Source organism: Dyadobacter sp. CY323 (assembly GCF_021390245.1).
Lineage (GTDB): Bacteria > Bacteroidota > Bacteroidia > Cytophagales > Spirosomataceae > Dyadobacter.
This window is the reverse complement of sequence record NZ_JAJUXH010000002.1, coordinates 1-230,686: the sequence shown is the minus strand read 5'-3', so window position 1 is coordinate 230,686 and position 230,686 is coordinate 1. Positions and strand designations below refer to the sequence as shown.

At 45.1% G+C, this 230,686-nt stretch carries 188 protein-coding genes, 2 tRNA genes and 2 pseudogenes (1 of these 192 cut by a window edge); 105 read left to right on the top strand and 87 right to left on the bottom strand.

Annotated elements, in window-relative coordinates:
- The 8 genes from gldF to LZG72_RS04275 form a co-directional block, all read left to right on the top strand.
- Window positions 1–196: the 3' end of a gliding motility-associated ABC transporter permease subunit GldF gene (gldF, locus tag LZG72_RS04310; protein ID WP_233867971.1), read on the top strand. The gene continues 533 nt to the left of window position 1, outside the view; only the last 196 of its 729 coding nucleotides appear in the window; the start codon falls outside the window, past its left edge; it ends in the stop codon at window positions 194–196.
- Between the two features lie 239 nt (window positions 197–435).
- The gene (locus LZG72_RS04305; RefSeq protein ID WP_233867969.1) at window positions 436–981 is read left to right on the top strand and encodes an RNA polymerase sigma factor; all 546 of its coding nucleotides are present in this window, start codon (window positions 436–438) and stop codon (window positions 979–981) included.
- The gene (locus LZG72_RS04300; RefSeq protein WP_233867967.1) at window positions 978–1,889 is read left to right on the top strand and encodes an anti-sigma factor domain-containing protein; all 912 of its coding nucleotides are present in this window, start codon (window positions 978–980) and stop codon (window positions 1,887–1,889) included. The genes LZG72_RS04305 and LZG72_RS04300 overlap by 4 nt, the downstream gene beginning before the upstream one ends.
- A 150-nt stretch (window positions 1,890–2,039) precedes the next feature.
- Window positions 2,040–3,758 carry an FAD-dependent oxidoreductase gene (locus LZG72_RS04295; protein ID WP_233867965.1) on the top strand — a complete coding sequence of 573 codons (1,719 nt, stop codon included), beginning with the start codon at window positions 2,040–2,042 and terminating at the stop codon, window positions 3,756–3,758.
- Between the two features lie 49 nt (window positions 3,759–3,807).
- Complete coding sequence (locus LZG72_RS04290; protein WP_233867963.1) at window positions 3,808–4,041, top strand: DUF4160 domain-containing protein; 234 nt, start codon at window positions 3,808–3,810, stop codon at window positions 4,039–4,041.
- Entirely contained in the window at window positions 4,031–4,258 is a 228-nt protein-coding gene (locus LZG72_RS04285) for a DUF2442 domain-containing protein (protein WP_233867960.1), read from the top strand. The genes LZG72_RS04290 and LZG72_RS04285 overlap by 11 nt, the downstream gene beginning before the upstream one ends.
- Before the next feature lie 101 nt (window positions 4,259–4,359).
- Entirely contained in the window at window positions 4,360–4,587 is a 228-nt protein-coding gene (locus LZG72_RS04280) for an FAD-dependent oxidoreductase (protein WP_310590543.1), read from the top strand.
- A gap of 211 nt (window positions 4,588–4,798) precedes the next feature.
- Window positions 4,799–6,871 (top strand): tetratricopeptide repeat protein, encoded by a 2,073-nt coding sequence (locus tag LZG72_RS04275; RefSeq protein ID WP_233867957.1) that lies wholly within the window; start codon window positions 4,799–4,801, stop codon window positions 6,869–6,871.
- Here the strand turns inward: LZG72_RS04275 and LZG72_RS04270 are convergent.
- Genes LZG72_RS04270 through LZG72_RS04260 form a run of 3 tightly spaced genes read right to left on the bottom strand, consistent with a single transcriptional unit; the run spans window position 6,863 to window position 8,117 of the window.
- Window positions 6,863–7,201: a DUF86 domain-containing protein gene (locus tag LZG72_RS04270; RefSeq protein ID WP_233867953.1), complete on the bottom strand. Its 339-nt coding sequence runs from the start codon at window positions 7,199–7,201 to the stop codon at window positions 6,863–6,865. The genes LZG72_RS04275 and LZG72_RS04270 overlap by 9 nt on opposite strands.
- Window positions 7,191–7,676 carry a nucleotidyltransferase family protein gene (locus LZG72_RS04265; RefSeq protein ID WP_233867951.1) on the bottom strand — a complete coding sequence of 162 codons (486 nt, stop codon included), beginning with the start codon at window positions 7,674–7,676 and terminating at the stop codon, window positions 7,191–7,193. Before LZG72_RS04265 ends, LZG72_RS04270 begins: the two co-directional genes overlap by 11 nt.
- Before the next feature lie 6 nt (window positions 7,677–7,682).
- Window positions 7,683–8,117 (bottom strand): helix-turn-helix transcriptional regulator, encoded by a 435-nt coding sequence (locus LZG72_RS04260; protein WP_233867949.1) that lies wholly within the window; start codon window positions 8,115–8,117, stop codon window positions 7,683–7,685.
- A gap of 179 nt (window positions 8,118–8,296) precedes the next feature.
- Here LZG72_RS04260 and LZG72_RS04255 point away from each other — a divergent pair, with 179 nt between their 5' ends.
- A complete protein-coding gene (locus LZG72_RS04255; RefSeq protein WP_233867948.1) occupies window positions 8,297–8,596 on the top strand; it encodes a hypothetical protein in 300 nt (99 codons plus the stop codon).
- Window positions 8,597–8,706: 110 nt separating this feature from the next.
- Window positions 8,707–9,372: a hypothetical protein gene (locus LZG72_RS04250; protein WP_233867946.1), complete on the top strand. Its 666-nt coding sequence runs from the start codon at window positions 8,707–8,709 to the stop codon at window positions 9,370–9,372.
- A 35-nt stretch (window positions 9,373–9,407) separates the two neighbouring features.
- Here the strand turns inward: LZG72_RS04250 and LZG72_RS04245 are convergent, their stop codons facing one another.
- Window positions 9,408–9,623, bottom strand: coding sequence for a HigA family addiction module antitoxin (locus LZG72_RS04245; protein ID WP_310590542.1), 216 nt, complete (start codon window positions 9,621–9,623; stop codon window positions 9,408–9,410).
- Window positions 9,624–9,984: 361 nt separating this feature from the next.
- Here LZG72_RS04245 and LZG72_RS04240 point away from each other — a divergent pair, with 361 nt between their 5' ends.
- Genes LZG72_RS04240 through LZG72_RS04230 form a run of 3 tightly spaced genes read left to right on the top strand, consistent with a single transcriptional unit; the run spans window position 9,985 to window position 12,916 of the window.
- Window positions 9,985–10,230, top strand: a complete 246-nt coding sequence (locus tag LZG72_RS04240; protein WP_233867944.1) for a hypothetical protein — start codon at window positions 9,985–9,987, stop codon at window positions 10,228–10,230.
- Window positions 10,220–12,247, top strand: a complete 2,028-nt coding sequence (locus LZG72_RS04235) for a S8 family serine peptidase (protein ID WP_233867942.1) — start codon at window positions 10,220–10,222, stop codon at window positions 12,245–12,247. Before LZG72_RS04240 ends, LZG72_RS04235 begins: the two co-directional genes overlap by 11 nt.
- Before the next feature lie 15 nt (window positions 12,248–12,262).
- Window positions 12,263–12,916 (top strand): hypothetical protein, encoded by a 654-nt coding sequence (locus LZG72_RS04230; protein WP_233867940.1) that lies wholly within the window; start codon window positions 12,263–12,265, stop codon window positions 12,914–12,916.
- A 115-nt stretch (window positions 12,917–13,031) separates the two neighbouring features.
- Here LZG72_RS04230 and LZG72_RS04225 read toward each other — a convergent pair whose 3' ends face one another.
- The 10 genes from LZG72_RS04225 to LZG72_RS04180 form a co-directional block, all read right to left on the bottom strand.
- Window positions 13,032–14,420 carry a putative oxidoreductase C-terminal domain-containing protein gene (locus LZG72_RS04225; RefSeq protein WP_233867937.1) on the bottom strand — a complete coding sequence of 463 codons (1,389 nt, stop codon included), beginning with the start codon at window positions 14,418–14,420 and terminating at the stop codon, window positions 13,032–13,034.
- A 45-nt stretch (window positions 14,421–14,465) separates the two neighbouring features.
- Complete coding sequence (locus tag LZG72_RS04220; protein WP_233867934.1) at window positions 14,466–15,242, bottom strand: glucosamine-6-phosphate deaminase; 777 nt, start codon at window positions 15,240–15,242, stop codon at window positions 14,466–14,468.
- A complete protein-coding gene (gene nagA, locus LZG72_RS04215) occupies window positions 15,232–16,443 on the bottom strand; it encodes an N-acetylglucosamine-6-phosphate deacetylase (protein WP_233867931.1) in 1,212 nt (403 codons plus the stop codon). Before nagA ends, LZG72_RS04220 begins: the two co-directional genes overlap by 11 nt.
- Before the next feature lie 124 nt (window positions 16,444–16,567).
- A complete protein-coding gene (locus tag LZG72_RS04210) occupies window positions 16,568–17,890 on the bottom strand; it encodes a sugar MFS transporter (protein ID WP_233867928.1) in 1,323 nt (440 codons plus the stop codon).
- 160 nt (window positions 17,891–18,050) lie between these two features.
- Window positions 18,051–19,415, bottom strand: a complete 1,365-nt coding sequence (locus LZG72_RS04205; RefSeq protein WP_409017664.1) for a Gfo/Idh/MocA family protein — start codon at window positions 19,413–19,415, stop codon at window positions 18,051–18,053.
- 106 nt (window positions 19,416–19,521) lie between these two features.
- Window positions 19,522–20,814: a hypothetical protein gene (locus LZG72_RS04200; protein WP_233868879.1), complete on the bottom strand. Its 1,293-nt coding sequence runs from the start codon at window positions 20,812–20,814 to the stop codon at window positions 19,522–19,524.
- A gap of 38 nt (window positions 20,815–20,852) precedes the next feature.
- Entirely contained in the window at window positions 20,853–22,223 is a 1,371-nt protein-coding gene (locus LZG72_RS04195) for a neutral/alkaline non-lysosomal ceramidase N-terminal domain-containing protein (RefSeq protein ID WP_233867923.1), read from the bottom strand.
- On the bottom strand, window positions 22,220–23,611 hold the full coding sequence (locus LZG72_RS04190) for a DegT/DnrJ/EryC1/StrS aminotransferase family protein (RefSeq protein ID WP_233867920.1): 1,392 nt from the start codon (window positions 23,609–23,611) through the stop codon (window positions 22,220–22,222). Before LZG72_RS04190 ends, LZG72_RS04195 begins: the two co-directional genes overlap by 4 nt.
- A 28-nt stretch (window positions 23,612–23,639) precedes the next feature.
- Window positions 23,640–24,644 carry a Gfo/Idh/MocA family protein gene (locus LZG72_RS04185; RefSeq protein ID WP_233867917.1) on the bottom strand — a complete coding sequence of 335 codons (1,005 nt, stop codon included), beginning with the start codon at window positions 24,642–24,644 and terminating at the stop codon, window positions 23,640–23,642.
- Window positions 24,645–24,766: 122 nt separating this feature from the next.
- Window positions 24,767–25,825, bottom strand: a complete 1,059-nt coding sequence (locus tag LZG72_RS04180; protein WP_233867915.1) for a LacI family DNA-binding transcriptional regulator — start codon at window positions 25,823–25,825, stop codon at window positions 24,767–24,769.
- 243 nt (window positions 25,826–26,068) lie between these two features.
- On the opposite strand from LZG72_RS04180, the gene LZG72_RS04175 reads away from it, so the two are divergent.
- From LZG72_RS04175 to LZG72_RS04160, 5 genes are all read left to right on the top strand, one after another.
- A complete protein-coding gene (locus LZG72_RS04175) occupies window positions 26,069–27,457 on the top strand; it encodes a sulfatase (RefSeq protein ID WP_233868877.1) in 1,389 nt (462 codons plus the stop codon).
- 73 nt (window positions 27,458–27,530) lie between these two features.
- Window positions 27,531–27,836 carry a type II toxin-antitoxin system RelE/ParE family toxin gene (locus tag LZG72_RS29400; RefSeq protein WP_409017655.1) on the top strand — a complete coding sequence of 102 codons (306 nt, stop codon included), beginning with the start codon at window positions 27,531–27,533 and terminating at the stop codon, window positions 27,834–27,836.
- A complete protein-coding gene (locus LZG72_RS04170; protein WP_233867913.1) occupies window positions 27,821–28,126 on the top strand; it encodes a HigA family addiction module antitoxin in 306 nt (101 codons plus the stop codon). The genes LZG72_RS29400 and LZG72_RS04170 overlap by 16 nt, the downstream gene beginning before the upstream one ends.
- A gap of 394 nt (window positions 28,127–28,520) precedes the next feature.
- Window positions 28,521–29,966 carry an arylsulfatase gene (locus tag LZG72_RS04165; protein WP_233867911.1) on the top strand — a complete coding sequence of 482 codons (1,446 nt, stop codon included), beginning with the start codon at window positions 28,521–28,523 and terminating at the stop codon, window positions 29,964–29,966.
- A gap of 32 nt (window positions 29,967–29,998) precedes the next feature.
- Complete coding sequence (locus LZG72_RS04160; RefSeq protein WP_310590547.1) at window positions 29,999–30,079, top strand: type II toxin-antitoxin system YoeB family toxin; 81 nt, start codon at window positions 29,999–30,001, stop codon at window positions 30,077–30,079.
- A 36-nt stretch (window positions 30,080–30,115) separates the two neighbouring features.
- Here LZG72_RS04160 and LZG72_RS04155 read toward each other — a convergent pair whose 3' ends face one another.
- Window positions 30,116–30,733, bottom strand: a complete 618-nt coding sequence (locus LZG72_RS04155; RefSeq protein ID WP_233867909.1) for a response regulator transcription factor — start codon at window positions 30,731–30,733, stop codon at window positions 30,116–30,118.
- A gap of 21 nt (window positions 30,734–30,754) precedes the next feature.
- A complete protein-coding gene (locus LZG72_RS04150) occupies window positions 30,755–32,683 on the bottom strand; it encodes a sensor histidine kinase (protein ID WP_233867907.1) in 1,929 nt (642 codons plus the stop codon).
- A gap of 184 nt (window positions 32,684–32,867) precedes the next feature.
- On the opposite strand from LZG72_RS04150, the gene LZG72_RS04145 reads away from it, so the two are divergent.
- Complete coding sequence (locus LZG72_RS04145) at window positions 32,868–33,275, top strand: hypothetical protein (RefSeq protein ID WP_233867905.1); 408 nt, start codon at window positions 32,868–32,870, stop codon at window positions 33,273–33,275.
- A 49-nt stretch (window positions 33,276–33,324) separates the two neighbouring features.
- Here LZG72_RS04145 and LZG72_RS04140 read toward each other — a convergent pair whose 3' ends face one another.
- Window positions 33,325–34,494: a M23 family metallopeptidase gene (locus LZG72_RS04140; RefSeq protein WP_233867903.1), complete on the bottom strand. Its 1,170-nt coding sequence runs from the start codon at window positions 34,492–34,494 to the stop codon at window positions 33,325–33,327.
- 113 nt (window positions 34,495–34,607) lie between these two features.
- Here LZG72_RS04140 and LZG72_RS04135 point away from each other — a divergent pair, with 113 nt between their 5' ends.
- Window positions 34,608–35,717, top strand: coding sequence for a YhcG family protein (locus tag LZG72_RS04135; protein ID WP_233867900.1), 1,110 nt, complete (start codon window positions 34,608–34,610; stop codon window positions 35,715–35,717).
- A 5-nt stretch (window positions 35,718–35,722) separates the two neighbouring features.
- Here the strand turns inward: LZG72_RS04135 and LZG72_RS04130 are convergent, their stop codons facing one another.
- Window positions 35,723–36,220 carry a DUF1579 domain-containing protein gene (locus LZG72_RS04130; RefSeq protein WP_233867896.1) on the bottom strand — a complete coding sequence of 166 codons (498 nt, stop codon included), beginning with the start codon at window positions 36,218–36,220 and terminating at the stop codon, window positions 35,723–35,725.
- A gap of 187 nt (window positions 36,221–36,407) precedes the next feature.
- Between LZG72_RS04130 and LZG72_RS04125 the strand changes: the two genes are divergently transcribed.
- Window positions 36,408–37,403, top strand: coding sequence for a GlxA family transcriptional regulator (locus LZG72_RS04125; protein WP_233867893.1), 996 nt, complete (start codon window positions 36,408–36,410; stop codon window positions 37,401–37,403).
- Here LZG72_RS04125 and LZG72_RS04120 read toward each other — a convergent pair.
- On the bottom strand, window positions 37,400–41,962 hold the full coding sequence (locus LZG72_RS04120) for a carbohydrate-binding protein (RefSeq protein ID WP_233867891.1): 4,563 nt from the start codon (window positions 41,960–41,962) through the stop codon (window positions 37,400–37,402). The genes LZG72_RS04125 and LZG72_RS04120 overlap by 4 nt on opposite strands.
- Before the next feature lie 176 nt (window positions 41,963–42,138).
- Between LZG72_RS04120 and LZG72_RS04115 the strand changes: the two genes are divergently transcribed.
- A complete protein-coding gene (locus LZG72_RS04115) occupies window positions 42,139–42,666 on the top strand; it encodes an O-acetyl-ADP-ribose deacetylase (RefSeq protein ID WP_233867889.1) in 528 nt (175 codons plus the stop codon).
- Between the two features lie 10 nt (window positions 42,667–42,676).
- On the opposite strand, the gene LZG72_RS29280 is transcribed toward LZG72_RS04115, so the two are convergent.
- Window positions 42,677–42,943, bottom strand: a complete 267-nt coding sequence (locus LZG72_RS29280) for a filamentous hemagglutinin (RefSeq protein ID WP_304488634.1) — start codon at window positions 42,941–42,943, stop codon at window positions 42,677–42,679.
- A 111-nt stretch (window positions 42,944–43,054) separates the two neighbouring features.
- Here LZG72_RS29280 and LZG72_RS29315 point away from each other — a divergent pair.
- The 8 genes and pseudogenes from LZG72_RS29315 to LZG72_RS04060 form a co-directional block, all read left to right on the top strand.
- Window positions 43,055–43,240 (top strand): annotated as a pseudogene (locus tag LZG72_RS29315) (type II toxin-antitoxin system HigB family toxin); the annotation flags it as partial.
- A 132-nt stretch (window positions 43,241–43,372) separates the two neighbouring features.
- The gene (locus LZG72_RS04095) at window positions 43,373–43,759 is read left to right on the top strand and encodes a helix-turn-helix domain-containing protein (protein ID WP_233868871.1); all 387 of its coding nucleotides are present in this window, start codon (window positions 43,373–43,375) and stop codon (window positions 43,757–43,759) included.
- A 121-nt stretch (window positions 43,760–43,880) separates the two neighbouring features.
- The gene (locus LZG72_RS04090; RefSeq protein WP_233867887.1) at window positions 43,881–44,156 is read left to right on the top strand and encodes a helix-turn-helix transcriptional regulator; all 276 of its coding nucleotides are present in this window, start codon (window positions 43,881–43,883) and stop codon (window positions 44,154–44,156) included.
- 148 nt (window positions 44,157–44,304) lie between these two features.
- Entirely contained in the window at window positions 44,305–45,414 is a 1,110-nt protein-coding gene (locus LZG72_RS04085; protein ID WP_233867885.1) for an efflux RND transporter periplasmic adaptor subunit, read from the top strand.
- 14 nt (window positions 45,415–45,428) lie between these two features.
- Window positions 45,429–49,883, top strand: a complete 4,455-nt coding sequence (locus LZG72_RS04080) for an efflux RND transporter permease subunit (RefSeq protein ID WP_310590541.1) — start codon at window positions 45,429–45,431, stop codon at window positions 49,881–49,883.
- Between the two features lie 166 nt (window positions 49,884–50,049).
- The gene (locus tag LZG72_RS04070) at window positions 50,050–51,099 is read left to right on the top strand and encodes a M48 family metallopeptidase (protein WP_233867883.1); all 1,050 of its coding nucleotides are present in this window, start codon (window positions 50,050–50,052) and stop codon (window positions 51,097–51,099) included.
- Window positions 51,100–51,155: 56 nt separating this feature from the next.
- A complete protein-coding gene (locus LZG72_RS04065) occupies window positions 51,156–51,935 on the top strand; it encodes an SHOCT domain-containing protein (protein WP_233867880.1) in 780 nt (259 codons plus the stop codon).
- Between the two features lie 131 nt (window positions 51,936–52,066).
- Window positions 52,067–52,930 carry a mechanosensitive ion channel family protein gene (locus LZG72_RS04060; RefSeq protein WP_233867879.1) on the top strand — a complete coding sequence of 288 codons (864 nt, stop codon included), beginning with the start codon at window positions 52,067–52,069 and terminating at the stop codon, window positions 52,928–52,930.
- Window positions 52,931–52,995: 65 nt separating this feature from the next.
- Here LZG72_RS04060 and LZG72_RS04055 read toward each other — a convergent pair whose 3' ends face one another.
- From LZG72_RS04055 to ahcY, 3 genes are all read right to left on the bottom strand, one after another.
- The gene (locus LZG72_RS04055) at window positions 52,996–57,246 is read right to left on the bottom strand and encodes a M4 family metallopeptidase (RefSeq protein ID WP_233867876.1); all 4,251 of its coding nucleotides are present in this window, start codon (window positions 57,244–57,246) and stop codon (window positions 52,996–52,998) included.
- 234 nt (window positions 57,247–57,480) lie between these two features.
- The gene (locus LZG72_RS04050; RefSeq protein WP_233867873.1) at window positions 57,481–61,698 is read right to left on the bottom strand and encodes a M4 family metallopeptidase; all 4,218 of its coding nucleotides are present in this window, start codon (window positions 61,696–61,698) and stop codon (window positions 57,481–57,483) included.
- Between the two features lie 252 nt (window positions 61,699–61,950).
- Window positions 61,951–63,267, bottom strand: coding sequence for an adenosylhomocysteinase (gene ahcY / locus LZG72_RS04045; RefSeq protein WP_233867870.1), 1,317 nt, complete (start codon window positions 63,265–63,267; stop codon window positions 61,951–61,953).
- A 301-nt stretch (window positions 63,268–63,568) separates the two neighbouring features.
- On the opposite strand from ahcY, the gene LZG72_RS04040 reads away from it, so the two are divergent.
- The 8 genes from LZG72_RS04040 to LZG72_RS04005 all read left to right on the top strand — a co-directional run bounded on the left by LZG72_RS04040 (window position 63,569) and on the right by LZG72_RS04005 (window position 70,287).
- Window positions 63,569–64,669 (top strand): sensor histidine kinase, encoded by a 1,101-nt coding sequence (locus LZG72_RS04040; RefSeq protein WP_233867867.1) that lies wholly within the window; start codon window positions 63,569–63,571, stop codon window positions 64,667–64,669.
- A 6-nt stretch (window positions 64,670–64,675) separates the two neighbouring features.
- Entirely contained in the window at window positions 64,676–65,398 is a 723-nt protein-coding gene (locus tag LZG72_RS04035; protein ID WP_233867864.1) for a LytTR family DNA-binding domain-containing protein, read from the top strand.
- 277 nt (window positions 65,399–65,675) lie between these two features.
- Window positions 65,676–67,148, top strand: coding sequence for a PKD domain-containing protein (locus LZG72_RS04030; protein WP_233867861.1), 1,473 nt, complete (start codon window positions 65,676–65,678; stop codon window positions 67,146–67,148).
- 3 nt (window positions 67,149–67,151) lie between these two features.
- Window positions 67,152–67,901 carry a hypothetical protein gene (locus LZG72_RS04025; RefSeq protein WP_233867859.1) on the top strand — a complete coding sequence of 250 codons (750 nt, stop codon included), beginning with the start codon at window positions 67,152–67,154 and terminating at the stop codon, window positions 67,899–67,901.
- The gene (locus tag LZG72_RS04020) at window positions 67,898–68,215 is read left to right on the top strand and encodes a hypothetical protein (protein ID WP_233867856.1); all 318 of its coding nucleotides are present in this window, start codon (window positions 67,898–67,900) and stop codon (window positions 68,213–68,215) included. Before LZG72_RS04025 ends, LZG72_RS04020 begins: the two co-directional genes overlap by 4 nt.
- Complete coding sequence (locus tag LZG72_RS04015) at window positions 68,202–68,681, top strand: hypothetical protein (RefSeq protein WP_233867853.1); 480 nt, start codon at window positions 68,202–68,204, stop codon at window positions 68,679–68,681. The genes LZG72_RS04020 and LZG72_RS04015 overlap by 14 nt, the downstream gene beginning before the upstream one ends.
- 25 nt (window positions 68,682–68,706) lie before the next feature.
- Window positions 68,707–69,525 (top strand): hypothetical protein, encoded by an 819-nt coding sequence (locus LZG72_RS04010; RefSeq protein ID WP_233867850.1) that lies wholly within the window; start codon window positions 68,707–68,709, stop codon window positions 69,523–69,525.
- A 3-nt stretch (window positions 69,526–69,528) separates the two neighbouring features.
- Window positions 69,529–70,287: a carboxypeptidase-like regulatory domain-containing protein gene (locus LZG72_RS04005; RefSeq protein ID WP_233867847.1), complete on the top strand. Its 759-nt coding sequence runs from the start codon at window positions 69,529–69,531 to the stop codon at window positions 70,285–70,287.
- A gap of 87 nt (window positions 70,288–70,374) precedes the next feature.
- Here LZG72_RS04005 and LZG72_RS04000 read toward each other — a convergent pair whose 3' ends face one another.
- The 3 genes from LZG72_RS04000 to murF all read right to left on the bottom strand — a co-directional run bounded on the left by LZG72_RS04000 (window position 70,375) and on the right by murF (window position 73,066).
- Window positions 70,375–70,968 carry a carboxymuconolactone decarboxylase family protein gene (locus tag LZG72_RS04000; protein ID WP_233867845.1) on the bottom strand — a complete coding sequence of 198 codons (594 nt, stop codon included), beginning with the start codon at window positions 70,966–70,968 and terminating at the stop codon, window positions 70,375–70,377.
- Window positions 70,969–70,991: 23 nt separating this feature from the next.
- On the bottom strand, window positions 70,992–71,543 hold the full coding sequence (locus tag LZG72_RS03995) for a peroxiredoxin (protein ID WP_138366086.1): 552 nt from the start codon (window positions 71,541–71,543) through the stop codon (window positions 70,992–70,994).
- A gap of 218 nt (window positions 71,544–71,761) precedes the next feature.
- Complete coding sequence (gene murF / locus LZG72_RS03990) at window positions 71,762–73,066, bottom strand: UDP-N-acetylmuramoyl-tripeptide--D-alanyl-D-alanine ligase (RefSeq protein WP_233867843.1); 1,305 nt, start codon at window positions 73,064–73,066, stop codon at window positions 71,762–71,764.
- A 123-nt stretch (window positions 73,067–73,189) separates the two neighbouring features.
- Between murF and LZG72_RS03985 the strand changes: the two genes are divergently transcribed.
- From LZG72_RS03985 to LZG72_RS03950, 8 genes are all read left to right on the top strand, one after another.
- Window positions 73,190–75,436 (top strand): T9SS type A sorting domain-containing protein, encoded by a 2,247-nt coding sequence (locus LZG72_RS03985; protein WP_233867841.1) that lies wholly within the window; start codon window positions 73,190–73,192, stop codon window positions 75,434–75,436.
- Between the two features lie 58 nt (window positions 75,437–75,494).
- Entirely contained in the window at window positions 75,495–76,574 is a 1,080-nt protein-coding gene (gene rhaT / locus LZG72_RS03980) for an L-rhamnose/proton symporter RhaT (protein WP_233867838.1), read from the top strand.
- A gap of 3 nt (window positions 76,575–76,577) precedes the next feature.
- Window positions 76,578–77,819 (top strand): DUF6786 family protein, encoded by a 1,242-nt coding sequence (locus tag LZG72_RS03975; RefSeq protein WP_233867836.1) that lies wholly within the window; start codon window positions 76,578–76,580, stop codon window positions 77,817–77,819.
- Window positions 77,820–77,959: 140 nt separating this feature from the next.
- Window positions 77,960–81,121: a PVC-type heme-binding CxxCH protein gene (locus tag LZG72_RS03970; protein ID WP_233867834.1), complete on the top strand. Its 3,162-nt coding sequence runs from the start codon at window positions 77,960–77,962 to the stop codon at window positions 81,119–81,121.
- Window positions 81,122–81,151: 30 nt separating this feature from the next.
- Window positions 81,152–82,354: a VCBS repeat-containing protein gene (locus tag LZG72_RS03965; protein WP_233867832.1), complete on the top strand. Its 1,203-nt coding sequence runs from the start codon at window positions 81,152–81,154 to the stop codon at window positions 82,352–82,354.
- 5 nt (window positions 82,355–82,359) lie between these two features.
- Window positions 82,360–83,205 carry a sugar phosphate isomerase/epimerase gene (locus LZG72_RS03960; protein WP_233867829.1) on the top strand — a complete coding sequence of 282 codons (846 nt, stop codon included), beginning with the start codon at window positions 82,360–82,362 and terminating at the stop codon, window positions 83,203–83,205.
- 101 nt (window positions 83,206–83,306) lie between these two features.
- On the top strand, window positions 83,307–83,903 hold the full coding sequence (locus LZG72_RS03955; RefSeq protein ID WP_233867826.1) for a Uma2 family endonuclease: 597 nt from the start codon (window positions 83,307–83,309) through the stop codon (window positions 83,901–83,903).
- 174 nt (window positions 83,904–84,077) lie between these two features.
- Entirely contained in the window at window positions 84,078–85,088 is a 1,011-nt protein-coding gene (locus LZG72_RS03950) for a complement C1q domain-containing protein (RefSeq protein WP_233867823.1), read from the top strand.
- A 133-nt stretch (window positions 85,089–85,221) separates the two neighbouring features.
- On the opposite strand, the gene LZG72_RS03945 is transcribed toward LZG72_RS03950, so the two are convergent.
- Together LZG72_RS03945 and LZG72_RS29275 are read right to left on the bottom strand one after the other, a co-directional pair.
- Entirely contained in the window at window positions 85,222–86,748 is a 1,527-nt protein-coding gene (locus LZG72_RS03945) for a malate:quinone oxidoreductase (protein ID WP_233867820.1), read from the bottom strand.
- Between the two features lie 242 nt (window positions 86,749–86,990).
- Window positions 86,991–87,614, bottom strand: coding sequence for a hypothetical protein (locus tag LZG72_RS29275; protein WP_304488633.1), 624 nt, complete (start codon window positions 87,612–87,614; stop codon window positions 86,991–86,993).
- A 297-nt stretch (window positions 87,615–87,911) separates the two neighbouring features.
- Here LZG72_RS29275 and LZG72_RS03935 point away from each other — a divergent pair, with 297 nt between their 5' ends.
- Both LZG72_RS03935 and LZG72_RS03930 read left to right on the top strand, forming a co-directional pair.
- On the top strand, window positions 87,912–90,941 hold the full coding sequence (locus LZG72_RS03935) for a C25 family cysteine peptidase (protein ID WP_233867817.1): 3,030 nt from the start codon (window positions 87,912–87,914) through the stop codon (window positions 90,939–90,941).
- A 24-nt stretch (window positions 90,942–90,965) separates the two neighbouring features.
- On the top strand, window positions 90,966–94,301 hold the full coding sequence (locus LZG72_RS03930) for a C25 family cysteine peptidase (RefSeq protein WP_233867814.1): 3,336 nt from the start codon (window positions 90,966–90,968) through the stop codon (window positions 94,299–94,301).
- An 18-nt stretch (window positions 94,302–94,319) separates the two neighbouring features.
- On the opposite strand, the gene LZG72_RS03925 is transcribed toward LZG72_RS03930, so the two are convergent.
- From LZG72_RS03925 to gcvT, 7 genes are all read right to left on the bottom strand, one after another.
- Window positions 94,320–96,068: an asparagine synthase-related protein gene (locus LZG72_RS03925; RefSeq protein ID WP_233867811.1), complete on the bottom strand. Its 1,749-nt coding sequence runs from the start codon at window positions 96,066–96,068 to the stop codon at window positions 94,320–94,322.
- Between the two features lie 228 nt (window positions 96,069–96,296).
- Window positions 96,297–96,446: a lasso RiPP family leader peptide-containing protein gene (locus tag LZG72_RS03920; protein WP_233867808.1), complete on the bottom strand. Its 150-nt coding sequence runs from the start codon at window positions 96,444–96,446 to the stop codon at window positions 96,297–96,299.
- Window positions 96,447–96,573: 127 nt separating this feature from the next.
- Entirely contained in the window at window positions 96,574–97,227 is a 654-nt protein-coding gene (locus LZG72_RS03915) for a hypothetical protein (RefSeq protein ID WP_233867805.1), read from the bottom strand.
- A gap of 107 nt (window positions 97,228–97,334) precedes the next feature.
- Window positions 97,335–97,976, bottom strand: a complete 642-nt coding sequence (locus tag LZG72_RS03910; RefSeq protein ID WP_233867802.1) for a uridine kinase — start codon at window positions 97,974–97,976, stop codon at window positions 97,335–97,337.
- Window positions 97,977–98,002: 26 nt separating this feature from the next.
- Window positions 98,003–99,964, bottom strand: coding sequence for a hypothetical protein (locus tag LZG72_RS03905; protein ID WP_233867800.1), 1,962 nt, complete (start codon window positions 99,962–99,964; stop codon window positions 98,003–98,005).
- Window positions 99,965–99,984: 20 nt separating this feature from the next.
- Window positions 99,985–100,695, bottom strand: coding sequence for a 2-phosphosulfolactate phosphatase (locus tag LZG72_RS03900; RefSeq protein WP_233867798.1), 711 nt, complete (start codon window positions 100,693–100,695; stop codon window positions 99,985–99,987).
- A gap of 37 nt (window positions 100,696–100,732) precedes the next feature.
- Complete coding sequence (gene gcvT / locus LZG72_RS03895) at window positions 100,733–101,815, bottom strand: glycine cleavage system aminomethyltransferase GcvT (protein WP_233867796.1); 1,083 nt, start codon at window positions 101,813–101,815, stop codon at window positions 100,733–100,735.
- Window positions 101,816–101,973: 158 nt separating this feature from the next.
- On the opposite strand from gcvT, the gene LZG72_RS03890 reads away from it, so the two are divergent.
- Window positions 101,974–103,143, top strand: coding sequence for a VCBS repeat-containing protein (locus LZG72_RS03890; RefSeq protein WP_233867794.1), 1,170 nt, complete (start codon window positions 101,974–101,976; stop codon window positions 103,141–103,143).
- Between the two features lie 112 nt (window positions 103,144–103,255).
- Here LZG72_RS03890 and LZG72_RS03885 read toward each other — a convergent pair whose 3' ends face one another.
- The 4 genes from LZG72_RS03885 to panD all read right to left on the bottom strand — a co-directional run bounded on the left by LZG72_RS03885 (window position 103,256) and on the right by panD (window position 105,926).
- Window positions 103,256–103,936, bottom strand: coding sequence for a zinc metallopeptidase (locus LZG72_RS03885; protein ID WP_233867792.1), 681 nt, complete (start codon window positions 103,934–103,936; stop codon window positions 103,256–103,258).
- 7 nt (window positions 103,937–103,943) lie between these two features.
- The gene (gene rfaE2 / locus LZG72_RS03880; RefSeq protein ID WP_233868865.1) at window positions 103,944–104,432 is read right to left on the bottom strand and encodes a D-glycero-beta-D-manno-heptose 1-phosphate adenylyltransferase; all 489 of its coding nucleotides are present in this window, start codon (window positions 104,430–104,432) and stop codon (window positions 103,944–103,946) included.
- An 81-nt stretch (window positions 104,433–104,513) separates the two neighbouring features.
- Window positions 104,514–105,542 (bottom strand): lysylphosphatidylglycerol synthase transmembrane domain-containing protein, encoded by a 1,029-nt coding sequence (locus tag LZG72_RS03875; RefSeq protein ID WP_233867790.1) that lies wholly within the window; start codon window positions 105,540–105,542, stop codon window positions 104,514–104,516.
- A 33-nt stretch (window positions 105,543–105,575) separates the two neighbouring features.
- The gene (gene panD, locus LZG72_RS03870; RefSeq protein ID WP_233867787.1) at window positions 105,576–105,926 is read right to left on the bottom strand and encodes an aspartate 1-decarboxylase; all 351 of its coding nucleotides are present in this window, start codon (window positions 105,924–105,926) and stop codon (window positions 105,576–105,578) included.
- 218 nt (window positions 105,927–106,144) lie between these two features.
- Here panD and LZG72_RS03865 point away from each other — a divergent pair, with 218 nt between their 5' ends.
- On the top strand, window positions 106,145–107,623 hold the full coding sequence (locus LZG72_RS03865; protein WP_233867783.1) for a Gfo/Idh/MocA family protein: 1,479 nt from the start codon (window positions 106,145–106,147) through the stop codon (window positions 107,621–107,623).
- A 48-nt stretch (window positions 107,624–107,671) separates the two neighbouring features.
- Here LZG72_RS03865 and panC read toward each other — a convergent pair whose 3' ends face one another.
- A complete protein-coding gene (gene panC, locus LZG72_RS03860) occupies window positions 107,672–108,514 on the bottom strand; it encodes a pantoate--beta-alanine ligase (protein ID WP_233867780.1) in 843 nt (280 codons plus the stop codon).
- 205 nt (window positions 108,515–108,719) lie between these two features.
- Between panC and LZG72_RS03855 the strand changes: the two genes are divergently transcribed.
- From LZG72_RS03855 to LZG72_RS03840, 4 genes are all read left to right on the top strand, one after another.
- The gene (locus LZG72_RS03855) at window positions 108,720–109,526 is read left to right on the top strand and encodes a glycogen/starch synthase (protein WP_233867777.1); all 807 of its coding nucleotides are present in this window, start codon (window positions 108,720–108,722) and stop codon (window positions 109,524–109,526) included.
- Window positions 109,527–109,737: 211 nt separating this feature from the next.
- Window positions 109,738–111,576, top strand: a complete 1,839-nt coding sequence (gene glmS / locus LZG72_RS03850) for a glutamine--fructose-6-phosphate transaminase (isomerizing) (RefSeq protein WP_233867774.1) — start codon at window positions 109,738–109,740, stop codon at window positions 111,574–111,576.
- A 54-nt stretch (window positions 111,577–111,630) separates the two neighbouring features.
- The gene (gene gldD / locus LZG72_RS03845) at window positions 111,631–112,218 is read left to right on the top strand and encodes a gliding motility lipoprotein GldD (RefSeq protein WP_233867771.1); all 588 of its coding nucleotides are present in this window, start codon (window positions 111,631–111,633) and stop codon (window positions 112,216–112,218) included.
- A gap of 40 nt (window positions 112,219–112,258) precedes the next feature.
- Window positions 112,259–112,972 (top strand): hypothetical protein, encoded by a 714-nt coding sequence (locus LZG72_RS03840; RefSeq protein ID WP_233867768.1) that lies wholly within the window; start codon window positions 112,259–112,261, stop codon window positions 112,970–112,972.
- A gap of 5 nt (window positions 112,973–112,977) precedes the next feature.
- On the opposite strand, the gene LZG72_RS03835 is transcribed toward LZG72_RS03840, so the two are convergent.
- Window positions 112,978–113,772: an SDR family NAD(P)-dependent oxidoreductase gene (locus LZG72_RS03835; protein ID WP_233867765.1), complete on the bottom strand. Its 795-nt coding sequence runs from the start codon at window positions 113,770–113,772 to the stop codon at window positions 112,978–112,980.
- Window positions 113,773–113,782: 10 nt separating this feature from the next.
- Entirely contained in the window at window positions 113,783–115,501 is a 1,719-nt protein-coding gene (locus LZG72_RS03830) for an IlvD/Edd family dehydratase (protein ID WP_233867762.1), read from the bottom strand.
- A gap of 108 nt (window positions 115,502–115,609) precedes the next feature.
- Between LZG72_RS03830 and LZG72_RS03825 the strand changes: the two genes are divergently transcribed.
- The gene (locus LZG72_RS03825; protein WP_233867759.1) at window positions 115,610–116,866 is read left to right on the top strand and encodes a serine hydrolase; all 1,257 of its coding nucleotides are present in this window, start codon (window positions 115,610–115,612) and stop codon (window positions 116,864–116,866) included.
- 2 nt (window positions 116,867–116,868) lie between these two features.
- Here the strand turns inward: LZG72_RS03825 and LZG72_RS03820 are convergent, their stop codons facing one another.
- Complete coding sequence (locus LZG72_RS03820; RefSeq protein ID WP_233867756.1) at window positions 116,869–117,261, bottom strand: MerC domain-containing protein; 393 nt, start codon at window positions 117,259–117,261, stop codon at window positions 116,869–116,871.
- A 195-nt stretch (window positions 117,262–117,456) separates the two neighbouring features.
- Between LZG72_RS03820 and LZG72_RS03815 the strand changes: the two genes are divergently transcribed.
- Complete coding sequence (locus tag LZG72_RS03815) at window positions 117,457–117,867, top strand: Fur family transcriptional regulator (RefSeq protein ID WP_233867754.1); 411 nt, start codon at window positions 117,457–117,459, stop codon at window positions 117,865–117,867.
- Window positions 117,868–117,912: 45 nt separating this feature from the next.
- Here the strand turns inward: LZG72_RS03815 and LZG72_RS03810 are convergent, their stop codons facing one another.
- A complete protein-coding gene (locus LZG72_RS03810; RefSeq protein ID WP_233867752.1) occupies window positions 117,913–118,461 on the bottom strand; it encodes a hypothetical protein in 549 nt (182 codons plus the stop codon).
- A gap of 44 nt (window positions 118,462–118,505) precedes the next feature.
- On the bottom strand, window positions 118,506–120,827 hold the full coding sequence (locus LZG72_RS03805; RefSeq protein WP_233867750.1) for a TonB-dependent receptor: 2,322 nt from the start codon (window positions 120,825–120,827) through the stop codon (window positions 118,506–118,508).
- Window positions 120,828–121,017: 190 nt separating this feature from the next.
- On the opposite strand from LZG72_RS03805, the gene LZG72_RS03800 reads away from it, so the two are divergent.
- A complete protein-coding gene (locus tag LZG72_RS03800; protein ID WP_233867748.1) occupies window positions 121,018–121,743 on the top strand; it encodes a hypothetical protein in 726 nt (241 codons plus the stop codon).
- A 17-nt stretch (window positions 121,744–121,760) separates the two neighbouring features.
- Here LZG72_RS03800 and LZG72_RS03795 read toward each other — a convergent pair whose 3' ends face one another.
- The 4 genes from LZG72_RS03795 to LZG72_RS03780 form a co-directional block, all read right to left on the bottom strand.
- Window positions 121,761–122,822, bottom strand: a complete 1,062-nt coding sequence (locus tag LZG72_RS03795; protein ID WP_233867746.1) for a 6-bladed beta-propeller — start codon at window positions 122,820–122,822, stop codon at window positions 121,761–121,763.
- A 66-nt stretch (window positions 122,823–122,888) separates the two neighbouring features.
- Window positions 122,889–123,848: a 1-phosphofructokinase family hexose kinase gene (locus LZG72_RS03790; protein ID WP_233867744.1), complete on the bottom strand. Its 960-nt coding sequence runs from the start codon at window positions 123,846–123,848 to the stop codon at window positions 122,889–122,891.
- 188 nt (window positions 123,849–124,036) lie between these two features.
- A complete protein-coding gene (gene clpX / locus LZG72_RS03785; protein WP_233867741.1) occupies window positions 124,037–125,284 on the bottom strand; it encodes an ATP-dependent Clp protease ATP-binding subunit ClpX in 1,248 nt (415 codons plus the stop codon).
- A 259-nt stretch (window positions 125,285–125,543) separates the two neighbouring features.
- Entirely contained in the window at window positions 125,544–126,218 is a 675-nt protein-coding gene (locus LZG72_RS03780) for a ClpP family protease (RefSeq protein ID WP_233867738.1), read from the bottom strand.
- A gap of 244 nt (window positions 126,219–126,462) precedes the next feature.
- Between LZG72_RS03780 and LZG72_RS03775 the strand changes: the two genes are divergently transcribed.
- A complete protein-coding gene (locus LZG72_RS03775) occupies window positions 126,463–126,843 on the top strand; it encodes a helix-turn-helix domain-containing protein (protein ID WP_233867735.1) in 381 nt (126 codons plus the stop codon).
- A 54-nt stretch (window positions 126,844–126,897) separates the two neighbouring features.
- On the opposite strand, the gene tig is transcribed toward LZG72_RS03775, so the two are convergent.
- Both tig and LZG72_RS03765 read right to left on the bottom strand, forming a co-directional pair.
- Window positions 126,898–128,250: a trigger factor gene (gene tig, locus LZG72_RS03770; RefSeq protein ID WP_233867733.1), complete on the bottom strand. Its 1,353-nt coding sequence runs from the start codon at window positions 128,248–128,250 to the stop codon at window positions 126,898–126,900.
- A 156-nt stretch (window positions 128,251–128,406) separates the two neighbouring features.
- A tRNA-Leu gene (locus tag LZG72_RS03765) sits at window positions 128,407–128,488 on the bottom strand.
- Window positions 128,489–128,684: 196 nt separating this feature from the next.
- On the opposite strand from LZG72_RS03765, the gene LZG72_RS03760 reads away from it, so the two are divergent.
- The 3 genes from LZG72_RS03760 to LZG72_RS03750 all read left to right on the top strand — a co-directional run bounded on the left by LZG72_RS03760 (window position 128,685) and on the right by LZG72_RS03750 (window position 132,972).
- Entirely contained in the window at window positions 128,685–130,976 is a 2,292-nt protein-coding gene (locus LZG72_RS03760) for a bifunctional (p)ppGpp synthetase/guanosine-3',5'-bis(diphosphate) 3'-pyrophosphohydrolase (RefSeq protein ID WP_233867730.1), read from the top strand.
- 126 nt (window positions 130,977–131,102) lie between these two features.
- Window positions 131,103–131,603 (top strand): Fur family transcriptional regulator, encoded by a 501-nt coding sequence (locus LZG72_RS03755; protein WP_233867728.1) that lies wholly within the window; start codon window positions 131,103–131,105, stop codon window positions 131,601–131,603.
- A gap of 73 nt (window positions 131,604–131,676) precedes the next feature.
- Complete coding sequence (locus tag LZG72_RS03750; RefSeq protein ID WP_233867725.1) at window positions 131,677–132,972, top strand: adenylosuccinate synthase; 1,296 nt, start codon at window positions 131,677–131,679, stop codon at window positions 132,970–132,972.
- A gap of 96 nt (window positions 132,973–133,068) precedes the next feature.
- On the opposite strand, the gene LZG72_RS03745 is transcribed toward LZG72_RS03750, so the two are convergent.
- Complete coding sequence (locus tag LZG72_RS03745) at window positions 133,069–136,014, bottom strand: DEAD/DEAH box helicase (protein ID WP_233867723.1); 2,946 nt, start codon at window positions 136,012–136,014, stop codon at window positions 133,069–133,071.
- A 316-nt stretch (window positions 136,015–136,330) separates the two neighbouring features.
- On the opposite strand from LZG72_RS03745, the gene LZG72_RS03740 reads away from it, so the two are divergent.
- Both LZG72_RS03740 and LZG72_RS03735 read left to right on the top strand, forming a co-directional pair.
- Entirely contained in the window at window positions 136,331–139,030 is a 2,700-nt protein-coding gene (locus LZG72_RS03740) for a PVC-type heme-binding CxxCH protein (RefSeq protein ID WP_233867721.1), read from the top strand.
- 108 nt (window positions 139,031–139,138) lie between these two features.
- Complete coding sequence (locus LZG72_RS03735; RefSeq protein WP_233867718.1) at window positions 139,139–140,062, top strand: hydroxypyruvate isomerase family protein; 924 nt, start codon at window positions 139,139–139,141, stop codon at window positions 140,060–140,062.
- A gap of 192 nt (window positions 140,063–140,254) precedes the next feature.
- Here LZG72_RS03735 and LZG72_RS03730 read toward each other — a convergent pair whose 3' ends face one another.
- Window positions 140,255–140,566 (bottom strand): isoamylase early set domain-containing protein, encoded by a 312-nt coding sequence (locus LZG72_RS03730; protein ID WP_233867714.1) that lies wholly within the window; start codon window positions 140,564–140,566, stop codon window positions 140,255–140,257.
- Between the two features lie 145 nt (window positions 140,567–140,711).
- The gene (locus LZG72_RS03725) at window positions 140,712–142,973 is read right to left on the bottom strand and encodes a TonB-dependent receptor (RefSeq protein ID WP_233867712.1); all 2,262 of its coding nucleotides are present in this window, start codon (window positions 142,971–142,973) and stop codon (window positions 140,712–140,714) included.
- A gap of 162 nt (window positions 142,974–143,135) precedes the next feature.
- Here LZG72_RS03725 and LZG72_RS03720 point away from each other — a divergent pair, with 162 nt between their 5' ends.
- Window positions 143,136–143,546 carry a DoxX family protein gene (locus LZG72_RS03720; protein WP_233867709.1) on the top strand — a complete coding sequence of 137 codons (411 nt, stop codon included), beginning with the start codon at window positions 143,136–143,138 and terminating at the stop codon, window positions 143,544–143,546.
- A 42-nt stretch (window positions 143,547–143,588) separates the two neighbouring features.
- On the opposite strand, the gene LZG72_RS03715 is transcribed toward LZG72_RS03720, so the two are convergent.
- Entirely contained in the window at window positions 143,589–144,560 is a 972-nt protein-coding gene (locus LZG72_RS03715; RefSeq protein ID WP_233867706.1) for an aldo/keto reductase, read from the bottom strand.
- 155 nt (window positions 144,561–144,715) lie between these two features.
- Between LZG72_RS03715 and LZG72_RS03710 the strand changes: the two genes are divergently transcribed.
- From LZG72_RS03710 to LZG72_RS03685, 6 genes are all read left to right on the top strand, one after another.
- The gene (locus LZG72_RS03710; RefSeq protein WP_233867703.1) at window positions 144,716–145,477 is read left to right on the top strand and encodes a M23 family metallopeptidase; all 762 of its coding nucleotides are present in this window, start codon (window positions 144,716–144,718) and stop codon (window positions 145,475–145,477) included.
- Window positions 145,478–145,546: 69 nt separating this feature from the next.
- Window positions 145,547–146,833 (top strand): aminotransferase class V-fold PLP-dependent enzyme, encoded by a 1,287-nt coding sequence (locus LZG72_RS03705; protein WP_233867700.1) that lies wholly within the window; start codon window positions 145,547–145,549, stop codon window positions 146,831–146,833.
- Window positions 146,834–147,024: 191 nt separating this feature from the next.
- Window positions 147,025–147,633 (top strand): hypothetical protein, encoded by a 609-nt coding sequence (locus tag LZG72_RS03700; RefSeq protein ID WP_233867697.1) that lies wholly within the window; start codon window positions 147,025–147,027, stop codon window positions 147,631–147,633.
- A gap of 15 nt (window positions 147,634–147,648) precedes the next feature.
- Complete coding sequence (locus LZG72_RS03695) at window positions 147,649–148,824, top strand: glutathionylspermidine synthase family protein (protein ID WP_233867694.1); 1,176 nt, start codon at window positions 147,649–147,651, stop codon at window positions 148,822–148,824.
- Window positions 148,825–149,058: 234 nt separating this feature from the next.
- Window positions 149,059–149,391 (top strand): hypothetical protein, encoded by a 333-nt coding sequence (locus LZG72_RS03690; protein WP_233867692.1) that lies wholly within the window; start codon window positions 149,059–149,061, stop codon window positions 149,389–149,391.
- A 278-nt stretch (window positions 149,392–149,669) separates the two neighbouring features.
- Window positions 149,670–150,413, top strand: coding sequence for an SDR family NAD(P)-dependent oxidoreductase (locus LZG72_RS03685; protein WP_233867688.1), 744 nt, complete (start codon window positions 149,670–149,672; stop codon window positions 150,411–150,413).
- Window position 150,414: 1 nt separating this feature from the next.
- Here LZG72_RS03685 and LZG72_RS03680 read toward each other — a convergent pair whose 3' ends face one another.
- Window positions 150,415–150,759 (bottom strand): cupin domain-containing protein, encoded by a 345-nt coding sequence (locus LZG72_RS03680; protein ID WP_233867685.1) that lies wholly within the window; start codon window positions 150,757–150,759, stop codon window positions 150,415–150,417.
- 121 nt (window positions 150,760–150,880) lie between these two features.
- Here LZG72_RS03680 and LZG72_RS03675 point away from each other — a divergent pair, with 121 nt between their 5' ends.
- The 7 genes from LZG72_RS03675 to LZG72_RS03645 all read left to right on the top strand — a co-directional run bounded on the left by LZG72_RS03675 (window position 150,881) and on the right by LZG72_RS03645 (window position 160,457).
- Window positions 150,881–151,435 carry a hypothetical protein gene (locus tag LZG72_RS03675; protein ID WP_233867682.1) on the top strand — a complete coding sequence of 185 codons (555 nt, stop codon included), beginning with the start codon at window positions 150,881–150,883 and terminating at the stop codon, window positions 151,433–151,435.
- Between the two features lie 69 nt (window positions 151,436–151,504).
- On the top strand, window positions 151,505–152,059 hold the full coding sequence (locus tag LZG72_RS03670) for a carboxymuconolactone decarboxylase family protein (protein WP_233867678.1): 555 nt from the start codon (window positions 151,505–151,507) through the stop codon (window positions 152,057–152,059).
- A 205-nt stretch (window positions 152,060–152,264) separates the two neighbouring features.
- A complete protein-coding gene (locus tag LZG72_RS03665; protein WP_233867675.1) occupies window positions 152,265–152,837 on the top strand; it encodes a carboxymuconolactone decarboxylase family protein in 573 nt (190 codons plus the stop codon).
- A gap of 18 nt (window positions 152,838–152,855) precedes the next feature.
- Window positions 152,856–155,627 (top strand): TonB-dependent receptor, encoded by a 2,772-nt coding sequence (locus tag LZG72_RS03660; RefSeq protein ID WP_233867672.1) that lies wholly within the window; start codon window positions 152,856–152,858, stop codon window positions 155,625–155,627.
- A 5-nt stretch (window positions 155,628–155,632) separates the two neighbouring features.
- The gene (locus LZG72_RS03655) at window positions 155,633–156,856 is read left to right on the top strand and encodes an MFS transporter (protein ID WP_233867669.1); all 1,224 of its coding nucleotides are present in this window, start codon (window positions 155,633–155,635) and stop codon (window positions 156,854–156,856) included.
- Between the two features lie 168 nt (window positions 156,857–157,024).
- A complete protein-coding gene (locus LZG72_RS03650) occupies window positions 157,025–158,170 on the top strand; it encodes a DUF3179 domain-containing (seleno)protein (RefSeq protein WP_233867666.1) in 1,146 nt (381 codons plus the stop codon).
- 286 nt (window positions 158,171–158,456) lie between these two features.
- A complete protein-coding gene (locus LZG72_RS03645) occupies window positions 158,457–160,457 on the top strand; it encodes a TonB-dependent receptor family protein (RefSeq protein ID WP_409017654.1) in 2,001 nt (666 codons plus the stop codon).
- 55 nt (window positions 160,458–160,512) lie between these two features.
- Here LZG72_RS03645 and LZG72_RS03640 read toward each other — a convergent pair whose 3' ends face one another.
- The 8 genes from LZG72_RS03640 to LZG72_RS03605 form a co-directional block, all read right to left on the bottom strand.
- Window positions 160,513–161,064 carry a hypothetical protein gene (locus LZG72_RS03640; protein WP_233867661.1) on the bottom strand — a complete coding sequence of 184 codons (552 nt, stop codon included), beginning with the start codon at window positions 161,062–161,064 and terminating at the stop codon, window positions 160,513–160,515.
- A 55-nt stretch (window positions 161,065–161,119) separates the two neighbouring features.
- Window positions 161,120–161,689 carry a gliding motility-associated C-terminal domain-containing protein gene (locus LZG72_RS03635; RefSeq protein ID WP_233867660.1) on the bottom strand — a complete coding sequence of 190 codons (570 nt, stop codon included), beginning with the start codon at window positions 161,687–161,689 and terminating at the stop codon, window positions 161,120–161,122.
- A gap of 56 nt (window positions 161,690–161,745) precedes the next feature.
- On the bottom strand, window positions 161,746–162,177 hold the full coding sequence (locus tag LZG72_RS03630; RefSeq protein ID WP_233867659.1) for a hypothetical protein: 432 nt from the start codon (window positions 162,175–162,177) through the stop codon (window positions 161,746–161,748).
- A 1,103-nt stretch (window positions 162,178–163,280) separates the two neighbouring features.
- Entirely contained in the window at window positions 163,281–163,547 is a 267-nt protein-coding gene (locus LZG72_RS03625; RefSeq protein WP_233867658.1) for a hypothetical protein, read from the bottom strand.
- A complete protein-coding gene (locus LZG72_RS03620) occupies window positions 163,528–163,815 on the bottom strand; it encodes a hypothetical protein (RefSeq protein WP_233867657.1) in 288 nt (95 codons plus the stop codon). The genes LZG72_RS03625 and LZG72_RS03620 overlap by 20 nt, the downstream gene beginning before the upstream one ends.
- Before the next feature lie 992 nt (window positions 163,816–164,807).
- Window positions 164,808–165,194, bottom strand: a complete 387-nt coding sequence (locus LZG72_RS03615; RefSeq protein WP_233867656.1) for a hypothetical protein — start codon at window positions 165,192–165,194, stop codon at window positions 164,808–164,810.
- Window positions 165,195–169,391, bottom strand: coding sequence for an RHS repeat-associated core domain-containing protein (locus tag LZG72_RS03610; RefSeq protein ID WP_233867655.1), 4,197 nt, complete (start codon window positions 169,389–169,391; stop codon window positions 165,195–165,197).
- A 71-nt stretch (window positions 169,392–169,462) separates the two neighbouring features.
- Window positions 169,463–171,265 carry a SpvB/TcaC N-terminal domain-containing protein gene (locus LZG72_RS03605; RefSeq protein WP_233867654.1) on the bottom strand — a complete coding sequence of 601 codons (1,803 nt, stop codon included), beginning with the start codon at window positions 171,263–171,265 and terminating at the stop codon, window positions 169,463–169,465.
- A 154-nt stretch (window positions 171,266–171,419) separates the two neighbouring features.
- On the opposite strand from LZG72_RS03605, the gene LZG72_RS03600 reads away from it, so the two are divergent.
- The 3 genes from LZG72_RS03600 (at window position 171,420) to LZG72_RS03590 (ending at window position 173,948) form a co-directional block, all read left to right on the top strand.
- Window positions 171,420–172,598, top strand: a complete 1,179-nt coding sequence (locus tag LZG72_RS03600; protein WP_233867652.1) for an alpha/beta fold hydrolase — start codon at window positions 171,420–171,422, stop codon at window positions 172,596–172,598.
- A gap of 27 nt (window positions 172,599–172,625) precedes the next feature.
- The gene (locus LZG72_RS03595; protein ID WP_233867649.1) at window positions 172,626–172,853 is read left to right on the top strand and encodes a hypothetical protein; all 228 of its coding nucleotides are present in this window, start codon (window positions 172,626–172,628) and stop codon (window positions 172,851–172,853) included.
- Between the two features lie 117 nt (window positions 172,854–172,970).
- Window positions 172,971–173,948: a sugar phosphate isomerase/epimerase gene (locus LZG72_RS03590; protein ID WP_233867646.1), complete on the top strand. Its 978-nt coding sequence runs from the start codon at window positions 172,971–172,973 to the stop codon at window positions 173,946–173,948.
- Window positions 173,949–174,113: 165 nt separating this feature from the next.
- Here LZG72_RS03590 and LZG72_RS03585 read toward each other — a convergent pair whose 3' ends face one another.
- The 6 genes from LZG72_RS03585 to LZG72_RS03560 all read right to left on the bottom strand — a co-directional run bounded on the left by LZG72_RS03585 (window position 174,114) and on the right by LZG72_RS03560 (window position 182,819).
- On the bottom strand, window positions 174,114–175,022 hold the full coding sequence (locus tag LZG72_RS03585) for a DUF6528 family protein (RefSeq protein WP_233867643.1): 909 nt from the start codon (window positions 175,020–175,022) through the stop codon (window positions 174,114–174,116).
- Between the two features lie 13 nt (window positions 175,023–175,035).
- A complete protein-coding gene (locus tag LZG72_RS03580) occupies window positions 175,036–175,974 on the bottom strand; it encodes a sugar phosphate isomerase/epimerase (protein WP_233867640.1) in 939 nt (312 codons plus the stop codon).
- Window positions 175,961–177,514 carry a RagB/SusD family nutrient uptake outer membrane protein gene (locus tag LZG72_RS03575; RefSeq protein ID WP_233867637.1) on the bottom strand — a complete coding sequence of 518 codons (1,554 nt, stop codon included), beginning with the start codon at window positions 177,512–177,514 and terminating at the stop codon, window positions 175,961–175,963. Before LZG72_RS03575 ends, LZG72_RS03580 begins: the two co-directional genes overlap by 14 nt.
- 22 nt (window positions 177,515–177,536) lie before the next feature.
- Window positions 177,537–180,905: a TonB-dependent receptor gene (locus LZG72_RS03570; protein ID WP_233867633.1), complete on the bottom strand. Its 3,369-nt coding sequence runs from the start codon at window positions 180,903–180,905 to the stop codon at window positions 177,537–177,539.
- A gap of 333 nt (window positions 180,906–181,238) precedes the next feature.
- Window positions 181,239–182,249: a FecR family protein gene (locus LZG72_RS03565; protein WP_233867630.1), complete on the bottom strand. Its 1,011-nt coding sequence runs from the start codon at window positions 182,247–182,249 to the stop codon at window positions 181,239–181,241.
- A gap of 12 nt (window positions 182,250–182,261) precedes the next feature.
- The gene (locus tag LZG72_RS03560; protein WP_233867627.1) at window positions 182,262–182,819 is read right to left on the bottom strand and encodes an RNA polymerase sigma factor; all 558 of its coding nucleotides are present in this window, start codon (window positions 182,817–182,819) and stop codon (window positions 182,262–182,264) included.
- A 650-nt stretch (window positions 182,820–183,469) separates the two neighbouring features.
- Between LZG72_RS03560 and LZG72_RS03555 the strand changes: the two genes are divergently transcribed.
- The 6 genes from LZG72_RS03555 to LZG72_RS03530 all read left to right on the top strand — a co-directional run bounded on the left by LZG72_RS03555 (window position 183,470) and on the right by LZG72_RS03530 (window position 189,658).
- Window positions 183,470–184,897 (top strand): site-specific integrase, encoded by a 1,428-nt coding sequence (locus LZG72_RS03555; protein WP_233867624.1) that lies wholly within the window; start codon window positions 183,470–183,472, stop codon window positions 184,895–184,897.
- Window positions 184,898–184,902: 5 nt separating this feature from the next.
- On the top strand, window positions 184,903–186,246 hold the full coding sequence (locus tag LZG72_RS03550) for a hypothetical protein (RefSeq protein WP_233867621.1): 1,344 nt from the start codon (window positions 184,903–184,905) through the stop codon (window positions 186,244–186,246).
- 93 nt (window positions 186,247–186,339) lie between these two features.
- Complete coding sequence (locus LZG72_RS03545) at window positions 186,340–186,618, top strand: AlpA family transcriptional regulator (protein WP_233867618.1); 279 nt, start codon at window positions 186,340–186,342, stop codon at window positions 186,616–186,618.
- 3 nt (window positions 186,619–186,621) lie between these two features.
- On the top strand, window positions 186,622–187,779 hold the full coding sequence (locus LZG72_RS03540) for an AAA family ATPase (RefSeq protein ID WP_233867615.1): 1,158 nt from the start codon (window positions 186,622–186,624) through the stop codon (window positions 187,777–187,779).
- Window positions 187,780–187,867: 88 nt separating this feature from the next.
- Complete coding sequence (locus tag LZG72_RS03535; protein WP_233867612.1) at window positions 187,868–189,151, top strand: DUF6965 family protein; 1,284 nt, start codon at window positions 187,868–187,870, stop codon at window positions 189,149–189,151.
- 138 nt (window positions 189,152–189,289) lie between these two features.
- Window positions 189,290–189,658 carry a hypothetical protein gene (locus LZG72_RS03530; RefSeq protein WP_233867608.1) on the top strand — a complete coding sequence of 123 codons (369 nt, stop codon included), beginning with the start codon at window positions 189,290–189,292 and terminating at the stop codon, window positions 189,656–189,658.
- A gap of 277 nt (window positions 189,659–189,935) precedes the next feature.
- Here the strand turns inward: LZG72_RS03530 and LZG72_RS03525 are convergent, their stop codons facing one another.
- Window positions 189,936–190,256, bottom strand: a complete 321-nt coding sequence (locus LZG72_RS03525; RefSeq protein WP_233867605.1) for a hypothetical protein — start codon at window positions 190,254–190,256, stop codon at window positions 189,936–189,938.
- A 99-nt stretch (window positions 190,257–190,355) separates the two neighbouring features.
- Here LZG72_RS03525 and LZG72_RS03520 point away from each other — a divergent pair, with 99 nt between their 5' ends.
- The gene (locus tag LZG72_RS03520; RefSeq protein WP_233867602.1) at window positions 190,356–190,589 is read left to right on the top strand and encodes a hypothetical protein; all 234 of its coding nucleotides are present in this window, start codon (window positions 190,356–190,358) and stop codon (window positions 190,587–190,589) included.
- Here LZG72_RS03520 and LZG72_RS03515 read toward each other — a convergent pair.
- The 5 genes from LZG72_RS03515 to LZG72_RS03495 all read right to left on the bottom strand — a co-directional run bounded on the left by LZG72_RS03515 (window position 190,586) and on the right by LZG72_RS03495 (window position 193,013).
- Window positions 190,586–191,068, bottom strand: a complete 483-nt coding sequence (locus LZG72_RS03515; protein ID WP_233867599.1) for a hypothetical protein — start codon at window positions 191,066–191,068, stop codon at window positions 190,586–190,588. The two genes, LZG72_RS03520 and LZG72_RS03515, sit on opposite strands and share 4 nt — an antisense overlap.
- An 86-nt stretch (window positions 191,069–191,154) precedes the next feature.
- Window positions 191,155–192,012, bottom strand: a complete 858-nt coding sequence (locus LZG72_RS03510; RefSeq protein WP_233867596.1) for an SOS response-associated peptidase — start codon at window positions 192,010–192,012, stop codon at window positions 191,155–191,157.
- Window position 192,013: 1 nt separating this feature from the next.
- Window positions 192,014–192,268 carry a hypothetical protein gene (locus LZG72_RS03505; RefSeq protein WP_233867593.1) on the bottom strand — a complete coding sequence of 85 codons (255 nt, stop codon included), beginning with the start codon at window positions 192,266–192,268 and terminating at the stop codon, window positions 192,014–192,016.
- Between the two features lie 42 nt (window positions 192,269–192,310).
- Window positions 192,311–192,823: a hypothetical protein gene (locus LZG72_RS03500; RefSeq protein WP_233867590.1), complete on the bottom strand. Its 513-nt coding sequence runs from the start codon at window positions 192,821–192,823 to the stop codon at window positions 192,311–192,313.
- A gap of 1 nt (window position 192,824) precedes the next feature.
- A complete protein-coding gene (locus LZG72_RS03495; protein ID WP_233867588.1) occupies window positions 192,825–193,013 on the bottom strand; it encodes a hypothetical protein in 189 nt (62 codons plus the stop codon).
- 175 nt (window positions 193,014–193,188) lie between these two features.
- Here LZG72_RS03495 and LZG72_RS29395 point away from each other — a divergent pair, with 175 nt between their 5' ends.
- From LZG72_RS29395 to LZG72_RS03470, 7 genes and pseudogenes are all read left to right on the top strand, one after another.
- On the top strand, window positions 193,189–193,356 hold the full coding sequence (locus tag LZG72_RS29395; protein WP_409017662.1) for a DUF6965 family protein: 168 nt from the start codon (window positions 193,189–193,191) through the stop codon (window positions 193,354–193,356).
- Window positions 193,357–194,142: 786 nt separating this feature from the next.
- Window positions 194,143–194,649 (top strand): transposase, encoded by a 507-nt coding sequence (locus tag LZG72_RS03490; RefSeq protein ID WP_233867585.1) that lies wholly within the window; start codon window positions 194,143–194,145, stop codon window positions 194,647–194,649.
- 199 nt (window positions 194,650–194,848) lie between these two features.
- A complete protein-coding gene (locus LZG72_RS29390) occupies window positions 194,849–195,142 on the top strand; it encodes a transposase (RefSeq protein WP_409017661.1) in 294 nt (97 codons plus the stop codon).
- Between the two features lies 1 nt (window position 195,143).
- Window positions 195,144–195,974, top strand: a pseudogene (locus tag LZG72_RS03485) (KilA-N domain-containing protein); the annotation flags it as partial.
- Window positions 195,975–196,118: 144 nt separating this feature from the next.
- Window positions 196,119–197,942, top strand: coding sequence for a class I SAM-dependent DNA methyltransferase (locus tag LZG72_RS03480; protein WP_233867579.1), 1,824 nt, complete (start codon window positions 196,119–196,121; stop codon window positions 197,940–197,942).
- Complete coding sequence (locus LZG72_RS03475; RefSeq protein WP_233867576.1) at window positions 197,929–198,921, top strand: restriction endonuclease subunit S; 993 nt, start codon at window positions 197,929–197,931, stop codon at window positions 198,919–198,921. The genes LZG72_RS03480 and LZG72_RS03475 overlap by 14 nt, the downstream gene beginning before the upstream one ends.
- A 369-nt stretch (window positions 198,922–199,290) precedes the next feature.
- Complete coding sequence (locus LZG72_RS03470) at window positions 199,291–199,554, top strand: hypothetical protein (protein WP_233867573.1); 264 nt, start codon at window positions 199,291–199,293, stop codon at window positions 199,552–199,554.
- Between the two features lie 122 nt (window positions 199,555–199,676).
- On the opposite strand, the gene LZG72_RS03465 is transcribed toward LZG72_RS03470, so the two are convergent.
- Window positions 199,677–201,098, bottom strand: coding sequence for a hypothetical protein (locus LZG72_RS03465; RefSeq protein WP_233867570.1), 1,422 nt, complete (start codon window positions 201,096–201,098; stop codon window positions 199,677–199,679).
- A gap of 739 nt (window positions 201,099–201,837) precedes the next feature.
- Between LZG72_RS03465 and LZG72_RS03460 the strand changes: the two genes are divergently transcribed.
- Window positions 201,838–203,298, top strand: coding sequence for a hypothetical protein (locus LZG72_RS03460; RefSeq protein WP_233867566.1), 1,461 nt, complete (start codon window positions 201,838–201,840; stop codon window positions 203,296–203,298).
- A 264-nt stretch (window positions 203,299–203,562) separates the two neighbouring features.
- On the opposite strand, the gene LZG72_RS03455 is transcribed toward LZG72_RS03460, so the two are convergent.
- Window positions 203,563–203,636 (bottom strand) — tRNA-Ile (locus LZG72_RS03455).
- Window positions 203,637–203,887: 251 nt separating this feature from the next.
- On the opposite strand from LZG72_RS03455, the gene LZG72_RS03450 reads away from it, so the two are divergent.
- From LZG72_RS03450 to lpxA, 4 genes are all read left to right on the top strand, one after another.
- On the top strand, window positions 203,888–205,120 hold the full coding sequence (locus LZG72_RS03450; RefSeq protein ID WP_233867563.1) for an HD domain-containing protein: 1,233 nt from the start codon (window positions 203,888–203,890) through the stop codon (window positions 205,118–205,120).
- 70 nt (window positions 205,121–205,190) lie between these two features.
- Window positions 205,191–206,249, top strand: coding sequence for a UDP-3-O-(3-hydroxymyristoyl)glucosamine N-acyltransferase (gene lpxD, locus LZG72_RS03445; RefSeq protein WP_233867560.1), 1,059 nt, complete (start codon window positions 205,191–205,193; stop codon window positions 206,247–206,249).
- A 33-nt stretch (window positions 206,250–206,282) separates the two neighbouring features.
- The gene (locus tag LZG72_RS03440) at window positions 206,283–207,674 is read left to right on the top strand and encodes a bifunctional UDP-3-O-[3-hydroxymyristoyl] N-acetylglucosamine deacetylase/3-hydroxyacyl-ACP dehydratase (protein WP_233867557.1); all 1,392 of its coding nucleotides are present in this window, start codon (window positions 206,283–206,285) and stop codon (window positions 207,672–207,674) included.
- Window positions 207,671–208,477 carry an acyl-ACP--UDP-N-acetylglucosamine O-acyltransferase gene (gene lpxA, locus LZG72_RS03435; protein ID WP_233867554.1) on the top strand — a complete coding sequence of 269 codons (807 nt, stop codon included), beginning with the start codon at window positions 207,671–207,673 and terminating at the stop codon, window positions 208,475–208,477. Before LZG72_RS03440 ends, lpxA begins: the two co-directional genes overlap by 4 nt.
- On the opposite strand, the gene LZG72_RS03430 is transcribed toward lpxA, so the two are convergent.
- Genes LZG72_RS03430 through tsaD form a run of 4 tightly spaced genes read right to left on the bottom strand, consistent with a single transcriptional unit; the run spans window position 208,474 to window position 213,271 of the window.
- Window positions 208,474–209,274, bottom strand: a complete 801-nt coding sequence (locus LZG72_RS03430) for an MOSC domain-containing protein (RefSeq protein ID WP_233867551.1) — start codon at window positions 209,272–209,274, stop codon at window positions 208,474–208,476. The genes lpxA and LZG72_RS03430 overlap by 4 nt on opposite strands.
- An 8-nt stretch (window positions 209,275–209,282) precedes the next feature.
- Complete coding sequence (locus tag LZG72_RS03425; protein ID WP_233867548.1) at window positions 209,283–210,608, bottom strand: IPT/TIG domain-containing protein; 1,326 nt, start codon at window positions 210,606–210,608, stop codon at window positions 209,283–209,285.
- Window positions 210,605–212,242: a T9SS type A sorting domain-containing protein gene (locus LZG72_RS03420; protein WP_233867545.1), complete on the bottom strand. Its 1,638-nt coding sequence runs from the start codon at window positions 212,240–212,242 to the stop codon at window positions 210,605–210,607. The genes LZG72_RS03425 and LZG72_RS03420 overlap by 4 nt, the downstream gene beginning before the upstream one ends.
- Window positions 212,243–212,272: 30 nt before the next feature.
- Window positions 212,273–213,271 carry a tRNA (adenosine(37)-N6)-threonylcarbamoyltransferase complex transferase subunit TsaD gene (gene tsaD / locus LZG72_RS03415; RefSeq protein WP_409017660.1) on the bottom strand — a complete coding sequence of 333 codons (999 nt, stop codon included), beginning with the start codon at window positions 213,269–213,271 and terminating at the stop codon, window positions 212,273–212,275.
- A gap of 69 nt (window positions 213,272–213,340) precedes the next feature.
- On the opposite strand from tsaD, the gene LZG72_RS03410 reads away from it, so the two are divergent.
- A complete protein-coding gene (locus tag LZG72_RS03410) occupies window positions 213,341–217,945 on the top strand; it encodes a translocation/assembly module TamB domain-containing protein (RefSeq protein ID WP_233867539.1) in 4,605 nt (1,534 codons plus the stop codon).
- On the opposite strand, the gene LZG72_RS03405 is transcribed toward LZG72_RS03410, so the two are convergent.
- Window positions 217,935–218,462: a thioesterase family protein gene (locus tag LZG72_RS03405; protein WP_233867537.1), complete on the bottom strand. Its 528-nt coding sequence runs from the start codon at window positions 218,460–218,462 to the stop codon at window positions 217,935–217,937. The genes LZG72_RS03410 and LZG72_RS03405 overlap by 11 nt on opposite strands.
- Before the next feature lie 23 nt (window positions 218,463–218,485).
- Window positions 218,486–218,878, bottom strand: a complete 393-nt coding sequence (locus LZG72_RS03400; protein WP_233867535.1) for a hypothetical protein — start codon at window positions 218,876–218,878, stop codon at window positions 218,486–218,488.
- Between the two features lie 208 nt (window positions 218,879–219,086).
- Here LZG72_RS03400 and LZG72_RS03395 point away from each other — a divergent pair, with 208 nt between their 5' ends.
- From LZG72_RS03395 to pafA (LZG72_RS03385), 3 genes are all read left to right on the top strand, one after another.
- Window positions 219,087–221,873 carry a M16 family metallopeptidase gene (locus LZG72_RS03395; RefSeq protein ID WP_409017653.1) on the top strand — a complete coding sequence of 929 codons (2,787 nt, stop codon included), beginning with the start codon at window positions 219,087–219,089 and terminating at the stop codon, window positions 221,871–221,873.
- A 117-nt stretch (window positions 221,874–221,990) separates the two neighbouring features.
- On the top strand, window positions 221,991–223,658 hold the full coding sequence (gene pafA, locus LZG72_RS03390) for an alkaline phosphatase PafA (protein ID WP_233867531.1): 1,668 nt from the start codon (window positions 221,991–221,993) through the stop codon (window positions 223,656–223,658).
- Between the two features lie 10 nt (window positions 223,659–223,668).
- On the top strand, window positions 223,669–225,336 hold the full coding sequence (gene pafA / locus LZG72_RS03385) for an alkaline phosphatase PafA (RefSeq protein ID WP_310590540.1): 1,668 nt from the start codon (window positions 223,669–223,671) through the stop codon (window positions 225,334–225,336).
- A 27-nt stretch (window positions 225,337–225,363) separates the two neighbouring features.
- Here pafA (LZG72_RS03385) and LZG72_RS03380 read toward each other — a convergent pair whose 3' ends face one another.
- The 3 genes from LZG72_RS03380 to LZG72_RS03370 form a co-directional block, all read right to left on the bottom strand.
- Window positions 225,364–225,798, bottom strand: coding sequence for an NfeD family protein (locus tag LZG72_RS03380; RefSeq protein WP_233867529.1), 435 nt, complete (start codon window positions 225,796–225,798; stop codon window positions 225,364–225,366).
- A 1-nt stretch (window position 225,799) separates the two neighbouring features.
- Window positions 225,800–226,711 (bottom strand): SPFH domain-containing protein, encoded by a 912-nt coding sequence (locus LZG72_RS03375; protein WP_233867527.1) that lies wholly within the window; start codon window positions 226,709–226,711, stop codon window positions 225,800–225,802.
- A gap of 124 nt (window positions 226,712–226,835) precedes the next feature.
- Window positions 226,836–228,002 carry an acyl-CoA dehydrogenase family protein gene (locus tag LZG72_RS03370; protein WP_233867525.1) on the bottom strand — a complete coding sequence of 389 codons (1,167 nt, stop codon included), beginning with the start codon at window positions 228,000–228,002 and terminating at the stop codon, window positions 226,836–226,838.
- A gap of 212 nt (window positions 228,003–228,214) precedes the next feature.
- Between LZG72_RS03370 and LZG72_RS03365 the strand changes: the two genes are divergently transcribed.
- Together LZG72_RS03365 and LZG72_RS03360 are read left to right on the top strand one after the other, a co-directional pair.
- Window positions 228,215–229,531 (top strand): UDP-glucose/GDP-mannose dehydrogenase family protein, encoded by a 1,317-nt coding sequence (locus tag LZG72_RS03365; RefSeq protein WP_233867523.1) that lies wholly within the window; start codon window positions 228,215–228,217, stop codon window positions 229,529–229,531.
- A 33-nt stretch (window positions 229,532–229,564) separates the two neighbouring features.
- A complete protein-coding gene (locus LZG72_RS03360) occupies window positions 229,565–230,557 on the top strand; it encodes a UDP-glucuronic acid decarboxylase family protein (protein ID WP_233867521.1) in 993 nt (330 codons plus the stop codon).
- Window positions 230,558–230,686: the final 129 nt, after the last annotated feature.

Below are 230,686 nucleotides of genomic sequence, written 5' to 3'. Positions count from 1 at the left end.
TGTTGGCTTTGGCGCAGTTTCAGCACTTTTCGGATCGGGCGCATTTGCTGCTTTTTTTTCCTGGGCTGCATTGGATCAGCAATATCTGGCTCTCGGAAAAGGTCTTCTCGACTCCCGTAACGTCATTTATCTCCTCAGCCTGATGGCTTTCTTCATCTTCCTGACACTCTGGCGGGTAGAAAAACTCAGAAAATAGATTTCAGATTCCAATCCAAATAAGGGTTTGATCCAATCCGGTGTGATGGGCGTATATACCTAAAACCACACTAAACGATGATCACAAACACGCTATCGCGACGACCTCTGCCACTACCCATTTTGCTGGTTTCCTCATGGATTCAGAGAGAAACAATTTATTGGAATAGCGGTGACTGGTTCTACGGAAATTTTATTAGATTGCCAGTAAGTAATTTACAATTAAATGTTAAGCAACTCTTGGCTACCAGCAAGGTAAAATACTCGGAAGAGGAATTGGTGCTAGCTCTTAAAAGAAACGAGCGGACCGCATTTGAATTCCTGTACGACCATTACTCAGGAGCTTTGTTTAATATCATTTCCAAAACCTTAAGAGACGAGGAAAGGGCCGCAGATGTATTGCAGGAGTCTTTTTTGAAGATATGGAAGAATATCGCTTCCTATAATCCCGAAAAAGGACGGCTGTTTACCTGGATCATGAACATTGCCCGAAACGGTGCAATAGACGCGGTCAGAGCGGAAGGGAGGAAGCCGGTAATGGATGATATCGAAGACAAAGCCGCCCTGAATGAGCGGGATGTGTACGAGGAATCACAGAATTCCAGTTCGGAAATGAAGGCAATCATTAATATGCTCAGGCCCGAAAGAAAAATTCTCATTGATATGGCCTATTTTCAGGGCTATACCCATGAAGAAATTTCAGAAGAGCTCAGCATCCCTCTCGGGACGGTGAAATCGAGGATCCGAACAGCATTACAAGAGTTAAAACAATACTTTGCAGTATGAATATCCAAGCCTACATAGAGTCCGGTATATTAGAGGAATATGTATTGGGCACTGTTTCTTCTCAGGAAAAGCAGGAGGTGGAGTGTATGTCTCATATTTACCCTGAGATAAAAGAAGAGCTGTTGCGTACAGAAAGTGCTTTGGAAGAATACGCACTGAAACATCAAACCGCTCCTCCAGCTTCGTTGAAGGAATCGCTTTTTGCTAAAATGAGTTTTGACGCAGCTCAGGAAATAAATGATGAAATACAGGCTGGCGATCAGACGGCTGCTTATGTTGAGACCATCAGCGGAACAGAGCCTGCGGGTACCATTGAGCCTGTACGTGCGGAACCCAAAATTATAGACAACGTATTTGATCAGGTTGAAACACGAGAAGTAACGCCGCTTTGGGCCAAAATATCGGTTGCTGCCGCGGTGGTACTGGCGATTTTGGCGGGATGGTCAGCCGTTCAAATGACTGAATATAAAGGCAGTAGTGAGCAGCTGGCGTCGGAAATGAGTGGAATGAAAACGGAAATGGCAGATATGAAGTCAAGTCTGGAATATAACCAGGCACTGGCGACACTCTACCGCAATCCTGAATACAAAACCATTCACCTGGCGGGACTGGAAAAGTCGCCTCAGAGCTCAGTATCCGCATTCTGGAACCAGAAAACGAATGAGGTTCTTATTGACGTACAAAATCTTCCCGCAGCTCCCTCCGGAAAGCAATACCAGCTTTGGAGCATTGTAAATGGCGAAGCTGCGCCGATGGATATCGGGGTGATTGACAATCAGTTTACTGGCAAGGTTCTGAAAATGAAAAATACTAAACCTGGCTCCGCCGCATTCGCGATCACGTTGGAAAAAGAAGGTGGAGTGCCCTCGCCGACGATGACGGAGATGTATGTGATGGGGAAGGTGTAACTTGTCAAAGTGAGCAAACCCATTTGTCATGCTGAGCGCAGTCGAAGCACGCTGCTGGGAAGTAACGTGCTTCGACTGCGCTCAGCATGACAAAGGCCAGCTTAGCATGACAAAAAGGTAAATGGAATGACAAAACGATATAGCTAATATATGAAGCGTCGTAATTTTTTAGGAAGTATCACATTAGGTGGTGCACTTGTTAATAACATATCAGAAGGTCCGGATGCAAACTCCGGGCCTTTTTTGCGTGAAAATCGCTCGCGGGAAACACTTACTGCCGACCTCGTCATTGCCGGCGGCGGACTTGGCGGCTGCGCGGCGGCGTTGGCTGCATTGCGGAATGGCGTATCTGTGATCCTGACGGAGGAAACCGACTGGATTGGCGGGCAGGTTTCGCAGCAGGGTGTACCGCCCGACGAGCATCAGTGGATCGAAACGCATGGCTGCACGAAGGTGTACCGCGAGTTTCGGAACAATGTGCGGGAGTATTACAAAAAGCATTACCCGCTCACCGAAGAAGCCCGCAGCCGCAAAAACCTGAATCCCGGCGACGGAGCTGTGTCCCGGCTTTGCCACGAACCACGCGTTGCTGTGGCCGTTTTGACCGAAATGCTGGCACCTTACCTCAGTACCGGTAAGCTGACATTGCTTTTGGAACACAAAGCCATTTCGGCGAAAGTGGTTGGTAGCCGCGTGCAGTCTTTGGTGGTTTTGAATAAAAAAACGAAAAATCGCTACACACTCTCGGCACCTTACTTTGTGGACGCTACCGAGCTCGGCGACCTGCTGCCTATGACCGGAACCGAATTTGTGACGGGCACGGAATCAAAGGCTGAAACGAACGAGCTTCACGCACCTGAAAAAGGAAATGCGGATAACGTACAGTCATTCACCGTCTGCTTCGCAATGGATTACCAGCCCGGCGACAACCATGTGATCGAAAAGCCGGCGGAATATGAGTTCTGGAAGAATTACGTGCCGAAAATGGCGAAACCGTGGTCAGGTAAGTTGCTGGGACTTTCGTATTCCAATCCCAAAACCCTCGAACCAAAAGAGCTGGGCTTTCATCCCGAGGGAATCGCGACTGGCGACAAGCTGAACCTCTGGAATTACCGCCGCATGATCAGCAAAGCCAATTTCGTCCCCGGCACTTACAAAGGCGACATCACGATCGTAAACTGGCCGCAAAACGACTATTTCCTCGGAAACCTGATCGGGGCCAGTGAAAAGGATTTTGAAAAACACGTAGCCAGAGCCAAGCAGCTGAGCCTGTCGCTGCTCTACTGGCTGCAAACCGAAGCCCCGCGCCCCGACGGCGGCAAAGGCTGGCCGGGAATCCGTTTCCGGAAAGACATCATGGGCACCGAAGACGGCCTAGCCAAATACCCGTACGTCCGCGAATCCCGCCGCATCAAAGCCGTTTTCACCATCAAAGAAGAACACGTAGGAGCCGCAAACCGCGAAATGGCCGTCGCAAACGGCGCCCCATGCCCAAAAGACAAATCCGCCGAATTCCACGACAGCGTAGGTGTAGGCTACTACCACATCGACCTCCACCCCAGCAGCGCCGGCGACAATTACATCGATTTCGCATCGCTGCCATTCCAAATTCCATTAGGTGCGCTCATCCCCATACGCATGGAAAATTTGCTTCCGGCTAATAAGAATATCGGGACTACGCACATTACCAATGGCTGTTACCGCCTGCATCCGGTGGAATGGAGCATTGGGGAGGCTGTGGGGTTGCTGGTGAAGTTTGCTTTTGGGAAGGGGGTTGCGCCGCGGAGGGTGCGGGAGAAGAGTGAAATGTTAAAAGGGTTTCAGGAGTTTTTGAAGGGGGAAGGGGTTGAGTTGGAGTGGAAAAGGTGAAATGAATTAAATAAAATACTCATAGATTGTTAAAATATAAAAAGACGATATGCCTACATTATTTATAATTTTTGGTCTGAGGTTCTATTTTTATTCCAATGAGCACTTACCGATTCATGTTCATGTTAAGAATGCAGACGGTGAGGCAAAGTTTGAGGTAGATCCTGTTAAACTGGTAGATAATAAAGGTATAAAGAGGAAAGATATTAGTTTAGCAGAATCTCTAATCGAAGAAAACAAGGAAGTCATCATTGCTAAATGGAAAGAGTATCATGGAAATTGAAATAAAAAAAGTTTGGTTCAGAGATGATCATATATTTATCCAAACCGTATCTGGTGAAGAGCGCAGCCATCCTTTAAAGTGGTTCCCGAGATTATTAAATGCGTCTAGCGATGAAAGGGAAAGCTACGAATTATCTCCTTTCGGAATTCATTGGGAGAAGCTTGATGAAGATTTAAGCTTTGAAGGTTTCTTTTCCTTTTCTAAGCAGCAAGCTTAATTCTCCCAAAGTAGCGCCGGAGACAATTACATCGATTTCGCATCCCTTCCTTTCCAAATCCCGCCGGGCGTCGTACGCTCGGTGCGCTCATCCCCATATGCATGGAAAACCTGCTGTCGGCAAATAAGAATATTGGGACTACGCATATTACGAATGGCTGCTACCGCCTGCATCCCGTGGAATGGAGCATTGGGGAGGCTGTGGGGTTGCTGGTGAAGTTTGCTTCTGGGGAGCGGGTTGCGCCGCGGGTTGTGCGGAAGAATGCTAAATTATTGAAAGGGTTTCAGGAGTTTTTGAAGGGGGACGGGGTTGAGTTGGAGTGGAGGTAATCGAAATACCACATACGCTCTAAGTGTCAAGACTTTCCATAAAAAAAATCTGGCAGGTCGTATTTAAAAAATATCAGGGTAGAATACTCTTCGATATAAAGAAATGTAAGACCATATTTTAAAACTTAAAATCAGAAATGAAGAATACCATGGTCTTTAATAATTAGAAGATTCTTGCTAAATTCGATTTAATCATTTTGTCCAGTATAATTTGAGAATCGGACCACTAAATTTTACCAATACTTTAAGATGGATTAGAGCATATCCTAAACGATTTGTAATCGCCATATCGCTACTTCTTGGTTTTCTAGCAAACCTTGACTCTTCACTAGCCCTTTTTGAACGATTGACACCTTTGCTGCCTAAAGACAAAGAGCAGTTTCCTAATTTCTCGTTAAACAATGGTAGAGATTCTCTTTTTGTATTAGTTACTCGGTTTGAGAATTTTGACTCTCTCCATCCTACTAACTGTTTTGGCCAATTTCTTGTTTCTAGAATAAATCATAATGCAGAACAGGGACGATTGCCAATCAAGGCGATATATGTCACAGATGCACCACAATCATCAAAAGAGTCCGATGCTTTGCAAAGTAAGTACAATGCTGATGTGACACTATGGGGAAGTATCCAGAATTTACGTGAAACTTGCGCAGAAGGAGACATATGTTTTAAAAGTAATGCTAGTAAAGCGCTAATAAATCTTGCAGGGGGAAATTCAAATCTTGTTAGTACTGAGGTAGTATATCAAAAAGGTCTTACCCCGTCTGATATGGAACTAGGTAATTTTCATATTAAGGAAAAGCGGTTTGATTCTTGGCTACTCACTGTTTATAATTTTAAAGTCGGATTAGCGAATCCGGATTTATATGTTGTTGATACTACACTATCTGATGTTGAACAATCAGATAGCTTTGTAGAGAAAAGTTATCTTTTCGAGATGCTTAAAAAAGCGAATTCAGCATTACATAGTGCAAATCAAGCAGTTGCTTGTAATCCTAAAAATGTTAATGCGCGCGTTCAAAGGGCTAGCTTAAATTTTGACAATAACGACTTATTCCCGGCACTTGCAGATCTTAATTATGCAATAAAATTGGAGCCAAGAACATCAATATACGCTTTGCGAGCAATTGTAAAGGTGGATTTAGGTCTAAAAGAGGCGATAGCGGACTTTGATACAGCTATAATAAGGGAAAGGGTTGAACATAAATTAACGTCTCTATCGAAAGGTATGTCGAAGGATACCTCGTCCATAAGGTGGTTATCTGCTGCTTATCAAATTAAGGCATCTGTTCATCGTACTTACAGAGAATATGATTTAGCGTTGCAGTCGTTAGACTCTGCACAAGTGCTTAATCCGAAATCAGCCAGTATAAATGTTGAAAGAGCATTTTGTTATCGAAAATTGGAGCAAGATAAAAATGCATTAAAAGAGTTTAAGAAAGCTATTCAAAAGGAGCCTTCTGTCGAAGCATATCGTGGCCGAGCTTCAATTTTGAATTCTATGGGGAAGAGTGAAGAAGCTTTGGATGATTTGACTTACGCAATTAGTATATCACCGAAGAACGCTGACTCATATGTTGACAGGGGTAGAATCAAGGAAGAGCTTGACGATATTGTGGGAGCATCCAAGGATTATAATCAAGCTATACTGCTACAACCATCGAATTCTCTGGCCTTCCTTAGACGGGGAAATATGCGTCTTTTCTCAACTTACGATTATTGGGGAGCGGTAAGTGACTTAGATAGGGTTTTAAAACTTTCCCCGGCTCTCCCAATTATTAGTAAGGGTAATTTGGCCTTCGCCTATCTAAGTGCAGGAGATCACATGGCGGTGCTCAGTGCTGTTAACTGGGATTTGCGAATGGGAAATCGTGCGTCTGAATTGTATTATTATCTTGGGCGCGCTCATCTCGCGATGAAGGATACGTTAGCTGCAATTGAGAATTTCCAAAAAGTAATGTCGAATGGGCAGATTACCTTTGTCCATTTCGACGCGATGGAAAAATTGGCATTAATTTATTATGACCAGCGCAAGTATGATCAATCTCGAATATTGTTTGAGGATCTAGCCATTTTGCGTCCCAAGCATTATATATGCCACTTGATATCTAAGCTTTATTTGTCAAGACATGAATATGGACGTGCATTGAATTGGATTAATAAAGCTATTGCGCTTGACGATTCTATTGGTCGATACTATATTTTGAGAATGTACATATACCAATCTGCACTTAATATTGAAGGTCAGGTAAGCGCGTACCCATACGTTAATGTTTTATTCTAATATGAGTAAATGGATTTCTTCTCGCAATCCCGGCAAATGCCTCACCACAATCCCCCAAATAACATCATCAGAAACCGAATCATAACCATGAATGATCCGATTTCGAACATCGACAAGCTTTCGAGAGTTGGAGATTTGAATGGAGCTGTCTTTCTTAATAATGCGGTTCATTGCCTCGCCGATGATTTCAATGTTTCTTTCGACGGCGCGTTTTGTCCGCAAATCAGCTTGATAGTTTGCGAAAAGCATTGGTCGATCAGCAAAGAAGCTTTCGATTTCTGCTATTGCATTGAGCATGTCGTATAACCATGTTTTAATTTCATTGTCCATACACAAGCTGCTTTTGCTGATTTATATTTTGCAGGAAATATGGATTTTTAATCGCTTTCTCTTCCAGTAGATCAACCGGGCGTTTGAAAACATCTTGCAATGAGAATTTGAAATCAAAATAGTTGTCCGCGTAATCTTCGACTTGCATCGGAGTGAAGTCAACGATGAGATCAATATCGCTGTCGCGATCAAACCGATCTGTCAAAACAGAACCAAATGCATATAAGCTTTTGACATTGTATGCTCTGCAAAGTTTTACGATCTCCTCTTTATATTTTTCCAGCATGTTCATCTCATTGTCTTTTCTTTTCAATGTATGAAAATCCTCCGGCTTAATTTTTACAATTTCGTTGCCTCTCATTACTACTAGTGCGGAATTTTTCTGTCTTTTGAATTCAAGAACACTTTCAAAAGTCTTTTGCATTCCGAAGAGTATCTTCTTCTCTAATTCCTGAAATTTTTCCTCCTCAGTCATAGCAATTCAGACTTTGATATTACCACCAATCAACTTCTCCAACCTCCCCATCATCTCATCCTTCTCCTTCAACATCCGTTCATAAAGTGCCAATTTTTCATCGTGCAACTTTCTTATTTCCTCAAGAGGATTAATGTTGAATGTGGGCGTGTTTCCCGTATTTACAAATGCACTGTTATGAAATGTGTTGGAAATGATATTCACGACTTGTTCCTCATCAAAATTCCGTATTGCGTCAGCGGGGATTTTAAGAATCGCCGAAACTTGTTCCAATATGTCGGAATCGATCTTTTCTCTTTGTTCGAGTAGAGAAACCTTTTGCTGGTTCCATTCGTCGCCGAGCTCGAAGGCAAGGACGTCCTGCTTGATCCCGAGCATTTCGCGGAAGCGTTTCAGGTTGCGGCCCTCGTGGATCTTCGGGTTGGAGGTAGTGGGTGTCATGCGGAAAGCGGTTTTGTTGAAAGGGCAATTTAGATAAATCCGTCGGTAAGTTCTCAGGTAATTTACGAGTAATCTACCCGCCTGGCGCGTTGGGTACATTCCGCAAGAATTCAGTGCTTTGCTGCATCATATAAAAAGTCAATGCAAGGGTTTTCTTTCACACTTAAAATCAACAAACAATGGACACGAAAACACACTTGGAAGGATTGACAGACGCCCAGTCAGCAGACACTCAGTCAGCAAATGCCCAGACGGTAGATTCACGTTTGATCGCGTACGGCATGGAAGTAGGCGCATTGCTGAGCAGCAGCACCACCGCAACCTGGACGGAAGAATTATGGACGATGTTCAGCGGTCTCATGCTCGCCCAAAACGAAATGGGGCATATGCCGAAGTTGGGCAATACGTACTTTTCGTTTAAGGAATTGCTGGAGTTTTTTGAGAAGGTGGAGAGGATTCGGCGCGGTGAAGTTTCTTAGTCTTTCCCGTCGGTTTAAACCGACGGGAAGAGATAAAGGGGAGTTTTGATTCCAGAGGAAAATTCGCTTATATCGTATTCTGAATCAATCTGTTTAGCCTTTGAAAGTGTATGAAAAAATCATTTACAATTCTGGTATTCGCTTCCATGTGCATATCTACTTTGGCGGTGGCGCAGCGAGCGTCGCGTTGGGAAATTGGCATTCAAGGTGAATATGGCCGGGATTGGTACCATAAGACGTATGCGAGGGAAATTTTTTACGAAGGTTCTATTACCGATTTTTCATCGAGCCGTTCGTGGGGCACCGGTATTTATTTCGAAAAACCGCTCAATCCGAAGTTTTCAATGATAGGGCAGTTGGGTTATGCAGTTAAGAAAGTGCATCCGGAAATTTTTCATACCTACAACAATACAGCGTCACAGCACTATTTAAGTGAAGTACATCACAGGGGCGCAGTAGACGCCGGGCTGCGGTGGTATCTCAATCCAGGTTCAAAAGTCCGGTTTTTCGCGGAAGGTAAGCTGGGTGCCAATGTTTTCATCTCTGCCGTACAGCAGGAGCAAAGGTTTGGAAGAATAGTCCGTTCAGACGTTTTCGGCTTCGAGCGTGTAGCACCGGTTGCATCGGGTTCGCTGGGGCTGAAATGGTCGCGATTGACCGTTTCAGCGGAGTATCGTCAGGATTTGATTACGTCTAAAAGATATGATGGGAGGACTGGGATTGACGGAAAAGGGGTTTTTGGGAAGGTTGGGTTTGCGTTGTTGCGGGGGAAGTAGCTTGCAAAGTGTCAGGCCGATTGTAGTTTTCCGCTTTATAAAGGTCGGAAATGCTGGATTGTATTGCGCTCGACATTCCTTTCCGCATGCCAAAGGTCATAATTCCGCTGAATATCCAGCCAGAACTCTGCGCTGGTGCCAAATGCTTCCGACAAGCGTACGCACATTTCTGAGCTGATTCCCTGATGCTCGTTTAAAACATTCGAAAGCGTTTTGCGGGTGACACCCAAGCCATTTGCGATTTCTGCCAATGTATAATTAATAATTATGCCCGGTTTCCTCTCGCAAGCCTTCGATTGTTTCTTTAATCAATGCGCCCGGGTGGGCAGGTCTCATTCCTCGTTTCATAGTGCTGCGAAAGTAGCAAAATATACCAGGGTAGCTCATATTTGCAAGTGTTGCCAGAAGAGAAAACTAGGAGATGGAAACGAAATGCCCGACATTTCGGTAGGCTGCTTTCCCCATAGAGTTTGAGTGTGAAACTTATTTTAGATACTATAATCCGTTAGTTCAATGAGCCCCACCGATTGAAAAGTCGCAAATTCCTAATAAGATAAAAACAGATACATAGCGGTCGATATTTTTTGGTTTAATCTAAAACTATTTGCCGCTATGATTAAGAATTTACTGTTATTGCTATTTCTAATCCAACAGATAGCTACCGCTCAGGATACCTATTTTTCTACAAAAGAAACCAGATATCCAATCAGATACAGTAGGACGAAGATTCTTGTAAAATTCAGAGATGCCAGAGAAGCGAGTCAGATTCGACTGGGAGAAATATCGGTGAAAGCAAAAAGCATTGAGCCGATTCACAGCATTCCGGATATGGCTTATGTGGTTTTCGATGCTGGTTAATGAATCTGGTGAGGACGTCGCTGGACTATCGGAACAGATTATCGTTAGACCGAAAGGAAATAATTCTATCCAGGATATTTTGAATGCATTTCGAGGGTACAATTTGAAGATTGATGCAGAGGATACGGATTCGGAAAAGAACTACTATCTGAGTGGCGAACTTGTAAGCAATAATCCATTTGATGCTTGCGAGAAACTGGAAGCTACCGGGCTGTTTGAATTCACGCAACCGAACTATCTCCGATTCGTTGAAATGGCCGGAAATCCCAATGATCCTCTATTTGCCAGTAACTGGGGGCTTGCCAAGATGAAATTGCCCGAAGCCTGGGACATCACGACTGGTTGCACAAGCATTAAAATAGCAATTATTGACGATGGCGTACAACTGAATCACCCTGATTTGCTTCCTAATTTAATTCCAGGCTTTGATGCAACCACATTCGGTACAAATGGTGGAACTGTTGCCGGCGAGGAGCAACACGGAACTAGGTGCGCAGGTTTTGCGGCCGCAAAAGGTAACAATGGTATCGGGATTGCGGGGGTAGCTTATAATAGCAAGATCATTCCAATCAGGGCATTTGGGACAAAGCCAGATGGGAACTTACGAACTGAAACACTGGATTCTTACATTGCTTCCGCCATCAACCACGCTGTCAATGTGAAGAATGCCGACATTTTGAATATGTCCTGGGGAATCACAGCAAGTGTAGCACCCGTTAATCAAAATCCAATAATCGAAGCTGCTCTCAACAATGCCGCTTTAAATGGGCGTGGGGGCAAAGGAGCGGTTTTGATTACAAGCTCCGGCAATAAAGGACTCAACTATCTGGCGCCATTGCCTGGAAATGTCAAGGATGTATTGGTGGTTGGAGCTTCCAAATCAAACGATACACGGTGGGAAGGTTCTAATGGCCCGACTCATCGGATCGATGTGGCTGCACCTGGCGCGTATGTAACAACTGTCGATGCAAGCCAGTATAACAATCAGCCTGTGGAAAATGCAACTTCATGGGCGGCACCATCGGTTGCAGGAGTCGCAGCTTTGGTTCTTTCAGTAAACCCAGGTCTAACACAAACGCAGATTCGAAAAATCATCGCCGAGACGTGCGATAAAGTCGGTGGCTATAATTATGTGATTGGTAATGGATCTTCATTTTCTGATCTATCACATAACAATGACCTTGGATACGGCAGGGTTAATGCACTGCGGGCAGTTGAAAAAGCGGCAGGTGCGCCAATCATAGGGCCAGACCTTGTCTGTGCTAGCGGAGGTTATACGCTCACGCAATTTCCAGCAGGCTCCTCTGCGGTATGGTCTGCATCCGCCGGATTGACGATGGCTGGTAACCTGGCTACTCGCCAAGCCGGGTACAGTGGCGCGGCAACTGTTTTCGCAACTCTGAACATCCCAAATGCCTGCGCGCCGGTAACCATCAAGCGTTCACTTTGGGTGGGAAATCCCAATATTGTCAAGACAGTTAATACTGTGGTCACAAGCACTGCATCGGTAAATGCAGGCGGACTTTACAATCTGGCTGCAACTTCATCTAGTCCGTTAACTACTTTCAATTATAATAACTACACGGGTTCAGGTGATATGGCTGTCGACATTTACAATCCCAATAGCCCGAGTACGCAAATGTATGTTCTGGCTAATTCGACAAATGGATATCGTAAAGTAAAGGTGATGGCAACAAACAGTTGCGGAAATTATGCGGAGGATTTTGTATTTTTATTATCATCCGGAATGCTGAAAGTCTATCCAAACCCGGCGAAAGACTTTTTGACACTTGAATTCGGTTCAACTGAAATTGAGGAATTCTTACCGTATGAAATTCAGCTATTCAGCGAGACTTTAACAAAACCTGACCGGATAATTTTTGTGAGAGAAACACTTGTTCAACAGAAAATAGCTATTTACGTTGGTGACCTGCCTCGTGGGACATATTACCTGCATTTACTTTATCGTAGCGATAAAAATAAGCGAATCGAAAAAGTAAGAATTGTTTTAAACTAACATTCTCAAACGCATATGAAAACATTTATCCTACTTCTCGGAATTATTGCTGGATGTTTTTACCAGGTTCAAGCCCAGCAAGCCGAATGGGAATTTGGCATTCAGGCCGAATCCGGCAGAGATTGGTATCATAGGGAATATTATAATTGGGAAACGCTTCCCGGCGGCTACATTCCAAACTTTCCTTCGTATCGTTCGGTGGGCACAGGCTTTTTTGCGGAGCGAGTGCTCAACCCAAACTTGTCCGTGCTCGGACAAATCGGTTATGTCCGGAAGAAAATGCCTGTCGATGTATTTGCAGAAGCAAGCCGGACTTTTGGGAAATGGATTTCAAAGGAAATGCACCATCGCGGAGCAATCGACATTGGAATGCGTTGGTATATTAATCCGAAGTCTCAAATAAAGCTTTTTGTGGACGGAAAGTTGGGAGCAAACATGCTGATTGCGGCTGTGCAGCGGGTCGAAGGTTTTGGGAACGTTGTGACCTGGGATGCTTTTGGATATAATCGAATTAATCCGGTTGCGTCCGGTTCGGTAGGAGCAAAATGGGGCAGGCTGGCAATTTCAGCTGAATATCGACAGGATCTTAGTCAGGTAAGGCGGGAACGCAGCTCGTCAGGTATTTCTGGAAAGGCAGTGGTTGGGAAGGTGGCGGTTACAATTTTTTAGAATTAATTGCTACTTGTCATGCTGAGCGGAGTCGAAGCACTCTACTGGCCAGCAAAGTGCTTCGACTCCGCTCAGCAGGACAAAAGTCAATTTCCGTCGGCTTTAGCCAACGGAATCATTTTCCTCCCTTCGCCTGTTTCAGCGCCATTGTCGTGATCCAATATTTCGTAATCATATTCGGCACTTCCCATTCAGGCAGCTTGCCGGCTTTCAAATACTCCATATACTTATTGGCAACCTGCGCGAAGTGCGATTCGTGGCCGGTATCGTATTTTGCTGGAATAGTGATTTCCCAGCCTGCCGCAATCTTTTTCAGCTCTACGCCCGGATACTTATCCTGTACAGATTTGAATGCCGCCGCCACGCCGTCTTCGTAGGCTTTCGACTTGTCGGTATTTTCAATGAAAAGTACAGGCTTGTATTTCTGCTCTTTACCCTGACGGACGATCAGGTTGGCTTTTGAGCCTTTCATGATCGAGTAATGCGTGTCGCCGGTGCCTTCCGGGGCCTGGAAGTTCCAGAGAACCGACACTTTTGCGTGCACACCTTTCAGTGAATAGTTGATCTCGCCATTGGAATAAACACTTAATGTTGAGTCTTTTACATCTTTGCTCAAAAAGTCGGGATACTTATCGTTTTTGGTGACAAGCTTGAATTGAGATGGCGTCAATTGCGTGGCAGTACGTTTTGTAGCCAGCAATTTCACATCTTTTTCATAATCTACAACCGCATCCGGGAAGGCGCTCCATTGAACCAGATCCACGAGGTGCGTGGTCACATCCACCATTCCTTCACCCTGCTGCGCCACGTCGAAAAACCAGCTTGGACGTACCAGCGGCTCGCCGGAAATGTATTTGAAATAATGGTGCACACTTTCTTTCATTACTGCCGGATTCTCAGGAGTACCTTTTTGAAGCTCGCCAAAAATCGCGGGCAATGATGCCAGTTCACGCTGCAATGCATTGGTAATCTCATAACGCTCGGTCATGATGTCGTACAAAAGCACTTTATTTTTCTCCGCGCTCGCAAATGCTTCTTTCAATTTATCAAAACCAGCCGCGTCGATCGCCATTGGTTTGTCGGCTAATACATTCAAACCTGCATCCACCGATTTTTTGATATAATCCGTTTTCTTCTGGTTATTTCCGGCCAAAACCACCACATTACCCTTCTTGTCTGCCAGCATTTTGTCCAGAAAATCGGTGCCGGTATATACTTCCTCTTTCCAGCTTGTCGGATTTTCGGGCGCGGCGTTGTATTTATCCACTTTGTCGAGATACGCTTTCACATCCGGACCTTCCGGCGCATACACGTGCACCACCGAATCGACATCAGCATACATCGATTTCTGAAGTAGCGCCGCGTGAAAGTGGCCGGGTTCTACAACGATCAGGCTCAAAGGTTTTTTCGTCGTCTCTTCCTTAGCTTCCTCTTTCTTCGAATTACATCCCTGATTTAATGCCATTGCGCTCAATAAAGCGATTGTCAAGAGTTCTTTTTTCATTTGAATGGATTGAGGTAATAGTTGCAAGATAGCTTCAAAACGAAACTATGCCTGACTGTACGACGATATTTCTTTCAGTTTCCCTGAACTTGCTTTGTCAATAAACAAAATGGCATTCGGATGTCTGCGGAGGATCGTGGACGGGAACTCCTCCCGAATTTCTTCTTCAACAGTATGGTAAATCGCATCCGCTTTTTTCTCGCCGGGTACAATGCAGAATGCATATTTGGCTTTCAATAAGGTCGGGATTGTTAGCGTCAATGCCGTTTCAGGTACTTCGTCGAATGTATCAAAGCATTCGTCATTCACCTGCTGCTGGCGGCAGGCATGATCCAGTTCCACTTGTTTTACGATCAATGGATCATCAAAAAAAGCAACATGCGGGTCGTTAAATGCAAGGTGACCGTTTTCGCCTATTCCCATACAAACAATGTCCGTCGGGTTATCCAGCAATAATTTCGAGTAACGTTCGCATTCCTTTTCCAGATCGGTTGCGTTACCGTCGAGGTATGAAACGGAATGAACGGGAACGTGATCGAACAAACGTACTTTCAGAAAGTAGCCGAAATTCTGCGGTGCATCGGCGGCAATGCCCACATATTCATCCATGTGAAATGCATTGATCTTCTCCCATTTCACTCCTTTTTCTTCTTTCAATGCGGCCAAAAACTCGTTCTGGGAGGGCGCAGAGGCAAATATGATATTTACAAATTCCTTTGTGTCCTGAATTTCACGGATCTTTTCTGCCACCATTTTAGCCGCAGTTTCCCCCATTTCTTTTCTTGTATCAAAAATCTGTATTTCAAGCTGATCAACTTTCATAGTTTGTGGTAGTAACACTCCTGTTTTTCTGTTCGTAAATAATTTTTCCTTTCACAATGGTCATTTCGACCTGTATATTTTCATCAAAAATCACAATGTCAGCATCCTTTCCGGCTGCCAGAGTTCCCTTTTTTTGATCCACACCCATAATGCGCGCCGGCGTGGCTGTCATCATCCGCACAGAATCGAGCAAAGAAACATCTGCCATCTTCACCATATTCCTCACCAATCTGTCGGCGGTCGAAACACTTCCCGCGAACGAGGTGCGGTCGGGTAACTTGGCAACGCCGTCTTCCACAATCACTTTCAACCCGTTTTTTAATGAGCCCAGCGTGCTTTCACCTTCCGGCATTCCGGCGGCGCGCATGGCGTCGGTGATCAATGCGATCCGGTCGGGGCCCTTTATTTTATAAATGAGTTTCAATAACGGAGCCGGCAAATGCACACCATCGGCGATGATCTCTACATCCATATCCAGCAGAAAAGCACTTTCAATCGTACCCGCATACCGAAATGCATTCCTCCGCGTCACGCCGGACATTGCGGAATATAAATGCGTCGCCAGCGTGTACCCGTTTTCGTAAGCTTCAAGTACCTCCTCATAAATGGCATCGGTATGTGCGACGGCCGCGAGAATGCCTTTTTGTTTTAATCTTTTTCCAAAATCAATGGCACCCGGTAGCTCGGGAGCCGCACTCCATCTTGTAATCGACGAAGAATAGGCCAGCACTTCTTCATACTCGGCTGGATCGGGATTGCGAATGTATCTCGGGTCCTGCGCACCCCGCTGACTTAATGCAAAATACGGCCCCTCTAAATGCATTCCGAGAAACTGCGCGCCAAACAAATTGGTCGCATTCGCCTTCTCGTAATTATCAAGTGTAACCAGCAAATCCTCTTTTTCACTCGTCAGCGTCGTCGGCACCAGCGCGGTAGTTCCATATTGCGCATGGGTTTCAGCGATTTTGAGAAAGGCATCGACGGTACCATCCATAAAATCATGTCCGCCGCCACCATGAATGTGCAAGTCGATAAAACCTGGTGCTACATATTTCCCGCCGGCATCAATCACATCCGAATCCGGAAAATCAATATCCCCCTCTTTAATCTCCAAAATCACCCCATTTTCCACGACAATGCTGCCGTTTCGAATGTAACGGTAGGGGGTAATGATGGTAGCATTTATGATTTTTAAGCGCATGGTTTTTTGCTTTTAGCTATTAGCGTTTAGCTGTTAGCTCTTTTTTTTACTGCTTAGTATTTTGATCAACATTGAAATCGTGGATAAAGGCTAATAGCTAACAGCTAGTAGCTAAAAGCCAAAGCTAAAACCCCCACTTCCTCAACTTATGCCCCTTCACCGCATAGAACACCAAATACAAATAACAAGGCAGCAACACCCAGTACGCCTGACGAACATCCAGTTTATCAGCAAAGTACCCGTAGAATAATGGCATAATTGCGTTTCCGCAGAGGCCCATGATCATGATCGAGGCGCCTAGTTTGGTGAACCTTCCGAGATCGTCGAGTGCCAGCGGCCATATTCCCGCCCACACCAATGAGTTGGCCAGACCTAGTAAGACCACAAACCAGATTGAAATGTCGGTGTCGTGACCCAGAAAATTGATTTGTCCATGAGCGAAAATGATCAGTAATGTAAAGATTGTCCCAAGCAAGGTACAGATCCGCAATGCATTCACCTGACTGATGAATTTTGGAATCACCGTAATCCCGATCAGATAACCGCAAATGGTACAGAAAAGCGTGTAAGATGGGAATACCTTCGCTTCCAGCAGATCAATGCCCATTGAATTGGCATACCCGATGATTGTATCGATCGCAATCACCTGCGTACCCACGTGCAGGAAAATCGCCAATGCACCGAGGATCAAATGCGGGAATTGGAAAATGCTGTTTTTACCTGCATTCGCCGTCGCCACATCCTGGCTTTCGTGCTCGGTATCAATTTCTGGCAGAGGTGATTTGTAAACCAGGTAACCCAATATAAACAAGAATGTTCCGAGACAAATGTATGGCGTGATCACCCTCTGGATCAGCTCATCCAATGCGGCGCTTCTTTGAAGGTCGGTCATTGAACTTAGTTGCTTAAACAAATCAGTATCAGTAGGTTTCAGGATAACTGCTGCAAACACGATTGGGGACAAAATCCCCGCCGCTTTGTTACAAATCCCCATGATACTGATCCGTTGGGCAGCCCGATCCTTTGAACCTAAAATCGTAATGTACGGATTCGCAGCTGTTTGCAAAATGGAAAGCCCGATACCGATCGTGAAAAGACCCATCAGGAAAATTTCATACGTTCGGGACATTGCCGCCGGTACAAAAATGAATGCCCCAAGCGCCATCGCCCAGAAACCCAGCATCATGCCTTTTTTAAAACCGAGCTTTCTGAGCAAAAACGAAGCCGGTACCGACATCACAAAGTAGGCAATGTAAAAAGCAAAAGCCACCAGATAAGCCTGGAAACTGGTTAGCTCACAGGCAATTTTGAAATAAGGGATCAAAATGGAATTCACCCACGAGATGAATCCAAATATGAAAAACATCACCCCGATCAGAAAGATTGAAATAGTAGTCTCTCTTTTTGTTAAATCTTCAACTTTAATAGCAATTGTCTCAGCTTTCATTTAAAATATCTTTATCCAGCTTTATCCTTTATCCCCGGGCTGAAGCCCGGGGCAATTGATTAATTTTTAATGTCTCAGACATAAAAAAATAAATAGATTTTTTCTTCAATTGCCGGGGCTTTTAAGCCCCGGACTTAAGATGATTTGGAGAGAGAAAAAGCTAGATAGTTGGCTCCCAGCCTTTTTGATATTCTCTTTTCCAGAGTTTTTCGGCAGCCTTGTTGCCTTTGATATGCCCGTTTGTGGGATCAATAGTTAATGTGTCTCCCGTGCGGACCGCAATGTTACCAAGCTGGGCCAGCAACGTACTCTGATGCCCGCCGACGATCTCGGATGCCAGCGGCGTTCCTTTTTTGATCGCATCAAAGAAGTTCTGAATGTGTAAAGCATCCAGTCCCTGCGACGGGTTCATTTTGTTTCTTGGGTCAATCACAAAGTCGTTTTTAACTTCTTTAACAACTTTGTTTTTCAAATCATAAATCACATAACTATTACCCTCGCTGATCTGTAAAGAACCATTATCCCCATAGAAAATAACGCCCACGCTTGCACCTTCTATGGTGCGTCCGTTGCAGCTCCTGCCTTCCCAGGTCATCGCGGTATTATTGGCGAATTCAAGGTTAATTACTTGTGTATCTGGTGTCTCCCAATCGTCTTTGTAACGATAACGGCCTCCGGAAGAAGTTACGCGGGTAGGGTATTCCACCTGCAATCCCCAACGCATAAGGTCCAGCATGTGGGTACCATTGTTCAAAGCCTCGCCTGTTCCCCAGTTCCAGAACCAATGCCAGTTGTAATGGATCAGATTATCTTTAAACGCACGCCGCGGAGCCGGTCCCTGCCACAAGTCATAATCAAGCCAGGAAGGAACAGCGGTTTCTTTTCCTATACCGATAGACTCCCGATTGTTTGTGTACCAGCCTTTTACAAAATATGCTCTGCCAATCGCACCATTGTGGATCTCCTTAATCCCCGCAGCGACATTCGGCCACGAGCGACGCTGATTGCCCATCTGGATTACATTCTTATATTTCTTTGCTGCTTGCATCAGCAGCTCACCTTCATTCGGATTGTGGCTGCAAGGCTTTTCGAGGTATACGTGCTTTCCGGCTTTCGATGCCAGAATAGCTGCGGGTGCATGCCAGTGGTCCGGCGCGGCGATCACCAGTGCATCCATATCTTTGTTTTCCAATGCCTTACGGAAATCAGGTGTATTGGCGGGCTTATACTTGGCAAGATTATTCACCGTTGTAATCGCTTTTTCCGCCGCGCGGGTGTCTACATCTGAAATGGAAACGACCTCGCAGTTGGGCTGCAAAGCATAATTAGATGATAATGCAAGTCCGCGACTGTTTACCCCCATCATACCAACCCGTACCTTTTCATTGGCACCGATGATCTTCGCGTAACTTTTTGGACTAAAACCGGGTAAAACACCTCCGAAAGTCAGCAATGCACTTCCTGCCAGCGTTTTTTTGATAAAATCCCTACGGTTGTCACCAGTATTCACATCGTTTTCCGACATATCCTGTTTCGTTTGTATGTTTTCAGTTTTCATAATTCTAAATTTTCGGTCATCAATTTTAAAAGGGCGGAATAGAAAATCATACTGATAGTCAGGCCGCCAGGTGTTACTTAAAAGGGTTAGGTATTTTAATGAGGTCCTGGATCACTTTACCCTCATGATTGAACCGGGCAAGAGAATAAACGCTGCCATCCGCACCTACCGCAATCGAGTTGACATAAGTCGGACGTTCGCCGTCGCCATAAAAGATCGGTCCGTGATCGGTGTAGGTATTAGTGGGTAAATGGTAGGTGACCAAATGCAGGTTTTCCAGTCCTTTGGCCGCGCCTTTCGCGATCTGTACTTCGCCTTTCAGCCGTTTTCCATTTTCGTAAATGGGGCCGCCGGTGAGGTAGTAGATCGTTTCCTGATCGGGGCCCAGCTGAAATCCGAGATATCCATAACTAAACTGATCGAACATGCCGCTTTTTCGGGAAGGCGAAGAAGTAATGCGTTCCACGATCTCGATGGTCTCTGCTTTTGGATCAAAACGGAACAGGTATCCCGAGTTGCCGTGTATGCCATACGCTACATTCTCGGTTGGGTGCCAGAATATTTTCCGCCAGTTGTACGACATGCTGCCTGGCCGTGTCGGATCGTATTTGCCAAAGTAATCCAGCCTCAGATCCACGTTTTCGAGTTTTCGAAGAAGTTCTGTTTCAGGATTATAGGTAAAAATGTCACCTTCTGCTACCGAAAAATAAACGTCGCCATTTCGCGCATCCACAAATAACGAGCGGCACAACGACCTGAAATCGTCACCCGGCGTACCTGCTTCTCCGTCATGGGAAATCGGCCCGAGACTTTTTAATTCATTTTTATCCAAATCATAATGAATAAAATTGCCGTGCGGCCAGGTGATCCCGTACAAATGCCCGCGATCTTTATCCATCGTCATCGACACCATTCCTTCTCCGCCGGGCACTTTCGCCAGATCTTGAAACGTGCCGGTTTCCAGATCATAAGAAAGAAAATGGCCTCCCGGATAAAGCTGATAACCTTCGGGCGCCGTTTCGGGCAGGCGGTCCATGCCGTCGATCAGCTGATAAAAGCCGACATGTGTTGAAAAATAAAGCTTCCCGTTCCGTTCGTAAAACCGCACATGACTTTTTCCCTGCGGGATTGCTTTCAAATCCTGCTCGCCGCATATGGTGGTCAGGTCTCCTAAAAACCGGATCGAATCGCTGGCTGGATCATACACATACATTTGCCCGCCGATCTCATGATTGTCAGATGAAAGTGCGTAGTAGATTTTCCCGTCACTCGCTGCCGAAATGGCGTTGTAAGTATCGTGAGCCCGTTCAAATCCGGAAAAGTAATGCGTTGCAATCCGCTTTTCGGTATCAGTTAATGCTTCCATTCCGGAGGTATTATTCACAGTTCTAATGCTTTTTTTGATCAATTCTTAATTACCCGTGATTCCGGCTTCACTACACCCGCCTGTTTGGCAAGCTGCACCATTCCGTTAAGAATCTCAATCTCAACATCCGAAGCCCAGGTGGCCGGAAGTCCATAAACGATCGCCGCAGTTTCACCTTCGTATCCGCCTTCCCGCAAAATCGTCGCACTCGGAATGTAATTCATCACATCGTTGGAATAACCCATTACGAAAATGTTCTGACCAAAGATTTTTTTAAGGTTAATGGCATAATCCACCACAAGCTCACCGCCCATGGTCATAATTGCCTGTTCGCCCAGCTTCCAGACTTGTAACGGGAAAGGGTAGGAGGTTGGAAATTTCTCTCCTTTATTGATTCTCTCGACCATTCTTTTCGCCCATTTCTGCTGATACCCCGTCGTCTTGTCAGCCATTGCGGAAAGCTGATCTTTCGTCGGCGCAGTGGTGAGCGAAAGATTTACCTCGGTGTAGGCGGTGGAAATTTTGGCGTCCAGCGGTTTCATGTTTTCACTGATAACCCGCTCCACAGATGCTGCGAGTGTTTTTCCATATTGGATCGCGAGAGGTACCGTATGCCGGGGTAATGGATTTTGATCCGCGCCTGCACCTTGAAAAAACAAGGCAGTCGTTCCCGGATATAGTTTTTCCAGCTCGATCTGGGCGTAACCGGGATAATCTCCCGAGAATTTATTCAAATCTAAAACCGTCGGATGGCATGCGTAACCGAATGCAATCGCCAGCAATTTTCCTTTCGGATCAGATACTTTTAAAACAGGTACTGCGGCGTCGCCGGGACCGGTTATCTCAGTCAGTCGATCAAGCGTAGCCGCATTGTTGTTCCTGCGGTTTACCTGGAATCTTGCCACCCCATTTCCGGATTCAAGAACGGCAGGTTGAAGTGATTTCAATGCATTACCAGCCAATGTAACGATCTGGTTGGTGAGCCATTCCGAGTATTTGTCAATCTTCTGTTGCTCCGGCTGTCCAAATGGATAAATGTCGGACAATGCACTTCCGAGCACTGGGCCGGAATGCGTATGTGAGCTGTTAAGGATAATTTGCCCCTTGGAAAGCTTGTATTTCGAAAGCAACTGCGCCCGGATGTTGTCCGACATCGCTTTTGGAAAACCAAGCAAATCGGTTGTGATGAGGACGGCTTGTTTTCCATCCGCATCTTCCAATGCAAGTGCTTTTGCCCAGATATCATGCAGTTTTCCTTCGGAAGCTTGTGTGCGTGACGCAAAACCTGCCATCCATAGTTGCTCGGCAGGTGTAATGGCAACTCGTGCGACACCGGCTTTCCACGTTTTTTGTGCAAATGCAGGCGTCAGGGTGATTAATGCTAAAACCGATAAAAGTAGTATCCTCATTTCTTGCCAAGCGTTTTAACTTTGTCCGCATTTTTATTGATTTTCTCAATGGCCGAGGCAATGTCCTGCATGTCGGTTTTACTCCCCAAAAGCATGTTCTGAGTGAACCAGACAGCCTCTTCCTTACAAAGCTTGTCGTTCAGCGGGCATTTGTTACGCTCATTATATGCATTGATGTCGAGCATTTCCTTTGGATACGATTTCCGGTAATTTTTGGAGTCGAATGTATCTTTTAAATAAGGCTGCGTATTCAAAGTCGCATAGCCGCTCGAACATGGAATGCCTTCGGCCCGCAGTGCAGTAAGAAAATCCTCTCTTGATAATCCCTTGAAACCTTCTTTATTATATCTGAACGGAAAAAGGTGATATGCGCCGCGCGTTACCTTGTCGTACAATTTGTAGGGAGTTATGCCCGGAATGTCTTTTATCAATGATTTAAGATAATTCGCATTGTCGTTCCGTACCGTAGTCTGGGCATCAAGCCGTTTCAATTGGGCAATGCCGATCGCCGCCTGGTATTCGGTGAACCGCAGTTTTGTCCCCTGCATCACACTCCCGGTACCCACTGCGCCGACCGCCGTCCCATATGGATTTCCAAAATTGGTATAGGAAAAGCATTTGTCCATGAACTTGTCATTGTTGCTCACCACGGCGCCGCCTTCCCCGATCGGCAGGTTTTTGGAATTTTGGAAACTAAAACAGCCCGCATCACCGATCGTACCCACTTTTTTATTGTCATACTCCGCCAAATGCGCCTGACAAGCATCCTCGATCACGAGCAGGTTGTGTTTTTTGGCAATGGCCATAATTCGGTCCATATCCGCTGGCAAACCCAGAATGTGGACTGGCATAATTGCTTTGGTGCGCGATGTAATTTTAGCTTCGATCTTAGCCGGATCAATCTGAAACGTTTCGGGATCGATGTCCACGAAAACCGGCATCGCGCCATTTGACAAAATGGAAGAAACGGTAGCTATAAACGTATAAGGCGGCACCAGTACTTCATCACCCGCCTTGATGTCCATTTGGTTGATCGTCGTTACCAGGGCATTGGTCCCATTTACCACTGCAAGGCTTCTTTTCGCGCCGAGCGCCTCCGCCCATTCTTTTTCGAACCGGGTAACCATATCCGCTCTCGACCAAACACCGCTGCGCAACACTTCCAGCACCAGCTTCTCATCGTTTTCTTTATCCCAGATCGGCCAGGCTGGCCATTTGTGCTCCGCCCATGCCGATGGCCCGCCTAATATTGCCGGCTTTTCGGCCGAAATATTTCTGATTTCAAAAGGTTTTGCCAGGCTGGAACCTGCCATTGCAACTCCAAGCCCGGCCATTGAATTCTGACGGAGGAAGGTTCTGCGTGAAAGTGTTTGGTTAAATAGCTTCATTATATTCCGGTTTAGGATGGAATAATGCTTACTTCTTTTTTGCTTTCGCCAGCACACTTTCCAGCGTCACACTTTTCCCGCCTTGTCTTTTGCTTTCATCCGCAGCTTCCATGAATGCGAATATCTCAATCGTTTCTTCGGGGGTTACAGGTACCTCGCCTGTTTTGAAATACTTGATAATGTCTACTAAAAGTGGCTCATAACCGCCATAAGGTCCGAGCGTTTTATTGCCGTCTTCGGTAAAAACAGTCCCGCCATAGTCGTGCTTTCCGGTACGTGTTCCTCTGAATGTGCCCGTGCGACCGTCGCCCCATATACCGACGACAATGTCTGTATTAGGTGTATTGACACGGGTTACCGCTTTGCAACCTGTTCCCATCACGGTAAAAAGCGTTTCCACTCCATGGATTCCGTACCAGAAAAAGTCAGGGTGTGTTTTTTCTAAAACGGCCGGACTGTATGTGTCTGCGCCGAGTACTTTCTTTTTATCAACGCCTTCAAGTCCTTTAATATAACGCAGCGACGAGGCTGTGAATATGGGGATATTATATTTTTTGGCTGCTTCGTAAATGGCAATAGCATCGGAAAGGGAAGCGGCAACCGGCTTATCGATAAACATACGCTTGCCTGCCTTCAAAACCTGTAAAGCCTGTTCCAAATGCAGCCTGCCGTCATTCGTTTCAAGGAGGATCACGTCCGATTTGTCCAGCAGTTCTTTGATCGAACCTGCGATTTCCACACCGAGCTTTTTTACTTCTTCAATGTAACCCGGAATGCGTTTAGCACTCGTTTCAATGTCTTTGCTCCCGTAAGGATACGCGGCAGCAACACGGTAGCCATCGAAGACAGGGTCAGGGCTGGCGGCATTCAGGGCTTTTGTAAAGGCAATGCTGTGCGAAGTGTCCAGCCCGATGATACCTACCCGTTTTCCGTCAGCAGGCTTAGCTGAAAGAGATGAGTAGTCCATTAAACCGAGTCCCGCGCCGGCAATAGCTGAGTTAACAATGAATTTTCTTCTGCTTAAAGAATGCATGTTGGGTATAGGAAAAAGTGTTTAGGAATAGTCGACTCGTAACAGTTTCGGGTACGTACCCGTAAATATACTAACCTTTTTTAATTTACAAGAGATCTTGGAGATTGTTTATAATTAATTTCCTAGTTTTTGTAAAACGCCTGATTTTCTTTGGTAATGATATCGATAGGCATGAAATGTACCTTTTCGATCCGTTTTCCGAGCACAAGTGTTTCGTATAGAGACATCAGGCCACGGTAACCTTGTTCTTCCGGCTTGTGGCAGATCAGAAAGTCGATCGTTTCGTTGTTCAGATATTCGATATTTTCTTTCAGAAAGTCATAACCGATCAGCGAAATGTCTGTGCGTTTTGCTTTTTCCAGAAAAGCGGCGACTGCAAATACCCTGGAATTGGTCACAAATATCGCCTCGATGTTTTCGTGTTCGTGTAAAACGCGCGTGAGGTCGCGGGTCACGGAAAGGCTGTCAGTATCTTTAATGTTAATGCGGATGATTTCCCCGGGGATGTGATGATCTTTAAAATAAGACCGGAAACCTTCTTCGATCTGAATGTAGCTGTAATTGTCTGTCTCTTTTGAAATATTGACAACCAGTACCTGATGGTTTTCTTTTAGTCGGTAAGTAAGCAATTTGGCCCCCACATATCCGCTTTGGGACAAATGCGGCCCGATGTAGCAAAGGTTATCCTGATCGGGAATGTCGGAGTCGATGAATGTGAAAGGGATTTTCAGGCGCTTGCAGGATTCTGCAAATTTTTGTGCTTCATCTACAAATGAAGGTGAAAGCAATACTCCCTGAAAGTGACCTTGCAGGATCAGGTTGGCCTGTTTGGTAAAAGATTCTTTGTTATTCAGGTCAAAGAAAAAGTTAACCGCCTGAACGCCATACTTTTTAATTTCATCTTCTGCCCGGGTAATGCCATTCAACGGCGCTTCCCAGAAATCGGTTTCTTCCGAAACGCTCGGAATGAGGACAGCCAGCGAAATGATCTTTTTGGAAGCGAGTCGGCTTGCAAGGATATTGGGCTGGTAATCAAGCTCCTTTATAATGTCATTGATCTTCTTTTTGGTCTTTTCGGAAACGCCGGTCCTGTTGTGAATAACCCGATCGACAGTTGCAATGGACACATTGGCCCGGCGGGCAATCTCTTTTACTCCAAAATAGGTATTGTCGTTTTCCATACTATAGAAATGGGAGGAGCTAAATTCCGAAAGTAAAGTGTGTTTTCCAAAATAGTGCCTCGGCTCCGGGCCAGTGCGGCTGGAGGAATACGGTGCGTGCGGATTGGGGAAAACCGACCGATATTTTCAAAAAATAGTCTTCAAAGAATATATTTAATAATTTCAGCGATCGACCCATCTAAGATCTCAAACATGCTCCGAATCACTGTAATCCTGATTTTGTCTATTTCTTTATGTCTTTCAATGGCATTTGCTCCCGGGAAACCGGCGGCCAAAACTCCAAACGTCGTCTTATTCTTCATCGACGACCTCGGTTATGGTGATTTGTCGGTGACGGGAGCTTTGGGCTACAAAACTCCGAATCTGGATAAAATGGCCGCAGAAGGGACACGTTTCACCAATTTCATGGCTGCCCAGGCTGTTTGCAGTGCGTCACGCGCGGCATTGATGACCGGATGTTATCCCAACAGGCTGGGAATTTCAGGCGCATTTGGACCCTCGTCACTCGTCGGTTTGAATCCAAAGGAAGAAACAATCGCCGAACTTGTAAAGGCACAGGGATATGCGACGGGAATTTTTGGAAAATGGCATCTGGGAAGTCAGACGGAGTTTTTGCCTTTGCAGCAGGGATTTGATGAATATTATGGTGTACCATACTCGCATGATATGTGGCCTCTACATCCCTGGCAGGAGCGCTCAAAATATCCGCCATTGCATTGGATCGATGGAAATAACGCTGGCAAAGAAATCAAAACGCTCGAAGATGCGTCTGAACTGACACCAACGATTACTGAACACGCGGTCGCATTTATCCGAAAAAATAAAAACAAGCCATTCTTTATGTACGTGCCTCATCCCATGCCGCACGTGCCGCTGGCTGCGTCTGCAAGATTCAGGGGGAAAAGCGAGAGAGGGATTTTTGGAGATGTTTTAATGGAGCTGGATTGGTCGGTCGGCGAAATTATGAAAGAACTAAAAACCCAGGGATTGGATGAAAATACACTGGTCATTTTCACAAGTGATAATGGTCCGTGGCTGAACTATGGCGATCATGCCGGCTCCTCGGGCGGCTTCCGCGAAGGAAAGGGAACTTCGTTTGAAGGTGGGCAGAGAGAACCCTGCATGATCCGCTGGCCGGGTGTCGTGCCGGCAGGCAGGGTGTCGAACAAGCTTTTATCCACACTGGATATTCTCCCCACCATCGCTAAACTTACCGGTGCCAAATTGCCAAAGGAAAAGATCGACGGCATCGAGTTCGTCGATTTGCTTAAAGGAGATGAAACTAAAACGCCTCGGGAGAATTTTCTTTACTATTATCGTAAAAATAGCCTCGAAGCTGTCAGAAAGCACAATTGGAAACTGGTATTTGCTCATCCCGGCCGGAAATATGAAGGTTCGCTGCCTGGTAAAAATGGTCAGCCGGGGCCTAGTCCGGAAGACCATCCCTATCCCGCCGCATTGTACAATCTGGCCCGCGATCCGGGGGAACGTTACGATGTAATGGAGCAAAACCCTGAAATCGTAGCAGAACTGACCAAAATCGCCGAAGCCGCGCGGGAAGATCTGGGCGATGATTTACAGCAAAAAGCCGGCAAAAATGTGAGGGCTGCGGGGGAGGTTTTGAAGAAGTAGCGTTAACTTTTTTATTGAAGACACAATTAGTAAGGAAAATATTGTAACCTTTGGGGTATCACACTATATTAACATGATAAAGACCTTTAAACATAAAGGCCTGCGGCTACTTTGGGAAAGAAATAATCCTTCAAAGCTACCGCCGGAACAAATAGAGAAGTTGAGACGCATTTTGTCAGCATTAAATGCTGCGAAAACATTAGACCCGATTCGAGCGATTCCGGGTTACAGACTTCATCAATTGACCGGAAATAGATCTGGGATTTGGTCTGTGTGGGTGACGGGTAATTACAGGATTTTATCACGTTCAGGGATGATGAAGTTTTTGATGTGGATTATGTGGACTACCATTAGGAAAGAACTATGGAAAGTGGAATGAAACCAGTGCATCCCGGAGCGATTCTTCGGGAAGATATTTTGAAGGAAATGAAAGTTTCAGTTACTCAGGCTGCAAAAGCGCTGAATGTGAGCCGAAAACAGTTATCTGAGGTAGTGAACGAAACGGCCGCCGTTTCGGCGGAGATGGCGGTGCGATTAGAGGAGGGATTCGGTGTAAATGCTGAATTCTGGCTGGAAATGCAGAAGAACTTCGATATATGGAAAGTGAAGAGTAGCGGACGCATTCAGGGTGTCCAGCGGATTACCCCCACAAAACCCCTCACTATTTAATTTCAAGAAAGTTTTGACATCAATGAGGCATGCTATTGTTTTTCTGAGCTCAATATCTTTATTTTGTCTATCAATTAAGTAGATTAATGTTTTCTTCGATAATAAAGATTACTACAAATAGATGTTGCTCCTGATACCCTAAGAGACAGCCTGGTGCCGACTTGCCGGAATTTTCGGTGGTTGTCAATTCATGCTAGTCGTACCGGCTGTCGTAGGGTATTGGGAACAAATATACACCGCAAATCTGCTTTTTTTCTTTGTTCTCTTCATGACTTTAAGTTCGATTTTCTAAAATCAAAGTTGGCTTTTTCTTCAAAAAGGCTTTATTTAAGCTGTTTTGCAAGTAACCTTTCGGTTTCAAAGCCTTTTTAAGTTATCACTCTCTATGATATTCATGAAGAAACGGATTTTCAGTCTGATAGGTGTTGCGTTTGTCTTTCTGCGTCCCGACCTGCTGGCGCAGGCTCAAAAACCGGCACGGCCTAATATTGTTTTTATTCTGGCTGATGACCTCGGCTATGGTGATGTCGGCTTCAATGGTCAGAAACTGATCAAAACGCCTAACATTGACAAACTTGCCCGTGAGGGTATGATTTTCAACCAGTTTTACGCAGGAACCTCCGTTTGTGCACCGTCCCGATCTTCACTACTTAGCGGGCAGCATACAGGTCATACCTATATTCGGGGAAATAAAAGTGTCGAGCCGGAGGGGCAGCAGCCCATTGCCGATTCGGTGGTCACTGTCGCGGAAGTTTTAAAAAAGGCCGGGTACAATACGGCTGCTTTCGGCAAATGGGGATTAGGGCCTGTCGGATCAGAAGGTGAGCCGAATAAGCAGGGTTTTGATCACTTTTACGGATATAATTGCCAAAGCCTGGCACACCGTTACTATCCAAATCACCTTTGGGACAACTCTAAGAAAGTGGTTCTCGAAGGAAATAAGAACTTGCTTTATAACAAGGAGTACGCTCCCGATCTCATTCAAAAACAAGCGATCAGTTTTGTTGAAATGCAGAACGGATCGAAGCCCTTTTTTCTGTTTTTACCATACATCCTGCCACACGCTGAGCTGATCGTCCCGGACGACAGTATATTCCAATATTATAAAGGCAAATTTGAAGAAAAGCCTTTCAAGGGAGCGGATTATGGGGTTCGTGCTACGTCTGGCGGGTATGCTTCGCAGGAGTTTCCGCATGCAACCTTTGCCGCAATGGTAACCCGGCTGGACCTGTACGTGGGTCAGGTGATGGAGAAATTGAAAGAAAAAGGACTTGACAAGAACACACTGGTCATTTTCACAAGCGACAATGGCCCGCATGTGGAAGGTGGCGCAGATCCCAAATTTTTCAATAGCAGCGGCGGTTTCAGGGGTGTAAAACGCGATTTGTATGAAGGTGGAGTGAGGGAGCCATTCGCCGCGCGCTGGCCGGCAGCCATTAAACCTGGATCAAAAAGTGAATTTATCGGAGCATTCTGGGATATTCTGCCCACGTTTGCTGAACTGGCTCATACGACATCACCTGCTAATATCGACGGGATTTCATTTACCGATGCATTGAGAGGAAGACCGACACAGAAAAAGCATGATTACCTGTACTGGGAATTTCACGAGCAGGGAGGCAGGCAGGCCGTGCGGCAAGGTAATTGGAAGGCTGTGAGGTTGAAAGCGGCCGGAAATCCCGATGCATTGGTTGAATTGTACGATCTGTCGAAAGACCCCGCCGAGACAACCAACCTGACCCCGCAATTTCCGGAAAAGGCAAAGGAACTTGGTCAGATCATGAACCGTGCGCACGTTACATCGGCTATTTTTCCATTTGGAAGTTTGGCAACGAATTGAGAAACAAATAGAGCTTAAAGCGATCGAGACGCATTTCCGGTGAGCATAGATTGGTTTACACTGTAAATGGAGATAGAATTTTCATAGTGCAATGCCGGTTTCATTATCTATAATAAAATAGTTCTTTTCAAGATCACCGGTGCTACACATCAAATCAACCCTAACCCAGCCGCCAGCTTTATTAACGAAGCGGTATTTGAAACTTCGAATTTCATTAACAAATTCTGTCTGTGACTGTTGACGGTGGTCACACTCACAAAAAGCTGCTCGGCGATCTGAGGGTTTGTCAGACCTTCGGCGATCAATAAAAGCACTTCTTTTTCTCGCCTTGTCAAAAAAGGGACCGCGCGCTGGGCGGCAGGTGCCGCAACCTGGTCGAAATTCACATTCATAAAATAACCGCCGGCCTGCACCTGCTGGATCGCTTCCAGGATATCCTCTTTTCCAGAACTTTTAATAAGATAACCTGACGCGCCATTTTGGATCATGCGCGAAACGTACGCCCGTTCGCTAAATGTGCTCAATGCGAGTGTCTTCACTTCCGGAAATTGTTCCTTTACTTTTTTACAAAGGTCAATACCGCTGATGTCGGGGAGGTTAATATCCAGAAATGCGATGTCGACGGGGTTATTTTTTAGAAATGCGATTGCATCGATCGCATTGCAAGCCGTTCCCACAACCTCGATCCCCTCAGCATCGGCGAGCAGCGATTTTAATCCCTCCAGTACCATGGGGTGATCATCTACAATCAGAATTTTAACAGGCATCTTTTAGTATAGATTAAGCTTTTATAAAACAATCTCGATCAGAACAGAAGTCCCCTCATCCGGCTTGGACTGAATATCCAGTTTTCCATTGAGGTAATCGACCCTTGCCTGCACATTTCGCATTCCCGCCCCTTTATTGGTTTCCAGTTTTGACACATCAAATCCTTTCCCATTATCTTCCACCGTCACACTCACATGGTTATCGATACGGGTAAGTTGTACCTGCACCTCAGTTGCTTCCGCGTATTTAAGTACATTGTTCAAAAGCTCCTGAACAATGCGGTAAATGATGATTTCCACCGATGAATCAAGTCTTTTGTCGAAACCAAAATGCTGCATGTTCACGGCGATCTGCCCCGAGGAACTGATGCCTTCGCAAAAATCACTCAATGCATCGACCAACCCGAAACGCACGAGGGTTTCGGGCATCATACTATGTGCGACACGGCGCATTTCGCTGATCGCGCTGTCCAGCTGACCAATCGCCCGGGTAAAAGTCATAGCACTTTCCTCGGGCAGGATTACATTCCCTTTCACGGAATTTAAAGTTAATTTGATACCTGATAATAATCCACCCAGACCATCGTGGAGGTCACGGGCTACGCGGGTGCGTTCTTCTTCCTGGCCTTTTAAAATCGAATTTGTGGCCACAAGCTGCTTTTCCTGCTGCAGCTGCACTATTTCTTTTTCCGCAATGCGTTTTCTGGCAGCAATGTTCCGGTAAACTAAAACGGAGATAATACTTAGTCCGAGAATGCCGGCAATGAGGCTGTAAATGAGTGTATTACGTTTTTGCTTGTCTTTTTCAAGGGTCAATATCTGTTTCTCTTTCTGAGCTGTCAGGTATTTGGTGTCCAGTTCCTGCAATTGTTTTTGTACGTCAATACCCTGGATCGAGTCATTCAGCATGACGTATTTCATTAAGTATTCATAAGCCGCCTTGTGTTTGCCCTGGCGTTCCAGATCCGTCGCATAATCTTCGTACAGTTCCACCAAATGATCCGTCATATCGTTGGCTTCCGCAATGTCAAGTGCTTCTTTCGTGTACCTGGCCGATAGTTCCGGTTGTTTACTGTCTTCCGCCACGTACATTAAAGCTCTCAAACATTCCATTTTCAGAAACACATTCCCCGATTTTCTTGCCAGTGCCAGCCCCATTTCTCCATAAGATCTGGCCTTATCCAAATTTTTCGATGCGCGGTTGGTGCGGCACAGACCTGCGTATGCCTGGATGACGAAAATGTCGGATTGGATTTTGTTGGCCACCGCAAGTCCTTCATTAAAGTGAGCCGTCGCCTCCGGGTAGCGTTTGAGGTTGAGGTAACATGTCGCGATGTTAGTCAGTATATCGGCAAGCATGAGGCTGTCTTTTAAAGGGCGGGCCAGCTTTAATGCCTTTTGTTTGTACACCAGCGATTTTTCAAAAAGGTTTGCATGTTCAAATGCACTGCCTATGTTGATGTAAAGCCTTGGCAGGTACTCTGTTAATCCCAGTTTTTCCAACTGATCTGCGGATTGCTGGTAGTATTTGATAGACTCCGTGAAATTTCCCATATAGGTGTAGCTGACTGCGATATTAGCCAGGCTTTTTCCGACATTCAGCGGGTTTTTCATAGCTTTTGCTATCTCCAGACTTTCTTTATTGAACTTCAAAGCCTGTTCAAACTTTCCCTGCAGATTTAATATATAAGTATAATTGGTGCGGAATTTGAATTTTCCGGTCGCATAATTCAGCTTTTCACTCAGCGTTTCTGCCTTGAGATAGTAATTTGCAGCGCTATCCAGATTCTGATTTTCGAGGTAGTTTCCGTATTCAATGTAGGCGAGTACCCGGTTCGTATCCTGTTTGCTGGTTTGTATTTTTTGTAAAATGGCCGTTACATCTCTGTTCTGAGCAGAGACATTCAGGGCGATCGGGACAAAAAAGAATATTTTGAAAAGCGAGTTCATGAATCCGTAGGGGAGGTTCGAGTGGAAAATTACAGAGGCAAAATTCCTAAATAAAACCTTTTAATAATATCCTCTAAAAGCACGATTTTTCAAATATCATACTTTCATAGGATTGATTGCCGCGTATCATTGCTGCTACCTTTGTTGTGTCAAAAGACATTTAACTCAATAAAATCTAGCAGCCATGAAAAAGATTTTTCTTCTCTTACTTAGTACAACTTTGTTTTTCGCTTGCGAAGAGGATAAGGACAAAAATCCTTCTCCCGAACTGAGCGCACAGGTAGCCGGTAACTACAAGTTGACCAAACTGGAAATCGACGGGCAGAACATTCCGTTGACAAAAGCCACCGTCCAGCTGGAATTCAAAAAATTCTCAGCCGAAGTGGTTACCGGCACGATCTCAGGTATAATTGATGGACAGGACGAAGTTGAGGAGGATCTGGGCGCATTAAATTTGAAAAGCGTCGGTAGTACCGGCATCGACATCTATGACGGAACCCAAAAAGTAGGTAATCTCGATAAGTCGGACAAGCTGAGTATTTTCGTCGAATTTGAAGGTCAGGAGTTCGAAATGATCGCCGAAAAGCGATAAATTGCATTCTTATTCACCATGAATGTCAAACCAGTAGTCGACTAGCTCGCTACTGGTTTTTTGTTAATTCTGAGATATCTTTTTTGACTTCCGAGAGTGGGACGGTGGGGATGTAGCCTTTTGTACCGTTCCGGAGTTGAACCCGGAACCCTTTTCCCATTTCACCAATAATGCGAACGGACGTGTTTGCAGGCAATGCGGCAATGCGCCCCGAGTCCTGAAATTGCGCAGATGTATACAGATTTGCCTTTCTTTTAATGGTTACCGTGTCGCCCAGCCAGCGTGATTTCTCTGGTAAACCGGGAAGTTTTTCCTTTCGGTCATTGATAAACGGCAACGGATTTACTGCCCCCGAACCGCGTGCGTAAATCCCGAAATGCAAATGCGGCGAGGTCGTGATCGCATTACCTGTATTTCCAACCAGCCCAAGCGTGTCACCCTGAACCACACGCTGGCCCATTGATACGAGCTGACTATCCAAATGCGCATAGTAGATGGAATAGGGGCTGGCCATGGATGAGACAAAAACCACCTTTCCGCCTAGATTATTAGTCCCAGTTTGTGTCACAAACCCATTTTGGGCCGAAATTACCGGCGTTCCGCGTTTTGCACGGATGTCGATTCCCTCGTGTGAACGTGCTCCGGCGTCTCGCTCCATTCCCCAATAACTGATCACATCCGACATGCTGTGGCCCGCAACCGGAAATCCGAGTGATGGCAATGTGGCCAAAGTAAGCGTTACAGCAAGATTTTCGTTTAGCCCGGTTTGTAATCGGAGTAAAAGCGTGTCCTGTTCGTGGTTATCGTAAGTAAGTGACTGACCATTTTCACTCAGGTAGTCAAGACGTTGTGTTTTGCCGTTTCCTTTGACTTTATACAACTCAACAAACAATTTCGACAGCGTATCTTCTCTTAATGGAGTAATAATAAGTCTGCGTCCCTCGGGAATTTTAAGTTTGATAGCCTGAGCAGGAATGGAGTCACCGAGGAAAAAACGCTCCTGGTAGGGTGCTACCGAAAAGACCGAATCGCTCAGAACTTCTTCACCGACTCTGAACCAGGTTTGTCCGGCAATCGTCTTTTCCAGCTTATTTTTAAGCAATTCTTTTTCGTAATGCTCTTTTGGTGTAACCGGAAACCAATGCGAAACGGGCACTGGCTTGCATGCTTCCAGCCAACAAATTAGAATTACAAATAGTAGTCTTAATATTCTTTTCATCGCTCGAATCAATCATCCAGCCGAAGGATAACAAATTCGTGCCATTGGAAAAGTCGAATTGGAGCTGTGTATTTGGTTATGCAGTTTGCTGGTTCACATTTTTAACTTCATCGATGAATCACAACTTCCACTCCCTCGTTAACGTCATTCAGGAAACCCACACCACTCTTCAGCAAAATGCCATCAAGGCCATTAACAAACATCTGACCATCCGAAATTGGCTGATCGGGTTTTACATTGTAGAATTTGAGCAGAATGGGGAGGATCGGGCGAGGTATGGTGAACGTTTACTAGAAGATCTTGCAGATAAAATTAATGTTAAAGGGCTGGGTGCAAGGAATTTAAAACTTTTCAAACAGTTTCACCTTTCTTACCCTGCAATTGTGCAGACACTGTCTGCACAATTGCAGGACTTTGGTTTTGGTAATTACACTAATTTGAGATCAGACTCCAACTTAACTCTTTTAGAAAGTCCTCAGCAAATGAATTGGGCAGCCGTTGATCCGGAGACATTAATTTCAAAACTTTCTTTTTCTCACCTTACGCTGCTACTGCCGATAAAGAAACCAGCCAAAAGATACTTCTACGAATCCGAATGCATCAAAGGAAACTGGAGTGTTAGCGAGTTGAAAAGACAGATCATTACTTTATACTACGAACGTTCAGGAATGAGTATAAATCCGGAAAAACTCAGACTCGACTCGAACGAGAAAGCGGAAAAGCTGCGGATCACAGATATCATTAAATCGCCATTTACATTTGAATTCTTAGGCCTCAAAGCAAGAGAAGTTGTCTATGAGAATGAGCTGGAACAAGCCTTAGTCGATAACCTGGAAGCATTTTTAATTGAATTAGGCCATGGTTTCTGCTTTGAGGCCAAGCAAAAAAGAATTACAATCGGTGATGAATACTATTTTATCGACCTGGTTTTTTACCACAGGATCCTGAAATGTCACGTGCTCGTTGAGTTGAAGACCAATGAAGTCAAACACGAGCATATTGGTCAGTTGAAAACGTACATCAACTATTACAAAAAGGAGATCATGCTCGAAGGTGATAATCCCCCAGTTGGATTGCTGCTGGTAACCGACCAAAACAGAGCATTAGTCGAATATGCGGTTGCTGACAGTGACATGCCGCTTTTTGTCAGCAAATACCTGGTTGAATTGCCAAGTAAAGAGCAAATAGAGTTTTTTATAAAAAGGGAAATGTCACAGCTTTGAATGCATCACCCAACCCTTTTATAAACCGTCTCTGTCGCTTTATCTTCCTGACCTTCCGGGGAAATGTTGTAGGCTGTGATGATCAGCTCATTTGGATTGACAAGTTCAAGCGTAGTCCGCCAGCCCCATGGTTCAGGAATGTCCGGGCCTCCGTAGCTTCCGAGAACAGAAAAACCATTTCCGATTTCGTGGCCTTCCGAAAGCATAATACCTGTGCTCATGTGGAAGCTATCGATCCAGGCAGCTTGAAATTTGTTACTCCCGAGATCGAAACCGTAGGTGGCCGAGCCCTCGAAAGGCGAGCCGCTCAGAGTTCCCTGGTATTCGTGCAGGATAAATCTTCCGCCTAGAATAGACCGGATTATTCCTTTCATAGGCGATTCGTCTGCCCCGACATCGGGCTCGAACCAGGTTTTTGTAACGCCTTCCCATTCACCAATGAAAGATTGAAATTTCTGGTGAATGCCAGATTCCAGGGAGATTTCAAATTTAGTTTTGCCCACAGTTTGTATTGATTGAGAGTGCTACAATAGGAATTACCAAAGTACAGGAATTTAGGAAGGTTAGTATACTTGTCCATGCATCCGTATGGCACTTCATGATAAAGAACAAATGGGGGTATTTGAGACAAAAATTTCTATATTGGCAGCCGCTTCGTCCAAATTCGTCTGCAATTAATCCATCGTTCACATGGTACAATTAGGTCTTTTAATTACAAACAGACATCGTTTATTAAGTGTTGCCGCTCTTCTGGATGTTTTCGAATCCGTAAATAATTTTTATGAAAAGGCAAATGAGCCTGCTTTTTTCAACATTAACCTGCTTTCCCAGGATCCCCAGCCGGAAAACTATTATGGATCGTATGAGATGAAATCCATTCACTCGTCGCCGCAAATGGACCTCATTCTTGTGCCCGCATTTGGGGCGGGAGATCTGGCAGTATCGATTACAAATAATAAAATGTTCATTCCCTGGCTGTGGAAACAACACCAGAATGGCGCCGAAATCGCCAGCTTTTGTACCGGAGCCTTTTTACTCGCAGCAGCCGGATTATTAAATGGAAAAGAAGCGACGACACATATTGACTCCGCCCAGGCACTTGCGTCCAATTTTCCGGAAGTAATCATGAAAAGTGATGCCGTCGTTACCGATGACCGGGGGATTTATACCAGTGGCGGCGCGACGAGCAGTTTCCATTTGATGTTGTACCTCATCCGGCAGCGTTGCGGAAAAGACCTCACGCTCAAAACCGCTAAAATGTTCGCGATCGATATGGATCGTGAGCAGCAAACCTATTTCGGAACGTTTGCACCCAAACAAAATCACGGCGATGGATTGGTGAATATGGCGCAGCAAAAAATTGAAAAAGAATATCAGGAAGGAAGTACGATTGAGACATTAATCCAGGATATTCCTGCCAGTCGACGCAATGTGGTTCGTCGATTTAAGCAAGCAATAGGAGTTACTCCGATCGAATATCTGCAGCGAACCAGGATCGAGGCAGCCAAAAAATTATTAGCCCAAACCGATCAGAGTGTGCTCGAAGTGATGCTGAATTCCGGGTATAACGACCTCAAATCCTTTCGTCAGTTGTTCAAAAAAAGTACCGGAGTTACACCGAAGGAATACAGGGATAAATTCAACATCGCGCGGCTCGACAGCGGCAGCAGAATGGCCCGGATCTAGTGTAATTTGGCGACTTTTCTGAACGAATGCTCCTGCTCCTGGCTCACCTGAACAATGTACAAACTCGCCGGTAAATTCGAAAGGTTCACTTTGTGCGAAAACTTACTACCTGTCTTGTTAATCAGAGATTTGTAGTGAAGTCTGCCTGAACTTGCGTCAAAAACCTTGATCTCCACACTACCAACGATCTGGTTTGACAAATCCACGCTGATGAAATCGGTTGTCGGGTTGGGATACACAGTCACGGCGACATTGGTCTGATCTTCAGTAATCAAAACGGGGGCGGCACTTTCTGTTGCTGCCGTTCTTGCATTCGACGGGTTGCTCCCGATGACAAAGATCGGCGTTTCGCCAGCAATGACCTTCACTTTTCCATTCGTAATCGGAAGTTCCTGCAATGCCATGGTAGTACTTCCAATTCGTGGCGTATAAACCTTTGCAACCCCGTTTCCAGCGAGATTGAGCTCGTATTCTTCTGTTCTTCCGATTTCATCGGGCACAGTCAGTACGAAAAGCGATGTTCCGTTCAGCTCATAGCGATCCACGATCGGGTCATTGTGCAAGGTTTCTTTGTATAAATATTCACCAAACTGTTTTTTTACCTGATATAAATAGTCAGCGGCGGGCCTGCGGGTGTTATCCAGGTTGAGCAAGCCGGTCGTTCCGAACATGCCTGCACTTGCATTGTCGTCGTACATCTGGTAGTAGAAAACTTTCTCGATACCTGCACGCGCAGATACCAGTGAAGTTCTCAAAATCCAGTCGGCCTGCGTGTGCAGTTCCGATTTGTTACCAATCGGGATTGCTTTCAGCGGACTTCCCTGATTGACATCATACCCTGTTTCGGAAAGCCATACCGGCATACCATTCGATACTTCATGCGATGTTTTTACAAAATCGTCCATTACCTTCCGCGCCGCCGGTATTTCGGGATACGAGCCCCGGCCCGACGTTCCGCTTTGGGTCATGGATCCATTATCAATGTACAAGTGGAAATTGACGATATCCCAGCACAAGTTTACGGTGCCATCCGCGTGGTAGCCACGAAATTCTTTGCACCAGTCCACCATTCCTTTTACATAATCCGGGCCTGTTACCAATCCAGCGATCACGACGTTCATATTCGGATCTGCATTTTTGATCCCGACACCTGCACCCATTGTATTTTTATGTCCGTCATAAAATGCAGATAAATTCGCCGCATATTCCCGCGCAGTCTGGTAGCCTTTTCGTCCTTTCCACCATTTATCACGCTCATTATCACATTCCATGTATTTGACCAGGTTCAGGCCGATTTTTACCTCGTTCGGCGTATCATGGTTCCAGCGAGGAGTATTGTGCGTACTCACCAATGCAGGGTCGACCATTGCATTGCTGCCATAACGTGCTGCATATTGAAAACCTACTCTGGCCTGTTCAATGTAAGAAAGCGGGTCGCTGAAATCTTTTCCAAAACGAACGGGGACATTCTCACTATCCTTCTCAGACGGCGGATAAGTGTCCAGCATCCAGTCTGGTAACGTTTTCAGGCAGGCCAGGACTTCGATGTTTTCGGCTTTGCAGCGTTCATAAATCACATCGTAATTCCAGCCGCCGGCTATCGTCGGATTGAAAGAATATGATCCTTCCATATGTTCCAGCTTTTGCCAGTCCATATAATGTCTGAAACCGCTGAAACTTTTGGCCATTTCCATCATCGGTTCATGGATCTTGCCCGGATCAATACCAAGTTCAAAATTCCATTCATATCCATTTACGCCGAAAGTATCGCCCAGTTTGACCGATTTGTGCGGCACGGGGGCAGCCGTTTGTGTCGGCGGGGTATAGGAACCATACAGTTCTATTTCAGTCGGATTGATTCCTTTGATATTTAATACCAGGTATCGGATGTTTCCAACGGCCGTGGGCAGTTTGAATTTTGCATTGCCGGTTGCATTGTTATCCGGATTTGGGCCGACCCAGCCATTGTACTCATATCCTTTAAATGAGGCAATCTGAATGCGTTCCCACTGATCCGTAATCACCGAGAGTGTGAATGGATTATCCGGGGTGGAACCTTCCAAATCAAAGAATTTGATACTTTCAATGCTCATTTCCTCTCCTTCAAGCAAAGGATAATATGCCTCGTATTCATTCAATATCTTCCCCCAGCCGGTATGGAGATTTACCTGTGTAACCCCGTCGAAAAGCGCCTCTAATGTAAATGCAGCGTTGGTCAGCTGGTACCAGCGTTTCCCGTCGATCGCAATTTTGGCGGCGCCGGAGGGAGACGATGAATCGACAACCAATGTCTGCGAAACTTCCACGTTCGAAAATGAGGTAGTGGCAATTTGTGAAGCAGTAATGGATGCAGTCCCAATGCCCGTAATAGTTGCTTTCCAGCTGCCGCCCACTTTCGCTACCGAAACGACCGCATTGTTGGAAGAAGCAAATTTGATCTCCGTTTCGTTATTGGTACTGGTGGCTATGAGGTCAAAAGGAGCATCGGAAACGGTTTTTGATACGAATGCGCCAAACGAAATGACGGGTGCGGGTTTCGGGAGGTTATTACCCGGTTGTGCCTCAAACCAGTTGAAATTAAAACCTCCACGATTCACATGAAGTCGGATCAGCTGATTTCCGGCAGGTAGCGACGCCACGGTACTGATCGTTTGATAAGTCTGCCAACCGCCGGTCCAGGGAATTTCTATTTGTCCTAAAATGCTGCCCGCACTGTTTCTGATCTGCAGATTTCCGCCCCCATTTGCCGTCGCGACACGAAAGTGGAAGGTATAAGTCCCCGCAGCCTGCACGTTGACATGATAGTCCAGCCAGTCCCCGTCGTCAATACTACCAATATTTAATGCACCATCTGCATCGCCGGTCGTTTCCAGATTCACCGAAGTCGTTCCGTCAAAATTCTCAGCCTCTATTTTTCCGGGTAATGTTTTGGTCAAAAGCGGAACTTCACCTGCAATCTCGATCCAATTTAGGTTGAATTCACCTTGTGGGGCAATGAGGCGGATGGTGTGATTTCCTGCTGATAAACTCGCGGTTGTGCTCACGGTCGCGAAAGTTTGCCAGCCGCTGGTTTTAGGAACACTCACCTGCCCGATCACAGGCCCGGCAATGCCGTCTTTAATCTCAATGACGCCGTTCCCCCAGCTGTTCGCAACCCGGAAATAAAAGGAATAAGTACCTGTTTCGGGAACGATGATGTTGTAGTCGAGCCAATCGTTGTCGTTGATGGAGCCGACATGCATTCCGCCGCCCACATCCTGCGTATTTTCAGTAGTCACATTGCTGGCGAGATCGAAATTTTCTGCCTCAATTTTGTTCGGCACCGGTGTCCCGCCAAGTGTCGCCTCTAACCAGTTGAAATTGAATCCGCCCTGATTTGTATACAGTCTTAAAACCTGCTGGCCTGCCGTCAGATTGATTGTTGTTTCAATGGTATTATAAGTCTGCCAGCCGCCGGTCCACGGAACATTTATTTGTCCCAAAACAGCTCCGGCAGCATTTTTCACCTGCAGATTGCCCGTACCATTTGCAGAGGCGACACGAAATCCAAAATTGTAACTTCCGGAATACGGCACATTCACCTGGTAGTCCATCCAGTCCCCACTATCGAGACTGCCTATATTCAAACCGCTGCCGGTATCACCGGTCGTTTCTATTTCAATGCCGCTGATTGCGTGAAAATCCTCACTTTCAATCTTTCCCGGAAGATTTTTCGCGAATTGCAACGGAGAAGCTGAAACGTGAAACCAATTTAAGTTGAATGCACCCTGCGGCGCATGAATGCGGAGGATATGACTTCCTGCCGATAAGGTTGCAGTAGCGCTTACCGTCACGAAATTTTGCCAGCCGCCGGTCCTCGGGATACGTACATTGGCGATTGCCGGGCCATAGTTGTCAATAATTTCAATATTTCCGTTGCCCCAGGCATTCGAAACCCGGAAAAAGAATGTGTAAGTGTTAGAAGAAGAGATGTTTACATTGTAATCCAGCCAATCCTGATCGTCAATATCCGTCACATGCATGCCGCCTTCCAGGTCGGATGTGGATTCATTTCTGACATGACTGGCCACATCAAAATTCTCGGCTTCGATCTTGCCCGGCAAAGTCACCGATGCTGGCGTTGCCTCAAACCAGTTGAATGAAAACACACCTTTTTCGGCGTAAAAACGTAGTGTCTGATTTCCGGCAGGTAATGCCGCGAACATCGTTACCGTGGTCCAGCCCTGCATTCCACCGGTTCGGGGAAGCACTTTTTGCGCAAGTACCGTTCCATCGGATGAATTGATTTGCAGAGTAGCCTGGTCGCTGAAACCGTTCGCAATCCTGATTTTGAAAGTATAAAATCCTGCTGTGGGCGCATTGACCTGATAATCGACCCAACTGCTATCGTTCATCCAGCCCACATCCATGCCACCTCCCATGTCTTCGGAGGTTTCCGTTCCCGCGCCATGAATGGCGTCATAGCTCTCAGCTTCAATTTTACCCGACAGCGCGCGGTATGTTTGCGCAAAGGCTGATACACTGAATACGGTTAACAACAAGAGTAAAATATATTTCATAGAGAAGAGGATGAAAAGCGATTCAATATAGTAATTATTCGTACTTCTAGAATTTATGCTATCGAAGATTCCATGATGTGTTGTAGCGATTGAGCCGGTGTGCTATCGAACCTTTACAGACGAACTCATTTGTTCAGGAATGGTATTTTCAGTGTTTGAGAAAATAAACACATGAAATGGACCGGATCAAACTTATTAAAGGAGATATCACGCAGTTGCAGGTTGATGCAATTGTAAATGCTGCAAATTCGTCACTAATGGGAGGCGGCGGTGTGGATGGGGCAATTCACCGGGCAGGCGGGCCAGAAATATTGAGAGAATGCAGAAAAATAGGAGGTTGTAGAACGGGTGAGGCGGTGATCACAACAGCCGGCCAAATGCCAGCCAAATTCGTCATCCACACGGTTGGGCCAGTATGGTATGGCGGTACGAAAGACGAGGCCGAAAAACTGGCTGATTGTTATCGTAATTCCCTCGGATTAGCGGTCAGGAATGGTTGCAAAACCATTGCGTTCCCAAATATCAGCACGGGAGTTTACGGCTATCCCAAACCAGAAGCTGCGCAAATAGCTGTGGAAACAGTGACGCAATTCCTTTCCCAAAATGAGCTCGTCGAATCGGTGATTTTTGTTTGCTTCGACCAGGAAAATTACCTGCACCTCGCAAAATTTCCCGAGGTGAAAGCGGCAGATATGGATTCCTGACAAGATGATTTCAATTAAAGGCGGGAATATCGGGTTCACCGCCCGGATCACGTAATGGTTCCACTTCCGGAACAACGGGTTCTATCGGCGGCATTTCGGGAGTAGGTTCCACCGGTGGGGTTTCCGGATCTCGTTCAAAAGGCGGGGTTTCTTCCGGAATATCTCGGGAAGGTACCTCCGGGCGTGGATCGTAAGGTGGCGTTTCGTCCGGTGCAGCCGGGTCATAATCGCTGTGACTATGGTCTAAATACACGGTTGCGAATTGGTAAATGTCCATGATTTCAGGTTGTTGATGAAGTGTAATGCGGGTATAAAATAACTGTGCCTGAGAGGCACTTACACAATCCAGCTATTTTTCATTTTTTGAAATATTTTTTAAAAATGAAAAATGATAAATTTGTTAATGGTTATTATTGCTAAATCCACACTATCCGATTTTGTTAAGTTACATCCTGACGCGGCTGATCCATTAAATCACTGGTATCAACTCACCAGAAACAGTAGTTGCGGAATGTTCGCTAATGTTAAAGATTCATTCAACTCCGTCGATGCGGTAGGAAATGACAGATTTGTATTTAACATAAAAGGAAATTATCACCGCCTGGTAGCGATGATCCATTTCAGTAGAGGACTGTTTACATCAGGTTTGTGGGTACGCATCTGGAATATGACAAGATCAATTGTTCGAAAATTTAAACACAACGTTATGCTTGATAAGATTAGGAATGATGGACAATACAAACAGTTGATGAAGCTGATTGAAAATTACATTCAAAAAGCAACAGAGTTGGGGGGCTTTCATGGGCTGAGTGAAAATGAATCGGAGGAACTACATAAGTTGACATTACTGGCAGAAGATTATGAGGATAATGTTCTCAATGTGATGCCATTGACGGTTACGATTAATGTGATCGTACAGCAAAAAATCAATGAGCTCAACATTACGCAGGGCAAATTAGCCGAGATGTTTGGGATGGGGCAGGCAAAGATTTCCCAGATACTGAACGGGAAACGTGAACCCGACGTCCCTTTTCTCAAAGCCATCCACCAAAAGCTCGGCATTGACGGAAATTTTATTTTGGATCGGGTGTAGTTGAGGGAAGTTTTTGAGATTAACCTAAAAAAAATTCAACTTCGGGAATTATTCTTTCTTCGGAAATGTAATGTCCGCACGGTACAATATTAATATATTCAAATTTATCTATATATCGGTCATGGAGGTTCGGAAAGTGGAGCGGATATCGAAAGCATTGAGTGATCCAAGCCGCATTGCTATTTTACAGCAGTTGAAGGAAAAAGAAAACTGTTTGTACTGTCACGAAATCTCCGACTTCATCGACCTAACACAACCCTCTATTTCACATCACGTAAAACAACTATCAGATGCCGACCTGATCGTGGTGGATAAAGAAGGTAGAAATGTGAAATATAAACTGAACGAAAGTGTATTGGACGAATATGTACAATTCCTGAATACGCTGAAAGTTTAAAATTTTTTACCCGAATATATTGATACATTTCAATATATTAATAAATAAACCAACGGTTACATAGGCCTACGCCAGACCTGGCAAGTTTTCAAAACTTGCCGAGTCTAATCAAACAAATCGACACATTTAAATATTTAAATAAATACTCATGGACAAAACAATTCACTCTGCCAAAATCGTGTCAGGCCTGATCATTACAGGCGTGATACTCTTATCCGTATTCATAAAAGGATACACATCCGAAGACGGTGTTCCGAAGAAAGCCGCCGTTGAAGTCTCGAAACCATCGGGCGTCCCGGCGCCCGGCGTCCCGTCGACCGGCGTTCCGGTCGACGGTCAAGTACTGCGCTCCGAATCGCTGAATGATGAAATGACTGTTTCCGGGACGTTGCTGGCTTATCAGGACGTCAGTATTACCAGTGAGCTGAACCGTAAAGTGGTTTCCGTTCTGGCCAAAGAAGGAAAATTCGTCACCGCCGGAACGCTGCTTTTCAAGCTCGACGATTCAGATCTGATCGCTGAAATGGAGCAATTGAAACAGCAGGAGAAATTGGTTATCCTGAACGAAAAACGATTTAAAGAACTGATAGACAACGAAGCGGCAAAACAACAAGACTATGACGAAGCATTTACAAATCTGAAAGTCCTTCAAGCCAAAATCGATCAGCTTAAAGTTGCCATTTCAAAAACCAGCATTCGCGCGCCATTCAGCGGACATTTGGGAATCGTGAACGTGCATACCGGAGCATATGTAACTCCCGGCAGCCCGCTCGCGCAGCTTACCGACAACAGCAAGCTGAAAATCGACTTCGCGATTCCTGAAAAGCATGCGAACACATTGAAAACCGGTGACGAGATCGAATATCACGTAGAATCAGATGAAAAAGCCTATAAAGCCAAAATCATCGCGCACGATGCAGGTCTGGACCAGCAAACACGTACACTGCTGATGAGAGCGGTGAGCAACAACAGTAACCGCGAGCTGCTGCCCGGACAAAGTGCCAGACTTACCTTGCGTTTATCCAATACCGGTAATGCGCTAATGGTGCCAAATCAGGCATTGATCCCATCTTCGAAAGGGTACAGCGTGTATGTTGTCAACAATCATAAAGCAAGTTTCAAATCCATTGAAGTGGGCCAGAGAAATGCGTTTTCAGTGCATGTGATCAAAGGTTTGGCTCCCGGTGATACCGTGGTGACCAGCAATATGCTCCGTTTGACGCCTGGTTCCGATGTTCAACTGGTATCTGTTCATTAAAAAATCTATTAGCAATGAGTGCAATTTCACAAGTAAGCATTTCCCGGCCTGTATTGGCCGGGGTAATGTCCGTACTGCTTATACTTTTCGGTATTGTAGGCTATAACTTCCTGGGAACCAGGGAATATCCAGTAACCGATTCGCCAATTGTAATGGTAACCACGGTGTATCCCGGTGCCAGCGCAGACATTATCGCTTCTCAGGTCACAAAACCTTTGGAAGAAGCCATCGCAGAAGCAAATGGCATCCGTGCCGTTTCCTCCACTTCCCGCGAGCAGGTGAGTATTATCACCGTAGAGTTTGAATTAAATGCGGATCTCGAAGCGGCTGCAAATGATGTTCGGGACAAAGTTTCGAAATCACGTCAGCAACTGCCCACCGATATTGAGCCTACCATCGTAGAAAAAGCCGGTCCGGCCGATTTTCTGGTGTTTCTAACCGTTCAGAGCAAAACCAAAACGCTGGAAGATGTTACCGATTTTGTTAATATCAACATTAAGGAAAGACTTCAGTCCATTCCCGGAGTGCGGCTCGTGGATTCTTATGCCGGCCGCAAACGAGCCATGCGTTTGAGAATGGATCCGGTAAAACTGGCTGCCTACGGGTTAACGCCTGCCGATATTCAAACTGCTTTGCAACGTGAAAATGTAGACTTACCAAGTGGCCGGATCGAGGGCCAGAACACGGAAGTTACGTTACGTACACAAGGTCGTTTGGTGACCGAGGATGATTTTAATAACATGATCCTCCGGGAAAATGGAGGCGCAATCGTTCGGTTTAAAGATGTGGGACAAGCTGTGATGTCGTCTCAAAACGAACGCACTGCGATGATCATTTACAATGGACGCACCGCCGCTTATGGCGTGGGTACGGGCGTAAGTCCGCAACGCGGAGCCAACTCTCTGGCGATTGTGGACGAGTTTAAAAACCGTTTCGAAGAGATCAAAAAAACAGCCCCGAAGGAATACGAAATCGCATTGGGAAAGGACTTTACCGTTCCCGTCCGTAATTCACTTTCCGAAGTAGAAGAAACACTTTTGCTTGCATTCGCATTGGTTTCGCTGATCATATTCGTCTTCCTCCGCGACTGGCGCAGTACGCTCATTCCACTGCTCGCAATCCCGGTTTCCATTATTTCCGCATTCTTCATCATGTATGTGGCTGGCTTTTCGATCAACGTACTGACACTTTTAGGTCTGGTACTGGCGATTGGTCTGGTGGTGGATGATGCGATCATTGTTTTGGAAAATATATATAGCAAGGTCGAACAAGGCATGTCGCCGGTCCAGGCGGCGCGGCTCGGGTCTAATGAAATTTACTTCGCAGTAATTTCCACGACGATCACATTGGTCGCGGTATTCCTTCCCATTCTGTTTTTAGGTGGATTAACGGGCCGTTTGTTCAAAGAATTTGCCATTGTAGTGGCTGGTTCTGTCACAGTTTCCGCTTTTGTTGCATTAACACTCACACCGATGATGAGCGCCTATTTGCTCAAATCCGGCACTTCACATAATTGGCTTTATAAGAAAACTGAACCGTGGTTCGTAGCGCTGAACAATGCGTATGCAAGCTCATTGTCGGCATTTATGAAAGTCCGCTGGCTCGGTGTGGTGTTACTGCTTATCTCATTCGGGGTCGCATTCTGGCTCTCGCCGAAACTTCCGTCTGAACTTGCTCCGTTGGAGGACAGGTCGATGATCGGACTTGCGGTCATTGCGCCGGAAGGAACTTCGTACGAAAGTATGGAGGCGAGCATGAAGGAGATCGGTAACTACATCAGTGATTCCATTCCCGATTTGAACGAGCAACGAACTTATACCGCCGTCGCCGCTGCGGGAGGCACATTGGCCCAACCGGTGAATGGCGGTTTTCAATGGATATTTTTGAAAGAGCCAAAAGATAGAACAAGTGGGTTGACACAAGCGCAGATCTTTATGAAACTGGTTATGGCTACCCAGCGATTCAGAAATGTGCTGATCATTCCGATCCAGTTACCGACCATTGGTGGCTATGGAAATACCCAGCCTGTGCAGTATGTGATCCAGGCGCCGAGTTTGAAAGGTTTGATCGATGTAATGCCGAAACTGATGACACAGGTGGGAAGTAGCAAAAAACTGACTTTTGCAGACGCCGATTTCAAGATCAACCGTCCCGAAATCAGCATCAGTATCGATCGTCAGCGGGCTGCCCAGCTCGGTATTTCGACCCAGGATATTGGCCAGACTTTACAACTTGCATTAAGTAGCAGACGATATGGGTACTTCATTTTCAATGACCGGCAGTACGAAGTAATCGGTCAGCTCGATCGCGAAGACCGCTCGGCACCGTATGACCTGAAATCCCTTTACCTGAAATCAGGAAGTGGCGAAATGGTGTCACTGGACAATGTTACCAAGCAAAATGAGGGCATTAGTCCACCGGCAATTTACCGTTACAACCAATCTTACAGTGCTACCATTTCTGCAACTCCGGCTGCGGATGTGAGTCTCGGAGAAGCAATTCAGGAATTGGATAACATCACTTCCAAAGAATTGCCCAAAGGTTTTACGACTGCATTGGCCGGACAAAGCCGCGATTATTCCGAAAGCAGTTCCAGTCTGATTTTTGCATTCATTTTCGCCATTATCCTCATTTACCTGGTTCTGGCAGCCCAATTCGAAAGTCTGGTCGATCCGTTTATCATTCTGTTAACCGTTCCTATGGCATTAACCGGGGCATTGTTAAGTCTCTGGTTTACAGCTCAAACCGTTAATATTTTCAGTCAGATCGGGATCATTATGCTCATTGGTCTGATCACTAAAAACGGCATCCTGATCGTGGAATTCGCAAACCAGAGCAAGGAAGAGGGTCAAAGTACATTTGAAGCTGCCAAGATCGCCGCCGTATCGCGTTTCCGCCCGATCTTAATGACGACTCTTGCGATGATTTTCGGAACATTACCAATCGCATTGTCACTCGGAACATCGTCCGGTAGCCGGCAATCGCTTGGTATTGTGGTAGTTGGCGGATTGATTTTCGCGGGTGTACTTACCCTTTACGTGATCCCGTCCATTTATTCGTATTTATCCAGACCATTAAAAAAACATCAGGATGAGTCGAAACCGGAAAATGTGAAAGAAAGCTTGCTACACGGCAGCGCAGTGAGTGTTTTGATCGCGATCATGACTTTGACACCGTTTTTTGCCAAATCACAAAATCAGTCGCTTTCCCTGGAACAGGCCATTGAGCAGGCTAAGCTTCACAACCGCGAACTGCGCATTGACTCCATTGGAATACAGAAATCGTCGCAGCAAACAGCTATAACAAGAGGTTTGATGATGCCAAATATTAGTCTCACCGGACAATTTCAACATTACTTTCAAAAGCCGGTTTTCTTTGGGTTAAATGGAAATTCATCATCTTCTGAACGCATTGATTATGCACGGTTCGGAGGTGAGGACCTCGCGGGTGCCCAGGTTTCGTTGGTTCAGCCGATTTACAATTCCGGCGCCCGCCACGAAATCCAGCGAAGAAGACTTCTGGAAAAACAGAGTAAGCTTATTTTTCAGGAAAAAGAGGTAGATGTCGTGGCGCGGGTGAAACAGAATTATGTGCGGATACTGGTTTTGGATGAACGTTTGAAACTCCAAAAAGAAAGCATCCTGCGAAATCAGAAAGCTTTAAATGACTCGAAATATCTTTTGGCACAAGGTAAAGCATTGCGCGTGGATACCTTGCGTGCCTACACGTTGGTCAAAAATCTGGAGCCGGATGTTTTGCGACTGACTTATGCGTTACAGATCAGTCAAACACAACTTCGGAATTTGCTGGGCGATGTTTCGGAAACGGATTATAAACTTTCCGATCAGCTTCAACTCAGTCCGGCCGATTCAATTCCATCTGAAACGGGTACATACAGATTATCGGTGCAACAACGGCCGGATTTACAGATCCTGACCTTAAATAAAGAGATTAATGACAAGGAAATTGATCTGTATAAATCAGCCAGACTCCCGGTTGTGAATTTTATAAGCCAGTATCAGTTACAGACGCAGACCAACCAGTTCCGGTTTGGAAATGCGGGATACCCACCGGTTTTTTACGCCGGAATTCAGTTTGCGATACCCATTTTTAATGGTAACCAAAATGTGAACCGCATTGCGCTGGGCAAGATTGAAAGACAACAAGCCGACGTGATTTATACCAATGCGCAGGAAAACCTGAAAGCTGAAGTAAAACAGGTTTTGGCCGGTTTGGTAGAGAGCTCTGAAAGGATCAAAACCCAGGAAAACGTTTCGAAAACGGCTGAACTCAGCTATTCCATCACCAAATATCGGTACGAAAAAGGAGTAGCGACCCGGCTGGAACTGATGGATGCCGAATTTGCATTAACCACCGCCAAAGCCAATTATCTGGAAGCCGTTTTCGATTATCTGTCCGCCAAAATCGAGCTCGACAGGGTTTCCGGAACCGTTAAAAACGAATTATAGTATTTGCCGATGCCATCAGCATCAAGTTAGGGATTAAGGTTGTAATGCAAATACCGCGGGATGCTTGTCCCGCGGTATTTTTTTGATTAAAAAAATCGATATTGACCTGACGTTTCGAATATGATCCGGTTTCATGCAAAGTTTTCCTATAAGATTTAGTGATGGAATGACATCGTTTGCGCACGATGCGACGCTGACACTCATGCCCGATCACTGGCTGATCCATTATACGGAGCAATCCGGTGTGATGCAGTATGCGAGGTGGGAGCTGGCGCGCATAGCTGCCGATCCGAATTTTACCAGTACCCTTTTTATTTTCAGGTATACTGATTTTCATTTACAGACCATTGAATGCAAAGAAGAGGATCTACCGGAGTTGTTACGAGGAAAGTATCCTTCGGTTGTGTTTTTCAAAAAGCAGGGTTTAGGTCGTTTTTGGGGCAGTAATGCATTTTTTGTTATTTTATTAATCACCATACTTGGCTCACTGGCTTGCTTTTACTGGTATGGACTTCCTTATTTTTCTCAAAAAATTGCCTCCCGCATTCCCCAGGATTTCGAAACAAAAATCGGCGATTCACTCTATGAACGTGTTATTGCAGGTTATAAAGTAGATGAAAAGCTGACTTCGGGAGTTAATGATTTCGCCAAATCCATTGATTTTAAAACGACCTATCCGGTTAAAGTAACGGTTGTTAAGGAAGACCAGGCCAATGCATTTGCGCTGCCAGGCGGACACATTGTGGTTTTTGACAAAATACTGGAAGGGATGCGGACGAAGGAAGAATTGGCTGCGCTTCTGGCACATGAAGTGGCGCACGTCCACTACCGGCATTCATTGAAAAGCGTGTCGCGAAGTCTTGGCAGTTACTTGTTCATTTCCTTAATATTAGGCGATGTGAGCGGGATTGTGGCCGTGCTGGCCGAAAATTCGAATATGCTGATAAATCTAACGTACTCGCGGGAGCTGGAAACCGAGGCAGATCGGAAAGCAATGGAAACGTTGGAAAGTAACGGAATCAGTCTTAAAGGGTTTGTAGACCTGTTTAAGTTGCTGGAAAGCCACGGCGGCGACTCAGGTAGTGTTGAAATGCTGAGCAGTCATCCACTAACTGGTGAACGCATTGCAAATGCGAAGGCACGTGCGCGTGAGCAGACAAATATCGGAGACCAGTCTGCATTGCAGCAAAAATGGCTGAAGTTAGGCGTGAAGTAGTTCTAAGCTCCGCATGGCACTGTTTTTGTGACGATAGAGAAAAAGAAATGTCAGATATGAAAGCATTAACGAAAGAAGGTCAGCAGTATGTAAATGATATTGCGGCAAAATATAACCTTAAAAATGAGTCGGTTGAGGCACTTCTGAAAGCCATTATCAATGGCGGGGGATCGATGGCGCAGTTCAATATTCCTGAATTGGGCGGACAGGGCCAATGGATGAAAGGCGGCATGACGATGGTGGGCGACATGTTTAACAGCTCGCTGAAAGGGACCGTGGACAAGCTGAGCAGCGAACTTTCCGGGTTGGTTACAACGAAAGTCTTGTTTGAAGAAACATCCGATTTAACGAACGGGAAACAGGAAACACTGGGTCATTTTTCCGGTAGTGCGGGTGCGTCGTGGCCATCGGTTTTTGGAAACCCAACTTCCAGTGGATCACAAAACAATTTTCGGTATGCCTATTTCGGCCCGGTTCGCAGGCTGGTGATCGAAGATAATGGCAAGCGGACCATTTACGATACCAAGCATCACCATATTACCGGAATTTCACAGCAGCAAGGTGCGGGAAGTTCTTACAAGTTCACCAGCCAGGAGGGACAGGTTGATCTGAACAGTTTATCGGTCATTTCCGAACCCAGCGAGCAAAAGCAAGCGACCCCTGAAATCGCCTATGATGTAACCTCCAATGCCGATTTGCGTTCTGAGGATAGCGATGCCTCGCCTCAGGATATTATTATCGCGACGATTGAGAAGATAAACATTTTGTTTGAAAGAGGTCAGATTACGGAAGAGGAATTCAACGAAAAGAAGAAAGAGCTTTTGGCGAAGTTGTGATTCTTTTTGGAAGTTTTTTGCTTGAAACGGCTGGGTAACGTCCCCAGCCGTTTTTTTGTGTAATGGGCTTTTAAATCGTTTTTCTTTTTATTTGTGAGAGGCAAAATACATACTTGCCGTTTTTACAGAATATGATTTTTGCGCAGATTTCAAAAATAGTAGACCCGATTGCCGTTAAGCTCGACCGCTGGTTTGTGGACGGAGTTCGCTTTGTGCCGAATGTAGTCCTGGCGATTGTTATACTGGTAATCTTCCGGTTTTTGGCTCGGTATGGAAGCCGTTTTATGGAGCGGATATTAAGCCGGGCATCTCAGAATATTGCCCTCGTCAGCCTGGTTTCGGCCATTACCCGGATTTCCATTGTCATGACGGGCTTGTTCTTTTCATTGGGTGTTTTGGGTTTGGATAAAACCGTCACTTCCCTGCTGGCCGGTGCGGGAGTACTTGCATTGGCGCTGGGTTTCGCATTCCAGGACCTTACTACCAATTTTATATCCGGCGCTTTTATTGCCATTCAAAGACCGATTAAAGTGGGTGATGTCATTGAAACCAATGGTTTTACAGGCAAGGTTTTATCGATCGGGCTACGGTCTGTGAAGCTGGATAATTTCGCTGGTCAGCACGTTGAAATTCCGAGTAAGGATATTTTCCAAAAACCCATTGTCAACTTCACATTTTCCGGCGAGCGTAGGGTTCAAATGGAATGCAGTATTGGGTATAAAGACGATTTGTCAATTGTCGAAAACCTTGCATTATCAGCCATTAATCAGCTTCCTTTTCTTCAAAAGCTAAAACCCATCGAACTCAACTTCATCCGGTTTAGCGAAAAAAGCATCGATTTTGAAATCCTTTTCTGGATCAACCAAGACAAAATCGGCCCGGGCCCGGCAAAAAGTATTGCAATGAAAGCGGTGAAACGGGTTTTCGACGAGAATGGAATTGCATTTCCGACGCCGGGGAAGGTGGTTGATTTGTTGCCGCCTTCGAGGGAGTAAGACTAGACTAGGTAAGTTTTAAAGACGGGGTCGCCCAGACTTACCAAGTCTAGTCTCTCCAATTATCAAGGAGCCTTAACGACCGATGAATGGTAACTTCCATTTTCGGTCGTTACCACAATCTGATATATGCCGGTCACCAGTTTCGATAGATCAATGGACAGTTCGCCCTTCTGGATTTTGACGTTCTCTTTACTGAGAACAACTTGCCCAGCTGCATTAATCACGCTGACATTGCCAGATTTCGCCCCATTTTCCGGAATTTTAATGTTCAGCAAGGATTGCACCGGATTTGGAAAATATTTCAATCCGTCCTTTCCTGGAGATTCAACGGCGATCATCCGGCTGTATGCAAATGTTCCGTCTTTGTCGACTTGTTTTAACCGGTAATAATTGAGGTAGTTAATAAAACTATTATCGGTAAACGAATAGGTATTCCGGATCGCAGAATTGCCAACTCCTTCCATTCTGCTGATCTCAACAAATTTTTCAGCATCAACTGACCTCTCGACTATGAAATAATCATTATTAAGTTCTGTAGAAGTTTCCCAGTCCAGAACATTTCCCTCGGAAGTATTCTTTCCTTCAAACTTGACCAGCGTCACAGGCAGCGCGCTGCCAGCAGCAGCATCAGATAATCCAAACCCGCTGAAACCCGAATTGAATGTAGCAGTATAAGCATAATCATTATTAAACATCGCCATTTGCACAGGAGCTGTCTGACTGTTTGCAACAGTAGCCTGCTGAATTCCACCATCGCTTTTCCCCATGGATTTAATATCAGCTCCATTGAAATTGGCCAATTCAGAAGCCTTGTAATAAAGCGTAATCTCATAGTTGCCGTTCGGACTCACATTCGTCGGCGTGACTTTGAACGTTTTTTTGGTAATCTTCTTCGTCCCGACCCAATTTGTTTCGTCGATGCCAGCCCGGTCAACTTGAACCGAAGTACAGCCGTAATCGTGGGCGGTGAGGTTTTTGATTTTAGCTATAAGGTCGCCGGAGGTTGGGTCGCGGAAGTAGACGGTGGCGTTTGGGCCAAGGTATTGGGAATCGGGGGTTTGGGAGATGGTGGTTTGGATGTTGTTATTGTATGTGGCAGTAATCTTAAAGTTATCTATTGCCCACAAACCATTCCAATCAGCTATATATCTGAACCGAATTTTCATTGCAGCATTACGAAAAGCTAATGGGATCGCGATTTCTCTGTTAGCTGGGGAGTCCCAGTCTCCGGATTCACCAGTCTCTTTATTTTGGGTCAATAAGTTATGCCAGATTGAACCATCCCAAACATCGACTGTTCCTTGTTCTGGAAAATCCTTAATTCCTGAAATAGGTAGAAAGAATTCGAAGAAAGAGACATTCAGGGATTTAGCATCGAGCGAGTTAAAAGGGATGGTTTCTATAATCCTATCTAATTGTCCGGGAGCTTGGAATCCCCAACCACTATTGGTATATAAGTATGGGGTACCAGAAGGATCTAGGTTTTGCAAGCCTTTATAGTCTACAACATCCCAATTTTCCGGGAAACTTCCTTCTCCAATAGTTTTCCAGCCAATGGGTAGACCATCATTGAAATTGGCATCAATAAGATTTAGCGAAGTGTTTTCCGGTACTAATTCATCGTCTATAAGTGTGACCGTATGTTGCTGATTAAATAGTTCAGTGCTCGCGTTGCCTCCATTCGGAAGCGACAGAGAATAGCTTACTAGCACAGTTTCATCTCCTTCAAAATTGGCGTCATTGTACACTCGGATCAGAATGTCTTTTGATAAAGTTCCGGCCTGCAATATGAAGTTATTCGGGATTAGGGTATAGTCAGCGTTATTACCGGGTTGTGCGGTACCTGTTGGAGGGTTTAAGGTAACCAATACTGGTTGAGAGGGCGCTTTATTTATTTTTATAGTAATTTTTTTTTCAATGTATGATAAGCATTGGTTAGGCATTTCGCCAGGCAAATTTGCTTCTCCTTCATTAACGCTTGTTGTAGTTGTTGTAAACTGAACCGTGGGTAACGAGCATGAGTATACTCTGATATCATCAATATACCAGCCTTCCCAGCTACCACAACCATCACTACCCAAATCCCAGCGGAATTGAATAGTTTGACCAGCGCTTAATCCAAGTGAGCTAAGATCTATTCGGCTCTGCCCCCAATTTGAAGTAAGGGAGCCGCCGTTACCACCAGTAAATACATCTTGGCTAAGGAGAGGGTTGTCACAGTCATTCATGCAATTGAGCAGCGCTGCATTGTAAGCATTGTCAATAAAAGCAGATTTTGGAATAAGCGTCCATGAACCGTTACCAATCTTATATTTCAGATTTCCGCCGTCCGATTCATTTTGTAGAGAAACAAAATGGTCAAAAGCTAAATTGAAAGGGCCCGTTGCATCCAAAGGAATGATTATCAGCGGGCTGGTGACACTCATGACACCACTTTGCAAATTATTGACGCAGTCTCCACCATTGAAATTGTCAGCAAACAGCACTTTCCCATTTCTGCCTCCCGGAGGTGTATCATCTATGACCCAGTTACGTGTAGTCCAGGTTGGAAATACTCCATTGTTGCTTGTGATCCAAGCACCAGAACCGTTTTCAAAATCCTCATAAAAAAAGGCATTGCCCGGAAGTGCACCTTTGCATAAAGGTGTAAGTGTTTCGAATAATGGTTGCGAGTTTGGATTGAGAAGACAGCCATTCGCTCTCATTTCAACAGCACTGATAACCTTTTTTAATTGTATTAGGTCAGAAGCAGTTATTTTTTCACCTGATAAACCAGCCTGCATGGTAGATGTTGACAATTTAGCTAAATCAATCCCTATTAATTCAGTCAAGACTGCTTCCAGAATATCAGCTTGGGCTGCAAAGTCAGTAGTGGATGTGATGTGAGACGATTGCGCCCGCCAGAAAATGTGAGCTGCTTTTGTGAGGCCAATTGCCGTAATGTTCTGACCATTATAATTTCCGCCGTCCGCCAATAACGCGAATGCATGGTTTATTATCCCGGAATTGCTATGAACATTTCCATGGTCAGCCGGGGAGCAAGAGTATTGCGGGTCAGAAACTTTCCCGGGACTTCCCTTACAAGTAGGATCCCACATATCTCTGATAGCACCTCCAAAATTGCTAGCTTGTTCGCCAATTTGCCACTTTGTAGAACTAGCACATCCGTTTCTTTGAGCGTTATTCTCACCTGCATCGAAATAACCATTCAGCTGATCAACCGTCTCACCCCAGATGTCCGAATAGGATTCATTGAGTGCTCCGGCCTGCCAGGCGTATATCAGCCCACTCGTATGCTCAGTATAGGCGTGAGCCCATTCATGTGCGACAATGTCATCAGTAGCTCCACCCGAGCAAAAGTTTGCCGAAATTCCATTCCAATTTGCGTTGGGGCAACCATTTGGGATATTGTCAACGGTCATCATTGTCGCGTCAGCATTGTTATAGGAATTTTGGCCAAATGCATTTTTCATCAAATTGTAAATATGTTCTGAAGACTCGATTTCCGATTTTTTCCATTGATTCAGTGCGCCGAAGATTGGCCCAGATGTTCCATCGCTTTCCTGCCATTTTAAATTTTGGTCGGAGATAAAGGTCTCATACAGCTTCCGATCAATACCATGCATCCCCGTAAATTGCTCCACCAATTCTTTTGTATGTGCGTCGATATAAAGAAACTCTCTTACATCCGCATCATTACGTACCTCCACCTCATACACCAAATGCAACGGACCTCGATAGCCTTGTGCAAGACCTTTCTGAAAGACTAGCAATGTGTTTTTGTTGATTTTTAATGGCGCTGAAAACTTGCCTAGTTTTTGTCCGGTAACAAGTTTAATGGCTTGCTGCCCGGCTTCTGCGCTTGAAATGGATGATGTTACATTCAACTTTTCGGCAATGATAAAATTGCCATTTACCGAGGTTAACCCACCTTCTTTGTTGAAATGAAATTTTAAAACACCGTCATAAATTGGCACACGGTCGTAGTACTGCTGCATGGTGACGTGATCCAGGCCGTAATTGTCTCTTTTGCTTTCTTTGACTTGATAGGAATCTTTCGCCTTTCTTTCAAAAAGACCTGGATATTTAGTCAAAAAAAATAATGCTTTCCGTTCTGGGGAGCTGCCTTCCAGGCTTAATGCTTGTCCGATCGGAAAGCGGAGAAAATTGAGCGAACTGGTCGCTTTGTCTGTAGTTGCGATTGCGCCGGTTTGGCTTATAAATGCATCAATATCTCGCTGCCGGCTGTTTTGAGAGAAGGAAAACGTGGTGGCGAGAAGTAGTGCGATCGAGGCTAAGAAATAATTTCTCATGGCAGTTGTGCTGAAAGTTTTCAGAAAGATTTACCATGGAAATTTGAGGAAAGGTGAGTCGATACGGCAAAGTAATTACCTGGCGGCTAGAGAGAAATGACCAGGCGGTATATAGACTCGCCTAGACTTGGTAAGGCTGGGCGAGTCTATATAAAAAAACCGCCTACCTCGAAAATTAGACGGGCAGTTTGGCAATTACAATAGTCTCAATACTTTCGTGACTTCATACCATTACTACGGAGCCTTAACGACCGATGAATGGTAACTTCCGTTTTCAGTCGATATCACAATCTGATATATGCCGGTCACCAGTTTCGATAGATCAATGGACAGTTCGCCCTTCTGGATTTTGACGTTCTCTTTACTGAGAACAACTTGCCCAGCTGCATTAATCACACTGACATTGCCAGATTTCGCCCCATTTTCCGGAATTTTAATGTTCAGCAAGGATTGCACCGGATTTGGAAAATATTTCAATCCGTCCTTTCCCGGAGATTCAACGGCGATCATCCGGCTGTATGCAAATGTTCCGTCTTTGTCGACTTGTTTTAACCGGTAATAATTGAGGTAGTTAATAAAACTATTATCGGTAAACGAATAGGTATTCCGGATCGCAGAATTGCCAACTCCTTCCATTCTGCTGATCTCAACAAATTTTTCAGCATCAACTGACCTCTCGACTATGAAATAATCATTATTAAGTTCTGTAGAAGTTTCCCAGACCAGAACATTTCCCTCGGAAGTATTCTTTCCTTCAAACTTGACCAGCGTCACAGGCAGCGCGCTGCCAGCAGCAGCATCAGACAATCCAAACCCGCTGAAACCCGAATTGAATGTAGCAGTATAAGCATAATCATTATTAAACATCGCCATTTGCACAGAAGCTGTCTGACTGTTTGCAACAGTAGCCTGCTGAATTCCACCATCGCTTTTCCCCATGGATTTAATGGCCGACCCATTGAAATTGGCCAATTCGGAAGCTTTGTAATAAAGCGTAATTTCATAGTTACCATTCGGATTCACATTCGTCGGCGTGACCTTGAAAGTCTTTTTAGTAATCTTCTTCGTCCCAACCCAGGCGGTTTCATCTGTACCAGCCCGATCAACCTGGACAGAAGTACAACCATAATCATGGGCGGTTAGGTTTTTGATTTTGGCAATTAGGTCGCCGGAGGTCGGGTCGCGGAAGTAGACGGTGGAGTTGGGACCTAGGTATTGGGAGTCGGGGGTTTGGGAGAGGGTGGTTTGGATGTTGTTGTTGTAAGTCCCAGTAACCTTTACATTGTCGATCGCCCACCACCAGTCGTAGTTAGCAATGTACCGAAACCGAATTTTAGAATTCATACTTTGATACTCTGACGGGATCAAAATATCTCTTATTACAGGATCTTCCCAGGAGCCGGACGTTTGATCTGTCGCATCTTGAAGCAGCAAGTTTTGCCAGGCTTCCCCATCCCAAAAATCGACAATTGCTTTTTCTAACACATTTCCCGAAGGAACGTAATATTCCCAAAATGAAAGCTTGAGTGATTTTTGTCCGAGCGAATTAAATACAGGCGTTTCGATAATCTTGTCTATGGGATGATCCGGTCCAATAACGTCACTGTTGATGAAGAGCATTGGTTTGCCATTTGAATCGAGATAAAAATCATTAAAATTGACAACACCCCATGTTGCCGGGTATGACCCTCCTTCTAAGACGTTCCAGCCGATTGGAAATCCGTCATTAAAGCTTTCTGACAGCAAGTCGGTCGTGTTACTTGGGCTGGGTTCAATATCATCATCCATGATCGAAATGATGTGTTCCTGATTATACAATTCGGAGATTGCATTTCCTCCGGCGGGGCTAGATAGTATGTACTTAAGCTTAATATTTTCTTGTGGTTCCATATACGCATCATTATAAATTTTGACTAGTACATCCTTGGAGAGAGTGCCGGCCTGTAAAATAAAACTTGATGGACTTAGTGTAAAATCAGCAGTAGGTCCCTGCGTAGCCGTTCCTGTTGGTGGTAGAAATGTAACGGTCACGGGCTGTGAGGGTGCTTTGTTTATTTTGACGGTGATCAATTTCTCTGAATAGAGGAGACATTGATTAGGGGATAAGTTCGAAATAGTTGCTTGTGACTCATTGATTAAACTTGTTTCAGTAACAAATTGTACTGTTGGAAGAGCACATGTGTATACTCTGATATCATCAATATACCAGCCGTCCCATCCCAAACATCCATCACTACTAAGATCCCAGCGTAATCGGATTTTGTTTCCTGCCATTAGTCCCAGGCTACTCAGGTCAATCCTGCTATTGCCCCATCCAGAGTTGAATGAGCCCTCATCACCGCCTGAAAAAGCTTCGTTGCCAGCAAGTGGATTGTCTCCTGCAACAGTTGAATTATATCCGTTTTTAGTAAATGCAACTTTTGGAATAAGTTTCCAAATTCCCCCTCCAATACTGCAGCTAACATGTCCGCCATCCCAACCCTGTTCCAGCGAAATGTAATGGTCAAACGCCAGCATAAAGGGACCAACTGCATCAGCAGGAATTGAAATAACAGGGCTTGTAAAACTCATAACGCCATTCTCCAAATGTTCTCCACAATCACCCCCGTTAAAATCACTTGCAAAAGCAACTTGTCCTATTCTTCCCTCTGGTGGCGAGATGTCAATATTCCAATTACGCGGTGTCCAGGTTTGAGAACTGCCAAAATTCTCCGCAGTCCATAATTCAATGCCATTTTCAAAATTTTCAAAGAAAAAAGCGTTACTTGATTCAGCTCCTTTGCACAATGGCTCAACTGGCGTGAACAACTTTGCAAAGCCACATCCATTCTCCATTCTCATCTCAACTGCCGCGATGACCCGTGCTAATTGCTCGATATCAGTTGCGGTGAATTTCGATCCGGAAGGGCCACCAGGCAATGCATTTATAGAAAGATTTGGAAGATTAACGCCTATCAAGTTGATCAGTGATGATTCCAGGATATCTGCTTGAGCAGAATAGTCAGTGGTTTTAGTCATGAATGCGGCCTGCGCATACCAAAACAGATGGGCAGTTTTTGTCAGTCCTAAACCTGTTATCGTTTGTCCATTGTAGGAGCCGCCATCCACAAGTAATGCAAATGCGTGGTTAAGCACTCCCGAATTTATGTGCACGCCACCATTGTCACTATACGCGCACCAATATTGAGGATCAGATATTTTCCCGGGATTGTTTTTACATGTAGGATCCCACATATCTCTTATCGGGCCATTTAATCCACTAGCCTGCTCACCAATTCTCCACTTGGCTGAACCTGCACAACCATTTCTGAGCGAGTTACTTTCTCCACTATCAAAATACCCGTTTAGCTGGTCAACAGTCTCGCCCCAAATATCAGAATATGCTTCGTTTAGCGCCCCTGCTTGCCAGGCGTAAATCAGTCCACTTGTATACTCAGTGTAGGCATGGGCCCATTCATGTGCGACGACATCGTCAGATGCAGTCTCTGTGCAAAAACCTGCCGTCACGCCATTCCAACTGGCGTTTGGGCACCAAGCATTTGGGTCGTTATTAATAGTAATCATCGTCGCCCCAGCACCATCATACGAATTCCACCCAAAGGAATTCTTCATCAAATTATAAATATGCCCGGCCGATTCGATCTCTGATTTTTGCCATTGATCCAAAGCAGTGAATTTAGGACTAGCTATCCCATCCGCTTCCTGCCATTTCAAATTGGGCGCAGAAACGGAGGTTTCATAGAGCTTCCTATCAATGCTATGCATTCCGGTAAACTGCTCGACCAACTCCTTCGTATGCGCATCGATGTACAGGAACTCTCTTACATCCGCATCATTACGTACCTCCACCTCATACACCAAATGCAACGGACCTCGATAGCCTTGCGCAAGACCTTTCTGAAAGACTAGCAATGTGTTTTTGTTGATTTTTAATGGCGCTGAAAACTTGCCTAGTTTTTGTCCGGTAACAAATTTAATGGCTTGCTGCCCGGCTTCTGCGCTTGAAATGGATGATGTTACATTCAACTTTTCGGCAATGATAAAATTGCCATTTACCGAGGTTAACTCACCTTCCTTGTTGAAATGAAATTTTAAAACACCGTCATAAATGGGTACACGGTCGTAGTATTGCTGCATGGTGACGTGATCCAGGCCGTAATTGTCTCTTTTGCTTTCTTTGATCTGATAGGAATCTTTCGTTTTTCTTTCAAAAAGACCTGGATATTTAGTCAAAAAAGATAATGCTTTCTGTTCTGGGGAGCTGCCTTCCAGGCTTAATGCTTGTCCGATTGGGAAGCGGAGAAAATTGAGCGAACTGGTCGCTTTGTCTGTAGTTGCGATTGCGCCGGTTTGGCTTATAAATGCATCAATATCGCGCTGCCGGCTGTTTTGAGAGAAGGAAAACGTGGTGGCGAGAAGTAGTGCGATCGAGGCTAAGAAGTAATTTCTCATGGTAGTTTTGCTGATGGTTCTCAGAAAGATTTACCATGGAAATTTGAGGAAAGGTGAGTCGATATGACAAAGTAATTACCCGGCGGCTAGAGAGAAATGACCAGTCGGTATATCAGACGGGTCTGCCAGACGGGGTCGCCTAGACTTGGTAAGTCTAGGCGACCCCGTCTGGCAGACTTGCCAAGTCTCCAAATAAAACCGCCTGCTCCAGTTACGAAGCAGGCGGTTTACCAATTTGAACCTTAACTTATATTAATATCTGTAAGTCTCCGCTTTGAATGGTCCTGCTGTTGACACGCCTATGTAGGCAGCTTGTTCGTCAGTAAGGGTATCCAGTTTTGCACCAACGTGTGACAGGTGCAATGCAGCTACTTTTTCGTCCAGTGCTTTTGGAAGTACATATACTTTTTTCTCGTAAGCCGCCGTGTTGGTCCAAAGTTCGATTTGCGCCAGAGTCTGGTTGGAGAATGAGCATGACATTACGAAAGATGGGTGGCCCATTGCGCAGCCAAGGTTCACCAAACGTCCTTCTGCGAGTACGATGATGTCTTTTCCTTCTACATTGTAGATGTCCACCTGTGGTTTGATCTGCGATTTGGTATGTCCGTATGATTTGTTCAACCAGGCCATGTCGATTTCGTTGTCGAAGTGACCGATGTTACAAACCACCGCTTTGTCGCGCATGTTTCTGAAATGGTTTTCAGTGATAATCTTGTAGTTACCGGTTGCAGTAACGAAAATATTCGCACGGCTTGCAGCTTCGTCCATCGTTACTACCTCAAATCCGTCCATTGCAGCTTGTAATGCACAAATCGGGTCGATTTCGGTAACCAGTACACGGCAGCCAGCGCCACGAAGTGATTCCGCAGAACCTTTACCTACATCACCGTAACCTGCCACAACCGCCACTTTACCAGCCAGCATTAAGTCGGTTGCGCGACGGATTGAATCCACCAATGATTCGCGGCAGCCGTATTTGTTATCGAATTTAGACTTTGTAACTGAGTCGTTTACATTGATAGATGGCAAATGCAATGTGCCATTTTTGTAACGCTCGTACAAACGGTGAACGCCTGTAGTCGTTTCTTCTGAAAGTCCTCTGATACCGTCGATCAGCTCAGGATATTCGTCGAAAACCATGTTAGTAAGGTCACCGCCGTCATCCAGGATCATATTCAATGGCTTGCGATCTTCGCCGAAGAACAATGTTTGCTCGATACACCAGTTAAATTCTTCCTCATTCATTCCTTTCCAGGCATAAACCGGGATCCCGGCTGCTGCGATCGCCGCTGCTGCGTGGTCTTGAGTTGAGAAAATGTTGCAGGATGACCAGGTAACTTCCGCACCCAGCGCAGTCAATGTTTCGATCAGAACGGCAGTCTGGATCGTCATGTGAAGACAGCCGGCAACACGTGCACCAGCAAGTGGTTGTGATGGACCATACTCAGAGCGAATGGACATCAAACCCGGCATTTCAGCTTCTGCCAATGTGATTTCTTTGCGGCCCCACTCGGCTAGCGAGATGTCTTTTACCTTGTATGGTATGTACGTTTCTGTTGACGTTGCCATTATTTTACAGTTTAGTTATTATCTTATTTATAATACAAAACTAAGTAGAAAAACCACGGAGGAGAAGGAAAGTAGATACAAATTGTGATTTTGGTAGTGAAATTGGATAATTTATCTAAATAGGTCAGATATGCTAACGCATTGACACTAAGTAGTATTCATAAAGTCCCCGGTGAAAGATATTTTGTCCTGGACCCGAAATATTGCCCCGGGACGCTGTTGTTTGTCGACGATACCGATGCATCTGTCGATACGGGTTTTCTTTCCATTTTTTAGGGGATCAATTAATTATATTTGTTTCATGCGCCTCAACGTCCTGAAAATTTGTACCTCCAAAGTAAAGCGACTTTTACTGCATGTCCTGTTTTGGGTAACGGTATTGCTGGTACTGACGGTGATATACGGGGCGGGCATGCCGGGTTATTGGCTTTCTCTAGGTATTGTGGCGATGTTTTTGCCGGTCCATATCTTTTACTTTTATGCGATTGGCTACGTCATTATCCCTCGGTTTTTTAATCAAAAAAAATACATAGAGTTCCTGGTAAGCATCTTCTGCTGTGTATTGCTCTCGACGCTGACGTTCCGGATCATTGAGATACTGATCGCCGATCCGATCATTTACAAGGCTGTAAAAAAGACGGACCCGACCTTTGTATGGCATAAGCTGGACGGCACTTTCAGGGAGCAGCTTGCCAAACCGGTATATCTGATCAGCGCTTTTGAGCAGACCAATATTTTTGTCTGGATCGCTTTGTCAATCAAATTTTTCAAAATGTGGTTTGAAAGAAGGCAGGCCGCCATTGAGGCAGAACTGAATTTTTTGAAAGGTCAGCTTCACCCTCATTTTTTATTTAATACCCTTAATAACCTTTACGCATTAACCCTGACCCAATCCCCGCAATCGCCTTCGGTGGTAATGGGTTTGGCGGAAATTCTTCGGTACATGCTCTACGAGGCCAATACAGAAGTGGTTGATCTTGAACGCGATATCCGCATTGTTGAGAATTATATAGAGCTTGAAAAAATTCGGTACGGGGAAAGACTTGATATTAATTTCAGTATTAACGGGCTCACTTCCGGCCAGCGGATTGCTCCGTTACTGATCCTGCCGCTGGTTGAAAATGCATTTAAACACGGTGCGAGCGAGCAGGTAGGGCAGGCCTGGATTAATATCGACCTTCGGATCAAGAACAATCAGCTGAAATTTAAAATAGCAAACAGCAGACCCGAAACGGCTGTGGATAAGGATGATAAAAAGCATCATGTAAGCATCGGGCTGGCCAATGTGCGAAAGCGAATGGATATTTTGTACCCATCTTCTCACGAATTGAGAATATTGGAAGAAGACGATGTGTTTGTCGTGATTATGGAAATCGAATTGGAAAAGAGACAGGAAATATAGGTCAGGATGAAACTACGGGCGATTTTGGTGGATGATGAGCCGCACGCGATCGAAGTGCTGGATAACTATCTGGGTAATTTCAGCGAGATCGAAATCGTTGCCCGCTGTCAGGATGCGATTCAGGCATTTCAGGTTTTGCAGCAAAATACCGTGGATCTGATGTTTCTGGATGTAAAAATGCCGGGATTGAAAGGTACAGACCTGCTGAGAAGCCTTAAAAACCCACCGAAAGTCATTTTTACTACTGCCTACCAGGATTACGCCGTAGAAGGTTTTGACCTGAATGCGGTTGATTATTTGCTGAAACCCATTCCATTTGAACGTTTTCTGCGGGCAATGGATAAAGTTTTTACAGGATTGAATATCAGTAACCAGCCCGTTTCCATTGTTCAAAAAAATACGGTCAGTAATAAAGATGTTTTTTTGTATCTCAAAGTAGACCGCAAGATGGTGAAGGTGAATGTGAATGACATTTACTGGATCGAAAGCCTGCGGGACTACATTAAGGTGGTACAGAAAGATAAGGTTCTGATCTCCAAACAAAAGATCAGCCTGCTGGAAGAACTGCTCCCCGAAGACAGCTTCATCCGCGTTCACCGCTCTTTTATCGTGTCTGTCGATAAAGTGGAGAGTTACCATTCCCACAAGATCGAAATCGCCGGCAAAGAACTCCCCATCGGCCGCAACTTCCGCAACGACTGCCAAAGAAGATTCAAATTGAAATTTTGATAAATCAAAATTTCCGGGGGCTGAGGCCTCCCGGCAAAAGAGATTGTTTCACAATCATTTGGCAAGAGTCTATTCAAAAGGCAATTTCCAAACAATTGATTGAAACTTAATTCAATTACCCCGGGCTTCAGCCCGGGGACAAAAGCCATTTGTCGATAAAAAATGCTATTGATCGACACTCGCTCCTCAACCCATCTCCGGCTCACTATTTCGGCTTAAAATTGCGCTGCCATTAAGAAATGGTAAGTCAGTTTAATTAGCCATAGAAATTTTAGCCATGTCGAAAAGTAAAAAAATCCTGCTCGCAGCGCTTTCCCTCACGTTGTTTCTGGGAAGTTGTAAAGATGACAAAGAAGAAGTAAAGCCCGGTAACACCATAACTGCCAAAGCCGGCGCCGATCAGAATGTGAAAGTCGGTGATGTGGTTAATCTCGACGGTAGCCTTTCTACCGATTCACAAAACAATCTCATCCGCTATCGCTGGGCTTTTTCCAAAAAACCAAACGGAAGTACCGCCGCCATTGCCTCACCCACTACCGAAAAAACCACGTTTACCGTCGATGTTCCGGGTGACTATCAGGTAGAGCTTACGGTTTCAAATGAGAATGGGGAAAGTAAAGATCAAGTCGTGATTAATGCTGCGGTTGTTGAGCCAATTGTGCTGGCGACGGATATCAAGGCCAAAACAGTCCTGGAAGATCGCATCAATGATCCCACACTTCCCGACTACATCGTAAACGCAAATGTGCTGGTGAATGCGGAACTGGAAGTCAAACCGGGAGTGGTGATCGCATTTGCGCGGGATACCAGGCTGGAAGTGAATGATAATGGCGGTGTCCTCCTCGCTAAAGGCGACTCGCTTAAACCAATCCGGCTGATCGGAAAGGAAACGACGAAAGGTTTCTGGGCGGGGGTCGTTTTCAGGTCGGCAAATAGTTCAAATACGTTAGAATGGGTGCAGTTGCTCCATGCAGGAAGTAAACCGCTGACGGGCACTATCAAGGCAGGGATGGCTGTTATGGGCGGTTCACGTGCCCAGATTTCGATCAGGAAATCTCTTTTTGAAAATAATGGGGGATATGGATTGTATGTGGAAAGCGGCGTTATTCTGGAAGGTTTTGCGGTGAACAACTTTAAGAATAATGCAGAAGCCGCTATTCTGGTGGACGCTAACAATGCGCACAACCTGGACTATAACTCAGTCTTCACCAATGGAAATGGACGTAACATAGTAGAGATATATGCTTCGGCGATAAACAAAAACGGTACCACGGAAACGATCTGGTCGGGTTTTAAAGACAAAACACCCTACCGCATCAAGGAAACGATCGGCGTGGACGCATTCTGGAAGCTGATGCCAGGCGTGATCATCGAAATGGGGCCTAATGCCAGACTGTCGATTGACGATGGGTACATCAACGCGAAAGGAACGCAGGCATCCAAAATCATCATCCGCGGAGTTGAAAATACACCCGGATATTGGAGAGGGTTGATCTGCTTCTCGACCAGCGACAAGAATGTATTCGAGTATACGGAAATCAGCGGGGGAGGGAGTACGGCACTTGTTTCGGGCAAAAAAACCAACATTGCGGTGTACGGCGGAAATGCGCAAATGCATATCAAAAACTCTAAAATAGCCGGCAGCGGAGGTTACGGGATCTACGTGAACTACCAGGCCAAAGTCAATGACGACATTGAGACCTCGAATGTGTTTGAGGGAAATGTGGAAGGTAAGTTGCTGAAAGAGTAGGAAATGGAAAGCTTGTTTCCTTGTGTCAGCCTGATTTTCGGCATGATCGCATTCCTTACGGTGTTCACATTTTTCCATGCAGCTGGCCATCCCCGTGGTTTTGCGATTATAGCCGGAATCTGGATCCTCGTTCAAAGCGCGGTTTCTTCTACCGGGTTCTATACCGATACCGGTCCCGTGGTGCCACGGATGCTATTTATGGTGGTCCCGCCTGTTGTCCTGATCGCCTGGCTGTTTTTGGCCAGGCCCGGGAAAGTACTTCTCGACCAGATGGATATGCATTTACTGACTGTGATCCACGTAGTCCGCGCGCCATTTGAAGTGATTTTGTACTGGCTATACATTAGTAAGGTTGTGCCTCAGGAAATGACTTTTGGAGGCGGTAACCCCGATATTCTGTCCGGCCTGACAGCGCCCGCAATTTACTACTGGGGTTTGCTGAAAGGGAAAGTCCGGTGGCAGCTTCTGGTACTTTGGAACCTGGTGAGCCTGGGGTTATTGTTAAATGTGATTCTCAGGTCTATTTTGTCGGCCCCATTGTTTTTTCAAACCATTGGATTCGAACAGCCGAATGTAGCTGTACTGCACTTTCCATTTGTGTTTTGGCCAGGTGCCGTCGCGCCCATTATCGTATGCTCGCACCTTATCGTGATCCGTAACCTGGTCAAAGCGCATTGGTATGAATTGAAAAGCGAACCTGCGGTGTGGCGTGTCTTCCAGCAGTTTGTTGTCAAATTGATCCATCAGCCATGAACAATGTGAAAGTTCAGATGCTGGCTGCCGTGCTACTGGTGGCTGGTATGACGCAACGATTGAGCGACAACAAATCCGCAAAACAGCCATTTCCGAAAAGAGGATTCTGGGTTGCTGAAACCAGCGTGCATTCCAAAACGACAGTCGTGCGGTACTACGCCAATAGTAATCACCTGGTTTCTGAAAAGATTGAAAATGGCGCACTGGATATCTCCAAACTATCGGTGCGGAAGTATTTAAATCAAAAGCTCAAGAAAGAACTGGAAAAAGATTCATCAAGTAAAATATCACTCAAACTCTATGAAATCCATTGAAATAGTCTCGATTGTAAGGATCGTCGGCATGATGCTGTACTTCTTTATTGCCGCGCAGGGCGCATTTTACCATTTCGGTTTTGGAAAAGCATTGTACCATATTCCGGCAGAAAACTTTATCGAGCTTCGAAAGGCAGTCGATCCGGTTGTACGGAGCAAGTTCAAAGGATTGTATCTCTCCGCTCTGGGCGTGTTGTTCATCTGGTTTTTGGTTTCGGATAAATCGGCGGGTTTCTGGTCTTATGGCCCGGTACTGATCGCTTTTTTGATGCTGATCGCTGATATGGTGTTGATTATCAAGTTCAGCGAGCCTGTTAACGAGCTGATCAACAGCGATCTTTTAAATACCCAAACCGGATACAATGCCGCCCGGGGTGAATGGTTAAAATTCATTTTCATCCGGGGTTACCTTTCCATGGCGGGCTTTTTCCTGCTGATGGTACAAATGGCCTTTAATACACGCTAATCATTCTTCATTTTTTATATCAGCCATGAAAAATAAAACACAATTCAGTTCCTTTCGTCAGGCCAGAAATGTCCTGTTCGCGTGTGCGATCGCCGCGCTTGCATTCACGTCCTGCAAAGACGACGAAAAAGTAGTCCCCGACGACGTAGTGCAGGCGAAAAAGGCCATTATCCCCGAAAATGGAAAGCAGTATAGTTATAAGATCGTTGATTCGGACGGTACCGTCGAAACCTCAGTTACCAAAGTAAAAAGTGTTAAAGACTCGGCAGGATTCTCTGTTTTTAACATTCAAAACATCGTGAAAGTAGAGGACGGACAATATCCGGTCGATTACAAGGCATACAGCAACAACGGAGCTACGACCTACGAACTGGAAATGCCGGCCGTATTTGCGGCGATAATCAAAGAACTGCGGCCGCTCGCTTACATGGAAGATATCGATGTGACCGGTTTTCCGCAGTACCAGATCTTTGACAACAAAGGTACGGTTGACAGTCCTGTGACTTTCAAAGGCGCTCCGATCAATTTGAAGATCAAAATGTTGATCATCGTCGAAGGTGGCGACAACGTGGAGGCCGAAGTTACTTCCAGGATTACCTACAAATCGGGAAAAGTGGTAAAGGAAGAGGCGGTGACGACACCGGCAGGGACTTTCAATTGCAGTAAGTGGCAGTACAGTTACGTGGTCGTGACGCGTTTCGCGGCAGACGGCTATGAACCGGAGGAAGATACGCAGGCGGTCAATGTGTCGCTCTGGACGGCGCCGGAGATAGGTATTGTGAAGTCTTTGGAGGAATCGGCTGATGGGGAATCATCTCTTACCGAGCTACAAAAAATTCAGTAACCCATGAGACGCATTTCGATCTTATTTCAATGGGCCTGCATGGTGCTGATCTTCATGGCTTGCAAAGATACCGATGGTCCGTCGCCGGATGAGCCGGGCTTGCAGGAGGGTTATACCACAGGAAAAGTGACCGGTACCGACGGTTCGCCACTTTCGGGCGTGAAAGTGGTGGTGGACAATACCATGATCTACGCGTCTTACTCGATTGGCAGTTCAGACGAAAAAGGCAACTACAAAATACAGCTTCCCAAAGTCGGAACCTTCATGGCCTCGGCACACATTGTGAGGCGTTATAACGGTCAGGAGTATGAATTTGACCTGCATCCTGATGTATACGAGGAATTTAGCATTGACGGTGCCGTGCGAAATTTCCAATGGAAACTGACTGGCAAGCGTCCCGTGGATGCGCAGGGTTATTATGGCGTGACCATTGAGGTAAATAAATCCGTGATGAGCAGCATTTACGACTCCGAGAATATCGAATTCACGCTCGTACCCGTAGGAAATCTCATTGACGGATCAAAAGGCAAGACGCTCAAAATGAAACCTGGAAAACCGTATACGCAGGATTATGACAAGCTTGTGGACATTCCGTTGGGGCGATATAGGATGACCGCTTATTATACCGGGGAAGCGGGGAAGATGCCCCTGAAACTCAGAAAGCACTTTTCTGATGATGAATATGGCGACGAACTGATCGTCGATTTCGAGCCGGAAACCATGTGGGGAAATAACATTGCGTTCATCAGCTATTCCGAATAGGAGCGCCTGATGTGCCGGAAGAGAAGTAGAGAAGTGAGTTGTAGTATATACTTGCCAAGTCTTCAAGACTTGGCAAGTTTTAAGTTATCATCCAATCAGCACCGTAAGGCTTTTAAAAATAGCCCCGATCCGAACTGCGTCGAATATACGCGCCTGCGTTCCGCCATGGTTCAGTACCGATTGCTCGTGCGAGGTAACGCACATTTCGCAACCGTTCAGTGAAGAAACCACGAGGCTAAGCAATTCAAAAAGCTCTTTTCCGAGCACCGGATTTACCATAATGCTCATTTTGATGCCCGCCGGTGCATTGTCGTAAAACTCCTTGTGCATGAAATGTCTGAAACGATAAAAGACATTATTCGCATTCATCAGGGATACGCACGCAGTTACTTCCGCGATTTCCTTCTCATCCGCACCTTCCGCAGCGACGAGTTCCTCAATTGCAGCGATCAATGCGGCATTTTTTTCGTTTACGGCTACCGAAAGAGCGATCAGAAGTGCTTCTTTCCGGTTCAGAGTCTGCGATTTCAACACATTACCGATATTGATTTTCAGGTCTTTCAGGTAACGGTGGTCGAGCGCAGCCAGCTTGTCGATCAGCACGCTTTCAAATTCAGCGGGCAGATTCACTTCTTTATACAGGGAATCTTTGGTACTTCCCGTGGTTGCAAATGGATACATTTCTTTTGTTTAATTGGTGTGGATTAAGCTAATGTAGCTTCTCCTTTTACCCAGTTGCATGGGCAAAGTTCGTCAGTTTGCAAAGCATCTAACACGCGGATCACCTCGTTTACATTACGTCCAACAGAAAGGTCATTCACACTTACCCAGCGAATAATTCCCTGTGGATCAACGATGTAAGTTACACGGTAAGCAATTTTTTCATTTGCTTCGAGGATACCCAATTCTTCCGCAAGCGATTTTGAAGTATCGGCAAGCATCGGGAAACGCAGGTCACGAAGATCGTCGTGGTTTTTGCGCCATGCAAGGTGAACAAACTCGCTGTCCGTAGAAGCACCGATCAGGATCGTATCGCGGTCTGCGAAGTCGTCCACGTGTTTGCCGAACTCAGCAATTTCGGTTGGACATACAAAAGTGAAGTCTTTTGGCCACCAGAACATCACCATCCATTTCTCGGCATTTTTGTGATCTTCTGAGGTAATATCGTAGAATTCGTTGCCTTTTTCAAGAGATACAACGGATGTTTTTTTAAATTCAGGGAAAGTAGATCCCACGGATAAAAGCCGGTTAGCCATGATTTGTCGTTTGTTTATAAATTGTACTTTTTACTGTCACAAATTTAGAAACGTGAGTCTGTCGAGGCAACTTCTAACCTGGTACTATCGGAGGAAAGAGTTGTTTTAAATAAATGAATTTGATTTTATTTATTTAAATACAATTAATATAAATTTTGTCAATATGCCGATCAATGTCGCGAATATAACTTAACTCATAATTACTGTAAATTAAGAAGCTAGCCGGGCATGACTCCCAGCACCGATTCCAGCGCCATTCCGCGCGATCCTTTAATTAGAATGTATGTATTTTCTTGCGGATTGTCCATTACCCAATTATGCAGCGAAAACTTGTCGGGGAAGTAGTATGCTTTGGGTAATGCAGGCAATGCATGTTGCATGAGCTTGCCCGAAAGAATGACGATATCGAATTTTTCTCCGGCAATCTGCTTTCCCAGCGCCAGATGTTCCTCGGGAGCCGCGCCACCCAGTTCAAACATATCACCAAGGATCACCATTTTCCTGGGTGCTTCCAGCTTTCCAAAATTCGCAACAGCAGCCGCCATCGAAGAAGGGTTTGCATTATAAGCATCCATGATGACCGTATTCGAACCCTTTTTCACGACCTGCGACCGATTGTTATCCGGCTGGTAGCTTGCGACTGCCTCATAGGCATCCTCGTCCGAAACTTCGAAATATTTACCGACCGCCAGCGCCGCGCAGATGTTATCAAAATTATAGCTGCCCGGCAAATGTGTCGAGACTGTCTTTCCTTTGTTTTGAAATACCACAAAAGGATTTTCCTGAACCAGGGAAGGATTGACCGGACTATTTTCCGAACAATAAAATACGATTTCTCCAAAAGCCCGGCGCTTGCTTACCATTTCCATGAGTACGTCGTGGTTCGAATTCACGAAAACGGTACCTTTCTTTTTTGACAGGAAATCAAAAAGTTCGCCTTTTCCTATCACAATCCCTGCCACTCCTCCGAAACCTTCCAGATGTGCCTTACCGATATTGGTGATCAATCCGTGGGTGGGCAGCGCAATGGAGCAGAGCAATGCAATTTCTTCCTGATGGTTCGCACCCATTTCAATCACCGCCATTTCCTGCTTGTTCGCGTCAATGGACAAGATCGTGAGCGGAACGCCGATGTGGTTGTTCAGGTTTCCTTTGGTCGCGTAGGTGTTATATTTCATCGATAACACTTTCGCGATCAGCTCCTTGGTTGTCGTTTTTCCGTTTGATCCCGTTAATGCGACTACCGGGAATTTGAATGTTTTGCGATGGTGGCGGGCCAGTTCCTGCAATGCGAGCAATACATTTCCCACCAATAAAAACCGTTCACCGGCAACCGCTTTTTCATCGTCTACAATGGCATAGCCGGCCCCTTTTTCCAGTGCCTCGCCAGCATATTCGTTACCATCGAATTTGTCGCCTTTTAATGCGAAAAAAAGACAACCCGAAGTTATCTGGCGCGTGTCGGTGGATACTTTCGGGTTTTGGAGAAACAGATCGTAAATCGATTCAATGGAAGTGTACATGAATTATTTCTTTATTATAAAGTTATTCGCGCTTATTTCGTTAGGATTTTAGTGCGCGAAAGTGAGTCTGCGCGGCCTGCGCGGAAACCTGCAAATCTAAATCTAATAGAATATTCCTCAACGATGCGAAGCAAATATACCTCCTGTTTTTTTTCATTTTTCTATCTGACCGCACTTTCAGCGACGTACGCGCAGCAGACATGGTTTAAGCCGGATACATTGACGACGGTAACGGCAAATGGAAGGACGCTGGTTAATCCCTGGGCGGGTGGACTGAATGCATCGCAATTTTTGAAAATGCATCTCAATGCAGACGCCGACGAGGATCTGGTGGTTTATGATCGCACAAATAGCAAGGTTACGACATTTCTGGCCGCCGCCGACCCCATTAATGCCGGCAAAAAAGTATTTATACACGCGCCCTATTACGAAACGCTTTTCCCGCAAGCTGATAACTGGATCATTCTCGCCGATTACAATGGAGATGGGTTGAAGGATTTGTTTACCAGTACTTCATTGGGTATCAGTGTGTATCAGCAGATAAAATCCGCGAATGCATGGTCCTGGAAGTTGATGCAGAATGTGCTTTATACCAAGGGATTTTCGGGGAATGTCAATTTACAGGTTTCAGGCACAGATATTCCGGGCATTACGGACATTGACGACGATGGAGATCTCGACTTGCTGACGTTCGATTTCTCCGGAAATTTTATTGAGCTGCATCAGAACCTGAGTATGGAGAAATTCGGCGTGCCTGATAGTCTCGGCGATTCTAAAAACCCGGTTTTTCAGCGGAACGGCGATTGCTGGGGGAATTTTCACAAAGGAAATAATGAAGGTTTTGAGTTTGGGATTAATTGCGATGTGAATGGAAACTTGGGCGGCCGAATTCTTCATGCTGGAAATTCCATTCTACTGCATGATTTGAATGGGGATGGAAATAAAGATTTGCTGGTTGGGCACGTCAGTAATGAGCACATTTCGCTGCTGACCAATTCAACGAAAGGACTGTTGGCCAATTTTACGGCCTATTCCAATAACTACCCCGTGACCAACCCTGTTTTGCTGCACATTTTTCCGGCGGCATTTATGGAAGATGTGGATTTTGATGGGATAAAGGATCTGTTGATCGCTCCGAATGTGCCTTCCAACGATCTGAACCAGACTAATTTCAAATCATCCGCGTGGTATTATCACAATGCAGGTTCGAGCAATAATCCCGATTTTAAGTTGGTACAAAAGGATTTTCTGCAGGATCAAATGCTGGATGTAGGTGAAAATTCCGCGCCGTCTTATTTCGATATCGATGGCGACGGCGACCTGGACATGATCATCGGAACAGGAGGAAATCCGGTGACGGGAGGTTTTAAAGGAGGATTATGGCTTTTGAAAAACATAGGAACTGCCACAGAGCCGAAGTTCAATCTTGAATCGGACAACTACCTGAATTTGACAACTGCACTTTCGATATTTAATATAAAACCGCAATGGGCCGATTTTAATGGAGATGGAATTCTCGATTTGGGATTTGCTGCCACTTCTACTACAAGCCTCAAATTGGAATATCGTTTCATTCCCAATAAGGCAGCCGCCGGGGCACCCGCGCAACTGAATATTGCTGACGCCGTGATCGTTACCATGCCTACCGAGTCGTTAACCGGCGATTCGCCTTATTTTCATGATGCGGATGGCGACGGGGACCTTGATTTGCTGGTCGGGAAGGCGCAGGGGAATATTTTTTATTATACCAATACGGGCACCAGCAAGCAGTTTACATTCAAACTAGAAACCGACGCATTTGCAGGGGTGGGGATTAATTTTGCCGGAAGGTCCCCGCAGCTCGTAGTAACGGATTTTGATCTGGACGGAAAAGCAGACCTGGCAACCGTGGATCACACCGGAACTCTCAAAATATTTCACAAAGCAGATTGGGGTAAATGGACCGAACGTGAAACGCAGCTGATCAATGTCAATGGAAAAGCGTCCTCGCCGGTTTTCGGGAATTACCTTTCCATTGCGACGGGCGATTTGAATGGGGACAAAAAGCCAGATCTAGCGATTGGTAACAATGGGGGAGGTATTCGGTTGTTAACCAATGTGTTACCCGTGACTGTGACCGGCGTGGAGCCGCCTGTCGGGATGATAAAGGTCTATCCCAATCCAGCTGGCGATTATGTGAAGGTACTATCTTCGAGAAACGGGACTTTAAATGTAACAACTCTGAATGGCAGTCGGTTGCTTAAAAACGTGACGGTTACCGCTAACCTGGAGATTGAAATCGCAACGTCAAACTGGCCGGCGGGGCTTTACTTCATGGAGCTGCAAGCTGGCGAAGACCGGGAGGTTAAGAAGATTGTGGTTGGGAATTAGGAGGTAGGCGCTAGTAGATACCCCGCCGAAAAACCTTACATGATAAAATCTAAATTTCATGCAGGCTCTTCTCGGCGTCATTTTTCACTTTATCGGTGGCTTTGCTTCCGGCAGTTTTTACATTCCTTACAAACGTGTCCGGGGCTGGGCCTGGGAGTCGTACTGGATCGTCGGCGGACTTTTTTCCTGGTTCATCGTTCCCCCGCTCGCAGCCTACCTGACCATTCCCGGGTATACTGAAATCATTGCCCACACAAATGGCGGCATCTTGTTCCTTACCTATTTTTTTGGGGTTTTATGGGGAATTGGCGGCCTCACGTATGGATTGGGCGTTCGATATCTTGGCGTTTCGCTGGGTAGTTCCATCATTCTCGGGCTGAGTTCTGTTCTCGGTGCATTAATCCCTTCGATTTTTTATCAATTCAATCCAAAGCCGGGGAAAGACTCCATTTCGGATCTTTTTACCAATACCTGGGGACAAACGGTACTCTTTGGTTTGCTGGTTTGCGTGATCGGGATCATTCTTTGTGGAAAAGCAGGTACCATGAAAGACGCGGACCGCCGGAAAAGTGGCTTTGTGGACGATAAGACGGAGTTCAAGATCGGTTTAGGGTTGATAGTTTCTATTATTTCCGGGGTTTTGAGTGCTTGTTTTGCATTCGGGATTGATGCGGGAAAAGTCATGGCGGAGGAAGCAAATGAAGTTTGGAAAGCTGCAAATCCGGGTCAGGGTGAGTTTTTGTTCCAAAATAATGTGACTTATGTCGTGATCCTGCTCGGAGGACTAACAACCAATTTCATCTGGTGTATGATTTTGAATGCGCGGAACAAAACCTTCGGTGACTATACCAATTCAGAAACCCCACTATTGAAAAACTACATCTTCTCGGCGCTGGCCGGTACTACCTGGTTTCTACAGTTCTTCTTTTATGGAATGGGCGAGAGTAAGCTGGGCAATGGCGCCAGTTCCTGGATCCTTCACATGGCATTCATAATCATCATTGCCAACTCCTGGGGTTTGATCCTGAATGAATGGAAAAATGTGTCGAAGAAAACGTTTACCACCATCCTGGCTGGAATTCTCGTGATTATCTTATCGGTTTTGATCGTGGGATACGGAAATTACCTGAAAGAGTAGCGCATGAAAAGGCTTTATCCATTCATTTTCATCATTGGGCTGACGATCGGGGGTTGTCAGAATAGTAACAAAAGCGATCAGAATACATTGGAAGATACGACAGCCGTTTCGGAAGGCACATTTGGTTACGATCTGGCCTTTTTGAAAAAACATAAAGACATTACTGTCCTGACTTCGCCGGATGACTCAGATTCAAAAGCCATTATCATTGCGGGTTACCAGGGACGCGTGATGACGAGTACTGCGAACGGAAATGCAGGAAACAGTTATGGCTGGATCAATTACGACCTGATCGAAAGTGGGAAATTGCAGCCGCATATCAATGCATTCGGCGGTGAGGAGCGTTTTTGGCTTTCACCCGAGGGCGGGCAATTTTCAGTTTACTTTAAAAAAGGGAAGAAGTTTGAGTTTGAAAACTGGCAGACACCCGCATTGATCGATACCGTTGCATTTAAAGTGGTGGAATCGGACAGTTCCTCGGTGAGTTTTCAGATGAATGCGATGATTGAGAATTATACCGGAACCGTTTTCGTGATGGAAATCAACCGGAAGATTATGATGCTCGGCAAGTCTGCTATCCTGGGCAGCCTGGATTTAAATTCGATCGGGGAATGCAAGGTAGTAGCTTATGAATCAGTGAATTTCATTGTAAATAAAGATGCGGAATGGAAGCCGGAAACGGGAATGCTCGGGATCTGGCTGCTGGGTATGTTCAAGCCTTCGGATAAAACGGTGATCGTTGCGCCATTTTCGAAAAAGCTTTCTGAAAAGCCATTGATCACGGATGATTATTTTGGCAAAATACCGGGTGACCGGTTTATTATAAAAGATTCCGTTGCATTCCTCAAAGCCGACGGAAAGTTCAGAAGTAAAATCGGCATCGCGCCGCGCTCGGCGAGAAATGTAGCTGGTAGTTATGATGCTGAAAAGGGCATTCTAACGATCATTCAATATGATTTGGAGCCGGAAAGCAAATACCTGAAATCCACCTGGGAGATTCACAAAGATCCTTACAATGGCGACGCATTGAATGCCTATAACGATGGCAAGCTCGCCGACGGAACACAAATGGGGCCATTTTACGAACTGGAATCAAACTCTCCCGCGAAGCCTTTGAAAGAAGGAGAAAAGGTTACGCACCGCCAGCGCACCTACCATTTCGAAGGCGAAAAATCAGCGCTCAACGCAATTGCTCAAAAAACACTTGGAGTGAGTATTGACCAAATCGGAGAAATTTTTAAATAAAAGCATGATAGCGCAGGATAGTTGAGGGTAAGGCATCCCGGATATTTACATTCGGAACCCGGTAGATCTGCTACGTATAATGGCGAGGGTGAATGAGGTTACCCCATTTTCCAGATCAACTACTTAAATACATTTCCGGAATGAATGATCGATTCAAGAAATCCCGGCTGGACAGCGCTGTTTTTATGGCAGCTGTTCTTTTTTTATATGCACAAAGCTGCAGTGCCCCTAAAAATAAAGGTGGTAAAAGCGTGGCCGTCACGGCAAATGAAACCTCCAAAGACATTTACGCGGAACACATCCGCACCAGTACTTTCAAAACTCCGGAAGAAGAAAAGCAGCTTTTCGTACTTCCACCTGGATTTGAAGTAACGCTTTTTGCTTCGGAACCGGACATTACGAAACCGATCAACATGGAATTTGACGATCGCGGCAGACTTTGGGTCACGCAATCGTCCGAATATCCGGTGGCGGCTGGAAACAGTGACGGGAAAGATCGCATTACCATATTAGAAGATAAAAACGGTGACGGAAAAGCAGAAACCTTCACGCATTTCGACGATAATCTCAATATCCCGATCGGTATCATGCCGGTTTCGGATGGCGCGATTGCTTATAGTATTCCAAATCTGTATTATTTTAAAGATGACAACCAAGACGGGAAAGCCGACTCGAGGAAGATTTTAGTAGGTGGATTCGGAGCCAGGGATACGCATGGGATGGTGAATAATCTCATGCGCGGCTATGATGGCTGGCTGCATGTTTGTCATGGTTTTTCAAATACTTCCAACATCGCCGGTACCGACGGGGATTCGGTGAAAATGACTTCCGGTAATACATTTCGGATGAAACTCGATGGCAGTCACGTGGAGCAGACGACTTTCGGGCGGGTGAACCCGTTTGGTTATGCGTATGATGAGCGTGGGTATTTGTACTCGGTGGATTGTCACACGAAACCGATCACACAGCTGATCTTTGGCGGTGATTACCCGCATTTTGGTAAAAAAGCTCCTGCCGGACTCGGTTTTGCGCCTGAAATGATGAGTTATGAACTGGGTTCGACTGCATTGGCGGGACTGGTTTATTACACGGGGACACAGTTTCCTGAACAATATCGAAACAATTTTTACACCGGCGACGTGGTTACCTGCCGCATCGACCGCACAACGATTTCGTATAAAGGTTCGACGCCCGTTTCCCAAAAGCAGGAACCACTTTTGGTCAGTAAAGATCCATGGTTCAGACCGGTTGACGTGAAGCTCGGCCCGGATGGTTCTATTTACATTGCGGATTTTTATAATAAAATAATCGGGCATTACGAAGTTGCATTAAACCATCCCGGCCGCGACCGTTTGAGCGGGAGAATCTGGAAAGTCACTTACAAAGGCGACCAAAGTCGCAAGGTTATTGCTGTTACAGATTGGTCGAAAGCGACGCTGGATCAGTTAATTGCGGGATTGAGCCACCCACAGATCAATACGCGGTTAAAAGTAGCAGACCGGATTGTGGATAGCTGGAAGGAAAAAGCCATTGATCCGATAAAAACAATGTTAAATGGAACCGAAACAGCTCAAACACCTTATGTACATGCATTATGGGTGCTGCATCGGCTGAATGCATTGGATGACGCGATTTTAGACAAAGTATTAAAGGAATCAGATCCGGTTGTGCAGGTTCATGCATTGCGGGTTCTTTTGGAACGGAAATCGCTGAGTCCGGAGCATTTTCAGATTGTATCCAATGCATTAGCGAACAATGATCCGTTTGTGCGGCGTACTGCGGCGGAAGTTTTATCTCATTTTCCAAAAGCCGAAAACCTGCCGTTGCTGATTGAACTTTACGAAAAAACAGATCCTGAGGATAGTCATTTGAGATATACGGCACTTCTCGGAGTCAGGAATAACCTGCGCGACGCGAGTGTGATGTGGAAAGTGCCGGGAATGAATTGGAGCGACGGACAACTTGCATTATTGACCAAAGCCATGCTGGATGTGCAGTCACCTGCCGCGGCATCTTTTGTTCTGGATTTCACATTGACTCATGAGTTACCGTCTGCGGATCTGGTCAAAAACCTGGAGTACATCGGGAGACATGTCTCACCATACCAGCTGGATAAAGCGATTGATCTCATTCAGGTAAAGTTTGCAGAGAATCCTGAAACACAATTGTCGTTGTATAAAACGATCCGGGCGGGCGTAAAACAAAGTGGCGTGGAGCCGGGGCAAAAGCTGGTTAGCTGGGGTACCAGCTTGTCGACGACGTTTTTGTCGCGTATTTCGGAAGCTCAGCAAGTCGCACAACCAAGCAGTCCAATTACAAAACGGTTTGCCGAAAAGCCATTATCCTCGACCGATGCCGGTTTTGTGATGGCGATCGACATTGCGGGGGATTTTAAAATTAAATCACTTGAACCGAAGTTGCGGGAGATATTGAAAATGAATGGGCTTGATTATCGTGTTCGGAGTGGCGCTGCGAATGCATTGATGAGCATCGACCCGAAATCCAATGTTCAATTTCTGAGTGATGCATTTAATAATCCTGCTGAATCGCCGCAATTGCGTGAAAAGCTGGCGATGTCGATGGAGCAGGCAATTTCGCCTACGATTTTTGAGATACTCAAAAAACAACTTGCCGGAGGTGCGAGGAACCTGCAAGTTGCGATTGCGACGGTACTTGCGAATAGTCAGGAAGGTATTAGTTACCTTTTGAATGCATTTAAAGATGAGGAAGTGAATGCGGATGTTGCCAATGAGATTGCGGTGCAGGAGCGGTTTGCGCAACATGCCAATGTGGAGCAGCAAACTCAAATGGAAAAATTTCTGGCGGCAGGGTCAGATGAACGTGCGGAGAGGCAAAAGCTGATCGATTTCCGGATTGCTGCATTCAAGCCATCGGGCGGGTTGACCGATTCCGGTAAAATCGTTTTTATACAGAATTGCAGCGCTTGTCACCAGATTCAGGGATCGGGCGGGCTGGTGGGGCCGCAGCTGGACGGGATCGGGAATTGGGGCCACAAAGCGTTAACCCAAAAGATTCTTGATCCGAACAGGAATATAACCGAGGCATTCCGTACTTATAACATTACATTGAAAAATGACAGGACTTTGACCGGTCTTTATCGGAGAACGGAAGGTGAGGCAATGGTTTTTGCGGATCTTAGTGGTCAGGAGTTTTCAGTAGCAAAAAATGAAATGAAAGAGTATCGGGCATCCAAATATACCCTCATGCCCGACCAGTTTAGACATATCATTCCCGAAAAGGATTTTTATGCGTTGCTGGATTATTTATTGGGTATTAAATAAGATTAAATTGAATCCTAAATCTGTTAACAAATGCGCTTGATTGGAAAGAAAATAAAATTTGCAGGTCTCGCCTTGCTCGCAGTGCTCGCTTTTAATGCCACGAATGCACAGATGAACACGAAGGCAATTACGTTTAAAAAGCAGGAGCTTACCAAGAAATTCATTGCGGAAGGTGCTGCAATGGGGGATGTTAATAAAGATGGAAAAAAAGATGTGCTGGCGGGGGCATATTGGTTCGAGGCACCAAGCTGGAAGGCGCACGAACTGGCAAAACCGGATTCATTTATCGTGAATGGAAGTTACAGTAATTCTTTTCTGGATTTCGGGATGGATGTAAACCAGGATGGATGGATTGACCTGATCCGGATCGACTGGCCTGGAAAAGCCGCTGCATGGCATGAGAACCCGAAAGGAAAAACGGGACACTGGCCGATGCATATCATTCATTCTTCGGTTGGTAATGAGTCCCCGCAACTGGTTGATATAGACGGTGATGGCCGCCTGGACCTGCTTTGTAACGATCCAACTGCAAAAAAAGTGATCTGGCTTAAAAGTCCGTCTAAAAAAGGCGAAACTGCCTGGGAGAAATACATTATCAGCAATGATCCGAACAATTCCACCCACATGTACACGCACGGGATCGGCTACGGGGATATTAACGGAGATGGAAGAAAGGACGTTATTGTGAGGACGGGCTGGTGGGAAGGGCCGAAAGAGGGACCTGCAAAACATCCGAAAGAAGAAGACTGGAAATTTCACGCCGCGGACCTTGGCCAGGATGCTTCCCAGATGTACGTGATGGATTTGAATGGGGACGGGTTAGCGGATGTATTGAGTGCTTCTGCGCACAACTATGGGATTTGGTGGCATGAACAGATCAAGGATAAGCAGGGTAACCTTAGTTTTAAAACACATGAGATCGACAAGTCGTTTTCTCAGACGCACGGGGTTGCATTGGTGGACCTGAACAAGGATGGAAACATGGATTTCATAACGGGAAAACGGTATTTTGCGCATAATGGAAACGATCCCGGTGAATTCGAGCCGGCGCTGATTTGCTGGTTTGAATACAAGCCTGGAAAAAATCCGACTTGGATCAAACACGTGATCGATGAGGATTCGGGCGTGGGGTTGCATGTGACTGTGGAGGATATTAATAATGACGGTTTGCTGGATATCGTGACGGGTAATAAAAAAGGTGTGCGGGTTTTTACGCAGCAAAAAAGCAAATAACCAGCATGAACTTCGGGATCAATACATACCTGTTTTCTTCACCTTTCACGAACGAAAGCGTTTCCTGGTTTCCCAAATTTAAGGAATGGGGTTTCGATTTTGTGGAAATTGCTGTGGAGGAGCCAGCCAATATTGATCCCGAATTTGTGAGAAAGGCGCTCGATGAAGCCGGTTTGGAATGCAGGTCGGTGTGCGCGGCAACGGGGCCTGGCCGGGATTTGCGGGGCAACCGAAAAGAGCAGGTGACGTCGCTTGAATATGTTCATCAATTGATCGATATCGCTCCCATTTTGGGCAGTAAGCTTGTTGCAGGGCCCATTTATTCATCGGTCGGCCGGGCAAACCTTTACCCGGAAAATATCAAACGTAGACAATGGGATACGGTTGTCAGCAACCTTCGGAAGCTGACTGATTATGCGGCGGAAAAAGGTGTTAAGCTGGCGATCGAGCCTTTGAACCGCTACGAAACGGATTTTATCAATACTTGCGACCAGGCTTTGAAGTTGATCGAAGCAGTTGGGAGTGAGGTATTAATGGTGCATCTGGATTCATTTCACATGAATGTTGAGGAAAAGGATCCGGCACTGGCAATACGAAAAGCAGGTCCGAAACTTGCATTACTGCATGCCTCGGGCAGCGACCGCGGCACACCGGGCGGCGACCAGATCAACTGGGACCGCATTTTTGCTGCATTGGATCACATTCATTATCGGGGCGACATCGTCATTGAATCTTTCACCCCGGACGTAAAAGTCATCGCCAAAGCCGCGTCGATCTGGCGCCAGGTTGAACCTTCGAAAGAGAGTATAGCGGTGGAAGGCTTGAAGTTTTTGAGATCGCTGGCGTTTTGAAAAAAGTAGAGTTTGGCAGATAGAGATGACCTTGCTTTTAGCACCAGCTAATAGGGTGAGGATGGTTAAATTTTGGTATTATTGTGAAAAAGAACACTTTCATGATTATTGACACACTTGATCAACTGGACCTTAATAAACAATATACGTACGCGGATTACCTGAAATGGCAGTTTAAAGAACGGCTGGAATTAATTAGCGGATATATTTATAGGATGTCGCCCGCGCCTTCCCGCCGACATCAGGCCATTGTATGGAATTTGAATGGCTTGATCTGGAGTTATTTGAAAAATCGGCCATGCCAGGCTTACTCTGCACCATTCGACGTAAGGTTACCAATCAGAGATAAAAAGAGCAACCAAGAGATTACGACCGTTTTACAGCCGAATATCTGTATCATTTGTGATACCTCAAAACTCGACGATCAGGGATGTCTGGGTGCTCCTGATCTGGTGATAGAAGTGCTTTCTCCGGGTAATTCTTCAAAGGAGATGAAACAAAAGTATGATGTTTATGAAGAAAGCGGCGTAAAAGAATACTGGGTAGTTTATCCGGAATACGAACACGTCCTGATTTTTACATCGGATGAATCCGGCAAATTCATAGGACAGCACCCAAAAACCAGCAAGGATGTTTTGAAATCCGTTGCGATCCCGGAATTGATTGTTGATCTCTCAGAGATATTCAGAGAGAAATGAAATTTTCCATTTTTCAACTAAAAAATTTGTACAGAGCGCGATCGCTGGCGTTTTGAATTCCATTTGATTTCCCGTTGGTTAAATGCTTTTCGCCTCAGGCTAATGCATGTATAGCAGATGTTCCGGCAGGGACTAAGTTTAGACTAATCAATATTATCTAAACGGATTGCTGAAATGAAAAAGCTCATTCTACTCATTACCACACTTTTCTTCCATTATCAGAGTTTCTCACAGGGTGTCGGCATTAACACCACATCACCAGACCCGAGTGCCGCGCTGGATATTAAGAGTAATGATAAAGGTGTTTTGATTCCAAAAGTGTCCCTGACTTCATTAGTCGATAAGACAACCATATCCTCTCCGGCTAATGGTTTGTTGGTTTACAATACGAATGCAAACCTGAAATATGGTGTCGGTTTTTACTTCAATGCAAACACGCCGGCATCTCCTGACTGGAAATCAACCTCGGAATGGAATCTTCCTTATTATGGCGCAACATCTGAACCTAACTCGGCTTTTCTGATCGAAAACTACCAGGGAGGTCAGAATTCCGCAGCAATTAAAGGTTATAGCGGCGGAAGCGGGACAGGTGTACATGCCAGAAGTGATGGCGGAGTTGCATTGAAGGCAGAAGGTGGGGTGAAGATATTCGGTAACGGACAGAATCCGGGGGTTGGGAAAGTGCTGACGAGTGACGCGGAGGGGAATGCGAAGTGGGAAGGTGGGGTTGCGTTTCGGGCGGTTGGGATTGTTGGGGGTGGGAGCGAGTCATTTGCACCTGGAGTAATCTCGAAAGTCCCGTTTGCTACCGAACTTTATGATCTAGGAAATAACTATAATACGTCTGATGTTTCCCCGCACAGTGTTTTTGTCGCGCCAGTTGATGGTATTTATCATTTTGAGGCTCACATAACTTGGGACGATCAATTGTCAGAAGACTTTGGAGCAAGCATTTATCTGGTCTCTGACAGGAACGGCAACATCACCGAATTGTCACAAACTGTTGCAATTAAATTGCATGGCAATTCCTCGTTGTCTACTTTTTCCTATTGCCAGTTGAAGGTAGGCGACCAGGTAAGTACAAGAGTTCGTCATTTCGTAGCAAATAGTGGCGAGTATAGAAATCTGCTTAATACGAACAACAGATACAATCATTTCTCGGGAGTTTTAATTTCCAAACAATAAACTTTTAATCTAAGTTGGATAGTGGCACTCGAACAGAATCGAAACGCGATACATGATTTAATTATACACTAAAACCCCGCCCCGTTCTGATTTATCAAAAATGAGGCGGGGTTTTAGTGTAATGCGCTTTAAATTACGCCGTCAATTCTTCCTCCAAATGCGAAGCATTCAACTGCAAAACTTCCGTAGTCCAGGCACGTGTTTTGGCCGCCAGATCTTCATTTGTTGCCAGGGATTGACCATATGATGGAATCATTTTCTTGAACTCCTTCTGCCACTCAGCCGTTTTTGCTTCTTTGAAACACTTGTGGATCAGTTCGATCATAATGGAGACAGCCGTGGATGCCCCCGGAGAAGCGCCTAGTAAAGCTGCCAGAGATCCATCGGCGGCAGTGACCATTTCGGTTCCAAATTCCAGTACACCACCTTCTTTTTCATCTTTTTTAATCACCTGCACACGCTGTCCGGCTTTTTCAAGATCCCAGTCTTCCAAACGTGCTTCGGGCAAATAATCCTTCAAGGCTTCGAGGCGATCTTCCGGAGATTGACGTACCTGATCGATCAGATATTTTGTCAAGGGAATATTATGTATTCCCGCAGCAAGCATCGGCTTGATATTGTTCAGCTTAATGGATGACGGAAGGTCGAGATAAGATCCGTTCTTCAAAAATTTCGTAGAAAAACCAGCATATGGACCAAAAAGCAATGCTCTTTTTCCGTCGATCATCCGGGTGTCGAGGTGAGGGACAGACATTGGTGGAGACCCTACGGAAGCTTTTCCATATACTTTTGCCTGGTGCTGCTCGATGATTTCGGGTTTATTGCAAACCAGCCATTGTCCGCTGACGGGAAAACCGCCAAAACCTTTTCCTTCCGGGATTCTGGATTTTTCCAGCAGTAACAACGAGCCGCCGCCTGCACCTATGAAAACAAACTTCGTCTGAACTTTCTCTGATTTACCTGTTCCCCGATTTTTTACCTCGATTTTCCAGGAATTGTCGTTGTTTCGATCAATGTCGGAAACCTCGTGGTTCAGGTACATATTCACGCCATCTTGTTTTTCAAGATATTCAAACATGGATTTGGTTAATGTACCAAAGTCGACGTCCGTACCGAGGTTCATTCGGGTAGCAGCTACCTTATCATCCGGATTTCTTCCTGTCATTACAAGAGGGATCCAGTTGGCGATTTCTTTTTTATCTTCTGTGTACTCCATTCCACGAAAAAGATGGTGACTTGTGAGCGCTTCGAAACGCTTGTGCAAATAATCAACATTTTCATCACCCCATACGAAACTCATGTGGGGAATATTGTGGATAAAAGTATCAGGTGAGTCGATGATCCCATTCTCGATGAGATATGCCCAAAACTCTTTCGATACCTCAAAAGACTCGGCAATTTTGATTGCCTTTTTTGTTTCGATTGATCCGTCGGGCAGCTGGGGAGTGTAATTCAGTTCGCAAAATGCCGAGTGCCCGGTTCCTGCATTGTTCCAGGGATCCGAACTCTCAGCGGTGACGCGGTCGAGGCGTTCGAAGATGGAGATTGTTACTTTGGGATTTAACTTTTTTAAAAGAAGTCCGAGTGTTGCACTCATAATTCCTGCCCCGATCAGAACCACGTCCGGAGTACTCGTTTTTGAAGACTTGTTGGTAATCATAACGAAATATAGATATGTTAGTTGGGTTGTCAAACCCGGAATAGTACAAGGTATGTATGCATAACAACGTATACAATACAATTTGTTTCGAAAATAGTATAATTTGAAAAAATAAAATTGCGAGGAGTTTCAACTTCTTGATTGGGGGCAATTAAAACTTGAATTGATTTAATTATTGGGTTTTCGGGCATAAAAAAAGGCTGCCAGCTGGCAACCTTTTTTTATATAATTTTTGGCAGTTATCAGTCAGCCTGAATAACGTCTGCCTCGGTAAGACCATATGCTTTCATAGCCTCATCATAGTTAGAATAATCTACATTGGCGTTTGACCTGGCATTATAATTTTCCGCCGGAATGATCAGCGCACGAACATTCTGAAAATCTCGCTCGGGAGCTGTGGGTAATTGTTCAGACCATCGTTCTGCGACAAGTGCAATATACAACCTGGTGTTCAAATAGCGGCTGTAATTACTGAATTCAGTGAACGTCGAAAGTCCATCCCAATATGCTTTTCCAGGCATTGCCCAAGTACGACCACCCGCATTGGTAACATAGACCTGAATGACGCAACGCGCTAAAAACGCTGAATCAGCAGTAGTGAGCCCGGACTTTCCAAAAATGAAGTTACCATCGGTAGTTTTAACATTCCCTGTTTGTATCACGAGTGCACCGATGCCGTTGTCGCCTTTAATACCGGTATCACCCTTAGGGCCTTGCGGGCCAACTCCTCCAACGGAACCCGCTGGACCTGCCGGTCCTGCTGGCCCTGTTGCACCTGCCGGTCCAACATCGCCTTGATCTCCTTTACAACCTGCAACAAAAACCGCAAGAGCAAAAAATGCTACGATAATTAAATTCTTCAACATAGTTTCAATGAGTTTGGTTAGTCAATAAACGTATATAGGCAAATTAAGTACAAAAAATTTCAAATACCTATGAAAAGGGCAAAGTGAGATTTTGATGGTGTGTTTTAGACCCTAAATCAGCCTAATCCTATTTAAAAATTTACACTGAAAAAATTGTACCAGTGCGCTGGATGGGCTGTTTTTCTTTTTGTCCTCAAATTGGTTCTACTTGGTTTTGTAGAATTTTGCCAACAATATTAATAATGTCGTAAACCGTTGTTATTTTTAATGAAATTTTGCACTATAATTTAAACAGGTATGAGCAAACGCATTTTTACAAAATTCTTCGTTACCACTTTTCTTTTATGCACACTAATCACAGGTAGCCTTTTGGCACAGGTAGCTTGGAAGGGTTCGTTCGGTAATGAATGGTTGCAGGGTAAGTATAGCCAGAAATGGCTCAAAATCAGGGTTTCGGCAAAGGGTATTTTCCGGGTAGCACTTCCGGACGGATTCATGAACGGGGCTGCGGCGAACACACTTCATCTTTATCACCGTGGTGTTGAGGTTGCGCTGATCAGTGCAACTACAACGCAAATTGAATTTTATGGCGTGCCGAATGACGGCAGCAGCGATGCATTACTTTACAGGCCGGAAACGGATAGGATTAATCCATATTATAGTCACTACTCGGACGAAAGTTCTTACTTTTTGACGATTGGATCGCCAGACGGAAAGAGAGCGGTAGTTGAAAATATCAGCGACGATAGCGGCAGCAATGTACTAGGCTTTCATAATCAAACCACACGTACGTTATTTCAAGACGACTACAGTTATGCTAGTCAGACATCAATCCGTCCGGCAAACCTGAACAGTTTCATGGAGGATGGTCAAACAAAGGTCAGTTTCAGATATATCGATGCAGCAGGACATCCGATCCATGTGGGCGAAACCTATGAACCAGGCGCTCCACCTGTACTTTTGAGATCGGAGGATTTTCCAAAGATTGAGGTTGTAAATCGGTTTGGTGTTGAGAATGCTACGGTTAAGGCGCTTGTTTATGGTCGCTCGGCTTATGCTCCATCAGGCGTGAACACAAGAAATATACATTTCTTTATGGGGAAAACGAAGGCAAGTCTGTTCGATGTCGGACAAGTATCGATCGCTGGCTTCAACCCTGGTATTATTAATGTCACCGTTAATCCTGACCATTTTCAGGATGGAAAGTCAGCGGTAGGTTTCAATGTGGATTCTCCAAAGACTGAGACTTATTATGATCGTTACGCCATTGCTTACTATGAGGTTAATTATAAACAGTTGATCGATATGCAAGGTTTAAGTTCATATACATTCAATTTCCCTGCTGCGAATGCAAATTCGAAAAGTAAGATTGTAGTTACGAGCCCTCCTGTGTCGGGTACAGTTAAATTTTACGACGTTTCAGACCCTAAAAACCCAAGAATATTGACAGGAACTCCAGGCAGCTTAATTTTCTCGAGACCGAATAATCAGCCCATGACATTGTTGGCAACGACTTTGACAACAGACGTGGATGCTGGAAAGATCGGTTCAGTTTCGTTTACTGCATATAACAAATCGGACTATGATTATTTGATCGTTACCAATACTATTCTTAGCAATGCCGCGGAGGAATTTGCCAGCTACAGAAAAACTTCAAGCCCCGGCAGAAAATATAAAACAGGTATTTTTCAAATCGCTGACTTATATAATCAGTTTAATTACGGTGAGCCTAGTCCGCTGGCGATTCGCAGGTTCGTCGATTTCATTGTATCCGATGGAAATAAGGATAGATATCTGTTGCTGTTGGGTAAGTCGGTGTCGGTTAATTTCAGAATAACCAAAGAGCTGCCTGAGGAGGTGCCAACCTGGGGATTTCCAGGGTCAGATGTCTTGTTGGTGGAAGGTTTGCAGGGATCGCCAACAGATATTCCGGTGATTCCGGTAGGTCGTATTCCTACTGAGGTGAATGCCCAGGCCATTGCCTATCTCAATAAAGTAAAAAGCTATGAAGCTGCGACCAGTGGATTGAGCTGGAGAAGAAATGTTGCTCATATAAGTGGTGGTAAAACTCCGTCCGAAGTTGGCGACCACGCAGCATATTTGAATACTGCCGCATCGAAGGTAAAGGCAGCAACTTTTAAAGGAAAAGTATATGCAGCGGTGAAGTCCGATGCCCGAGATGTGATTGAACAAAATGACACGCTCTTTTATCATTTGAATTCAGTACCTCCGGTCCAGAAGCCAACCGGTGCAGGCGGCTTGGGTTTGATTACTTATTTTGGACATAGCGCTCCGTGGCGTACCGATTATAATTTCGGGTATGTCTCAGATCCGGATAAAAAATTCAATAATCCCGGGAAATATCCTATTATGTTTTATAATGGGTGCGATGTAATGGATGTATTCCAAAACAAGTTTGCAACCACTATAAACAACACGGACGCGAGACCACAGTCTTTGGATTGGCTTCTTTCTGATGGAAAAGGTGCCGTTGCCGTTTTTGGAAATTCCTGGGCAGGATATGCATCAAGCTGCAACACTTATATGCAGTACGTTTACGAAGGAATGTTTGGCAAGAACGATCAGGAGCGTCAGACACTCGGTAAAATTTTACAGCTGGCGGCTGAGAAAACAAAGCAGTTCGCAGGGTTTCGTATCGGAGTAGAAAACGCAAGAGTAGCCCAGGATTATTTGGATGATCAGGCACAGGTTCACCAAACGGTGTTACTAGGTGACCCGGCGCTGAAAATATTGCTCACGACGGAAGGCGGACTTCCGGTAGAACTGGTCTCTTTTGATGCGACCGCGCTTGGTGCAGACAAAGTTCAGGTTGCATGGAAAACCAGTTCGGAAATGAGCAATAACCACTTCATTGTGGAAAGAAGCTACAATGCAAAGAATTTTGAAGAAATAGGCAGGTTAGAAGGTAAAGGAACCACGAACACAGAAAGTCTATACACGTTTATTGATTCCAAGCCACTATCAGGAACCAGCTATTATCGTCTGAAACAAGTGGACGAATCTTTCAAGAATGCAGATGGAGTTTTGGTTGATGGTAAGTCTACCTTGTCGAGGATGGTGTCCGTACTGAGGGAAGGAACCAGTCTGGTCAACATTTATCCGAACCCAACATCGGATTACGTTGAAATTAGCCTTGATGCGCCGGTGAAAGTAAAATCATGGACAATTCTTGATGTAAATGGCGTAACGAGAAGAACTGGAAAAGGTCTGAAAGCAGAACTATCAAACTTGGCCACCGGTAGTTATATTTTGAAAGTCACGACAGAAAATAACGATGTTTATTATCAAAAAGTGGCGAAGAAATAGAACGTTGCCTTTAATAACACACTAATGTATCTCAAAAACAAGCACATTCTTTTTATGGCATATTTCCTGTTCGCCCTGACGGGTGGACAGGAAATCCGTGCCCAGTTTTCAGCACCCTATACAGATAGCTGGATAACTTACGACAAAGCCTACGTCAAAATCGGCATTAATAAAAAAGGTCTTCACAGAATCCCGTTTTCGTCCCTGCCAAAATCATTAGTAACTACTTCTCCGGAAAAACTACAGCTTTGGAGACGTGGAAAGCAGGTTTCTATCATCAGTACTGCTAATAACGAGATTGTGTTCTATGCAGTAACAAATGACGGTGCTCCCGATTCACTTCTTTACAGGCCAATGAGCTCACGTCTGAATCCGTATTTCAGTATGTATTCGGACGAAGGATCCTATTTTCTGACCAATGGTGAAACAGCTGGCGCGCGGGCGAAAGTGGTTAACCAGGCAGTGGATGCGAAGCTGCAGCCGATGGTATCTCATGATGAACTTGCGACAACCATTTTCAACCAGGAATACTCGCTGAGCGCTTCGACGTCGATAAGTAAGGACCATAAGAATAGTTATTTCGAACTTGGCGCCAGCAGGACCGGTGTTACTACCAAAATAGGAACCACGTTAAGGCATAACATTTCACTGATAAATGTTGCTGACAAACTTTCGAAAGCCAGTATTAAACTCTTTGTGCATGGCCGTAGCAACAACGAGCATAGAATTGAGGTGTATATCGGCAAAGACACAACGGCAATGCGATTGGTAAATACCATAAAAAATAATGGTTTTGAAGGTACCGAATATACATTTGAATTAAAACCCGGCGATGTAGATGCTTCCTACAAGGGTATCCTCGCGCTGAAAGTGGCTGGCTCCGAAAGATTGGACAGGTTTTCTCTGGCCTATTACTCCATCGGATATTCGCAAAGCGTAGATATGGCAGGTTTATCTTCCAAGGAATTCAGATTGTCATCTGGAACCGTACCTTGGAATAGATTGCAGATCAGTGGGGTACCCATTAACTCAGCTGCCTTAGATATAACCAACGCCGATGACCCGATCCTGATTCAGGGCGCATTTGATAATCTGATGGTTCCACGGGTATCAGGCAAAACCCTTACCCTTCTGGCTACGAAAGAGGTTATAACGGTTCCCGCCGAGAAGTTGAAAGAAGTGACCTTCAAAACAATCGATGTTAAAAACCCGAATTACATTATTGTAACAACTGATAACCTTCTCACCGGAGCAACTCAGTATGCGACTTACCGTGCATCACAGGAAGGGGGAAGTTTCAAGCCGCTCGTGGTCAACATAAAGGACATTTATGACCAATTCAATTATGGAGAACCAAGTCCGCTCGGAATTAAGCGATTTATGGCCTACGTTTTAGGGCAGGGCGGGAAGGATAAATATCTTTTTCTGATTGGGAAATCAATTACATACGCCGAAAGAATGGTGCGCGAACTTCCCGACGAGGTTCCGTCACTCGGTTATCCTGCCTCGGATATTCTACTTGTCAGTGGCCTCAACGGCGGGGACCAAGATATTCCTGCTATTCCCGTGGGTAGGTTGTCTGCGATATCTAATCAAAACATCCTGGACTATCTCCAAAAAATTAAGGAATACGAGCAAAATACAACCGGTGATTATGGCTGGAGGAAGAACTTTCTTCATTTAAATGGTGGTAAAAATGTTGGTGAAATTACGCAGCTCAGGGACTTGCTGGGAGGTTTGGTGCCAACCGTGGAGGATGGAGTTGCGGGTGGTAAGGTCACTCCATATGTTAAACAGCAGGCTATGGCCGAAACGGAATCAGTCAATATTACTCCCGACGTCAATAACGGAGTAGGTTTGATCACCTATTTCGGGCATGGGGCAGTTACAATAACAGACTTGGATATGGGCTATATCACAGATGTATCTCGTGGCTATAGTAATCCTGGAAAATACCCAATGATGTATTTCAATGGCTGTGGGGTAGGTAATGTTTTCCAAAATCGTTTTAATGCTAACCCGAATGCCGGCGATCGACTACCACTTTCCTTAGATTGGCTGATGGCGCCTAAAAGAGGGGCAATTGCTGTTATAGCAAATTCTTTTGAAAGCTTTGTAAGCCCGTCTGCACGATATCTTGAGCAGCTCTACGCCAACATGTTTGTTGAGCCTGCAACGGTTAACCTGTCTATCGGCAAGATCCAGGTTGCAGTAGCTAATGCGTTGATTTCAAAAACCAGAGACGAATACACTGTTTCGAATGCGCACCAATCGCTACTACAAGGCGACCCTGCTCTCAAAGTGGTCACTGTTGACAAGCCGGATTATTCATTGAACCCTCAGGAAAGCATTACGCTGTACTCAAAATCTGGCGCCTTAAACTTCGAAAAATCGGATTCCATCCGTGTAGGAGTTTATCTCTCAAATGAGGGCCGTTTCGTCAAAGGACAGTCGGTACCGGTAAAAATTACTTACTTTGGAACAAAAGGGGATAAATTATGGAGTAACACACTTCCTTCTTTCCCATACAAGGACACTTTGATGGTTTCCTTTTTGAATTCAAAGGATATTAAAAAAATTGAGGTGACGATTGATCCGAATCGTACTATCAGTGAGCTAAACATCCGGAATAATACATCTGAACTAGAGATTGACTGGGATTTCATTGCTGACAAGTTTATTTTCTCGTCCGCCAATAATAAGGATGTCATTGCCCCACTGCTAAGTGTGCAGTTCAATGGCAGACAAGTAACGGATAAGCAAAAGGTTGCTAACAACCCTGTCATAACTTTCACTGTCGCGGATGACAGACAAATTTTTGCGGATACTGCATTGGTCGACATTTTTATTAAACGTTGCGGCGATAGCTCTTGTGAATTTAAGAAAGTACTTTATTCCAAGATCGACATGACGATTGATCCGGTTAGCGATCACTCATTTCAGATCAACTACCTCACCAAGGATTTTTCCGAGGGAGATTACGAATTGCTCGTTAGCGCAAAAGACCATGCCGGAAACACCAGTGTTCAGCCTTACCGAATTGGTTTCCGCATTACAGAAGATTTGACTGATGTCCCGGAGATTGTCGTTAGTCCCAATCCGGCATCCACTTACGTGAAATTCAATGTAAAAGCAGGCAACGAGATAAGTTATAAAAGCGCTAAACTTCTTATCTACAATCAATCCGGGAAGCTTGTTGACGAGAAGTTGATTTCTCTTCCTGCAAACGCAATAACTACAGAATGGTATTGGCTGCCATCTTCCGTTTCTTCTGGTCTGTACGCATATAAGGTTGTCTTGATGGATCATACTGAGCAATCGGTCAGAACACTTCGGGGGAAGATTGTGCTTGTAAAATAGCGGTATTAAATTGGCTGTCTAGCGGTTTTTATACCATTCCAGCCAGGTTACGAGTGAGATCGTTCGGCAAACAAGGAAAACGCTGACATTCTTTTGTTCATACGGAATTCTGTCATTCTGTAAAATGGCAAGTTGTTCCGCAAACTTTCCCTTGTCTACATAATTCCAGATTTCAGATGAGTCCATTATTAGAGATTTTGCCTGCGAGTACATTCGCAAAGCAATTAATGGACCCATGGATCTTACGGGGGTCTTTGTACTACGCCGGCGGACGGATTCAGGCAGCAGACCAGTCATCGCCTCTCGGAAGTGCGCCCGACCAATACCGTCGCCATATTTAAGCAGATCCGGTGCGGCAAGGCAAAGTTCAAATAGCTCTTTATTGTAAAATGGAGAGCTATTTGTCATGTTATAGTACTTGCTGATCGAAAAAGTCTGCTCGTTGGAAAGAATCGTTTGTGTGTTGAAAATGTCATCCATCGACTGCTGCTGTTCTGCCCCTGAATTCGACTCCAGCAGTCCATATACATTAAGCTCGTTATAGTTAGGAAAGGATCGCAACAAATCGCTTCGCAGAATTGAAGCTGTTGGAATGATATTCCCCTTTCTCGCTTTGGAAATCAAGCTTTTTCCAACCTTATCTATAAGATAGGAATACGAAACTTTAAAATTCGCAGAGAATCTGGCGATAAGGCCAAAAGCATCTTTTACTTTCCCCTGAACTGCCAGGGTTGCAAGTCTGTGAAACAGCAGATTGTGAAGGATAATGCTGTACTTTCTTTGGGCTGTGTACTTATCCCAATTGGCATATTTATATGATTTAGCATAAAAAGAGACCCTTTTCCTGACCAAGCTCTCAACCAACTCCCATTGGCCGTTATCAAAGGCTTTGACCATCATTTCCAATCCGCTGCCCACGATCGAATCACCACCGGAACCATTAAAGATTTTAGTACAGCCAAGGTCTTTTGCGAAATGCATCAGACTGGCAGCACCGGAAGGTGAGACCAGCGTTGCCAAAGGCTGACCTGCAATACCAATAAATGATGAGAGTAATCCAAAATCATCCTCCGACTGGAGAATCTCATGATGATAAGAGCCAATTTTCTCGGCGACGCTGATGGCATATAAGTTTTCATCGGTATCAAGCGTGTTGGAGATATTATATAGCGTTTGCAGAGGCTTATCCGGGCGCAAAAACCTTATGGCGGCACTCACGGACGAAGAATCCATCCCACCACTTAAATGGGAAGCAAGAATCTGCGAATCATCGTTTAAATGTCCATTGACAGAGTTGAGGAATAGTTTCCGAAATTCTTCACCAAACTCCTCAACATTTGTCAGGTGTGACCATTTTGAAGGACGGAAAACCGAATATGGAGCCGTAGTAACACCTTCAAAGCTCAGTGTAACAATATGCCCCGGAGAAACGGATTGGATTCCTTTATAAAAAGTATCGCAGATATAGGGAGTGCTTGGTTCTTTAAGCCACGATCCGTATGCCGCAATTCTCTCCTCGTTGATACCAACGTGATCACGTAATTGTGGATTTCGAATTAATGAGACCAGATCTGTCGAAAAAGCGATGATCTCATCCGATAAGCGAAAGTAGTGTAGAGGGATGAGTCCGAAAACGTCCCGCGAGATGGACAATGTTTGCGTATCCAGATCGTACCAGGCGCAAATGCCCAGTTTTCCAACCGAATTTTTAGAAAAAAAGTCGGTTAACGAAAAAGAGGTAAAATTTTGAGTGTTTGAATCGCTCAAATATTTTACCTCTTGATTTTGAGAACTACAAATAGCTCCCAAATAATTACTCTCGAAAATTCTAACGTTTTTCGTTGCCTTTATTCCTATGTAGCCGTTTTCAGTTAATACAAAATCGTCGTATTTTTTTTTAAGCCTTAATTCTTCGAAAGTTTGTTTTCGTTTATATAAAAAACCTTCAAAAAGCATAAAAAACGATTAAGTCCTAAAAACAAACAAGAAGAAAAATCAGGGATTGAAGTTAGGCTCCTCAGTTAATTCATCAAAACTTCCGCCTAATTTCCCTTTGGTCAATTTGGCTACGTTTCCAAGCTTGTTCAGCGTTGGTTTGCGATAAGACTTTTTCGTCTGTGTAGAGTGCGATGTCACTGTTCTCATTTGATTTTGATTAGATGATTATTACCAGTATGCGGTGTAAATTTAGACAGATAAATTTAATTTCCAAACTTTATGGGCATTGAATGTAAAAAAAATCAACGATTCTTAACCTCGTTAATTTTGAAGATTAGTTATCTCCATGTTCGATAATTTGCCTCGTTTTTCGGGTGCCAGATTCGATCTTACCCGAACCAATGCACTCCTCACTCTGGCAGAATTCGTAGTTGATCTGGTCGTCTGAAATCAGGCCGATACCCAATCCGTACTGTTTTATCCCCACATATTTGTTGATTATTGAAGTATCCTTCCTTTCAACGACCGTTAAAACTTTATCAAAATTCTGTGCCCCGATCGTTCCCGAAGCGTTTATATTTTCATAGTGATATTCTCTGGGTTCGAGGTTGTTATAAGTATTCCCATTCCATGTAATGTTTTCATCGACAGGGAATACTAGCGAGAAGAAAGTTTGATTGTCAATGCTGGTCAGAATTTTGTCCGGAAATTTTTGAACGGTAAACTCTTTTACCTTTTGCCAGTAATCGCTGGAACTGTTCCTGGTTGAGCGTGACAACGTATAGGTCGCGATTCCATCTGCATTGGTACTAACCTCCTCAATTTCATCTTTTTCCTGACTTGTTTTGATGACAGGATTGGCCTGACCGGAGGAATAAATCTCTTCCCTGACATTGTAGATCACATATCTTCCGACTTCCAACGGGAAGTATGCGTATGCATCTACCGGCTCAGTGGAACTTGTGTCGCAGGATAGGATTGCGGCCATGCCGAATAATATACATGACAGTGCGGATAATTTAATGTGTGTAAAGGTCTTCATAGTCAGATTTTAGTTAAAAACAGCAATCAAGAATTCAAAATTAACCAATCGTCTCAGCTTTTTCTCTCTTCCAGCTTACCTTTTAAAAAGCCGATTAATACTTGCAGGCCGGTATCAAACCGCGTGTTATTGTTGATAACCATATCTGATTCCGAGCGTAGCGGAGCAATAAACTTATCATAAGTAGGTGCTACATGGTGCTCCCAGCGATAAAGTACGTCATCCAGATCATATCCGCGTTCGTTATTATCACGGATAATCCTCCGTTTTATTTTTACATGTTCCTTTGCGTCCACGAAAATTTTCAGGTCGATTAGTCTGGCAATTTCAGGGAAGTAGAAGACAAAGATCCCCTCGACAATGATAATGGGCCTGGGCTCGAAGATCAGGATCTCTGGCGTGATCAATGGGTTATTGAATGTGTATTCTTTCTGATGAACTTCCCTTCCAGCCCGGAGTACCGCAATGTGTTCTGCAAATAAGTGATGATCAATGGTCTCAGGCAAGTCGAAGTTTTCAACTCCATTTTCATCTCTCGGTATCTCATGAATGGGCCGGTAATAGTTATCCTGAGAAATACGTGTCACATCTTCTTTGTCAAAAGCATCAATCAGACTTTTCATAAAAAAAGTCTTCCCCGATGCGCTTCCACCGGTTATGCCTACAATATATGGTGCTTTATCCGTGTCAGTCATTTTAAATAGCTTGGTTAGGATGACAGTTATTCAACCGTCACGACTGCGGATCCTTTTCCGGTACCCGTTCCACACCCACTTTTTAAGGAGCTGATGGTGTATTCAGTGGTCGTTGCCGGAGACACGGAGATTAAATACGGATTCAAAAACGTGCCATTGATTGCGGTTCCGTCTGAAAGCGTAAATGACCACGGGGGAAGTCCATTTTTGAATTTAAGTTGAATTCTGGTAGATCTCCCCGCAGTAACATTTCCTCGTCCTGAAACCTCACCAATTGCCTTGTTGGGCGCGATGACATCAATTTCCTCGATGGCGCTTGAGACGGCGGGAGAAGAGGAAATGATTCGGATTTTTTGTGTGCGGATTGTATCGGACACCGTACCAGGATTGATTTTCACCTGCATGGTAGTTGGTGTCACCGTGGTTGGCAAACTCACAAAACGACCGGATTTATCGGTTATCTGTACTACAAACTTATTGCCCGGGTTATATCGGCCTTCAATTTTATAAGGAATATCAAATGTGGATCCTGCGCAAACCAGGTTTTGAGGAAGTTTTTCAAGGGTAATGCTAGCCGGTGCGCTTTTCACAGAAACCTTTGCAGTACCCGAGAACTTTCCAACTCCGCATAATCCCCCAGCCGAGGTAATCTGATATTGCGTATCATATTGAGGCTTAACCTTCATTTTATAAGGTGATTCCTGAATGTTGTTTTCGTAAGTACCATCGGAAAGCAGCACGAACCAGGGACCACCGCCTGTAAATTTCAAGGTAAGTTCCCCGGATTCATTCTCTCCAAGACGCAGCGAATCTCTTTGCAGTACCGCTACAGTTGAAGAAACAATGGAAATGTTTGCAGTCTGGCTTACGAGGTATGGGGCAGTTGATGTTACCCTTAATTTGTATTCTCCTGGTTTATAGCTGGATGGAATTTCTGTTGTGATGTAGCCGCTGGTATCCGGGGTGGATATGGTTTTAAAAGCACCGGTTCTTTCGGCGATCTGAACCACAAACTTGTTCCCTTCTTTAAATTTACCTGTGGCATTAAACGGAACCTGAAAAGGTATTCCGCTGCATAACTTCGCTATTTTTTCAACCTCTTTCAATTCAAGCTTGGGCTCAGGATTGTTGTTCACATTTACGATTGCCTCACCAGTAGTTGTCCCGCTTCCGCATGCGTTGGAAACACCGGTAATTTTGTACGCTTTCACGTCTTTCGGCTTCACCGTAATGAAATGGGGATTGGATAATGTTTGATTTACTACGGTGCTGTCCGACAAAAGAAACGACCACGGCGCCGCGCCCGTAAAATGGACACGGAGATTGGCTTCTTGTCCGGGCATGATCCTTACCGACTGGGTACCATCCAGAAAATCGATTCGTGCAGTAGGTGCCTGCAAAAGCCGCAAAGAAACTTCCTGGCTTTTTACAACCGGAATCGTGCTGATAATCTGGATCCTGTAAACCTCACCACCTAATTTATAAGAAGGTATCACAGCCTTTACCGGGCTTTTTTTGACGGGTAGTGAGATGGGAACCGCCTTTCCGGTCGCATCTATCATTTGGGCGACAAATGTGTTGTCTTCGTCAAACGGACCGTCTATTTTGAATGGGATCGTTATGGTAGTTCCGGGGCATACCGACAGGTAGGAAATATCGTCAACCGTTATTTTATACGAGTGAATGCTGTCAGCGGCCGTTTTTGGTGCTTTTTCCAATAATTCTTCGGCGGCTTTCTCTGTCAAAGTATCTGCCGACGTAGTGTCTGTTTCGATGATCTGTGTTGAATCCGGATCAGAAACCGTCGCCTTCGGTTGTGCAGAAATTGACGTTTCCGGTGCAATAGGTACAGATTGCTTTTCCGGGACCGGCGCCTTTTTTTTCGGAGCTAAAATCTGTCGTCTCGGGGACGCTGATTTTCTCTGCGCTTCCGCATGATTTGTGCAGAGTATTAACCCGCAAAAGAAGATAAAGACGAATCGAAACATGTGTGAAGGTTGATTATATACTAATTCATAGCGACCAACGTACTGCCGCGCAATACTGGTACTACGTCGTAAAGATCCGTTTGTAAACAATAGGATATGTCTTTTTGAATGCCTAACCGTTGTAAACGACGTACGTGAGACGAATTTGATACGCTGGCCAACAGGTTATTTTTACTCTGAAGATATAAACGTTGCGCCATGAGTGTTCCGTCTTCCGGTAACATAAACTCATCTTTCAGCGAATCCGCCAATGCCCCAGCAAACAATGTATCTTCCAGGTTCGGACGACCCTTCCAGCCTGCACAAAGCACCAGAATGTCGTATTGTTCGGATTTCAGCTGATTGGCGAGCGCACCGAGATTAAGGAACGCTCCGATCATCACTTTAACTGCCGAAGTTTTCGCTTTGGAGATGGATAATGTTCCGTTTGTTGTCGTCATCGCGATCTGTGAACCGATCAAACGCTCATTCATATAGCTGAATGGGGAATTGTCCAGATCAAAACCTTCCACTTTTCTAGCGTCGCGTTCGGCGGCGGCAATAAAACCTTTGTCTTGTAAAAACTTACATTCTTCTACGGTGGCGACCGGAGTAATGCTTTTTACACCATACGCCAGACCAGTAACCATACAAGAAGTAGCCCTGAAAATGTCGGCTACAACAACAATGGAATTATCAAGCTTGTGTAAATGAAGCAGATCGGGGGTAAGGCAAACATCAAGTTGTTTCATAAAAAATGCAATCGAAACGATAGGGCTTTTGGGATGATTAATTTTTTACAAAAGGCATTTTAACTGTTTTCGCTTTCAACAGTTTGTCCCGGACTTTTACAAATATCTCCGTGTCAGGTTTGCTGAATGCAGTGGGAACATAACCCATTCCAATTCCTTTTTGTAATGTAGGTGACTGCGTTCCGGAAGTTACCTCGCCCAGCTTATTGCCCTCGTAATCAGTAAGTTCGTAGTGTCCGCGCGGGATTCCCCGGTCGATCATTTCAAAGCCTACTAATTTGCGTTTTATCCCTTCTTCTTTTTGCTTTTTTAATCCCTCGGAGTTGATAAAGTCTTTTGTGAATTTGGTAACCCAGCCAAGTCCGGCTTCCAATGGCGACGTGGTGTCGTCAATGTCGTTTCCGTAAAGACAAAAGCCCTTTTCCAACCTAAGAGTATCTCTCGCGCCTAATCCGACCGGTTTTATACCAAATTCTTCACCCGCCTCAAATATGGATTTCCACACACTTTCAGCATCTTCGTTTTTAACATATATTTCAAAACCTCCCGCCCCGGTATACCCGGTCGCAGAAATGATCACATTACTGATACCGGCCATTTCGCCGATTTTGAATGTATAATAATCCATTGTGGACAAATCCACTTCCGTCAATTTCTGCAGCGTAGCAGTTGCATTTGGCCCCTGAACTGCAAAAAGGCATAGTGAGTCGGAAAGATCTTCCATGAATGCGCCTTCCGAATTCTGACTCTGGATCCAGTTCCAGTCTTTCTCGATATTGGATGCATTTACGACCAGAAAATAATCGTCCTCCGCGATCCGATAAACGAGCAGGTCGTCCACCACACCGCCGGTCGCATTCGGCAAATAACTATATTGAACCTTGCCATCAAATAAAGCAGCCGCGTCATTTGACGTAACCTTTTGTATCAAATCGAGTGCTTTCGGGCCTTTTATGCTGAACTCGCCCATGTGTGACACATCGAAGATGCCAACGTTATTTCTCACTGCATGATGTTCGTCCAGATCAGATGAATAACGTACAGGCATTTCAAACCCCGCAAATGGCACTATTTTGGCACCGAGCTCGACATGAACCTGATGCAAAGGGACTGTTTTCATGAATGGTAAATTGGATCACATTAATTTGCAAAAGTATGCAATGACTGGCAAAGCCCCACAAAAAACTCTTTTTTCAGCGGTCTCAGTAGTCTTTTTGAAGTATATTGTGAAAAAATAGGTAAAAACATTTATAGCTCAACCCCTTGACTAGCTGACACATGAATAGAATAGTTATACTTGTCGTATCAATCCTGATGACCCGGAATGCGGTTTCACAAACGCCGACATTCAATGGGGAAGTGATCGACGATAATATTAGCATTGGTTACGGTTTAGCAGCTGGTGATGTCGATGGCGACGGTAAAAAGGATATACTTTTAGCAGATAAAAAAGAAATTGTTTGGTACAAAAATCCGGGCGGTAAAAGTGGAAAATGGGTTCGATACGTCATTGCTAAGGATCTTACTGAACAAGATAATGTGTGTATCGCGGCGAGGGATATTGATGGAGACGGGAAAGTGGAAGTGGCTGTTGGCGCGCAATGGAATCCGTCTGAGACGAAGAACAACAAACTGTCTGGCGCTGTATTTTATATGAATGCACCTGATGACAGAACTCAGCTCTGGGAGCCGGTACGATTACATCATGAAGTAACAATCCACCGGATGCAATGGGTGAAAAAAGCGGATGATGGATTCCAGCTGGCCGTATTACCCTTGCATGGCGAAGGAAATGCAGGTGGAGTAGGCGCCGGCGTGAAACTCATCATTTTCGATGTACCCGAAAACCGGAAGGGTCTGTGGAGTTATCAATTGCTGGAAACAAATATGCATATGACACATAACTTGCAGCCTATGGAAGTTCCGGGTCGATTGCTTGGGCTTTCTGTCGCCGGTAAGGAAGGTGTGCAAGTATTTTTAAGCGGAGCAGACGGGTGGGCGCCGTCAGGAAACTGGATGGTGGCCGATCAGGGCGTGGGGGAAATCCGGACTGGTAGTTTGGGTAAAAATCAGCTGTTCACGGCCACGATCGAACCGATGCATGGCACTTCTCTGGTCGTATATTCAAAAGACAATCGGACGGTTTTGACAGATAAGATCAAAGAAGGTCACGCGCTGGCTTGCGGAGATTTTTTTGGACAGGGAAGAGATCAGGTAGTAATGGGCTGGCGGAACCCGAATGTAATTGGTGAAACCGGAGTGAGGATTTTTGTAGGCTCAGATACGGAAGGCAAGAAGTGGCAGGAATATACGCTCGATGAGAAAATTAAGATCGCCTGCGAAGACCTGATTGCCAGTGATCTCGACGGCGACGGTGACCTGGATGTGATCGCTTCTGGACGTGCTACCCATAATGTGGTCGTGTACTGGAATCAGAGGAAAAAATGAAATTGTCAACGTTTTGCGAAATTGCCTCTGCGGGCTACCCAAAAAACTTGTCACCCTGAGCGCAGGGTGACAAGTAAATCTTAGATGAAGTTCCGCTCAGGAGGACAAATTGTTAATCTCTGCGTCCCATAAGAAGACTTACATAGTAAAGTAATGTAGCCAGTGAACCGATAGCAGCAACCAGGTACGTACGGGCAGCCCATTTTAATGCATCAGCGGACATTACATACTCTTTTTCATTTACAATTCTGTTGCTTTTAATCCAGGCCAGCGCTCTGTTACTTGCATCATATTCAACGGGAAGAGTAATGAAGCTGAACAAAGTTGTTGCTCCAAACAACGCGACCCCGATAGTCAGCGGAATGACGGTAGTGTTAATCATAAAAATGCCGGCGAGGATAATCCATTGCATATATTGTGAAGCAATGCTCAGGAATGGCACCATTTGTGAGCGGAATTGAAGCCATTTATAAGCGGTGGCATGTTGCACCGCGTGCCCGCATTCATGAGAAGCTACCGCCGCGGCCGAAACACTTCTTCCGTAAAACACATCAGGGCTCAGGTTAACCGTTTTATCTGCCGGGTTATAATGGTCAGTCAGCCTTCCTTCAACAGAAACAACCCGCACGTCATAAATACCACTTTCACGAAGCATGGTTTCAGCGATTTCCTTTCCGCTCATTCCATTGCTTAACCCAACCTGAGAATATTCTTCAAACTTACTCTTGAGACGCCATTGCACATAAAAGCTAACGAGCATCACAAGTCCACCAATCACATATATCCCTATCATAGCTATATCAGTTATATCCTTGTTTTATTTTTTCAATTAATGCGGTAGTCGAGTAACCCTTCACGAGGGCGATCGTTTTTACCTCACCTCCTTTACCCAAAACAAAATCCGCGCCAGCTATATTTTCTATGGTATAATCGTCTCCTTTGACCAAAATGTCAGGTTTTACTGCCTCAATCAACTGACTAGGCGTCGGTTCGTCGAACAAAATGACAGCATCTATAAAGGACAACGCTGCCATGAGCCTTGCTCGTGCATACTCATTTACCACCGGACGCAATGGGCCTTTGAGCCTGCTGACGGACGCATCCGTATTCAATCCAAGGACCAGCCTATCACCTAATGCGCGTGCTTTTTCGAGGTAATCAATATGTCCCAAATGGACAATGTCAAAACATCCGTTTGTAAAAACCACTTTCTGGCCAGCACGTTGCCAGTCTTCAACTGTTGGGATCGCTTCTTCTAAACGGAGGATTTTGCTTTCAGTGAAGTTCATCATGGAATGGTATAAATGTTAAAAAGTTAATATGGTATCATACTAACTTTCGAATTGGCCAGACTATTGAAAATCGTTAAATTAATTTTCTGCGGATACCTGTTCAGGTGTCGGCACTTCTTTTTTGTTTTGAATTATAACATATAAAAAAGCCAGTGCACCGACTGCTAACATGAAGACCATTTGCGCTCCATGAATAAATGTAGCTAATGTGATCCCGTCATTCTGGGACAATCCGTACAGGATCATAACATTACCGACCAAAAGGTGATATGCACCAATACCACCCTGGGTAGGGGCTGTCATTCCAATCGCTCCGACCACTAGTAAAGTAAGACCAGCCAGAGGGCCAAGATTTGATGTCTCGGGAATGCAGAAAAAAAGTACATAAGAAACAAGATAATAAAATACCCAGATTGCAATTGTGCTGAGAATGAAGAGTCCTGGGCTTTTGAGCCTGCGAACGCTCAGCAAACCTTCCAGCATCCCTTTTCCAAACGTGACAATCTTATTTGCCAGATTATTCTGCATGAGTTTGGCTCTTTTTTTCCTACTCCCAATGGTGTAAATGGCAATGGGAATAGCTACACTTAGAAAACCCAATGCAACCCACAAGAGGCTGTTGCTGCCACTGTTATTGTTTCCAATTTTGCTTTGAAAGAAATCAGTAAAGAATGTACTCAGACGATCAAATTCAAAAATAAAGTTCAGTCCGATCATGACCAGCAGGACCAGAACATCAAAAATTCGTTCGGCGACTACTGTTCCAAAACTGAGATTAACAGGGATTTTTTCAAGCCTATAAAGTGTTCCGCACCGCGTTACCTCGCCCATCCTTGGAACGATGTAGTTGGCGAAATAGCCTGTCAGTACTGATACTGTGCTGTTAACGATCCCAGGCTTATGCCCGAGAGGCTCCATAAGCATTCCCCAGCGCCATGCCCTGGTAACATGCGCACATGAAAGGAAAAAGCACGAAACCGCTATCCACCGCCAGTCGGACTCGGCAAAACGGTCGAGCATTTCCGTCAGATTCATATCCTTGAAAACAAACCAGAGCAATGCCCCGGCGAGGACAAGTGATATCGTATAACGTAACACGTTTTTCATAGAAAATCTGCGGTGTTTGTGTAAAAGACAGGCTTATACAACCAAGTGGTTATTGTGATCAGGAAATACGATCATTGGTTTGAAACTTTTCGCTTCTTCCTGAGTCATAGATCCGTAGGCGATGATAATGATAATGTCGCCGATTTGTACCCTCCGCGCGGCTGCGCCATTCAGACAAATCATTCCGGTAGCCCGTTCACCTTTGATGACGTAGGTTACGAAACGTTCGCCATTATTATTATTTACAATATGGACTTGCTCATTTTCGATCAATCCGGCGGCATCCATCAAATCTTCATCGATTGTAATACTGCCTACATAGTTCAATTCAGCCTGAGTCACCTTGACCCGGTGAATCTTCGATTTCATTACTGTTATTTGCATTACCCGTTAATGTAGGTCGAATTTTTACTAAAATGCATTATTTCCCAAAGTTACAGGAATAATACCCAGCCTTCAAAACATACCGGCCCACCTTACGGTTCCGTTGTTGTTTCGCCGAAAAATAGATTGCCGTCAGCAGTCGCTATTGCCAGAACAGTAACATTCAGAATCCGCATGCTTTAATCTATTATTGTCCACTTATTTTTTTATCAAATCAGATGAGTCAAGAAAATAAACCGAAAGATGTTAACCGCCGTGACTTTTTACAAAAGAGTTCGGCAGCAGCAATTGGCAGTTTTTTTATAGTTCCGCGCCATGTTTTGGGTAAAGGGTATCGCGCCCCAAGTGATAAATTAAATATAGCAGGCGTTGGAGTTGGCGGGAAAGGGTTCTCGGATACCAATAATGCCTGGAACAAAGGGGCAGAAAATATGGTAGCGTTGTGCGACGTTGACTGGGGTCAGGCCCAGGTTAAAAAGAATTTTGAGCTTCATCCCAACGCTAAGAAGTATAAGGACTTCCGTAAGATGTTTGACGAAATGGAAAAAGGTATCGACGCCGTAACTGTTTCGACAACCGACCACATGCACGCAATCATCGCAATGGCAGCTATGCAACGCGGCAAACACGTGTATGTTCAGAAGCCATTGACCCATGATATCTACGAGGCACGGATGCTGACTGAAGCAGCTCGTAAATATAAGGTAGTAACGCAAATGGGAAACCAGGGAGCTTCAAACCCGGCACAGGTGCAAATGAAGGAATGGTTTAATAAAGGCCTGATCGGAAATGTGAGCGAGGCGCACGTATGGACAAACCGTCCGGTTTGGCCGCAGGGTATTCCTGTTCCCAAAGAAAAATTTCCAGTACCGGCAGACATTGACTGGGAGCTTTGGGTAGGATCTGCCGAGTGGGTGGATTACAATCCAGCCTGGCACCCATTCAAATGGCGCGGCTGGTGGAATTTTGGTACAGGTGCCTTGGGAGATATGGGTTGCCACCTGATCGACCCGGCTTTTCGGACATTGGGATTAGGTTATCCGACCGAACTTGAATGCAGCGTGGGCCAGGTATTCATGAAGGACTGGACGGCAGAGTACATTCCGGAAGGTTGTCCGCCATCGTCACGTGTACAATTGAAATTTCCTGCGAATAAGGTTAATAAGTCAGAAGTGACGCTTACCTGGCATGACGGTGGTCTTCGCCCGTTCCACCCGGAACTGATTCCGGCAAATGATCCTCTGGGAGAGCCAGACAGCAGCAACGGAGTTCTTTTGATCGGTGAAAAAGGAGTAATGACCTGCGGCACGTATGGAATCAATCCGAAAGTATATCTCAAAGACGGATCGAAACTGGAATACAAGCAAGGTGACTTTGGTAATAAATACACGACCATGCCTGAATATGGGCACCACGTATCGTGGTCAGATGCCTGCAAAGCCGGATTCAACAGCAAAGAACATAAGGCACTTACTTCGTCATTCGACTATTCAGGGCCACTGACGGAAACGGTTATCATGGGGAATTTGGGTATCCGCAGCTATAACCTGCGCACGGCCAGAGCCGATGGCAAAGGATTCGACTATCCAGGCCGCAAGAAATTGCTTTGGGATGGTAACAATATGAAGATCACCAATTTCGACGAAGCCAACCAGTTTGTAAAACGCAAATACCGTGGAGACTGGAAGTTATCCTGATAATTAGCTTAGACTTGGTAAGTCTTTAAGACTTACCAAGTCTTTTATTTAAAAAACTACATTATCAATTAATCTCACCGGCCCGAGGAATGCCGCGACGCAGATCGCATTAATGCCAGCAGGGCCAACTTTCTGAATAGGTTGTAATGAAAGAAGGTCTACTATTTCGAAGTAATCAAGTGTGAATTCTTTGATCGCATCAAATTCATTTTTTGCAGTTTGAACAACATTTTCAACGCTTTCACCTGCCAGCAATTCGTTTTTAGCTGATTGAAGGATACGATTAATATGGGGAGCGACACTTCGTTCTTTCGCATCAAGTCTCCGGTTCCGGGATGACATTGCCAGCCCATCATCCTCACGAACAGTTGGGCATATAACAAGTTGAAGGCTAAATGAAAGGTCCTTCACCATTCTCGTGATCACCGCAACCTGCTGCAAATCTTTTTGTCCGAAATACGCACGATGCGGATTAACAATGTTGAAAAGCTTAGAAACCACAATCCCAACCCCATTGAAATGACCCGGTCTCGACGCGCCTTCCATAACCGTTTCCAGTGAGCCAAAGTCGAATTTAACTACCGTCTTTTCGGGATACATCTCCTCGACGGAGGGAGCAAAAACAGCCGAGCACCCCGTTTTTCCGAGTATTTCCAGATCCTGCTCCAATGTTCGCGGGTATTTGAGCAGATCTTCCGGATTGTTGAACTGTGTAGGATTGACGAAAATGCTGCAGACGGTTATGTCATTTTCTGCATTGCTGGCTTCGATGAGCGTAATGTGGCCTTCATGCAAAGCGCCCATGGTGGGTACCAGGCCAATGGTTTTACGAAGTTCTATTTGATGGTCAAGAAAACTGCGGAGGTGTTGGATGGTCGTAAATACTTCCATTAAAAAATAAATCTGAGGCGGTAGGCAAACTAATCCGGATGCTTAACAAATGCGGGTAGCAACGCTTCCATCGGACTAGGGAAAGTTTTGAGATGGGAATTCCAAACTGGGCGCAATATGACAATTAGTTTGGAATATCTTTTGAAAATGCGATTTTTTTTGTATAATTTTGCAAAACTTTTTTTCACAAACTGCTAATAGATCTATGGAGAAACTACGAATTTTATATGTAGCCAGTGAAATCAATCCTTTCCTCCAGACCACCGATGTTGCCGATTACGTAAGGAAACTTCCCCAAGCAATGCAGGAGAGGGGCGCAGAAATCAGGATTCTTGTTCCGCGTTTTGGTCTCATCAATGAACGCAAAAACCGGCTTCATGAAGTAGTTCGACTGTCAGGAATAAATATCACCGTAGGAGATGAAGAAAAGCCGTTGATCATTAAAGTTGCTTCCATCCCTAATGCGAAGCTCCAAGTTTATTTTATTGACAATGACGATTATTTTCACCGCAAGTCTGTATTCTTTGATAAAGAGAACAACTTTTTCGATGACAATGACGAGCGCGCGATTTTCTTCTGCAAAGGTGTTTTAGAAACAGTAAAAAAATTAGGCTGGGCTCCGGATGTAGTTCACTGCAACGACTGGATGACGGCTTTGATCCCCTTGTATCTGAAAACTACTTATCGCAACGATCCGATGTTTAAGGATACGAAAAGTGTGTTTACAGTACATAACAATGCATTTGACTTTAAATTCGATGCTGATTTGCAAAGCAAAGCGAAGGCAATGGACGTGAGTGATGAAGCACTGGCGCATCTTCACTCAGCAGATTTTGAAGGTTTTGTAAAAATCGGATGCGCTTACGCGGATGCGGTTGTAAAAGCAGACGATCATTGCAGCGACAGTCTTAATGAAATTTTCAATAGTGCTCCCAAACGTGTTCAAATGGATGAGCATGAGGAAAAGTTCTCCGAATCATATTACAACTTGTATACCGATCTGGTGAGCTGATAAATTTTAAATGGAGAAAAACCGGTGACGTACGTTACCGGTTTTTTTGTGCCTTTTTGTTTCGATTTTAATTTGTCTACGCGTGTTCGAGCACTGTTATATAATTGGATATTTTTTAGTATTTAATTCAAAATAAGTTTGTTAGCAAAGTCATATTCGCATTTATTTGTCAGTATCGTTTACATACACTTTAACTAAACACGCTGAAAATATGTGCGGAATTGTAGCTTACGTCGGGTATAGAGAAGCATTTCCTCTGATCCTTAAAGGCCTTAAACGTCTGGAGTACCGCGGCTATGACAGCTCTGGTGTCGCGTTGCTGGAAGGTGATAAATTGAATATTTACAAGAAGAAGGGGAAAGTCTCTGATTTGGAAAGCGAGCTGGCCGGCAAGCATCTGACTGCTACAATAGGAATTGGCCATACACGTTGGGCAACGCATGGAGAGCCCAACGATGTGAATGCCCACCCGCATTATTCCAACAACCGACGCCTATCCATTATCCACAACGGGATCATCGAAAACTATGCCTCTATCAAACAAAATCTGGTTAAAAAAGGACATGTTTTCCTGAGCGATACGGATACCGAAGTTCTTGTCCATTTTATAGAAGACATTCAGAATGAAACCGGCGATACGCTTGAATCTGCTGTGAAGCTGGCATTGAAAGAGGTTTTCGGGGCATATGCCATTGTGGTGATGTCCGCAGATCATCCCGGACAATTGATCGCGGCTCGAAAAGGAAGTCCGCTGGTCATTGGAGTGGGGGGAGACGAATTCTTTTTCGCCTCTGATGCTACCCCGATTGTCGAATACACAAAAGACGTGGTTTATCTGGACGATTATGAGGTGGCTGTGGTTAAAGATGGCAAGCTGAATATTCAGAATTTGGATAATACCGAAACCATTCCGTACATCCAGAAACTCGAAATGGAGCTGGAAACGATTGAAAAGGGAGGCTACGATCATTTTATGATCAAGGAAATATTTGAGCAGCCCCGATCCATTGCCGACAGTATGCGTGGCAGATTGAATGCGGCCGACGCGCATTTACAACTGGGAGGTCTTAACGGTTACCTGGATAAACTTGCGGCTGCCGAACGGATTGTAATCGTAGGCTGCGGTACTTCCTGGCATGCGGGGCTGGTTGCCGAATATTTGTTTGAGGAACTGGCGAGGATCAATGTGGAAGTTGAATATGCATCTGAATTTCGGTACAGAAATCCGGTTATCAGGAAAAACGACATAGTCATTGCTATATCTCAATCCGGCGAAACTGCCGATACGCTCGCTGCCATCGAACTGGCAAAATCAAAAGGAGCGACCATATTTGGCGTATGCAATGTGGTGGGATCGTCCATTGCAAGAGCAACTCATGCGGGCGCATACACACACGCAGGCCCGGAGATTGGTGTAGCCAGTACGAAGGCATTCACCGCCCAGGTCACTGTGTTGACGTTGATCGCCATCGCGACAGCAAAACGAAAAGGTACGATCAACGAGGAAATGTACCGTCAATTACTGGCAGAACTGGAAAATGTTCCTCAGAAAGTTAACGAGGTTTTCGAGAATGCGTCCCGGATCAAGGAAATTGCTTTCATCTTCACCTATGCCCGTAATTTTATCTATCTCGGGCGAGGTCTCAACTTCCCCGTGGCACTCGAGGGCGCGCTGAAATTGAAGGAGATCTCCTACATTCATGCCGAAGGCTACCCGGCCGCTGAAATGAAACACGGACCGATCGCGCTCATTGACGAGGATATGCCCGTTGTTTTTCTGGCGACGAAGGATAGCTCCTACGAGAAGATCGTGTCCAATATTCAGGAGGTGAAAGCCAGAAAGGGTAGGGTGATAGCCATTGTGACAGAAGGAGATACGCTGATTCCCGGAATGGTTGATTTTGTAATTGAGGTACCCAAAGTACACGAGATACTAACACCCCTACTTTCCGTAATACCATTGCAGCTGCTTTCCTACTACATTGCGGTGATGCGCGGGCGAAATGTAGATCAGCCTAGAAATCTTGCCAAATCTGTAACCGTGGAATAATGTACGCCAATGGTTTTCGTTAGCTTTGCGCAAGTCGTTCATGCTACCGGATTTATGCTCAAAATTTCTTCAATACTTCCAGTTTGTCTCGCCGTAATTTTTCTTTCTTGTGAAAAAGAGGAACAAAGCTATGTGCCAAAGCCCAAAGGCTTTAACCGGATCGAGCTGCCTGCACACAAGTATCAGCAATTAACTGGAAATCATCCTTATACTTTCGAAATTTCCAGGTTTGCACAGGCAGTACCGGATACTTTTTCGACGGCAGGCAAAGATTGGATTTTTATCAATTATCCCCAGTTTAATGCGAATATTCAGATTACTTACAAACCGGTCGATGGCGATCAGACGAAACTAAAAGCCTTTATTAATGATAGTTATAAGCTGGCAGGTAAACACCAAATCCGCGCCTCGTCGATCCAGGAGCAAAAAGTATTAACCCAAACCGGGAAAACAGCTTTGTTATTTAAGATCGACGGGGATGTCCCAAGTCCCTACCAGTTTTACACAACAGACAGTACCAAACATTTCCTGCGAGGCGCCATTTACTTCCCGACTGCCACCAAAAACGATTCCCTCGCGCCGGTCATTGACTACCTTCGGAAAGACATGATCCAGCTTTTGAATACACTTCAATGGAGATAAAATTGTATCTTTGAAGCTCTCACCTCAACACTATAAAAGTATGGCAAGGAAACAGCCAAAGAACCAGCTTCTTCTTGATTTTTCAGTTCGCGGAAACAGGATCGTCCTTCATCTCGGGCAGGTTGAAAGCCAGCGACTGGCAGATCAGTTGTTTGAAGGATTGGTGAATGGAGACTGGATGATCGAGCCGGCTGGTGAGGTAGCGGATATTTCTTATGCTCAGGATATTGTTCATCAGATTGGTCACAAACTTCCTTATCCGGAAGGAGTCAAAATCGCTCAACTTCATAACGTAGATCCAAATTTCAAAGGATTTTCGGCCATTTATCGTCAAAAAGGGTGGGTATTTGTAAATGCGTCTTCTGAGATCAACGAGCGTAATTACCACATACATTTGCTCACGGTTTCACTCGGGCTTCATACGCTTTATTACAATGTAAATTCACTCGCGGCACGCTCGGAGCAACTGATTTTTGAAGCATTGCTTCCATACAAAGAAGTCGAGAGTTTTTTCAGAACGGATATTTCCAAAATCCCCGATTTCCTGGCAAACGACATTGCCAATTTCTTCAAAGTACCTTTTCCAATGGTCTTGAAACGAGCGTTAGCGCTCAAAATCATCTCTGACGAGCAATACCGCACATTCATGACTATAACTCCCGCAACCGCTAAGCCGCGGGAGTTATTTTTGTCAAAAGAAGGTAGCATCGACGACCTGGAAGCGCAATTGTTTTCCCGGGATTTGGGAGAATAAACCTACTATTTCTTTACAGCCATATTGCTCAGATCCGGTAATGGACTTACGGATGTCCAGCCGCCGTCTACAACCAGGCTTTGTCCCGTAATGTGTCCTGAATGTGGGGAAAGCAAGAACAATGCAGCATTGGCAATGTCTTCGCAGATCGCAGGTCTGCCCATCGGAGTGATCGCGGACCATGTTTTTGGATAGGTTGGATCCTCTGCCAGCGTACGCTCGGTGAGGGTTGCGCCAGGAGCTACCGTGTTGATGGTAATGCCATGCGGGGACAATTCGATAACCAGATTTTTAGCCAGCATTTCCAATCCAGCTTTAGTCATGGCATATGCTCCCAAAAACTGGTGCGCCTGATGCCCGACAACCGACGACATTAACAAAACTCTTCCGGCGGATTTCTGTTTTCGCATTTGCCGGGCAGCGGCTTGTGTGAGCAGGAAAGAGCCCATAAGATTCACCTCCAGTACTTTACGCAAGCTGTCAACCGGGTATTCAAAAAAATCACCAAAAAGCGTAATTCCTGCATTTGCAACGCAAATCGTAAGTTTTCCAAAGCATTTAACCGCCTCATCAACCAAACTTTCAATTACTTCCGGTCTGGAGGCGTCGCCCGCAAATGCGATGCAATCACCTCCCTCGTCCCGTATTTTTCGGGCAGCGTCTTTAACCAGTACTTCATCCGAATCATTCAGAATGACCCCGGCACCCTGCATGGCAAGTTGCCGGGCTATTTCAAATCCAATGCCCTGGCCTGCCCCGGTTATCACTGCAACCTGACCGTCAAATGGTTGGCTATTCATAGTTTTAATTTCAATGTGAATCCCTCGTTACCTTATCCCCCGAACCACCTTTGAGGAAGTCCAGATCTGCTCCCTCGTGGGCCTGCATCACGTGATTAATATGAAGGTTGACATATCCACGGTTGTATCCCATATCCAGCGGTTTCCACAATGCTCGCCTGCGTTCCAGTTCTTCGGGAGAGACTTCCAGGTTCAACTTCCGGTTTGCTACATCCAGTTCAATCATGTCGCCATCCTGCACCAATGCGAGTGTTCCGCCCACCGCAGCTTCGGGTGAAACGTGCAGGATTACTGTTCCGAAACCGGTACCACTCATACGACCATCTGAAATACGCAGCATGTCGATCACACCCTGGGCGAGTAATTTCTTAGGAAGAGACATATTGCCTACCTCCGGCATTCCGGGATATCCTTTTGGCCCTACATTTTTCAAAACCAAAACACTGTTCTCGTCCACATCCAACTTCGGATCGTCGAGACGTGCCTTGTAATCGTCTATATCTTCAAAAACAACAGCCGGGCCGCGATGCTGCATTAATTCAGGTTTGAGAGAAGCCGACGGTTTGAGAACCGCACCATTTTCACACAAGTTTCCGCGAACAACTGCCAGGCCGGTCAGGTCTTTCACTGGCTCAGCCATTGTGCCGATCACCTCGGGATCAAAACATTCAGCGGTAGCACAGTTTTCCGCCATCGTTTTTCCATTCGCTGTGATTACGCCCTGATGAAGGATACTGCTTAATTCCTTGATCACAACGGGAAGTCCCCCGGCGTAATAAAAATCCTCCATGAAATACCCGCCGGAAGGCTGTAAGTTGAGCAGGAGAGGTACTTTTTCGCAGAGCACATTGAAATCATCAAGCGAGAGGTCAACGCCGATCCTGCCTGCAATGGCCAAAAGATGTATCACGAAATTGGTAGAGCCGCCAATCGCTGCATTGATCATGATCGCATTTTCAAATGCTTCTTTCGTGAGGATATGCGATAATCTCAGGTCTTCTTTGACCATTTGGACGATTCGTCTTCCAGATAAATGCGCCTGCACTTTTCGCCTCGAGTCAGCAGCCGGGATTGCCGCATTTTCCGGTAAAGTAATACCAAGCGATTCCACCATACATGCCATGGTAGATGCTGTTCCCATTACGGCGCAGTGGCCATTGCTGCGGCACATGCAGGCTTCTGAGGTAGTTAATTCTTCCTGAGATATTTCGTTTTTCCGATACATTTCACTGAACCGCCACACATCACTTGTACCGATCGTTTTGCCGCGATAACGACCTGTTAGCATCGGTCCGCCTGAGACTACAATCGTTGGGATATCGACACTCGCTGCGCCCATTACCAATGAAGGAGTCGTTTTATCGCATCCACAAAGCAATACCACGCCATCGATCGGATTCGCCCGGATCGATTCTTCCACATCCATACTTGCCAAATTGCGATAAAGCATCGCAGTGGGTTTAATGAGCGTTTCTCCTAATGACATCACAGGAAACTCGACTGGAAAACCACCAGCTTCCCACACACCTCTTTTTACCGATTCGGCCAGTTCCCTGAAATGCCCGTTACATGGTGTTAATTCTGAAAACGTATTACAAATGCCGATCACCGGCCTGCCGTCGAATTCGTCTGCGGGATAGCCCTGGTTTTTCATCCAGGCCCGGTAAATGAAACCATCTTTCCCCTCCTTACCGAACCAGCCGCGGCTGCGTAACTTATTTTCTTCCATTAGTTGCCATAGTTTATATCTAAGTAAGTAAAGCCCGCTTTCAGTAAAATATAATTCGAATAACCCTTTAAAATAAAATATTGTATCTTCGTTTTACACGTGCCCGGAATGTCCATGCTTTTGTTCAGAAGAAAAAAATTATTGATTTACACGCTTTTGAATTTGATCATAGCACCTTCTTTTGCTCAGTTTCAGGCAGATCATTTCATTGAAAAACTTCTAAAAAAACATCCGGACAAGTTCTCGAAAGTGCTGGACAACCCGGATAAATACCAGGTTCAAATTCTCTACACGCGCATTGACAGGAATAAAAAGAATGAACCGCATTTCACGACTCACGGATACCGCGTCAACAGTTCTGAATATTTCTATCCGGCCAGTACTGTAAAACTTCCCGCTGTCGCGCTTGCATTTGAAAAGCTGAACAAGCTCGGTATTGATAAATACACAACGATGCTGACCGGCGCAGACCGGCCTGAGCAAACAAAAGTGACGTCGGATACAACCGCTGAAAACGGAATGCCATCCGTCGCGCATTATGCTAAAAAAATATTGCTCGCCAGCGATAATGATGCATTCAACCGGCTATATGAATTTATCGGCCAGCAGGAGTTGAATGACAGTTTGCAAAAGAAAGGGTACCTGGGTACGCGCATTGTGCACAGACTGGAATCACCCATCGGACCGGAAAACAATCGTTACACAAATCCGATCCGATTTGAAAAGGACGGAAAAGTCGTTTTTGATCAGCCGGCGCAGTTTAATAGTAAAGAATATAAAAGCTCTGCACAGGTTTTAAAAGGAAATGGTTATCTCAAAGACGGTCAGCTTGTAAACGAACCTTTTGATTTTTCTCAGAAAAATGCATTTCCGCTCGAAGATCAGCATCGTTTGTTGAAAGCATTGTTTTTCCCCGATCAGGTGCCTGCCAGTCAGCGGTTTTATCTGACTTCCGACGATTATCAGTTTCTGTATCAGTACATGTCGCAGTTTCCTGTTGAAACGGATTTCCCTGCCAATTATACGGATGATTTTTACGATGGATATGTCAAATTCCTGATGTTCGGGGCTACCAAGACGAGGTTGCCGCGGCATATCCGGCTATTCAATAAAAGCGGGGATGCTTACGGGTTTTTGCTGGACAATGCGTACATCGCTGATTTCGAAAAAGGCATTGAATTCATGCTTACAGCCGTCATTTACTGTAATGAGGATCAGATTTTCAATGATGATAAATACGAATATGAGACCATTGGATTGCCATTTCTGGCAGATCTGGGCAAAACCATCTTCGAATATGAATTAGGAAGAAAACGTGCGGTACGCCCCGATCTGAACCGGTTCGAAGTCAAATACGATAAATAAAATCAGGATATCTTCACCTTCAGCCTCGGTGCAATCTGACAAATGTATAGATTGATCAAATGGCCGATAATCAATAAGGCGGATCCGATATATCCAAGCCAGGAGAATGCAGGATGTCTGCCTTCAAAAAGAAGCGAAACGGAGAATATCATCAAAGCACTCCAAAGTAAAATATTAAGTGGCAGCGACTTATGATTGCGGGTTGCGTAGAAAACGGCCAGGCCATTTATCCCGATGAAAAAGAAATCAAGTGTTCGCAGTCCGTTATGCGCATGATGCGTTGCTACTGTCGAACCAAATGCAAGTGCGGGCACCAACATGCAATGCACGATACACAATACTGAACCCAGTATCCCTATGTAGTCGGCTTTGTTGTGAGAATGCTCCGTTTTCATTTTTATCATAGTGCAAAAATAGAATGATCTTTCCTTTTTTGCAACTGTGTTGCAAGATATTTTCGAGTCGGTCTGCGGTCGGGTACTTGCCATAACGAACGTAAATAATTGGAAATTCCGGATGTTAGAACTTAACTTTGATGGGAACGGTTTTAAAAATGACCAGCTGTAAGATTTATTAAATAATTGGAAACAATGGACCAGTTAAGAGAAACGCTGAAAGGCCATCACCTTCGGACAACAACCTGCCGGGAAGATGTACTTTCAACCTTTATCAGCAAAAAGAATGCCTTGTCACACGGAGATCTGGAAGGTGCATTGGGCGAAAATTATGACCGTGTGACGATCTACCGAACACTGAAAACGTTTTTGGAAAAAGGGATTATTCATAAAGTTCTGGATGATGAAGGGTTGCGTTATGCGCTTTGTTCGCACAATTGCTCCGAAGAACAGCACCAGCATGATCATATCCATTTTAAATGCAACGAATGTGGGGAAACGAATTGTCTCGAAAACCTGCACATCCCGCCCGTTCAGCTTCCATTAGGTTATCAACCCCAAAATTTCAATCTTCTGATTCAGGGAACATGTCCGAAATGCAATTAAGGTTTGTGAAATAAACAAAACAAATATCTCACAAACCTTAAAGAGCTACTGGATCTTTAAATTGAAATCCAGGTTTACGTCATCACTTCCCGGCTCGGGTTTGCCGTTTTTTGCACCCGGCTGATGGCGCAATTGAACTTTGAGTTTTCCAATTCCTTTCGCGCCGGTCACGGCTTTTCCCGTCAGCCCAATCGGAAATTTGTTTACATCCGCATCACCGTAAGTGTAAGTCAGTAAAGTTGCCGGTGAGGGCGTGTAAATCAGCAGGTGCTCATCCGATTCTTCCGAAATTTCTTCCGTAATGTCTGAAACCGGTGTTTTACTTTCGTCCAGGAACTCAGTAGTCATCGTGTAGGTCGTATTTGGTTTTAATGCAACCGTGTCGAACCTGCTAGGCGCATTTCCACCGTCTCCGTCAGCATCTTTATAAACAAAAGATGTAACATTGGATGTGCCTTGCTCGATAAATGTCAGGACAACTGATGTGATCAGCTCGTTCTCTTCGTCGGGTTTTACCTCTTCTCCCGAATCCTTGCATTGTGAGAACGTAATAGCTACTCCAAAAAGCAGCGCCCAGCTTAATTTACGGTTCATTTTCATAAGTAACAGGTTTATGTATTGGTACTAAAAATTCAAGATCAGGCACCGAATTTCCATTTCAGGCGGAGCGAAGCATTCAAACCCATTTCGTCGGCGTAGTAGCGGAAACGGTTGAGGTAGTCACGGTAGACGGTGTTAAAAAGGTTCTGGACACTGAGGCCAACTTCAAACTGCTGTTTTTCAGATACTTTGATCGTAGTCCCGGCTTGTACATTCCAGATCGAATACGACTTTGGCGGGGCGAGAAAATCGCTTTTCGGGGGAACCCTCTTTTGTTGTGCCACAAATAAATTTCCTACCGAGACATACACCTGATGCCAGTTTCCAAGATCGGGCAATTCATATTTAATCTGATTGTCCAGCCTGTTTGGAGGGATCATCACGAGATAACTGTCGTTTTTTCGGTCATATACACGCAGGTAACTGAGCTTGCTCGAAAGCGTTGTATGCCTGGTGAACTCCCAGCTTGCCGACAAATCAATTCCTTTAAAAGCAGCATCTGTCTGGGTGTATTTAAAATAGGGAAATGCGCCGCGTATGGTCAGTACAGGTTCAGGTTGGGGTTTCAGATAAATAAAATCGGATATGAAATTGTAATAACCTCCAAGTTCCACGGACCAGCGGGCATATGCGTACTTTAAACTTGCGATGGTATTAATTGCTTTCTCAGGTTGTAAAGTAGCGTCCCCTTTTTCGTAGGCAGCCGCGCCATGGTGCACACCGTCACTAAAAAGCTCGCTCACGTTTGGTGCGCGCCAGGCAGTACCCACATTCAACTTTCCGGAAAACCGTTCTGAGAAATTTCGTGTCGCTCCCAGCGTTCCCGAGAAATTGGAGAAATTGAAATCCTGAGAAACCTTTTCGCGATTCACGATGCGATGTGTTTTGAGCGTCCTGTAATCGTAACGGATACCCGCCTCAAGTTCCCAACGATCTTTTACATACCGTTCCATCCAGAAAACACCGATGTTGAACTGATTGAAATTGGGAATCAATGGGCGCCCATTCATTAAATTATACTGGTAAAGTGTACTCACGCCGAGCTGTCCCGCGATTTTTCCCAAAATGGGTTTATGGTCCCAAACGACGTCATTCGTGAGAGTAGTAAGCTTAAATGTAAGTTCGGGGTGATTGAGAGCGGCCAAAGAATCGTTTCTCGGGCGATGAAGATCAAATTCGTTCCGATCATTTAACTGGCGTGCAATCGTCCATTGAAGCCGGTTCCCATTCTGGAAATGGTAATGCGATTCGAGCTTTATAAGATCGTGGGTCACATTTTGGTTTGGCCTGCCGATGTCATAGCTAAATCCGGCTTTTACAAAAGGCTCTCCGTTTTTGATCACATTCAATAAGTCCGTCACGCTTCCAATGTGTGAGCCGGAAAAGATCCCGATCCTGGTATCAAACCGACTGTAAAACAAATCAATGCCAAAACCTTTATTCCGATATCCGGCGGCCAGCGAGAAGTTCTTTTCACTGATGCCGGTATTGTCCAGAAAGTAGTTGGGAGTCCGGATATTCCCACCTCGTTTAATGGTTCCCTGCGCGCGCCATCCAAATCCTTTGAATTTTTTGACCCCACTCTGTACAGTCCCGGAAAGTACGCCTTCCCGACCATTCGAAAATCCCACCGCATTTACTTCGCCGGTAATGGATCTGTCAAATGGTAGTTCCTCCGGCTCCACCAGGATCACACCGCCAATTGCATCAGATCCATAACGTACGCCAGCCGCACCTTTCACAACCGAAAGGCGCGTTGCTATAAACGGATCAATTTCCGGCGCGTGCTCGGAACCCCATTGCTGACCTTCCTGGCGGACGCCGTTATTCATGATCAGAACCCGGTTACTGTGAAGTCCGTGAATGATGGGTTTTGAAATGGATGAACCTGTTTGTAAGACGGTTACGCCAGATAATCCTTTCAAACTTTCGCCCAGCGTTTGCCCCCGAGTTTTTTCCAGATCGCTTCCCGAAATGGTTGAAAGTGGCTGAGAAGAAGGTGCATCTGTGCGGTGAGCCGTAATTTCGACATCCTTTAAATGCACTTCCTGTTCCTGCAGATTGAAATTTTCCTCGTGACCGGCGGTCAAATCCAGTTTATGCTGAAAGGAGTTGTATCCGATAATCCTGCATTCTAGTGTATAGGATCCGGGACATAAATTTTGTAGTTCGTACCGGCCATTTTCATCTGTAAAAACGCCATTATTTTGTCCGACGATCAGCAGAGTTGCTCCTGCAATGGGTTGCGAGGTGTGCTTGTCTCTCACAACACCTTTCACAAAACAGGAACAATCCGGTTTCTGCGCAAATGAAAATCCGAAAGACAGAAAGAGGAGTAAACTAAAAATGATTCGGGCCATTGAGTAAGATTACGGACAGGGGATCAGCGTTTTTGATACAACGTTGCAAAAGTAGCATATTGCAACTTTGTTGCAAGTAAATTTTTTAACTATTTATCCCATTGTAACAGCATTTAATGGGTTCAATGTAAATTTGTATTCTAAAATCTGCGGTACATTGTCCGAAATACTTTTTGTCAAAATTCTGTTAATGCCTCCATTAATCGGGGGCGTCACACTTGCGGTTCGGAAATGGGGTGAAGGTCTGGGGGGTTGGATCGGAGGTTTTCCCTGGGTAGCCGGGCCGATTTCATTCTTTATCGCACTGGAAAATGGGGCAGCTTTTGCGGCTTCAACGATCAATTCGGCGTTGCTGGGCTCGGTAGGGACAATTCTGTTTGCATTGGTCTACTCCATCGTTTCCGCCAGACTTACCTGGCTGCCCACTGTATTGATCAGCTACATGGTATTCTTCGTTGTCGCGCTACTCTCGCTTGGCCGGGCGGTCCCCATTCCGGCGGCAGTAGCTTTGAATTTAGTGGTACTCACGGCAGTCTTATATTTTTTTCCAAAACCGAAGACAAAGGCCGAATTTAAAAAACAGCCGGTTTATGACATTCCGCTAAGAATGCTAGTGACAACTTTTTTTGTGGTTTTGTTAACCCAGGCGGCCGAATATCTCGGGCCGACGTGGAGTGGAATACTGACGCCATTTCCTATCATGACATCTACATTAGCCGTTTTTACGCATTCCCAGCAGGGATCAGACGCAGCGGCGCGGATACTTTATGGGTTACTTTTGGCAGGATATGGCTTTGTTGCCTTTTTGGTAGGAGTAGCCTGGCTCGTCCCGCAAATGCCGATTGGATTGGCTTATGGGATTCTTACGATCGGAACGATGGTCGTAAATGGCATAACAGTCAGGCTGATACGATAATCAGCCTGACCCTCGATTTAAACTCTTTCCAGTTTCACCGGATATGTTTTTTTTGCGTTCCACTGACAAACATAAATATTGTGGTCGTTGTCCACGCATACATCATGGCAATGCATGAAGATTGGTTTTTCCTGTAACATAATCTGCAATTCCCCATTCCGGTACTCCGGTTTGGTACCGCCCGGGTTAGAAATCACTTTGTTGGATTTATCAAGAATCGTGACAAAACCGGAGTTTGGAGTTTGGTTTAAATACCTCAGACGAGACCAGCAGACACCTGCGTAAAGTGTATCTTCCTTGAAAACCGGGCGGCAAACAAATGCACCTGGCAAAAACAAGGTACCGATGTACTTGCCGTCTAATGTAAATTTTTTGAATGCATTGTGCGCCCGTGAAGTTACCAATAGCGTAGGATTGGCCTTGTCGCGATAATCCACCGCGATTCCGTGGGCAGTCGAAAATTGGCTGTCACCGTCTCCCGGGCCGCCAAATTTGTCAATATATTCTCCTTTTGGGGTGTATCTTAAAATCCATTGGGAGCCATATCCGTCCGCAACATAAATGGTACCGTCAGGTCCGATAGCAGTTTCAGTGGGTTTAAATGCATCTGACTCTTTATATGCGCCAACTTTTGATGGATGTTCGATCGTCAGAAGTACTTTTCCTTTCAAATCTGTCTTAGTAACCTTCCCGGTGTTAGGGTCGCATATAAAAAGAAATTCTTCTCCATTTGCATTCCAGAGTGTCAGGCCATGCCCGCCAGGAAATTCATGTCCCCAGCTTTCGAGCAGCTTACCGGACCGGTCGTACACGAGGATATTGTTTTTTACTTCATCCCCCACCATAATCAGCCTTCCCTTACTGTCCTGAACCATTTCGTGACAGTTATTGATCGGAAATTTGGAGGAATCCAGATTGCCCCAGCCCTGATGCACTTTGTATTTGTGAGTACCATGACCAATTACCTCACCATCCATCTTCGGTTTGGCGTTCAGAATGTAGAATGGCTTGAAGGTAATGGCCGCCGCGGTTGCAGCGGTGATTTTAGCAAACTGGCGACGCGATTGTGTATCGGACATGATAAGTCTTTATTCGAAAAAAGACAGTACCACGATATTCTTACTATTTGCCGATCGTGATTTCGCTTAACTCGCAGAATAACGCTTTCCGTACCGGTTCAACCAATCCATCAGACGGTTAACATCCGGCATTTTAAACAATTCACTGCCTGAATTCATGGTCGCAGCTGTTCCGCAAGCTACGCCCATTCGCACGGCTTCACGGAAAGATCGACCTTGGGAAAGTGTCCAGACAATGCCTGCAAGCATACTATCACCCGCACCGACAGTACTTTTCGGCTGAACGGGCGGTGCCGGAATATGTTCTACCTGGTCTTCGGTCACGAGCATTGCGCCCATTGCGCCCATGGAAACGATCACAACTTCGCACTGCCCGCGAATGATCAATGCCCTGGCGGCATCGTCGACTTCGTCCATTTCAAGCTTGTCGACTCCTACCAGTTCGCTGAGCTCCATGATATTCGGCTTGAGCAAATACACCCCGGCTTCGGTTGCTGAACGCAGCGCATCTCCCGATGTATCGGCAATAAATTTTGCACCTTGTTTATGGGCAATTTTGGCGATCTGGCCATAAAAATCATCTGGGACACCTGGAGGAAGGCTGCCGCTGGCGATGATATACGAAGGTTTTGGATCAAGTTCTTCCATGGTCTCGAGTATGGACCTTACTTCCGTCGGCATCATTTCCGTTCCCGGCATTCCAAAACGATACTGAAAGCCTGTGCTTGTTTCCAGCACATGGAAATTCTCGCGTGTCCATTGCTTGGTCTCAATCACCATCGTCTCCACTCCTTCGTTTTTCACCAACTTATGGAGCCGCTGTCCGGTGGGGCCTCCAATGGTAAATATGGCGATTGGATGACCACCCAGCCGGTGGATCGCTTTTGCAACATTAATCCCGCCGCCGCCGGCCTCAAAGTTTGGTGTTTCGCACCGTAGCTTGTTGTCTGGCACGATCCGGCTCACGTAAGAGCTTTTATCGAGGGCAGGATTTATCGTGAGTGTAACAATAGGTCCGGTTGGCATAGGAGTACAAGTCTGAATTGAACCATTCGGTTGAACCGCTGGTGAGTTATTTTATGCGAATAAAACAAAAAAACTGATTTCCACAGCTTTGATATTTATTTCTTCACATGAGTAAAGGTAATGTTATATCAAACGAAAACGCCCCGCGTTTTTGAAACCCGGGGCGTTTAAAAGAAAACCAGTCTCAATTAGGCAACAGAGCGAAGCAATGACATGGATGATTTTTCAAATTTATCTCTTGCATAGTCCAGGGACAATGTAAAATCTTTGACATCTTTTTGAGATGGCAGGTCAAACATCGCATCCGTCATGATCGACTCGCATATGGCACGCAAACCGCGCGCACCAAGCTTGTAGGTCATTGCCTGATCAACAATAAAGTCGAGTACTTCTTCTTCGAAATGCAGTGTAATGCCTTCCATGGCGAACAACTTTGCGTATTGTTTTACCAAAGCATTTTTTGGCTCTGTCAAAATCCTGCGCAATGTCTCGCGGTCAAGCGGGTTCAAATGGGTCAGTACAGGCAAGCGCCCGATAAGCTCAGGAATCAAACCGAAAGATTTAAGATCCATGGCTGTCACGTAGCGCATTAAATTTCCTTTATCAAAAATTTCAATGATCCGGTTGTCGCCGGAGAAGCCAATCGGGCGGGTATTGATCCGTTTACCGATATGCCTTTCAATTCCGTCAAATGCGCCTCCGCAAATGAAAAGAATGTTTTCAGTATTCAGCGTGATCATCTTTTGGTCCGGATGCTTGCGGCCACCTTGCGGCGGTACATTCACACTCGATCCCTCTAATAATTTTAGTAATGCCTGTTGCACACCCTCGCCGCTCACATCGCGGGTAATCGAAGGATTGTCCGATTTACGAGCGATTTTATCAATCTCGTCTATATAAACGATACCTCTTTCGGCGGCTTCCACATTGTAATCCGCAGCTTGCAAAAGGCGTGTCAGAATGGTTTCGACGTCTTCACCCACATATCCGGCCTCTGTTACGACCGTTGCGTCAGCTACACAAAAAGGAACCTGCAGAATGCGTGCAATGGATTTGGCTAGATAGGTTTTACCGGTTCCGGTTTCACCTACCATGATAATATTTGATTTTTCAATCACTACATCTTCGTCTTCCGTATACGTTTGGTTCAGACGTTTATAATGGTTGTAGACAGCCACGGCCAGCGAGCGTTTCGCTTCATCCTGACCGATGACATATTGTTCCAAAAATCGTTTGATCTCGGCGGGAGGAATCGATTTAAGCTTCGGGAGTTTCGTTTTCTTCTCTTTCTTATCCTCCTTCGCGCCTAATTCTTCGGTAATCACCTGATGGCCCTGTGCAATGCAATGGTTACAGATGTGCGCATCGATGCCCGAAAGTAACAGATCGACCTCATTTTTCTTACGTCCGCAGAACGAACAACTTACTTGTGCCATTGATTTTATTTATGCTGTGGTTGACGTGTTCGGAACGGTATTCCTGAAAGTCTTTTCAAATCATTTTAACAACCGGGAAAATCATTTAACAAGAAGACCCGGTTTATTGTTTCAAATTTTCAGCATTTGAATCCTTTGATTGCAGCTGCAACGCAAATTTCCAGTTTTTTAATTGGGTTACCAAATTACAGGCGGCCCATAAACTAAAAAGCGTCCGGACAATTTGCTGTCCGGACGCTTTTAGCTGAAATTTTTTCGATTATTTGTCTCTTGTCAAAACTTCATCGATCAAGCCATATTCCTTTGCTTCTGTGGCTTTTAACCACTTGTCGCGATCAGAATCCAATGCGATTTGCTCAGACGTTTGTCCCGTATGGTTCGCAAGAATTTCGTAAAGCTCGTGGCGAAGTTTTACAATTTCACGCGTGGTGATTTCAATATCAACCGATGTTCCCTGCGCACCTCCCGAAGGCTGATGGATCATCACCCTCGCATGTGGCAATGCAGAACGCTTCCCAGCTGCACCGCCTGCAAGAAGAACCGCACCCATTGAAGCTGCAAGACTTGTACATACCGTCGCCACGTCCGGACGAACATATTGCATGGTGTCATAAATGCCCAGACCTGCGTAAACGGAGCCGCCGGGACTGTTTATGTACATCAAAATGTCTTTTTTCGGATCAGCTGATTCGAGGAACAAAAGCTGCGCGACGATGATATTCGCAATATTGTCATCTACTCCGGTGCCCATGAAAATAATACGATCGGCCATCAGACGTGAAAAAACGTCTACTTCACGGAAATTCATCGGACGCTCTTCAATTACCGAGCGGGTCATATTTTCGACGGTATGGTTCATATAACCGTCCACTGTAAGTCCGTTCACACCTAAATGGTGCACGGCATATTTTCTAAATTCATTTCCGTGATTCATCGATAAACTTAAATTTAATTTGGTTATTATTTTAGGGCAAATGACTAAGAGAACAAAAAGCAATATATGTTAGTTTCTGATTATAAACCCAATCGCTGATTCTTTTGCCTGTCACAAAATTGACTATTTCGTCGAATAATCCTTGTCAATTCTTGCGATAATTTGTCGGAAATTGCGAGAGGCAGCTATAAATGTGGTGATTACATTGCGTAAAGATTTATATAAGAAGAAATAGCAAAGCGTCATGAATGTAATATCCAACTTATCTGAAAGGATTCGCCAGGTTCGTCTTCAAAAAGGACTGTCTCAGGAAAATATGGCGGATATGCTTGGTTTGTCAACCACCGCGTACGGAGATCTGGAAAGGGGCCGGACGGAGTTGTCTGTTTCCCGACTCGAAAATATTTCCAAACTCCTCGAAATCCCATTGCCTGAGCTACTGGGTTTCGATTCGCTGTCCATGTCCGAAACGGAGTGGCTGCGTCAGGAAAACACCCGCATACTTTCTGAAAACCGAAGACTTCAGAATGAGCTCGAGCAATGGAAAATAAAGTTCAGGCAATGGTTTGGTGAAGGTATTGTCCGTGAGATTGGCGAACATCGCGAGCGGATCGGCTTTAAATAAAAAACACCGGCCCTGTGCGGGCCGGTGAAAAAAAATATTTTTAAGAATGGAAGACTAGGCAGCTTCTACTTCTTCGCCTTTTGCAAGCTTCTCGAATTCGCTTACTTCGATCGTCTGCTCATCCGTAGCAACCTGGCCGCGGATCACATCCAAAACTTTATTATCAAAAACCTGATTGAAGACGCTGGTATAGTTATCACGTTCTTTGTCAGCAAGATATCCCTGTGCAACGCGGTCGATCGTTTCTTTCATGTTGTCATCGTCGCCATAGATACCGAACTGGCCTTTTACCATCTGACGGGTAAAGTCAAGGATTTCAGGATATTCAACTTTTACGCCTTCTTTGTCAGCGATCTTATTTTTGATCAGACTCAGTTTCAATGACTTCTGGAAATCTTCAAACTGTTCTTCAATTTGTTCGCGGGTGAACTTGCCTTCGTTGGTACGTTCCAGCCAGTTTTTCAAAAACTCACCTGGAAGTTCGATTGCAATGTTATCAAGCAAAGTGGTTTCGATATCACGGCGCAACAATGCTTCCGTTTCGCGCTCGTAATTTCCTTTGATGATTTCAAGCACTTTTTCGTTGAACTGCTCCTCGCTTTCTGCCTGGCCCGGACCTAATACTTTATCGAAAAACTCCGGAGTGAATGCCGCAGGTGCTGATCGGGTAATGTCTTCAACGATCAGTGTAAATTCACCGGACAGTTCTCCGATGTCTTCTTTTTTCTTGCCGGTAACGTGAGCAATCGCTGATTCCTCAGTGAATGTATTCTGAATGTCGAAGGTAACGACATCGTCTTTTTTCAGACCGATGAACTTCGACCGAACTTCTTCTTTAACTTGTTTCGTAGGAATGGCAGTACGTGTATTGAATTCTGATGATTCCTGTTTCAGTTCACCAAAAACCATGTCGTCCGCTTCGCTTACTTCCGGGTGAATGCTATCCGAAAACCTTTCACGCAGACTGTCAGTAGTCTTAGTTAGTTCCGCGTCGTCAACATGAATGGTATAGCGTTTGATCGCTGGAATTTCTGAAAGATTTACTTCGAAATCCGTGGCAACGCCAAGTTCATAAGTGAATTCGAATTGAGCCGGGCTGTCCCAGTTTACTTCCGCTGCTTTATCGCGGTCAGGGATTGGATCTCCCACCACCTGCAGCTTGTTCTCTCTGATGTACGTGCTAACTGCATTGCTGAGAATGTTGTTAACCTCGTCAACCAAAATGCTTTTTCCATACATGCGCTGAATGACATGGGTTGGAACTTTGCCCGGGCGGAAGCCTTTCAGATTGACGCGTTTCGTGTAATCCTTTATTGTCTTATCGACTTTCGGCTGATAGTCTTCCTTGGTCAGGATAACTTTCAGAGAGGCTAACGTTGGTGAATTTTTTTCTAACAGAACTTCCATGTGTCGCTAATGCTTATGGGTAAACCTTTTTGGATAAAACAGAAAAGAAAAAGAAAAATGCCCTCAAAACGATGTCCTGAGGGCATTAGACGGGATTGTACTTCGGAGCAGCTTATTCTTGAGGAATCTGACGCCCCGTCACTCCCTTTTTACTTGTACGGGCGGAGGGAATCGAACCCCCACGCCTTGCGGCACTAGATCCTAAGTCTAGCACGTCTACCAGTTCCGCCACGCCCGCTCACTTATGTCTCCGATCCGATCTGGAAATTGGTGCGATAATCTGCGCCCTGTCTCGAATTGGGAGTGCAAAGGTATTTCTAAATTTTAGATAGATGCAAATTTTTTTTAAAATTTTAGTTTTTGGATTGTGCGGATAGCTAATTGTAGCCAAAAATTTGTTATTTTAGTGAAGCATACAAATTAGAATTATAGCAGTGGAGCAACTCGTTGAATCCCTCGACATCGATCTGGAACAGGAGCGCAAGGATATCCTAAAAAAATACCGAAGGCTATTACGAACAGCCAAACCGTTTTTAAAGGACAATGATGCGAAATTAATCAAGAAAGCATTTTATACTTCCGTCGACGCGCATAAAGACATGCGTCGCCGGTCTGGTGAACCATATATCTACCATCCGCTCGCCGTAGCTCAGATTGTCGTTGAGGAGATCGGGCTGGGTACAACGGGCATTGTTGCGGCGCTGCTGCACGATGTGGTCGAGGATACGGATATGCGAATTGAGGATATTGAAAGGCTTTTTGGTAAAAAAGTCGCGAAGATCATCGATGGTCTTACCAAAATTTCCGGCCGGTTCGAATACGGAACTTCCCAGCAGGCGGAGAATTTCCGGAAAATGCTTCTTACGCTTTCTGACGACGTCCGGGTAATCCTTGTGAAGCTTGCCGATAGGCTGCATAACATGCGTACCCTGGACAGCATGCCCCGCGATAAGCAGCTGAAAATTGCTTCCGAGACGATCTTCATCTACGCGCCGCTCGCTCACCGATTGGGACTTTACAGCATTAAATCCGAGCTGGAAGAACTGTACCTCAAATACACCGAGCCGCAGGAATATCGTGCAATTGCCAGGAAATTAAGAGAAACCAAAGGAATCCGTGACCGGTTTATCGCCAAGTTCATGGAGCCCATTGCCCAGGACCTGGAAGCTGCCGGGCTAAACTTTATTCTGAAAGGCCGGCCCAAATCGATCTATTCGATCTGGAACAAAATGCGCAAGCAGAACAAGCCCTTTGAAGAAATATATGATCTTTTTGCCATTCGGATCGTACTCGAATCTTCGGCTGAAAACGACCGGGAAAAGGCGATTTGCTGGCAGGCTTATTCCATTGTGACGGATCATTATAAGCCAAATCCCGACCGGCTTAAAGACTTTCTAAGTACGCCTCGTGCGAATGGTTACCAGTCGCTGCATTCCACGGTGATGAGCAAAAGCGGACAATGGGTGGAAGTGCAGATCCGTACGACCCGGATGGATGAGATCGCGGAAAAAGGCTATGCGGCGCATTGGAAATACAAAGGAAATGATACGAAAGTCCGCGGAAATATAGAGCAATGGATTACCCAGGTTCGCGAAACGCTTGAAAACGGGTTTGGCGATAAAACGGCGGCAATAGAGTTTTTGGATGAGTTCAGGAGCAATCTCTTTAATGAGGAAGTTTTTGTTTTTACACCAAAAGGCGAGCTGAAAGTGTTGCAAAGTGGTGCTACCGCACTTGATTTTGCATTTGACATCCATTCGGAGGTTGGCGCGCACTGTATGGCGGCAAAGGTGGGCGGGATACTCGTTCCGATCAGTTACGTTTTGAACAATGGAGATCAGGTCGAGATCATTACGTCCAGCAAGCAGAAACCGAATGAAGACTGGCTGCGGATCGTAGTTACTTCTAAGGCCAGAGCCAGGATCAAGGATTTTCTCAAAGAAGACAACCGTCGTTACGAAACTGATGGTCGTCAAATGGTTGAGAAAAAACTGAAAATCCTGGGCATAGAACTTACTGCCGAGATTGTAAACCAGCTTCGGGCGTTTTTTGAATGTAAAACAGCTACCGACTTTTTCTACCGGATCGGCAAAGGCTACATTCAGCTCGATGAACTGAAACGATTTAAACGGGAAAAGGAAGCCAAAGAGCGGAAAACGACGGATGTGGTTGTCCCGGCCACCGCACCCGGACAAACCGGCAGTGACGGCAAGACGTTCACCAAATTTCTAAAACATATCCATGGAGACCGGGCCGATAGTGATACGCTGCTGATCGGGGACGATATGGACAAAATCGATTACAAGCTCGCACCCTGTTGCAACCCGATTGCCGGCGATGACGTTTTTGGATTTGTGACAATTAATGAAGGCATCAAAATACACCGGACAACCTGTCCAAATGCGGCTGAGCTCATGTCGAAGCATGGCAACCGCATTATAAAAGCAAAATGGGAATCGGGCAAGGAAGAAGCATTTCTGGCAGGTCTATATCTTTCAGGAACGGATCGCGTGGGGCTTGTGAACGACGTCACGAGGATCATTTCGAACGAGCTGCATATCAACATGCGTGGTTTAACAATTGATACCAAGGATGGTGTTTTTAATGGCGACATTAAGTTATATGTGCAGGATACCAGGCATTTGGACGTGCTGATCAACAAGCTGGAGCAGGTGGAAGGAGTTTATAATGTGCAAAGATTTGATACAAATCTGGAGAGGAAGTGATTCCGTTGAACCAATGCGGCAATGCGTTGTTATTGAGTTGGTTGGGAACCAGACGTAGTTCTAAAACAGCCAAAGTGAATATGTTTCAAGTAAAAAAGCGTATTTTCGCGCAAGAATATCAGAGATATGCCACAAGCCAGCAAACCAAATTTTGAAGCCGCAAAGAAAATCTTAACGGCTTATCTGGAAAATAAAGGACTTCGTAAAACCCCCGAGCGTTTTGCGATTCTGGAGGAAATTTATAACAGAGAAGATCATTTTGATGTAGATGAACTTTACATCAGTATGAAGAATAAACGGTATCGGGTGAGCAGGGCAACTGTCTATAATACGCTGGATGTCCTGGTTGATTGTGACCTGGTTACAAAGCATCAGTTTGGTAAAAACCTTGCTCAATTCGAAAAGTCATATGGCAATAAACAGCACGATCACCTGATTTGTACGGATTGTCATAAAGTGATGGAATTTTGCGATCCGAGGATCCAGAGTATCCAGAATATGGTGGGGGAAATGCTCAATTTCAGCGTGCTCCATCATTCGCTTATTTTTTATGGTAACTGCACTAAGGAAAACTGCCAGAACCGGAACGAAGTCCGCGAAACCACGGCAGTTTACGAAGACCGCTAGTATATTATCTTGCAGACCGGCTTCTATGCCGGTCTGATCTTACACCATTTTAGTTTCAGTAATCAAAAATTGAATGAAAGTTGATGTATTACTTGGTCTCCAATGGGGAGACGAGGGAAAAGGAAAAATTGTGGATGTCCTGGCGCCTAAGTACCAGGTTGTAGCCCGTTTTCAGGGTGGGCCAAATGCGGGTCATACCCTCGAATTTGATGGTATCAAACACGTTTTGCACCAAATCCCGTCGGGTATTTTCCGCAGCGATATCCAGAACATCATTGGAAATGGCGTCGTTCTCGATCCGATCGTTTTCAAAAGAGAAATTGAAAATCTGGCGAAATACAATCTTGACCTGATCGCAAATCTGTATGTTTCCAAAAAAGCGTCGATCATCGTCCCCACCCACTCATTGCTGGATGCCGCGTACGAACGCTCGAAAGGAGACTCAAAGATCGGTTCTACGTTGCGCGGAATCGGGCCTGCCTATCAGGATAAAGTAGCAAGGCTTGGTCTGCGCGTAGGAGATGTACTTTCTCCGAATTTTGCCGCCAAATACAAAAAACTGGTTGACGCGCACAAAGTAATCCTGGATTTCTATTCATATGATTACTCGGAAGTACTTCCGCAAGCCGAAGAAAATTTCTTTGGCGCAATCGAGTTCATGAAGCAATTTACGCTCGTGAATAGCGAATACGTTGTAAATGACGCATTACTACAAAATAAAACCGTGTTAGCCGAAGGAGCTCAGGGTTCTCTGCTCGACATCGATTTCGGATCATATCCATTCGTAACGAGTTCCACCACTATGACTGCCGGCGCATGTACCGGTCTGGGTATTTCTCCGCATCAGGTAGGTGAGGTTTTTGGTATTTTCAAAGCGTATTGTACGCGGGTAGGAAGTGGGCCGTTCCCCACCGAACTTTTAGATGAAACAGGCGAGGAAATGCGCAAGGAAGGCCGTGAATTTGGTGCAACCACCGGACGTCCGCGTCGTTGTGGCTGGTTGGATCTGCCTGCATTGAAATACGCAATTATGATCAATGGGGTCACTCAATTGATTATGATGAAAGTGGATGTGCTCACGATATTCGACACAATCCGCGTTTGCACAGAATATAAACTGGCAGATGGCACACTGACAGACCAGCTTCCATACGATTTGTGCGACGAAACTGTTGAGCCTGTTTACAAGGATTTTGCAGGCTGGCAACAATCACTGGATGGCATCCACGATTTCGACGCAATTCCGGACGAGTTGCTGGCTTATGTGAAGTTTTTGGAAGAAGAATTGAAACTGCCGATTACATTCATTTCAACCGGTCCTGATCGGGAAGCATTGATCACCAGAGAAGCGTCTGCGCTGACGTTATAAATTTGTTAGTCGCACTTGTCACCCTGAGCGGATTCAAAGGGGCGTTACTTACAAGCAGTAGCGCCCCTTCGACTCCGCTCAGGGTGACCAACGTTTCTACGCCAGCAAATTCATCACATCTTCCCGGCTGAGCGATTTAATAAACCCTTCTTCATTCGAAATTAGGTCATCAGCAAGTTGCTTCTTGGTTCTCTGAAGTGCCAGAATCTTTTCCTCCACCGTATTCTTAGTAATGAACTTATAAGTAAATACCGTCCGGTCCTGACCAATGCGGTGCGCACGATCTACGGCCTGAGCTTCAATGGCCGGATTCCACCAGGGATCGAGTATGAAAACGTAGTCTGCTGCCGTGAGATTTAGGCCTAGACCTCCGGCTTTCAACGAAATAAGGAAAATTTTGATCTCTTCATTTTCCTGGAAAGTCTCAACCTGCTCCTGCCTGTCGCGGGTAGCACCGTCGAGGTAGGCATATCGAATTCCTTTTTCATCCAAATGGCGGCGAAATAAGTCTAAATGCTTAATGTATTGGCTGAATATTAGGATCTTATGATCCTCACTCATCACCGTTTGCAACTTATGAATCACATCTTCAAATTTCCCGGATCCGTGCTGATACTCCGGGTCGACCATAAATGGGTGATTTGCAAGCTGGCGCAGTTTGGTCAAACCTTGTAAAACAACGAGCTGAGATTTTGAAATTCCTTCTGCATCAATGCTTTGCAGGATCAGATTTCGATAGTAAGCTTTTGCTTCTTCATACGCCTTTTCCTGTTCCGCGGACATATCGCAGTATTGCACACTTTCGACTTTTTCAGGCAAATCTGTTGCTACCTGTGACTTTAACCTTCTTAAAATGAATGGTTTAATGAGATTATAAAGTCGTTTTGTTTTTTCTTCATCCCCTCGTTTTTCAATAGGTACTTGAAACTCGTCCCTGAAAAAAGATTGGGTACCTAATAATCCCGGGTTCACAAACGACATTTGAGACCACAGGTCCAACGTGTTATTCTCGACCGGGGTACCTGTCAATACCAGCCGATGCGTTGAATTTAACTTCCTAACTGCCTTCGTAATGATAGATGCGGGATTTTTAATGGCCTGCGATTCATCCAGGATTACATAATTGAACCGGTAATTTTCCAGGATCTCAACGTCCAAACGGATGATGCCATACGATGTCAGTATCAGATCATATTGATCGAATTGAGCCGTGTCTTTATCACGGTTTGTTCCCGTGTAAAGCATTACCTTCAGTTCTGGCGTGAATTTGTTTGCTTCAAGCTGCCAGTTGTAGAGCAGTGAGGTGGGCATGATAAGGATCGACGGCATGTCGATGCCCGATTCTTTTTCAGATTGCAGCAGCGCCAGTGTTTGTACAGTTTTGCCGAGCCCCATATCATCCGCGAGGCAACCTCCCAGACGATACTGTTTCAAAAATTGCAACCAGTCATAACCGGTTTTTTGGTATGGTCTTAATAAACCTGTAAAACCTTTTGGAGGAGCAACCGGATCAATTTGTTGGAAATCACGCAAATTCTCAAGTTTTCTACTGATAACCGCTGTGGCCAGATTTTCTTCTTTCAATTCCTGCACCAATGCCAAATGGTGCATACGAAGCCTGAAATCATCATCCGAATCGCCATGCTCCGTGAATGAAAAGAAATCAGAATATTTGGTAAACCACCATTCTGGTATCACTGCGATTTCGCCATTAGGTAGTAAAAACTCCTTTTTGCGGCTCAGAATGTGACTTCTGAGCTGGATAAATGGAATCTCAAACTCCCCGAATCTCACTTTTGCATTAATATCAAACCAATCCCGGCCTTCCTGAATCGATATATCCAATGAGGAATAACCCAGAAAGTAGCGTTTTGCGTCGCTTGTATTCTGACGTACCGAAATGCCTTTCTCTGCAAGCAAATTAGCATTACCCTGTAGCCAGCCAAATGCTTGTGATTTAGGCATTTGTATTTTGCCACTACGCATATTGAGGCCCCAATCCTTCAATTGACGGACATTCTGGGTTTCAATTTCAATGTTGCGTTTCACTTTGTTAAAAAAGTAGTCATTGCCTTTCTTTTCCATATGCACGCTCGAAGGGTGTGCGAAACTATCGTAATGAAAAGCGAAGCCGGCGTATTGAAATGAGAGGTCGAAAGAAACGTCATTATCTTCATCTTCAAGTACTTCCACGTCTTCGGAATCCTGAAATAGCACCGTATTTTTCTTACCCGAATTGTTGGAAAATTCTGAGATCGTCAAAACGGTTCTCGGAGAAGAGGATACATTTCTAATTTCGAAACCTCGCGCAACTACATCGTACGAGGCAATGAGCGGCGCCACAAACCTGCCATAATATTGCTCCTCCATCTGCCCCGGAATGGCAATGAATTTTTTAGCTAAAAACGGTTTGATCTTCTTCCCGTCGACATTTCCCTCGAACTGGTATAAATGCCCTTCCAATACCAGCCAAGCCGGATCTTCACAAACCAGAAACGCGTTTTTATACTGGAAATCCAGTTTTTGAAACTTGTGGCGTATCGTTGGAAAGTAATGGGTGTTGTCTTCGTTACGGACAAAATGGAACCGGATGGTCGCTTTTTCGGATTCCAGGATGACAGGTTTCCAGATCGGGTTGCCGTCACTTCCCATGATAAAAATATCCTTTTCCGACAGCCGGTCGAGAATGCGGGCTTTGGCACTTTCGAGATAAGCTGCAATCGTTTCCTGAATGAGCTTGTCCCCTTTTTGCGGATCGTAGACTTTGAGAAAAAAATCAACTACACTTAATTTTTTGGTATTGAACTTCCTGACAACCGCATCCTGCTGAATGTCATCAATAAGCTTCACGAGTTCAAAATCCCGCGTATCGATCCCGCTCCTGAATTCCTTGATATTTTTGGATGAAATGTTCTGGATCTGAAATGTAAATTCCCCCTGACTATTCAGCTGGACCACAAATGATTCGAAGATGTACCCCAAATACTCGTGATTCAGAATTGAATAAACAATTTTAAATGGCTCTGAGGGAGATACTTTCATTCCAATGGATAATAAAGGTGGAGTGGATGCAAAAGGTGGCTCTACTTTTCGAAATAGCCGCTTTGCGATTTGGGAAATCTTCAAATATAGGCTAAAAGAGACCTAAAAAAAAGACTTCTCTCAGCAAGTGTTTTAAATATTTAAGTAGAAAAAATTGAACATTGACAATAAGTAATCCTACACCATATCGTTAACGCAGTTTGTCGCGATTCTTTCGAAACATTATCCCGATAACTTCAAACTTCTCTTCGTTATTCACCAAACAAGACGTAATTTTAATCGGTTTTTTGTGAGGTAGCATCCATTCAAGTTTGTTTTGAAACAATTCAATTTTAAGAAATTTGCATTCTTTGTTGCGGCAAATTTTTCTTTTCTTCCCGGTGTCAGTATTTGTCAAGTTGCTGATTCAATAGTAGTTACAAATCCAGATAGCATTTATGCACAACTGTCAGAGCCTGAAAAACGGTTTTCCAGGAATGCGGTTGCAGGCCTGAAAGTGGCCGACGGACTGGCCGCCACATTGTTTGCGTCGGAGCCTGACGTTATAAATCCCATTAACATCGATGTCGACCACCGGGGCAGGGTGTGGGTTTGTGAAGCCTACAACTATCGTCCCGCCGTAAATGGCAAATCGGAGTTGGGAATGGGTGACCGGATCCTGATCCTGGAAGACAAAGACGGAGATGGTAAATCGGATGTAACCAAAGTTTTTTATCAGGGACCCGAGATCAATGCGCCGCTCGGGATCTGGGTGATGGGAAATAAAGCGGTGGTGTCTCAAAGTCCATATGTCTGGCTTTTTACAGATACGAATGGAGACGACAAAGCTGATACCAAAGAAGTTTTGTTTAAAGGTATCGGAGGTACGCAAAGCGATGCCGGAATTCACGCATTCGTTTTCGGGCCGGATGGGAAATTCTATTTCAACTTTGGTAATGCAGGCCGGCAGCTCGTCGACGGGCAGGATCGGCCACTTCTTGATAAATACGAAAGACCTATTGATTTCAGGCAATTCAAACAAGGTGTTGTTTTTCGATGTGATCAGGATTTTACCAAAGTAGAGATCCTGGCCGAAAATTTCAGGAATGGGTTTGAAGTTGCGGTCGATAGCTACGGTACCATGTGGCAGTCGGACCAGGAAGAGCCGGGGAATGGCGGCGACCGGGTTTCGTATGTGATGGAAAATGGCAATTTTGGGTATATCGATGAAATGACCGGTGCAAGCTGGCGTCTCAACCGCACCAACGTCGAAGACGAAGTTCCCCGCCGTCACTGGCATCAGAACGACCCCGGTGTAGTTCCCAATTTGCTGGAAACCGGTTCCGGCTTTCCGATGGGTATGACGATTTACGAAGGTGAATTGTTGCCTCGAAAGTTCTGGGACCAGATTATTCTCGCCGATGCAGGACAGAATTATCTCAGCGCATTCCCGGTTCAGAACGACGGCGCGGGCTATAAATCGGACGGTATTATCCCCATTGTTGAGGGAACCAGAGATAAATGGTTTCGTCCAACGGACGTTTGCGTCGCGCCCGATGGCTCCCTCATCGTCTCCGACTGGTATGACCCGGTCATTGGATCAAATAAAATGAAGGATCGGAGCCGGGGCAGGATTTTCAGGATTGCCCCGCCGGATAGTGCCTACAAAATCCCCGTCTTCGACCTTAGTATTCCGGAGCAGGCAGTAAAAGCGTTGCAAAGTCCAAACTTATCCATGCGTTATCTGGCGTGGAATGCCTGCGTGAAACATGGATGGAATGCCGAACCGTTTCTGGAAGAGCTTTTCAACAGATATAATGCAAATCCAAAGCTGCGTGCACGCGCATTGTGGGTATTAAACCGGATCGAAGGATTTAATTATAGAAATCTGGACGTCGGTTTCAGACATATCAACCCAAATATCAGGATTACAGCGCTGCGGGCTGTGAGACAAAGAAACAGCGATCCTACCGAATACATTAAAAGACTTACTGCCGATCCGGACCCGCAGGTGAGACGCGAATGCGCCCTGGCCATTAACCATAACCACACTTACGAGGCGCTGGATGTGTGGCTCCAATTGGCAAAACAGTACAAAGGAAATGACCGCTGGTCGGTCGAGGCATTGAGCATCGGCGCGTATGATCAATGGGAGCGTATTTTTCCCGCCTGGCTGGAACGGGCCGGATCCCGCCCCGGTGCCACAGATGCCGGCAAAGACATTATCTGGCTCGCACGGACCAGGAAAGCGATTCCCTACCTGACTGACCTGGCTGCGGATACCAGCGTGAGTTTCAAAAGCAGGCTTCGCTATTTCCGTGCCTTCGACTTTTTCCGCGCCGGGTACGAGAAATCCCAGGCGCTGCTCAATGTGCTCACCGTCAATTCTTCCGACCGGATTGAGGTTAGTAAGCTTGCATTGCTGCATTTGGATAAAAGTTTTGTGACCAACTCTCAGCAGGGACGTACGGCATTAAATAAGTTATTGGACGAAACGTACGGTACCGATCATTACATTGACCTGATGACACGTTATGAGCTCGAATCTGAAAACGACCGGCTGTTGAATCTTGCGCTCGATAAATCCGACGAGGTACTCGGCCGCGATGCAGGTGCATTGTTGCTTGAACAGGCAGGAATATCCTATGTGACAGAAAAATTAGCAGGTATGAATGAAGCCAGGAAATCGGCATTACTGGCTTCCATTCAAACAGTAGGAAGTCCCGAGGCAGTGTACCTGCTGCGCTCAACTGTTTTGGACGGCGACTTGCCGACTTCGGTTCGGAAGAATGCTGCCAGGTACCTGGGCGCCAGCTGGCCGGGAGAGGAGGTAGTTGTAAAGCTTCTGACGGAAGACAGACTCAGCGGCGATGTGAAAGAAGCTGCTTTGGAAGGTGTGAAAAACGCATTCCGGGAAGAGATCAAAGTGCAGCTCGCTCCATATTTTCCGAAACCCAAAGAAGAAGTTCAGGAAGCAGTACAAAAGCCTGCGGATACCAAAAAAGAGAGGCGTAGGAAAAGAAGGGATAGAAATTAAGACGAGTCTTGCCGGGTTTTCAAAGCCTGGCAAGTCTAATAAGCCCGGCATTTAGGTATATTAACAGGTATCCTATCTTTAACCTCTAAACATAAATCCAGGAAAGATATGCTTCGCAGAAATTTTGTGAAATCTACATTGGGAATAGCCGGAGCTGCTTTGGCGACCGGTGAAACCTTCGCTAACCAAGCCCCATTTGCCAAAAATAATTTTAAGTTGAAATATGCGCCCCACTTTGGCATGTTCCAAAATAAGGCTGGAAAAGATGTGATCGACCAGTTGAAATTCATGGCCGACAACGGCTTTATGGCTCTTGAAGATAATGGAATGATGGGGCGGCCGGTAGAGCAGCAGGAGGCTATTGCTAAGGAAATGGCCCGCACTGGTATGCAAATGGGCGTTTTTGTTGTGGATAAAGGTGGTAATGGAGCAAATACTCTCGCAGCAGGCAAACAGGAATACATTGATATTTTCCTGAATGGCTGCAAAAAAGCGGTAGAAGTAGCTAAGCGTGTCAATGCAAAATGGATGACCGTGGTACCAGGTAATTTTGAAAGAAACATACCAATTGGTGTCCAAACTGGTAACGTGATTGACGCATTGCGCCGAGGATCGGAAATCCTGGAACCGCACGGATTGGTAATGGTACTGGAGCCGTTGAGTGATTCGCCCGACCTGTTTCTAAGAACTTCTGACCAAACCTATGAGATCTGTCGCGGGGTTAACAGCAAGTCCTGCAAAATTCTCTATGACATTTACCACATGCAAAAAAACGAGGGGCGCCTTCTCTATAATATTGAAAAAACGTGGAGTGAAATTGACTATTTCCAAATCGGTGACGAACCTGGCCGCAAAGAGCCGACTACTGGGGAGATCAACTACAAAAACATCTTCAAATACATCTACGACCGCAGCAAAAAAGAAAACAAGTCCTTCATCATGGGCATGGAACACGGTAACTCAAAATCCGGCGCAGAAGGAGAGGACGCATTGATTAAGGCGTATGTGGAGAGTGATAGCTTTGTGGTTTAGTTTTAAGCTGTTAGCTATTAGCTTTTAGCGATTAGCATTTAGCTTTTTTGGCATTGAGATAAAAAGAAAAACCGGTCAGTAGATTACTACTGACCGGTTTTTCTTAAGCTAACAGCTAACAGCTAACAGCTAACAGCTAACAGCTAACAGCTAACAGCTAACAGCTAACAGCTAACAGCTAACAGCTAACAGCTAAAGAACAACCACTGAATTCTCGGCCGTGGCGTCTACGCCAGCAGGTACGTATTTATCAGCTTCCCAATCGTTTTCCCATTTCTCGTCGTCAAGAATGTAACGGAACTGGTATTCGCCTGATGCAAGTTCAAGGATGCCTTTAAAAGAACCGTCTTTTTGTTTTTTCAAAGCAATGGCTTCTTCCGGGTTCCAGCCATTAAATTCTCCAACGAGGGCAACTTTTTTAGCTTCTGCTGCTGCTTCCGCAGGTACTGTAAATGTAACTTTGTAAAGCGACTTGCTCTTCACAAATTGTTTTGATAATGCCATAACTAAGTAGTGTTAATTAATTGATGGCACAAATATACAATGTAAAATAGTTCAAGTCAATGAAAATCAATACTGTATACGTTTTGGATCTTCGAATAATTATATATGAGAGATTTTGGTTGCTTTTTTAGACAAAAATGGTGGCCTATCTAAATGTGTATCGAATCCCCAGAAATCCTCTAATTCCCTGATTTGGAGCGAAAACGTAGGATGGGTCGAATGTCTGTCTGTAAGGATTGTCAGGTGTTGCAATAACCTGTCCCTGATCATCGAATTTTACATTTTTGTCGAACGGATCATTGGCCCGGGCAATGGAATTAGACGGAGGTGTGAAGTTTAGGAGGTTTTTGATACCACCATAAATTTCCAGTCCATTGTCGAACTTCCTGGTGATCTGGATATTTTGCAATGACCATACGGGAGACGTTTTTGCGCGCGGATCTTCGGGGCCTAAAACAGGCAGCCGCATTGGTCCGTATATGTTACCGGTGTAGTCAAACGACAATCCTGCACGCGGCATTTCATAGCTAACAGACCAAACGCCTGTGAATTTTTCGGTGAGTACCGGACGGAAACGGACCCCATTTTCTTTCTGAAAGTTTTCCATATACGTTCCGCCTGCAATGATTTTCAATGGAAAAGGGAAGTTGAAATCCAGGTTCAAACTCACGCCTTTCGAAACAGCATAACCGTCCAGGTTATTATATATAATCTGGTTAGGATCGGTATCATAATCGGGCAGGATGCGGTTGGTGAAATGGGTGTAAAAAACCGATGCGTCAAATCCGACAAACGAATTTCCGGTCACGATCTTTTTTACAAAATTGATATTCGCATTCCAGCTTTGCTCCGGGTTTAATGCTTCCTTCACAATTACCTGCCGGGAACCGGTCAGCGCCGCATGATCTTCCGTAAACAAATTGACGATCCGGAATCCGCGTCCGACATTCAATCGCACCACATCCGTTTGATTGAATTTGTACTTGTAGGCAACCCGCGGGGTAAAAATGCTTCCATGACGACTATTATAATCGTATCGTGCGCCCAGGAGCAATGCATGTGCGCCGGCCCGGATTTCGTCCTGCACAAAAATACCGGGTAACAAGATTTTATCAGGATGGTCTTGACCGTCGAGGTGCCGGGTTGCAGTCGTATTGTCGTTGTAGAATGTATACCGAAACGGCGTTCCAAAAAGCAGGTTGTGTTTTCCAATTTCCTTATCCCACAAAAGTTGCGCGAACGCTATCTTCTGGTCCGCATTGAAAGGTACTTTTCCGTATACCGAATTCTGATGATGTGAGCTGAACGAATATTGCAAAGTGAGTTTCTCAGGGCCGGGCAGCTGATAGTTTCCCAGCACTTCATAACGTTTGGTATAAATACTTTCCCCATACACCTGGTCACCTCCGCGAAATGTCTTATTCCAGCGCATTTCACCACCCCAGCGGTCTTCATAATAGTAGCGGGCCGCGATATTGGCTTGCCGGTTATTTTTCAGGTTAAATGACCATTTGTTGAAAAACGAGATCCTGTTTTGCAGCGTAAGATCTGTGAAACCGTCCCCATTGTTATCAATGGGATTTTGGTAGTTGAAATAGTTAACCCCAAGCAGTGAGCTCGTGCGCTCATTCGGAGTGAATTTTACGCCCAGGTCCACATTCACATCCCGCCAGGTTGTGCTGAATACATCTGCGGAGAAGATGGGTGCTTTCGATGGGTTTTTGGTAATTATATTAATCAATCCCCCCACAGCTTCCGATCCATATAAGGTGGATGCCGGTCCTTTTACGATTTCAACCCGCTCGATCAAACTATTCGGGATACCTGATAGTCCGTAAACGGTGGACAATCCGCTCACCATCGGCATTCCATCGATCAGTACCATGGTGTACGGGCCTTCAAGTCCGTTCATGTGAATGTCGCCGGTGTTGCAAACGTTGCAATTCAACTGAGGGCGAACTCCATTTACATAACTCAAACCCTCAAAAATGCTTGGGACGGGATTTTTGTAAATGAATTTTGCAGTAATAATATCCACGGGCACCGGGCTGTCGAGCTTCGAAACTTCTTTCATTGTTCCGGTTACAACAACTTCTTCCAGCGAATTGCTGCCAGGTTTTAATGTAAAATCCTTGCTTGTATTCGCCGATATGCGCACGTTTTTTTCAGTTACCGTGGGCATGGAAATGTAGCTCACTTTAATTGTGTACACGCCCGTCGGAATTCCGTCGATCCGGTAGCTTCCGGACGTATCGGCAATCGTTCCTGTTTTGAGCTCACTGATGTAAACGGAGGCTCCGAATGCAGTTTCGTTCTGACCTTCAAGTGTAATTTTTCCGGTTAAAATATGCTGTGCCTGTGCAGCGAACGAAATGAGACAGCATATAAAGAGTATGTGTAGCTTCATGTATATGTAATTGTTAAAATATGTCTTAATATTTATTTAGGTAAACCTAAAAATAATACTTGACAAATAAAAACTTAAATTTCGATTCCCTTAATTGCTTCTTGGAAACTACTGGGTTGTCTGAGTGGTTACCTATGGAGTACTACTAAAAAGCAACCCACTATGATGAGAAAATTTTTAAAACCACCTAAACTTCCCGCGTCCGCTGACTTCGGGGTTTTGATTTTGAGAGTGGGGATTTCTGTGTTAATGCTGACACACGGCTATGCAAAGCTGAAAGGCTTTTTGAGCGGAGACCATTCGTTTGCTGATCCGATCGGGATCGGGGAGGAGCTTTCTTACATTCTGACCATTTGTGCGGAATTTGGCTGCTCCATTCTGTTGGTACTTGGCCTTTTCACACGGGCTGCATTGATCCCGTTGATTTTCACCATGCTTGTAGTGGCGTTGATCGTGCACGGCGAAGACCCTTTTAGTAAAAAGGAGCACGCTATTTCCTTTCTGATTGTATATCTGACTCTGTTTTTTACCGGGCCAGGTAAATATTCAGTCGATAGTAATTTGTACAAATAGCCAAAAAAAAGCCCTCTTCGCAGCGGAAGAGGGCTCTTACTTCTATTGTGACCATTGCGTAGGACTTCTGTCCCAGCGGTGTTCCTTCAATTTTTCAACCACTTCGGCAGCTAATTTCTGGCCGTCGCTTGCAGATACATTCGATCGCACGTGCGGCAATTTCCGCATTCCCGGGATCGTAGTATGCACATCGGGATTATTCAGGATAAAACGTAATGCGAGTTCGGGCATCGTCATTCCGGCTGGCAGATCGGCCCGCAACGCTTCGGCATGATCCACGCTTGAATTCAGGTTTTCAGGGACAAAATACGTAGAACGCCAGTCGTCGGCCGGGAAGACCGTCTCTTTTGTTAAAGTACCCGTCAACGTTCCTTCGTCAAAGGGTACCCGGGAGATAACGCCGAGATCCATTGATTTGCAAAGTGGGAAAAGGTTATCTTCCGGTGCCTGATCGAAAATATTATAGATAACCTGCACCGCGTCGATTAAGCCTGTTTTTAGCGTTTCAAGCGCATTATCTGGCTCCCAGCGATTGATACTGATTCCCCAGGCATCCACTTTTCCTTCCTTTGTCAGCTTTTGAATCGCCTCTTTCCATTCATCTTCCTGCGCCCAGGAATCCTCCCAGACGTGAAATTGCAGCAAGTCAATTTTCTCAGTACCCAGATTTTTCAGGCTCAACTCCGTGTATTCAACAATGTAATCGGCCGGGAAAACTTCCTTAAGACTGGAATCCGGGCGAGATGGCCATTGCCGGTTTTTAGGTGGGATTTTAGTCGCCGCATATAGTTTACGGTCAGGATACCGTTTGATGAGCTCGCCGAGGATCCGCTCGCTCAATCCTTCTCCATAACCCCACGCAGTATCGAAGAAATTTACACCCGATTCCACCGCGAGGTTCAGCGAGTCATCAGTTTCTTTACGGTCTGAGCCAGTCCAGCCTGCCAATCCCCACATTCCATATCCGATTTCACTGACCTGCCAGTTAGTTCGTCCAAATCGACGGTATAGCATTTTTATATCATTTAGTGTTCCGGGTTTAAAGGTAATCATAGCTTCTTTTTAATGTATAAGAAATACATTTGTAGCATTTTATTTGTGTAAAATCAGCACGTTCGTTAAAGTCGGTTCAGGTGAAAGAAAAACAGTGGGTGTCAAAAGTATTGGTAATGACAGTGAAAAGAGTTGCCGGGATTGTGCTGATCGCTTTTATTTCCGGCCTGACAAACCAAAGTGATCGTTCCGACGAAATCGCCGAATCCTGTGCCGCATTTAATCAGATACAGACAGACATCCGCGATGGCATGATCTCGCCCGATTCTGCCAGAAATGCGTTTCGTTCCGTAATGCACCGGCTTCGGGCGGCCATTAAAACGGATTCGTGCCCGGCGATCGACTCTTCCTACTTTGTTTTTCCGGTGAGGGGATATTTACCGAAAGAATCCATTGGTTCGCGGGGACGAGGGTACCGGCCAAACGGATTCGATCTTTTTGATATGAATGTCTCAGGCAGCCACCCCGCCCACGATCTTTTCGTGCGGGACAAAGATCAGGACAATCTGGACGACCGGACTTGGAAACCGGTCGATGTCCTGGCATTCACGTCCGGCATCGTATTAGCCACCGAAACCGGCTGGAAATACGATAGTGAATATCGCGGCGGCAACTGGATCTGGGTCTACGATCCGTGCCTCGACGGACTTTTCTATTATGCTCATAATAATATTGTTGAGGTTCAGCCGGGGCAATGGATCAAAGCCGGGGATAAAATTGCCGAAATGGGGCGCTCTGGTTTTAATGCTTATAAAAAACGGTCACCCACGCACGTGCATCTCATGTACCTGCAGCTCGACAGCTACGGGTTGCCCGTTCCGTACAATACCTACGACTGGATGCTACAATCGGCGCTGACGGAGGGTCTCGACTTTTAATAATTGTGATTTTTCCATATATTGAATAAATTGTAGCCACTCAATTGCTATTCCTATAACAACTTCTCTATGAACAACCGCCGATCCTTTTTCAGGAAAAGCGCAGCCCTGGGTATGGGTGCGTTTGGACTGAACAGCCTTTTCAACCAGCTGCACGCAGAAAGTTTTGCCGAGGCAGACAAATTTTGGGACCCAACAAGCGAAACCAACGAAGACTACTGGTCGGTGATCCAGGATGCATACACTGCGAGCAAAAGCCCGGTTATCATCCTGAACAATGGCGGAGTTTCACCATCGCCGATCGCTGTCCAGGAAGCGCTGGAAAAATACAATAAAGCGGCTGCACAAGGTCCATCGTACTACATGTGGCGCATTATGGATAAAGGCCGGGAACCACTTCGCCAGCGCCTTGCTAAACTGGGTGGCTGCGATGCGGAAGAAATTGCGATCAACCGGAATGCCACCGAGGCGTTGAATACCATTATTTTCGGATTGCCTCTGGAAAAGGGGGACGAAATAATCGGGACGATCCAGGATTATCCGAACATGATCCAGGCATACAAGCAGCGGCAAATGCGCGACGGAGTCGTATACAAGCAACTTTCCTTCGACTTTCCCATTGAAAACGACGAGCAGATCGTGAAAGCGTTCGCCGATGCGGTGACGCCGAAGACCAAGATCATTCACATTACCCACATTATAAACTGGGTTGGCCAGATTATGCCGGCGAAGAAAATCGCTCAAATGGCGCATAGTAAAGGTATTGAGGTAGTTGTGGACGGTGCGCATACATTTGGTTTGCTCGATTACAAAATCCCTGATCTGGAATGTGATTACTTCGGCACCAGCCTTCACAAGTTCCTGAGTGCACCTGTGGGTAGTGGTATGATGTGGATCAAAAAGGATAAAATTGAAAAGATATGGCCGTTATTATGCAACAGCCAGCCTAAAAGTGCTGATATCCGGAAGTTTGAGACTTTGGGTACCCGCAGTTTTTGCATTGAGCAGGCGATCGGGGAAGCGATCAATTTTCAGGAAGGGATAGGGTCAAAACGGAAGCAGGAACGTGTGCATTATCTGAAAAAATACTGGGCGGAAAAAGCAGCCCAAATTCCGGGAGTTAAAATCCACACGTCCATGAAACCGGAATTTTCCTGCGCGATTGCAGGCGTAAGTATCGACGGAATGAAACCAGAGGAACTCGACAGCAAGCTTATGAAAGACTATCAGATCCATACTGTGGGCATAAACTGGGAAAACATTCACTGTGTGCGGGTGACGCCCCACGTATATACAAAGTTGAGCGATCTGGATAAATTGGTTGGCGCTATTGAAAAAATAGCCAAGAAGGCCTGATTTTTGAAGGTATCTGCAGCGAAGTCTGACTGGCACAAGCTGGTCAGACTTTATTTTTAACAACTTATCCCAAACCGTTTGTAAACGCCATTTATTTTCAATCCTTCAAAAGAGCCATTTGAAAGAATGCAACTTCGAATTGGATTTAAAAGAAGTAGATTTGAATCAATCTCAGAATAAAAACCAAAGCAATGACACAAATAAGGAAAGGTTCTTTTATAAAAACAGTAAAAGACATCAGTATCGGTGGTGCACTCGCGCTGGCAGTATTGTCTGGTTTTGCCATCACAGGTTGCTCATCCAATGAAGACGATGAGGCGGCATACAGCTACGAGGAAACGACTTATTCCAAAGGGATCCGGTCGTTTATCAAAGAAGTTAAACCGGGTGAATTCAAAATCACCGACGAGCAAAATGTGGGCGCAGACAGTTCACAAGCCATTGTCACATATCTCGACGGTCACACTGATACATTAAGCACAGCTGCGTCCAAAGCTTTAATTGACGAGGAGATACGCACAAATGGGAATGCTGTCGGGCATCACAGCGGCTTGTCGAGCATGCTGCTTTACGGTGGAATGGGATACATGCTGGGACGGAATATGAATAACGGTTATATGAACAGTTATCGTGATCCTAATGTGAGCAGAGGCTTTTACAGCAATCCGTCTACGTATGACCGGTCCCAAAGCGCTTTCCGTCAGGCAGACGCGTCGCGTTCCACCAGAACGGTCACGACGAGGCCGGCAGGTGGTAGAAAAGGGTTTTTCGGACGTTCGTCGGGAAGGAGCTCGGGATAATTAAATTCAGTATTTATGATTAAATTAAAATCGCTTCCCAATCCGCCAGATAAGGCACTTGAAAATGTAGGCTGGAACTGGATGCTCGGGACGGATACGGTTCCTTATGTGGTGAAAGATATGGTGGTAATTACAGACGCGCAGGCTACGAAATACCACGATTCGGCCATGGATCTGTACGATATGTTTGTAGAAGCCGGGCAATATGTAATTGACCACGAGTTATTTAAAGAGCTGGGCATTCCGGAAAACCTGATCGAATTGATTAAGATAACCTGGAATGACGATCGTCATACCCACTTGTACGGACGTTTTGATCTCGCTGGCGGGTTAGACGACGAACCTGCCAAACTCATTGAGTTCAATGCGGATACGGCAACCTGCATCCCGGAAACCGCCGTCGTGCAATGGGCCCATCTCCGGATCAACGGGCAGGATGATTCCCGACAATTCAACTCATTGTATGAAATGCTGGTTGCTCAGTTCGCTTTTCTGAAAGATCAGAACACCGACCTGAACCCATCCATTCTGTTTTCGACCATGCGGGGTTACCAGGAAGACGACACCAATGTGGCATTGCTGCGAGAGGCTGCAAAAGAGGCGGGTTTTGATACAGAGTTTGCCTACATCGACGATGTCGAATTTTCAGCGGAGGAGGGAATTTTCTACCAGGATACGACAACGGGCAGTTTCATCCGTTTTGACTTTTGGTTCAAGCTGGTGCCGTGGGAGTATATTGGTTTCGATGAACCTGATCTGGCGAAAGCATTGACGGAACTCGTAAAAAACCGGAAAGTACTCGTATTAAATCCAGCTTACACACTTCTGTTTCAATCCAAATACATTCTGAAAGTGTTGTGGGATTTGTATCCTTATCATCCATTATTACTTCAGACCGAAAGGTACAGGTTGCCTCATAAAAAATCGGTTAGTAAAGTGTTGTTTGGCCGCGAAGGCGCGAATGTTTCGATTCTGGAAAAAAGCGGGGAGGTTTCCATTGAAGCCGATGGGGAGTATGGGGGCCAGGCCCGTATTTTTCAGGAATACTTTCCATTCCCGGAAGATGCCGACGGGAATTCGTATCAGGCAGGTGTGTTTTTTGTTGGGGAAGCTTGTGCGATTGGATTTCGTCGCGGGGGCAAAATATTGGATAACACAGCACAGTTTGTAGGCCATATTATAGAAGGTTAAAAAATGTTTTTGCCAAATAACATTAGGTACTACCCGTAATTGTACGCACGTATGTCCTCAAATACTGCCGCAGACTAACATTTTCGACCGTTTGCTCAACTTAACTTAAAAATTTAAGTGATATCAGTGATGTTTGTATCGTTTAAAAGTGATGCGCTGGAATAGATTTTTGTAAGAAGGCCGAGCCGAGCCGCAGCCATCACCTTTGCTCCGAAATTCTTAAACAAAACCGTCATGATACACGAGAAAATTTTTCAACTTAAAAGTGGGAGGGAAGTAAAAGTCATTGTAAAAGGTTTCCATCTCCACGACAATCCTCAATTCAGTACCGACTGTGAAATATTGATAAAAGAACCGAAGGAAAAATATTTCCGCACGCCAATCGGGACAAACCATCCGCAGTACTGGAAAATGAAACGTTCGACTCCCCAGCAGGCAAAGTTATTACTGATGGAATATAGCGGAGTATCGCAGCGTCAGGTGAACCAGACATTAACGGAGTTTAATCGCATCGTAAATTATCATCCCGCTCAGATCGGATTGCACTACGAAAGCGAGTTGCTCTGAATACATTTCCCAGATACACACACTGGAATTAAAAACCGATTCAAACCGGGTCAGTAAAGTGATTGCAAGCGCAATTTCTCTGATCCGGTTTTTTGTTGCACCTGCATTTTTAAAGCTGACGTTCTGCTTAATACATCGAGCAACCGAAGTAGATTTGAGGAACTTTTCGTCCATTCTAGTGAGAGAAGACAAACCCGCTGAAAAAGAAATAGTTATAATAAGCGGAGAATTTACTTCTTATCCGAAAGGTTAAGTCATACTCAACAAAATACTGAAAAATGATCAGTTTTAACACGCAGGTCGCAATTGTAACAGGGGCGGCATCCGGACTCGGGCAGGTAATTGCTCATAAACTTTTGAATGAAGGCGCCAGCTTAGGATTATTTGACATTGATGAGAAGGCATTGAAAGAGCATTTTGTCGATCATGATAGGTACGAAGAGAAAGTAGTTCTGGACCTGACCGATCAGGAGCAGGTTGAACAAGCGGTGGCGAGAGTGGTAAAACGTTTTGGGAAAATTGATATTCTGATCAACTGCGCCGGAATTACGGGAGCTACCAATATCAAAAGCCATGAAGTAGATGCTGCAAACCTGCAAAAGGTTTTTAATATCAACTTTATGAGCAGCTTCTACACGGCGAAAGCCGTTCTTCCGTATATGCTCGCCAACAATTATGGCCGCATTTTGCATATCGCCTCCATTGCCGGTAAAGAAGGAAATGCAGGAATGCTTGCTTATTCCGCCTCAAAAGCCGCTGTGATCGGAATGACCAAAGTGCAGGGAAAGGAATATGCAGAGACCGGGATCACGGTTAATGCACTTGCTCCGGCAGTGATCCATACGCCGCTCGTGGATGCGATGCCTGAGACGCAGGTCAAATACATGACGGATAAAATTCCCATGAAACGCTGCGGAACATTGGAAGAAGCTGCAAATATGGCCGCATTCATCGTTTCCCATGAAGCCAGTTTTACCACCGGCTTTACATTCGATCTTTCGGGAGGAAGGGCCACCTACTGAGTTACTGCTCAGCGTTTTTCTCCAATTCAACAAAATCCAGCCGGGCGGGCGTAAAACAATCAATCACTTTGCATTTCTTATGAGCAACTGCTGAATGCGGCGCGTTAGATGGAATGTAGGCCGTCATACCCTGCGTCAATAACATGGTTTCACCGGCAACGGTAAATTCCAGTTCACCTTCCAGTACGTGGCACCATTGTTCATGGACGTGGCTGTGCTCCGGCAAAATAGTACCGCCGTCGATCGTGAAATGACCGAATGTTTGTTGTTCGGAATGTGCGAGGGTGCCGTAGATCCCGTCCCATATTTTGACAACTTTTTTGGTATTGAAATTAACAAAAGGCATAAGATGACACTTGCTTAAAAGTTTTCTGATTTTATCCAACAAAAATAAGCTGAATTGCTAGGGAACGGTCAAAAGCTTTTTATACATTTGCAACAATCCAAAAAATTTTAATATTTAAACATTGCGCAGGATTTTATCCATACTCCTTTTAGGGCTGCTGCTGTATAACATGGTGGGCTATTCCATAGTCTATCTGTCGGAGGAAAGGTATGTCGTGAGTGCGCAGGGAAAGCATTTCGTGCAGCAAAATGATGGTACTGAGAATATTGTGATCAAAGTTCCGGTCGCAGTTCCTTACCAGAATGATTGGGACGCTCCCGAGCCTGTGACCGGCCAGATCGAGCACGACGGTCAATTTTACCAAATGAAAAGTCAGCAGCTGATCAACGATACACTTTACGTGCAATGTGAATTCGATCAGAATGCGAGAGACCGTTTCAGCAACCTTGTTTCCAAAATCAATGACCAAGTAACAGGTACTTCTTCGGAATCCGAGAAAGACCAGCATTCTCAGCTATTAAAGAATTTCCTTAAAGAATACATGAACCAGGGTAAAAAGCATGTTTTCTACGTGCTTGAATGGACTCCTGCCCAAGCTGTCAATTTCGCTTCATTGACATTCAGCCTACCTGAAAGGGACTTTGCGACCCCAACACCGCCGCCCAATCTGGCTTAGTTTCGGCATCGTCGCCATTGTTGGTGAGAACACCAACAATAACGCGCCTCACTAACCCAGATCATTCCAATGGCACATATTTCGTTACCCGACGAGTCACTTCCGGGAATTGTTGGACTATTCAATTTCCGGCCTGAAACTGCTGAACCGCTCCGTTTGCTTGCCGATACATTGCTTCGTGGCGAGTCGACATTAACCAGCGGCGAGCGCGAACTGATCGCGGCTTACGTTTCGCATTTAAACAACTGTCATTTCTGCCATACATCCCACGCGGCCGCAGCAATGGCGCACCTGGAATGTGACCTTTCACTGATTGACGATATCAAGCAGGATTTCAAAAAAATTGAGATCACGCCAAAGCTGCGTGCATTGCTGAATATCGCCGCAAAAGTTCAAAAAAGCGGAAAGGACGTACGAAACGAAGATGTGGAAGCAGCCCGTGCCGAAGGTGCGACCGACCATGAAATCCACCACTCCGTGCTGATCGCTGCTGCATTCAGTATGTTCAACCGGTATGTCGACGGTCTCGGGACCTGGGCGCCGCAAGAAAACGAAGCGTATCGTGAAATGGGGCAACGTATGGCGTTTCAGGGTTATGTTCGGCGTGATGTGGTGGGAAGTTGAGGTTTTTAGTCATTGGTAGTCATTGATTGTCATTTTTTGTTCAGAATTGTTCGAAGTGGTTCGTAGTTGTTTTGTTCTCTCATCAATAATGATCGCAACACCGAACAACATCGGAACAATCTCGAACCACCCCAAACAGCTCTGAACCACCCCGAACAACTCTGAACCACCTCAAACCAAGTTTCAATTTTACGAACAAGTAACAATGCCCCACATCCCATTGCCAGCGCATTTGCCAGGTATAACCGGTTTGCTCGAATACAGCAAAGAGACGGCGCAGCCTATCCGTGTACTTACACAGTTTTTGTTGCGTGGCGAGTCTACTTTAACGCCTGGCGAACGTGAATTGATTGCAACGATTGTTTCTCATCAAAATGAATGCAGATTCTGTACGGCGGCGCATACAGCTGCGGCGGATCTGTTGATCGGAAATACCGAAACCTGCGAAATGATGAAGCAGGACGTAGATACTACTCCGGTCAGCGATAAAATGAAAACACTTTTGAAAATAGCCAAACAGGTGCAGATCAGTGGAAAAGCCGTATCCAAAGAACACATCGCCGCAGCAAAAGCAAATGGCGCGACGGATCTGGAAATCCACGATACCGTCCTGATTGCAGCCTTGTTTTGCCTGTACAACCGCTATGTCGACGGAATGGCCACGGTGGCACCTTCTGAACCTCAATTTTACCATGGCCTGGGACAACGGCTGGTAGATAATGGCTACAACCGGTTGCCCAATGGCTACGATCATTTAAAACAAAATCAACCTTCCTGACATTCTAAAATTATCTGCATGAAAAAACATTTACTTCTAAGTTCCCTGATCCTCGGGCTGCTCTTCACATGGAATGCGAAGGCACAAACGCAGGTACTATCAGGTCACATTTTTGATAACGATACACAAAAGCCTGTTTCAGGGGCTTCTATTTCTGTTAAAGGAAAAAATACCGGCACAACCACCAATTCAGATGGGTTTTTCGAACTAAAAACGAGCATTCCTGCAACACTGGTTGTTTCGCTATTGGGTTATGCACGCCAGGAAACAGAAGTTACTACGACTGGTAACCTTCGCATGAACCTGGTACCATCCATTGAGGAGCTAAATCAGGTTGTGGTAACCGCGTCGCGGGTGGAAGAAAGCATTTTGCGCTCGCCGGTCAGCATTGAGAAAATGGATGCCCGGGCAGTGCAGCAAACACCTTCCGCCAATTATTATGACGGTTTGGTAAATATGAAATCGCTGGATATGGTCACCAGCAGCCTTACTTACAAGCAAATTAATACCAGAGGGTTTAACACAACTGGTAACAGCCGGTTTTTGCAACTGGTTGACGGTGTGGACAATCAGCCTTCGGGGTTGGGTTTTGCGATGGGGAATTTGTTTGGCCCGCATGATATTGACGTAGAAAGTGCCGAGCTGATCCCGGGTGCGGCTTCCGCACTATATGGACCCATCGCATTCAACGGAATGCTGAATACCCGCACGAAAAATCCATATGAATACCAGGGTTTGAGCGCACAAACCAAATTCGGCATCAACCACATCGGAGACGGTACCGATTTGGGTGCCAAACCTTTGTACGACCTTGCGGTTCGTTACGCCAAAGCATTTAATGACAAGTTTGCATTCAAAGTAAATGTATCTTATCTGAAAGGAACCGACTGGTATGCAAACGATTACACAGACATTGAGCCAAACACGCCAGAAGCAAGCCGAGGCCCAAACAATCCAGGCAGGAATGCGCTGAATATTTATGGAGATGAGGTGGCGCAGACACTTCCGGATATCGGACGCGTTTCCCGTACGGGTTATGAAGAAAAAGACCTGGCAACGTATGGTGTGTATAGTTTTAAGACCAATGCAGCATTGCATTACCGCATTACCGATAAGCTGGAAGTGATTTACCAGGCGAATTACAATCAGGGTACCGCCCAATATACGGGTAGTAACCGTTTCGTAATCAACGATTTTAAATTTGTCCAGCATAAACTGGAATTGAAAGGCAGCAACTTTTACGTGCGTGCTTACAGCAACCACGAGTATTCGACCAATTCCTACAACACCCGCGCTTTGGGCCAGCAGATCAACCGTACCTGGGTTAAAGATCTGAGCGGCAACACGGTAACTCCTGATAAAGCGGATGCGACCTGGTTTGAAAGATATGCGGCGGCTTACACTGGAGCGATCACCGGGGTTACTACGAAGAACCACACCGCTGCCCGCTCATTTGCTGACCAGGGCATGGTATTACCAGGTTCATCGGAGTTCAATAGCGCGAGAGAACGTCTGATCCAGACACGGGGATTGGCGGGAGCCGGGATATTGAGCCAATGCAGCCTGCGTCATGTGGAAGGTATGTATGATTTCAGCTCGCTTTTGAAAGTCGTGAATTTTCAGGTGGGTGGAAATTACAGGAAATATTACCTGAATACCGGCGGGACGCTTTTTGATGATGAAGGAAAAAACCTTACAAATGAGGAGTACGGTGTTTTTGCACAAGCTTCCAAATCATTCCTGAAAGATCAGCTGAAACTGACTGTTTCCGGACGTTATGACAAAAACGAAAACTTCGACGGACGTTTTACACCACGCGCATCCGCGGTATTTTCCCCGACAGAGAACCACCATTTCCGCGCATCTTACCAGACTGGTTTTCGTAACCCGACGATCGGAGATCAGTACATTAAGCTAAATGTAGGTCCGATCATCATCCTCGGCGGCGCCCCTGTCAACTCAGTGGGATTAAATGCGTATGAAAACTCGGTGACGATCGCTTCATTCTCACAATTTGCCAGTGCTTTTGGTGCGGATATGCAGAAAGGAACGCCATTTCCGCAGGCTGTCGCCAACAATAAAGACAAGCTCGTGAAGTCCGATGTGCCTTATATCAAATCGGAAAAAGTAAAGAGCTACGAGTTCGGTTACAAGGGTTTGATCGGTAAAAAAGTCCTTTTCGATATCAACTATTATTACAGCGAGTACACGGATTTTATGATCAATACCGTGGTCGCGAGAGCTAAATCTAACATTCTATTAGCAGATGGATCGGTGAACCCCGCCGCTGCCGCCGAACTCCTCGGAGCGGACAGACAACTTTTTCAGCTTTATACCAATGCGGCTGACAAAGTTTCTATCCAGGGCGTCAGCGCGGGAATTACTTACTCTCTGCCGAAGAATTACAAAATCAGTGCGAATGCAACCTGGATCGATTTCAATCTTCAGGAGGCTGATGCAAACAACATCCCCGCATTTAATACACCGGAATGGAAGACCAATCTGATATTCGGGAATGCAAAATTGACCGACAGACTGGGCTTTAATGTGGCGTGGCACTGGCAGGAAGCGTTTGACTGGTACGGTACATTCACCGAAATGAGTCCGGGAAGAGTGAAAGCCTATAACCTGCTGGACGCACAAGTGAGCTATCGCATTCCGAGTCTGAAAACGATCGTAAAAGTGGGCGGCTCCAACATTACCAACACATACATCGTGCAGGCGTACGGCTCGCCGGCTGTGGGTGGATTGTACTATGTGAGTTTGAATTTTGACCAGTTATTCAGATAAATGCAATGGAAACACTGGAATTAGCTAATGTTGAGGCGAAAGGGGTGAGCAATAAATGGCTTGCATTCGGGCTGTGTGTGGTAGCGTATGTTTTCAGCGGCACGGTTTCTACGTTAATGTCGGTGTACCTGCCTGTCGCAATTCCTGAACTTAAAGGTTCAGCCACTCCTGCGACCGAAGCGCAGCTTGGCGAAATCGGGGCGTATGTAAGTGCGGTTTTTTTATACGGATGGATGGTTGGCGGCCTGCTTTTCGGGGTAGTGAGCGACCGCATCGGCCGGGTCAAATCGCTGACTTTGGTGACGGCACTGTATGGTGTGAGTACTTGCCTGGTCAGCATTGTGCCGGACTGGTATTCGCTTATGGGACTGCGTTTTCTTTCCGGAATGGGTATTGGTGGCGTATTGCTTATTTCGACAGTTTACATTTCAGAGATATGGGAAGTGAAAAGCCGCGCGGTGATGCTCGGAATTCTGGCTGTTTGCTTTCCGGTCGGCATTGTGACTACGGGAAGCTTGAACCTGGTTTTCTCGGACTGGAGAAGCGCTTTTGGCGTGGGAATAATACCAGTGGTGGTCGCATTGCTCATCTATTTACTTGCCCCTGAGTCGGAAAAATGGAGAGGGACGAAAGTGGTTACCAATAAGCCTGAGAGCATTTTTGATCAGTCAAACCGAAGTAATCTCATCTCGGGCTCGGTCATTTTTGGATCGGTACTCATTGGTCTGTGGGGGATATTCTCCTGGGTGCCAACCTGGGCACAAACGCTCCTGGCTGCCGGTGAGAATGGACAAAAAGAACGCGGGCTGATCATGATCATTCTCGGAATGGGTGGGATCACCGGCGGTATCTTCTCGGGAATGCTCGTCAACCGTTTTGGCAAGAAAAAGTCTTTAATCGGCACATTTACGACCGTGGTAATCGCAGGTTGCCTGCTGTTTTTGACGAATACGACTTTCACCAATATTATTTATGTCGAAACCGCATTACTCGCATTCGGTTTCGGCATCAGCCAGGGAGCGCTTTCGAGTTACATTCCAGAGTTGTTCCCGGTTTCAGTACGAGGCACGGCGACTGGCTTTTGCTTTAATGTAGGGAGATTTTTTACCGCCACGGCGGTGTTTTTCATCGGTACGCTGGTGAGTTTTCTGGGTGGGTTCAGCAATGCGTTGCTGGTATTCACCATTCCGTTTGTTGTAGCACTCATTGTAACCGCACGCAGCAAATGATCTTAGTTTGTATATCATAGGTTAATATATTGGGCAAACGGGTTTGCCGCATGGCGGGCCCGTTTCTTTTTTGATCATTGTTGGTGTCTTCACCAACAATTCTAAATGCGACTGGTCACATGAGTAGCGGGATGTTGGTGACAGCACCAACATCGGCAATATACATATATGAAAAAACTCTTCTACCTCGGAATCATCGGCATCATCCTCTACGAAATCGCGAAAGTGTATTTCATCATGCCTATGCCGGGCAGTCAACGGATGAATAGCATCGACGCTGCTTACTTTTTACATACCTGGCGCTGGGAATTGCGCATTTTATTCTGGGCGCTGATTTTGGTGGGCTCATTTTCTGTTTTTTCGGGCAAAAGGAAATGGATACCCGCGATTTTTCTGCTCATCGCGGTCGGCCTGATCTATGCTACCAATTATGAAATGGCGGCTGATACCATGTTTTATCAGCCAAGTACGGTACTAATGAAAGATGCCGCCGCAAATAAGGTGAGCCTGGACAGGCTGGTGATCGGGACCGAAGTGAATGGCGAGGCAAAAGCCTATCCGATCCAGTTTATCGGTTATCACCATCAGGTCAGGGATACGTTATCCGGGCAGCCCATTATGGTTACATATTGCACAGTTTGCCGGACCGGGCGTGTTTTTGAACCATCTGTAAAACGGCGGCCTGCATTATTCCGGCTGGTGGGTATGGATCATTTCAATGCGATGTTTGAGGATGAGGAAACAGGAAGCTGGTGGCGGCAGTCGAATGGCGAGGCGATTGCCGGGCCGCTGAAAGGAGAGATCTTGCCTGAACTTTCAAGTGTGCAAACTTCTCTGAGAGAATGGATTAAGCTCCACCCAAACAGCAAAATCATGCAGCCTGACCCGGTTTACCAGGCAAAATATGATTCGATGAGCCGCTACGAAAGTGGCAGAGGTAAATCGGAGTTGACGCGCACGGATACAACCTCCTGGAAAGATAAGTCTTGGATAGTAGGCATTCAGGTAAAAGGCGCGAGTAAGGCATTCGACTGGAACCGCCTGAAAAAGGAGAAAATCATCAACGAGCGAGTCGGTACGATACCTGTTGTGCTTGTACTGGCATCGGATGAAAAGAGCTTTTTTGCATTTGAGAGGAGCGGAGATTCTCAGAAATTCGACATCAAAAATGATACATTACTGATGGGGGAATCGGCATATACATTGTCGGGAAAAGCAATGGCCGATGGGACTTCGGATTTAAAACGCATCAATGCATATCAGGAGTTCTGGCATAGCTGGCAAACGTTCCATCCGGACACCCAGAAATATTAGATCTTGTCAGCATCGCCCATTCGCCCATTGTTGGTGTTATCACCAACAATAAAACCATCATCAAATGAAATTTACACTCCATAAATTCCAATCACTCATAATCCTTTTCTGCATTCAATCCGCTGTTTTTGCCCAAACTGAAAAAAAGGGAAAGGAAGATTACGACAAAGTGCTGGACCTGAACGAAGTTACTGTAGAGCAACGTAAAAATGTGATCCACACCGAACGTCTTCCAGATGTACTTAATACCTTCATTACTGCCGGTAAAAAGAGTGAGGTGATCCAGATGGAAGGTGTTAATGGCAACATAGCCGAGAAAACGGGCCGGCACATTTTTGCCAAAATTCCGGGTGTTTTCCTCTACGACATGGATGGCAGCGGCAACCAGGTAAACATTTCGACCCGCGGCCTCGACCCCCACCGTTCTTGGGAATACAACATTCGTCAGAATGGCGTGATCACCAATTCGGATATGTATGGCTATCCGGCAAGCCATTATAGTCCGGCGATGGAATCCATTCAGCGGGTGGAACTGGTACGCGGAACTGCCTCTTTACAGTTTGGGGCACAGTTTGGCGGGATGATCAACTACGTCACAAAAAGTCCGGATACTACCAAAGCATTTACCTTTGAAAGTATTAATTCGGGAGGCTCATTTGGGCTTTTCAGTTCTTATAATGCAATCGGAGGCAAAATCGGGAAGTTCACTTACTCGGCTTACTACCAGCGAAGACATTCGGATGGATATCGCAAAAACGCGAAATCGGACGCGCAGTCGCAATATGTCATGCTGGGATACGAATTCAATAATTCATTACGGATCAAAGCGGAGCTCGGGCGCTCGTCTTATGTGTACCAAATCCCCGGCCCGCTGACCGACGCCATGTTTGCCGCGGATCCGCGTCAGTCGACCAGGTCGAGAAATTATTTTAACCCGGATATCTACGTTCCTTCTATCGTTTTAGACTGGAAAATCAGTCCGAACACACAATTAAAATTCACCAATTCCGGAGTTTACGGCGCGCGTAACAGTGTCATGTTCGATGCATTTGCCAACGTACCTGACACGATCAATTCAGTCACAAATGCATTCAGGGCACGGCAGGTGGATATTGATAATTTCAAGAGTTTCACTTCCGAATTACGTGTTGTGCATCAGTATGACGTGGCTGGTTTCAGGAATGTGGTTTCAGGAGGTGTCCAGTATATGCATAACAAATTGCGCCGACGGCAGCTCGGAAAAGGCACGACCGGAAGTGATTTCGACCTGTCGTTGACGGATCCTGCGTTTGGACGCGATATGTATATGAAAACGGATAATGCAGCTTTATTCATCGAAAACCTCATTTACATCACACCAAAACTTACTTTGTCTCCGGGATTCCGAGTGGAGAGCGGCGCAACGGATATGACGGGAAAGATCAGCTATTACGATCCGGCGGATCTGCCTAATCAGATCAAACACCGGTTTCCGCTTTTTGGGGTGAGCTCGCAATACCGGATCAGTGCAAATAGCCGGGCCTATGCCGGGTTTTCGCAAGCTTACCGGCCAGTGGTTTTCAAAGACATTATCCCGGGGTCGGTTCTGGAAAGGGTGGATAAGAATTTGAAAGATGCCTATGGCTACAACTTAGAAGCCGGAGTGAGCGGTAACCTGGATGACAAGCTGCGTTACGATGTGGGCGTTTTTCAGGTACTGATCAACCATCGGATGGGTACGGTTTCCATGCGTGACCAAAACAACAATGCATACCTGCTGCGAACCACGACCGGCGACAGCAAAACACGCGGCGTTGAAGCTTATCTCGAATATGTGGCCTTTAAAACATACAATGCAAAGCTGCCGACCGAGCTGTCGTTTTTCACCTCGACTTCCTATTTTGACGCAAAATACCTGAAAGGCAATGCAGTGGTAAACAACGAGAATACCAGCGTCGCCGGCAATCGTGTGGAGGGAGTACCGACGTGGATTTCTCGGAACGGGATCCAGTTTTTGTATAAAAAACTCTCGATAACCTGTCAGTACAGCTACGTAAGTTCAAACTACGCGAACCCGCTGAACACCGAGCAACCTTCCGCAAACGGAACAATCGGAAAAGTACCGGGTTATGGCTTACTGGACTTGAACGCGACCTTGCACATATCCGGAAATTACACGCTCCGAATGGGCGTCAACAACATGACCGACAAGCATTATTTTACAAAACGTCCCACAATGTACCCGGGAGCTGGAATATGGAGTTCCGATGGAAGAAGTTTCGGCGTTTCGTTTGGGGTGAAGCTTTGAGTGTTAATAAGTCGCTATAAATCAGTTAATTACAGGTGTGGTGTGCGACCGAAATTCAATTGGTAAGAATGCTGGTAACTACCTGATTGTTCAGAGGGTTCGCTTCGCCGCCGGAGTTAGCTATCACAGCTACTGAAATATTCTGGCTGATCCCGGATGCGGAGCCATTTTTTCGGGATACATTAAAGCCGATCACTGCTTTTCCATTTGCCTGAATTTTTGTTCCCGCTTTTGATGAGGCAAATATAAAGTTGGCGTTTTCGGAGAAGGTCCAATCACTATTTTGGTTTTGTTTGCCTCCAAAAACATTGGAAATACTGTTCGTTAATGGATAGGTAATCACAAATGCAGGCAATTTGGTGATGCGAAGGTTGATGCTGCCGGTCGTTTCCTGGTTACTAATCTCATAGATGTTGACGACAAAATCTCGTTGCACAGCCGGCGCGAATTGCAAACCATTGATATCGAGAGTAGGAGTCAGGTCGCAAGCTGAATTTCTTTTTATTCTGTTTCCAGCCAGGTCATACGAAAAAGAAATAGCTTGTGAAAATGACATTTCAGAAAGCAGTAACAACAGGAGCAGGCAGGCAATTCTATTCGGTTTCATTGTGTATTTTATAGCGTGCAATTTGAATATTCATTTGACAATTTAATCCCGTGAGCTAAAAACAATCTTTTTCAGAATTGCTGAGGTTCTTGTCGACTGTTCCATCTTTTCCAGCCTGCACCGGATAATAGCAACCTTCTTTTGTTTTAAATACAGCCATTTCCTTTTTGCATGGAATGGCACAAGCCCTACCTTCGATCATACTTAGTCGTTTATCCTTATCCATTACTTCCATTCCGTACACGAACGGGCCACTATAAATGCTGCCGTCGTTCCAGTTTTTCCCATTCCAGGCATATTCACGGATCCTCGTGACATCTACGTATTTGGAGTGAAATAAAACCGTGTCTTTGTTGGGAGTCAATATCGTGAAGTTAATCAGCGTCAATACTTCTGAATTAATTGATGGGACGAATGTATCGTTGATGCCATCTCCATTCGGCGTGAAAACATTCGGAATATAAATACTTGTTTTCTCGCTTTTGAATGTCACCGTTTCGGTGCCGCAACAGGATTGATATCCTTCTGGAATGGATTGTGTCGGCTCGGTTTGAGCTGGGCAGGATTGCAGGGTTAATGTTAAAAAAGAAAGCAGGATGAATTCGAGTGTATGTTTTGCATTCATAGTGATTGATTGTGTGTTTATTTAATTCATTATTGGTATATGTCACTTCCAGTCTTTCACCCGGTAGTAAAAACCAATATCAAAAGCAGATTCACTCCAAGCCCAATACCCCAGTTAGACCATACTTTTCTTTGCTTGATCTTTTTGGCTTTCTTGGTATATGCTTTATAATATTCTGGTTGCCGGAATAACTGTTCGTCCGGGTAGCCAAGGTTTTCTAATTTGGGACTGGTTGCTGAACAGGCAATGGCCGGGATAAGACCAATTATCGGGAATAGCAGGCTGGTAATCAATGTTCCTGCCGCCGCTCCTTTATATCGTTTATAATGTCGGGCTGCATCTATTTGGCCTTTAATGTTTAGATTTTCAGATTTAGGAGTTGAATATAATTGTTGCCCATGAATGATGATTGCAGAATCGGCTGGAATTTGTGCGAAACAAGGTATAATGGATAGTGTGAAAATTATATAGGGTAGAAATACTTTCATTTGATATTTGGATTTGTTTAAATGCGATTAATTATTTCTTAGTTTAGAGTTAATTCTTACGATTATTACTTGTTCGTTTAAATGCACTAATTAGTATGTAACAAGATCTGTAATAATAAATACTAAAAACGGGGTTAACGCGATGGGAATATTTAACGGTTGGATGACTTTTTTAATGGATAGTTTGAGTGTAAGGTCAATAATTTATTTTTTTTTGATTTCCATAATGCAAATGCGGAGATGATCATCAGCAGGGACATGGCAATTAAAGTATAGCCCATCGTTTTTTGAAAATTGCTGCGGTTGAAATAAATTATACCATCTTTTTCAAGATATTGGATGTATCGATTTATTTTTCCAGATTTAGTAGATTCGGTTTCATAGAAGAAAACGGATACTTGATCACCGGTATTCAGGTTATCTATTTTATTGGCTTGGTCATCGCATATATTTCAAAGGGAAATGGATATGTATCGACTACTAGATATCGGAATTTCCCCTTGTCTCTACTCGGTGAATCGCCCATTTTTGGATCTAAATATGTGATATGACCTTGAACATAATCGTACTCTTCTTTCTGTTTCGAATTCCATCGTATGTGTAAGATGGTGGTTATCATAATGGCAATGCTGATAAATGTAATGGCGTTCATGTTGATCAAATTAAAATTCGTCAAATGCTCGTGGCCAGTGAAGCCCGGGTAGAGATAGTTGGTTGGTGCCCGGAAATTCACGAATGTTCAGTGAGTTGGGTTGCGTAATCGGCCTCATGCGTCGAAGCTTTGGTCACTCGACTTTTTACTTATCAAGGATAAGTAAGTGTCCAGTTGTATTTTCATTGTTTGAAGGATTTTAGGTTAGTAATTAAATCTCATTATGGCCAGAGGATCTATTGCAAACAGGATAGATTCCCACCATCGATGATTTTGAATCCTACCAAGTGGATTTTCTCTTGCGTTCCAGCCACCTGGATCTAAAAGACGCCCATTAAAATGTTGGAAACTGCGTCTATTAGCATCCTGTTCTACCCATAAGTCATCATGATTACCTGACCCACTTGCCGATATGAGACTAGGTAAACCATATTAATTAATCCAAATAGGATCATTTTACATAATTATCAACACTCAAAACCCTCTCCACCACCGGATCATACATCCGGCCGCCAACCGCGTTGCGTTCATGTTGATCAGATTGAAATTTGTCAAATGCCCATGACCAGAAGTCGAGATATAGATAGCTGGTCGGCGCTGGGACATTCACGAACGTCCAGTGAGTTGGGTTCCGCAATATGCCCCAGGTGTCGAAGTTCTGGTTGGGAATGACGGTGTCGGCTATCAGAAACCCATGATTAACTATTACCGACAGCATTTTTGAGGGCATCTAACGCGGATTTTAGAATTACTTCCAACTTAGCGTTATCATAATAAATTACGTCTTCTCTTCGGAATTCATCATTTGGCTCATAAAAGTCTAAATCATAAGCAAGAGTGGACAGTATATCATCAACAGTCTCTCCGAAATGTTGGTCATCTTCCCAAATCTCACTTTGAAAATCCTGTATTAATGGGATTCTAACGGACTCTTTGGACTCTAGAATGCTATTTATTCTGGCAATTATCTGTTCAGTTGTTGTCATGAACATTGGAAAGTAGAACTTTTTGTTAATTAAGTTCCTACTATTTCTGAGTATGGTTGTTACTTATTCAGGTACTGCATTTGTTCCTGCCAAGTAACCTTTTCAGATAGATATAATCCTTATCGCAATTTGTTCTTATGGCCTTTTTGTTAAAGTATTTGATCTCTCGTCATTTTTGCATCAGAATAATACTCCATTTTGACAGCGAATGATTCTTTCTTAATCTTTGAAGCGATTTCTTCCCTCTTTATCGAGTTCGTATACAATGAAGTCATTGTTAAACCTGCTGAAATGAGCTTCTTCATATTTTATCAGCCATTTTTGTAGGCTTTCCATGATCTGGGGGCTTAGTAATAGATCTTCTGGATCGATATAGCCGCCAATATAATAATCTCTTATCCCGGTTCCATTTAAGGAAGCATCGACGATCAAATATTTTTCATATTATTTATCTATTCGTTCAAAAAGAATGTCGTGATTAGCTATTTGAGAAGTAGTTCATGTTCATAGACAACTACTGTTCTGCCTTTTCCTCATTCAAATCATTTACGTCAATTACCAGAACTACAAGACATTTGTTTTTAAGATGCTCGGCAATGTCATTAGCTAATTTGATACTTTCAATTGCCATTTTGTGGCTTCGTTGTGAATATGCGCTCTTACTTTCACCTGAAAGTGGATCGCAATACCAATTAAGATAGATATACTCTTCTCCCCACAGCTGATAGGCGTAAATTAAATTACCATTATTTTCTGTCAGAATATCTCCACCAAAAATTGCAGTCGATGTGCCTTGTAATAACGTTACGGCATCTAGCGCGTCATCTACGGTTAAGGCAATTTCATCACTTCCTGGGTTAATTTCGGAAAGTGGTTTTCCTTTGTATTTAAGATAGGCATAGTAGGTGGTTGTGCTTTTTATCTTATTTTATTCTTGGTACCGATTTAAAATGTTCCTATTGTTCAATTTATTCTACCTGAATGCTTATATTCTAACCCAACTCTGTCACCAACACTACAAAGCATTTATTTTTCAATCTATCAGCCACCTCATTGGCGGCTAAAATGCATTCTCTGGCTTTTCTGTGACTTTCGCTAATATACGTTTTTACACTTTCATTAACTTCCTTTCGGTCAACAGACCAGTTCAAGTAGCTGTATTCGTACCCCCATTTATGTATTGCGTAAATTAGCTGACCATTGTTTTCGGTCAGAATTTCTCCACCGAGAATAAGAACGTCAGCCCTGTTAAGTATATCAATGGCGGTGAGACATTCTTCGATGTTAAGAGCAATCTCCAGACTTTCGGAGTAGCTCGGATTTAATGGGCGACCTTTTTCTTTTAAAAATTTTAGATAGTCGGAGGTTTCTTTCATCATTTAAGGCATTTTAGATATATGGAAAAATCGGTGATTAATTTCTCCTGATGAATTTTTAATATATTCAAATATTCCAACCTTTCCTTTATAACTTCCGGATATTGATAACTTTTGGTAAATCTTTCCGTCTCCGCCAGTTTGGCTGACGAGGTTACCATACTTGGCTGCGAACCCATCTACACTTCGGGGAAATGCATGTTGTACATCATCGATCTTGTTCATTTGATGGATGACTTTCGGAGAATAAGAAGCACCGCTGAAGAAATTGCTTCCTTGATTAAGATAGGATCTTCCATAGGATACAACATCCCCACTAGCAGCACCACCAAAAGAATTTACAACAGAGCCATCGCCCAACTCTGCATTTACAAATTTCAAATCTCCTCCAGAGCCACCGGCAAGCTTCCAGCCCTCAGCGGTTCTAACATATGTTGTTTTTCCAAAACCGGGGAAAGCACCACTAATACCTTTGGAAGCCCCATTTAGAGGATTCAAGCCTTGTAGATCCGCAGCGATATAACCCGAAACACCACCAAGAAGTCCCCCGCTCGCAACACCGATTGCCCAATCTTTGGCAGAATAGGGATCCCCGAAATAGGCTGCATTGCCTACTCCCTCGACAAGACCACCTAATGCGGAACCAGCAGCCCCTGCAACAAAGCCGCCTGCAAATCCTGTTGAAGCCGCGGACACTGCTGCCGAACTGAAAGCACCTGCTACCGAGCCTGTTGAAGCAATAACAGAAGCCGCCCCACCAGTAGCAGCCGTAATAGCACCCGCCGCTGCCCCAATGCCAAAGGCAATCGCTCCGTCTTTAAAACTATGTATTTTTCCTTGAAAGGCTTTTAATCCCAGATTAATAGCTCCACCTACTGCCGCACCGATAACAATATGCACCCACTCTCCATCCGGATCTGTATGCACCAGCGGATTATTCTTCGCATACGAATACCGATTATAATCCTGCGTCCCAAATGCATTCTGTACATAATTATCAACACTCAGCACCCTCCCCACCACCGGATCATACATCCGGCCATTCATGTTGATCAGATTGAAATTTGTCAAATGCTCGTGACCCGTGAAGCCGCGATATAGATAGCTGGTGGGCGCAGGCACATTCACGAACGTCCAGTCGGTCGGGTTGCGGAGCCTGCCCCAGGCGTCGAAGTTCTGGTCGAGGATAACGGTACCGTTGAAGGCAGTTAATGTCAGCAATGATCCAAGGTGATCGGTATAGGTATAGTAATACTGGTCGGCACCATTTTCGCGGATCACGATAGCGATCATCCCCGCGGGGGAGCTGATGTAATGCAAATGTTTATCGGCAATGCCGGGTGTTACATCTTTTTCATACGAGCCGAAATAGTAGTGGGTGTTGATAAGTGCTGCATTCTTTTTCATTACGCCTTTCAGCCTTTGGTAATCGGCGCCGTACGTATAGGTTAGTTCGTAAGGTTGCCCCGAACCGTTTTCGGTCAGTTTTTCGGGCTGGTTGAATGCCGTGTACGTAATGTCCTGGGTCAAAATCGGGATGGCGGTAGTGGGGGAGGCCACGCCTGTCAGCGCATTGGGTTTTGTCGGGTGGTAGCTGAATGTCTGCCCCGCGTCGCTTTTGGAACTGATGTTTCCCGATGGCTGGTAAGTCGTTGTCTGGGCGGCTTTTCCCAAAACGGTCGCACTTAGGAGGCGGTTCAGGTTATCATAGGTGAAGCTTTCTTCTTTGTTTTTTACGTAATCCTTTCGCTTGTTGAGATTCCCTTTCGCATAATCCCAGGTCAGTTCCAGGTTTTGAACGCCAGCTGTCGTGAACTGTTTGGGGATTCCGTAATGGTACGTGATCGTCGAAGATTTGCCGTTACCCAATGAATAGGCGGTGTTTTGTCCCAGCCCATTCAGGTTTGTATTGGTGTAAAGTGTTACCGACCCATTCGCATTCTTGATGGTTGTGGGATACCCGTTCGCATCGTATCCATGGGTTGTTGCGAAACCGGAAGGATAAAGTACCGATGTGACGTCGCCATAACTGTTATAGCCATAAGTCGTTGTAAATACGGTGGCATCTACCGTTTGCTTGGCAGTCTGCAGCCGGCCAAAGTTGTCGTAGGTAAACTCTTCCACGTCGCCTGAAAAGCCGGTTACTTTTTTGAGCTGGTTGGTGGACGCGCCGCTTCCCGACGGATAATACTCATTTACCGTTATGCCTTCCGGCCCATTCCTGTTGAACATTCGACCCAGCAGGTCGTACTGCATGGTGTGGGTTTTGCTGTTCGCATTGGTCTGTGACGTGAGCTGCCCCAGCGCATCGTAATCATAGGTAGTCGTTCCGGCATTCTGGTCGGTTAGGGAAGTTTGGGGTCCGTGCACGTCGTATTGACTGCTGGTGATGACTGCGCCATTGCTTACTTCCTTAAGACCGCCGTGGCTGAAATACGTGTAGCTCAGTGTGCCGCCGTTGTCCGTTGCGCTAACCGTTTTGCCGGTTGCATCGGTACTTGTTGAAGCCGACTGGCCCGATGTCGTGCTGGTCGTCGTTAATATCCCCGCATTGTATGTGTAGGATAAAGTGCTGCTGGTTAATGCATTGGATGTTGCGGTCAAACGATTGAAGGGATCAGCCGCATTGTAGGAATTGGTGGTGGTGAGCACTGGTTCCCCGGATTTCACCGGTTGGGTCGAAGTAGCGACATTGCCGCGGTTGTCGTACGAAGTGGTTTGCGTGGTCCATCCGGAGGGAAATGCTTCGGTTTCTATTTTAATTTCCCTTCCCAAAACGTCAAACCAGGTTTTCACATCCGGCTTGCCGGGATGCGTTACCAAATTAAACCAGACCGCTCCGTTCGCAATATCCCAGCCGTACGCATTCGTGACGGTGTATCCTTCGGGATACACGGTGGTGGTTGCCCTGCCGAATGCATCATAAGTAAAACTGGTTTTAAGTCCGTCGATGCCGGTGACGGTCAGTGGATTGCCCCATTTGGGATCATACGTGACTGTGGATGCCTGGTTTAATTCATTTACAGTCGATTCGGCGTAACGTCCTTTGGTATCATAAACTGCAGATGTAGCTCGTGCAGCCAGTCCGGAAGGTGTAACGGTTGACTTTTTCAGGTTGCCCAAAGGATGATACTCAAGAACGGTGCTGACGCTTTTCGGAAGTCCGAAGAAATCCGTTTTCGATGTGAGCTGCCCAAGGTTATTATATCCCATTCCGGTCGTAATGGCGAAGGCGGCTTGCCCGCTCCGTGTTTTGCTGACGGTTACGGAGGTGGGTTTATTGGGAATTGCCCCGGGATATGCACCATAAACGGTTGTGGTTACTGTCGTTTCAATGTTGTTATTGCTGACGGTGTTTTGGGTAACGTTGCCGAAGTTGTCAAAGGTATTATTGACTGAGCTGGCCGTTCGGCCTTCAAAAACGCTGTTTTCAGTGCTGCTTTTGATCCTGAACAGAAACCGTTTGCTACCTGCTGCGCCTTGTTGAACAAATTCGTTGACTATGGTACTTTCACTGATCAGCGTATTCCCGGCAGTCCAGTAGGTCCCGCTTTTCTTGGTAGCAGCGACGTAATACGTGGTGTTGAACTCATTTTCAGAAACCGATTTAATGCCGCTGACGAGATCGGATGTGGACATTTTTGTAAATCCCAGTAATCCTTTCCCGGCGCGGTGCATTTTAGCACCTTCGTAACTATATTGAATGATATTCTCCCCGCCAACGCCATTTTGACCAATAAACTGAAAGACGGCATAGGTTGGCAACTGGATGCTATTAAAAGGATATCCCGAGCCAGCTCCTTTTACATAGAAGTCTCCGCCATCGGCCATGGATTTGTAGTTCCAGGTTGTAACGTGTCCCAAACCATTGGCGACTTTGTGAATAAGATTTTCCTTACCGGATGGTTTGAACTTAAAATGTTTTAATGGAGAGTTGAAAAAGTCGACGCTTACTATTTCAGCCCGGCTGTCTCCGTCCATATCGGCCACGTAGGATGGGGAGGAAGTAACAGGTTCAGGCAAATCACTTTGAACCGTATAGAATTCTACGCCTTTGCTGTAATAGATATCTAGTTTGGATGCAGAAACACCTGCTGTCTTTTTTCCATGATAAATGTCTGTTTTTCCATCTGCATTGAAATCAGCCAGATTCACGTGGTGATTTTTGTAATATTCATTGGTGATGCTCGGGATTTGCACCCAGCTAAATGTAGCGGGTATAAAACCGGCTCCGGTGGATAAAGCTTTGATCCAGGTGGCCGCATTATCCGTCAGTGAACTTCTCGTAACAAATCCGTTTTTCGGTCGCCATTAAAATCCCCGAAGTAAACCAGGTGATTTTTGGTGGGGAAATTGGAGGTGTAAATACGGCGGGCCGCGTAGGCATCCAATGTGAATATTTCGCAAAGGTTATCCTTGATCAGCATCAGGTCGCTCTTACCATCGCCATTAAAATCGAGGACATAGATTTTGTCTGCATTAGCCCAATCGGCCACCGGGAATCCGGTTGCATCATTGATCCCGATACTTCCGCAGGCCCCTCCCTGAATATAATTGGTACATAGAAAAGGAAGGTAATTGTTTAGCTCATTGCCGAGAATAGTGATGTATTCGTTGATTCCGTCGCCGTCAAAATCGCCCGGGAAGAAATAATTGGCTTTGGGGTGAATTTTGTAAAAATTAGGTTGAACACTCCTGCGATGCTTTGTAAAGGCCTGGCCTGCATTAATACTTTCGTAAATGATGACGCTATCCAGCTTTTGATATGCACCCGCATTGGTGACCTTCAAAGTGAGAATGTCGTCCAGTCCGTCACCCGTGTAATCTCCGGCAAGGATGTTATAATCGTTCGGTATTTTTTCTCCCTTGATCAGTGAGTAATTCGGGCTTAATGCAATGGGCGCCCCGTTCGATAAGGTAGACGTGTTGGGTTGCGATAAATGGACCGACATCGATTCGTGGTAATTCACGTAGGGAATTCCAGAATTGACTGACTTAGCAGTAATCACATCCGTTTTTCCATCGCCATTAAAATCCCCGAAAAAAGGATCATTTGCTGCAAAATTTCCACTAGAACCACTTGTATTTTGAAATGGTACCGGAACATCCCCATACTTGAAAATCGTCGAGTTCAAACTACTCCCGTCCGAGCCGGACTCAATCACCTCTCGCAGATAGGAATTAATATTGTCCCAGCTATACTTGAACTGATAGCTTTTGGAAATGCTGCCCTCTGCTGTAACCGAAATCTTATCCAGCAAATATTTACTTGTAACGAGCGAATTAACCAGAAACTGCCCGTTTATGTCAGCCCTAACCTTGTATTCAAATTTGATTTTGTTGTAGGGTGCAAGCCCGGTTACCGTGTTACCGGTGTAATTAATTTCATCAATGCGGGAATCGCGGTCATTGAAGAGGTATTTAAAATCGATGTAATTTCCGTCGGGATATTTTATGCGGTTTATTCGCCAGAAAAGAACATTGGTGTTAGACTCTTCCATAATCCTGGAATCGGCAGTGTTGCCGTATTCCATTTCGGTACCATCTTTGGTTACGATCTTAAACCAGGTAGGTCCGGTGCCGCTGGTGCCGTTTGAGGTAACGACGGAAAAATCCTCACGCTCCGTTCCATACGTCGCGCCATTTGCACCATAAACCCCTGATAAGCCCATTAACATTTGCCCGTCCAAGGTGAAACGGTCTTTGTCCGTCAAATCAAGTGTGGTAACCTGCCCATGATGGTAGATCGTTTGTCCCGACCGGCTGACCGCCGATAATCCCGAAATGTTCCAGCCGAAGCCAGCAGTACCATTACTGGCAGGGGAATGATAATCAATCGAAACCGCCGGGGCGGTGCCATTTGTGCCGGGAGGAACGGCAATGGGAATGGAATACGTTGCGCCCCCGGATGAAGAGACGTTTCCGCTACCCGGGATACTTCCGACGGGTAATGCCGGGTCGACGGTTTTAGTGAAAGTCTGGTTCGTGTAGAGTGGGATGCTGTAATCTACGTTTTGGGCGATCGCCTGATTTCCACAAATGAGAGTAAGAATGGATAAGCAAATTTTTTTCATTCAGGTGTGTCTTGGTTTAAGTCCTTTTCTATCTAGACTGAACCTTTTGAAAAAGTATCTGTTCTGCAAGCCAACTTTTTTAGAAGCTAGAAAGTCAGTAAATAAGTAACCGGAGATGGTTTTTCTGAAATAGATATCAGGAAACCACTTTTTTATGCTCAGAACCGTCCTTGCACTTTTTCTTTTTACCACATCTTCAACCGTCACAATCGCGCAGAATTATGATGAGTCCAAAGTGCCGTCGTATGTTTTACCGGAGGTTTTAAAAACCGTTTCCGGCAAGGAAGTACGTGACAGAAAAACGTGGGAAGCCACCCGGCGTCCGGAGATACTGAGGCTTTTTGAGGATCACATTTATGGTCGGATGCCCGCTGCATTTGACAGCATCTCACACTCCATTACGAATGAAAACCGGAAGGCGATGGGCGGTAATGCAACTTTGAAAGAAGTTGCTATTTTGGTCTATAAAAACAGTAAGTCTGTGAGGATCAATCTGGTATTGTTTATCCCGAATAAAAGAAAAGGAAAATCGCCGGTATTCGTTTTGATCAATAACCGCGGGCAGGAAAATACGGATGCCACGCGCCAGACAAAAAGTGAGTTCTGGCCTGCCGAAATGGTCATAGATAGTGGGTACGCAATTGCGGCATTTCATGTTAGCGATCTGGCGCCCGACAAAAAGGAAACCTACATGAATGGTGTCCTGCGGATGTACCCCGAACTTCTCGAAGCAGACAATGGCATGAAGGCGATCGGAGCCTGGGCATGGGGCGCGAGCCGGGTGCTGGATTATTTTGAAAAAGACGCGCAGATTGACGCCAAAAAGGTGATCGTGGTCGGTCATTCGCGGGGTGGAAAAGCTTCTTTGTGGGCGGCTGCGCAGGATCAGCGGTTTGCAGCCTGTGTTACCAATTGCTCGGGAAATACCGGCGCTGCATTGGCGCGCAGACAATTTGGTGAGCGGATCGCCAGGATCAACGACACATTTCCGCATTGGTTCAACAACAATTATAAGAAGTTTAACAACAATGAAAATGAGCTTCCGGTGGACCAGCATATGCTCATTTCACTGATCGCGCCGAGGCCGATTTATGCGACCAATGCGTCAAAAGACCTTTGGGCCGATCCGACAGGAACATATCTGGCAATGAAGCATGCTGAGAAAGTATATGCATTGTATGGTAAAAAATCGAAACTTCCGGCAACTCCACCTGGGATCAATCAGCCTTTTCCAAAAGCGCCGATGGCATATCATAACCGTGAAGGCGAGCATAATATGAAGGTTTATGACTGGACCAATTTTATCCGGTTTGCGAAAAGCTTTAATTTTTAACCCAAATCACTAACTAATCACCATATCATGAGAAACAAAATACTCCCGGAAGACCAGTCGCTTGTACTGTTTACGGATATAAATGGCATTCCAAGAGAAGGAGTCTATAAAAAAGGCTCAAAAGCTTTTGTTGAGGCAATCGGCGACGAGGGGCCGGAGGATACCGGCAATATTTATCCGGAGGAAGACATTGTTGCCTGGGAATATCTCGAAAAAAGAGACAAGCCCGGCCCGGACATTATGGTGATTTTATAATGTTGGTTGTAAATGAAATATACTTTGGGCCAGCCTGAAAGATTTTCCTTGAATAAAAGTTTCACTGATCGAATATCCGGCTAAATTGAAGATCGAATACTAACCAACCACCTTACTATGGAAAACTCTACGACTCCTGAAACTTCGGGCTCAAGACGGGACTGGCTGAAAAAATCTTCGTTGCTCGGATCTGCATTATTGACTGGTTCGCTGGTCGGTGCGAAGCCGGTCGCTGCTGCACCTGCGGTGACCCGAAGATTGCCGATCGCTGTGTCCACCTATTCTTACTGGCCGCTCAGAGGTCCAAAATACCCGTTAGCAACAGTGATTGAAGATGCGGCGCGCATTGGTTTTGACGGAGTCGAAATCCTGCATCGCTCGATGGAAGAGGAGTCGGTGAGCTACATGAACAAGCTGAGACGACTGGCATTTGATAATGGACTTTCGTTGCCGTTACTTTCCATTCACCAGAACTTTCTTCAACCCGATGTCGCGAAAAGAAAGACGGATATCGAGCATACTTACAAATGCATTAACATGGCCTCGCAAATGGGAATTCCGTGCGTGCGGATGAACACAGGTTCGTGGGGAACTGTTAAAAACAAGCGCGAGGGAGACTATTATAAAACGGGTATCGAGCCTCCCATTGAAGGTTATACCGATGAAGATGGCATCAAATGGACGATCGACGGCATGGGCGAATGCCTGGCTTATGCAGAAAAAGAAGGGATTGTGCTCGCATTGGAAAATCACTGGGGACTTTCATCGAACATCGATTATCTGTTGCGAATGTACAACGCACTCAAAAGCTCGCCTTCCATGGGGTTGAATGTAGATACCGGAAATTTCGTCGGAGAACCCTATGCCGGGCTCGAAAAACTGGCGCCTTATGCGACGATCGTACAAGCCAAGACCTATTACGGCGGCGGTACTTTCTACGACAAGGAAATGGATTATACGCGCATCGGCAAGATCTTCCAGAAAGCGAACTACAAAGGATTTGTTTCTCTTGAAATGGAGGGAAAGGAAGACGCGAAAACCTCCGTTCCGAAAAGTCTGGAATTACTTAGAAAAGCATTCACATTTACAGCCTGATCAACAAAATTATCCCATGCAACAGAGGCACTTCTTTTTGGGGTGTCTCTGTTTTTTGCTTGGAGCTGCATAAAATGTAACCCGCGATTCCGCCAGCTAAAAAAGCCGGGAGCCGAAATCTTAAAGTTTCAGCTCCCGGCTTTTCTCAATTGCTAGTAAAACGATCTACTGATAAAACCAGCGGGCTTTATAGACTTTCATATCCGGGAAGGCAAAACTGCGTTGCGGTATCAGAAAACGTACATGGTAGGTCCACCAGCTTTTTTCGGGAATCGTGAAAATATACTGGCCGGAACGATCGCGGTTTAAACTTTTGATATTTTCGGCATCCGGAAAACCATTGATCTTGGTAAACTGGTGGTCATTCAGATTGAAAATCCAGGCACCATGATGCTCAGTTACAAAAAGGGTATTTTCATCCGAAGTCATGCCCAGCTCATGCCCGCCCTCGCCGGGGATTTTCCAATGTGCTTTCAAGCTGAGACTTTTCCCGTCGACTATTTTGTATTCCCGTAAAACATCGAAACCCAAAGCGAACAGGCTCTTTCTTTTGGCATCCCAGACAACACCGTGCGCCGAATACAGACTGTCTGTGAAAAGCGCCTTGTCGGATTTGTTGATGTCAAAAAGCATGATCTTATTTCCATTCGCATGCGTGGAGGCGGCAGCTGCCAGTTTGTTGCCGGGGAGTAATGTAATTGAATGGGAATTTGGTACTTCGGCATAGAATACCACCTTTTTATCCGAAACATTAATGATCGCAATTGCTCCCGACGAAGAAGAAATCAGTATTTGCTTTCCATTATTAATGGACTTGCAATCATCGGTGGAATTGAATTTCCTGTTTCTGAAATCATCCGGAAGATCTTTTGCCAGATGTGCGTCCCAGCTCCATATGACCTCGGGAATGCTGTCCCGGGATTTGTTGTAATCCACGATCAGGATCTTGCTGTCACCGCAAACCAGAAATGACTTTGGCGGAATGGATTGTGCCAACGCAGCGCAAGCCGCCAGGATGACGATACCGAGTGAGCAGGTAAGTTTGGTAAAATAATGGACGTTTCTTTTTCTCATAAAATAGTTACTATTAATTTATCCATGCTTTTTTCAAAGATTCATAATTTGGCTTTAAATCTTTAAAGCTGTAATCGTTGTCAGCCTTCTTGACAGCCTCGTACATGAAAGATCCTTTGTAGCCGACCTCGACGAGTGCCGAGATCACTTTGTTCCAGTCGATGATTCCCTTTCCTGGCAACCAATGGCGCTCATTTACATTATCATAGTCAGAAATGTGAACTGTCCGGATCCGCTTGTTCACCGCTTTTACAAAATCCTCCGGTGTCTCTTTCAATAAATGGTTTGAATCAAAACAGATACCCACTTCATCAATCCCGTCCAGTATTTGCAGGATCTCCTTACTGGTGTTGGCAAGGCAGGTGCGGGGGAGGCATTCCAGGTTCAGCGAAGCACCTTTTGACCGGCAGTAAGCAGCAAGTTCTTTCAACGATTCCCGGCAGGCCTGGATCCTCGACGCACGCACCGAATCTGCGATGGGCTCGGTACTCGGATGGATCACAATCTGCCTGACCTTCATTTCCATTGCCAGGTCGATATACTCTTTCACATCCCGTAAAATGGCCGGTCTTTTTTCTGGATCGGTTTCGGATATATCCAGTTTTTTGCCGTAAGGGATATGGGTCGACCAGATCAGGATGCCTGCTTTGGTGGCGTCGCGGTACAGGTTCTTTGCAAAGGTCAGCCGGTCGGCCGGTGTACCATTAACGAGCTCAGCCTTCCAGTTGAGCTCCATATGTTCAATGCCGCTTTTTTTTACTTCCCGTAATGTCCCCGGAGTAAAATCCGGGAAAAGGCCGGAAGCTGTTCCCAGCTTCCAGCTTTCCGGAATTCTTTTTTTACCCTGAGCAAGGCAAGGTTGAAAAGCCGCAGCAAATACAGTGATCAGAACAAGGCATTTCAGCGCCAATCGCCCCAATCGCGTAACGCGTCCGATACTAGTATCCGGCATTTTGTTCCAGTTTAGGGTTTCTGTCACGCTGCACATCCGGGATCGGCCACCAGTAGTCACGCTGCGCATTGAATGTGCGCGTCATGATCGGTTTGGCAGCGTAAGTCAGGATGGGTGCATTAAGTACTACCTCGGCCGTTTTCCATCTGCGGATATCCGTGTAATACAAGCCCTCGCCAGCGAATTCAACCCGACGTTCCAGACGAATAATTTCCCTCATTTCGGCCTTTGTTTTTCCAGCGGCAACGGTTGGCATACCTGCTCTCACTCGTACTCTGTTCACAGCTTCCAAAACCGATGCGTCCGGGGCAGCGGCAGCTTCGTTTTGAGCCTCCGCATACATCAGCAGCACATCCGCAAAGCGGATTACCATATAATTGATGTCCGACCGCCCGCCTTGAAGGTTGTTACTGTTGGCTTCTTTGTCGTAAATGGTATATTTTTTGGTCCCGTATCCGGTCACTACAAACCTGGCCGGTGTTACCAGCTCACCCTGGAAAGTATCGCCCGGGTACACAATGGTCTGGTACATACGCGGGTCGCGGTTGGCGTGCGGGTTTGCAGCATCATACAACGGCGATGTAGCTTGTGGGAGTCCGTCTTTCATCAGGTATGCGTCCACCAGGTCGCGCACGGGTGCATTGGTGTTATACTGGCGACCGATCAGGTCAAAAGAACTTCCCAGCTGCGGCGCCATGAACTGGACGTCAAAGATCGACTCCACGCTGTTGTCATTGGCGGGAAGAAACAAATTGCGATAGTTCGCATACAGTGCGTAACCTGTTCCAGCCAGATCCATAACCGCTTTGGCAGCGTCGGCAGCCAGCTTCCATTTGGCGGGATCGCCGGAAGTATTTACCAGTGGACTTGCCTCAAAAAGCAATACCCTCGCTTTTAAAGATAATGCGGCACCCTTGGTAGCTCTTCCATTGTCGGTTGCTGCGGTGTATTTCACCGGTAATGCGGCGGCGGCCACATCCAGATCTTTCAGCACCTGCTGCACTACTTCCTCACGTGTATTTCTCGGCAGTTCCGACTGGGTAGACGGGTCAGGTTGATCCAGGATCAAAGGCACGCCGCCATAATAGGTAGCAAGTGTCGAATAATACAATGCTCTCAAAAACGTCGCTTCACCTTTCATCCGGTTTTTTAATGCGGCATCCATGGACACGGCATCAATTTTGGCAAGAAGCGTATTGCAACGCCCGATGCCCCGGTAGCTGTCGTCCCATCGGCTGGTGATGATCGCCGAATTGCTGGCAGTTTGAGTACCCGCCCCAATCACATTCCAGCCTCCTGAATTATCGTAATTATAGGCATTAGGAGTTGCTGTTTCTTCCCAGAGCGGAGTCGCGGTTCCGCCAAACAGCCCGTCGGTGCGCAAAACTGCATAGCAACCTGTGAGGCCCATCGTCGCATTGGATTCAGAGGTCCAGAAGGAATCCTCGGTGTAACGGTCATTCGGCGAAACATTCAATATGTCGTTCCCGCAACCGGCTATGAATAAGCTGAGAGTAAAAACGCAGATTATCTTTTTCATAATGTCTTTTTAAAAAGTGGGATTAGAAAGTAACGTTCAGGCCAAAGCTCATTGTCTTCAGCATTGGATAGTCGTAAAGTGTATCCGCCGTGATATTCCGTTCTGGGTCAGAGTCTTTATACTTTGAAAAAGTGAAAAAGTTCTGAATGTTGGCGAACAGGTTCAGCTTGCTGATGGAAGCTCTGGAAAGCCATTTTTCAGGAAAAGCATAGTTAAGCTGAATGTTCTGCGCACGCAGATACGATCCGCTTCTGAGCCAGGCTGTCGAATTCTGGTAATTTTCAGACGCACCCTGGGGCGTAGTCAGGATCGGCAATCTTGCACCTGTATTTTGCGGTGTCCAGGAATCGGTCGCCCATTCTTTCGTTAATCCGGCCCCATTGTTTACAGGATAGGCAAGATTGGCGGTCGGGTAGATGTTGATTCCCTGTACGCCCTGGAAGTACGTGTTCAGGCTGAATTGTTTGTAACTCAGATTGATCGCGAAACTGTAATTCCACTTTGGAATCGACGAGCCGGTAATTACCCGGTCATCCCCGTTGATGGTGCCGCTGTTGTCAACATCCTTGTATTTGAGATAACCTGGCTTGACGGCGCTGCTTACTTTTGCACTGTTGTTTACTTCTTCCTGAGTCTGGTAAATTCCCTCGCTTTGAAGCAGGTAGTAGGCATCCAATGCGTATCCTTCTTTCAAAATCCTTCTTCCGGTGATCACCGTTTCTCCATTCAGATCAACGATCTTATTTTTGACATAACTAACTCCGGTACGGATATCGTATTTGAAATCACCAATCCGGTTTCTGTGGCTCAGAGTAACCTCAAACCCTTTGTTATCCACAACACCGATATTTCTTTGGGGGCCCGTCAGCGCACCTACCTGCGAAGGAATGGCTACCTGACGTAAAATGCCGGATGTCCGTTTCTTGAAAACTTCAAACTCACCGGATAGCTTTCCCGACCATGCTTCCACGTCCAGACCTGCATTATAAGTGGTTGTAGTTTCCCACGAAATATTCGGATCGTTGTATGACGTTGTGGCTGCGCCGGGCTGAAGTACATTTCCAAATGAATAATCACTGCCCAGGTTCACGACATTGAGATAGCTGTAAAGCGGCACAGCCTGGTTACCCAGCTTTCCGATCGATCCACGAAGTTTCAACAGATTGATAAACTGCATATCGAAAAAACTTTCCTGATCGATACGCCATCCGGCAGAAAGGCCCGGGAAAACACCCCAGCGATTGTCCTGACCGAAACGTGAAGAACCATCGTACCTGATCACCGCTTCAAGCAGGTATTTTTCCTTGAAATCATAATTCACTCTTCCGAAAAAGGAAGTAAGCTTGTCGCGGGTAACAAGGCCAGCGATCACGGGATTCAGAGAACTCGCATTCAAATCGGTTAGCGTATTGCCAGCAAGGTTTTCTATGCTGGCAGTGAACTCGCTGTTGTCAAAATCGTTGTAGCTCGTTCCCGCCAAAGCAGACACATGATGATGGGCCGAAAACGTTTTTTCCCAAGAAAGAGTCTGAAAGAAATTGAGATTCAAGTTGCTTTTATTGCCATTGTAAGACACCGTCTGCCCGTATGTCATAGCGGCCAGGGTCAGCGGATCGTACGTATTTACCCTCGAATTGAAACGCCTTTCCACATTATCAAGCTTGTCAATTCCCAGGTTGATACTGTATTTAATGTCGAACGGAAGCGTGTAATCGGCGAAAAGTTTGGCAAAAATCCGCTGAACAGTAGGTTTGCGATATCCCTCTTTGACCAGTTTCATGGGATTTTCGATCGAATTTCTTCCGGGTGTTCTGAAAGCAACGTTTGCGTAACGACCATCTTCAAGATAAGGTGTAAAAATCGGTAACACCCGCATCAGTGATGTGAAATATCCGCCAGTTCCGTCGGCCGGCTCGGTCGATTTTCTGTAATTGGCGATGATATTGGCCCCCACCCGGAGACGCTTGGCCACTTGCGAGGACAGGTTCAGATCGACCGAATAGCGTTTCGCATTATCGTTGGCGATCAGCACACCTTTCTGGTCCATGTATCCGAGAGACAAGTTGTACAGCATTTTTTCGGAACCTCCGGAGAACTGAAGGTGATGCTGGTCCAACGAACCGTTTTTCATGACAAGATCAAACCAGTTGATATTCGGATAGGCGTATGGATTGGTGGCCATGCCGGTTCTATACTGCTCAATCTGAGCATCCGAATAATCCACTACCGTTTTGCCTTCATTGCGTAATGCCTGGTTTTTAAGCTGCATATACTGGATCGGGTCCCAGATCACATCGGGCATCATCGTCGGACTTTGGATACCGTGCGAAAAGTTGTAATTGATTTTGCTTTTTCCGACTTTTCCTGTTTTGGTCGTGATCAAAACAACACCATTCGCAGCGCGCGATCCGTAAATAGCCGCGGAAGCATCTTTTAGTACTGTAATGCTTTCAATGTCGTTGGGATTCACTTCATTCATGTCGTACTCCATCCCATTTACCAAAACCAGCGGATTACTGTTATTGGTTGTTCCTACCCCCCGGATCCGTATAGTAGCATTGTCTGCTCCCGGACGCGAGCCGGCCTGATTGACCCATAATCCGGATACACCGTGCATGGCCTGGCTGGCGTTGGTGATCGGGGTATTTTCTTTGGTCTTCATGTCCAGCATGGACAGTGCGCCGGTCAGGTTCACTTTCTTTTGTGTTCCATAACCCACCACCACTACTTCTTCCAATGCTTTGGTATCCGGTTTTAGCGTTATGTCAAGGGTTGTTCTGTTACCGGCAACTACTTCCTCGGTCAGGTAGCCTACAAATGAAAAAACCAGAATGTCGGAATCAGTCTGCGTTGAAATCTGAAATTTCCCATTCACATCCGTTGTGGTTCCTTGCTGGGTACCTTTTATCAAAACACTAACCCCTGGTAAACCAGCTCCCGTTTCGTCGGCCACCGTTCCTGTCAGGGTTTGGTCCAGCGTGTATTGAATGGATCCCGTCGGGCTGGCCGGGGGTGTTTTTTCTTCCTTTTTTTCATTTTTAAGTAAAATCCGGTTTTCAGAAACTACGTAACTGACGGATATCGGTTTGAGAAGCTCCTTCAAAATGGCGTCCAGGTTTCTGTTTGTGGCCCTGATATTCACCTTTTGATTGATATCAACCGCACTTGAACTGTACACAAAGCGCACATTTGTCTGACTTTCGATCGACAGAAGTACCTTTTTCAATTTAACATTCTCCATTTCCAGAGAAACGGGTTTGCTTAGTATTTCCTGGCCCTCGGCTTCATGGGCGTAGGAGAATCCGCAAAAAAGTAAAATGATGAGAATTTGGTGAAATGACATTTTCATTGCGCTCCATGCCAGGGCTGGAATCTGTAATTTTTTGTGCATAAATTAGCAAAGTTTAAGTTTTGACACGACTCTAAACAGGTACATATCCATTGGTATCAATGGCCTCAAATTGACGTTTGAGTGATGTACTCTCAGAAGCCGGCAATGTTGACGCATTGTCGGCTTATTCATTTTTCGGGCAATTTTTAGTGGGTTTAGGAATTATGTTAAATCAAATCGGACTGGGTTTAAGTGAATAAAGGTTACAAAATTGATCATTCAATGTTATCTGTATGTTAACGGGGTTTGATCATTGGTTTATGATTTCAAAAAAAAGTCCTGGTCGCTGCGCGGATATCGGATGATAAGTCTTGCATTCTCTGGAACTTCGCATTAACGGGTTGCATTACATCCGCTTCCCGACACAAAAATGGTCGTTCCGCGAATCTCGTACTCCGCATTCACGACGCCGCAAACCATATCCAGCTGCCGGTACATCGAAAGCCCATTCAGATCACCGGTAAAAGCGCATTGTTCCAACACAGGATTGCCGACCAGGATCTCCACCCCATATGCGTTTTGCATCATCGTCAAAACTTTCTGGATCGTTGCTTCTTCGAATTGGAAGTCCGAAATCGTCGGATGCGGCAGGATTACCTCCGGCGCGTCGACAATATCCTGCCGGATGGTCTTGCTTTTGGTATCATAAAGCACTTTCTGATTCGGTGTAATGATCACCCCGTTTTTCTTCCTTCCGTTGGCAGGATCCGTTGCGTACACTGAAACCCGTCCGGATTTGACGGATACCTCGATGGTTGTGCTGCCGCTTTGAGGCTTGATCCGGAAACTGGTTCCCAATACCTCCGTAACGAGGTCGCCGGTATGCACCAGAAAAGGCATTTTGGTATTGCGTTTGATATCAAAAAATGCTTCCCCGGTCAAATAAACGGTCCGCGTTCCTTTTCCGTAATTTTCTTCCGTAACGATACTCGCATTCTCAGCCAATGTGACCAGGCTGCCATCCGGCAAAGTGACCTTATGCTGCGAATGGCCAATATTCTTGGTTTCAATTCCCTGAATGGACATTCGGGATGCGGGTAGCGGGCCGACTTCCCTGGTAAAATAAAGAACCGAGATCAGCAATGTAAATGAGGCTGCCACACCGGCCCAAAGCCATTTGCTATGTAGCCAAAGCCGTTTCGTGGGTACCAGCGCATCGGACTGAATTTTGTCCCATAACAACTGCTCCGTCTCCATAGCCTCCGACTCCGCTGCGAATGGGCGGTTCGCATCACTTTGCGCGAAATGCAGGTCGGACCATTTCTGCAGCATAGCGATTTCCTCCGGCGAGCAATTTCCCGCGAGGTATTTCTCCGAAAGGATATCAAATTCATGATGTGTCATCGAACCGGGAGATTAATTATCTGAGTGAAAGCCCTGCAAATGCTGCCGGAGCATTTTCAGGGACTTGGTAATGTGATACTCGACGGCTTTGTCTGTGAGATCCATTTTCAGAGCGATTTTTTTGACAGGCATTTCGTCGATCTTGCTCATCCGGAATATGGTCGCCGTTTTTTCCGGCATCTTTTTCAGCACGCTTTCAATGGCGGTCGATAGGTCATTTACATTAAAAATCTCGTCGGAGTCAATAGACTCAAAAACCTGATGTAAAAGCTGGTACTCCCGGTATTTTCGCAGATTGATCTGAGACTTGATGAATTTGTTTGTCAGGTTCCGTGCGGCGATGAAAAGATAAATCCTCAGGTGCTGGATCTGAGAATGCCCGCGATTCTGCCAAAGACTCAGCATCAGGTCATGGACAATTTCTTCTGTATCTTCCTTGGAATCAATTTGTTGGTATACAAAACTATAAAGCTGCCGCCAATACCTCTGATAGATTATCTTGAAGGCATCGGCATCATCGCTTTTCAGTAAATCAACCAGCAATTCGTCGGTTGGATCTGTATAAGACATCTGATTCTGAAATTATCTCCTAAGGTTCCCTTTCAGGTTCCAATCCCTAAATTTTTCTACATTTTTTTTTAGAAATATGCTATCGGGCCGATCTATTTTAGAAACTTTTCTGTCAAGTCGCTGACAATGAATACTGTGTCTGTTCGAAATTTTTGGAGAGAGGTTGAGGGGAGAAGAAGGGAGAACGGCCCACCTGGAATCGAATAGAATGAGCCGCCCCTAAACAAAAAAAGCACCTTGCATTGCTGCTAAGTGCTTTTCAATGTGGGCCCACCTGGAATCGAATCGCATCGGCGAACCGCAGGCACCTACTGATTATGAGCCCCAGTGGAACTGCCGTCGTGGAACAGCGGCCGCCGCGCGGTCCTCTAACCGAATGAGCCGCCCCTAAACAAAAAAAAGCACCTTGCATTGCTGCTAAGTGCTTTTCAATGTGGGCCCACCTGGAATCGAACCAGGCACCTACTGATTATGAGTCACAAAGTGTACGCTATTCCTAGTTATGTTGAATCTTTGGATGTCTATTTATAAGGGTTGACAGTCAGCAATATAGGTCAGTATCTATATTGCTGTTTACTGCTAGTTTGTGGTTGATTTCCTATATTTGTACTGCACTTTGTACTGTTCATAAAGCAGAGTGCAGTACAATCATGCAGCAGGCAACCGTCAATTTGTATTTTGATAAGCGAAGAGATAATAACACCATTAAACTTTGCGTCACGTTCAAGCGTACCCAACGTTACTTTACTACTGGCTGTAAAGTTGACCCCTCGACCTGGGAGCGGCTGAAAAAGAACGTAGACAAAGCTGCGCCGGATGGGAAGATAAAGGATGAGGATTTTTTAGAGCTTTGGACAAAGCTATGGAATGACCCTGCCAAGTTTCGGGAAGGTGTTGCGGAAGGGTATGTGATTTACGCCAGAAGAATAACTAAACGCTTAGGCGCTAATTTCGATTTCGATGTTTTTCGCGAAGCATTTGAAAAATTTGGAAAGGTGGAGGTACATCCCGCTCACACCGATCCCAATAACGTGATGAAGAAACTTCAAGAAAAGGCAGCTATCTTAACTTCCGATAAGCGTCTCGGCTCTGCGGCAAGTTACAAGGATGCCGGAATCTCGCTGGCACGTTTTATCGATTCATTTGATGATGATCAGAGAAAGGAGTTTTTGGATATTCCGAAGCCAAGCCGTCGCAACGCGGTCAAATCGGATGTAGTACTAAGGTTTGAGCATATTACGCCGCAGTTTTTGAAGGTGTACGAGCAATGGATGCTGAATTACGGAAGGGCTCCTAAAAAGGTAAACCTTAAAAAAGGCGAATTACCGGCCACTGCGTCACCTGCAACGCTGACTACGGTGGGTATCTATTGTAGACAGTTGAGGTCTGTTTTCAACGACGTTATTAGCCACAAGTTGGTAAGTCCAGATTGCTATCCCTTCGGCAAACACGGATATACAATTCCCGCTGGATCCAATCTCAAGAAAGCACTTTCGAAGGACGATGTTTTAAAGATTATCGGCTTTCAATGCGAGCCTAATTCTTTTCAACAGCGGGGTAGGGATTTATGGGTATTCTCTTATTTGAGTAACGGGATGAATATCACTGATATCTGCAGTATCAAGTGGAAGGATATTGACCGTAAGGAAAATTCCCTGACGTTTATCAGACAGAAAACGGCACGAACTCGGAAGGGAAATCAATCCCGTATTCGTGTTACGCTGCGCCCTGAAAGCTGGGAGGTGATAAACCGATATGCAACGGATAACAAGCCGGACTCCTTTGTATTTCCCTTCCTCAACGCGAGCATGACCGAACAGCAAAAGAAAATAACTGTATCGCAGGTTATCAAAATGACCAATCAGCACATGAGAGCCATTGCGAAGCTGTTAGAAATTGATACCGACGTGAGTACATACGCGGCACGACATTCTTTTGCTACTATTCTTCTTCAAAGTGAAGCGCCTATTGCCTTTATCTCTCAATCGCTTGGACACCAAAATATTAGCACGACGCAAGCCTATCTAGGGTCGTTTGACGATGAAAAAACAAGAATGTATTTGAATGCTCTACTATAATAAAAATGAATCACGAATTCCTCATCAAAACAAGAAGAGCCTGTATTAATCTTGATAAAGTCACCGAGGCGATCACACGTGAACTTGGGAAGTTGCGGTTTAAATTAGCGAAGGAGGCGGAAGCGATAATATTGCATGACAGGGTAACAGGTAAAGCATATTTGAGTTCGAATTTGAAAGAATTGTTAATTGAGGAGCCACATGTTGAAACAAAAGTTAAAGCACGACTACGAGAGCTTGAACAGGAGGGATTTGACGATTATGCGACCATTTACGCCAATACCAAAGAAGTAGCTCATGTCGTAGCAGATGCTATCTCAGAGCTGTTACAATTGTTAAGAATCTATTATCCAGAAGAAACTGGAAGTTTTCAAGTTTATATGCGGCGGTATCTGCCGTTTGATATCACATTAAAAAACCTAGGCGATAATTCCCTAACAGAAAGGTATTTTGACGATGAGCGCAGTAACGAACAAATATTCTTATCTAAGATAATTGCAAATCCAGCTTCTCAAACAAAGTTTACAAACGTGGATGAACTCGTTACGTCGATGGTAAACCAAGCTGCTTACGAATTTGATAAGTATAAGGATTTAATTGAGGCGGAGATTGAGGCGTTTCCAACGGCAACCAACCAAGTATTCAGTCGCGAATTGCAGAAAGCTATGAACGACTATAAATCTATAGTTCATGGCAATTTGATCATCGATAGTGTTCTACGTGATTCTGATAAGTTTGGAAAGGCGTTCAAGTTATTAGCAAATACAATCGACCATTTAGAAGGCGATGAGCTTACCAACATATGCCGTCTGACGATAAAGCGACTTGTTCTGCTAAGAAAGATCGATTTTTTGAACTTTTCTATGTCGAGGGATATCTTGCCAACACCGCCAGCAGTTCTCACTAACCAAGAAATCGAAACTAGAGATTTTGCCGCCGGGCAGGTGATTTCTAAAGTTCAGGATACCAAGGAGTCAGTTGAGAATATTTTACAGCCACTTAGCGGTTCGTGGAACCGGAACGAGAAGATTAAATCTGAGATATTCTTGGGGGTCATAGAGGATGTGCATTTCTTGATCCGTGAGCAGAGGATGCCTGACGTGGTGCAAGAGGTGAATTATACCGGTTTTCCTAACGAGTTTGTTCGCAAAACTTTTGCGATTTTATATAATAAGTTCTTTCCTAAGCGGAGCAAACAGAGCCGTGAACTTATGATCAGATATATTCATTCAGCCTATAAGCAATTCGCAAACGTATCGGAGTCGACAACGAACAAAAAATTCACGACGTATTTATCCAATTACGAGATCGACAAAGGAAGAATCACCTATTCGGTGACTAAGATTTAAGCTAATCACCAAAATCACCAATCTCACCACTAGTCCACCTCTTTTTCACCTATAGATCACCATATTTCTTTGTCATCATAAAATTAAATTCAGATGATGACAAAAACATTCACATTCGAGCAGCTCCCTCAGGCGGTCTATTCGCTAACCTGCGAGGTTCAAGAGTTGCGTAAGTTAATTGAAAGTGCTACTCCCGCCCCGAACGCTGAGGAGATCTTAGACCGTAAGGCCGCCGCCAAATTTCTGGGTATTGCGGAACAAACGATTTACCAGATGGGAGATAGGTTGCCACGGCGTAAGCGGTTCGGTAAGCTGGTTTTTTTAAAATCGGAGCTGGAGGAGTTTATCATTAAGGGAAAAAAAGAAAGGTAAGCAATGGAAACAAAGCGTGAAATACCTTTCGATCTCCGCCAGAATGAGGAGGTTGGTAACTTGGCAATTAGCCCAATGTTGAGTTTAAAGCAAATGGCCGATGCTATCGACCTGGAAACTCTAGGCTTTCAACACTGTACAAATGAATCTCAGCCGGAAGCCGAGGGTTTAGAGGCATTTGAAATGTACCGGATTACGGATAAAACAGAGATTGATCCACCGGTACCTGTAATTACCATTGCAGGTGAAATAATTAGCACCGAAGGGAATATTACAACTTTTAGCGGGGCAAGTAAGGCAGGGAAGAGTGCCTTGACTGCCATTTGTATCGCCGGTGCAATTTCTGAACCTGGAATGGTTGACGGTATCAACATGCTAACTGTTGCGCCAAACTCGAAGAAAAAGGCTGTTATTCATATTGACACCGAGCAAGCGCGACACCGTCAACAAAGCACCGTCTGTTCGATCTTAAAAAGAGCGCAATTCCAAACATGTCCGGAGTATTACCTGTCGTACAACATTCGTCAAATAGACTTATGCGAATATGAGAGCAAGACTGAAGGAATTTTTGTAGCAGCAGATAAAGTCTTCGGCGGCATTCACTTGGCAGTTATAGACGGATTGGCGGATTATATCAAAGATGTCAATGATGGGGAAGATAGTAACGCGATAATAAAATTCGTAGAAGGGCTAGCGATCAAATACCGAGTTCCAATTATAGTTGTTGTGCATACAAATCCCGGTTCGGACAAAGAGCGGGGGCACCTGGGAAGTCAGTTGCAACGTAAATCTGAAAGCGTAATTTCAGTAAAGCTCGATGGTGATACTTCTTACATAGAGCCGAAATTCTTACGAATGGCGGGGAAGGGAAACATTCCGCAGCTTTCTTTCAAGTATTGCCCAATCAAACGCTACCATGTAGATAATGGTGTAATAAGCGATCCGGAAGAAAGAAAACAGAATGCCAAAGTTGATTCAATAAATAAAATCTGTCAGGCAGTTTTTTCTGGACAGGCGGCATTCACTTACGCCGACGCGATCAAAGCAATTATTGCAGAAAGCGGCAAACGTGAGTCAAGTGCCAAGGCTTTATTTAAAACTATGAAGGAAGAGGAAATGATTCTACAGGGCGTAGACAAGAATTGGAGGTTAGCGGTCTAACACCGGTATAGGTTACAAATCATACCGGTGTAAGAATATAAAGGGCATAGGGTTTCATACCGGTCATACCACTTATAAATGATACTTAATGAGTCAATTAAAACTCGACAGCCCTGGCCGTCGGAAAATAAAATATTGCCCTTGCGGTAAGAATAATCGTGATGGGAAATTTACACCCTTTACCGGTCACGATGCCTTTGGGCACTGTCACGGGTGCGACATAACACTTTTTCCGCCCGACGGCAAAGATAAAATAATTGATTTTTCTAAGTCAAAAAAATCGGAAATCAAGGAGAAAGTGCTCATTACAATCATTCCCAATGATTTGATAAAGATAAACGTGCTCGCGCCTTCACATGTAAATCTGATTAAATGGCTTGATTGCGAATCTCGGCGGAACAGAGGAGAGATTCCTTTAACAACCGATCAAGCGCAGAATATCATCAAGCGATACCGACTTCGAGGTAGTAACGTATATAGGGGTGGGGTTGCATTTATTTACATTGACATGAATTCCAATGTTCGGCAAATCAAGGTGATGGGTTATGATGCGATCACAGGTAAAAGGATTAAGGAGCCATTCCCCGAAATTATGCAGATAGGCAAAAAGATCATGGTTGAAGCTGGGAGGAAGGACGTCAACATCGTTCCTTGTTTCTTTGGCGAGCATTTGTTAGCGGGCAACAAGTCAGATGTCTATATTTTCGAGTCTGAGGCGACCGCCATTTATGCCAGTGTGTTTTTTCCAAAAGAAATTTGCATTGCGACGGGGGGTAAAAATGGCTGTAAGTGGGATAAGCCAGAGCAATTTAAAGTATTGAAAGGCAGGCGGGTTGTCTTATGGCCTGATATAGATGCCCATGAAGAATGGCAGTTAAAAGCGGAGGTGCTGAAGAAAGCCGGTGTAACCCTGCGTGTCGAAGATACGATTGTCAAGGCCGCCATAAGCCAGGCACAGGCTACCGGCGTATCTTATGAAGCATACAAAGCCTTGAAATTTGATCTTAGGGATATTCTGATTTATAAAAAACCCTTAAATAGGTGTTTAGACGCAACACAGCTTTTACCCCTTGCAGAGCCTGGATCTGCACCTGTCGACGCTGATAGTGACTTTCCAGCAATAAGGGAGACCTTAACAGAGATTAACCCAAATGTCAAATTTGATTCTAAGGAATATAAAGCTTGGTTCGATTCGGTAAACTTGCCTAATCATCCTATTAACCTGACGGAAAACCTCAGCATATATGATGCCGCCGCCTTTGTGACTGGCAGGCTTAACCACATCAACGCTTTTCAAGGACGTCCAAAGCAGGGAAATAGGATTTTATTCATCCACCAGTTACAACTTCTCAGAGACAACCTTTCAAGTTGAAATAAGGTGATCATAAATTCTATTAGCTTTTAATACCCAAATGAATAAGCAGGAGATTGTCATACAGTGAGATTTCAGTGAAGATAATCCACTCGGCTACTTGGCAGTTCCAGAAAACAACAGAAAAATACAAGAGATATGAGGGGAAAGACAAACAATCCGAACGGGAGGCCAAAAGGTGTACCCAACAAAAAGAATGCAGAACTACGCGAAAAAGTAACCGCGTTGATTGAAAATAACTGGCCGAAGGTTCAATCTGATTTGGATATGCTAGAAGCAAAGGACAGGTTGGCTTTTCTGGAAAAGCTGTTGAGCTATACTTTACCGAAGCTGCAAAGTGTTGAAATGCAAAATGATCCTCAGCCAGATAAGGAAAAGACCGTCATAGTATTTTCGATACCCGATAATGGTAGGAATGTTGACTATAAATCTTTGTCCAATGAAGAGCTTAGAAACATTGTCGCAGCTGGGGAGAAACACCTGAAAATTGGAGAAGGCGGAAGCTAGTCTCCATTCCTTTCACTCCTGGATTCATTCACAATTCTAAGGTAGGCGGATAACCGGCGCGCTGCTTATCAGCAATATATTGCTAACTTTTGCCCGTCCCAGTTACTGCCAGCCCTTGATCGGTTAATTTTCTTTTTGCATGTTTTACATAGCAGAAATTCGATATCTTGAGGGATCAAATGGGAGGTCTATTAAAAGGATTTATAAGACATAGGGCGAAGATGAAATTAAGCGATCAGCACGAAGAGATGATTGAACTAACTTCTAATGACTCCGATCAATTCGTTATTTCTACCCTAGCTTCCGGATGCAAAACACACTGCGTAAAGAGCTCTTCAAGAAAAGCAACGAAGTTATCGTAGGTACCCCAACCGTTCGGATTATCTAAATTCTTATACTTATCCGGGTCGGCTGCCAGTTCCGCTAGTCCCTTAGAGACTGGCTTAATCAAGTCTGCGCCGGTTATGATATTTTTCTCTTTCCACTTCCAAAGGACGTCGTAAACACCGACCTGCATGGCCAACTCCCGATTATTATGAGTAGTGCCACGGATATCAATCTGCTTTTCTCCATCCTGTAAATACACTTTTAGTCCCATTATTGTATTTAGTTTTTGCTGCAAGTTGCTTACTTGCGAATATTAAACGTTTTCACGAATTTCCCATAAATTATCACATTTCACTCAGCTGATCTCGATATGGCACTTGTCCTCATAAACAAAGAAAAATCCACCGAAACGGAGACTGTCTTCGGCGTCATAGAGCTTGATGAAGGACAGGAATTTTATGTCGCAGAGTTTGATAAAGTACCAGTTGTGCCGCATCTCCCACAGACATATGACCTGTTCGACGAAACGGAGACATTAGAAACCCTAGAACGCAGTTACAATGTTTCACTGGTCGACTATGTTCTTACTCCGTTAAGTTCCTAAAATGCGGATCTAGAAGAAGCGTATTTGGCTAATCTTCGCTCAACATACTCACTCAGCTTTAATTCTTCACCTGGGAGCACATCAGTGTAAAAATTCTGAAGTTCATGCAGGTATTCAATGCCGTATAGTATGCCGTCGTTTTTATTAAATCCGCATAGTTCTGCCTGGTCCGAATGTCGCTTGATTATATATCCGCGGTGCGTGGGTGATGAGAAATCCGCCGTGAGGTCAGACCAATCATTAGTAGGATTTCGATCTATTATATCCTGAACTTCTTTGGGAATTACAGTTTTATTTAAGTCAGATTTTACTAGGTCAATAACATCATTGACGTAAAGGAAGGCGTGAACCATGGTAAATCCAATCTGCTCAGGCCTAAGACCGATTGAATAGAAATCCCAATCGTCGAGACTTGCCCATATATCTTCTCCAGTGTAAAGATCTCCAACAGCTACGCCTGAGTTAGTTACTTCGATCACTTGGCCAATTGACCTGCTTTTACTCTTAATGTCAACATAATTACCGGGTCGTAAATCCCGAAACTTACTATTTCCTAGATTCATAATTAGAAAAGCGACATTTGAGACGCATTGGATTCTCCTGAATTGAATATTCCGGCAAGCTCCGGATAAGTTACCGGATATGGATCCTCTCCTGTGAACTGGAATTTCTGGTTAATCGAGAACGCCTCCATATGTTCTTCTGGAAATTGAAAAACCGCCAGTTTATTAATACCTTCTTGGTCTATGTCGGACATCATCCATTCCCAAGCCAGTTGATCTGGTAAGATCGTCGGCATCCTTTTTTTTGAGTTGTGTATCTTCGCCGCCAAAGGATTTGCATTGGTGGTGACCATAGTTAACGTCTCGATCGTTTCACCTGTGTCTTGATCCGTCCATGGGTTCCATAGTGCTGCCATATAAAAATACTCTCGATCTTTTACTTTAATGGCAAACGGATATTTATCTGGTGTTTTGAGTGGCTCACCTGTTCGTTTGTTCGTCCGATAAACATGGTGCCATTCGTAGTATTGATTAGAAATGATCAAGCAACGTCGATCGAGCGCCGAATCATAATAGATTTTTTTCTTGTTAGTCTTCGGATTGATCCAGAATAGCTCTTCACCACGCGCATTCTCAGTATCGTATCCGGTCTGGAATGTACCGTCTTGTTTCTTGTAACCGTTCTCAAATTTTTTTACTTGTTCCATATTGACAATACCGTCAGGGATAAATCCCCAGCGCATTGTAGTAACATCAAAGTCGCTTTTATCAGCATTTGGCTTTAAAACAACCATCTGAGGCGACTCTGGCCCTAGTACGGTCGGCCTTTTAAGCTCTTGTATATCAGCTATATATTTTTCAAGCTGCATCAGCTCGATGTATTCCGCTTTCGTTACTTTTTGCCCGTTGTAATAACACATATTATTGTTGATTTTGCTGTTGCTGAAAGTAATTGACAATCACTTTTCCAATTGGTAATGCTTCTTTCTGTCTGCCCTCCGGTATTGACATCCATATCTTTTGCCCACTGGCAATGACTGATCGACTCATGAAAAGCCTCGGTCTGCCATCAGGAAAAGCAACTTCGAAAACCTTCCGCTCATTTGTCGTATGGATTTTAACATCGAGTTTCATTTCCCCCCAATCCATTTGGAATTCGTCCGGTAGAACAATCATGGCCTATTAATTTTGTACCAAAGTAAAAAATTATTTCAAATCCTATCCTTTAAAGTTCTCAGGGTCAGTGATCACCTTCAAACTTTCAATGGTTGTCGGGTGGTGCATTCCCTGGTAAAAGGCGAGCGTGTGTTCAGGACGGGTTTCACTTGGCTTGTATGTTTTGCACTCTAATCTCTGGCCGCGCAAATATGTCTTGACTTCCGTTATCTGATACAAACCCTCAGGAACGCAAAAAGGCGCTTCATTAGTATCGGGTACCGTGTGACGAACGTATCGTCGTGCCAGATCCTTGTCACACGGGATCATCCAAAAGTCGAATATGTTTTCGATTGTCATTAAAATACTTTTCCTAACTTCTTCCAGTTTAAACTGACGCTTGTATTCTTGCCCGATCTTGACCTGCATAATCGTAGTCCCCGTAGCATACGGGTTTTCCTGACGTGCAATATAAGTGGGACAGTTTAGGCATTCCACAAGGGTACCCCTCTCAAAGAATACAATGTTCTTTACTTGGAGGTCACCGCCAAAGTAATCGCTTCCCCAGTGTGCCATGTCAGTTCATCCACTTTACGCATGTATCAATTTCCCATTTGTCTGTAAACTTGAAAGTCACCACATACGTAGAGCAGTTTTGGGCGCACATATAAAATTGGCCCAGGTAGCAGCGGTTTTCGGGCGTAACCACATTGAGATGCGGCAAGGCGGTTGAGAGGAAGTAATCCCTGTTTTGCTGAGTAGTCATTTTTAGCTTATTGATGTTGATGATATCATAAATTTGACATCAATAGTATCAATTTAATATTTTTGTGTCAAGAACCGAAAGGGGGAAATATTCAGAAACCCTGTTGGAAGTATTTCAGCCCAATAAATTTCAAAAGACTATCTACCGTCGAAGATCAGTACGGAACAGTATTAAGATGACGATAGCAGAGCTCAAGGAATGGTATGAAGGAAAGGAGTTGCCAACAGGATCAATCATGATCAATCAATTCAGGACCATTGGGGATGCCAAAAGATTTGTTGATCTAGAATTTGAAGTATTGACGGAAATCCAAATTCTAAAGCGCACGACTCCCGTCGGCTAAGGCTAATGGAACTAAAAGATTGGTTGGAGAAATATTATCCTGGTTGAAATGATAAGCCAATTTTGCCTTTCCTCTGTTGACGGGCACTTAACTAATATTGATTAACACTTTACTGATGTTGTGATATCAACCTTCCGTCTCTCACATAAAAGACGAGGCGTCAGCTTTTCGTATTTACATGGCATAAGCATTATCTTTTGGTTGTTGCGAGTTTGCAAAACGATTATTTCATCAATCATCTAAAAGTATTTCGTCAAATATGCTTGTACTGCTTTTTCGTATTCCTCACTGCTTTTTAGCTTTTTAGAGTCGTCAGCAGAGAACTCAAAGAGCCTATCAGTCAATTCGTCGTGCATGTAAAATAAGAGAGATCCGCTGCGAGTGTAGATTTTCAGCGTCATGATTTGGGGCTTCAACCAACCCAGGTGCGGCATGTAGAAGTCAATATCGAATTTCTCAATCTCTTTGATGAAGGTGTAGCCGTACAGGGACATTGCGTTTTTTACTGCATAAATAGGTAGGGGGAAATAGCGAGACGAAAGCAGTGAAGAAATGGCTAATGTGAATTATTCAACGGTCAATGACTCGGTGCAGCAAGACTCTTTGCAACATTCCGGGGAATTCATTTACAATTTTGACATGATACACAGAGAGTTGGGACGATGGTTGTCATTAAGATCAATCGGAACTTTTAACTTACCCCTCCCGTAACAACATACTAAATTAACCCAATATATTTGTTTGACCCAAAATTTGTCGTAATTTTAGGTCAAACAAATACCAAAATTGACCGACAGCTTCAATAGTCTGCTTGATCTAGTCACATATTTTGACACCGAAGCCAAGTGTTTGAAGTATTTAGAATCAAAGCGCTGGGACGTTGCTCCAACATGCCCACATTGCGGACATTCAAAAATTTATCGTTTTTCGGATGGCAAACGCTTTAAGTGTGCATCATGCCGTGAGCAATTCACGGCAAAGGCTGGGACTATCCTTGAAGATAGTAAAATACCTCTAAGGAAATGGTACATTGCTATCCACCTTGTAACTGCTCACAAAAAGGGAATCTCCTCTTATCAACTAGCAAAAGATCTCGGTGTAACTCAGAAAAGTGCTTGGTTTATGCTTCAGAGAATTAGATTTGGCTTAGGCTATAATGGAGATACTAGCGAGCGCATGGAAGGTACCGTTGAGCTGGATGAAACTTTTGTATGTGGCAAAAACAAAAATCGTCATGCAGACAAAAAAGTAAAAATTCTCAAGGGCGGAGCTTTAACGGTAAAACCCCATTGATCGGTATGCTTCAAAAGGAGGTTTCAGAGATAGTTGAAAGACCCCATAAAACGATCTCACAAAGGCTGTTAAGAAGAAAATCGTACTTAAGGAATCCATTGTCAGGTGTCGGGTTGTTGCTGATACCAAGTCAGGATCACTTCAATCGATCATTAAGAGCAACATTAAACCGGGAAGCACCTTGATCTCTGATTAATGGATAGGCTATCATGGTTTAAATAGTGACTATGAGCACCGAATTGTTGGTCATCAGAAGCAGGAGTATGTTAATGAGAACGGTGATACCACAAACACGCTCGAAGGATTTTGGACTATTTTTAAGTGGTTACATATCGGAATTTATCACATTATGAGTAGAAAACACATGCAGTTTTATGCAAATGAGGTAGCTTTCCGATACATTACCAGAAAGCTTAAAGATGGCGTTCGATGGAACTATGCAATGGCCTTTATCGGCGGATCAAATAAGTACAATGAGTTAACGGAAAGATAATATGTCAAAGGATAAGATAATAAATGTCCAAGGGTACGAGATCCGGGTATCCCTAGTCAACAATGAAGATTTCATATCACTTACTGATATGGTTAAAGCTTTTGATGATGGTAATTCGTTGATAGAGAAGTGGATAAGGAACATAAATACCATTGAATTTCTTGGGGTTTGGGAAAGTATGTATAATGGAGATTTTAAACTACCCGAATTCGAGGAGTTTAGAAGTAAGGCGGGACTCAACTCATTTACATTGTCTCCCAAGAAATGGGCGGAATTCACAGGAGCTATCGGAATATTTTCTAAGTCAGGTAGACATGGAGGAGGAACATTCGCTCACAGGGATATTGCTTTTGAGTTTGGATCTTGGCTTAGCCCTCAGTTCAAGCTGTTTTTGATAAAGGAGTTCCAGAGATTGAAGGAGCTGGAAAGCAATCAGTACAACTTAGAATGGAACGTCAAAAGAGTATTAACCAAAGCTAATTATGCTTTACATACAGAAGCAATAAAAGAGTATATCCTTCCGCAGCTAAACATAGAACACGATAAAGAATGGATTATTTACGCCAATGAAGCAGATCTTCTGAATGTTGCTCTTTTTGGTTGCACAGCAAAAATGTGGAAGGAAGCCAACCCAGCTATATCGCAAAAGGTCAAAAACATGAGGGACGTAGCTAGTATCAATGAATTGACTGTACTCTCTAACCTTGAAAGTTTAAATTCAATACTCATCAAAAATAATGTCGATAAGCGAACCCGATTTGACCAATTAAGGATGGTCGCTGACGCCCAAATGAAATCGCTTGAAAAGGTAGATTTCATGAAGTCGCTCAAGCGGCTAACAAACGACACATACATTAAAGAAGGCAACTCTAACGCGTCAATCAGTGAAAAAGCCTCCGAATTTGACGGCAGCTTTGGGGGTGCTATAAGTAAAATATCGAAAGCGGGAAAACCAAAGTCAAAATAATTGTAAAGCATGGCTAACGAGCGTAAAACGGAGAGAATAGTAAGGAATCACTTTGAAAAATACACAGATATATTAATTGAGGAGCAAAAATCTGATAACCCAAAAATCGACAAATTATTAAAGAATGCTTCGAAAAGAGGGGATCGACACGGGAGTCCAGAGTTTATTATTTCATACAACACTAAAAGTGAGTTTATTATAGTCATAGAATGCAAGGCGGATGTGAGAAAACATCAAAGCGCATCGCTTGATAAGTACGCGGAATATGCAGTTGATGGATCTTTATTGTACGCAGCTTTTTTAGCTAAGGAGTTTGATGTACTTGCTATTTCGGTAAGTGGTGAAAACTTATCAGAACTTAGGATTTCGCATTTCCTGCACATTAAAGGAGAGCCAAAAGCGATTCCTTATTTCGGCGATGTTCTACTATCTCCGGAAAATTACTATGAGAAATACAGGAAAAGTCCTGAAAAGTTCAATCAAGAGTACAGTGCGCTGCTTGCTTATTCTAAAACATTGAGCGACACCTTGCATTCCATAAAAATTAAGGCGTCGCAACGAAGTTTATTGATTAGTGGAGTGTTGATTGCGTTAACGGATAAAGGTTTTGCTGTCTCATATAAACATCATAGCCCAGACGTTCTAGCCAAGCTCTTAGTTAGCACAGTTGTCAACCAATTAAAGAAGGCTAACCTCAGTAGCAATAAAATTGACAACTTAGAAAATGCATATAGCTTCTTGAGGACACATACCGCTCTTTCCACTATGGAGGAGGTGTTATCAGATCTGATACAAGACATTGATAAACACATAAATAGTTTTGTAAAGACCTATCAATATTTTGATGTTTTAGGCCAGTTCTATATCGAGTTCTTGCGATACGCGAATAGCGATAAAGGGCTTGGTATCGTCCTCACGCCCCCTCATATTACTGAGTTGTTTTGCGAATTAACTGATTTGAATAAAGATAGTGTTGTTTTTGACAACTGTACGGGGACGGGCGGCTTCCTTATAAGCGCAATGAGTAAAATGGTTGCAGACGCTAAGGGTGATAATGATAAGATAAGACATATTAAGGAGAAACAACTCATTGGAGTAGAATACCTTGACGATATCTTCGCACTTGCTTGCTCAAACATGTTCATTCACGAAGATGGAAAGACTAACATTATAAATGGAGACTGTTTTGATAAGATTGTTATTGAGCAGGCGAAGCAATACAATCCAGAGGTAGGTTTCTTAAATCCGCCATACAAAGCAAAAAAAACAGATATCGAAGAATTAGAGTTTGTAATCAATAATCTAAACGCTCTTCGGCCAAATGGCACATGCATAGCAATTGTCCCGATGTCATGTGTTTTAGCTACAAAGAAAGGATCAAAGCTTGAGACAAAAAGACGGATACTCCAAAAGCATACGCTAGAAGCGGTCTTTTCTATGCCGGACGAACTGTTCTTTAACTCTGACGTAGCTGTCGTTACGGCCGTGCTTGTCTTAACAGCACATCGACCACATCCTTCATCTAAGCAAACATTTTTCGGTTATTTCAAAGATGACGGTTTTGTGAAGCGGAAAAATCGAGGCAGGATAGATGCTTTAAACAAGTGGGAAAACGTAAAATTACAATGGGTAGATTCGTTCCGAAATAGGATCAGTAAACCAGGTTTAAGTGTGACCAAAGTAGTCAGACCAGAAGATGAGTGGTGCGCAGAAGCCTATATGGATACGGATTACTCGATGCTAAATGAAGACCACTTTAAGAAGGTCATTAGAGATTACTCGTCATTTTTAGTAAGGAACGATATAATACAAGATATTGATGCAATTTCGTGAATTTGAAATAGTGGACTTATTTACGGTTTCGGCTGGTAGGACTACTAAGCTATATGAAATCTCGAACGGCAAAACACCCTTTGTAAGTGCCACGGATAAGAATAATGGTATTTCCGCATATATTGATGACGAACCGACATTCTCCAAGAATTTAATAACTATTAGTAGAAATGGATCGGTTGGAGAAGCATTTTTTCAGCCTCTACCTTTTTGCGCCTCCTTAGATGACGTTCGAGTCCTAACACCGAAGGGATTTAAACTTGATGTTCTGTCAGGGATTTATTTCTGCACACTAATTAGGCAAGAGAAATTTAGATACAATTATGGTAGGAAATTTGGCACAGAAAGAATCAAAAACACCAAGGTGCTTCTACCAGTAAAAAATGGAAGTGTCGACTTGGGCTTAATTAAAATGGAAATGGCTAGCCGTATATCAAATAGTTCAAAAGCGACGAGTACTTTATTTCATAAAACTTTCAATACCAAGCCTATCCTTTCTGTGCGAAAAAATCTGGGCGATGCAGTCTGGAACCCTTTTCCCATCTCAACCTTATTTGACGTTAAGAAGGGAAAACGACTAACAAAAATGGATTTTGTGCCTGGATCGTTGCCTTTCATAGGTGCAATTGATTCCAATAATGGTTACAGAGAGTTTATCGGACAGTCTGCTATTCATACGGGCAACACCATTACGGTAAATTACAATGGTTCTGTTGGAGAAGCATTTTATCAACCTGATGCGTTTTGGGCTAGTGATGATGTTAATGTATTGTATCCTAAATTTGAAATGAACAAGTATGTTGGGCTGTTTATAGCCGCAATCATAAGACAAGAGCAGTTCCGGTTCAATTATGGGAGAAAATGGGAACTTGCAAAAATGAAAGTACATAATATAAGGTTACCATCATTGGACGGTAGCCTTGATGTTGTGTTTATGGAACAGTATATGCAATCACTTGATTACTCTGCGGCAATTTAGTAAGGGGTAAGTCTCTCTATTTTGCCATTCTTTATTATGATGTTGGATCTTAAATGCATAGGAATAAGGGTTTCCTCATCGACTATTAGTAGCCCGACAAACGGGAATTTCATATTAAAACGAAGCGTAATATTGTCAGATAAAGCAAAGGGTATGTCTCCGAGCTGAATATGACGTGACGTAATAAGAAAGTAGTGATTATCTTTACCTTGATAATATGCTAGAGCCAGGCCGTCAACATCTTCTGTAAGAGACCTGACCAGTGACAAAGCGAGTTCTTGTGACGCGTCCATAGTCCTTCGTTTTTTACAAAGTTAGTAAAAGGAAACTATTAGGCTGTTTTTCTTTTAACTATCAACTCAGCGAAAAATGACCAAAGAACAGGCGGAGCAATTGGCCCTCGAAGCTGGAACATTTCTCAAGAGGCGTAAAATATCGTCTTTCCCTCACCCACAAGGTTTAGGAGAAGCTATTATAGCCGATCTGCATTTTGTCGGAACAAAAGAGAATATTATCAATGGAGAGTACTTCCCATTAGGTGTTTGGCAAGACGGTAAAGGGAAATACTCGACGGAGGATTTATCTGATCTACTGAAATTTTTCAAGAACAACCCAGAAAAGGATCAACCCTAGTAGGACACTTCAACCTAAATCAACCATCTAGTTAGGGGTAATTTAGTATGTTGTTACCATATTTAAATTGCTCGCTTGCGGTCGGAACTAGTACCGAAATGGAAATGGTCGCTTAATCAAAATCATTTTTTTATATAGACGACGGCTTGTTGTTCCCGCCAAGACACTAATCCATAGAAACCACCAGACGAAGCTTCACCTAAAACTAACCCATAAGAAAGGTCGGCACCCTCCAGATCTATTTTCCTGACGTCTTGAATTTCGCCGTCAGACGAGAAACTTATTAGATTATACTGATCCAATCTACCTATCATTGCGAAGCCGCCATCATTAGAGCTAATAATTCTGGCACGGTCTCCTTGAACCTGTTTTTGCCATAGAATTTCGCCCCTATTACTTAGTTTCATATAGTTTATTTTGTTAGTGGTAGTCGCTGAACCAGTAATTAGGACTACCGATCCATCGGGTAATGCTACCATACTTCCACCACTTATGAATGAACGATCCCACTCTTTCACACCATGTCTATCAATTTTAACTATCCAGAAATCATAGTAGCTATTTGTGTCATCTGATTTATCGCCTGATTTACTAGACGCAGAGGAGCCAGATAGTATATAACCTCCATCAGTTGTGTTGACTATATTCGATAAAGACTCTTCTGCATCACCTCCAAGAGTTTTGTCCCATTCCTTTACACCCTGAGAGTTGACTTTTATAATCCAATAATCAGTAAGGGTGTAATTACGGTAAGCCATATTGTTTTTCGGCGGCTCTGACTTATCTATACCAGCTAAAGATGATGAAGATCCGCCAATAATGTAGCCACCATCCTGCGTATTAACGACCGTAGTCAGCCGATCATAACCAGTTCCGCCAGCGTTTCCACCTCCGGTAAAGTTTTTCTCCCAGAGCTTCTCGCCCTTGGCAGATATCTTTGCAAGGCCGTAGGTATAATCAATTCTGTCGGCTCCTATTACATATCCTCCGTCATTTGCCTGTACCACAGAATTGAGGTATCCATTTCCAACACCAGTCTCATTCTTCCAGATAATCTTTCCAGACTCATCTAAGCTAACGATGTACCTGAATCCAACGACGATACATCCGCCACCCCTAGATTCTGTTATTGCCCTAAAAGTAGTGTCCGTATATTGTCCGATTTCTTTGATCCATACCTTATTGAAGTATCCTACTTGAATAGTTTCACTACGAGTTAATGTTATTCTTGTCTTGCAAACGGTCTCAACGATAGCGGTAATCCTATATTCTCCACTTTTAGAGAAACTTTGTGTAATTAAATTCTTACCGTTTGTTTCGATTTGTAGCGTCTTATCCGGACTGATAATTGTCCATTGCACCTTTCCTACGGATAAACTGTCTGTTCCGACCAAAGCAAACGTGACGGCATCATTAGACACTGCTGCTATTGCAACCTCAGTAGGCGTGAGACAATCATTAGATGGCTTAATCTCCTTGTCCTTTTTCCTACACGCGGCAAATAAGATAACAAGTGCAATGTAAATATTTAAGCATTTCATCATGGTGAGGAAGTATTTAATATCAAAGATAAATTAATTGTGAAACTTAATGTGTTACAGATGAATGTTGTCTATTTTGACGGAATATGAGCGCGTTCGGTCGATGATACCCACAGTTTATGTTCTCAATTTGCACCAGCCTCATAAGAGCTCAACTACTTACTTCGACTCTGTTCGTACCTTCATATCGTGTGGTCAAGGTCTCTTACAGCCAGATTGTCGGGACTATGCAAGGGCTGGAGCTCTGTTACTAATCTTTCGATAATGCCACTGAAATATAAAACTTGAATTGTATCGTCCCAAAAATCACGTCGAAGGAACGCCATTATCATACGATCTGGCTTTACCAAATTGTGCAGCCCGGCAAGCATAAGAAATATCTCAAAGAAATTTCAGACCGCTGACCACTAATTAAAATAATTTCTTCCCCAACCCATTAAAGTTGCGATATCATCTGTTAGGCTTTCAAATTTGGCTTCTAGGTCCAAAATGCTGATCTTGATCTTCCGCAAAAGGCTATCGATTCAATTGAATTCCTAGGGCGTTTTCCTATCAAGACAGAACTGGTAGATACTTGAACGAAAGGCATCATTCCGCCAGCTGAGTACGATAGGAGAGCGGTTGTTGGTCAAGTTGAGGGATTTTGTTGGGAAATTTTGGAGGCGTGAAGATGTTGGAAAGTAGATTAATTATGATTTAAGATTTGATAGTGAATTTACAATACTTTCATATAGTCGTTTAAATGCTCAAATACATCACTCGTACAGGAAGTAAGGAAAACTTGATATTATTTATACATGGTTTTGCGGGTAGCGAGGCGACTTGGCTAACTAAAAAGGGTAAGCCCAAAAAGCTGATCAAATACATTTTCAAGGACAACGACATCAAAAAACATTGTGATGCTGCATTGTACATATATGATACAAACTTTTTTCCCAGTCGCCCCACTGGTTTTAGAAGACTTCTAGCAGCAGCTCTGAACGTCAAATCTGACCTGTCGATTGATAAGGTAAGCGATGTTCTGGCTACGAATATTTCAGTGAATCTAGCAGATTACGAGAATATAATTTTTATTGCGCATAGTATGGGAGGAGTTATATCCAAGTCCTGCATAATTAAATTAATCAATGCAGCTGAATCTGCAAGGATAAAATTGTTTTGTTCTCTTGCGGTGCCTCACAATGGATTAGATCTGGCCTCCTTAGCAAACTTGTTGCATGACAAGAATATTCAGATTCAGGAACTTCGGCCACTTAGCGAGATGATTAATAGTTTAAATCGCCAGTGGCTTGTTTTGACTGAGAAGTTACCGCCGACGATTTATTATGTTGGTCACAATGATCAGGTTGTGCAGGCAGAATCTTCGGTGGCTTACGACGTTAGGAAACTAACGATAATAAATACTGAACATACACATAACAGTATTGTAACGCCCACTTCGAAAGACGATACAATTGTTATATCCATTGTAAGTGAAATCAAGAAAACAATTGTCGCTTCACTTGATAAATCCGAGGTGAATAAGATCAATGACAGTCTTCAAGCCCTTAAGGAAGCTGGTGTTGAATTCACCGTAATCGGTAACTTTGAAAAGTTTAACCGTGAATTGCAGCTTCAGTTTCTTGAAATGATTGCAAGTAAACTACAAATTGATAAAAAGTTGATCATCATGAGATCCGTTAAACCAGGTAGTGTGAAAATCACGTTAGATATTCCAGAAGGCAAGTTAGAAGAGCTTTTTGCTTTGGTAGCTGATGGGGAGTTTAAAGACTTGGGTGTTCAATCCATAAGAGTGTTAAAAGAGTCTTTACTTGGTAGGGATGAGGTGTTTAGTGGAGGCATTAACCCCGCAATAATCAATAGGCGGGCGAAGGTAGGAGACACAGTGAATGTGCATTATCTAAACCGTGAGAATCAGTCGCCTAGCAAAAGCGTTCCTTGGCTTGTGGTAAGGAAAAGCTTTGATGTGCATAAGAAAAATAGCATTTTACATTTGAGGGCGGGCTCAAAGAATATATCCCATTTGAAAAAAGTTGTCCTAAACTCGGAAGTAATAGTTGAGGTTGTAAAGGCTTCAGAGCCGATCAGTGTAAATCCTCGATTTTCGAAATCAAAAAGGGGGGGGCTAACTCGAAATGACTTTGGATCTCAATCTAGCTCAGTAAAACACAACGACCCTAAAAAAGATCAAGATGACCATTAGGCGTTACTTTGCACGTTGCCATCCCGATTACTGCATTAATTGCTCAATACTTGATCTGCGTTTTAGACCAATTCGTAATTTTTTTATGTTGCAACCGTACGTAGATACGAATGCCTCTTGACGATCCGGTTAGAGGCAGTTCAACGTTCTCCAGAGTTCACAAATAGTCATTTCTCAAACTAACACTTCACCTTGTACTGCACTTTGTACCGCAACTAAGAAAAAAGCACTTAGCAAATATTTGCTAAGTGCTTGATTTTCAAGTGGGCCCACCTGGAATCGAACCAGGCACCTACTGATTATGAGTCAGTTGCTCTAACCGAATGAGCTATAGGCCCTTACTTAACTTTAAACAAATCAGGCTCTCGAACCAGGCACCTACTGATTATGAGCCCCAGTGGAACTGCGGCCGCCGCGCGGTCAGTTGCTCTAACCGACCGGGAAACGCTTTCCGGGCAAACGCTTTGTGAGCTATAAGCTCCTAATGGACTGCAAAATTAGCCAAACTCGTGAAATCTCCAAACCTTAGTGACAAGAATAAGTTCTTTTGTCCGTTGCTAGTTTTATTACTTTTACCAAAAAAAGAGCTTTGAATAAAAGGAAAATAATCAACGACCCGGTTTACGGGTTTATATCCATTTCTTCTGATTTACTCTACGACCTGGTCGATCACCCCTATGTCCAGCGGCTGAGGAGGATCAAGCAACTGGGCCTGGCGGATGTTGTTTATCCGGGTGCATTACATACTCGTTTTCACCATGCTTTGGGTGCCATGCATTTAATGGGGCAAGCTTTGCGGGCATTGCAGGAAAAAGGACATATGATCTGGGACCTTGAATTCGAAGCCGCCCAGGCGGCAATCCTTTTACACGACCTGGGCCACGGACCTTTTTCCCATGTGCTCGAAAGTGTGTTGATGCCCGGTGTGGAACACGAAGCGGTCACGCTCGTGATGATGAAAGACCTGAACCGTCAGATGAATGGCCGACTCAACATGGCAATCCAGATGTTTGAGGGCACATATCCACGCAAATTTTTCCATCAGATGGTTTCCAGTCAGCTGGATATGGACCGGATGGATTACCTCAACCGCGATAGTTTTTACACCGGCGTAATTGAAGGTTCGATCGGAGCGGACCGGCTCATTAAAATGCTGGATATCAGCGGTGATCAGCTTGTGGTGGAAGAAAAGGGATTGTTGAGCATCGAAAACTTTCTGCATGCCCGGAGACTGATGTACTGGCAGGTATACTTGCATAAAACATTGCTCAGCGCGCAAGCCATGCTCACTGAAATTCTTTTCCGCGCGAGGGAACTTGCCGAAACGGGCGAAGATCTGTTCGCGACTCAGGATTTTTCCCGGTTTTTGAAAACCAAATTTACCCTGGAAGATTTCGATTCCCAGCCCGATCTGCTCCGCTCATTCAACGGTTTGGACGATAATGACGTATGGGCTTCTGTGAAAGGCTGGAAGTCGCATGCCGACCCGGTTCTTTCGACGCTTTGTCAGATGTTACTGGACCGGAATTTATTTAAAATCACCTTTTATAATACGAAGCCGGGGGAAGAAATACTTCAACCGCTGAGGGAACAGCTGCAACTATCGGGAATGAGTGAAAAACAAATCCCTTATTTCCTCGTTACGGGTGAAACGATCAACTCGGCCTATGCCAAAGAACAGGATCCGATCCGGGTCAAAATGAAAGACGGGAAGCTGCTGGATATCGCCGACGCATCCGACGTTCCGACCATTGAAGCACTGACTAAGATTGTACGCAAGTACTATGTATGTTGGGGTAAAAATGTATCTTTGCGTGGTTAGTCCGCACCTTATTCAGAAAGGCAGGTTTAAGAAATTATACAACATACTCGAAATACATTAGCCGAATAATATGAAATTTACTGTCAGCGAGATTGCTCAAATGCTTGATGGAACCATTGTTGGAGATGATAAAATAACAATAAATTCGGCTGCTAAAATTGAGGAAGGGCGACCGGGCTGTATTTCGTTTTTAGCTAACAGTAAGTACGAATCCCACATTTACACCACACAATCTTCGGCGGTGATCGTCAACAAGGATTTTGTCCCGAAGAAAGAAATCACTGCTACACTTATATATGTCGACAATGCGTACACCGCATTCACCATTTTGTTGGAAGAGTACCAAAAGCGTCTTTCTTTCAACAAAACCGGAGTCGAACAACCCAGTTTTATCGGAGAAAACAGCCAGGTTGGTGCAGATTGCTACCGCGGGGCTTTTTCATATATCGGTAAAAGCTGTGTGATCGGGGATGAAGTAAAAATTTATCCAAATACCTACATTGGTGATCATGTTACGATCGGAGAATATTCAATCATTCATCCGGGCGTACGCATTTATGACAATACCGTTATCGGTAAGAACTGCACCATTTTCGCGAACACTGTGATCGGAGGAGACGGTTTCGGCTTTGCTCCTCAGGCGGATGGAACGTATAAAACCATTCCCCAGCTTGGCAATGTCGTCATTGAAGATAATGTTAGCATCGGCTCCAATACGACGATCGACTGTGCGACTATGGGTTCGACGATTATCCGCGAAGGTGTGAAAATCGACAATCTAGTGCAGATCGCTCATAACGTAGAGATTGGAAAAAATACCGTAATTGCGGCGCAGTCAGGTATCTCCGGTTCTACGACCATTGGTGAACAATGCATCATTGCAGGCCAGGTTGGCATTGTCGGACATATTACCATTGCCAATAAAACCAAAATAGGGGCTCAAAGTGGTTTGGGCAAATCAATAAAAAAAGAGGGACTTTCGCTGTCGGGCTCGCCTGCCAGGGATCTTAATGAACATTTACGGTCGATGGCTCAGGTAAGGAGGCTTCCCGAAATGGAAGAGAGGCTGAAAGAACTGGAGAGCAAGCAGGAAACACCTGATTTACAGGAGTCGATCAAGCAGCAATAACTCAACGCACCTCGAAGTAGAAAAGAATTCATAATGAACGAAAAACAACAAACCATCGCCAAGTCTGTATCCGTAACTGGGGTGGGTTTACATACAGGAGTAGTTGCGACAATGACTTTTGTCCCCGCACCAGCCAACCACGGATACAAATTCCAGCGCGTTGATTTACCCGACCAGCCTATTGTAGATGCGGATGTTGACAATGTCGTAGATCTTTCGAGAGGTACGACTATCGAGCAAAACGGCGCAAGAATTCATACCGTTGAGCATACACTTGCCGCGCTCGTAGGATTACAGATCGACAATGTGCTGATCCAGCTCGATGGTCCGGAGCCACCAATCATGGACGGCAGCTCAATTAAGTTCGTCGATGCATTGCTTGATGCGGGTATTGAAGAACAAAACGCGTACCGCAACTATTTCGAAGTTCCCGAGTATGTTCATTATATCAATAAAGAAAAGGATACCGAACTGGTAGCCCTGCCCCTTTCTGATTACCGGCTTACTGTGATGGTCGATTACAATTCGACCGTGATCAGTAGTCAGCATGCTTCGTTAAATGATATCACGTTATTTAAAGACGATATTGCCGAATGCCGCACATTCGTATTTCTGCATGAGCTGGAAGCATTATATGGGCAAAACCTCATTAAAGGTGGTGACCTGACCAATGCGATCGTGATTGTAGACCGCGAAGTTCAGGATGGCGAGCTCGACCATCTTTCGCAGCTTTTGAAGAAACCAAAAGTGAGCGTCAACAAATCAAAAGGCATATTGAACAATGTCGACCTTCATTATCCAAATGAAATGGCTCGGCACAAATTGCTTGACCTGATCGGTGACCTGGCATTGATCGGCCGGCCCATTAAAGCGCAGATCCTGGCAGCACGTCCGGGGCACGCGGCAAATGTGGCTTTGGCTAAGAAAATCAAAAAACTGATCAAATCCGGCAAAGGCGATATTCCTCAGTATGACCCGCACAAAGCACCGGTTTTTGATATCAATCAGATCGCACAGTTGCTGGCGCATCGCTACCCATTCCAGATGATCGATAAGATCATTGCTTTGGATGAAAACAGCGTGGTGGGTGTTAAAAATGTGACGATCAACGAGCAGTTTTTTCTGGGGCATTTCCCTGGAAATCCGGTGATGCCAGGTGTACTTCAGTTGGAAGCAATGGCTCAAACGGGCGGAATCCTGGTTTTGACCAGCGTTCCGGACCCTGATAACTACTGGCCATATCTGATCGGGATCGATGCCTGCCGGTTCAGACGCAATGTATTTCCCGGAGATACCGTTATTTTTAAATGCGAATTTACATCTCCGATGAAAAGGGGAATCGTAAAAATGAGTGGCCGCGGGTACGTCGCAGGTCAGCTGGTATGTGAAGCGGATATGATAGCAAGCCTGGTAAAGAAAAAATGACGCAATCGTTAGCATATATCCATTCGAGCGCTAAGATCGCTGAGAATGTGGAAATCGAGCCATTCGCAATGATCCATGCCGATGTTGAAATTGGTGAGGGAACCTGGATAGGATCACACGCTGTAATCAATGCGGGTGCGAGGATTGGGAAAAACTGCCGTATTTTTCCCGGGGCCGTCATTTCATCGACGCCGCAGGACTTGAAATACAACAATGAGTACACGCTCACAATCATCGGCGATAATACGACGATCCGGGAATATGCGACGATCAGTCGAGGGACCGAAGAACACTGGAAAACAGTGGTTGGCTCCGATTGCCTGATTATGGCGTATGCACACGTTGCCCACGACTGCAGATTAGGAAACAGCTGCATTATCGGCAACAATGTACAAATGGCGGGTCACGTACATGTAGGTGACTGGGCGATTATCAGTGCATTAAGTGCTGTACATCAGTTTGTTAAAATCGGCGCGCATGCGTTCGTTTCCGGCGCGTCACTTGTTCGCAAGGATGTTCCTCCATTCACAAAGGCAGCTCGCGAGCCGATTTCTTATGTGGGTATCAACTCAGTCGGATTACGCAGGAGAGGGTATAGCAACGAAAAGATCGTAGACATCCAGAACATTTACCGCTACATCTACATGCGCGGTTTGAATAATGCAGAAGCTTTACAAAAAATAGAGCTGGAATTGCCTCCATCCAACGAGCGGGATGAAATCATCAATTTCATCCGAAACTCGGAGCGTGGTATTATGAAGAGCCCGTTCCAGACCAATGGAAACAGCGAGACAGACGCTTAAATCTCCATAACGGTGACGGTATCACCTTCTTTAACGGTACCGAAGCTGGTAGCCACGACATTTTGTCCGAATAAAATTTTCTTATTAAACATACGGTAGGTCGAAAGAGTCTTTAATGGCTCTTTTCCTTTTTGTGCCGTTACAGGATCGATGGTTGTGAGAACGCACCTTGCGCAGGGTTTTAATAACTCAAAATCCAGACCTCCTATTGAGATTTTTTTCCACTGATCTTCTTCAAAAGGCATAGTTCCTGCCACCACGAAGTTTGGCCTGAAACGCTTCATCGCAACCGGTTCCAGTAGTCGGGTATTCAGATCGTCGAGGGAAGCCTGCGAAATGATCAGGTAGGGGAAATCATCAGCAAAACCCACATTCTCACCGTTTTTAGCGTATTTAACAGGTACCTTCCTTTCTGTCGACGTCGGCATCATCACGAGCCTTAAACTCTGGCCAAGCTCTTTGCTCAGCCATTTATCAGCATCCGGGCTAACCGTCACCGCATCCACCCAGGCTTCCCATATTTTTACCGTAACGGTTTCATTGGTTTCAGGGTTGAATGGAACAAACACCTCATTATCTTCTTCCAGTCGGTTGGAAAACCGCATTCCGGTTTCTTCCAGAGAAACGTCTATCAATGCCATTTTGTGGAAAACCCGCTGCGTAATGAAGACATTATTGTCATCGACGATCATCCATTGCCGGTCATATTTTAAACCTCTTTCCAGTACCTCGGCCTCGGTAAGCCTTATCCCACTCAATGATTTAACCGGATACACCCAAATTTCTGAAAGCTGCATACTATTTTTTATTCGATGGTCAATTTCCTGATGCGATTATTAAAAGAATCCGTAACGAACAGATTCCCCTCTTTATCTAATGTACTTCCCTGGGGATGATAAAATTTTGCATTCGCACCGGTTCCTTCGATATAGCCAAAATTCCCGGGCTGACCGGCAAGTGTCATAACCCAGCCGTCCGGATATATTAGCCTGATGCAATGATTATACAGGTCGGTAACATACAAGTTTCCTAATTTATCAATTTGCACATTACTGGGCTGGTTAAACATCGCATCTTTTGCCGCGCCGTCTTTAAATCCCTGCTTTTCCGGCATACCTGCAAAAGTGGTTACCATTCCATCGGGAGTGATTTTGCGGATGCAATGGTTGTGTTTGTCTGCAATATAAATGGAACCATTTTCGTCAAAAGTCAAATGGGCCGGGAAATAGAATTTTGCCTCAAGAAGTTTACCATCTGCGTAGCCTTGCGTACTGCCTGCAAAAGTAGTAACCTGCCCAGCCGGCGAAATTTTCCGGATGACGGCATTTTCCGTATCGCAAATCCAAAGTATACCCGACGGATCTATCTTTACTCCATATGGTCTTTTAAACTTTGCGGTTGCCAGATCACCATCCAAAAGTCCTTCCCGGTCCGGATTTCCGGTGAGGGTTGTGAGCGTTCCATCCGGGCCTATTTTTCGTATTGCGTTGTTTTGATGGTCCGCTACATAAATGGTCCCGTCCGGCGCAACATCTACATCGATTGGAAATTTCATCAGAGCATGATCCCCTTTTCCGTCTTTGAAGCCTGAGTGCGGTGTGCCTGCGACCGTGGAAGTAGTGCCATCTTTTTCAATCTTTCGCACCATGCAGTTTCCAAGATCGGCGACATACAGGAGTTCTTTAGTATCAAAAACAAGGTTATACGGTCCCTCGAACTTCACGGATCTGGCTGCGCCATCGGCATACCCTTTCTCCCCGCCGGTAAAATAGGAGGTTGTAGCTTTATAGATGTACCGGAATTTTTCGGCGGACTTGATTTCCTTCCCGTTTAGTGATAAAACCAACGGCCCCAGGCCACATTTGTCCGGAACGGTCGCCGTAATCTCATTGTCTTTAACTGACTTGACGATAGCCGGGAGACCATTGATTTTCAATGTAATATCTGAGGCTTTTGTTCCAAAGTTTTTTCCCTCAATGGTAATTAAAGTCCCTTTTGCGCCGCTGGACGGGCTAAATGCAGTTAATTCCGCATTAAGTTGTTTTGGTGGATCAACAGGGTCGGGATTGTCTGAGCAGGACAGAAATGCGATCGGGAGAATTAAGATCAGTAAATGGAAAATGTATTTCATGGATTAACAAGGAATCGGGTTGTCAGCTGTTGCGATTGGGTCGCTACCTTGAGCATATAAATGCCGCTGCGAAGTGATGAGATATCAAGTTGTGTCTGTCCGTCAATCAATTTTTGCGACTGTTTGATCAGCAACCTGCCGGAAATATCGAGTACCTGTATTTCCGCCGCATTCTGCGTGAATGGCAGCTCGATCAGCATATTGTTCTGACTGGGGTTTGGATAAATTTTGAATGGACGCCCAGCTGGAAATTGCGTGGCGGTAACCAATTCCTTGGGGAACGATAATTCCCAGATCTGGCCTCTGCCTTCGAGCACATAAAGTTTATTATCGACGATCCGGGCATCCGTCGGCTCTCTGAATTCCGTAGCAATACTATATGCATTCAGGGTATAGTCATCCCCGGCGTCGTTCTTTTTCAAATTAAGCAGGACTAAATCCTGTCCGGGATCCTGCATGGGGCCGTAAGATTCTGAACCGGCCTGATAATTCAGCACAAATCCCTTCCCTTTATATTCACCTCCCAAACCACCCGCCACATCGAAAACCAGACCGAGTGGTGATCGGTGAGCAGTAAACGTGCTGATTGTCTTCCCGTTGTCACTGGCATCCGTGACCTTTCCCGTTGCGGCATCCCGGATTTTGTCCGCATCGGGCCCGGCATTCTGAATGGGTTTCCTGAAAACAAGATTAGCCGGTTTTTTAGGGAAGGTTTTATCGTCGTAAAATGCCCCGATCTTGTAACCGGTGTAGGCGTGATTGAGCAATTTGTCTTCTTCTACTTTGTATCCCGAAAACTGTTGCGGCGTATCGTTTGCCCCCATTTCCCACGGAAAGCCATAATGAGCGCCCGGCCGGATCCAGTTCATTTCTTCGGGATCGTCGCGGTCACCTGAGTTTTCGACGCTGAAAAAATCGCCGTTTGCCGCAAATGCGATACTGAAAGCATTTCTAACGCCCCGCACATATATGTATGGAGCCAGCGATGCGGAATCGTTTGATAAAACCAGGTTTTGGGTCGTTGCCGGGAGTTTGAATATGCAGCTTGTCAATGCAATTTCCCTGAGATTTGGATACAACCCTTCATTATCTTTTACTTCCCCGTGATCGGTGCGCGAGCCGCTCGCGATGAACATGTCTTTTCCGTCCGGCGAGAAACAAATGGCACTGAATGCATGGTCGTACAATGTTTTGGAAGAAGCGTGCTCAGCTGTTCTGAAAACCTCGGTCCAGACCAGTTTCGAGCCGGTGATCTTCGCTTTTACAGCCTTGCCATAACCGGAGACACCTTGTTTAATGACCACATTTCCAACCAGATAAATGGTACCATCCTTTAATGCAAGTCCCTGTAAATAACTGATTGCGTGATCGTCTGCATTGGCTAGTCGCTGATGAGAATATCCTCGGTCAGCGCCGGGTTTTATCTGATAAAGATCCCCATTCCAGGAGATTGTGTAAAACGATTTGTCCGTCGCGTCGTACACAATGCGCGTTTGTGTATCGGTATCGTCGATTTTGTAAAAAGGCCTGATCGTAATGTCGTTTCTGTGAATCCTGGGTGTTTGCGCCGATACGACCAATGGGATTTTTATCAAACAGAAAAGTAAAATGGAACTCAGGGAAACGTGTTTCATGAGTACGTTTTTAAGAAAGCTAATTCTTTTTTAAAACTCCATTCGGGCCATCGGACTTACTGTCTGATCGCAAAAATCATTGGCAAGAAATTTGAATTGCGCCGCAATCGCGATCATCGCGGCATTATCCGTACAATATTCAAAGGCAGGAATGTACACATTCCATCCCAGTTTTTCACCCAGTTCCTGGATCGCATTACGCAAGCCTGAATTCGCAGAAACACCACCGGCTATCGCGATTTCTTTAATGCCTGTTTCCCGGGAAGCTTTTTTTAGTTTTTTAAGCAGGATATCGACCAATGTAAATTGAATACTCGCGCAGATATCTTCAATATTTTGAGAGATAAAATCTGGATTTTCTTTGACCCTTTTCTGTAAAAAGTACAAAAAAGAAGTTTTGATCCCGCTAAACGAAAAGTCCAATCCGGGCATTTCAGGTAGTGGGAATGGATAGGCCAACGGGTTTCCTTTTGCCGCATATTTATCGATTAATGGTCCGCCGGGGTAGGGCAGGTCCAGCAACTTAGCTGTTTTATCAAATGCCTCGCCGACGGCATCGTCCCTCGTTTCGCCGATGATTTCCATATCAAGCGGGCCTGCTACCTTCACAATCTGCGTATGTCCGCCACTGACGGTCAGGCACAAAAACGGAAATGCAGGTTTGGGATCGTCAATGAAGTGTGCGAGCACATGGGCCTGCATGTGATTAACCTCGATCAGTGGTATATCGAGACCCAATGCCATGGACTTGGCAAACGAAGTACCCACCAGTAATGCCCCCAATAAACCGGGCCCTTTGGTAAATGCAATGGCATCCAGGTCTTTTTTTGTTACTTTTGCATCATTCAGCGCTTTATCAACTACTGGTACGATGTGTTGTTGATGGGCGCGCGAGGCAAGTTCAGGAACAACACCGCCATATTGGGTATGAATGAGCTGCGTAGCAACAACATTGGAGCGGATTTCCCCGTTTGTTATTACGGCTGCGGAGGTTTCGTCGCAAGAAGATTCAATGGCGAGGATGTTCATAACAAATGAATTGTTCGCAAAATTAAGCATTAACAATAAGATAAGCAGTATCCCCTGCGAAGCTCTCATATGTTAAAATTCCTGAAGGCGTTTGGCAATGGTCTGGTTGTTGTAATCATCTTTGCGATCATCGCTTTGGGGATCATCACCACCGCCCTTCAGCTTCCATCGGTCCAAACCTGGGCAGTTCAGCGGGTTACCGCCAGCATTTCCGACAAGCTTGGCTATCCCATCACCATTCAAAAAGTCAATATCAAATGGTTTGATGTCGTTTCGCTGGAAGGTATTTCGGTAAAAGACACCAAAAACAAGGATATGATCGACGTCGGTCGGATCGATGTCAACCTTAACCTTAGCAACATCATTGAAAACTCTTCCCGCGAAATCTTCCTGGACGAAGTCAACGTTTTTCAGCCGGATGTTCAATTGTCGATCGTTCCCGAATCAGGGTATCTGAATATCGATGGTTTTATTGAACGCATTAATGAACTTACTGCGCCTGAAATTCCCCGGCCGAAAAATGCGCCGGAGAATAATACGCCTTTTATTATAGGTAAATCAAAAGTCATTGACGGGACATTCAGCTACAACGATCCGCGCCGCTCGCGTGATCGCAGGTCCAGGGTTTTCGACTATTATCATTTTCAACTGAACCATCTGCACGGAGATCTGAAAAACTTTCTGGTTCAGGGTGATACCATATCTTTTGTCACCAAAAACCTGGCAACAATTGATAAACAGACCGGCCTGGAAATGCACGGGCTGGAAACGCGGTTTTTGTTTTGCCAAAAGAAAATGGAGCTGAAAGAACTGGATGCGAAAATCGGCAATTCCAGGCTGAGGGACGAGGTGATTTTTTACTATAACCGGTCGGGAGAGTTAGGCGATTTCAATCATAAGATCCGCATGAAGGGCCATTTGGTAGGCAGTCATGTGGATTCCAGGGATCTTGGATTATTTTCCAGCTACGTCGATAATCTGAGAGAGACCTGGAAGATATCGGGGGATTTTAATGGGAAAGTCGACGATTTTGTGCTGACTAATACGGATTTGTATTTTGGCAAAAACAGCAGGCTGGTCGGTGACCTGGGTTTTAAAGGTTTGCCGCAGATCGAAGGTGTGCAAATGGACATCCGGTTATCTCTTTCCAAGATTGAACCCGCAGACATTGTCCAGTATTATCCCGAGTGGGACATGCATCCTACCATGCAAAAGTTCGGTCTGACGCTGCTGGACGGGACATTCAAAGGGACATTAGAAGATTTTGCGGTCAATGCAACTACGACTTCGTCGCTTGGCGAGCTGGCAGGTGACCTGGTTTTTCATATTGCCGATCCTAAAACGACCACGTATTCGGGGAGGGTAAGAACCAACGCATTTGAGCTGGGAAAATTACTTGATCAGGAAAAAACCTGGCAGCAGGTCGATTTTGACGGAAAGATTTTTGGAAAAGGATTGGAGCTGCAATATGCTTCAACCGATTTGAATGCATTGGTGGCACGGGTTGGTTTCAGGGATTATTATTACAAAAACATCCGGCTGAAAGGAAATCTGCAGAATCAGTATTTCAATGGAGAGGTCAGTGCGAAGGATAGCAATTTTGTAGTCAGCCTGGCAGGTGAATTCGATTTATCCAAACCTCAGAATGCATTTGATCTTCAGGGTATTATCGAAAAAGCCAACTTGAAAGAACTCGGCTTTACGGAAGATCAGATCACATTACGGACACAGCTGAATGTAAATGTATCCGGAAATTCCATTGATGAACTGGTTGGAGATGCCAGGTTGCTGGATACCTATTTGTTAATGACAAACAAAGAGCGGAACCTGGTGATCGATACGCTGGTTTTCTCGTCGCGTCAGCAGCAGGATATGCGTGTGCTGAAACTGGAAAGTGAATTTTTAACCGCTAAACTGGCCGGTAACTTCCTGCCGACCCAAGCCTGGGAAGATGTGAGCCAGGTGATGGAAGAGTATAAGCTTTACTTTTTTGAGAATGAGGCGAACCGCGCCGCATATTATGCAAAAAAGACGATCCAGCCTCTCAGCGATCGCTATCAGATTGAATATGAAGTGGAAAGCAGGAATCTTTCGCGGTTTCTGGCATTCCTGAGCCCGGATATTTATGTTTCGAAAGGCGCGAAAGCCGAAGGAATTTTCAAGATCGATAACACCGCCGTTTTGACGCTCAATGCGGTTTCAGACACGGTGCGCTACGGAACCAACCAGTTTGTAAAATCGGAGATGGACGTCACCACCTCCAAATTCGTAAACAGTGCGGAAGTACTTGCTTCTGCATTGGTTACCTCTCAAAACCAGCAGATCAGCGTGCTGGTACCTACCGAAAAAATGGAACTGGAAGGTACCTGGGACGTGGACCACATTGATTTTAATGGCGCAATTCATCAGGTAAAAAGTACAAACCGCGCGAACCTGGCCGGAGAGATCCGTTTCCTGCCGGCGGGGCTCGATATTGGTTTCAAAAATTCCAAAATGAACCTCCTGGATGAAGAATGGACGGTTCCTTCCGAAAGTCTGATTTCGATTGAAGGGACGGACATGACCATGTCGAACCTGGGGCTGGTGAGTGGGAAACAACGTATTTTTTTGAGCGGTACCGCGTCTGAGGATCCTGAAAAAAGCCTTTTGCTGGATATCAGAAACTTTAAACTGGGAAGTTTAAATCCGGTTTTCAATACCAAGCTCGCCGGGATAATGGATGGGAAGGCGAAAATGAAAGACGTTTACAACAGTGCGATCCTGGATGCAAGTTTCAATATCGAGAGTCTGGGATACGCGCAGTATGAGTTCGGTAACCTGTCGGGTAGCGGGGAATGGGACCAGGTTACGAGTGAGCTGGAAATAGATGCGCAGTTGAGTAAAAATGCAAGACGTGTATTTAATCTGGTGGGGACTTACAAGCCCAAGCTCGCTGCCAATACGCTGGACCTGAAAGCAATTTTCAGTTATGCCGATTTTAAGGCAATCGAGCCATTTGCCGAGGGATTGATATCGGACGTGAGCGGAACTGCGCAGGGTACCGTTTTAATTAAAGGGGATGTGAGTGCCCCGGTACTGGCGGGCTCGTTGATGGTGGACAAAGGCAAAATGAAGTTCGATTACCTCCAGTCCGTTTTTACATTTAATGATAAAATCAACTTTACCGAAAGTGAGATCACGGTAAATAACATCCTGCTGACCGATGCCGACGGGAATACTGCCGCATTACGTGGCGGGGTTTTTCATGATGGGTTTAAATATTTTTCACTGGGTTTCAATGCCGATCTCCGCAATTTCAAAATCCTGAATACCACAACCCGGGACAATGACATGTTCTACGGAACTGCGTATGTTACCGGCCCGGTAGCTGTCTTTGGCCCGATCAATAACCTGAACATCGAGGCCAATGTAACGAGTAATAAAGGCACGAAGATTCATATCCCACTCGACGGCGCGACGGAGGTTGCAACACAGGATTACATTCAGTTTGTGAGTAAGATGAAGCCGGTAGACAGTACCAATGTCAGTTCCGTGGATTCAGCTGCCAGAAGCCAGGTGGCGGGAGGCATTAAGATGGACTTCAATTTTAACCTGACGCCGGATGCCACCTGCGAAATTATATTTGACAGGCAAACGGGTGACATCATCCGGGGAGTCGGGACAGGCAGGCTCAACCTGAATATCGACACGCAGGGTGATTTCGCAATGGTGGGTACTTATGAAATCGAGCGGGGAGAATACAATTTCACGCTGCAAAATGTCATTAACAAGAAATTCAGTATAAAGCCGGGAAGTCGCATTGTGTGGTCGGGCGATCCGTACGGGGCGCAATTGGACGTGAAAGCCGGGTATACTCAGATGGTTTCACTGGCTGGCGTGCTGCCTAATACAAGTTCGGCCGCAAACGGGACGAACAGTAATGACGCATTGTCGAGACGGTATCCGGTAGAAGTTACCATTGGATTGTCGGAAGGGTTGATGGCGCCGGTGATCCGCTACGATCTTAAAGTACTCGATAACCCTTCATTAAGTTCCTATCGGGGCCAACTTGAGGCTTTTCAAAATAAGCTGAAATCGGACGAGCAAGAGCTGAGCCGGCAGGTGAGCAGCTTGCTGGTGGTGAATCAATTATTGCCCGAAAGCAGCCTCGCCGCCGTGAGCAGCCAGAATTTCCTGGGAAGCAGCATCAGTGAACTGGTTTCGAACCAGATCAGCCGCTGGGCATCGGGTATTAATGAGAACCTGGAAGTAGGTGTTTCGGGACTTTCGCTGGATCAGAATGCGTTGAATAACTTACAGCTGCGATTCTCATACCGCTTTCTGAATGACCGGTTCCGGGTTACACGTGACGGACGTTTTTCTTCCGGTGCGCAAAGTCAGACGGGCGCAACTGCCTATAATGCAGCCAGCTTACTGGGAGAATGGACTTTGGAGTACTGGCTCAACAGTCGAGGCTCGGTGAAAGTGAAAGCGTATAACCGCAACATCCAGAATAGCTTATATCTCAACACATTTACTTCCGGTGGGGTAAGTATGCAGTTTACACATAGTTTCAACCGCTTTACTCCGCCTCCCAAGCCCACGGTGAAAATTCCTTACATCATACCACACGACTCTACCCGCCAGGATACCACGGGCAAAAGGTTGATTTCCGAAAAGAACTCTACGCGTTAGAACCCGCGGCCAGCTCATATTTAATTGTGTGAATGCGGTCGTTGAATTTCATTCCGGGAAAATCGAGATCCGGAACACAGGTAGCAGTGAGGTAATCCATTACTTCCTTCGGATGCGGCACCCGTTTTCCATTTGTGATACTAATGTGTTTGGAGGTTGTCCAGAGCATTGTTTTCAGCTCGGTCCGCAGATCGTTGGTCATAAAATATTCCGTAACCATCGTGTCTTCATTGTAATAAATCACACGTGAGGTAATGCGCACCCATTCACTGATCAACGCGGGCCGGACGTAGGCGATCTGATGCTGGTAAACCACCCAGCTCGTTTTCAGCTCCCGGAACATTGCCTCAAAACTAAACCCATATAACTTGGAAACCTGGTCTTCACGTGCATTGAAGAAGTATTCGAAATACTTACTGTTGTTGAGGTGCATGAGCGGATCGCAGTCCTGGAAGCGGATAATCACCCTGGACTCCGCCTCAACCGGCATATCAGAAAGGTCTGCGGTAAAAAGCATGGTTTTTAGTTTAAATGAGGTGATTATTCTCCCCGGTATCGCACAGCCAGTCCGCTCAACAGATAACCTTCCTTGTTGACACTGGTGTAATACTTGTATTTGACATTAATGATCGCATCTGCACCGATTTTCTGTGCCTTCATGACCAATCTCGCGGTTAGCAATTCCTTTGTTTTCGCATCATTTCCCCGGTACATCATTCGCTTATCCTGCGTTTGGCGCTCGGTCAGCGAGTCTTCACTGCTGATCTCAACCACCGCGATTTCGGAGTACGGACGTTCGAGTGGCTGGTTATCATAAAGGACTTCGATCGGGTATTTGGTATTACTGGAAATGGGAATGCCTCCCGAGCAGTTCATCAGGACAATAGCAAGGCAGGATGCGGAAACGCGTTTTAAAAATAGAATGGGGGACATTGAATTACAGATTATATACTTTAGAAACGGTAACGCGGACAAAGAATTCCTGTTGGGGAATAAATATAGCCGCTTTGAATGATTACATACAAAGTATTGCAAAATGTTGCAGGCACTTTTGAAAACCATTTATCCATAACCCATTGCTAAATGCGATATTCTGCGCTATTTTCAGAGGTGTAAATCTCTAACCCATCACAAAATGGTCATGAAAAATAAAAAGTCACAACTGGCGGGATTGATTCTTGCCGGTTTGCTCGCCACGCCGGTACTGGCGCAGCAGCTGCCAAAAGGCGCGACGAAAGTCACTTCTGTGGAAGGTATTACGGAGTACAATCTCGAAAACGGGTTAAAGGTGCTGATGTTCCCCGATCCCTCGAAGCCAACTATAACGGTGAACGTTACCTATCTCGTAGGTTCACGCCACGAAGGTTATGGCGAAACGGGAATGGCGCATTTACTTGAACACCTTGTTTTTAAAGGAACTCCAAAGCATCCCAACATCCCGCAGGAGCTCACCGAGCACGGTGCCCGGCCAAATGGCACCACCTGGTACGACCGTACCAACTATTTTGCGACATTCTCTGCAAGTGAGGAAAATTTAAAATGGGCGCTCGATCTGGAATCGGACCGGATGATTAATTCCTTTATAGCTAAAAAAGATCTCGATAGTGAGTTTAGCGTGGTGCGGAATGAGTTTGAGTCGGGGGAGAACAGTCCGTTCCGCGTGTTAATGCAACGGGTGATCTCGGGTGCTTTTTTATGGCATAATTATGGAAAGTCCACCATTGGAAACCGGTCGGATATCGAGAAGGTGCCCATTGATAATCTGCAGGCTTTTTATAAAAGATACTACCAGCCGGACAATGCTGTTGTTACGGTTGCGGGTAAGATCGATGAGGCCAAAACGTTGGCGCTGGTCAATGAATACTTTGGTAAAATACCGAAACCTGCGCGCGTACTTCCCAAGTCTCACACCATTGAACCTACTCAGGATGGTGAACGGTTTGTGGAACTGAGGAGAACCGGCGACGTCCAAATGCTGATGGCGGCCTATCACATTATGCCCGGCTCGCACGCCGATTATCCAGCGATGGAAGTTCTGACCGAGTTACTTACTACTGAACCCAATGGCAGACTTTATAAAAATCTGGTCAATACGAAAAAAGCTTCATCCATTTTCGGGTTTTCATTTCAGCTTTTCGATCCTGGAATGGTGTTGTTCGGGGCTGAGATATTAAAGGAAAAATCTTTGGACGAGGCAAAAAAAGCATTTACAGCGACACTTGATTCCGCCGTCGTACTCAAACCTTCTGCGGAAGATGTGGAAAGGGCCAAAACAACGATCCTGAAAAACTGGGACCTCAATTTCCGGAATTCGGAAAGGGTAGGGTTGAGCATCAGTGAGTCGATTGCTACCGGGGACTGGCGTCTTGCCTTTTTGTTCAGGGACAATATCCGAAAAGTCACTCCGGACGATGTTTATAAAGTTGCTCAATATTATTTCAAACCGTCAAACCGAACGTTAGGAACATTTGTGCCGGAATCCAATCCGGTACGCGCGGAAATTCCGGAAGCACCGAACGTGCAGGATCTCGTGAAAAATTACAAAGGAGAAGCGGTTGTCGCGGAAGGCGAAGCATTCGATCCGTCCCCGGCAAACGTAGAAAGCCGCACTGCGAGGACGGAAAAACCAAACGTGATTGAAACCGCATTGCTGCCTAAAACAACTCGTGGAAATGTAGTTGCTGCGCGTATCACACTGCGTTATGGCGACGAGAAAAGCCTGATGAACAAGGCTACGATTTCGGACCTCACTGGCTCGATGCTCGACAAAGGCACAAAAACCAAAAGCCGCCAGCAAGTGAAGGATGAGTTTGATAAACTAAAAGCGCGGGTAAGCTTCTTCGGTGCGAATAACCAGGCCGGTGCCAGCATTGAAACAACCAAAGAAAATCTTCCGGCGGTTTTAAAATTGGTAGCCGAAGTATTGAAAACCCCGGCATTTGATGAAAATGAGTTTGAAAAACTGAAACAGGAAGAGCTTGCGGGAATTGAGTCGCAGCGCAGCGAGCCTCAGGCCATTGCATTCAACCAGTACCGTCGCATTGTTACGCCATATCCAAAAAGCGACATCCGTTATATCGGAACGTTTGACGAAGATGTGGAGAGTATCAAAGCAACGACCATCGAGCAGATCCGCCAGTTTCATAAGGATTTCTATGGTGCCAATCACGCATCAGCCTCGGTAGTGGGAGATTTTGATAAGGCTGCGATTGAAAAGATTTTAAACGATGAGTTTGGTAGCTGGAAAAGTGCAAAACCATTTACCCGCATTGCCTCACCGTATGTTGCCGTAAAAGCAGAAAACAAATCACTAGAAACGCCGGATAAAGCAAATGCGATGTTTGTGGCGGGAATGGGAATGCCATTGCAGGATACGGATCCCGATTATCCGGCTCTGATCATGGGCAATTACATGCTTGGAGGCGGCTTTCTGAACTCCCGGCTGGCGACGCGCATTCGTCAGAAAGAAGGATTGAGCTACGGGGTTGGGTCTCAATTTACTGCGAGTTCGCTGGACAAAAGCGGAACATTTATGTCTTACGCAATCTACGCGCCACAGAATGCCGAGAAACTGGAAGCTGCATTCAAAGAGGAAATCGATAAGGTATTGAAGGAAGGTTTTACAGCAGAAGAGCTGAAAGCTGCCAAATCCGGTTATCTGCAATCGCGGCAGGTTGCCCGGTCGCAGGATGCATCTTTGACCACTACATTATCAAATAACCTGTATTTGAACCGTACCATGCAGTGGGATGCAGATTTTGAGAAAAAAATCGATGCATTAACTCCTGAACAGATCAAAGCGGCATTTAACAAACACATTGATTACAACAAGCTTGTGATCGTGAAAGCAGGCGACTTCTCAAAATCCAAAAAAGGTGCTGCTGACGCAGGTGCCCCGGCGCAGTTAGGCGGCAGCCAGAAAAAATAGAGCAAGTATAAAGTCTGATTGGAAAACCGGTTGCATATTGCGACCGGTTTCTGTTTTAGAAATAGTACATGCTTATCTTTACCCAGTATTGAAACCATCGCTTACGCCTCTCTGCAAATGAAATTCATTTCAACCCTCGCTATCCGATCATTTCTGATCCTGTTTATACTGACTCCCGTAGTTTTCGGACAAACCAAAACAGCTCCTAAACCGTCCAGGCTGGCCAGACCGAAGCTGGTTGTCGGGATTGTTGTCGATCAGATGCGGTATGATTACCTGTACCGGTATTACAATAAATACAAGGAAGGTGGCCTGAAAAGGTTGATGAATGAAGGTTTTAATGCCCGTAACAACCATTATCATTATGCATTAACGGTTACCGCGGCGGGGCATTCGGCTGTTTACACGGGTTCTTTACCCGCCATTAATGGGATTGTCGGAAACGAATGGTACGATTCGGAAGCGGGCAAAGTGGTTTATTGTACCGACGATAATACAGTTGCCACCGTGGGTAGCAGTAATGAAACGGTCGGGAAAATGTCTCCAAAAAACCTGCTCGTGAGCACAGTCACGGATCAGCTCAGGATTGCAACCAATTTCAGGTCGAAGACAATCGGAGTAGCCATTAAGGACCGCGCGTCTATTCTTCCCGCCGGACACGCTGCTTCCGGGGCATATTGGTTTGATTCTAAAACCGGCAATTTTGTGACGAGTACTTACTATATGGAGTCGCTGCCGGGCTGGGTAACTGCTTATAATAATCTTAAAAAACCCGCAGAGTACGCAAATAAAGGATGGAATGCACTTTTACCAATTGATCAGTACACGCAAAGTACACCGGACGATCAGGTTTGGGAAGGTAAATTGTCGAATGCAGAGAAACCCGTATTTCCGCACGAACTGACCGGCACGGCGGGTGATGCGTTCGGTGCATTTACGACTTCTCCCTGGGGAAACACCATGACGAAAGAAATGGCGATTGCGGCGATTAAAGGTGAAAATCTTGGAAAAGGCGCGGATACCGATTTTTTGGCAGTAAGTTTTTCCTCTCCCGACCGCATAGGTCACATGTTTGGCCCAAATTCAATTGAACAAGAAGATAATTACCTGAAACTCGACATGGAATTTGCCGAGTTATTCAACTTTCTGGATAGCTGGACAGGAAAAGGGAACTATACCGTTTTCCTCACTGCCGATCATGGCGCAATGGACGTACCGGCTTTTTGGCAGGAACATAATTTGCCAGCAGGTCTCATGAGCGCAACTGCATTGACCCGCGCGGCTGTGAAAGCTCTGAACGAGGCATATGGCGAAGGAGAATACATTTCCGGCATTGAGAACTACCAGCTGTATTTAAACAAACCCTTGTTGAAAGAGAAAAAAGTGAGCGTTTCTGACGCCTATAAGGTTGTGCGTGAGGCATTACTGCCAATGGAAGGAGTTGCTGATGTACTTAATCTGAAAGATATCGGTCGCGCACCTCTGAACACCTATCAGGTGGAAATGTTCAAGAACAATGTGAATGCAAAACGGAGCGGAGACCTGCAAGTTGTTGTACAACCTGGTTGGTTTGCAGCCACTTACAAAACGGGCACCGATCACGGCACACCTTATAATTACGACACCCACGTACCTTTCCTGCTTTATGGCTGGGGTATAAACAAAGGCGAAACACTTCGTCGCACGACCATTGCAGACATTGCACCAACCATTTCTGCGCTGTTACACATACTTCCGCCAAGTGGCAATGTTGGTAATCCTGTTGAAGAAGCATTAATCAAATAAATCCTAAACCGTGAAGAAAATTACTTTTCTAGGCCTGTCCTTTCTTGTCTGTCTTTCGGTAGTTGGCCAGACTCCCAAAAAGCCAGCTGCAAAATCCTCATCCGCGACCTCGTCGCTCGCGCGCCCGAAACTTGTAGTCGGCATTGTAGTGGATCAAATGCGTTACGATTATCTGTACCGCTATTACGATCAATACACCGAAGGTGGTTTTAAGCGCATGATGAACGAGGGGTTCAATTGCCGGAATAATCATTATGCGTATGCATTAACTGTCACAGCTGCCGGGCACGCATCAGTATATACGGGATCTGTTCCCGCTGTGAATGGGATTGTCGGAAATGAGTGGTTTGATGTGATTGCCAAGCAGGAGGTGTATTGTGTAGAAGATAGCACCGTGAAAACCGTGGGCAGTACGAATCCGAGTGTTGGTAAAATGTCGCCAAAAAATCTACTCACCAGTACGGTGACCGACCAACTGAGGATTGCTACCAATTTTCGCTCGAAAACGATAGGCATAGCAATCAAAGATCGCGGCTCCATATTACCTGCTGGCCACACGGCGAATGCAGCCTACTGGTTTGATTCAAAAACCGGAAACTGGGTGACGAGCACATTTTACATGGATGATCTGCCGCAATGGGCAAAGGATTATAATGCAAAGAAAATGCCGTCGGCATATTTGCAGAAAGGATGGGATTTGCTGTTATCTGCGGATAGTTATGGCCAAAGCTCACCGGACGATGTAGCTTGGGAAGGTAAGTTGCCGGGTGCTAAAAAGCCGGTTTTTCCATATGAACTTGCCGGTCTGGCGGGGGATGCATTTGGCGTCGTAACGGACACTCCGTGGGGAAATACGATTACCAAGGAAATGGCAATCGAGGCTGTGAAAGGTGAAAATCTCGGAAAAGGAAAGGATACTGATTTTTTAGCGATCAGCTTTTCATCGACGGATAAAATAGGTCACCGGGTTGGGCCGAATTCCGTTGAGCAACAAGATGATTTTCTGAGATTGGACCGCGAGTTCGCCGATCTGTTCAATTTTCTCGATAGCTGGGTTGGCAAAGGAGAATATACCGTGTTCCTAACCGCTGACCACGGTGTGGTGGACGTTCCCGGCTTTGCGGCTGAACATAAGTTGCCATCCGGTTTGGTGGACAGGAAACTGTTGACTGCGGCTGTTACCGGCGCATTGAATGACACATTTGGTAAGGATAAATATGTGATCAGCACCGATAACAATCAGCTTTATCTGGATCATGATTTGTTGAAAAAGAAAAAACTGAAAGTGTCTGATGTGGCAGAAGTGGTTCGGGAAGCTGCTTTGAAAGTGCCTGGTATCGCCGATATAGTCGATCTTTCGGACATGGGAAAAGCGCCACTGAATACGTATCAGCTGGAATTGTATAAGAACAATGTAAATGCAAAAAGAAGCGGGGATATTCAGGTTTTGGCGCAGCCAGGCTGGTTTTACGGCACTTCCACTGGCACGTCGCACGGTACACCTTATAATTACGACACGCAGGTGCCTTTCATAATGTTTGGCTGGGGGGTTAAGAAAGGCGAAACGTTACGTCGTACGTATGTTTCCGATATTGCGCCCACCATCGCTTCCTTGCTTCACATATTGCCGGGAAGCGGCAATATTGGAAATGCAGTGGAAGAGGCTTTGAAAAAATAGTTAAGAATTTGGCAGGAAGTAGGGCAGTCAGGATTCTTCAACGATCAGGACAATCCCGTCGGTTTTGGTGATCACTACCTTACTTCCTGCCGAAATTGTGCTCTCGTGAACTGAGACGGCCTTCCATTCTGCCCCGCGATAGTAAATTTTCCCTTCCCCGTTTGTTGGTATATCTTTAATTACCAATGCAGTTTCGCCTACAAATTCATTGTATTCAGAGTCATTTGTACGACTGAGTAGTCTGCGGGCGTGTTTTCTGAAAACCATTAATGAGATGAGGGATATCGCTGAAAAGGCGAGGATCTGACTTTCTGTTGTAGGTAGGAAACCCAAAACTGCTAATAGGGAAGTAAAAAGCGCACCTACCGCAAAAAATACAAAGACGAGAAGGACACTTACCAATTCTGCCAAAAGCATGATCAGTCCGACGATGAGCCAAATTTGTGGCAAAGACAGTTCCATACTATTTTTTCTGTTCGGATTTAACAACAGTTAAAGCTGTGGCGATGAGCGAGCCCATATCGGCCAGATTAGCGGGCAGTATCAATGTATTTCCTGCTTTTGCCAGCTTACCAAACTGTTCTACATAATTGTCGGCCACTTTTAGCTGAACCGCTTCCACCCCGCCGTCCGTTTGAATGGCCTGAGCGACCAGCCTTATGCTTTCTGCCGTTGCTTCGGCAACGGAGCGCAAAGCCGCCGCCTCACCTTCGGCTTCATTGATCTGTCTCAACCTCAAACCTTCCGATTCGAGAACCACTTTTTGTTTCTGACCTTCGGCAACATTAATTGCCGCCTGTTTCTCGCCATCCGATTGCAAAATCACGGCCCTGCGTTCCCTTTCCGCCTGCATTTGTTTTTCCATGGCGATTAAGACACTCTGCGGCGGTGTGATGTTCTTGATTTCGTACCTGAGCACTTTCACACCCCAGCCGGTAGCAGCTTCGTCAATGGATTCTACAACTGCGCGGTTGATCGTCATTCTTTCTTCAAACGTCTTGTCAAGGTCCAGTTTGCCTATTTCGCTACGCATAGTCGTTTGTGCGAGCTGAATGACTGCGAATGTGTAATCTGCGATTCCGTACGCGGCTTTTTTAGGATCGATAACCTGAATGAAGATCACTCCGTCCATTCGCACCTGCACATTGTCGCGGGTAATGCATATCTGCTCGGGGATATCTATCGCGGTTTCTTTGAGCGTATACTTGTAAGCGATCCGGTCGAAAAAGGGGATAATAAAGTTTATACCGGGTTGAAGAACCGCATAAAATTTGCCCAGCCTTTCAAGGATGTATGCGGTTTGCTGAGGAACAACTTTAACGGTCATCAGGATCGTGAGGACCACTAGTACCAGTAAAACAATGAGTGAGGTCATGAGGTTATTGGTTAGGTATATCGCGAATGTAGCCATAACCTGCTAGGCTTGCAATGCTTGATATACCAACCAGGGCAGAAATTTGCCCATCGGCGTTACTCCGGGATAGGTGGTTTTAAAAATGTTAATCTTTTAATATTTCTTTTGATATTACCATTTTCTGGATTTCACTGGTGCCTTCTCCGATGGTACACAACTTACTGTCCCTGTAAAATTTTTCCACGGGATAATCTTTAACAAATCCATATCCGCCGAAGATCTGTACCGCTTCATTCGAGACGCGGACGGCTGTTTCGGAAGAATGGTATTTCGCAACCGAACTTGCCAATGTCACTTTTTCACCGGCATCTTTCAACGCTGCGGCATGGAATGTGAGCAGCGACGAAGCCTGGACATCGGTATACATATCGGCTAACTTGAATGCAATCGCCTGGAAATCGCAGATCGCCTTTCCAAACTGTCGCCTTTCTTTCGAATAAGCCAATGCGGCCTCATAAGCTCCGAACGCAGTACCGACACCCAAAGCGGCAATGGATATACGTCCGCCGTCGAGCACTTTAAGAGATTGTATAAACCCGTCGCCGACTTCCCCCAAACGCTGGCTATCCGAAACCCGGCAGTCCTGGAAAATCAGTTCCACTGTTTCCGACGCGCGCATTCCCAGCTTGTCTTCCTTCCTGCCTGCGGCGAATCCGGGCGTGCCTTGTTCAAGGATAAATGCAGTCGCTCCGTGTTTGTCGCCCGGTTCGCCCGTTCGGGTGATCACAACGGCTACGTCGCCGCTTTTACCATTCGTAATGAAATTTTTTGATCCGTTCAGAATCCAGTCGTCGCCATCTTTTACAGCTACCGTCCGCATATTACCTGCATCGGAGCCAGTATTTGGCTCGGTGAGTCCCCACGCGCCTACAAATGCGCCGGTCGCGAGCTTTGGCAAATAGTTATTTTTTTGGGTTTCATTTCCAAACATGAGGATATGGTTGGTGCAAAGAGAGTTATGCGCAGCCATGGAAAGACCAATGGATGGATCGACTTTGGATAGTTCAATAATGGCTGTGACATACTCCTGATATCCCAGGCCCGAACCGCCATATTCTTCGGGAACAAGCATTCCCATTAAACCAAGGTCACCCAGGCTTCTGAAAAGCGCTTTAGGGAATTGCTGGGCCTCGTCCCACTCTCTTATATATGGCTTGATTTGTACCGCTGAAAAATCCTTAACCGTCTCTTTGATCAGGTTACAAGTCTGATTCCGTTCACTTTGCGTAAGATCTGATTTTACTGAAGTCATAGTTGTCGATGATTATCTTTGTAATTATCAATGATAACGAGATTTGAATAAAATCACTAGCCGCTCACGAACAAATCAAAACGGGGAAGGTGAACATTCGCTTAAAAAAATTACTTTTGTTATAATCTGAACCCTTTCCGCTTAGTTAAATCCAATTCCATTGCTTTATAAGAGTATACCGTAACGTTATATATAATAATTATCACATTTTTATGAAAATTGCAGTTGTAGGAACAGGTTATGTAGGTTTGGTAACCGGTACATGTTTTGCCGAGACAGGCAATCAGGTAACATGTGTTGACATCGACGTAAGAAAGGTTGAACGTCTTCAAAAGGGAGATATCCCCATTTACGAGCCGGGTCTGGATGTGCTTTTTGACCGCAATGTCGCAGAAGGCCGTTTGGTTTTCACTACAAACCTTGCGGAGGGTATTAAAGATGCGCAGGTAATCTTCTTAGCTCTTCCTACACCTCCCGGTGAAGACGGTTCGGCGGATTTGAAATATATATTGAAAGTGGCTGACGATCTGGGACATATTCTTGACAAATATGCTGTGATCATCGATAAGAGTACAGTTCCGGTGGGTACGGCGGAAAAAGTGAATGCTGCCATCGCGAAAAATGCAAAAGTAGAATTCGACGTGGTTTCAAATCCTGAGTTTTTACGCGAAGGTGTTGCCGTTGAAGACTTCATGAAACCCGACCGTGTCGTGGTGGGTACGTCGTCCGAAAAGGCGAAAAAGGTAATGGAAAAACTATACGCTCCATTGGTAAGACAAGGTAACCCGGTCATTTTCATGGACGAACGTTCAGCTGAAATGACCAAATATGCTGCCAACTCGTTCCTGGCGATGAAAATCACCTTTATGAACGAAATTGCAAACCTTTGTGAAAAAGTGGGCGCAAACGTAGATGATATCCGTCGCGGCATCGGTACCGACAGCCGGATTGGAAAGCGTTTTCTTTTTGCCGGAATCGGATACGGCGGAAGCTGCTTCCCGAAAGATGTTCAGGCACTTGCAAAGACTTCCGCAGACTATGACTATGATTTCCGTATCCTCAAATCTGTAATGGAAGTGAATGACGATCAAAAGAAGAAATTGCTTCCGATGGTTGATAACTATTTTGAAGGGAGTCTCAAGGACAAAACAATCGCTGTTTGGGGACTTGCATTTAAACCATATACCGATGATATCCGCGAGGCGCCGGCATTAGAAAACATCGAATCACTACTGGAAGCCGGCGCAAAAGTGACCGTTTACGATCCGGAGGCAATGAAAAATGTAAAAGGTATCCTGGGAGATAGAGTAACATTCTGCCACACGCCTTATGCAGCTCTGGACGATGCGGACGCATTAATGATCTTCACAGAATGGCCTCAGTTCCGTACGCCGGAGTTCGAAAAAATGGGCAAATTGTTGAAAAATAAAGTAGTTTTTGACGGTAGGAACCTCTATGAGCTGGAACAAATGCGTGAAATGGGCTATACCTATTTCAGCATCGGAAGAGAAAAAGTAATCCCAGCTTAAAGCGATTAAGAAAAGAATTTAACCTCTCATTAAATGAAGCGTGTACTAATTACCGGAGCAGCGGGTTTTCTGGGTTCTCACCTATGTGAACGGTTTCTCAAAGAAGGCATGTATGTGATCGGGATGGACAATCTCATTACCGGCGACATGCGGAACATCGAACATCTGATGCCGGACCCGAACTTTGAGTTCAATCATCACGATGTTACAAAGTTTGTGCACATCCCCGGCGAGCTGGACTATATTATGCACTTTGCATCACCTGCCAGCCCGATTGACTATCTCAAAATTCCTATCCAGACGCTGAAAGTTGGCGCGATGGGAACTCACAACCTGCTGGGGCTTGCCCGTGTTAAAAAGGCAAGATTTATCATTGCTTCCACTTCGGAAGTATATGGTGATCCACTGGTACACCCTCAGACTGAAGACTATTGGGGACACGTGAACCCGATTGGTCCGAGAGGCTGCTATGATGAGGCGAAACGTTATCAGGAAGCGATAACGATGGCGTACCATCGCTATCACGAACTGGAAACACGCATTGTGCGGATTTTTAATACGTACGGTCCAAGAATGCGATTGAACGACGGACGTGTACTACCTGCGTTTATCGGACAGGCGTTGCGGGGGGAAGACATTACCGTATTCGGAGATGGATCTCAAACCCGTTCGTTCTGTTACGTAGATGACCTGGTAGAAGGTATTTACCGTTTGCTGATGAGTGATTATTCATTACCGGTAAACATTGGTAACCCGGTTGAAATCACCATCGGTCAGTTTGCGGAAGAAATTATCAAATTGACCGGAACGGATCAAAAAGTGGTTTACAAGCCGCTCCCTCAAGACGATCCGAAGCAACGTCAGCCGGACATTACGAAAGCGAGAGAGATTCTCGGCTGGGAACCAAAAGTTACGCGGGAAGAAGGTTTAAAAATTACCTATGATTATTTCCGCAATCTGCCGACGGAAAGACTTTACGAAGAGTCAAACCACAGAGGTTTTGAAGGATTTAGTCAAACAAAATAACAGGTCTGATAAGAGGGTGTCTCAATTAAAAACTGAGGCACCCTCTTTCATTTGGGTTTTTTATAACTTGGAATAACGGTTTAAAAACTCAGATCAATCGCTAAGACGCTTGTTTTGCGGGATTGCGTT

What these genes read in the sequence shown, in the direction of transcription:
- LZG72_RS04300 (WP_233867967.1), top strand. Translation starts at nt 978, where the DNA reads ATGAATATCCAAGCCTACATAGAGTCCGGTATATTAGAGGAATATGTA.
- LZG72_RS04295 (WP_233867965.1), top strand. Translation starts at nt 2,040, where the DNA reads ATGAAGCGTCGTAATTTTTTAGGAAGTATCACATTAGGTGGTGCACTT.
- LZG72_RS04290 (WP_233867963.1), top strand. Translation starts at nt 3,808, where the DNA reads ATGCCTACATTATTTATAATTTTTGGTCTGAGGTTCTATTTTTATTCC.
- LZG72_RS04285 (WP_233867960.1), top strand. Translation starts at nt 4,031, where the DNA reads ATGGAAATTGAAATAAAAAAAGTTTGGTTCAGAGATGATCATATATTT.
- LZG72_RS04280 (WP_310590543.1), top strand. Translation starts at nt 4,360, where the DNA reads ATGGAAAACCTGCTGTCGGCAAATAAGAATATTGGGACTACGCATATT.
- LZG72_RS04270 (WP_233867953.1), bottom strand. Translation starts at nt 7,201, where the DNA reads ATGGACAATGAAATTAAAACATGGTTATACGACATGCTCAATGCAATA.
- LZG72_RS04265 (WP_233867951.1), bottom strand. Translation starts at nt 7,676, where the DNA reads ATGACTGAGGAGGAAAAATTTCAGGAATTAGAGAAGAAGATACTCTTC.
- LZG72_RS04260 (WP_233867949.1), bottom strand. Translation starts at nt 8,117, where the DNA reads ATGACACCCACTACCTCCAACCCGAAGATCCACGAGGGCCGCAACCTG.
- LZG72_RS04255 (WP_233867948.1), top strand. Translation starts at nt 8,297, where the DNA reads ATGGACACGAAAACACACTTGGAAGGATTGACAGACGCCCAGTCAGCA.
- LZG72_RS04250 (WP_233867946.1), top strand. Translation starts at nt 8,707, where the DNA reads ATGAAAAAATCATTTACAATTCTGGTATTCGCTTCCATGTGCATATCT.
- LZG72_RS04240 (WP_233867944.1), top strand. Translation starts at nt 9,985, where the DNA reads ATGATTAAGAATTTACTGTTATTGCTATTTCTAATCCAACAGATAGCT.
- LZG72_RS04235 (WP_233867942.1), top strand. Translation starts at nt 10,220, where the DNA reads ATGCTGGTTAATGAATCTGGTGAGGACGTCGCTGGACTATCGGAACAG.
- LZG72_RS04230 (WP_233867940.1), top strand. Translation starts at nt 12,263, where the DNA reads ATGAAAACATTTATCCTACTTCTCGGAATTATTGCTGGATGTTTTTAC.
- LZG72_RS04225 (WP_233867937.1), bottom strand. Translation starts at nt 14,420, where the DNA reads ATGAAAAAAGAACTCTTGACAATCGCTTTATTGAGCGCAATGGCATTA.
- LZG72_RS04220 (WP_233867934.1), bottom strand. Translation starts at nt 15,242, where the DNA reads ATGAAAGTTGATCAGCTTGAAATACAGATTTTTGATACAAGAAAAGAA.
- nagA (WP_233867931.1), bottom strand. Translation starts at nt 16,443, where the DNA reads ATGCGCTTAAAAATCATAAATGCTACCATCATTACCCCCTACCGTTAC.
- LZG72_RS04210 (WP_233867928.1), bottom strand. Translation starts at nt 17,890, where the DNA reads ATGAAAGCTGAGACAATTGCTATTAAAGTTGAAGATTTAACAAAAAGA.
- LZG72_RS04205 (WP_409017664.1), bottom strand. Translation starts at nt 19,415, where the DNA reads ATGTCGGAAAACGATGTGAATACTGGTGACAACCGTAGGGATTTTATC.
- LZG72_RS04200 (WP_233868879.1), bottom strand. Translation starts at nt 20,814, where the DNA reads ATGGAAGCATTAACTGATACCGAAAAGCGGATTGCAACGCATTACTTT.
- LZG72_RS04195 (WP_233867923.1), bottom strand. Translation starts at nt 22,223, where the DNA reads ATGAGGATACTACTTTTATCGGTTTTAGCATTAATCACCCTGACGCCT.
- LZG72_RS04190 (WP_233867920.1), bottom strand. Translation starts at nt 23,611, where the DNA reads ATGAAGCTATTTAACCAAACACTTTCACGCAGAACCTTCCTCCGTCAG.
- LZG72_RS04185 (WP_233867917.1), bottom strand. Translation starts at nt 24,644, where the DNA reads ATGCATTCTTTAAGCAGAAGAAAATTCATTGTTAACTCAGCTATTGCC.
- LZG72_RS04180 (WP_233867915.1), bottom strand. Translation starts at nt 25,825, where the DNA reads ATGGAAAACGACAATACCTATTTTGGAGTAAAAGAGATTGCCCGCCGG.
- LZG72_RS04175 (WP_233868877.1), top strand. Translation starts at nt 26,069, where the DNA reads ATGGCATTTGCTCCCGGGAAACCGGCGGCCAAAACTCCAAACGTCGTC.
- LZG72_RS29400 (WP_409017655.1), top strand. Translation starts at nt 27,531, where the DNA reads ATGATAAAGACCTTTAAACATAAAGGCCTGCGGCTACTTTGGGAAAGA.
- LZG72_RS04170 (WP_233867913.1), top strand. Translation starts at nt 27,821, where the DNA reads ATGGAAAGTGGAATGAAACCAGTGCATCCCGGAGCGATTCTTCGGGAA.
- LZG72_RS04165 (WP_233867911.1), top strand. Translation starts at nt 28,521, where the DNA reads ATGAAGAAACGGATTTTCAGTCTGATAGGTGTTGCGTTTGTCTTTCTG.
- LZG72_RS04155 (WP_233867909.1), bottom strand. Translation starts at nt 30,733, where the DNA reads ATGCCTGTTAAAATTCTGATTGTAGATGATCACCCCATGGTACTGGAG.
- LZG72_RS04150 (WP_233867907.1), bottom strand. Translation starts at nt 32,683, where the DNA reads ATGAACTCGCTTTTCAAAATATTCTTTTTTGTCCCGATCGCCCTGAAT.
- LZG72_RS04145 (WP_233867905.1), top strand. Translation starts at nt 32,868, where the DNA reads ATGAAAAAGATTTTTCTTCTCTTACTTAGTACAACTTTGTTTTTCGCT.
- LZG72_RS04140 (WP_233867903.1), bottom strand. Translation starts at nt 34,494, where the DNA reads ATGAAAAGAATATTAAGACTACTATTTGTAATTCTAATTTGTTGGCTG.
- LZG72_RS04135 (WP_233867900.1), top strand. Translation starts at nt 34,608, where the DNA reads ATGAATCACAACTTCCACTCCCTCGTTAACGTCATTCAGGAAACCCAC.
- LZG72_RS04125 (WP_233867893.1), top strand. Translation starts at nt 36,408, where the DNA reads ATGGTACAATTAGGTCTTTTAATTACAAACAGACATCGTTTATTAAGT.
- LZG72_RS04120 (WP_233867891.1), bottom strand. Translation starts at nt 41,962, where the DNA reads ATGAAATATATTTTACTCTTGTTGTTAACCGTATTCAGTGTATCAGCC.
- LZG72_RS04115 (WP_233867889.1), top strand. Translation starts at nt 42,139, where the DNA reads ATGGACCGGATCAAACTTATTAAAGGAGATATCACGCAGTTGCAGGTT.
- LZG72_RS29280 (WP_304488634.1), bottom strand. Translation starts at nt 42,943, where the DNA reads ATGGACATTTACCAATTCGCAACCGTGTATTTAGACCATAGTCACAGC.
- LZG72_RS04095 (WP_233868871.1), top strand. Translation starts at nt 43,373, where the DNA reads ATGCTTGATAAGATTAGGAATGATGGACAATACAAACAGTTGATGAAG.
- LZG72_RS04090 (WP_233867887.1), top strand. Translation starts at nt 43,881, where the DNA reads ATGGAGGTTCGGAAAGTGGAGCGGATATCGAAAGCATTGAGTGATCCA.
- LZG72_RS04085 (WP_233867885.1), top strand. Translation starts at nt 44,305, where the DNA reads ATGGACAAAACAATTCACTCTGCCAAAATCGTGTCAGGCCTGATCATT.
- LZG72_RS04080 (WP_310590541.1), top strand. Translation starts at nt 45,429, where the DNA reads ATGAGTGCAATTTCACAAGTAAGCATTTCCCGGCCTGTATTGGCCGGG.
- LZG72_RS04070 (WP_233867883.1), top strand. Translation starts at nt 50,050, where the DNA reads ATGACATCGTTTGCGCACGATGCGACGCTGACACTCATGCCCGATCAC.
- LZG72_RS04065 (WP_233867880.1), top strand. Translation starts at nt 51,156, where the DNA reads ATGAAAGCATTAACGAAAGAAGGTCAGCAGTATGTAAATGATATTGCG.
- LZG72_RS04060 (WP_233867879.1), top strand. Translation starts at nt 52,067, where the DNA reads ATGATTTTTGCGCAGATTTCAAAAATAGTAGACCCGATTGCCGTTAAG.
- LZG72_RS04055 (WP_233867876.1), bottom strand. Translation starts at nt 57,246, where the DNA reads ATGAGAAATTATTTCTTAGCCTCGATCGCACTACTTCTCGCCACCACG.
- LZG72_RS04050 (WP_233867873.1), bottom strand. Translation starts at nt 61,698, where the DNA reads ATGAGAAATTACTTCTTAGCCTCGATCGCACTACTTCTCGCCACCACG.
- ahcY (WP_233867870.1), bottom strand. Translation starts at nt 63,267, where the DNA reads ATGGCAACGTCAACAGAAACGTACATACCATACAAGGTAAAAGACATC.
- LZG72_RS04040 (WP_233867867.1), top strand. Translation starts at nt 63,569, where the DNA reads ATGCGCCTCAACGTCCTGAAAATTTGTACCTCCAAAGTAAAGCGACTT.
- LZG72_RS04035 (WP_233867864.1), top strand. Translation starts at nt 64,676, where the DNA reads ATGAAACTACGGGCGATTTTGGTGGATGATGAGCCGCACGCGATCGAA.
- LZG72_RS04030 (WP_233867861.1), top strand. Translation starts at nt 65,676, where the DNA reads ATGTCGAAAAGTAAAAAAATCCTGCTCGCAGCGCTTTCCCTCACGTTG.
- LZG72_RS04025 (WP_233867859.1), top strand. Translation starts at nt 67,152, where the DNA reads ATGGAAAGCTTGTTTCCTTGTGTCAGCCTGATTTTCGGCATGATCGCA.
- LZG72_RS04020 (WP_233867856.1), top strand. Translation starts at nt 67,898, where the DNA reads ATGAACAATGTGAAAGTTCAGATGCTGGCTGCCGTGCTACTGGTGGCT.
- LZG72_RS04015 (WP_233867853.1), top strand. Translation starts at nt 68,202, where the DNA reads ATGAAATCCATTGAAATAGTCTCGATTGTAAGGATCGTCGGCATGATG.
- LZG72_RS04010 (WP_233867850.1), top strand. Translation starts at nt 68,707, where the DNA reads ATGAAAAATAAAACACAATTCAGTTCCTTTCGTCAGGCCAGAAATGTC.
- LZG72_RS04005 (WP_233867847.1), top strand. Translation starts at nt 69,529, where the DNA reads ATGAGACGCATTTCGATCTTATTTCAATGGGCCTGCATGGTGCTGATC.
- LZG72_RS04000 (WP_233867845.1), bottom strand. Translation starts at nt 70,968, where the DNA reads ATGTATCCATTTGCAACCACGGGAAGTACCAAAGATTCCCTGTATAAA.
- LZG72_RS03995 (WP_138366086.1), bottom strand. Translation starts at nt 71,543, where the DNA reads ATGGCTAACCGGCTTTTATCCGTGGGATCTACTTTCCCTGAATTTAAA.
- murF (WP_233867843.1), bottom strand. Translation starts at nt 73,066, where the DNA reads ATGTACACTTCCATTGAATCGATTTACGATCTGTTTCTCCAAAACCCG.
- LZG72_RS03985 (WP_233867841.1), top strand. Translation starts at nt 73,190, where the DNA reads ATGCGAAGCAAATATACCTCCTGTTTTTTTTCATTTTTCTATCTGACC.
- rhaT (WP_233867838.1), top strand. Translation starts at nt 75,495, where the DNA reads ATGCAGGCTCTTCTCGGCGTCATTTTTCACTTTATCGGTGGCTTTGCT.
- LZG72_RS03975 (WP_233867836.1), top strand. Translation starts at nt 76,578, where the DNA reads ATGAAAAGGCTTTATCCATTCATTTTCATCATTGGGCTGACGATCGGG.
- LZG72_RS03970 (WP_233867834.1), top strand. Translation starts at nt 77,960, where the DNA reads ATGAATGATCGATTCAAGAAATCCCGGCTGGACAGCGCTGTTTTTATG.
- LZG72_RS03965 (WP_233867832.1), top strand. Translation starts at nt 81,152, where the DNA reads ATGCGCTTGATTGGAAAGAAAATAAAATTTGCAGGTCTCGCCTTGCTC.
- LZG72_RS03960 (WP_233867829.1), top strand. Translation starts at nt 82,360, where the DNA reads ATGAACTTCGGGATCAATACATACCTGTTTTCTTCACCTTTCACGAAC.
- LZG72_RS03955 (WP_233867826.1), top strand. Translation starts at nt 83,307, where the DNA reads ATGATTATTGACACACTTGATCAACTGGACCTTAATAAACAATATACG.
- LZG72_RS03950 (WP_233867823.1), top strand. Translation starts at nt 84,078, where the DNA reads ATGAAAAAGCTCATTCTACTCATTACCACACTTTTCTTCCATTATCAG.
- LZG72_RS03945 (WP_233867820.1), bottom strand. Translation starts at nt 86,748, where the DNA reads ATGATTACCAACAAGTCTTCAAAAACGAGTACTCCGGACGTGGTTCTG.
- LZG72_RS29275 (WP_304488633.1), bottom strand. Translation starts at nt 87,614, where the DNA reads ATGTTGAAGAATTTAATTATCGTAGCATTTTTTGCTCTTGCGGTTTTT.
- LZG72_RS03935 (WP_233867817.1), top strand. Translation starts at nt 87,912, where the DNA reads ATGAGCAAACGCATTTTTACAAAATTCTTCGTTACCACTTTTCTTTTA.
- LZG72_RS03930 (WP_233867814.1), top strand. Translation starts at nt 90,966, where the DNA reads ATGTATCTCAAAAACAAGCACATTCTTTTTATGGCATATTTCCTGTTC.
- LZG72_RS03920 (WP_233867808.1), bottom strand. Translation starts at nt 96,446, where the DNA reads ATGAGAACAGTGACATCGCACTCTACACAGACGAAAAAGTCTTATCGC.
- LZG72_RS03915 (WP_233867805.1), bottom strand. Translation starts at nt 97,227, where the DNA reads ATGGCCGCAATCCTATCCTGCGACACAAGTTCCACTGAGCCGGTAGAT.
- LZG72_RS03910 (WP_233867802.1), bottom strand. Translation starts at nt 97,976, where the DNA reads ATGACTGACACGGATAAAGCACCATATATTGTAGGCATAACCGGTGGA.
- LZG72_RS03905 (WP_233867800.1), bottom strand. Translation starts at nt 99,964, where the DNA reads ATGTTTCGATTCGTCTTTATCTTCTTTTGCGGGTTAATACTCTGCACA.
- LZG72_RS03900 (WP_233867798.1), bottom strand. Translation starts at nt 100,695, where the DNA reads ATGAAACAACTTGATGTTTGCCTTACCCCCGATCTGCTTCATTTACAC.
- gcvT (WP_233867796.1), bottom strand. Translation starts at nt 101,815, where the DNA reads ATGAAAACAGTCCCTTTGCATCAGGTTCATGTCGAGCTCGGTGCCAAA.
- LZG72_RS03890 (WP_233867794.1), top strand. Translation starts at nt 101,974, where the DNA reads ATGAATAGAATAGTTATACTTGTCGTATCAATCCTGATGACCCGGAAT.
- LZG72_RS03885 (WP_233867792.1), bottom strand. Translation starts at nt 103,936, where the DNA reads ATGATAGGGATATATGTGATTGGTGGACTTGTGATGCTCGTTAGCTTT.
- rfaE2 (WP_233868865.1), bottom strand. Translation starts at nt 104,432, where the DNA reads ATGAACTTCACTGAAAGCAAAATCCTCCGTTTAGAAGAAGCGATCCCA.
- LZG72_RS03875 (WP_233867790.1), bottom strand. Translation starts at nt 105,542, where the DNA reads ATGAAAAACGTGTTACGTTATACGATATCACTTGTCCTCGCCGGGGCA.
- panD (WP_233867787.1), bottom strand. Translation starts at nt 105,926, where the DNA reads ATGCAAATAACAGTAATGAAATCGAAGATTCACCGGGTCAAGGTGACT.
- LZG72_RS03865 (WP_233867783.1), top strand. Translation starts at nt 106,145, where the DNA reads ATGAGTCAAGAAAATAAACCGAAAGATGTTAACCGCCGTGACTTTTTA.
- panC (WP_233867780.1), bottom strand. Translation starts at nt 108,514, where the DNA reads ATGGAAGTATTTACGACCATCCAACACCTCCGCAGTTTTCTTGACCAT.
- LZG72_RS03855 (WP_233867777.1), top strand. Translation starts at nt 108,720, where the DNA reads ATGGAGAAACTACGAATTTTATATGTAGCCAGTGAAATCAATCCTTTC.
- glmS (WP_233867774.1), top strand. Translation starts at nt 109,738, where the DNA reads ATGTGCGGAATTGTAGCTTACGTCGGGTATAGAGAAGCATTTCCTCTG.
- gldD (WP_233867771.1), top strand. Translation starts at nt 111,631, where the DNA reads ATGCTCAAAATTTCTTCAATACTTCCAGTTTGTCTCGCCGTAATTTTT.
- LZG72_RS03840 (WP_233867768.1), top strand. Translation starts at nt 112,259, where the DNA reads ATGGCAAGGAAACAGCCAAAGAACCAGCTTCTTCTTGATTTTTCAGTT.
- LZG72_RS03835 (WP_233867765.1), bottom strand. Translation starts at nt 113,772, where the DNA reads ATGAATAGCCAACCATTTGACGGTCAGGTTGCAGTGATAACCGGGGCA.
- LZG72_RS03830 (WP_233867762.1), bottom strand. Translation starts at nt 115,501, where the DNA reads ATGGAAGAAAATAAGTTACGCAGCCGCGGCTGGTTCGGTAAGGAGGGG.
- LZG72_RS03825 (WP_233867759.1), top strand. Translation starts at nt 115,610, where the DNA reads ATGTCCATGCTTTTGTTCAGAAGAAAAAAATTATTGATTTACACGCTT.
- LZG72_RS03820 (WP_233867756.1), bottom strand. Translation starts at nt 117,261, where the DNA reads ATGAAAACGGAGCATTCTCACAACAAAGCCGACTACATAGGGATACTG.
- LZG72_RS03815 (WP_233867754.1), top strand. Translation starts at nt 117,457, where the DNA reads ATGGACCAGTTAAGAGAAACGCTGAAAGGCCATCACCTTCGGACAACA.
- LZG72_RS03810 (WP_233867752.1), bottom strand. Translation starts at nt 118,461, where the DNA reads ATGAACCGTAAATTAAGCTGGGCGCTGCTTTTTGGAGTAGCTATTACG.
- LZG72_RS03805 (WP_233867750.1), bottom strand. Translation starts at nt 120,827, where the DNA reads ATGGCCCGAATCATTTTTAGTTTACTCCTCTTTCTGTCTTTCGGATTT.
- LZG72_RS03800 (WP_233867748.1), top strand. Translation starts at nt 121,018, where the DNA reads ATGCCTCCATTAATCGGGGGCGTCACACTTGCGGTTCGGAAATGGGGT.
- LZG72_RS03795 (WP_233867746.1), bottom strand. Translation starts at nt 122,822, where the DNA reads ATGTCCGATACACAATCGCGTCGCCAGTTTGCTAAAATCACCGCTGCA.
- LZG72_RS03790 (WP_233867744.1), bottom strand. Translation starts at nt 123,848, where the DNA reads ATGCCAACCGGACCTATTGTTACACTCACGATAAATCCTGCCCTCGAT.
- clpX (WP_233867741.1), bottom strand. Translation starts at nt 125,284, where the DNA reads ATGGCACAAGTAAGTTGTTCGTTCTGCGGACGTAAGAAAAATGAGGTC.
- LZG72_RS03780 (WP_233867738.1), bottom strand. Translation starts at nt 126,218, where the DNA reads ATGAATCACGGAAATGAATTTAGAAAATATGCCGTGCACCATTTAGGT.
- LZG72_RS03775 (WP_233867735.1), top strand. Translation starts at nt 126,463, where the DNA reads ATGAATGTAATATCCAACTTATCTGAAAGGATTCGCCAGGTTCGTCTT.
- tig (WP_233867733.1), bottom strand. Translation starts at nt 128,250, where the DNA reads ATGGAAGTTCTGTTAGAAAAAAATTCACCAACGTTAGCCTCTCTGAAA.
- LZG72_RS03755 (WP_233867728.1), top strand. Translation starts at nt 131,103, where the DNA reads ATGCCACAAGCCAGCAAACCAAATTTTGAAGCCGCAAAGAAAATCTTA.
- LZG72_RS03750 (WP_233867725.1), top strand. Translation starts at nt 131,677, where the DNA reads ATGAAAGTTGATGTATTACTTGGTCTCCAATGGGGAGACGAGGGAAAA.
- LZG72_RS03745 (WP_233867723.1), bottom strand. Translation starts at nt 136,014, where the DNA reads ATGAAAGTATCTCCCTCAGAGCCATTTAAAATTGTTTATTCAATTCTG.
- LZG72_RS03735 (WP_233867718.1), top strand. Translation starts at nt 139,139, where the DNA reads ATGCTTCGCAGAAATTTTGTGAAATCTACATTGGGAATAGCCGGAGCT.
- LZG72_RS03730 (WP_233867714.1), bottom strand. Translation starts at nt 140,566, where the DNA reads ATGGCATTATCAAAACAATTTGTGAAGAGCAAGTCGCTTTACAAAGTT.
- LZG72_RS03725 (WP_233867712.1), bottom strand. Translation starts at nt 142,973, where the DNA reads ATGAAGCTACACATACTCTTTATATGCTGTCTCATTTCGTTCGCTGCA.
- LZG72_RS03720 (WP_233867709.1), top strand. Translation starts at nt 143,136, where the DNA reads ATGATGAGAAAATTTTTAAAACCACCTAAACTTCCCGCGTCCGCTGAC.
- LZG72_RS03715 (WP_233867706.1), bottom strand. Translation starts at nt 144,560, where the DNA reads ATGCTATACCGTCGATTTGGACGAACTAACTGGCAGGTCAGTGAAATC.
- LZG72_RS03710 (WP_233867703.1), top strand. Translation starts at nt 144,716, where the DNA reads ATGACAGTGAAAAGAGTTGCCGGGATTGTGCTGATCGCTTTTATTTCC.
- LZG72_RS03705 (WP_233867700.1), top strand. Translation starts at nt 145,547, where the DNA reads ATGAACAACCGCCGATCCTTTTTCAGGAAAAGCGCAGCCCTGGGTATG.
- LZG72_RS03700 (WP_233867697.1), top strand. Translation starts at nt 147,025, where the DNA reads ATGACACAAATAAGGAAAGGTTCTTTTATAAAAACAGTAAAAGACATC.
- LZG72_RS03695 (WP_233867694.1), top strand. Translation starts at nt 147,649, where the DNA reads ATGATTAAATTAAAATCGCTTCCCAATCCGCCAGATAAGGCACTTGAA.
- LZG72_RS03690 (WP_233867692.1), top strand. Translation starts at nt 149,059, where the DNA reads ATGATACACGAGAAAATTTTTCAACTTAAAAGTGGGAGGGAAGTAAAA.
- LZG72_RS03685 (WP_233867688.1), top strand. Translation starts at nt 149,670, where the DNA reads ATGATCAGTTTTAACACGCAGGTCGCAATTGTAACAGGGGCGGCATCC.
- LZG72_RS03680 (WP_233867685.1), bottom strand. Translation starts at nt 150,759, where the DNA reads ATGCCTTTTGTTAATTTCAATACCAAAAAAGTTGTCAAAATATGGGAC.
- LZG72_RS03670 (WP_233867678.1), top strand. Translation starts at nt 151,505, where the DNA reads ATGGCACATATTTCGTTACCCGACGAGTCACTTCCGGGAATTGTTGGA.
- LZG72_RS03665 (WP_233867675.1), top strand. Translation starts at nt 152,265, where the DNA reads ATGCCCCACATCCCATTGCCAGCGCATTTGCCAGGTATAACCGGTTTG.
- LZG72_RS03660 (WP_233867672.1), top strand. Translation starts at nt 152,856, where the DNA reads ATGAAAAAACATTTACTTCTAAGTTCCCTGATCCTCGGGCTGCTCTTC.
- LZG72_RS03655 (WP_233867669.1), top strand. Translation starts at nt 155,633, where the DNA reads ATGGAAACACTGGAATTAGCTAATGTTGAGGCGAAAGGGGTGAGCAAT.
- LZG72_RS03650 (WP_233867666.1), top strand. Translation starts at nt 157,025, where the DNA reads ATGAAAAAACTCTTCTACCTCGGAATCATCGGCATCATCCTCTACGAA.
- LZG72_RS03645 (WP_409017654.1), top strand. Translation starts at nt 158,457, where the DNA reads ATGGAAGGTGTTAATGGCAACATAGCCGAGAAAACGGGCCGGCACATT.
- LZG72_RS03640 (WP_233867661.1), bottom strand. Translation starts at nt 161,064, where the DNA reads ATGAAACCGAATAGAATTGCCTGCCTGCTCCTGTTGTTACTGCTTTCT.
- LZG72_RS03635 (WP_233867660.1), bottom strand. Translation starts at nt 161,689, where the DNA reads ATGAATGCAAAACATACACTCGAATTCATCCTGCTTTCTTTTTTAACA.
- LZG72_RS03630 (WP_233867659.1), bottom strand. Translation starts at nt 162,177, where the DNA reads ATGAAAGTATTTCTACCCTATATAATTTTCACACTATCCATTATACCT.
- LZG72_RS03625 (WP_233867658.1), bottom strand. Translation starts at nt 163,547, where the DNA reads ATGCTGTCGGTAATAGTTAATCATGGGTTTCTGATAGCCGACACCGTC.
- LZG72_RS03620 (WP_233867657.1), bottom strand. Translation starts at nt 163,815, where the DNA reads ATGACAACAACTGAACAGATAATTGCCAGAATAAATAGCATTCTAGAG.
- LZG72_RS03615 (WP_233867656.1), bottom strand. Translation starts at nt 165,194, where the DNA reads ATGATGAAAGAAACCTCCGACTATCTAAAATTTTTAAAAGAAAAAGGT.
- LZG72_RS03605 (WP_233867654.1), bottom strand. Translation starts at nt 171,265, where the DNA reads ATGAAAAAAATTTGCTTATCCATTCTTACTCTCATTTGTGGAAATCAG.
- LZG72_RS03600 (WP_233867652.1), top strand. Translation starts at nt 171,420, where the DNA reads ATGCTCAGAACCGTCCTTGCACTTTTTCTTTTTACCACATCTTCAACC.
- LZG72_RS03595 (WP_233867649.1), top strand. Translation starts at nt 172,626, where the DNA reads ATGAGAAACAAAATACTCCCGGAAGACCAGTCGCTTGTACTGTTTACG.
- LZG72_RS03590 (WP_233867646.1), top strand. Translation starts at nt 172,971, where the DNA reads ATGGAAAACTCTACGACTCCTGAAACTTCGGGCTCAAGACGGGACTGG.
- LZG72_RS03585 (WP_233867643.1), bottom strand. Translation starts at nt 175,022, where the DNA reads ATGAGAAAAAGAAACGTCCATTATTTTACCAAACTTACCTGCTCACTC.
- LZG72_RS03580 (WP_233867640.1), bottom strand. Translation starts at nt 175,974, where the DNA reads ATGCCGGATACTAGTATCGGACGCGTTACGCGATTGGGGCGATTGGCG.
- LZG72_RS03575 (WP_233867637.1), bottom strand. Translation starts at nt 177,514, where the DNA reads ATGAAAAAGATAATCTGCGTTTTTACTCTCAGCTTATTCATAGCCGGT.
- LZG72_RS03570 (WP_233867633.1), bottom strand. Translation starts at nt 180,905, where the DNA reads ATGCACAAAAAATTACAGATTCCAGCCCTGGCATGGAGCGCAATGAAA.
- LZG72_RS03565 (WP_233867630.1), bottom strand. Translation starts at nt 182,249, where the DNA reads ATGACACATCATGAATTTGATATCCTTTCGGAGAAATACCTCGCGGGA.
- LZG72_RS03560 (WP_233867627.1), bottom strand. Translation starts at nt 182,819, where the DNA reads ATGTCTTATACAGATCCAACCGACGAATTGCTGGTTGATTTACTGAAA.
- LZG72_RS03555 (WP_233867624.1), top strand. Translation starts at nt 183,470, where the DNA reads ATGCAGCAGGCAACCGTCAATTTGTATTTTGATAAGCGAAGAGATAAT.
- LZG72_RS03550 (WP_233867621.1), top strand. Translation starts at nt 184,903, where the DNA reads ATGAATCACGAATTCCTCATCAAAACAAGAAGAGCCTGTATTAATCTT.
- LZG72_RS03545 (WP_233867618.1), top strand. Translation starts at nt 186,340, where the DNA reads ATGATGACAAAAACATTCACATTCGAGCAGCTCCCTCAGGCGGTCTAT.
- LZG72_RS03540 (WP_233867615.1), top strand. Translation starts at nt 186,622, where the DNA reads ATGGAAACAAAGCGTGAAATACCTTTCGATCTCCGCCAGAATGAGGAG.
- LZG72_RS03535 (WP_233867612.1), top strand. Translation starts at nt 187,868, where the DNA reads ATGAGTCAATTAAAACTCGACAGCCCTGGCCGTCGGAAAATAAAATAT.
- LZG72_RS03530 (WP_233867608.1), top strand. Translation starts at nt 189,290, where the DNA reads ATGAGGGGAAAGACAAACAATCCGAACGGGAGGCCAAAAGGTGTACCC.
- LZG72_RS03525 (WP_233867605.1), bottom strand. Translation starts at nt 190,256, where the DNA reads ATGGGACTAAAAGTGTATTTACAGGATGGAGAAAAGCAGATTGATATC.
- LZG72_RS03520 (WP_233867602.1), top strand. Translation starts at nt 190,356, where the DNA reads ATGGCACTTGTCCTCATAAACAAAGAAAAATCCACCGAAACGGAGACT.
- LZG72_RS03510 (WP_233867596.1), bottom strand. Translation starts at nt 192,012, where the DNA reads ATGTGTTATTACAACGGGCAAAAAGTAACGAAAGCGGAATACATCGAG.
- LZG72_RS03505 (WP_233867593.1), bottom strand. Translation starts at nt 192,268, where the DNA reads ATGATTGTTCTACCGGACGAATTCCAAATGGATTGGGGGGAAATGAAA.
- LZG72_RS03500 (WP_233867590.1), bottom strand. Translation starts at nt 192,823, where the DNA reads ATGGCACACTGGGGAAGCGATTACTTTGGCGGTGACCTCCAAGTAAAG.
- LZG72_RS03495 (WP_233867588.1), bottom strand. Translation starts at nt 193,013, where the DNA reads ATGACTACTCAGCAAAACAGGGATTACTTCCTCTCAACCGCCTTGCCG.
- LZG72_RS29395 (WP_409017662.1), top strand. Translation starts at nt 193,189, where the DNA reads ATGACGATAGCAGAGCTCAAGGAATGGTATGAAGGAAAGGAGTTGCCA.
- LZG72_RS03480 (WP_233867579.1), top strand. Translation starts at nt 196,119, where the DNA reads ATGGCTAACGAGCGTAAAACGGAGAGAATAGTAAGGAATCACTTTGAA.
- LZG72_RS03475 (WP_233867576.1), top strand. Translation starts at nt 197,929, where the DNA reads ATGCAATTTCGTGAATTTGAAATAGTGGACTTATTTACGGTTTCGGCT.
- LZG72_RS03470 (WP_233867573.1), top strand. Translation starts at nt 199,291, where the DNA reads ATGACCAAAGAACAGGCGGAGCAATTGGCCCTCGAAGCTGGAACATTT.
- LZG72_RS03465 (WP_233867570.1), bottom strand. Translation starts at nt 201,098, where the DNA reads ATGATGAAATGCTTAAATATTTACATTGCACTTGTTATCTTATTTGCC.
- LZG72_RS03460 (WP_233867566.1), top strand. Translation starts at nt 201,838, where the DNA reads ATGCTCAAATACATCACTCGTACAGGAAGTAAGGAAAACTTGATATTA.
- lpxD (WP_233867560.1), top strand. Translation starts at nt 205,191, where the DNA reads ATGAAATTTACTGTCAGCGAGATTGCTCAAATGCTTGATGGAACCATT.
- LZG72_RS03440 (WP_233867557.1), top strand. Translation starts at nt 206,283, where the DNA reads ATGAACGAAAAACAACAAACCATCGCCAAGTCTGTATCCGTAACTGGG.
- lpxA (WP_233867554.1), top strand. Translation starts at nt 207,671, where the DNA reads ATGACGCAATCGTTAGCATATATCCATTCGAGCGCTAAGATCGCTGAG.
- LZG72_RS03430 (WP_233867551.1), bottom strand. Translation starts at nt 209,274, where the DNA reads ATGCAGCTTTCAGAAATTTGGGTGTATCCGGTTAAATCATTGAGTGGG.
- LZG72_RS03425 (WP_233867548.1), bottom strand. Translation starts at nt 210,608, where the DNA reads ATGAAATACATTTTCCATTTACTGATCTTAATTCTCCCGATCGCATTT.
- LZG72_RS03420 (WP_233867545.1), bottom strand. Translation starts at nt 212,242, where the DNA reads ATGAAACACGTTTCCCTGAGTTCCATTTTACTTTTCTGTTTGATAAAA.
- tsaD (WP_409017660.1), bottom strand. Translation starts at nt 213,271, where the DNA reads ATGAACATCCTCGCCATTGAATCTTCTTGCGACGAAACCTCCGCAGCC.
- LZG72_RS03410 (WP_233867539.1), top strand. Translation starts at nt 213,341, where the DNA reads ATGTTAAAATTCCTGAAGGCGTTTGGCAATGGTCTGGTTGTTGTAATC.
- LZG72_RS03405 (WP_233867537.1), bottom strand. Translation starts at nt 218,462, where the DNA reads ATGCTTTTTACCGCAGACCTTTCTGATATGCCGGTTGAGGCGGAGTCC.
- LZG72_RS03400 (WP_233867535.1), bottom strand. Translation starts at nt 218,878, where the DNA reads ATGTCCCCCATTCTATTTTTAAAACGCGTTTCCGCATCCTGCCTTGCT.
- LZG72_RS03395 (WP_409017653.1), top strand. Translation starts at nt 219,087, where the DNA reads ATGAAAAATAAAAAGTCACAACTGGCGGGATTGATTCTTGCCGGTTTG.
- pafA (WP_233867531.1), top strand. Translation starts at nt 221,991, where the DNA reads ATGAAATTCATTTCAACCCTCGCTATCCGATCATTTCTGATCCTGTTT.
- LZG72_RS03380 (WP_233867529.1), bottom strand. Translation starts at nt 225,798, where the DNA reads ATGGAACTGTCTTTGCCACAAATTTGGCTCATCGTCGGACTGATCATG.
- LZG72_RS03375 (WP_233867527.1), bottom strand. Translation starts at nt 226,711, where the DNA reads ATGACCTCACTCATTGTTTTACTGGTACTAGTGGTCCTCACGATCCTG.
- LZG72_RS03370 (WP_233867525.1), bottom strand. Translation starts at nt 228,002, where the DNA reads ATGACTTCAGTAAAATCAGATCTTACGCAAAGTGAACGGAATCAGACT.
- LZG72_RS03365 (WP_233867523.1), top strand. Translation starts at nt 228,215, where the DNA reads ATGAAAATTGCAGTTGTAGGAACAGGTTATGTAGGTTTGGTAACCGGT.
- LZG72_RS03360 (WP_233867521.1), top strand. Translation starts at nt 229,565, where the DNA reads ATGAAGCGTGTACTAATTACCGGAGCAGCGGGTTTTCTGGGTTCTCAC.